Genomic DNA, 230,686 nt, shown 5'->3' with positions numbered 1-230,686 from the left:
TGGGTACCGGTTTCGCAGGTCGCTCTTCTTCTGCCGATGATGCGAGCACTGTGTTCGGTAACCCTGCCGGTATGGCACGTCTGGAAGGCCAACAGATCACTGGTGGCGTTGCAGCCATTGATGCCTCTACCGATATCAGCAATGTCAGCGGCCGCTCCGCTGGTAGCAACAAAGGCGATATGGTGCCTTTCACCGCCGTGCCTTTCGGTTTCTACACCAATAAACTCAACGACCAGTGGGCTGTCGGCTTCGGCGTCTATGCGCCGTTCGGCCTGGTGACCGACTACGAAAGCGGCTTCCAGGGCCGTGGCTTTGGCAGCAAGAGCGAAGTGAAAGTCATCACTTTGCAACCGACCGTCAGCTACGCCTTCAACGATCGCGTTTCCGTAGGTTTCGGCCCGACCATCAACCGCATTGCCGGCACCCTGGAATCGGACCTGACGCTGAACCCTCGCGCGCCAGACACCAATATCAAGATCAAGGGTGACGACACCGCACTGGGCTTCAACATCGGCGTGCTGGTTCAAGCCACCGATACCACCCGTGTCGGCCTGACCTACCATTCCAAGGTCAGCTACAAGCTGGACGGCCACACCGAAGTCACCGCACCGACCGCGACCTCGCCGTTCCTGCGCAGCAACCGCTACGACGCCTCGCTGAAAATCGACACCCCTGAGTCCTACGACCTGTCCGTCACTCAAGACCTGACAGACGCATGGAAACTCTACGCCGGTGCGACCTGGACGCGCTGGAGCCGCCTGAAAGACATCACGGTCAAGAACGAAGGCGTCAGCGGCGCTACCGGCGGCGCGCTTGCCCCAGGCCTTGTCAGCACAATCAAGGAAGACCAGAACTGGCACGACACCTGGGCCTACGCCGTGGGTACTTCGTACCAGCTCACCAAGCAAGTGGTACTGCGTACCGGCTTGACGTTCGACCAGTCGCCGACCAACAACACGGATCGCTCGCCGCGCATCCCGACTGGCGACCGTACTATCTTCAGCCTGGGCCTGGGCTACCAGGTCATGGATAACATGACCATCGACCTGGCCTACTCCTACCTGAAGGAAGAGGACGTCAAGATTTCGCGCTCCAACCAATTGGCCAGCTACAACGCCAAGTATGAAAACAGCGCCAACGGTTTCGGCTTGGGCATGACCTACAAGTTCTAACCCGCAGCCGTATAAAAAAGCCCCGCTCTCCTGTGAAGGAGGCGGGGCTTTTGTTTGGCTGGCGGTCAGGGTTTGGAAGCCAATGCCTGTTCCACCGCCTTGATCAGCTCCGGACTGTCCGGCTTGGTCAGGCTGGAAAAACTGGCCACAACATTGCCCTGGCGATCCACTACATACTTGTAGAAGTTCCACTTCGGCGCCGCGTCGGCCTGCTGTGCAAGCACCTTGAACAGGTGCACCGCATCCGGCCCCTTGACCTTCTGCGGCTCGGTCATGGTGAAGGTCACGCCATAGTTCACGTAGCAGACCTTGGCGGTTTCCTCACCGGTCTTGGCTTCCTGCTTGAAGTCATCGGACGGCACGCCAATCACTTCCAGGCCTTGGCCCTTATAGCGCTGATATAAGGCTTCCAGGCCTTTGAACTGCGGAGCGAAACCGCAGAAACTCGCCGTATTGACGATCACCAAAGGTTTGCCAGCGAATTGCTGGCACAGGTCGATGGATTCCTTGGCCCGCAGCTTGGGCAATTGGCCCTCCAGCAACGGCGGGCAACTGGCGGCCATCGCCACGCTGCCAATAGCCATCAGGACGGGTACAGCGAGCCAGCGCATCTGCATGTCAAAAGTCCTTGAGTCGGTTCAGACCCACAACTTAACAGATCGCCATACCCAGTTGCATCAACGCCAGGCCGCCCCGCTGCCAACCCCACCAGGCCAACAGCAACACCATCCCCACCGCCAACAGCATAAGACGCGCTGTCATGCTCATGCCGCCTCCATCTGCGCCTGTATACGTGCCACCGGCCGCTCACGCACCGGCCAATTCAGCGCGGCGGCGAGCAGGCTGAGCAAAATTGCCACCTGCCAGATCAAATCGTAGCTGCCGGTTCGATCATAGACCACCCCGCCCAGCCATCCGCCGAGGAACGAGCCAAGCTGGTGGAACAAGAACACAATCCCGCCGAGCATCGAGAGGTTGCGCACACCAAACAGGGTCGCGACGGTCCCGTTGGTCAGCGGCACCGTGGACAACCACAAAAAGCCCATCGCCATGCCGAACAGATACGCTGTGACTTCAGTGACCGGCGCCCACAGGAACAACACAATCACCACCGCCCTTAACAGGTACAAGCCGGTGAGCAGGCGCGGCTTGGACATGCGCCCACCAAGCCAACCTGCCGTATAGGTGCCGAACACATTAAACAGGCCAATCAACGCCAGCACGGTGGTGCCCACCGTGGCCGGCAGGTGCTGGTCGACCAGGTAAGCCGGCAAATGCACACCGATGAACACCACTTGGAAACCGCAGACAAAAAAGCCGAAGGACAGCAACCAGAAGCCGGAGTGAGAACAGGCCTCTTTGAGCGCCTCACCCAGGGTTTGCTGGCCCACCGTGACCGCCAGCGGCCGGTCCTTGAGCATGGCGACCAGCGGCAGGATCAGCGCCACCATCAAGCCCAGCGCCAGCAATGCTGCCGACCAGCCGAGCCAGCCAATCAAACCGAGGGTGCCGGGCACCATGGCGAACTGGCCGAACGACCCCGCCGCACTGGCAATACCCATGGCCATACTGCGTTTTTCGGGTGCAACGGCGCGACCAACCACGCCGAGAATCACCGAGAACGAGGTGCCGGACAGGCCAATGCCAATCAGCAAGCCTGCGCTCAATGACAGTGACCAGGCAGAATCAGACATACCCATGAGCACCAGGCCGACGGCGTACAGCACCCCGCCGACAAACACCGCCTTGGTCGCGCCGAAACGGTCGGCCAAGGCCCCGGTAAACGGCTGCGCCAAGCCCCAGATCAGGTTCTGCAAGGCGATGGCAAAGGCAAAGGTTTCACGCCCCCAACCGAATTCGCTGCTCATCGGCCCCAGAAACAGGCCAAAGCCATGCCGTACGCCCAAGGACAACGCCAGGATCAGCGCACTGCCTAAAAGGACCCAACCACTGGTGCGCCACATCGAGCTCATTTCTTATTCTCCGTTCGCGGGTATATACCCGCTTGTAGTCGAACAAACCGCCGTTCAGGCGAGTTCATCCAGCAAGGCCAACAACATTTCGCGCTTTTCGGCGCCAAGCTTATCAATCAGTTTCTGTTGCGCTGCTTCCCACGCCGGCAACGCAGCGGCCAGCCTTTCATGACCGGCGTCAGTCAACACCACCAGGCGGTTGCGCAAATCGTCGCCCTCCACCAATTGCACTAGCCCCTCACCTTCCAGGACACGCAGGTTGCGCCCCAGGGTGCTGCGATCCAGGCCCATGGCGTCCGCCAGGCTGGAAATGCTCGGCTGGTCGAGACGCTGCAGGTTGCACAACAGAGAATACTGGGCAACGTTGATCCCGAAGCCGTCGAGAGCGCCGTCGTAGTGCCTGCTGACGCCACGGGCGGCGCGTCGCAGGTTGGTGCATAAACATTGGGAGGCAAGCATAGAGCGTGTATATACCCGGAGTTAACCAATTGCAAGAAAGCGTTACAACGCCAGCCCGACCAGCACCGCGACTTCAAGCAGCTCCAGCAGTGCGCCAGCGGTGTCGCCCGTGGTGCCGCCCAGACGCTTGACCATCAACTGGCGCAGCCACACGAAACACAATGCCGCCAGCAACACCGCGATGCCGCCGTTGAAACCGCCGATCAGGATACAGGCCAAGCCGCTGAGGATCAGCACCTGTTGGCCGACAATTCGCGGCAGATGGTCTGACAGTGCCTGGCCCAATCCGCCCGCCCGCACATAGCGCGTGGTGAGAAACAGCGCCAGCATCGAAGCGCGTCCGATCAGGGGCGCCAGGATCAAGGCGGTGCCATTGTGTTGTTCGATCAACGCCACCAAGGCGCTGAACTTGAGCAGCAGCACCAAGCCCAGGGTGACCACCGCAATCGGGCCACTGCGCGGGTCTTTCATGATGCTGAGGGTGCGTTCGCGGTCGCCAAAGCCACCCAGCCAGGCATCGGCGCTGTCGGCGAGGCCGTCCAGGTGCAAGCCACCGCTGAGCAACACCCAGGCCGTGAGCAGCAACGCGGCGTGCAACAGCAATGGGGCGCCCAGCAACACCTGGTTGAGGCCCCATAACAACACACCGAACAGCAGCCCAACCAGCGGATAAAACAGCAACGAACGACCGAGCTCTTGAGGCTGTGGCATGCCCGGCAAGCGAATGGGCAGACTGCTGAGAAATTGCAGGGCGATCCAGAACGGCAGCATCATCAGCGTCCTTCCTTCAACACGCCATCGGCTTCAACCAGCAGGCCGAACAAGGCGCCGTGACCCACTTCGACATTCAGCAGTTGCTCACGGGGCAACCCTCGCGCCTGGGCCAGCAGCAGGCGCATTACACCACCATGACTGATCAACAGCACGCGCTGGCCAGCATAGGCCTGACGCAGCCGGGCGACAGCGCCAAGCACGCGCTCGGAAAACCGGATGACCGGCTCGCCTTCCGGCGGAGTGAAGGCATAGGGATTGGCCCAGAACAAGCCCAGCCCTTGGGCATCGGTGTCCATCAACGCGGCCGCGCTCTGCCCTTCCCAGGCGCCGAAGTGCAGCTCCTGCAAGTCAGGCTCCAGGCTCACCGGCACATCGAGCTGTGCCCCCAACTTCTGGGCAAACAGGGCGCAGCGTTGCAGGGGTGAGCTGATCAGCCGATCCCATGGCCCCTGCCCCACCACTGCGTCGCGCATCTGCTGCCAGCCGTTGGCGGTCAGCGCATCGTCCAGGCTGCCACGCAGGCCGCCGCCCAGTTCGGTTTCGCCGTGGCGCAGCAGGTCCAGGCGCAAGGTCATGCGGGGCGATCCGCCACGGCGGCCTCGGCGAACGTCGCCATCTGCCCGTGCAGCGCACACGCCAGGCGCAACAAGGGCACCGCCAACGCGGCGCCGCTGCCTTCGCCCAGGCGCAGGCCCAGTTCCAGCAACGGCTGCGCATCGAGGGTGTGCAGCACATGGCGATGGCCCGGCTCGGCGCCGCGATGGCCGAACACTAGCCATTCGCGGCATGCCGGGTTCAAGCGCACCGCTACCAGCGCGGCCACGCTGCAGATGAACCCATCCACCAGCACCACGATGCCTTCCTGGGCGCAGGCCAGGTAGGCGCCGACCAGCGCGGCTATTTCAAAACCGCCGAGATTGAACAGGGTTTGCAGCGCATCACTGCGCTGGCCGGCGTGCAACGCCAAGGCCCGTTCAATGACCGCGACCTTGTGGCTGACCCCAGCAGCGTTCAAACCGGTGCCAGGGCCTGTGAGGTCAGTGACCTGGCAATCCAGCAATGCGCAAGCCAAGGCACTGGCCGCGGTGGTGTTGCCGATGCCCATCTCGCCGCCGATAAACAACTGCGCACCGCTTTGCAGGGCGCGGCGTGCGCTGTCTCGCCCGGCGTTCAGGGCCAGTTGCCCTTGGGCCTGGGTCATCGCCGGGCCATGGACGAAATTGGCCGTGCCCGCGCCGATATTCAGGTGATGAACGCCGGGCAAATCCAAGGACGGCGTGACGGTGCCGAGGTCGACCACTTCCAATTGCGCTTGCAGTTGCCGCGCCAGCACGCTGATTGCCGCACCACCGGTGACGAAGTTTTGCAGCATCTGGCCAGTGACCGCCTGGGGAAATGCCGATACACCTTCAGCGACCACACCGTGATCGCCAGCAAAAATCGCGATCCACAGGTGTTCTACCGAGGGCTTGGCCTGGCCTTGCAAACCTGCCAGCTGCACCGCCAGCGCTTCCAACTGGCCGAGGGAGCCGGCGGGTTTGGTCAACTGCTGCTGACGCGCCAGCGCCTGTTCGTGGGCCGTGGCATCAATGGTCTTGCAGGGGTTGAGCCACCAGGAATCGGTCATAACGCAGTACCTTTCAAAGTCAGGGGCAGGCCGGCAACCGTCAGCACAACGCGCTGACATTGCTCGGCCAGGGCTTGATGCAGCCAACCGGCTTCATCCACATAGCGGCGAGTCAATTCGCCCAGCGGCACGACACCCAGACCGGTCTCGTTGCTGACAAAAATGATTTCCCCCGGCAGCGAGGCCAGGGTTTGCAGCAGGTGATCACGCTCGGATGCAAGGCGCGCCGGGTCTTCGAGCATCAGCAGGTTGGTGAGCCATAAGGTCAGGCAATCCACCAGCAGGCAGCGATCAGTGGCGGCGTTTTCACGCAGCACGCGCGCCAGGTCGATGGGTTCTTCAACCAGGCCCCAATGGTCGGGCCGACGCTGGCGGTGCAGCGCGACGCGCTCGTTCATCTCACCGTCGAGAGGTTGGCTGGTGGCGATATAAATGACGGCAAGCCCGCTCTGTGCGGCAAGCTTTTCGGCCAGGCGGCTCTTGCCCGAACGGGCGCCGCCGAGGATCAATTGATGCATGCAAAGACCCCTGGTAAACCATGTGGAAGCGGGCTTGCTCGCGAATAGGGTGTGTCAGTGAATGCAGCCATGGCTGACCCAACGCATTCGCGAGCAAGCCTGCTCCCACAGTTAGATTGTGGTGCGTCAGGTGGACATGAGGCGGCCGCCAGGGCGCTATCGCAGGCAAGCCAGCTCCCACGATGGGGTCGTGTAAACATCTTCAGATCCCACATAGCTTGCGTAATAAATCGGTATCCAGGTGATGCTCCACCAAGTCCGCCAAGCGCTCGATATCGCGCTCGCGCAGGCCGTGATAATTCACCTCTTGTACGTCCTGCAACCCGGCCCAACGCAGCAAGGCGCTGCACGCTGCCGGGGTCTCGAATAAGCCGTGCAGGTAGGTGCCTAGAATTTGCCCATCGGGGCTCTGCGCGCCATCGCTGCGGCCATCATCCAGCAGCACCGCAGCATTGGATAAGGCAGCACCGGCAGTTACCCCCGCATGGATCTCATAACCGCTGACTTCAGCATCTTCCAACACCAGACGCCCACGCACATTGCGCAGTTGTTTCTCTTGTTCAAGGGTGGTGCTGAATGCCAGCAACCCAAGGCCGGCACTGGAGCCAGCGAGCCCTTCCAGACCCAACGGGTCGTGGACGTGCTCGCCGAGCATCTGCAAACCGCCGCAGATCCCCAGCACCTTGCCGCCATAACGCAGATGCCGCGCTACGGCGGTGTCCCAGCCATTGGCACGCAGATAGGCCAGGTCACTGCGCACGCTTTTCGAGCCCGGCAGGATGATCAGGTCAGCGGCAGGTATCGCCTGGCCCGGCCCGACGAACTGCAAATCCACCTGGGGGTGCAAGCGCAGCGGGTCGAAGTCGGTATGGTTGCTGATGCGCGGGAGCACCGGCACCACTACCTTGAGCACCTGGGAGGCCTTGTCGATCTGGCGCTGGTCGATGCCGTCTTCTGCCTCCAGGTGCAGGTCCATCACGTAGGGCAGCACGCCGACCACCGGCTTGCCGGTGCGCGCTTCGAGCCAATCCAGCCCGGGTTGCAGTAACGCGATATCACCGCGAAAACGGTTGATGATGAAGCCCTTGACCCGCGCCTGCTCACTGGGCGACAGCAGTTCCAGGGTGCCGACCAGATGGGCGAACACGCCGCCGCGATTGATGTCTGCGATCAACAGCACCGGGCAGTCCACCGCCTCGGCGAAGCCCATGTTGGCGATGTCATTGGCGCGCAGGTTGATCTCGGCCGGGGAGCCCGCGCCTTCCACCATCACCACCGGGTAGGCCTCACTCAAGCGCGCGTGGGAGGCCAACACCGCTTGCATCGCAATGGCTTTGTAGTCGTGGTAGGCCACGGCATTCATGCTGGTAACGGCACGGCCATGGATGATCACTTGGGCGCCGGTGTCGCTGTTGGGCTTGAGCAACACAGGGTTCATGTCGGTGTGGGGCGCCAGGTTGGCGGCCTGGGCCTGCACCGCCTGGGCGCGGCCGATCTCGCCGCCTTCGGCGGTCACCGCGCTGTTGAGCGCCATGTTCTGCGGTTTGAACGGTGCCACCGCGACGCCCTGGCGTACCAGCCAGCGACACAGCGCGGTCACCAGGGTGCTTTTGCCGGCGTCAGAGGTGGTGCCCTGCACCATCAACGTGGTCATGTGGCGTCCTTGTAGGCGGCCAGGGCTTCGTCAAGGCGCAGCCAGTCGGCGTCGGTGTCGGGCAGGCCCAAGCGCACGCTGCTGTTGTGCACAAACAGGCGCAGCAGGATGCCGCGCTGGGCCATGAATTCGTACAGCCGTTCAGCGTGGGGGGTAATCAACCACTGGAACAAGGCGCAGCCGCCGTGAGGTTGAAGGCCGCGGCGCTCAAGCAACTCGAACAGACGCTGGCCGGCTGCGATGCAACGACTGCGCTGGCGCGCATGCCCGGCGGTATCGCGCAGGCACACTTGGCCCAGCACCCGCGTCGGCCCACTGACGGCCCAGGGCCCGACCTGTTCGGCCAACAGCTTGAGCAACTTGCGCTCGGCCAGCACAAAGCCCAGGCGCACGCCGGCCAGGCCGAAGAACTTGCCGAATGAGCGCAGCACGATCAAGCCGACCTGATCGGCATGGCTGGCCAGGCTCAAGTCCGGGGTTACGTCAATAAACGCCTCGTCCACCACCAGCCAGCCACCACGTTGGGCCAACCGCGCATGCCAATCCAGCAGGCGCTGCGGGCTCAGGCTCAAGCCCGTGGGGTTGTTGGGGTTGACCACGACTAGCACGTCGAGGCTGTCGAGAAAGAAGTCGACTTCCTGCTCCTGCACTTCGCGCACCACATAACCGGCGCGGCGCCAGGCTTCGGCGTGCTCGGCGTAACAGGGCGAAAGCACGCCGACCTTGCCGGAACGACGCAGGCGCGGCAGCAGTTGGATCGCCGCCTGGGAGCCCGGCACCGGCAGCAACGGGCCGGCGCCGTAGTACTCGCTGGCAGCCTTCTCCAAACCGTCATCGGTTTCCGGCAAGCGCGCCCAGGCACGCAAGGGAATCTCGGGAATCGGCCACGGCCAGGGCGCCAGGCCGCTGGACAGGTCGAGCCAATCCGCTTCGGCAATGCCGTACTCAATCGCGGCCTTACGCAGCCGACCACCATGTTCAAGCATAGATTTGCGCCCCCACGCACAGGACCAGCAGCCACAACCATACGCCGCGCTGCACCAGTTGCCAGCCGCGATCAATGGAATCGGCGTCGGCCGGCGGGCCTTCGCCCAATGGCGGGCGCTGGTGCACCTCGCCGTGATAAATCGCCGCGCCGCCGAGCTCCACACCCAAGGCGCCGGCCCCTGCCGCCATCACCGGGCCGGCGTTGGGGCTGTCCCAAGTCGGGCCCTGGGTGCGCCAGCATTTGAGCGCCAGGCGGGTTTTACCCAATAACGCGTAGGTTAAGGCCACCAAACGCGCAGGAATATAGTTGAGCACATCGTCGATCCTGGCGGCTGCCCAGCCGAAGCGCTCAAAGCGCTCATTGCGATAGCCCCACATGGCGTCCAGGGTGTTGCTCAAGCGATAGAGCACCACGCCCGGCACACCGGCTACCACAAACCAGAACAACGCGGCGAATACCGCATCGCTGCCGTTCTCCAGCACCGATTCGGTGGCAGCTCGGGCGACTTCAGTGCGGTCCAGTTCGCTGGTCTGGCGGCTGACCAGGTAACTCACACGGGTGCGCGCTTCGTCCAGATCATCACGGCGCAGGGCCTGGGTCACTGGGGTTACGTGCTCACCCAGGCTGCGCATGCCCAGGGCGCAGTACAACGCCATAATCTCCAGCAGCCAGCCGATATAGGGCGCCCACGACAACGCCGTGGCCAGCAGGGTCAGCGGCACCACGGCGATAAACCACGCGGTCACGCCATGGCTGCGCCAGCCACGCCCACCGCTATTGAAGCGTTGCTCGATGCGCCCGGCGAAATTGCCGAACGCCACCAGCGGATGCCAGCGCCTGGGCTCACCCAGCAGCGCATCCAGCGCCACCGCAGCCACACACAGCAAGGCCACACTCATTGACTCACTCCCCACGTGTTTTCATACAGCATGTCACTTAGCGGTCGCGGCTCGGCCCAGCCTTCCAGCTGCAACATCGGTGCCGGGTAAAACTCGGCCACCGGCCCCAGGCACAACACAGCCAGGGGTTTTGCGCCGGGCGGCAAGCCCAGCAGCTCGGCCAGGGCCTGGGGATCGAACAGCGAAACCCAGCCCATGCCCAATCCTTCCACGCGCGCCGCCAACCACAGGTTCTGGATCGCGCAGGAGAGCGAGGCCATGTCCATTTCCGGCAAGGTGCGGCGCCCGAAGATATGGCGCTCGCGGTCGTCCATCAGCGCTGCGACCAGTACCTCGGCACAGTCGTTGATGCCTTCGACCTTGAGTTTCATGAACGCATCGGAGCGCTCGCCCAATGCTTCGGCTGTGCGTACGCGCTCTTCTTCCACCAACTGTTGAATCTGGCTGCGCAGCGGGCGATCGCTGATGCGGATAAAACGCCACGGCTGCATCAGGCCGACGCTGGGCGCCTGGTGCGCGGCGTGGAGCAGGCGTTGCAGCAGTTCAGGCGCGACATTGCCGCCGCTGAAGTGGCGCATGTCGCGGCGTTCGGCGATGGCGCGGTAGACGGCCTGGCGGTCGGCCTCGGGGAAGGCGTTGTCAGTCATGGCCTCATCGGGGGCAAGCCCCCTCCCACATTTGGAATGCATTCCCCTGTGGGAGCTGGCTTGCCCGCGATAGCGGTCTCAAGGTCGGGCGCGAACAACGCGGCCACCGCGCCCGGATTCGACGGAAAATAAAAGTGCACATAGGACGCCGTCATCCGCCCCTGTCGATAGACCGCTTCAGCCCCGCGCCCGCCGTTAGGGCTCAGGCCACGGGCAATCGGCGCCCATTCGGTACTGGTCAGGGAATGGTGATAGGTATGCCCACGCAACGTGCCCTCCGGCAGCTCAACGCTTTGCAGCGCCAGGGCCGCGAGTTTCTTCTGCATCACCGCATCGCCTTGTAACAAGCCAACCAGTTCGGCGCGTGTACCCTCCACATCGGTCAACGAGTCGAGCAGATAGAGCATGCCACCGCATTCGGCGAGCAGCGGTTTGCCAGCGGCGTGATGAGCACGAATGGCGTCCAGCATCGCGGTATTGGCCGACAATGCCTGGTGGTGCAGTTCTGGATACCCGCCGGGCAGATAGAGGCTGTCAGCTTCGGGCAGTTGCCGATCATGGATCGGTGAGAAGAACTTCAGCTCCGCACCCATCGCCCGCAGCAAATCCAAACTGGCGCCGTAAGTAAAGGCAAAGGCTTCGTCACGGGCCACGGCAATACGCACACCGGCCAGCAAGGGTTCGGCTTCGATCACCTCGGGCGCGGCAAAGGTCACCGGCGGCGGCAGGGCCACTTCGCAGCTGCTGCCCAACGCCTGGGCGGCAGCGTCCAGGCGCACGTCAAGATCATTCAGTTCGCTGGCTTGCACCAGGCCCAGATGACGGCTGGGCAGTTCGATGCCGGTCTCGCGGGACAATGCACCGTACCAACGCAAGCCCTCGGTGAGGCTGCCTTCGAGCAATTGCGCATGGCGCAGGGTGCCGACGCGATTGGCCAGCACGCCGGCGAACGGCAGGTCGGGTTGATAGCGCGCCAACCCCAAAGCCAGGGCGCCGAACGTCTGGGCCATGGCGGTGCCATCGATCACACCCAGCACCGGTACACCGAAGTGTCGCGCCAGGTCAGCGCTGGAAGGCGTGCCGTCGAACAGGCCCATCACGCCTTCGATGAGAATCAGGTCGGCCTCCCCCGCCGCATCCCAGAGCAGACGGCGGCTTTCCTGCTCGCCCACCATCCACATGTCCAACTGGTACACCGGCGCGCCACTGGCACGCTCGTGGATCATCGGGTCGAGAAAGTCCGGCCCGCATTTGAACACGCGCACCTTGCGTCCCAGGTTGCGGTGCAAACGCGCCAGCGCGGCGGTGACCGTGGTTTTGCCCTGGCCGGACGCCGGAGCGGCGATCAATACGGCCGGGCAATGACGGGGCTGATTCAAAGTTCGACGCCTTTCTGTGCCTTGATACCGGCCTGGAACGCGTGCTTGAGCATGCCCATTTCGGTGACGGTGTCGCCCATTTCGATCAGTTCAGGCTTGGCGCCACGGCCGGTAACCACTACATGCTGCATGGGCGGGCGCGCTTGCAGGTCGCTGAGTACCTGGTCCAGGTCAAGGTAGCCGTGCTTGAGGGCGATGTTCAGTTCATCCAGCACCACCAAGCCGATGGAGGGGTCATTCAACATGGCCCGGGACACCGCCCAAGCCGCTTCGGCGGCGGCGATATCGCGCTGGCGGTCCTGGGTTTCCCAGGTGAAGCCTTCGCCCATCACATGAAAGTGCACCTGCTCGGGGAAGCGGCGGAAGAACAATTCTTCGCCGGTGCTGTTACGCCCCTTGATGAACTGCACCACACCGCATTGCATGCCATGGCCCATGGCTCGGGCCAGCATGCCGAACGCCGAACTGCTCTTGCCTTTGCCATTGCCGGTCAGCACCAGCAGCAGGCCGCACTCGTTGGGGGAATTGGCGATGCGCTCGTCAATCACGGCTTTTTTGCGCAGCATGCGCGCCAGGTGGCGTTCGTCGCGTTCGGGGGAATCAGTCATGGCAGCTCTCCGTTGGGGCTGGACAAAAACGGCGGGCAGGAAAAAAAAACAGACAGCCAAGCATCGCCCACCGTGATGCTGTTGGATGATCCAGGCCGGTCTCCGGGCTCATGAGTGGCGCTTTTGATAGCAAGCAGCCGAGGGTGCGCCTTCCCATATCGCACGCGATACAGTGGCAAACAGCACCGTCTTGACTCATTTACCGTTGCGGGGGCAGCGCCGGAATCGCGGCAGCACTGTGTACAAGTGCGCTCACTCACCGGCTTCCCTGTTTCACTCCGTCGACGCGTACGCCACAGAGCACCTGGAACAAGCCGCGAAGGTTAGTGGGTTGGGGGTGGAGCGTCAATTAAAGCTGGCCTTGGACTTGAACCATCCGCCGTTCGTGCTTCTCTACCCCTACAGGTATCAAGGAGAAAACCATGCCTAAAACCCGACTCGCCCTACTGATCATGTTCGCCGGTAGCCTCGCTGCGTGCGGCGAAAGCTCGACCCTGCAGGTCGCCGATGGCACCGGCCCCTCGCCCAAGCTGCCGGAGCCGAACAAGACGCTGATCCCCACCGTCAATATCGCCCCGGCCATCGGCTGGCCCGAAGGCGCCAAGCCCATCGCGGCCGCAGGCACCCAAGTGGCTGCGTTCGCCGAAGGCCTGGATCACCCGCGCTGGCTCTACGTGCTGCCCAACGGCGACGTGCTGGTGGCCGAGACCAATGCACCGCCCAAACCGGACGACGCCAAAGGCGTACGTGGCTGGGTGATGGAAAAAGTCATGGACCGCGCTGGCGCCGGGGTGCAGAGCCCGAACCGCATTACCTTGCTGCGCGATGCCGATCATGATGGCGTGGCAGAAACTCGCACGGTGTTCCTTGAGAATCTCAACTCGCCGTTTGGCATGACCCTGGTGGGCAACGACCTGTATGTGGCCGATTCGGATAAGTTGCTGCGCTTCCCCTATCAGCCGGGTGAAACCGCAATCACCTCCCCAGGCACAAAGGTGGTGGATTTACCCGGTGGCCCCTTGAACCACCACTGGACCAAAAATGTGGTGGCCAGCCAGGACGGCAGCAAGCTGTACGTGAGCGTCGGCTCCAACAGCAACGTCGGCGAAAACGGCCTGGAAGCCGAACAGGGCCGCGCCGCCATTTGGGAAGTCGACCGCGCCAGCGGCCAGCACCGCATTTTTGCCTCCGGCCTGCGCAACCCCAACGGCATGGCGTGGGAACCACAGAGCGGCAAGCTGTGGACGGCGGTCAACGAGCGCGATGAGATCGGCAGTGATCTGGTGCCGGACTACATCACCTCGGTCAAGGATGGTGGCTTCTACGGCTGGCCTTTCAGTTATTACGGCCAGCATGTGGATGTGCGTGTGACCCCGCAGAACCTGGACATGGTCGCCAAGGCCATCGCTCCGGACTATGCGGTAGGCCCTCATACCGCGTCGCTTGGGCTGACTTTCGCCGAGGGCAGCAAACTGCCCGCCCCCTTCAGTAATGGCGCATTTATCGGCCAGCATGGTTCCTGGAACCGCAAGCCGCACAGTGGCTACAAGGTGATTTTCGTTCCCTTCGAAGGGGGCCAGCCGAAAGGGCAACCGGTGGATGTGCTGACGGGGTTTCTTGATAGCGATGAGAAAGCCATGGGCCGGCCGGTCGGCGTGGTGATAGATCAACAGGGGGATTTGCTGGTGGCCGATGATGTGGGCAATAAGGTTTGGCGGGTGTCGGCTGTTAAGTAAATAACCACATACCAATGTGGGAGCGGGCTTGCCCGCGATTACGGTGGCCCAGCCAACTAAGCCGTTGACTGACACACTGCATTCGCGGGCAAGCCCGCTCCCACATTTTGGAGTTTTATTGATTCAGGGGTTACGCGCCAGATTCCCTGGCAACACGCGTTTGGCACTCAGGTAGGCATTCTGCCAATACGCTTTGGATAGCGTATCCAGCTTCACCGTACCGCCGGTTTGCGGCGCGTGTACGAAGCGCCCCTCCCCCACATAAATGCCCGCATGGCTGACCCGCGAACCACCACCGGTGGCGAAGAACAGCAGGTCGCCGGTCTGCAGGTTTTGTTCGCTGACGTCCTGGGCACGCATCACGATCAGTTCACGGGTGGTGCGCGGCAATGAGATGCCAGCAGCGTCGCGGAATACAAAGCCGATCAGGCCGCTGCAATCAAAACCCGAGTCCGGTGTGTTGCCGCCCCAGCGATAAGGCGTGCCGACCAGGCCCAGCGCACGAAAGAGCACGTCTTCGGCAGCTGGCGAGAAATTCTGGGTGGCATAGTTGAACACCGGCTTAGGCTTGACCGCGACGGGCGCGGGCGGCGGTGTGCGACTGGCGCAGGCGCTGAGCAGCGCGGCGCAAACAATAAGCATCAGGCGGGCCGAGGTCGACATGTGCAGAACAATCCTGGTCTGGATGCGGCTTTCGCTGCCGAACGTTGAAAACCAGAACGCGCAAGCAAAGCTCGCGCGAACGGATAACAACAATGTCCAGGGATTCTAGCGCTTACACGTCAAACTTCAAGTATCACTTTAACTTTACTTACTAGCGGTAACCGTCGTCGGGGCCATGGCGAGTGCGCGCTTGGCTTCGATGAAGGTTTTGCTCCAGTAGCTGTCACCGAGGTTATCGACCCGAACACCACCACTGCGGCGGCTGCTGGAATGAATAAACTGGTTATCGCCCAGGTAGATACCGGCGTGGCTGACACGACCGCGGCCACTGGTACTAAAGAAAAGCAGATCACCGGGCTTGAGGTTGTTTCGTGCGACCAACGGTGCATTCACGTTGATCATCTCGCGCGTGGAGCGCGGCAGGTTCATACCGGCTTCTTCACGAAACAGGTAGCCAATGAAACCGCTGCAATCAAAACCGGCTTCCGAGGTGCCGCCGAAACGGTAACGGGTACCGATCAAGGACATGCCGCGCTCAAGGATGCTGTCGGCCAGAAGTGGCAGCTGGTAAGGCTTGCTGTCGGAGAACTCGGCGAGTTCTTTTTCGGTTGCCACCTCTTCTTCATAAACAGAAGCAGACTGTGCAGCAACGAACTTTGCCTGATTTTGAACCTGTGGTTTTTGCTGTTCTGCCACCTGCTGAGGGTGGGAGGCGCAACCAAACAACAGGGTAACGAGTGCGAGAGGCACGAGGGGTGCGAAGCGATTTAGCATGGGCACGACCGTGGCTGATGTGTAAAGAAGCCGAGACTATGCCCTCTATCACATCGATTTGCAAATTCAATCGTGATCTATGTGACTTCCCGTTTCGACCGTGACATCTAAGCCGTGATTCCATTTATTGCTTCAGCTGCGTAGCCCTTAAGGCTCAAACGCAGGGTTTCTGACGCCTTGAAAATGCCGACATATGGAAAATCAAGACCTTACCAACCCAAGGTTTCTTTGAGGAAAGGGATCGTCAATTTTCTTTGCGCCTGTAAAGAAGCCTGGTCGAGTTGTTCAAGCAAATCGAACAGCGCACTCATGCTCCGGGTGCCACGGGTGAGAATAAAGTGCCCGACTTCGTCGGTCAGGTGCAGGCCACGACGCGAAGCACGCAGTTGCAGCGCACGCAGCTTGTCCTCGTCGGACAACGGGCGCATCTGGAAGATCAGCGCCAGGGTCAGCCGCGACTTGAGGTCGGCCAGCTTCACCGGCAGCTCGCGGGGCGAGGTAGAGGCCGCAATCAGCAGGCGTCGGCCGCTGTCGCGCAGGCGGTTGAACAGATGAAACAGCGCCTCTTCCCACTCTGCTTTGCCGGCCACTGCCTGCAAGTCGTCGAGACACACCAGTTCGTATTGCTCAAGGTTATCGAAGATGCCGATGCCGCGGTCCATCAACTCTGCCAGGGGCAGGTACACCGCCGGTTCGCCCATCTGTTCGAAACGCAGGCAAGCGGCCTGCAGCAGGTGGGTGCGCCCCACGCCATGCTTGCCCCACAGATAAATCAGGCTTTCAGTCCACCCGGCGTCGGCTTCGCAGAGCCGCTCGACATAGCCGAGTGCAGCGGCATTGGCGCCTGGGTAGTAGTTGATAAAGGTAGCGTCATCACGCAGACGCACACCTAGGGGCAGCTGAATCGGTTTCATGCTGACTGAACGGCTCCCATCGAACCGTTAGTGGCCTCTGTGTAAAGTTTGCAAAGTTTATACCCGTGACGCCGGGCGCACAATGCAGCAGACCACAAGCAAAATCAAAGGTTTGCGTTAACTCGCAGGTTTACGCGAATTGTTTGACGCACCCGGCGCCAATAACAACAAACCCGGCCAGGGCCGGGTTTGTGACATTGCGATTACAACTCGGGCTCATCCACCCCTGTGTAAACGTCCGAATCCTTGTACAGGTCGTGCACATGGCGCACCAGCACCATGATCACCGCCGCCACCGGCAACGCCAGCAGGATGCCGGTAAAGCCGAACAGCTCACCACCCGCCAGGATCGCAAAGATCACCGCCACCGGGTGCAGGCCAATTCGATCGCCCACCAGCAGTGGCGTCAGCACCATACCTTCCAAGGCCTGGCCGACCATGAACACCGCGACAATCCCCAGCATCGGGTACAGGTCGCCGCCAAACTGGAACAGCCCCGCCACCAACGCCGCGCCGATGCCGATCACAAAGCCCATGTAGGGCACGATGGCCGCCAGGCCCGCGATCAAGCCGATCAACAGTCCAAGCTCAAGGCCGATCGCCATCAGGCCCGCAGCGTAAATCACGCCCAGGGCCAGCATCACCAGCAACTGCCCGCGCACGAACGCGCCCAGCACCTCATGACACTCCGCCGCCAGTGAAACCACGCGCTCTTCGCGGTCACGGGGCAGCAGGCTGCGGATCTTGGCCATCATGATGTCCCAATCTCGCAGCAGGTAGAACGCCACCACCGGGATCAGCACCAGGTTGGTCAACCAGCCGATCAGCGCCAGGCTCGACGCGGTTGCCTGGCTGAGCACCACCGTGACGATATCGGTGGTCTTGTCCATATGCTCGCTGATGGCCGCCTTGACCTTGTCGAACTTCCAGAAGCCATCTGCCAGCCCGAACTTGGACTGGGCCCACGGCATTGCCGTGTGCTGCAACCAGTCGAGCATCTGCGGCGCCAGTTCATAAAGGCGGAACAGCTGCTTGGCCAACATCGGCACCAATATCAACACCAGCGCCGTGATGATCAACGTGAACAGCGCAAACACCGTGATCACGCCCCAGGTGCGCGACATGCCGACTTTTTCCAGGCGATCCACCACCGGATCGAACAGATAGGCGAGCAGCAGCGCCACCAGGAACGGCGTCAGGATCGAATGCAGCAAGAACACAAAAACGCACAGCAGGACAATCCCGCCAAGCCACACCCAACGACGCGTATCCGCCATAAACCACTCCATCTGTTATTTACGCCCTTCTTCTATATAGAAGGAGGAACACCGTTCACCAACGAAAACGCAGTTGCGCCTGAGGCTCAGGTGCAGCAGCCGGTTGCGCGCCATCGATCACAGCTGGCTGGGCCGGGGCTTCGCCAGCAGGAATTTCCTGCAGCTTGGCCAGGCTCAGTTGGGTGCGCAGTTGTTCGGCGCTGCCATTGACGCGATACACAATCCGGTTGCCATCCACTAACTGCGGCTGGCCGCCAAAGGGCTCGAGCAAACGACCCAGGGCGGCGTAGCGCTCCAGGTTCATGCCTTGCACTTCAAGCAGTTGCTCAGTGCTCACGCCCGGCTTGACGGCAAAGCGTGGCGCCAGCTTTTGACTGACCGCCAGCAAGACAGCGTCGGCGAGCGCGGCAGTGTCAGCGCCTTGGGCGGTGCCCTCTTCAGCCTTGTCGCCCAGCCACAGGCGCCATTTGGCCTGCCACTGGCTGCCTTCCTGGCGCGCATGCACCGCCAGCAACGCATCGGCACCGTAGCGCTCGGACGCTGCACGCAACGGCGTGGCGTCCGGACTCTCAAGATTCGGCGCGGTGGCAACTACCTGTTCATCCAGGTCTCCCAGCGGCAAGCGCAGCGGCAGCCCCCGGTGTTGCGCGGCCCGGCGCAGGGCCTGGGCCACGGCCTGGCCATCGCCGACCAGGCTGCTGCCTTCGGTTGAATCGTTCAGCCACCAACCCAGGATCGACGGCCGGTTGCTGCCCCAGATCGACAGGCCTGCATCACGCAAGGCACGGTCGGTGCTGACCGGGTCGAAGTCCACTTGCAGGCTTTCCGGCGGGCCGGCGTCGTAGCCGTACTGGCTGATGATTTGTTGCGGGTCTTTGCGGATAGCCGCCAGGCCCGGGCCATCGGCGGCCTTGGCGTCGCCGGTCAGGCGGATCACCAGGGTCTGCACGGCGCGCTGGGTGGCTTGGTCGCGCTCTTGGGGCGACTGGCTGCTGACCGGTTCGAGCACTTGATAGAGGCCATTGAGGGTTTCGGCATGACTCGCCAGGCTGACCAACGACAAACAGCCCACAAAGAAGAATTTACACAGACGCATGGAAGATTCCCGAACGACAAATTTAGCGGTTGGAACAGACCGCGTGATCTCGGTTTGGCAAGGCTGTGACACAGCGACCGGTAAAACATTCACAGGGTCCCGGTAAGTTTTCATACTGTCATAACGCTAGCGAGCTCAAGGCTATACCTTAATACGCACGATTACCGGCCCGATTTGCATTTTTTTGAGCTCATATGCCCTGCCCGTCGGCCCGAGGATGGCCGCTGCCCCTCAAGCCTGATAAAATCGCGCGCCTTCGCAGACCGTCAACGGCAGGGCCCTTTCCAAAAGCCCCCGCCCGCCCGGTCGTTACCCAGAAATCCCCCCTAAAGGCCTGGATCATGAGCAAGCAACCCTCCCTGAGCTACAAGGACGCCGGTGTAGACATCGACGCCGGTGAAGCATTGGTCGAACGCATCAAGAGCGTCGCCAAGCGCACTGCGCGCCCTGAAGTCATGGGTGGCCTGGGCGGTTTTGGCGCCCTCTGCGAAATCCCGGCCGGCTACAAGCAGCCTGTACTGGTGTCCGGCACCGACGGCGTGGGCACCAAGCTGCGCCTGGCCCTGAACCTGAACAAGCACGACAGCATCGGCATCGACCTGGTCGCCATGTGCGTCAACGACCTGGTGGTGTGCGGCGCCGAGCCGTTGTTCTTCCTCGATTACTACGCCACCGGCAAGCTCAATGTCGAGACCGCTACCCAGGTTGTGACCGGCATCGGCGCGGGCTGCGAACTGTCGGGTTGCTCCCTGGTGGGCGGTGAAACCGCTGAAATGCCAGGCATGTACGAAGGCGAAGACTACGACCTGGCCGGCTTCTGCGTGGGTGTGGTGGAAAAGGCCGAGATCATCGACGGCTCCAAAGTCGCTGCTGGTGACGCCCTGCTCGCCTTGCCATCGTCCGGCCCGCACTCCAACGGCTACTCGCTGATCCGCAAGATCATCGAAGTGTCCGGCGCCGACATCGAGAACATCCAGCTCGACGGCAAGCCACTGACCGACCTGCTGATGGCGCCGACCCGCATCTACGTCAAGCCATTGCTCAAGCTGATCAAGGACACCGGCGCCGTCAAGGCCATGGCCCACATTACCGGTGGCGGCCTGCTGGACAACATCCCGCGCGTCCTGCCAAAAGGCGCCCAGGCGATTGTCGACGTGGCCAGCTGGCAGCGCCCGGCAGTCTTCGATTGGCTGCAGGAAAAAGGCAACGTCAACGAAACCGAAATGCACCGCGTGCTCAACTGCGGCGTGGGCATGGTGATCTGCGTTGCGCAGGAACACGTTGAAACCGCACTGAACGTGCTGCGTGAAGCCGGCGAGCAACCTTGGGTCATTGGCCAGATCGCCACTGCGGCCGAAGGCGCAGCCCAGGTTGAACTGAAGAACCTCAAGGCTCACTGATGCCCCAGACCTGTGATGTCGTGGTGCTGCTTTCCGGCACCGGCAGTAACTTGCAGGCCCTGATCGACAGCACGCGCACCGGCGACAGCCCGGTGCGCATCGCTGCGGTGATTTCCAACCGCAGCGACGCCTACGGTCTGCAACGCGCCCGTGACGCGGGTATCGATACTCGCTCCCTGGATCACAAGGCGTTCGACGGTCGCGAGGCCTTCGACAGCGCCTTGATCGAACTGATCGACGCCTTCAACCCCAAACTCGTGGTCCTTGCCGGTTTCATGCGCATCCTCAGCGCAGATTTCGTCCGGCACTACGAAGGGCGCCTGCTCAATATCCACCCTTCCCTGCTGCCCAAGTACAAAGGCATGCACACCCACCAGCGCGCCCTCGACGCCGGCGACAGTGAGCATGGCTGCAGCGTGCACTTTGTGACCGAGGAACTCGATGGCGGGCCTCTGGTCGTACAGGCAGTGGTTCCGGTAGAGTCAGGCGACTCGGCGCAGACACTTGCGCAACGGGTTCATACCCAGGAACACAGGATTTACCCGCTGGCTGTTCGCTGGTTTGCCGAAGGACGGTTGATTCTTGGCGACCAGGGTGCATTATTGGACGGCCAGTTACTCGCGGCCAGCGGCCACTTGATTCGAACCTAGGAGATTTTATGCGTCGCGCCCTGCTTTTCGCTTTTGCGCTGTTCGCTTTGCCTGCCGTACAAGCGGCAGACCTTCACCCCTTCTCCGTCAGCTACACCGCCGACTGGAAACAACTGCCCATGAGCGGTTCGGCTGAACGCAGCCTGGCCAAGAATGGCGACGGTACCTGGACCTTGAATTTCAAGGCCTCGATGATGATCGCCAGCTTGACCGAAACCAGCGTGATCCTGTTCGACAAGGACACCCTGCAACCCAAGAGCTACAGCTTCGAACGCGGCGGCCTGGGCAAGGCGAAGAAGATCAACCTGGATTTCGACCAGAGCGCCAAAAAAGTCACCGGCTTTGAAAACAAAGACCCGGTCAATGTCACGCTCGAAAGCGGCATGCTCGACAAGTCCACCTACCAGCTTGCTCTGCAACGCGATGTTGCCGCGGGCAAAAAAAGCATGAGCTACCGCGTGGTTGAGGGTACCGATACCGATACCTACGACTTCCGCGTGATCGGCTCGGAAAAGGTCCAGACTAAGGTCGGTTCGATCGACGCGATCAAGGTCGAGCGCGTGCGTGATCCGTCCCAGAGCAAGCGCATCACCCAGATGTGGTTTGCCAAGGACCAGGGCGGTATCCTGGTTGCCCTGCGTCAGGTTGAGACCGATGGCAAGGAATACAACATCATGCTGCAGGATGGCACTGTTGACGGTAAGGCCGTCAAGGGTAGCTGATTGGGCTGATGTGCTGGAAAGAGCCTCGCTGAATGCGGGGCTTTTTTTTGCCTGGAATTTTAGGCGCGGCCACTACCGCTATCGCAGACAAGCCAGCTCCCACAGGGGAATGCATTTCAAGGTGGGAGCTGGCTTGCCTGCGATAGCGATACCGAGGTCAACCTAGCCGCCCTGAACATGAAACTTTTGTCATAAAGCCCCGGAGGTGGCGACGCAATGCCTCGGTTTACGCGGCCTGTAGCATTGTTGCGCTTTCTGCAATGAATTATTGCGCGCAAAATCAGTTTACTTAGCAAGCTAACAAATCATATAACAGAGGCCTGCGACGACTTGCCGCAGATCAACCAGAGATTGGAGCAAGCAGATGACTGTAAAAGTAACTGAACGCGACGATGAACATATGTCCCATGAAGCCGTAGGCCACGGGATTCACATCTGGGATGTCCATCAGCAAGACGTATTGGTCGGCATGTTTCACAACGAGAGCGACGCCCACAATTATAAAAACGAGCTCGAAACTCTCGAACTGCAACGCCAGGCAAAAAGCTCCTGAAGCTCTGAAATCATGTGGACGCCCGGCCCACGCAGCCGGGCCGTCTACAAGGAACCGCGCCTTTGGAGCGCGGTTTTTTTGTCAATAATCGCCATAAATTAATGTAACAAAAACACACACAAATAATGATTCTCGATATCATTCGTTCGCTTTTCATTCAGGCTCACGAATCAGGGAATCAATTAGATGCATGGAAATAGCAGCAAGCCAGAAAACGCGTTACTGGAACGCTGGAGCGAAGCACTTGCCACTGCGCAATTTCAGGCCAGCCACATCAGCCTCCAAGCCCTGATCAACACGCTGGCACCCGCCGCCGAACGTAGCTTCCAACGCCTGATCCAAGCTTTGTTTCGTGAAAGCCTGCTGGACTCCAGCACCCTCATTTATGACGAACGTGGGCATTGCTCGCTGATACTGCCTTGCCAAGCCCGACTACGTTTCGAACATTTGCGGCCTGGCCGCATGGCAAGCTGGGACCTGCGCGGCGAAGTCATCCTGTTGCGCGAAGGCCAGCCCGAACAGAAAATCCAGTTCCCCTCACAGTTGTTGACGTTGCTTAACGCCAGCCTTGAGTCGCCTGCCGACCGGGAAGTGCTCAACCGCCTCAACGTCGAGATCGACGATAGCTTCATCAACGACACCTTGTGCCTGGCCTTCCACGAGCAATGGACGCTCAAGCTGCATGCGTCCATGGACCCGGTGCATCAAGACAATCTCTTGAGTCATCTCAAAAACAGCCCGAGCGTTATCAACCCGACTTCCGTGCTTGAGCAGTGGGGAACATTGGGTCACCCATGGCACCCCAACTACAAGACCAAGCTGGGCCTGAATACCGAGCAGGTGATCAATTATTCGCCGGAATTCGAAGCACGCTTCCCGGTGCTGCTGTGCGCACTGCATCGCCAATTTGCCCATGTCGAAAGTTTGGCCGGGACTACAGATTACTGGCAGTGGTGGAGCAACCACTTTCCACAGGCAGCGCAGCAATTAACCGCAACCCTTCAAGCACAGGGCCTCGAGGCTGGCGATTATCTGCCGTTGCCCTCCCATCCCTGGCAGGCACGCCAGGAGCTGCCTCAGCTGTTCGCCGATGCAATCGGCGACAAGCTGCTGGTGCTGACCGATATCGTCGCGTTTACCGCCCACCCCACCATGTCATTCAGAACCGTGTTGCCTGAAGGCCGTTGCGATGCGCCGATGGTCAAGCTGCCCGTGTCACTGCGCCTGACCAGTGTACAGCGCACCGTATCGCCGCGTTCAGCGCGCATGGGCCCACGGATCAGCCATTTGCTACTGAGCATCTTGGAACGCGAGCCTGCGATCCAGAACATCCTCAGCATCATTCCCGAGCGGATCGGTGTGCATTTCCAGCCGGTACCGGCCAATGACGAGCACTCCCGCCATTTGGCGGTGCTCTATCGCGACAATCCCCAGAGCCAGCTCCAGCCAGGGGAAATGGCCGTGCCAGTGGGCAGCCTGTTTGCCATTGATCAACACGGCCAGCCGCTGCTGCGCCAATGGGTGCGCCTGAGCCAAGGCAAGGATGACGCGGCGGCCATGCTCGCGTTCTTCCATGACTACGCAGCGATCACCGTGCCAGCACTGCTGGGCATGTACTTGCGTTATGGCATCGCTTTTGAGGCCCATCAGCAAAATTCCTTCATGGTGATGGCCGAAGACGGACAATTGAGCCGCCTGTTGCTGCGCGACTTCGGCGATATCCGAATCGACCGCAAAACCTTGCACGCCCACGGCCTGGACATTGAACTGCACGACCCGAAGATGACGCTGTACGACGACGCAGGTTTCGTACGGGACAAGCTGCTGCACACCGTATTCATGTGCCATCTGGGCGAGCTCATCCTGCTTGCCGCGCGCCACTTCGACATCCCCCAGGCGCTGCTCTGGAATGAACTGTCGGCACAGGTCAGCCAGTGTTTTGACGACCTGCGTTCGCAGGTTGATCCGCAGCGCTGGGCCACCGAGCGCGAAGCACTGCTGGAGCACGCGTGGCCGGCCAAGTCGTTCATGCGCATGCGCCTGCTGGAGAGTCATGCCGATATCGTCGGGCGGTTGCCTAACCCGTTGAGCGCGGCCGCCAATGCCGACTAACAACACAGCGCTGCGGCTGCTGGTGGTGATTCAGTTGGTGTCGATGGGGGCGATGGAGATGAGCGGACCGTTTTGGCCGCTGCAAATCCAGAAGCTGTTGGGCGTCGCCAATGCCCAGTACACCGGCCTGCTGTCTTCGCTGGTGTATGCCGGGCCAATGATGGCGGCGATGATCCTGACGCCTATGTGGGGAAGACTGGGCGACCGCACCGGCCATAAGCTCATGATCATCCGCGCGCTGCTGGCGTTAGCGGTGTGCCAGGCGCTGGCTGCAATTACACCTGATCCATGGTGGCTGGTGGCTATCCGTGTAGTACAAGGCGCATTGGCTGGTTTCATCGCCGCAGCCCAAGCCTACGCGCTGGCCTGCTGCGGCGACGGCGGACGGGGGCACATTCTTGCGCGGCTGCAATCAGCCACTGCCGTAGGCTCCCTGGCCGGGCCGGTGTTGGGCGGCTGGCTGATGGACATATCCGGTTTCGCATTGCTGTGCTACAGCGCCACCGCCGTCTGCCTGTTGTGCGCGATAATCAGCGCGTTCTTGCCCAGCGATTCACCACGATCCAGACCTGCCCGCCCATCGAAGCCTGTCGCACTGCCCAAAGGCTGGCTTGGCGCGATGTTGGGGATCATCGTATTGATCCAGGCGGCCAGGATGATGCCGCAACCGTTTTACGCGTTATATGTTGCCGAGGTTTTGCAGGCGCCCGCGTGGCTGATCGGCGCCAGCTACGGCGCCAGCGCCTTGACCCTGGCACTGTCCGCGCCGTTATGGGGCCGCCTGTTCGATCGACATCAACCAGCGCATACGCTGCGTATCATCGAGTGGGTCACCTGGGCCTGCGCGCTCACGCTGGCCTGCACGGCGCTGGCCAATGAGTGGTTGGGGTTCATCGCCAGCCGGCTGCTGTGGGGCGTGTGGCAGGGTGCTTTGTTGCCCGTGGCCTACACACTGATCGCCAATACCGTCGCGTCCAGCCAGCAGGGTTTCGCCCTGGGCATGGGCAACAGCGCCGCCAAAGCAGGTGCGCTGTGCGGCGCATTGATAGGCGGTATCGGCATGGGATGGGTGGGTCTGGCGCACAGCTTCTGGCTGGTCGCACTGACCTATGCATTGGCCGCCGTGAGTATCCGCGCGATCCGTTCCTATACGCGAGCGCCTGAGACACCCGATTTTTCTGTCAATACTTCTAATAACTCTGAGACAAACCCATGAATAAATCGCAATTGGCCGTTCTGCTGCCGCTTCTCGGCTCGATGAGTGCGCCCGCCTGGGCCGATCAGACAGAACAGACACCGGCAGCGCCGACCAGCCTGCAATTACAGGCAACAGTCGTATCGGCCACGCGCAGCGAAACAAGCATTGCGCAGATTCCAGGCTCGGTGCAGGTGATCAATGAAGCGCAAATCCGCCAGCAGACGGGTGCAGGACGTCGGGTCGCCGATATCCTCGGCCAATTGGTGCCTGGCATTGCGCCTTCCAGCGGCGGTATGAGCAACTTCGGCCAGACGCTTCGCGGGCGTAATACCCTGATCCTGATCGACGGGGTTTCGCAAAACGCCACCCGCGATAACTTCCGCCAGCTCAACAGCGTGGCACCAGAAAGCATCGAGCGTATCGAAGTGATCTCCGGCGCCAGCAGTGTCTACGGCGCAGGCGCCTCGGGCGGCATCATCAACATCATCACCAAACGCAACCAAGGTGAAGACCTGGCGTTCAGCAGCAAGATCGGCATGACCGCCGGCAACAACTTCAGCCACAAGGGGTTCGCTTATCAAGCGTTCCAAAGCGCCACCGGGCGCAAGGGCCCGGTGGACTGGTACCTCTCGGGCAACACCGTGCAGCGCAACGATCAGTTCGACGGTAATGGCAAGCGCATTCCCCAGGACACGTCCCAGGGCAGCAACATGGACACCGATACCTACGACCTGCAAGGTCGCTTCGGCTATGAGCTTGATGACGACAAGAAGATCAGCCTGTCGCTGCAAGACTATAAAGACGAACAAGACACTCGCTACACCAAGAACCCCCGCATCACCAGCAACGCAGTCGCCGTAAAAGGCCTGGACCTGGGCGACCAACCCTACACCCATAACCAGGCGGTCAACCTCAACTACGCCGACAAGGATTTTTACGGTCAGGGTTTGCAGGTGGAAAGTTACTGGCGGCGGGCGGATGCGCTGTTCTTCCCAGACCTGTCCCGGGGTCGGGCAGGCGTGTCAGACAACAACAGCGTGCAGGATGTCTACGGCCTGCGGGCGGCGATCGACACACAAATGCCGGACATCGGCCCGGCAACGGGCAACCTGGTATGGGGCGCGGACTACGACCATGAAACCTCACGCCAGCGTGGCGACCAATACCGGGTCAATGGCCTGACCTACACCAAAACCGGTACCACGTTCGAACTGGGTCCGGATATCGAGACCACCACCAAAGCCATCTTTGGCCAACTGTCCTACGACATCGACAACTGGACCTTGCGCGGTGGCGTACGTCGCGAATGGATTGAGAGCAAGGTCTCCGACAGCATCGCGTATGGCGAAATCGTCCAGACCGGCAACCGTGCGACACTGCCCGGTGGCACGCTCAAATACGATGACACGCTGTATAACCTCGGTGCGGTGTACCACCTGACCGACAACCAGGATGTGTTCGTCAACTTCAGCCAGGGCTTTTCCCTACCGGATATCCAGCGCTTCCTGCGTGACGTGAACAGCAAATACGATATCCAGGATCTCAATGCCCAGGCCTTGAAAGTCGACAGCTACGAGCTGGGCTGGCGTGGCGACTGGGACAAGTGGCAGGCCAGTGTCACCGCGTATGAAAACACCTCGGATGTCACCCAGTTTTATGATGCCAATGATCGTGTACTGCGCCTGATCAATCAGAAAGAACGCGTGCGTGGCGTCGAGACCGGCCTGACCTATAACATCAGCGACCAATGGTCTGTCGGCGGTACCTACGCGTACGCCAAAGGCGAGACCCAGCAGAACGGCAAGTGGATCGACTTGCCTGCCACCCGCATCTCCCCCGCCAAGACCACAGCCTTTGTCGGCTATGAACGTGACGACTACAGCCTGCGCTTGCAGGGCATGCGCCTGGCCAATTACGACGCGGCGGCCAAGGACAACAACGGTCGCGATATCCAGGGCTACACCCTGGTCGACCTGCTCGGCTCGGTAAGGCTGCCGGTAGGTCGCCTGGAAGGTGCGGTGTACAACCTCACCAACCGCAACTACCAGAACATGTTCGCCCAGGCCAATGCCCGCGCACCGTACCCGAATGCCGAGGGTCGTACCTTCAGCCTGAGTTACGCAGTGGATTGGTAACAGGCTGGTGCTGCACGTTTAAATACAAACCCCGCCATTTGGCGGGGTTTGTCGTTTTTAGCGGTTTACCACATCAGATCATCTGGGATCTGGTAAGCGGCGTACGGATCGTCCTCATCCGGCACCTGGCTTTCGGTGAGGATGTTGAGCTGCACGATACGCTCCGGAGCACGCTCCTGGATCTTCAGCGCCGCCTCGCGCGGGATCACCTCGTAGCCGCCACCGTGGTGCACGATCGCCAGGGAACCGTTGCTCAGCTTGTTACGCATCAAGGTGTTGACCGACAGGCGCTTGACCTTCTTGTCATCCACGAAGTTGTAGTAGTCCTCGGTGGTCAGCTTGGGCAGGCGCGAGGTCTCGATCAGTTGCTTGACCTGGGCAGTACGCGCCTTGGCCTCGGCTTTTTCCTGCTGCTGACGGTTCAGCTCCTGGTCACGCTTGACCTTCTCGGCCTGGGCCTCGGCGGCCAGGCGCGCCTGGGTATCATCAACTTCGGCCTGGCCTTTGTGGACCAGGCGCTGCTGTTTCTGTTTCTCTTTGCCGACCTGCTTGGCCTGCTTTTGGTTGACCAGACCTGCTTTGAGCAACTGGTCGCGAAGGGAAAGGCTCATGGTGCTTACTCACTTAGGCAACTGCTCAACCGCAGCTGGACACATTCTTTTCTTGGCGTTTGGCTTCGCCCCAGAGGGCGTCCAACTCTTCGAGGGTGCAATCTTCTATGGGTTGGTGCGTATCGCGCAATGCTTGTTCGATAAATCGGAAACGTCGTTCGAACTTGGCATTGGCACCGCGCAAGGCGGTTTCCGGGTCGACCTTGAGGTGACGCGCCAGGTTGACCGCGGCAAACAACAGGTCGCCCACTTCATCGGCGATAGCCACCGAGTCGTTATCGGCCATGGCTTCGAGCACTTCGTCCAACTCTTCGCGCACGTTATCCACCACCGGCAACGCGGATGGCCAGTCGAAACCGACCTGGCTGGCGCGCTTTTGCAATTTGGCCGCGCGGGACAACGACGGTAAGGCGGTGGGCACATCATCGAGCAGGGAGAGTTGCTCGGGAGCGTCGGACTTTTCTGCGCGCTCCTCGGCCTTGATCTGCTCCCAGCGCTCCTTGACCTGTTCTTCGCTCAACTGCGGGATATCCAGCGGTGCGTACAGGTCGCCCGTTGGGAACACGTGAGGATGCCGGCGAATCAACTTACGGGTGATGCTGTCGATCACGCCGGCAAATTCGAAGCGCCCTTCTTCCCGGGCCAGTTGGCTGTAATACACCACCTGGAACAGCAGATCGCCCAACTCGCCTTGCAGATGATCAAAGTCGCCGCGCTCGATGGCGTCGGCCACTTCGTAGGCTTCTTCCAGCGTGTGCGGGACGATGGTGGCGTAGGTTTGCTTGATGTCCCACGGGCAGCCGTATTGCGGGTCGCGCAGGCGGCTCATCAGGTGCAGCAGGTCTTCGAGTGAATACATCGTATCTCTTTCCGCTGAAAATCCAATGTGGGCGCTGGCTTGCCTGCGATGCTCGCGACTCGGTGCTTCAGTTAAACCGAGGTGATGCTATCGCAGGCAAGCCAGCTCCCACATGAAGCAGCTAACACAATTCAGTTCGCGCCCATCCAGCTATTCATGGTGTGCGGTTGCGCCGGGTTTCGATGATGTTCGGCAACTGGGAAATCCGCCCCAGCAACCGCCCGAGTGCGTCCAACCCCGGAATCTCGATGGTCAACGACATCAACGCAGTGTTGTCTTCCTTGTTCGAACGGGTGTTGACCGCCAGCACGTTGATCCGCTCATTGAGCAGCACTTGCGAGACGTCACGCAGCAGGCCGGAACGGTCGTAGGCACGGATGATGATGTCCACCGGATAAGTGAGCACCGGCACCGGGCCCCAGCTGACCTGGATGATCCGCTCCGGTTCGCGCCCGCCCAACTGCAGCACCGAGGCGCAATCCTGGCGGTGAATGCTCACGCCACGGCCCTGGGTGATGTAGCCGACAATGGCGTCGCCCGGCAGTGGCTGGCAGCAGCCGGCCATTTGCGTCATCAGGTTACCCACGCCCTGGATCTGAATATCGCCGCGCTTGCCCGGCTTGTAGCCCGTGGCTTTGCGCGGGATCAGCTCCAGCTGTTCGTTGCCGCGCTCCGGCTCGACCAGTTGCTGGGCCAGGTTGACCAGTTGCGCCAGGCGCAGGTCACCCGCACCGAGGGCGGCGAACATGTCTTCGGCGATCTTCATGTTGGCCTTTTCGGCCAGCTTGTCGAAGTCCACCTGAGGCAGGCCCAGGCGCGCCAGTTCGCGTTCAAGCAAGGTCTTGCCGGCGGCAACGTTCTGGTCACGCGCCTGCAGCTTGAACCAGTGGACGATCTTCGCCCGCGCCCGCGAGGTGGTGATGTAGCCCAGGTTAGGGTTCAGCCAGTCGCGGCTCGGCGTGCCGTGCTTGCTGGTGATGATCTCGACCTGTTCACCGGTTTGCAGGCTGTAGTTGAGCGGCACGATGCGCCCGTTGATCTTGGCGCCGCGGCAGTTATGGCCGATTTCGGTGTGCACGCGGTAGGCGAAGTCCAGCGGCGTGGCGCCCTTGGGCAAGTCAATAGCGTGGCCGTCAGGCGTGAAGATATAGACCCGGTCCGGCTCGATATCCACCCGCAGTTGTTCGGCCAGGCCGCCGATGTCGCCGAGCTCCTCGTGCCATTCCAGCACTTGGCGCAGCCAGGAAATTTTCTCTTCGTACTGGTTGGACCCGGCCTTGACGTCGGTGCCCTTGTAGCGCCAGTGCGCACACACCCCCAGCTCGGCCTCTTCGTGCATGGCGTGGGTGCGGATCTGCACTTCCAGCACCTTGCCTTCAGGGCCGATTACCGCCGTGTGCAGCGAGCGATAGCCGTTTTCCTTGGGGTTGGCGATGTAGTCGTCGAATTCCTTGGGAATGTGCCGCCACAGCGTGTGGACGATACCCAGCGCGGTGTAGCAGTCGCGCATTTCCGGCACGAGCACGCGCACCGCACGCACGTCGTAGATCTGGCTGAAGGCCAGGCCCTTGCGCTGCATTTTGCGCCAGATGGAATAGATATGCTTGGCGCGGCCGCTGATGTCGGCGTCCACGCCAGTGGCTTGCAACTCCGAACGCAACTGGCCCATCACGTCGCTGATAAAGCGCTCGCGGTCCAGGCGCCGTTCGTGCAGCAGCGTAGCGATCTGTTTGTACTGGTCGGGTTCCAGGTAGCGGAAGGACAAATCCTCCAGCTCCCACTTGATATGGCCGATGCCCAGGCGATGGGCCAGCGGCGCGTAGATGTCGAAGACTTCGCGGGCCACGCGGTTGCGCTTTTCGTCATCAGCGGTCTTCACCGCCCGGATCGCGCAGGTGCGTTCGGCCAGCTTGATCAGGGCGACGCGTACGTCGTCGACCATCGCCACCAGCATTTTGCGCAGGTTCTCTACCTGGCCCTGGGTGCCCAGCACCATCGACTGGCGCGGGCTGAGACTGGCGCTGATGGCCGCCATGCGCAGCACGCCGTCGATCAGCTTGGCCACCACCGCGCCGAAACGCTGGCTGACCAGCGGCAACGCAATGTGCCCTTCGCGCACGCCGCGATAGAGCACGGCGGCGATCAGCGAATCCTGGTCCAGCTTGAGATCGGCCAGGATCTCGGCGATTTCCAGGCCAGTGCGAAAACTTGAAGTGCCTTCGGCCCACAGGTTCTTGGCCGCATTGTCTTGCTGTTCAGACTCACGAGCGAACTCGCAGGCTGCTTTCAAGGCTTCACGGTCCAGTGCCGGGTCGACACTGACGGCATGATCCAGCCATGCCTCGAGATTGATACTGCCGTCGGTGTTGATCGGCTGGTGTGCTCTCACCTGTACCATCTTGCTTACCTTCCCTACGACGCACCTTCGATGCGCCAAAATCATCGCCGACTTTTACTGCGAGCTCCGTGGCAGTGTTCAGGCCCTGGAGAACGCAGGCCAGTCGGATTAAACGGGCATCCTAGCCCGCTTCAAATAACGCCATGGCCTCGACATGCGCGGTCTGCGGAAACATGTCGAGGATCCCGGCACGCTTTAGCCGGTAGCCTTGCTTGACCAACTCAACCGTGTCCCGCGCCAGCGTGGCTGGGTTGCAGGACACATACACCAGGCGCTTGGCCCCCAAGGCTGCAAGTTTGCGCACAACCTCCAGGGCACCATCGCGGGGTGGGTCCAAGAGTACCGCAGAAAAGCCCTGTTTGGCCCATTCTGCGTCAGTCAAAGGCTGGGACAAATCCGCCTGAAAAAACTGTGCGTTATGCAAATGGTTGCTGACGGCATTGAGCGCCGCACGGTCCACCATGGCCTGCACGCCCTCCACCGCCACCACTTCGCGCACATTGCGAGCCAGTGGCAGGGCAAAGTTGCCCAGGCCGCAAAACAGGTCCAGTACCCGTTCGTCGGCTTGTGGCGCCAGCCAATGCAGCGCTTGGGCGACCATCGCCTGGTTGACCCCGGCATTGACCTGCACAAAGTCGCCCGGTCGGTACGCCAGCTCCAAGTCCCAGGCATCCAAACGAAAGCCCAGGGCCTGACCCGGCTCAACGGGCTCCGGCTGCCCTTCCCCGTGCAGCCACAATTGGGCGTCATGGAAGGTGCAGAATTCCTTGAGGATCTGCAGGTCAGCCTCGGACAACGGCGCCATATGCCGCAGCAACACGGCGATGGACGAACCGCTGAACAACTCGACATGCCCCAACGCCTGCGGTTTGCTCAAGCGACGCAGCATCGCTGGCAAACGCTGCATGATCGGTTGCAAGGCCTGTACCAGCACCGGGCAATCATCGATAGCGACGATGTCTTGGCTGGCCACGGCGCGAAAACCCACTTCGAGTTGCTTCGCCTTGGCGTCCCAACGCACGGCTACGCGGGCGCGGCGCCGATAACCGAACTCCGGCCCGCTCAACGGCGCGGCCCACTCTTGCGGTTCGACACCTGCCACCCGCGACAGTTGCTCGGCGAGCATGCGCTGTTTCAGGGCAAGTTGCTGGTCATGAGGCAGATGCTGCACGCTGCAGCCGCCACAGCGGCCAACATGAGCGCAGGGCGCAGGGCGCCGCAGCTCACTCGCCTGGAACACCCGCTCGGTGCGCGCCTCGACCACTTTGCCATGGGCGCCCAACACCCGTGCTTCCACCTCTTCGCCGGCCAACGCACCATTCACAAACCAGGTGCGGCCCTCAAAGAACACGATGCCCCGGCCGTCATTGGCCAGGCGCTCGATGGTCAGGCGCTGTTTCTTGCCCACGGGTATCTGTGGGGCCCGGCTGCCGCCCGTCGGTTGGAAGCGCAGGCCTCTCTCGTGCTTGGCCATCAGTTGGGTTCGTCGAAAATGCCGGTCGACAGGTAACGGTCGCCTCGGTCACAGATGATCGCGACGATCACCGCGTTTTCCACTTCTTTGGACAAGCGCAACATACCGGCCACCGCGCCACCGGAGGACACGCCACAGAAGATGCCTTCCTCACGGGCCAGGCGCCGGGTGGTGTCTTCGGCTTCGCGCTGGGCCATGTCGATGATGCGGTCTACCCGCGTGGCGTTGTAGATCTTCGGCAAATACTCTTCGGGCCAACGACGAATACCCGGGATGGCCGCGCCTTCCATCGGTTGCAAGCCGACGATCTGGATCGCCGGGTTCTGCTCCTTGAGGTAGCGCGAGTTGCCCATGATGGTACCGGTGGTACCCATGGAGCTGACGAAGTGAGTGATGGTGCCCTGCGTCTGGCGCCAGATCTCCGGGCCGGTGCTGGTGTAGTGCGCCTCGGGGTTGTCGCCGTTGGCGAACTGATCGAGCACCACGCCACGGCCTTCGGCGGCCATGCGCTCGGCAAGATCGCGGGCGCCTTCCATGCCTTCTTCCTGGGTAACCAAGATGAGTTGGGCGCCATACGCGGTCATCGCCGCCTTGCGCTCGGCGCTGCCGTTGTCGGGCATGATCAACACCATTTTGTAGCCCTTGATCGCCGCGGCCATGGCCAGGGCGATCCCGGTGTTACCCGAGGTGGCTTCGATCAGGGTGTCGCCGGGCTTGATCTGCCCACGCAACTCGGCGCGGGCGATCATCGACAGCGCCGGGCGGTCTTTGACCGAGCCGGCCGGGTTGTTGCCCTCAAGTTTGAGCAACAGGGTATTGCTGGTTTCACCCGCCATGCGTTGCAAGCGGACCAGGGGCGTGTTGCCGACGCAATCGGCGATTGTTGGGTACTGCAAGGTCATGGCGTATTCGCAATCCAGACTGCGGGGCGCACATCATACCGGGAAAGGCCGGCGGGCCATATCACGCAAAGTGCGGTGCTTATGGCTTAAAGGCATAAGCAGCGTTTATGTCGGGTCGCTATGATTACGCTGGAAAACTTCAGCGCCCATCGCGGCAATCTGCCCTTCGATCAGCGCTTCAAAGGGTTTGAGCAGTGGCTCAAACGATGTTGGCGCTTCCAGCACTTGCAACGCTTGCGTGATCGCTTCGACCGTCGATAAGGCGCCAGGCCCCGGCGCCTTGCGCAAGCGATAGCGGGAAACACCGCCGTCGGCCAATGTCACCCGGGGCAGCGCCGCCAACAAAGGGTTGAGGTGCAACAGCTTGCGTGCCTTGCGCCAGGTGCCATCGGGAACCACTAACAGCAGTGGCTGATCGTCAGGTGCGTAGGCGTGCAGCGGCTCGGCGTCATCCGCCGGGAACAACAGGCGTGCTCGATAGCCAGGCGGGTTCAATAGCATAGGCAGATCATCAAACACCTCCCCCACCACCAACTGCGCGTTGTTCAGGCCCAACGCCGCCAACCGCGCAGTATTGAGCGCATGGCCGACCTCGCTCGGGTGCTGCAACAGCAACACGCGGGTGCGGCTGTCGAGGTGGGGGATCAGCGCACAGAGGCAGTGCGTGGTCGGGCGCAGGCAGCGCGGGCAGTGGGGTCGGGACATGGTGTTTTCAGGCCTGGTTGAGCTGGGTCTTGAGCAAATCGCGAAAAGTCTGGATCAGTGGCTCGCGGCTGCGGCCACGGCGCATGATCATCGAAAACGGCGCCTGGTAACCGAAGGTGGCTGGCAGCAAAACGCGCAGGTCGCCCTTGTCCGCCCAGGCCTGGGCGTAGTGCTCCGGCAGGTAGCCAATATAAGCGCCCGACAACACCAGAATCAGCTGCGCCTCCATACTTTCCACCGTCGCAGCGCTGTGCTTGAAGCCGTGGCGCGCCAGCTCGGCCTGGCTCCAGTAACCTCGCCCGACCATGCGTTGCTGGGTGATCACTTGTTCCGGGATGCGCCGCTCGTTGAACAAAGGATGTCGGGTGCTGCAATACAGCCAGTGCTGTTCGCGGTACAGCGGCATGTAGATCAGCCCGCTCATGCGGTTGGAAAACGCGCCGATGGCCAGGTCCAGGCGGTTGTCCTGCACCCCCAGTTGCAATTCGTAGGGGCTCATCACCGACAGGTGCAAATGCACTGCCGGGTGCTCCAGGCTGTAGGCGCCAATCACTTCAGCGAACGGCAAGGCCTTGTCGCTGACGGTGGAGTCGAGCACCCCGAGTTTGAGGGTGCCGCGCAATTCGCCTTTCAACGCAGCGGCGTATTGCTCGAAACCTTCGAGTTCGCCCAACAGGCGCAAGGTTTCCTGATGAAACAGCTCGCCCTTGCTGGTCAGGCTGAAGCCGCCACGGCCGCGATGGCACAGCACCAGACCCAAGGCCGATTCGAGTTGGCTCATGTAGGTGCTGATGGCCGACGTCGACAGGTTAAGTTCGTGCTGGGCGCTGGCAAACCCTTGATGGCGTACGACGCTGACGAAGATGCGCAGGAGTTTCAGGTCGGGCAAGGCGTTGGCCATGGGGGGCTCCAGGGGGGCACACTAAAATTGTGGGAGCTGGCTTGCCTGCGATGGCGCTGTATCAGCCACCCGGTCTATCCCTGACAGACCGCCATCGCAGGCAAGCCAGCTCCCACATTTGGATGGAGTTTACCCCAGGCTTTAGTTTAGAAAAATCTGAACTAAGTATTTGCCTCTGCCGATTCTTCCTACGCCAGGCTTTTCGCAGAATCGGCCCCTGACAACTAAAACAACGAGGCAATCCCGTGGACAAGATTCTCCACCAACCACTGGGCGGCAACGAAATGCCGCGCTTCGCCGGCATCGCCACCATGATGCGTCTTCCCCACCTGCAAACGGCCAAGGGCCTGGATGCTGCCTTTATCGGCGTACCCCTGGATATCGGCACCTCGCTGCGCGCCGGTACGCGCTTCGGCCCTCGGGAAATCCGCGCCGAATCGGTGATGATCCGGCCCTATAACATGGCCACCGGCGCCGCCCCGTTCGACTCACTGTCAGTGGCCGATATCGGCGACGTGGCGATCAATACCTTTAACCTGCTCGACGCGGTGCGCATCATCGAAGAGGCCTACGATGAGATTCTCGAGCACGACGTCATCCCCCTGACCCTGGGCGGCGACCACACCATCACCCTGCCGATCCTGCGGGCGATCCACAAAAAACATGGCAAGGTCGGGCTGGTGCATATCGATGCCCACGCCGACGTCAACGACCATATGTTCGGCGAGAAAATTGCCCACGGCACCACCTTCCGCCGCGCCGTGGAAGAAGGCTTGCTCGATTGCGACCGCGTGGTGCAGATCGGCTTGCGTGCCCAGGGGTATACCGCCGAAGACTTCAACTGGAGCCGTAAGCAAGGCTTTCGCGTGGTCCAGGCCGAAGAATGCTGGCATCACTCCCTGGCGCCGCTGATGGCCGAAGTGCGAGAAAAAGTCGGCGGCGGCCCGGTGTACCTGAGCTTCGACATCGATGGCATCGACCCCGCCTGGGCGCCCGGCACCGGCACCCCGGAAATCGGCGGGCTGACCACCATCCAGGCCATCGAAATCATCCGCGGCTGCCAGGGCCTCGATCTGATTGGTTGCGACTTGGTAGAAGTGTCGCCGCCCTACGACACCACCGGCAACACCTCGCTGCTGGGCGCCAACTTGCTGTACGAGATGCTCTGCGTACTGCCTGGCGTCGCGCATCGCTGATACAGCGTCTTCACATTAACAATCAAGGGGATCTAACAGGTCCCCACAACGATGTACCTGACTTTCGCTCGCGTGTTTACCGAGCCAGCTGCCGCCTGATCGCCCATAAAAAATATAATCGGAGAACCGCCGTCATGGCTTTGGATTTATTCGTCGTACTCATCTACGCCGCCGGCATGCTGGTGCTCGGCTACTACGGCATGCGTCGCGCCAAGACCCACGAAGACTACCTGGTCGCCGGCCGTAACCTCGGCCCGTCCCTGTACATGGGCACCATGGCCGCCACGGTACTAGGCGGTGCCTCCACCGTCGGCACCGTGCGCCTGGGGTATGTGCATGGTATTTCGGGTTTCTGGCTGTGCGCCGCACTCGGCGCGGGCATCATTGCCCTGAACCTGTTCCTGGCCAAGCCCCTGTTGAAGCTGAAAATCTTCACCGTCACCCAGGTCCTGGAAAAACGCTATAACCCCATGGCCCGCCAGGCCAGCGCGGTGATCATGCTGGCCTACGCGCTGATGATCGGCGTGACCTCGATCCTGGCCATCGGCACCGTGCTGCAAGTGCTGTTCGACCTGCCGTTCTGGATGTCGGTACTGGTGGGCGGCGGCGTGGTGGTGGTGTATTCGACCATCGGTGGCATGTGGTCGCTGACCCTCACCGATATTGTGCAATTTGTGATCAAGACCGTCGGTCTGATGTTCATCCTCTTGCCGATCTGCCTGTACCGCGTCGGTGGCTGGGATGAGCTGGTGGCCAAGCTGCCGACGTCGAACTTCAGCTTCACCGCGATCGGCTGGGACACGATCATCACCTACTTCATGATCTACTTCTTCGGCATCCTGATCGGCCAGGATATATGGCAACGGGTGTTCACCGCCCGTGACGAAAAGGTCGCCCAGTACGCAGGCACTTTCGCCGGCTTCTATTGCATCCTGTACGGCCTGGCCTGTGCGCTGATCGGCATGGCCGCCCATGTGCTGATCCCGGACCTGGACAACGTCAACAATGCCTTCGCCGCGATCGTCAAAGCTTCGCTGCCGGACGGCATTCGCGGCCTGGTCATCGCCGCCGCGCTGGCCGCCATGATGTCCACCGCCAGCGCCGGCCTGCTCGCCGCCTCCACCGTGTTGACCGAAGACCTGCTGCCCCGCCTGCGCGGCGGCAAGGCGTCGAGCCTGCGTATCAACCGCCTGTTTACCCTGTTGACCGGCATTGCCGTGCTGGGCATCGCGTTAGTGGTGAACGATGTGATCAGCGCCCTGACCCTGGCCTATAACCTGTTGGTGGGCGGCATGTTGGTGCCCTTGATCGGCGCGATCTTCTGGAAACGCGCGACGACCTCGGGCGCAATCACCTCCATGAGCCTGGGCTTTGTGACCGCGCTGGTATTCATGTTCAAGGATGGGCTGGATGCAAACACACCGATCTACTACAGCCTGGCGGTGGCGCTGGCGAGCTTTGTGCTGGTGAGCTTGCTGTCGCGTCGGCCGGCCAAGGTGGCGGCTGCGGCGGTTTAAGCTATAACAGGGACGGGGATATTTTCTTCAGCGGGCGCGACGTCGGAGGTCGCGCCCGTTTTTTTCGCCTGATAGAAAGTAATTGTGGGAGCGGGCTTGCTCGCTCCCACATTTTTTGGACCGCGTGATTAGCGGCGACGTGGCCGACGCTGCTCGTCATCCGTGCGGATCGGCACCGGTTGCAGTGGAGGCTCGATCAAGCCCAATGCAACGCCAAGGTCGTGGAGCCAGTTTTGGATTTTCTCTTTCATGATTGCCCCCTTTGAGGGTAGTGCTGGCCGGCGTGAGTTCTGTCGCCGTTTCCTACAGTGATAGTAGCCCTAAGTCCTAGGTAATGCTTGAAGGAAACCACAACGAACTATTACTGAATTGATCCGAATCCTGACGGATCGTTCAAGCAATGGCACGTGTGTCTTGCACGCATCGCGGATTGCCGTCTTGCTGCAGGTCGATCCATGCATTGAGGTTAGCGCCGAGCATACCCTTTCGCCACATCAGCCAGGTGGTCGCAGTGGCAAAAGGCCCGGTCAGCGGATGAACGGACACGCTGTCCTTGCCGGGCAGGCTGTCGAGCATGGATTCAGACATCAACGCCACGCCGGAACCTGCAATCACGCAGGCGAGCATGCCTTGGTAGGACTCGATCTCGATGGCTCGCCCCATCGCCACACGCTCGTGGGAAAACCAGGTTTCCAGGCGCGTGCGGTAGGCGCAACTGCGCCGGAACGTGAACACCGCACGGCCCGCCACATCCTGGGGGCCACGCACCGGCGGGTGATCGGCCTCGCAAATCAGCACCAGGCGCTCTTCGCACAGCGGTACGCCATCCAGGGTGGCGATGGTCAGCGGGCCGTCGACAAAGGCTGCGTCCAGGCGCCCGGTAATCAGCCCTTCCAGCAACTCCCCACTGGGCGCCGACTGCACCTGCAGGTTCACCATGGGGTAAGTCTTGTGATAGCGCGCCAGCAGCTTTGGCAAATGAACCGCGGCGGTGCTGTACATGCTGCCCAAGACGAAGTCACCGGCCGGCTGCCCGCCTTGTACCGCGCCGTGGGCTTCGTCGTGCAGCGCCAGCAGGCGGGTGCTGTAATCCAGCAGTACTTTGCCCGCCGGAGAAAGCTGCAAACGCTGGCGCTCGCGCACGAACAGATCGACGCCCAGTTGCTCTTCCATTTGTTTAAGCCGGGTCGACAGGTTGGAGGGCACGCGGTGCAGGCGCTCAGCGGCGCGGGTGATGGAGCCCTCTTCCGCCACGGCCTGGAAAATGCGCAATTGACTGAACTCCATTACTTTCTCCAAAAATGAACAAGTTACTCACTATTATTCAATTTTACAGAAAGTCAATCCGTCTTAGCCTGCAAGGCATTCGCTTCTTTGCAGGAAACCTGAATATGTCCCCGCTGATTCGTTTACTCGCCAGCTTCGTCGCCCTGATGATGGCCATGGGCATTGGCCGCTTCGCCCTGACTCCGCAAATGCCGCATTTGCTCAGTGAAGGCCAGATCGACCTGACCGGCGCCGGCCTGCTCGCTGCCGCCAATTACCTGGGTTATTTCGTCGGCGCGGTGGACTCGATCTTTGCCCGTAGCCATCAGCATGTGCGCGGGCGCCTCTACGGCGGGTTGTGGCTGTGCGTATTGCTGACCCTGGCGTCCTACTGGGCTAACGGGTTCTGGCCGCATGTGCTGCTGCGCTTCGGCACCGGGGTCGCCAGTGCGTGGGCTCTGGTGATGATTACCAGCCTGAGCCAACCACTGGCGATTGCCGCCGGCCGTCCACGCCTGGGTGCGCTGGTGTTTGCAGGGCCGGGGTTGGGGATTGTGCTGACGGGGCTGCTGGCGCTGGTTTCCAACCTATTGGGGCAAAGCTCTGCAACGCTGTGGTTGCTCTACGGGACGGTGGCGCTGGTGATGTTGCTGGCGATCCTGCCATTTTTACCCAAGCCGGCCATCACTGTTACACAGGCCGCCAGCGCGGGGAGCAACGGCAGCATCGCGCACCTGTGCTGGATTTATTTCTTGTTCGGCCTGGGCTACATCATCCCGGCGACCTTTCTGTCGCAGATGGCCAGCGCTCAATTCCACGGGGCCTGGCAGGCCGATCTGTTCTGGCCCTACTTTGGCCTGGCGGCCGCGCTGGGAGTGGGGGTGGCCAGCCTGCGCCGCAAGCACCCGAATACCACCCGTCACTGGCTAATGGCGACTTTATGGCTGCAAGCGGCTGGGGTGTTCGCCTGCCTGCTTGGCAATGGCTGGGGCTTGGCGCTGGGCGTGTTGCTGTGCGGTGCGCCCTTTCTGGCCTGCATGCAACTGGTGATGGCGCGGCTCAGAGAAGTCGCGCCCCATGGCTACCAACGCAGCACGGGGTTGCTGACCGCCAGCTTCGCCGTCGGCCAATTGAGCGGGCCACTATTGGCGTCGGTCAGCAGCCATCTCAGTGGCGGCCTGCAACCGGCATTGGTCGTTGCCGGTACCGGGTTGTTATTAGGCGGTTCAGTACTGATCAACCGCCCTCTACCGCCGCAGCCGATTTGCACACAAGTGGCCAACAGTGCAGCTAATGGCGGTTAGGCACGTGCCCCACGCCATGTCCATCAGCGCCAACCCAGCGGACCAGCCTTGAAGCGTGGCCCAGTTGCTCAAGTCATAGGTGCCATAGGCCACCAGGCCAAGCAAGGCGCCCAAACGCGCAGCGCGCTGCCAACTGGCGCTGGGCAAGACCACCAATACTACGCAACCGAGGACATAAAGGAGATAGAACAATACCGCAGGCAGCAGGCGTGGCTGATCAAGCATCAGCGCGCCGAGCAGGGATTTGTAGGTGGAGCCCATGAGCACGCCGAGCCAGAGGCCGTCGAGGACCAGGAAGGCGAGCAAGGTGCCGAGGTAGGCAAAAACCGTTCTTTTCGACATGACACAACCCTGTAGGAGCGAGCTTGCTCGCGAAAAACGTACATCCGACGCCACACTGCGCCTGGAATATTTTCGCGAGCAAGCTCGCTCCTACAGGAGAGCAGCCTGTACTCAGCTTAGTTCAATGCGGTCCGCATGAATCACGATCTGCCCTTGCTTGTAGAGCGCACCAATGGCCTTCTTGAAGTTGCCCTTGCTCACGCCGAACAAGTTGCTGATCACCGCCGGGTCGCTTTTGTCGCTGACCGGCAGGGTGCCGTTGTTGTCGCGCAACTTCGCGAGGATCTTCGAGTTCAGGCTGGAGGCCGCTTCCTGGCCCACCGGTTGCAGGCTCAGGCTGATGTTGCCATCGGCGCGGATCTCTTTGATGAAACCCTTCTCTTCCTTACCCGGACGCAGGAACTTGAACACTTCGTTCTTGTGGATCAGGCCCCAGTGCTTGTTGTTGATGATCGCCTTGAAGCCCATGTCGGTGGCTTCGGCCACCAGCAGGTCGACTTCCTGGCCCACCTGGTAGTTGGCTGGCGTCTTGTCCAGGTAACGGTCAAGGCGAGCGGTGGCGGTGATGCGCTTGGTGTGCTTGTCGAGGTAGACGTGCACCACGCAATACTCACCTGCGGTCAGCTGGCGTTTTTCTTCCGAATACGGCAGCAGCAGATCCTTGGGCAAACCCCAATCAAGGAACACGCCAATGCTGTTGACTTCCACAACTTTCAAACTGGCAAATTCACCGACTTGAACTTTGGGTTTTTCGGTGGTGGCGATAAGTTTGTCATCGCTGTCCAGATAAATGAAAACGTTGAGCCAGTCTTCATCTTCACTGGGAATATCTTTAGGGATATACCGATTAGGCAAGAGGATTTCCCCATCTTGCGCACCATCGAGGTACAAACCAAAGTTAGTGTGCTTGACCACTTGCAAGCTGTTGTAGCGCCCGACTAAAGCCATTTCCAATACCCTCATTGCGTGGGCGGCATTCTACCCGAGTTGGGCCCTGCACGCGCGCGCGCCTGAAAAATCGCGGGCTGGCATGGCGTTCCAATGGCAGCGCCCCACTCGTCTGATCGTTCGGTTCACTTTGAGCAGGCCATCAGCGGGCCACCCGGCCTGTGGTTTCCAGCTAAAACAGTAAGTTAGCGCTTTATTTCGGCGTTGAACTTCGGCTATTTCCAGCGCTGGATATTAATCCTGAGGGATATTTGCCAAGCAATTGTCAAGTATTTCCTGTACGATGCCTGGCCAAGTTAATTTTCTACAGGTTAGTGGCCGCCATGCGTGTAAAAGCATCCAACAGCAAAGCAAAGCCAGCTCCCGCCGTTGAAACCAGCGAATCGATCAATAGCCAGATTGCTGCGTTCCTCAAGTCCGGCGGCGAAATCCAGCAAATTGCCAAGGGCGTGAGCGGCCAGACTTTCGGCCCGTCCAAGCAGATCAGCCTGGGCAAGAAGTAATAGTCATACCCTCGCACTGTATCTGGTCCCTAAGCGTCTTGCCTTCAAGGCGCTAGGACTAGAGTTGCAACCCCCTCCCAACACCTTCAATACGCAGCTAATCGACGAACGGGCCTCAACGCCTGGCATTCGCCGGTATCCTTGCACACGTCTAGCACGGGCATCCGCCTGAATCTTTCCGTTACTGCTCCTCGCTTTTCATGGAGTGAAGCATGCTTAAACGCTGTATTGTCGTGGTCAGCCTCCTGGTCGCCAGCCCTTTGGCCCAAGCGCATATCTTCCAGCGTGAACTGGGTGACTTCGACCTGAAATTAGGCACCACCCCCACCCGCACCATGGCCCAGGGCCTGGTCAAGCCGACCGCCCCTGGCAGCGACTCGTTCCACGGTGGCCTGGACCTTACCCACGATAGCGGCCTGTATTTCGGCCAGTTTTCCCCGAACATGGGCCTGTCGTCGGCCAATAACCTTGAAGTCGACTCCTACATGGGCTTCAAGCGTCCGTTCGACCAGACCCTGGGCTACGAAGTCGGCTTGATCCACTACAGCTACCCCAAGGTCAGCCCCCTCGATAGCCAGGAGTTCTACGGTGGGCTGAACCTGTTGGGCAACCGCTTTGGCGTGTCTTTCAGCAACGACCCCGACCGCCAGGACAGTACCCTGTTCGCCGACCTGGGCGGCACCCAGCCTTTTGGCATCGGCGTCAGCATGAAGTACACCACCCATCAACTGGGCACACCGGTCTCGGTAGAGAACGGCGCCATCAGCAGTTTCAGCGATTGGTCGGTGCAATTTTCCCGGGCCTGGAAAGGCATTGACCTGGACTTGATCTACAGCGGCTCCAGCCTCAGCGGCAGTGACTGCTCGGCCTACTCTGGACACAATTCGCAATGTGATGGGCTGTTGACCTTGAAGGCTGCACGGTCGTTTTATTGATGGGCTGAACTGTCGCACCCCGCGCAGGTTCACATGCATTAACGCCCTCCATGCAAGGACCTGCCCATGTTGCGCCGGCTCAAACTCCTGATGGTATTGCTGACCCTGAGCCTGGTGCTTGCCGGCTGTAATCGCGTGGGCCTGGCCTACCGAAACCTCGACGTGATCATCCCCTGGACCCTCAACGACTACCTGGACATGAATGCCGGGCAAAAGAGCTGGTTCAACGACACCCTCAAGGAGCACCTGGCCTGGCACTGCACTACGCAATTGCCTGGCTACCTGGACTGGCTCGACCGCCTGCAACAGATGGTCGACAGCAACCAGGTCACCGACGCCGCGTTGCAAACCCGTACTGTCGAAGCCAAACAGGCAATTGCCGAGATTGCGCGGGAAATCACCCCCTCAGCCGTGCAATTGCTGCAAGGCCTGGACGATCAGCAGGTCAAGGACATGAGCGACGCCCTGGCCAAGGACCTGCGTAAACGCCAGGACGAATACCTCAAGCCGCCGCTGGCCCAGCAAATCAAGGAACGCGCCGAACGCATGAGCAAGCGACTGGACGCCTGGATCGGCCCGTTGAGCCCAGGCCAGCAAAACCGCGTAACAGCCTGGTCCGCCGAGTTGGGCGCACAGAACCAGGCATGGATCGGCAACCGTGCCCATTGGCAGGCGCAATTTATCGAGGCGCTGCAACAGCGTCACAGTGCCGATTTCCCGCAGAAAATCCAGCAACTGCTGGTGGATCGCGAAAGCCTGTGGACCCCGCAATACCGCGCCGCCTACGCACAGACCGAAGCCGCCGCGCGCGGCTTGCTCGTGGACGTGATGGCCCAAAGCTCCCCAGCGCAGCGCGTGAAACTCACCCAGAAAATCGACAAGGTCCGCAGCGACTTCCAGACGCTTAAATGCCTGAAAAGCGCACAGTCTTAGTCAGGCGCCAAGGTGCCCAGCCAGGCCACCAGGCCAAGGATGAGCACCACAGCGCCAAACTCCAGGGCCATGCTGCGCCGTAACGCACGGATCGCCACGTTATAATCGCCCGCCGCGATAGATTGTTGCAGAAGCGGCGTCAGGTGAAAGCGATTGAGCGCCGCCAAGGCCAGCATCACGCCGAACAACCCCAGCTTCAGGCATAGCAGCACCGCGTAGACTCCGCCGTTGATGCCCCCCAGATTCGGCCCGACAACAAACAGATAATTGGCAACGCCAGTGCCGATCAGCACCAAGACAAATCCCGCGCCAATGCGCTCAAAGCCTGCCAATGCGCTGGCCAGAACCTGCACTCGATCATCCTGTGGCAACGGCGCAGGCATCAACAACAAACCGAATGCCGCCAACGCCCCCACCCAACCCGCCGCTGCCAACAGGTGTGCACTGTCGCTGACGATATGCCACACACCTTGCACGCCTTCGTGCATTACGCCGTGCCCTGTCCACACCAGGGTGGCCAACGCCACGCCAGCCGACAGCGTGGCCAGCGCCAGATGAGTGCTCAGTGCCGCCAGGACCAGCGCCGCGATACGCACCCACCACGTCAGCCCCAAGTCGGTCTGCCACAGCATCATCTGCACATGCGGCCATAGCGCCTGCCAATCAGTGGCGCCGCTCATGGATTGGGTCATGACCAATAGCGACGCCACCGAAAACGCCAGCCCCAAGCCGCCCGTCAATCCCATCCATGCCCTTAGATTGAGCCATCTACGTTGCTCAGCGTGCAGACCATAAAGGCCGAACAGTCCCAATCCAAATAGCATCATCAGGTCGAGATAGAGCGCGAAGCGCAATGCGATGGAGATCAGCTCACTCATGGCTGCACGCTGAACACCACATTACCGGTGATCGGATGTGTATCGGACGACACGGCACGCCAATCCACCCGATAGCTGCCGGTGGTAAGTGCGGAGACCGGCTTGATCAACATCACCTTGGGGTCGCTGCTCGCCGACACGCTGGCCTTCACCGGCATCGGCGAATTGGGCATGCCCGGCATGTCGGTCATGATCAACTTGGCCCCGGAAAACTGGGTCAGCAGGTTTTCTGAGAAATGCAATTCAATCACTGCGGGAGCGGCGCCCTGTGCGCCTGCCGCCGGAATGGATGACAGCAGCTTGGGGTGGGCCGAAGCGGGCAGGCTAAGACTTAAACCTACCCACAGCGCAGCACCCAGCAGCGTGGTTTTCAACATAGACATGCAAGACTCCAGGCCGCGCCAGGCGGCGAATAATAAAAAGGGAAACCCGTCAGAACCACAAGCGCACGCCAACCACCCAGCGCAGTTGGTTGACGTCCTCATCTTCGTCCCGTGCATATTGCGCGGTCTGGCCATAAGCCCGGTTCCAGCTGACCCCAACATAAGGCGCAAACTCGCGGCGAACTTCGTAGCGCAAGCGCAGGCCCAGTTCACTTTGCGCCAAGCCCGACCCGACACCCCGTTGCGGATCGTTCTGCGCATAGAAGTTGAGTTCTGCGGTGGGCTGCAGGATCAGGCGGTTGGTGAGCAGGATGTCGTAGTCACCTTCCAGGCGTGCGGCGGTATGCCCCGATTCGCCGACAAACAACGTCGCTTCGGCCTCGAAGTTGTAGAGCGCCATGCCTTGTAGGCCAAAGGCCGCCCAGGTCTGGCTGTCACCGGGCTTGAAGTCCTGGCGCACGCCGCCGACCAGGTCCCACCACGGACTGATGGCATGCCCCCACAAGGCTTGGGCTTCGGCGCTTTCGGTACGGCCGGCGCTGCGTTCGCCTTCACTGCGTAGCCACAGCCGGTCGATGTCACCGCCGACCCAACCCTTGATGTCCCAACTCTGCGCGTTGCCGTCGCCGCCCTGCCATTCCAACTGGTTGATCAGCAGCATCGAGTTCACGCCGCTGTCGTGCACCTGATGCCCTCCCGGCGCGCTGTAGACCGCTGCACGGTCTGCGTCGGTCAGCGCCGGAATCGGCGTACGGCTTTGCGTCAGCGCTGGCGTCGCCGGGCTCATGCCCTGAAATTCATCCTCGGCCGCCAACGCCCATGGGGCGAACCCCTGCGTGGCGAAGGCGATGCAAACGGGTAGAACGCAACGGTTCATGCTCGCTTCCTTATTCATGCACGCGCACCTCACGGAACATGCCCATTTCCATGTGGTACAGCAGGTGGCAGTGATAGGCCCAGCGTCCCAGGGCATCGGCGGTGACGCGGTAACTGCGACGGGAGCCCGGTGGCATGTCGATCGTATGTTTGCGCACCTGGAACTGGCCGTTTTCGTCCTCCAGGTCGCTCCATAAGCCATGCAGGTGAATCGGGTGGGCCATCATGGTGTCGTTGATCAGCACCACCCGCACGCGCTCGCCATAAGTCAGTTGCAAGGGCTCGGCATCGGAAAACTTCACGCCATTGAACGACCAGGCGAACTTCTCCATATGCCCGGTGAGGTGCAATTCCACGGTGCGCGAGGGGTCGCGGCCATCGGGGTCTTCGAAGGCACTGCGCAGGTCGGCATAGGTGAGCACCCGGCGGCCGTTGTTGCGCAGGCCAATCCCAGGGTCGTCGAGCTTGGGCACCGGGTTCATCGCCTGCATGTCTACCAGCGGGTTGTTCTGTTCGCTGGCGGGGTGTTTCTGCATCGCCATCGCGCCCATGGCGCTGTGATCCATGCCTTCCATGCCCGGCATATCGGCCATGGCACCGTGATCCATGCCACCCATGCCCATATCTGCCATAGTCAGCCACGGGCGCGGATCCAGCGGCGGTACCGGCGCAGTCGCGCCAGGCTGCCTGGCAAGGGTGCCACGAGCAAACCCTGTGCGGTCCATGGACTGGGCAAACAGGGTGTAGGCGTCTGCTACGGGCTCGACCAGCACATCGTAGGTTTCCGCCACGGCGATACGGAATTCGTCGACGCTCACCGGCTTGACCGGCTGCCCATCCGCGGCGATCACGGTCATCTTCAGCCCGGGAATACGCACATCGAAATAGGTCATCGCCGAGCCATTGATAAAGCGCAGGCGAATCTTTTCCCCCGGCTTGAACACCCCGGTCCAGGTCTGCCCAGGCGGCTGGCCGTTGAGCAAGTAGGTGTAGGTCTCACCGCTGACGTCCGCAAGGTCGGTGGGGTTCATCTTCATTTGCGCCCACATCAGCCGGTCGGCAGCCGTGGCCGACCAGCCCTGCTCGCCCACATCCCGGATGAAATCGCCCAGGGTGGGTTTGTGCAGGTTGTAGTAATCGGACTGCTTTTTGAGGGTCTTCATCAGGGCGACGGGGTCTTCGTCGGTCCAGTCCGACAGCATCACCACGTAGTCACGCTGGTAGGTATAAGGCTCGGGCTCCTTGGGGTCGATGACCAGCGGGCCATACACGCCCTGCTGTTCCTGAAGCCCGGAATGGCTGTGATACCAGTAAGTGCCGTGCTGTTTGACCTTGAACTGGTAGACGTAAAGGCCGCCCGGCTCGATGCCCTTGAAGCTCAGGCCGGGCACGCCGTCCATGGTCGATGGCAGCAGGATGCCGTGCCAGTGGATCGAGGTGGGCTCCCCGAGGCGGTTTCTCACGCGCAGGGTCACGGTGTCGCCTTCGCGCCAGCGCAACAGCGGGCCGGGCAGGCTGCCGTTGACGGTCAACGCAGTGCGCGCACGGCCTGTCAGGTTGACGGGGGTCTGGTCAATAAACAGCTCAAATTCGCTGCCGGCGAGTACCGTGGGCTGGCCGGGGCTGGTCAGCGCCCACACCGGCGGGCGCCAAAGCCCAAGCCCGCCGAGCAGGCCGCCTGCGGCCAGGCCTTTGACGAATGTGCGTCTGGAGGTTGTGGAGTGCATGCCGATTCAAGTCCGTGAGTTGAATGGCAGCAGATTAGGATTCGCCGGCTGTCAGCAACCTTAGCGGCAGATTACCGATTCGACAGGTTCGCCCGGCTCCCTTGGGGCGCCGGGACATAAAAGGATCAAGCGATCTGGGCTTTGGACGCCACTTCAGCGAACGTTGCCGGATCAAGCGCATCTACCTGTTCATCCAACACCTGACGCGGATGATCATTGCCGGGAATCGAACTGTCGATCAGCGCCAGCAATTGCGCACCCAGCGCCGTCAGAATGAAATTCTCGCCATTGCCGCCCTCTTCTTCCGGCCGCGATTCAATAAAGCCACGCTTGAACAGCAGCGCCTCGTAATCGGCAGCGGTCTTCTTCAGTGCGTCCAGGTTGCCAGTGTCCTCGCCGGCCGTCGCCTTCTCGGCCGCTTCCTGCTCGGCGTATTTGCGCGGGGCAAAGCTGCCCTCGCCGTTCTGCACTTCATGCAGCAGACGTTCGATCAGATCCCAATTGTAAGTCGTCATCCTGATTCCTCCTGCAGGCCGATGGAGTTAGCCCGTCTAAGGGAGTGACACGTCCTGGCACTGGCCGTTCAACCGAACGGACGGGCGTCATTTCTCTGAACTTTCCAGAGGTTCGCCGCCTCAACTGCACATCACTGCCAAGGAAGTCCGATCATGAAAACCTTGATGAAGCTGACTCTCGCCGCCACGCTGTTAAGCGCCCTGCCCGCCTGGGCCTGCACGCCCGAGGAGGCCACCGCCAAGCGCGAAGAACTGGCCAAGGAAGTAACCAAGCTCACCGAGCAGAACCCGAACAAGGCCAAGGAGATGAATGCCAAGCTGCAGAAGATGGACCTGGATACCGAAAGCGCCGAGTTTCCCGACAAGTGCCAGTTGATCGATGCGCGGCTCAAGGAGCTCAGAGAAGCTGCGGGGAAGCGTTGAGCACAGCGCGACGCAGAGCGTCTCTGGAGGCATTCCCACGCGGAGCGTGGGAATGATCATGGCGAAAAAAAACCGGACATTGTCCGGTTTTTTTATGCCCGCCTGCTTATTCGGCAGCCGGTGCTTCTGGCTTGCGGCGCTTGAGCGGCGCCATGCCGTCCTTGCTGACGAGCGACAGGTTGTCAGTCTTCGGCCGGTTGGCGATCTTGCGCTTGGTCGGTGACTTGGCGCCGGTTTTCTTCTTGTCGCCCTTGGCGTCGGTCTTTTTCTTCTTCACGCCAACGGCCTTGCCCGACGCCTTGACCTTCTTCGGCCCGGTGTAAGTGCCTTTGACTTCCTTGATGGTGCGGCGCTCGAACGACTGCTTGAGGTAGCGTTCGATGCTCGACATCAGGTTCCAGTCGCCGTGGCAGATCAGCGAGATGGCCAGGCCATCATTGCCGGCCCGGCCGGTACGGCCGATACGGTGCACGTACTCGTCGCCGCTGCGGGGCATGTCGAAGTTGATCACCAGGTCCAGGCCGTCCACGTCGAGGCCGCGTGCGGCAACGTCGGTGGCCACCAGGATCTTCACGCCGCCCGCCTTGAGGCGGTCGATGGCCAGCTTGCGGTCCTTCTGGTCTTTCTCGCCGTGCAGCACGAACGCCTTGTATTCCTGCGCAACCAGGCGCCCGTAGATACGGTCGGCGGCAGCACGGGTGTTGGTGAACACGATGGCCTTCTGGTAGGTCTCGTTGGCCAGCAACCAGTTCAGGATCTGTTCTTTGTGCACGTTATGGTCAGCGGTAACGATTTGCTGACGCGTGGTGGCGTTCAGGTCGCTGACGTTGTTGACCTGCAAGTGCTCAGGGTTGTTCAGCACCTTGGCGACCATGTCGCGCAGGGTCGAACCACCGGTGGTGGCGGAGAACAGCATGGTCTGCTGACGGTTGACGCACTCGCCGACCAGACGCTGCACATCATCGGCAAAGCCCATGTCGAGCATGCGGTCGGCTTCGTCGAGCACTAGCACTTCGACTTCCTTGAGGTCAAGGTTGCCAGCGTTGAGCTGCTCGATCATGCGGCCAGGGGTGCCGATCAGAATATCCGGCACCTTGCGCAGCATGGCGGCCTGGACCTTGAAGTCTTCGCCACCGGTAATGATGCCGGACTTGATGAAGGTGAACTGCGAGAAACGCTCGACTTCCTTCAGGGTCTGCTGGGCCAGCTCGCGGGTCGGCAGCAGGATCAGGGTCTTGATGCTGACGCGTACCTTGGCCGGGCCGATCAGGCGGTTGAGCACCGGCAGGACGAAAGCGGCGGTCTTGCCGCTGCCGGTTTGCGCCGTCACCCGCAGGTCACGCCCTTGCAGCGCGAGCGGGATGGCCGCTGCTTGCACAGGCGTAGGCTCGACAAATTTAAGCTCGGCCACGGCTTTGAGCAGGCGTTCGTGCAGGGCGAATTGGGAAAACACGGGTGCTACCTCGAAGAAATACAAAATATCAGCTGCATAGGTTACCGGTTTCGCGCGCCCAAACCGAGTTTCTTTACGCGAACGGGGCTAATCAGCTGCTTTTTTGTCAGCGATTTTGTCCAGAGCGTCAACTTTGTTGCACTTAAATGCTCTAATCGCCCCGTGTTGTCTTACAGAAGAATCGGTTCACTCATGGATATCAAACAGCTCTGGCTCAACGTCCAAGACCTTTGGGGCGCCCTCGATGAACACCCGGTCCTGCATTCCAGCCTCGGCTTGCTGGTGTTGCTGGTGGTGGCATTGGTGGTGGGACGGGTCGCCCGTTACCTCATCCTGCACGCGGTCAAATTGCTCGGCCGGCAACCGGCGCTGCACTGGCTGAACGACCTGCGGCACAACAAAGTCTTCCATCGCCTGGCGCAAATGACGCCATCGCTGGTGGTCCAGTTCGGCCTGTACCTGGTGCCGGACCTGAGCAAGACCGCCATCCTGTTCATCGGCAACGTCGCCCTGGCGATCAGCATTCTGTTCATGGTGCTGGCCATGAGCGCCCTGCTCAACGCGCTGCTGGATATCTACGCACGCACCGAACACGCACGCACCCGCTCGATCAAGGGCTATGTGCAACTGGCGAAAATGGTGCTGTTCGTGTTTGGCGCGATCATCATCGTCGCCACCCTGATCGACCGCTCGCCGCTGTTGCTGCTGTCAGGCCTGGGTGCGATGTCGGCGGTGATTCTGTTGGTATACAAGGACACCCTGCTGTCGTTCGTCGCCAGTGTGCAATTGACCAGCAACGACATGCTGCGCGTGGGTGACTGGATCGAAATGCCCCAGGTCGGCGCCGATGGCGATGTGGTCGATATCACCCTGCACACGGTGAAGGTGCAGAACTTTGACAAGACCATCGTTTCCATCCCCACCTGGCGCTTGATGTCCGAGTCGTTCAAGAACTTCAGCGGACGCCCTTGGAAAACATACTATCCCCAGCAAGCCCCCCAGCCCCATTGAGTGGGCTATTAGTACAGGTACTACAGCCGGCTGTACTATTCCTAAACCCAACCTCCTGCAAGCCCCTATCTCCAAGCATAAATCCACCTAAGATTAGATAGCCTTGCAAGCGATGCGTTAGCGATGCGCGGCACTTTCCTCCCAGTCCTCGAATCTATCCGACACCACCAGTCCTCGCCCAGCCGTGTCCAGTAATCACATCCATGAACTTGTCATGCGATGCCCAGGCATTGAGATCTCAAGGCATCTCACCTCCCAACGGTGGACGCTGCGTACGCCTGAGACGGATTTCGGAATTGCTGGTGCAGAGCCGCTGCTGGCGAATGAACTGAGTTAATGCTTGATGCGGGAGAGAGAGATAGCCTTCTGACACCATGCGATTGTACGATCTGTACTATCGGCTTACTCAACGAAACCACTGATCAAGGATTGAAAATGTTGGAAAGAAAGGCTCTTGCTGATGAGATCACGACTCATTTTATATTCCTTCAATTATTCATAGAAACCAACTCAGCCTCCGGCCTTATTGATGAAAATATAATAAGCGAGGACTTTGTTGCTAGCATTTTGAATATATCTCACAAATGGAACTTAACCAATACCAACCATGTCACTCCAAATACACAATCCATTGACTTATTGGATGCAGGAAACCGAATAGGCGTTCAAGTAAGCTCACGAATTGATTTGAAAAAAATCAACTCAACCATTACCAGTCTAATCGATAGCGAGCATCGCGAAAAAATTGACGAGCTATTCTTTTTCTCTTTAAAGCCCAAGAAATTTAGATCTAAAGTTAGCGCCATCTGCCCAGGCGTGAAATTTACCAACAAAAACGTCCTGGACTTCAACCTAGTATTGAGAAAGACGAAAGCCTTATCCACAGGAGTAGATGACTTAAAGCTGTTGCGCGACATTGTAGTCAAAAATTTCGCCGAAACACCTAAGCGCATCATTAAAACAGCGACAGCCATGAGTAAATGGCTGTCAAAATTTGACAATTCCATGATTGGCGAACAGCTAGAGGAACTACTAGGCCGATCCTTTCAAACTGGAGAGACAATTAAAGCCCAAGTCATTCTTCTTATTGAAAAGAACGAACCAAGCCAGGCAAAGGAACTACTGGACAGTTTAGCCAAAACCAGTAAAGCCATGGCAGCGCAAGACTTGATCGATATAGCCAACCTGTACGCGCTGCTAGACTCCGACCAAGCTGACATTTATTATTCTCACGCAGCAAGCTTGAACCCCGAAAGTGTGAAAGAGGCTAACATTTATGCCACAAGCCTTATGCTTAGAGGTAGGCTGCCGGAGGCCGAAAAAATCTTTAATGCATGCCTCGAAAAAGCAGATATAAGCCCACGCGAACGGGAAGCCGTACTAGGAAATCTAGGCTTTCTTTACAAAAATAACGGGCGAGTGCCTGATGCCATCGAAGCTTTTGAAAAGGCGCTTGTAATATCCGAAAGCATTGATCACAAAATAGGCCGAGTGAAACATCTCAATGGCCTTAGCAGCTGCTATACAAATCTAGGAAACCTCGAACTATCAGAGAAATATTACAACAAAGCAAAGCTACTACTTGACGAAGTAATGGACAACTCAAAGAGCGAAACTGAAAGAAGAGAACTACGTTCGATCAAGTCTTATCTACTGACAAATCTCGCTATTCGATTGAAATACAAGGCCGAAATCTCAGGCGACGAGAGTTTGCTTCATCAAGCACTGGAAGTATTGCATCACGCCATTGACTTGGCAGAACTGCTGAAAGACTCGGGGAGCTTATTAAAGCACTACGGCAATATCGCAAACATCTACCAGAACCTTAAAAATCTAGAAAAATCAAGGGAATACAACTTAAAAGCCTACGACCTATCCGTCAAAGAAGAAGAAAAACGTTCTCAAATAGCAGCACTTTTAAATCTCGGCCTGGTGGACAAAGATGAAAACGACTTACCTTCTGCACAGTCAAATTTAGAACTTGCCCTCAAGCTGGAAGAAAACCTATATCCAAATCTTCGAGGCCACATACTGGCCAGCTCCTCGCTCATCCATAAAGCATTGGGGGAGCACTCACGAGCTAAAGAAGACTTTGCGCAGGCGGAGCAAATTTATAAAAAGCTGGGCCTGCGAGATCACCTGCATAGTTTGCACGTAAGATTTTCACAACTTGATCAGAAGATCTCATAACTACTACCAACTACCGTTCAAATTGCCGAGCCACATTTTAAATCAAGAGATGGACTGGAGTTCCAAAGGAAGCCCAAGGCAAAGACAAGCTCAATGCTGCTGATGCCATCTCAATAGGATTGATCGAGAAGGCATGGAAATGCAAATGGGTGATTCCGCTCATTTCCATATCTGCGGGCTACCCGATGCGACTGAAAGCAAATTCTGTTGAAGGACGCAGGCCAGCACGGCATCAGCATAGAGTGCGATATCTGATCATAGCCACCCACTCCGGTATCACGGGGTGGGTGGCGTCGGCTGACAATCGCGCAGCCACCTTATCGGCACAAGACGACCGCCAGAACCGGTATGACTTACACAAACACTTCCCTGCTCCCGCTAGTCACCAAAGATAGACTCAGTCAAGAGCGAATTTGAAGTTTATGAAGCCAGCCTTCATGTAAGCATCACATGCTGCTGGCAACCAAGCATTGGCTTACACAACCTCACAGGCAGCACTTTTTGTACTTGAGTCCACTTCCGCAGGGGCACGCATCGTTACGCCCATGCTTTTTGGGGGCAAACAATCTCTCCATGGCCTTCAGGCCCTGTCTAACCGATGAAGATGGTTTCATTTCCCTTGTTAGATCATCCAGCTGGGTGGACTTCTCCCACGGGAAATTCAGGGTTATGCCAAACTGAATTTCACCATTAACTCCCACCGAAACCCCGTACCATTCCGGCGTCTGATGTGTGTACTTGCGTTTGGCACAGTGCACCTCCAGCGTTCGAACGGCTTCCTCGGAAGGAGTGGGGTTACAGTGAAAACAAATCCCCACCCCATGCTCAGTCATACCAATCGTAAAATCATGGCGCTTGCCATCGATTTTCGTCATGTTGGTCAAGCGCTCAATGGCATGATGAACCGCATTACAGGTTTCTTCGCTCATAGAAAGCAGGGTGAAACCCAGTTCAAGAATTGCTGGGTTAGGCCGGCGCTCAATTTGCTCAATCAAGCGCTCGTAGTACGTCCCTTTCATCCTAGTGAGAATGCCTTCAGGGACTCGCTGGCCCGGTAGTCCTTCCCGCCGGACAACCATGGCGGCATCTAACTCTGCTGCGATCGAGTCCTCCAGCATCACCATATTGAACTGATCGTCGAGCCAGAGATTGCACCGCAGATGATAGGCCAGGGCTGTGAGCTCGTGCCCCGCCATCAGCTTTGATGATGACTCTGAGCGCATTCGGACATAGCTTAGAAAACGCATGGGCGTATCAAGCATCTCCGCAAGGACATCCAGCAGGAATACATCCATCACCAAAGGTGGACGAACGACCTCATCGGCTGAGTATTTGAGGTATTGGCTGGCTTGGAATGCTAACGCCGGGTAGTGGTCGGACACGACGCAGAACGGGTAGATCTCTTTGACCTGCTTCGGAAGCGCAACAGCTTGGCCCTGATCATCTTCGAGGCGGCAGCTCCCAGCTCTGATAGCTGTCGCACATTCAGCCCCTTGGTCATAGGCTTTCTGAATGGCAGCAGCAAAATCAGCCTTGATGTGTCCATCGCTACCTTTGCGGGCCGCCAGGGTCAGCTTTTTAGCTTTAGCCTGAACGATGATAATCCGATCCCCGAAGATGACCAGCACGTCCGCTTCTGCGACGATCCGCTTCCCCTCGATCAAATTGACGTTGGTGTGGACGTTTGACTTTCCGAAGACCGATACCAAGCGGCGCAGAGAGAACTGTTCGGTAAATGCACCACGATTGTCTGAGGCCTGTTGCTTGTAATCCTTATCCTGATTCATCCAGAAGAAAGGCGACTCGTACAGGGCTTCGTAAATCATGTGATGAGAAAACAGAAGTACTGAGTCCCGACCTGTTGGCAGCAGAGGCGTAGCTGCTACCTGGTTGAAGTCCCCAACCTCCCTGAACAGGGCATTATCACCACTGAACATCAGCGCTTTGAAAACTGCCTCAACGACATCCAGTTCCTGGCCCGAACAATGGGCTACTTCATGCGCCCTGAACTCGAAAAGCTCCAGCACCGAGCCTGTCGGCATCTGGCCTAGCTGGGGTTCACCAGTCAGTCGCGCTCCGTTGTTAGCTCGCTCGTTCATCAACGAACACATCGTGTTCGCCACTCGTAAAGCTTGGGCGCTGCTGAACCCCATGACCCGCTCTAACCAGGCATCATCCGGAGCGTGTTTCTCTGCAAAAAAATCTCGATACTGGAAGCTGTAGGCTGATTCGGTGGCATAGAAAATGGGCTCCTTCATCATCGGCCCTTGCCAAAAGTCCTCCACGACTTCGCCCTTCTGGGCTTGTGGGGCCAGCTCGCCGATCACCTGACCGTTCAGAGCACTGTGAAGCTCACCCAGTAGCTGATCAGTGCGGAAGGCATAGCCTCTAAGTGTGGCTTCATCGACCTCAGACAGATCGAGAGGCTGACGCATCATCAGACCCAACACCGTGCTTATTTCATTGCGGTTGAGTCTTTTACGGTCAAATATATGATCAAGGTCAGAGGGCTTGTGCTCGCCTTGGAACGACACAAAGTTGTCGCGATGACAAATCCCGGCTATAGCGTGAGCGTAGCCTGGTCGAGCCGTCAGATTTATCAGTTCCTTGAAAACTTCGGCTTCACTTCGGTGCGTGAGATTCATTCCTGCTGCTCCAAGGTTCGTGATTCCTATGGGAGGGTGGACTTCCCGTCTCCCCCCCCACCATCGGTGATTTTGCTTGGCGACCTTACTCGTTGGATTTTGGCACATATCGCTTTTCGGGTATGGCAGCGCTCAAGCGACATTCTAGTCAGCCGAAACCTACACCTTGAACTCCCTGGCCATGGTGTTAACGACATAGGGGTGGGCTGTGGGTTGATTGTCGACGTCCAAATCGAAGCGAGCTGCCTCGTAGTCCGGCTCAAAAGCCACGGGATGCTTCGCTGAAATTCGCTCTGATTGGAATGTACGAGCCTGCCCCGGGAATTCGTAAACCACTTTGAGAAGACGCCGCTCGTGGGCCGGCAGGTTCCAGTAGTCATTGGTACTGGCAACGGTGCCCACATAGAGGAAGCGCAAGCCATAGTCACGCAGATGGCGCTTGTCCTTTGGGAGCGGAGGGAAGTCCATCAGCGTCAGTAGGACAGGCAGCACATCCTGAACACCCATGTCCCGGTAACGCCAGATCCCGTGGTGATCAGCGTATTTGAGGACGGAGACGAAATCGAAGACCGAGGCGTAACCGATGATCCGGTCGAGTTCTCGCCAGTGATACCGCCAGGTCGCAAAGAAGCCCTCTCGAAGCCTCTGGGCGTCAGCGGCATTGCCCTGTCCAGGATTGAGTGCGCGGTAGGCTTGAGCGTTGAAGGCTTTGACCGGACAGGGAGCGCTGTCCTCGAAGTGAACGAAATTGGGAGTGCGCAGCTTGCTGTGCTCAGCTCGCAAGAACACGTCTTGTCGGCAGATATCGCAAAGGGCCGGAGGTCGTTCTCGCTCCTTGCCATTGTTATCAACGGGCTTGCCATATGCGTCTTCATAGCCCTGGGCATCCAGGGTTTCGAGGGTGTCACGGTGTAGTGCTGTCCGCATGCCGATTCTCGACTGAATGAATCGGCCATAGTGGCAATGTTTCGACCACCAAGCAACGAACAGCCGGCCTCAAAGCCTTGAGATAGAGGCATCCACGTCTTCACCTCAACGCATCATCAAACAGAGGCACTGCCCCTCGATAAGCCCAAATTGTAGTAGTGGAAGCACAGAGAGCCGCAACAGATGAGCGACCCCACAGGTGTTTCAGGTGGGATGCAGCCCATGAAGACCCTCCGATCACCCACCCTCAAGATGCGAATCGCATCGACATCCACGATGCCAACGAAGTCCGTAACTGGACTAAAGCGCTCGGCTGCACTGAGACTGAACTGAAGCAAGCTGTTGCTGCCGTCGGCACGTATGCAGACAAAGTGCGTCAGTACCTCGGCCAATCCTGATGGGAAGCGGCCCTGTCGCCAGGGCCGTTTTTTGAATGGGTTGGGGCTGGGCGGAGATGCCATGGACATTAGCGTGGAGACAAATGCATGATGCTGATGGTAAGTCATGGAATGCGACTGTGCAGAGATGAGGATTGCTACACCTATTTTCCCCAAGCCAAGAAAAGGGATTAATGCTGTGCAGCCATTAAAGGAACAGGAAAAAACACAGCTTTGGCTAAGCCAGTTCAACAAGCGCCCCGAAGATCGTCTGTTAGCTGAGAAGCTCGTAGATTCAGTGAGCTACTGCCCCCTGAGCGACTTCAAGAACAGCCTTGTAAAATTGATCAAAAGCGAACTCCCGCTAAGATCTAGCTCAGCCTTATTCATCGAGCGAGAACTACAAAAGACAAAATCCGAACTCCCGCCACCGATCTACAAATCTGAAAAGACGCTTAACTCCAGATCAAAAAAGAAACACATGCGAGCTTATGGCGCAGCACAGCATGTCGTCCAGTCACTTACTTTCAAAACCCAGGACATCGGAAGCGAAGGACTAGTTGCCTCAATAGCCAATACGCTATGCCGCTCCAACCCTACACGCTTTTTGCTTCAGCCTGCTGCTGATAATATTAGGAGCTCCCGGGTAAGAAACTTCGTTATCCTGACCGACTTCATCGGCAGCGGCAAACGGGCCTATGACATGCTTGATGCCATGTGGAATGTCCCATCAATAAGAAGCTGGCACTCAGGGAAATTTCTAAGATTTTGGGTTCTGGCTTACAGCGGAACCTTACAAGGCATTAATAATGTCCGAGAGCACCGATTCTCTCCCACGGTCAGACTCGTAACGGAATGCCCAACACTTTTTAATAGCTTTGACGACGACCTAACCGACATGATCGAGCTGTGCCAAGAATATGGCTCATATAACAAAGAGCCATTCGGCTGGAGAAACACGGCGGCCCTACTAGCCTTCGAACATGGGGCACCAAACAACATGCCGGCCATTTTCGTTTCAGATAAAACCAGAGGGTCAAGAAAGTGGGCTTCGCTCTTCCCTAAACGCGTCACTGAAAATCTCTGGCCATCAGCCCAAATCAACCCTGACTGCGCCATCAGGAACGCACTGGACGAGTTAAATTTTTCAGAGATTTCTAAATCTCCCCGCTTCAAGAGATACACCGATCAAAACAAGTCAGCGATGATCATCCTCCTTGCCCATTCGCGAGGTAAGCGAAAGCTCGCAGAACTGCGGAGAGTACTGCCTCTCTCAATCGACTCTCTGCTCAGCGCAAGAGCCCGAGCCATCCGCAGGGGCTGGCTCACGAACTCTGGAGCGTTGACGCTAGCAGGCCATAAGGCCATCCGCTTCCTCCATCGTCAGGGAAAGAAGTTTTTTGTGGCACCCGATCCGTTCGCTTCGTATTATCCAACACAGCTGAGGGCTCCGCAGTAGCGGAATCTAGTATCCCGCGCGTTGCGCGGGGCGTTTTTGGGAGCAAACTATGCTTACCGTCGGACGATCTCACGCCTACTGGAGGGCGGCAGCCTTCATGGTGTTCGCTATCGAAGTCTGGCGCCAGAAGGCTGCCATCCGCCAGGGCGGAATCTAAAGGTAGATGAATCGCTGGAGCTCTCAGCTTTATTTGAAGACAGGCCGCGAGGTTAGTGTGCCTGATGACACACTGCAGAACGCCGTTAAAACGGCAAAGCAGATGAAGCACGGCTGCCCGCCCATCTTTACCCTGAAGCACCTCGCCCATGTAGCTAACGTCCCATACCCCTTTTTGCATCGAACGATCAGCCGAACCTACAGGACAGAGGCATACAACGTATTCAAGCTGCGCAAGCCCAACGTAGGGCACAGTCCGGATCGCTTCCGGTGGATATGTGCCCCTAGCGAAGATTTGCTTAGAGTACAGCGTTGGATAAACACCAACATTCTGTCCAGGGTCGAACCTCATGAAGCCAGCTATGCCTATGACAAGCGACACGGCGTACTGGAAGCAGCCGAACTTCATTGCGGGGCTGAATGGCTGATAAAACTCGATCTCACTAACTTCTTCGAGTCGATCTTAGAGCCAAGGGTATACGACCTTTTCAGGTCATTCGGGTATCAGCCACTGGTGGCATTCGAACTTGCCAGGCTTTGCACCCGCGTCCGATCAAGCGGTAACCCCGATCGAAGGTTCGGCAATGGAGAGCTTCCCGCTGGCCTGCCCTATCCTGCAGACCCCCGTATCGGTCACGTCCCTCAAGGTGCTGCGACCTCACCGAGGATCGCAAACTTGGTTATGCAGTCCCTGGATGAGAGCCTACAGGACTACGCCTTGGAGAAGGATCTGGTGTACTCGCGTTATGCCGATGACCTGGTGTTCTCCTCAAAAAAAGCATTCGACCGGTCACATGCGCACCAGCATATCAAGTCGATCAACGCGCGCTTGATTGAGGGAGGATTCTGGCTCAACGAGGCCAAGACGAAGATCATTGCACCGGGGGCGCGCAAAATCGTGCTGGGACTGCTTGTCGACGGCGACACCCCTCGACTACCGAAATCCTATAAGAAGTGTGTAAGCGATCATCTCTACTACCTGTCTCATCCCGCGATCGACGCGAAGACACATGCCAAGCATCGGGGCTTTCAATCGCTTCAGGGGCTGATCAACCACGTCAGTGGGAAGATCGCCTACGGCTACAGCATCGAGCAGGACTGGGCCAAAAAACAGGGCGACCGACTCAAAGAAATCTGCTCAAAGAATGAGCTTGATCACGTCCTCTTTCCCTAAACGTCGCCCTGATTTCTAACCCCAGACCGGAACATCTTAACCAAAGCAATCATGGGCAGCTAAGTCAGGTAAGTTGGCAGGCTGACGCAGCCACCCTACGGTCGGGATTTACCTTCCGACCATCTAGGGCCATGATGACAAGCGCAGCAGGCTCGCCTTGCGTGAGCCATCGGAAAGGTTACGGACAACGAGTGCTTTCATGGCTGAGCAATTTCACTATCCGGCAGACCTCCTGGAACTGCTGATCAAGACCATCCCGAAACTGGTCAAGTCCAAGCAATCCGTCATCCTATTTTTCCAGGGTGCCGGGGTCACTGAGGAGGATTTGGCAGCCGTCAGCGCAACGGTGAAAACCACGCCAGGCTCGATCAGCAAATACGAGATCGTGCGCACCGTGCTGACACGCTTAAACATGCGTGGTGATAACGGATTAGGCCCACGTCGCGGGGTGATCCGTCGGGTCGTCGAATTTGAGGATTTCGAATCTTGCTGGCCAGACGACCGTCTCGAAGCCAAGGGCTTGGTAGCAAGCGTCCGTGATGCAGTGAACAAGAAAGATGCGTTCACCAGGATGCAGCAGGAGCGAGAGGCTGAACGCGATCAAGCGCAAGCAACACACCGTGCAGCCCAGCAGGAGGCCGCGCGCAAGCGCAGCGAGGTCGAGGACGTAAAGAACCGTCTATTCGCCCTCTTCGGTATGGACGACCAACCCCAGGAAAGAGGCCGACGCCTGGAGGTGGTGCTGAATGATCTCTTCCGTGCTTACGGCATCCATGTGAGAGAGAACTTTGTCCGCAGGGCACCGGACAGCGCGGTGGTGCTGGAGCAGATCGACGGCATCATTGAACTCTCGGGCACCCTACACGTGGTGGAAATGAAGTGGCTTAAAGACCCTGTAGGTGTAGGCGATTTCAGCTCGCACCTAGCGAGGGTGATGAACCGAGCAAACGTGTCGGGCATCTTCATTTCAAACAGCAGGTACACGCAGGCCGTCATCAGTCAGTGCGCAGAGTTCCTTAATTACAGAACCATTTTCCTGTGCACCCTAGAAGAAATCGTGAGCCTGTTGCAAAACCAGGGCGATTTAGTCGAACTTCTTAAAAATAAGTCTCAAGCCGCAATCATCGACAAAAAACCGTTTCTAGAGCTACGAAATTAAGAATAATTTTCGACAAGCTGAGACAATTACATCGCAAGCATTACAATGAAACACCCAACAACCACGAGCACAAAAAAACACAATGAAAGTCAAGCCAGGATCTAAATTTACACTGTGCTCGCCAGATGAGCTTGGAAGTCTTGATTACACCACTAGTGTCATCCTCCTGAACACCTATTCCGCCAAAGATAGGAAGATGATCCGATCAGCACTCAAGGCCGGACTTAGCACAGGCAAGCTCACCCCTTCTGAAAAAGATGCCTATAACCTCTGCATCCATGAGTACACTCATTATCTTGACCTGACGACTACGGTATGGGGCGCTGAGTTTCTTTTGCGCCGAAATGCCGCCTTGTCAAAAATCTTGACGCAGGGCAAATCCGCTGCCTCGGTGGTGATGTTGAACATAACCGAAATCATGATGCACGAGACCTTCAACCGGGTCTTTCATCAGGTCAAGCTAGACAACCTGGTTATCCAAAACCGTCTGCACTACTCCAAAACCTACGGTTCGATTGTAATCATCACGTTGATTAAAGGTGGCGTACCCATCGCAGAGACGGCTTTCAGCATGCTCTCAGTTCTTGAAGCCAATGCCATTGCCAGTGAATATGAAGGTGAATATAAGTGGGTGACTTGTAGATTAGGTGGACTAAGCCAATTTCAGGAAAACAGAATAGAATCTAAATTTCAGAACTTACTCGAAGACAGCCAAAGACTCGAATACAACATCATCCACATCCTCATCGCCATCCACTTTCCAGAACTCTCACTTCGTCACAGACTTAAGCTCGCCTCGACACTTTGCCACCTCGCGCTTGACATGTCGAGCTTGAACCTTGCAATGCTGGCCAACATAATAAATGACTTTGTTCTCAACAAAGGACTGGGGGACGTGCTTTGCAACGACATCTGTCGTGGCATGTCGCGCCACGTAGTGGTTTTTTATTTAATATTAATGCTCTATGGATACACCAAAGAGGTCGGCATGACAGCTGCGCAGATGGCTGAGCATATTGAAGAATCAGCCCTCCAGCTAATTGATCACACGCTGAAGCTTTGGGAAATGAGCTACCCACTCTCTGAAGCTCTAAGCGACCGAGAGTACGCACTAGCCATCAAACTGCTTAGGCATGAAGACTCCAAGTTCAGGCATACTGGACTGCTTCGTGCTGCAAGTTACAATCGAAAACTCCGCAAGACAAGTTTCAAAACGAGCGATAGCTTCCGGCGTTTCAAATTACCTGACATCCTCCTCGATGATCACACCAGGATACGCGCACCTTCTCGAATACGCACCAACGTCCTGACCCACTGGGAGCATATTTACGATGAGTGCAGCGCACTTGATCAACTCGTTAATGATGCAGAAGCAATGAAAAAGTTTCACATGCCACCTGGTGTTTACGGCCCAATGCAACAACGGCGTGAGGATCACTTCATGCAGCAGCTGACCTCTACCAACGATGATCTGGAGTAAAATCCGGCATAGCATAGAACCTACGCGCCTCAACAGCGCGCAGGCTTGTCATCAGTAAACTTATCTCTTTAACAAGCCTACGACAGATCCACAAGCGCTTTAAATGCTGATTCCGAAACCCTGGAAATCCCTCTTCAGCGTCGCCTGACTAAGAAGCGAAGGGATTTTGATGAGGTACTTGTAAGCCTGATAAACGAATAGTGGCATCAATAGAAGCCCAAGACCATAAGTCGCTACAGCGACGATTATGGGTGCTGGCACAGCAGCAATGGCATAAATAACACCCTGTACCCTGGCGCCCTTGGAAAGGGTCTTTACTTCGTCAAGGTCGTAGAAAAACTTGCCCGAACCGCCCTCAAACCCCACAATCACAACAGTATGTTTATCAACATTCTTAACATACCACGTCCGTGGCACATCACTGCTGAAAGCCCCTTTTCTAGCTAGATAGCCAGGGACAACCAAGCGTTTGATGTAGTATGTCTTGCCAGACTCATCTTCAAGACGTACGCGGGTATAGCGTGCCACAGACTCAGCCGAGATTCTTTCCTGATAGTTCCTGACAATCGCGACAACTTTACGCATTTGTGACATGCAGCATCCTTCCTCTTAACTACTTCCTGCATACGGGGAAGCTCTTGGGCAGCAACCCTATTGGCTCTGGTGCTCTGATCTGCGCTTGTGAAGCCCCCCACAGCCAAGACCTAGGCGGCAGACCCAGACCACAGCGACCTTTCTCGCGTGAAACAGGACATGAGGCCCTCCCCGGACACACGTTTCAAAACTCAGGGGAAAGCCAATTTCCCTATCAGTTGACTATAAGCATTTGTTAGGGACATATCAATCGCGGCATACCGTTTCCTTTTGCAGGATTCAGTAGATGCAGCTGCGCAGAGCCTATGCCAACACCCTCCGATTCTTGAGAGAAAGAAGAGGGTTGAACCAACTGGAGCTGGCAGGAGCCGTCGATGCTTCTTACATCAGCCGTCTGGAGCGCGGCGAGAGTGCGGTGACCATCGAAACCAATGAGGCATTGGCAGAGGCCCTGGAGATCGGCCCTTTGGCAGTGCTGGCACTGGTGCACGGGGCTAAGAGGGATGTTTCAGCCCGAGAGATATTAAAGGAGGCAGCCGAAGAGCTAGAGCGCCTGGAGCTCCTGGATTCCCTTATCCCGATCGACCAGGACGGGCCACTTCATCCCCAAGTGGCCAAAGGAGTGGAAACCACTAAGGCCGTCCAGGCTCTGAAAGCCGATGGACTGAGTCAAGCCGAGGTAGCCCGGGCACTGAGCCTTTCTACATCGACCGTGGGCCGCCATTGGCATCGTTCCTGACTTGCAGCCTTGGAAAACCACAGACTTAATGCATCTGCTGAGGATCTGAGCTGCAGGCCCAGTGCTCTGTCCGTTATGATCGAGTCCTCCGTCGACTCCCTCACGTTGTATACCCACGTAGCATCGTACAACGTCACGGCAGCCCCAAAGAATGCCAACACCAACATCGACGTCGGACTCTTTTGCGACGATGCTCATGCGGAAGTATCAGCGGTTGTCTATAGCTGCCTGGCCACATGGGGGAAGCTGAGAGCTCTGGCCGACAATCCTGAAGCACCGTCCGTGTACACCAGCTTCCACCCCAATCCAGGGAGCCTGTTTCCAGTGGTGCGGACAGCACCGAAACGAGACTATACCGAGCACCTTATGGACGGCCTGTATGTGCTCCACAATCCATTTGCTCGCAATCCTCTGCCTCCCGGGTTACTGAGTCATCCTCGGCTCTGCGAGGTCAGGGTCGCGGATGATGGAGAGCTCATCATGGATGCCCCGGATGACTTTCTGTTGTTGAGGATGCTGCACAGCGTAAAGCTCACTTGATAGCTGACTGGTCGCTTCAGGTGCCCAACCCTCTAATCCACTGTATCCTGCCAGATCAGATGAAGCGGACTTCGATCCGCTGTTCCTAAAGGCAACTCAGATGTCCGTCAGGTTCATACTCTTCGACGCCTTCGGCACCTTGCTTCGAATCCCGCAGGGCAGACACCCCTATCGCATGATTTTGAAAGAAGGCATCCGCCAAGGGCGTCGACCTCAACCGAACGATCTACACCAAGTCATGACCCGTAGCCTGGGCCTTGCGGAAGCGGCTGAGCTTTTCGGGATCAGCATCCGGCCCGATCTCATGGCCGAAATCCAAGGTGCACTTGACGCGGATCTCAGTAGCATCGAACCGTATGATGATGGGTTGCGGGCCGTGGAAATGTTGCAGGCCGAAGGTATCAAGATTGCTGTTGCCTCCAATCTCGCTGCGCCGTATGGAGAACCTGTCCGCCGACTGTATCCAACGCTTGATGGTTATGGCTTCAGCTACGCAATTGGCGCGATGAAACCTGAACCATTCATGTACAGGGCAAGCTGTGAACTCATCGGTGCCGATACCAGTGACTACTTCAGCAGAGACCAGGTCATGATGATTGGTGACTCGATCCAACGCGATTGTTACGCGCCTCGCGAAGTGGGTATCCGAGGTTTCTTCTTGAATCGCAGAGGTGGTGAGGGCTTCAAGAGCCTGACCGACTTTGCTGACCACGTGTTAGCCACCAGCAGCGGGTTGGCATCTTAAACTCTCAACGGCACACCGAGATCGGGGAAGGCGACATCCATTGCGGCATGCTGTTTGGAAATACCCTGCTTTACACCGGCATCAAACCCATCAGACCGGGACGACCGAAATCAGCTCGATATACTTGAACCGTTTTTTCCTGGCTGCGCTTCTAGCCTCTTGCTCTGCCAGGAGTGTGCTCAAGGTACTCGCGTCGTAGCTGAAGAGTTCCTCATCGCCTTCAAAGACCTTGCTGACCTTCAGCGTTACTCGAAGCTTAGGTGAGGAGAGTTTACGCTCTGCCGTTTTCTCGGGGATCGGTTTAAAAGCTTCAGGTGTAGGAGGTTTTTCAATTGGGGCGGAAGCAGAAGTAGAGATGCCGAATAGCGCCCGGCGCATTTCCTCCTCACTCAAATCAAGGGTCATTTCAGGTGTCTCACGGAGGGTGAAGTGGAGTGCATACAGCAACATGACCAAAGCATGCCAGCCATCGAAACTGACCCGATCATTATGACTGAATGAAGGCCAGGGCGCCGCAGGGATCTACCGATAGGGAATTCCTACTGCATGGCCTTGTGCGAGCTGACCATGCTGCGCCTGATCAGGCTTAAGAGCGCCGATGAAATGCAAAAGCTGTAAATCCATTTTTTGTACTGTAAACCGACCTAGTTAACAGTGCAAAAAAGTGGTTTACAGCCAAAGCTTTTTACGGTTCGGGAGGTTGGCCGGGGTCTACGCGCCTGCCGCCCACTGCCGTATCCGCTCTCGACTGGTTCAATACATTGGGGGGCGGAAGCTGCACGGTTCGACGCCAGCTGCTCACGCATCCATTCACCTGATAGATCGAATTCTTTCATCATGGCCGCGAACTCCTCATCACTCAGAGCCAGGGCTATGCGGTCTTACGTCATGGTAACTCCTCAGCAGCCAGGGTAAATCGTGCCTGGTTGTCTCACTGCCCCGCTCACCAGCCTACGTCTGCCCCGAAGAGCGCATCACGCATCACCGGCGGCGCTGCATGCTCAAAGACCAGCCGGCGTAAGAGATACTGGTTCAAGTGTGAACGAAGTCGAGAGCGCAGTTCGACGCACAGTTCCGACTGCCCAAAGTCAACGTTAGGCCAGCGCACCAACAACGCCTTCCGCAAAATCGGCAGCACCTGATGCCCAGCAGTGTTGGGATATAGGCGAGTCAAATCGTCCAGCCCAGAACTGCGCTTGTAGCCCGCCAACGCCAGGCTCAGAATCTCGCCCAGAGCATCCCCGTAGACCTGCGAGGCCATCTCCCACATCCGCTTCTCGACATCACTGTTCAAATCAAAACCCCACAACTACTTCGTCACCGCACCATGCGGTCTTCAACCGCAGCCTGACGATTACTCCCGCCCAAGGACGATCAATCATGCACGTGGAACTCGATCTCAATCAAAACGACCTAGAAGCCCTTCTACGACACTGTGAAGCGTTCAGGCCTGATAGCGGCGACCCTCGGGAGGATCAGCGCTTGGCAGACGCACTAGAGGCTCTGGAAGAAGCTCTGCGGGAGGCTAACGCATCACGATGAGGCTCGGGGCTGGCACAGCAGAACAATTTATCAATAACCAGGGCTAACGTTGCCAACCCCTCTTCTCAGCCAACATAGCCGCCGTTGGATGAGACGGGTGCAATTCCAGGCGGAGCGATTCACTCAAAAAAAATATGGAAATCGCGGTCGTTTGTTTTCAAAGCGTAAGCAGGGCCTACGGCCCTAAAAACCGATCTCCCTGAACACCCCGCCTCGCCATGCGGCAAGGCAACCTACAGGCGAAAAAGCGAGAAGCAAAAGCCGGCAAGACACGCCATCACATAGCGCGTTGATCGTGCATCAGCGGTGGTGCAAACACCGTTAAAATTCTTTTGCTCTCAAATATAAGAGCTCCGTCTCGTTTAAAAATTTTCAAGAGGGAGGGGTCAACAAGTTGTCGCAAAACTGAATCTTTTGTCGCCTCAAGGACAGTTTGTCTGACGCTGTCCAAAGCTTCTCCCCGAAACCGCCTTGTGCGCCACACCGTCAGGGAGAGATGAGACTTGGCCACCCGCAGCTTCAGTACCCCAGATCGATTGAAAAATAATCGTCTCGCACGACGCCAGGAGCATGCCCATCCCGCACCAGCCGATGCTGAAGACAACGCTTTAGATGCAATCGAGCCTCCCAGCGAAGCTCGATATGATCGCCATGGTGTACATGCCAGATGTGCCTAGGGCTCTGCTCCAACATCGTACCAAGATACTTGAAGCCAAGGCTGCTCAACGCGACGTGGTCTACTCGTGTTGGGTCGTCATAACCAGGCCTGCGCCTAAAGGACGAAAGCGCCTCTCGAAGCATCTGAGGAACCTCCTCGGGAAAATGCGAACAGGAGAGACGCCACACTTGTGCTTCCACATCGGAGTTCAAAAATAGTACCAGCCATCATGAGCAAGCTCGGCCAGGGTATCGGTTACCTTGGCCAGAGACCTCGGATTATTCTGCGATCAGCCCCTGCTTCCTCCACCGTCTGCGGACGAAGGTTTCGAACACATAATCGCCCTGCAGCGGCAAATTATCGGCATGGTCGCACACGATAATCTGCGGCATTACCCCAGTGTTTTTAAAGGTGATATCGCAGAATCTTGCGAGGTTGCTGAACATCTTCGAAACTGCGCTCACGTCCTCGTCGACCGTTCTGGTGGTCTTCCGGTCACCGCGCAACTCATCTGCAACGAATGAGTCAGCATCATCGGTCGAAGGGAAGTAAACCTGCGTCGGTTGGTCGAGAAATAGGATCGGTGGCACCTTGCATGTTGGATGTGCGGCGAACTGGTAATGCAGAGCCATGAAAAGGGTCAGGTGGGAATACAGCCAGTTGGCACCACTCCCCATAGACCGCAGAAACACCTTTTTGACCCGCCCACCTTCGATAGGTTTTTCATGCCAGAGGTCGAAGGTCTCTACGTCAAATTTCAAAGAGCCGGATTTATACGAGTCCTCGAAATCAAAGTTTTTACCCAGAGCCCTCATGGTTTTGTTGATGTCGTTCTGCAGGGCCCAGAGTTTAGACTCAACGTCATACTGGGCCATCAGCTCATCAAATCTTTCGACCTCGTTCTGCCAAAATTCCACCATTCCTTCTACTTCTGAGGGAGGATTGGCGATACGCCGCTCGATTGCCAACTCAAGCTTGAGCTTTGCCTTCTGGGCTGCAGCATCGACAGACTTGGATTTCTCCAATCGATCCGCTTCATCATCAAGAGGTTTCAGAGCGGCTTCAATCGCTGCCAGCTCTTTACGATATTGTTTGAGGTCATTATCAATCTTGCGGCGCTCTTCACCGAAGCCTTCTCGCGCGTAACTCGATACCTTGAGCTCCCCATTCAACCAGTGAATGGCTGCCGACAATTTGTTGGCTTCGTCCTCAGCGACATCAGATTGGGATGCGCAAACAGGGCACGCTGCATGTTCCAGATTAGTCGCCGAAGGAATGGGCAGTGCGGTTAGAGATTCGGCGAAGCCTGATGCTTGTTCAGTCGAAACCTTCAGCAGGTAGCGGGTATTGAGCGCCTTCTGGATCGTGGACATCAGCCCGGCTTTTTGGTCACGTAATTCATCCCGTCTCGCCTCAAAAGCGTTGGACAGACCATCGACCCTGACCGAAATACCGGTGATGCGCTCAAGGGCCGGCTTGGGCTTCGCCCAGATTTGCCCAGGAGTAAGCTCTGTCAGTGGCTGACCAGCCAGTGCCTCATACTCCTTCAGCAAGGTTTTGAATTCGTCGAGATACTCCTCCTTGATTTTTTCCTGCTTGGGTATCTGCGCTATGGCGCGCTTGAGCTCATACAGAGCCTCGGTACGCAGCTTCGCCAGATCGAAGTAGTCTTCCCCAACGATGTTCATGAAGATTTTGAACTGATCTATGGCTTGATCACGTTTACGCTTTTCTTCGAACCGGTAGAAGATCGCATGCCGATTCGCTACCAGATTTTGATGCTGCAACATGAACGATGCGAAGCTGCGCACTGAGGGCGTAGCGCTCCACTTTCCGGTCATTTCTTTGTGCAGAGGATCGGTGTCGATGTTTTGCAACGTGACGCCGAAATAGCGCCCAAGGCTCTTGAGAAAGGCATCCTTGTGTTGGAAGAAATTCTGAGTGAAGAAGGTGTCGACGTCCTCGATGAGCTCAAGCGCGTCGTCCACGGCTGGCCCGGAAAGCTCACGCAGGAAGCAGCTATTGCCTGCTGCCATTCGTCCCGTCACGACTGAGACACCTGGAAAGCGTAGGACTGTGAAAAAATACTTTGCACGATCCGTGATGATGCCTTCAGGAATCGTGTCCTCGGAGCTGCCAAGGCAATAATCAAATATGTCGAGGATCGCACTCTTACCCTTCGACGATCTGCCCGTCACGATGTTGAGACCAGGCTTGAAGGGAACGTGATGGACACCGTGTTCTTTGTCCACCACCCCGATGTACTCTACATAACACTTCATAGCGATTTAAGTCCCAACATCCTGTAAATGGAAACGACGTTCTCACCGGACAGCACCATGGCCAGCTTCTGGCTGTACCGCACCAGCGACTTGTCAGCATTGATTGATTGCGGTTTCTGAAGTGATTGAACCGACAACTCGGCAGTGACTTCCAGGCTTTTCTCAGCGGCGAGGATGAGCAATGCGGCGTTCGTAATCGGCTTGAACTCCTCTACTCGCATCGCGAGCCCGACGAGCCTGGAAGGATCTGCGGCCATGGTTCGGACATTGCTATCCCTGCGAGCCCACTTCAGAAACCCATGCATCGGCTTGTAGGTGACCAGCGGAAGAATGAGATAACTGAGCAGAATATCCTTCTCGATCGGCTCCCAGTGCTCGTAGAAGCTCTGGATGACTGGAGCCAGTGCAAAGGGGGTTCGGTGCAGGGTGTACAGGTGGTCAGAGACTTGAGTGGTCATTTCCAAAGCCTCCAATGGAACTCATCATCTTCATCCTCTGGCTCCTCGCTGGCGAGGATGTGATAGATGCCATTGCGAAACTCGGGCATCGTGTTTTCCAAGCCACAGAAAGGCTCAACAGCCAGAGCGTTACGCTCCAGATAGAACATCATCGAGCGGGTACCCAGCGCGGCTGGACACGTCACTCCCGCACAGCCGAGCATCGCAAGCGCACGTCCGTATCGATGCTGTGTGAGATGATTGCCGAGGTAGAGATCCACCATCGACTTGAAGAGCACGCCATCAGTGTAAAGATCCGAGATCGTGGTCTGCGCAACGACCCGATGCAAGGCGGCTTCCTTCAGATGGGTCTCACCACCGATCTCCACAATCTTCTGAGCAAACAGCATGGGGCGAATTTCTTCGGCGTTGATGGTTTTCTTCAGCGCCTTTACGTCCACTGCCGGGAATGTTCGCGGATGCTTCATGTATCGATGGGTGAGTTCTGACAATTTGTCAGTAAAGGCTTTGTGGGTTATTACCCACCTGCCGATCACAAGCTGCGGACTGCTTATGAAACCCAGCAGCTCTTCGATGAATTGCTTGCACTTGGAAGGCCGAATGGGCTTGAGATGCCGGGTCTCGTAGTTCTGGAGACGTTGCTCCAACGAGTCGGCACCAGTCGTGATGTGCATACGCTCCAGCACTTCCATCAGTGCGTCCCGGCGCTCGGGCGCCATCACATATTGCTGAAGCGATTTGGACTTCGAGGCCTTTGCAGCACTCGCTTCGGCGTCAGGCTCGTCTTTTGAATTCGTGTTGGCATCGGCTTGGGACGGCGCAACGATGCTCTCCATGATGGCGAACCGCTCTGCGGGAGTGGCGGTGTTCCAGCCCTTTAGGAGTGTCAGCGCTCCGAATTTCTGAGTCGTCAGCAACACCAAGGTTTTGAAAGAGGTGCGCTCAAAATTTTCATGGAGCCAGTTTTTTATAGTGTTCCAGAAATTGGCATGACTGTCAGTGAGGCTATCGGTGTAGAGCTTTACCTCAGCCTGAGTTTTCCCGGGAACAGTGACATCCCCCATGGCTTCCAGCCACATACATTCACCTGGTGCCAGGTCGTAGCAGTACTCCACTGCCACCAGCAATTGATACTGGAGCGCCTTGAAGAGCAATGTCGCATCGAACGGCAAGGGCGCGGCGCCGGGCAGCGTCGCATTCTCTGGTTGCGTCGTATCCATAGACATTCCAATGTTTGGCCATGCTTCCCTGACCAGCGACTCACCTAGCACATCGAGCACACGCTTCAATTCTGAATACGCGTCAGCAAATCAATGCCAAGCCTCAGCCGAAGGCATCGGTGAAGGGAACACTACCGTTATTCAAATACTGTATATAAATACAGCTCAAACTCAATGTTTGAGTATATGCTACCAACATTTTCATCTGGTGATTTCGAAAAGCCATCACGATTTCCATCGCACCTCAGAAACATCGGGTTTGCTTCATAGAGGGCTGCAGGCATGGTTGATAATGATCGCCTAGACGATCGTGCTTCCAGGACTGGGGCGACGATGCCGCCAAGCTGATTAGGACGTCATTGAGCATGACGTGCAATGTCACCGCATCTTTGAACGGGTGTCACGGTGCAGGGAGCACTCTAGGAATTCAGGCATAAGCTCACGGTCACCAAGGTATTTGCCTGGCTGCAGCGATTGACATAAATTTCGCCCGCATAGAGCTCCGCTCATCATTGATGTCCGGAGGAGCCCTCTTGGGCGAACCCCATCAAATGCCCGAAAACCAATCGAAGGAATTCGCCATCAATACCCAGGCATTTAGCGTCCAAGCTGACAGCTACGGCTTCACCAGTTGTAGCTACGCCGACATCGTAACCCTGGTGGATGAGGCGGTAATCATCCTTCAGGAACGCGGTATACGCTTCACTCCTGGGAGTGTGCTTCACAAGCTTTTTGCAGACGCCCGTAAGCTCGACAAGCAATGGACGCAGAGCAAAACATCACCCAATTTGGTAACGGGTATCAACGCCGCTTACGCAGAGAAGATTGCTCGGATCATCTCCACGCTCAATGATGAGCCGGGTATTGATGAAGCCCTTCAGCGAATCTCTGGAGCAGACGTGAACCTGTCGAACCGATCCAAATCCCAAGGCAAGGACGCATTATGGGAGCTCTCGCTTCTGACCGCCCTCAAGCGCAGGATGCCGGCCCAGTTGATCGACCCTCCCGACATTGTTGTCGACTTCGGATTTGGTAACTACTCAATCGCCTGCAAGAAAATCTATGAGCGCAAAAGCCTTGTCTCTAGGTTACGGGACGGTGCCAAGCAAATCCGCGAATCAGAGAACCCTGGCTTCATCGCCCTGAACATCGACGACCTCCTCCCGGGTGAACAGATTCTGACGTCGCAGACCCCGGCATCAGCCCTTCAAATGCTTTCCAAAGAGATTCGGGAGTTTGTCGAAGACGAGTCGGGTGCATTTGGACGGATCAAAAATAAGACCTACCTCGACGGCGTTTTGATTTCAGCATCGACCATTTCTGACATCAAGGAAACGAGCACCCGTCTCAACCTCACAACCACTTTCGACTTTTACCCGTTCCAAACTGATGGACTGGGCATGGAACGCTTTATTGCGCTGAGAAAAAGACTATCCCCTCGCACAACCATGGGAAAAGGGCCCTTGGCTGTAAACATCACCTGGCCAAAGTAAATCTTCTGGCAAAGGCAATAGTGCGGAGATTGGTTTGACTACCATAAGATGCGGGCTGTGTGATTCAAGAAGCATCAGCGTCCCCGCCAATCTCCAGGTTCAGGCATCCTGGCCATAAGCTAGGCCGACTGCCACCTCAGCTTCAAAAAACGCGAAGCACTGCCGACAAAGGCATCGTTTTTCGACGACCATGGCTGAGCAGCACGTAAAGTTTGTTCTGCGTCTGAAAAAACATGCCGTCGCTGAAATCAATCAACGGTGACGAGCGCAGCCAGAGGGCGCTGCTGGTTTTGGTACAGCTATCGAAGACCACATTGAGCATCAGCAGCATCACCGGCTTCTTGCCCTCCATAGCCAACTCCTGGACGACCAAATCAGGCGCATCGAGATCAAGCCAAACCCACTCATCGACGATGCAAAAGCTCCTATCCGGGAATCTCGTCTCTGTCATCCGGATCGCTTCCTCAAGATCCATTTCCACCCCTGGCATGACCGCGCTTGGGCCAACGATCTCCTCGATGTCTATGTATGACATGGTAACTCCTGCCCATCCATTGCTTCGCCAAATGGCCTTGTTTCGAAGGCTTACGAGCGCGCGGAAGCTTCTCGGGTCATCGACATCACCACTGTCTGCTGCCCCCCGTCGACCTCCTCAATCATGAACATAAGAAAGCTCACGATGACATATCGATCACCCGCTGTGGTGACAGCGATCGAATAGCCGTGCTGCTCTTCCATCGCCGCCAAATCCTCGGTGACGACCGTATCCCCGTTTTCGGCGCGCTGGTGGATGTCAAAAAACATCGCCGCTTTGAAGCCCAGTCCGACCGGACGAGCATCGAGCAAATAACCGCTGATCTGTCCCTGGAAAGTGACCCTCGTGGCCTTCAGCAACGATTCTGGAAAATACACTGCAAACATCCTCTTCTCGCACGCTTCAAGCCATTCAAAGCGTGATCACACACTGGTTGTTGAAATCGACGTCTTCCCCTGGATAACCCCTTGGATTGGACAGAAATCTGATTCCATTGATCGTTTCATCGACAGCCACGTGAGTGTGTCCAAAGATCCAGAAATCGACCTTCATATCCAGGAATTCCTCCCAGTTGTTGCCGTAAGCGGCCCGCAAATGCGGATGCGTTCCATAGTCCGGAACAAAATGCATCAAAGGCGGGAAGTGAGTCACCACGATCGTTTTTCCCTGAAAGGGTTGTTCCAGCTCGCGATGAAGCCACTCACGAGACTCTTGCGCGACTTTGCGAGTCTGTTGGGGTACCAGGGTTCGATATTGCGGCTCGACCCGAATGACTTTGTAGTCATTCATGAGCGCCCGTGCGTCCAGCATCGCCAATGGCGCATTCCCGGTACCTTCAAAATCAGACCACCCGGTGCATCCCACGAATCGAACGCCATCGAGGACAAGCGTGCGCTGCTCCAAAAAGTGAACGTGGGCAGCTTGGGGGTTGCTGAGCTGATCGAGCGTCTTGTACCAGCTCGATTTGTAAAACTCGTGGTTGCCAGCTACGAGCACGGTCTCCTTCGAAAAATGTTCGCAGGCCCAATTGGAGCTCCGACCTTTGATGTTGATGTCACCAGCGAGAATGGCAACGTCATACAGAGATGGGTCGGGCAGCTCGACGGGCTGGAACTCGACATGGAGATCCGACATTACGAGAAGTCGCATGAGCCACCCCTCGCCATCATGGCGTGTCTCAAAATCTCCTGGCCTGCCATCAGGTTTGCTCGTAAGACTGCAATGCGCATGAGCCTCGTTAAAAAGGAACCAGACATCTAGCCTCCCCGATTTTCAGTAGAGATTAACAATTGCCATGACGGTCTCCAGGCTGGCTTTTTTTCTCTGACCAGGGCCTGTCAAAATATATAGAGTGTTACGCGTTTCAAACACGTAGCCGTCGGTGAGCGATCTTTGGAAGGTTGACCGAACCCAGTCGCCGACCTGCCGCTTGTTCGCACTGTGGGCCAAGACATTGGATGCATACAGCACACAAGGTTGTAACCCGTCGGCAGCAAGAGATTCGCGGTACTCATCAGTCACCTCAATCTCAATCAGCATCCACTCTCTTACGATGCAGTACGGCTTCCATGAGCGATGACTGATGGCTTCAGCATCAGCCTGGCCGGCATCACCCTCGAAGCCCACCAACTGCTCTCCATCGTTGCTGAACAGCTCCACGATGTCTCGTAACCCGTCACTCATGTAACACCCTGTTCTGCAGCTTTAAATGATCCTAGGCATTGGATTTTTTCGTCATTAGCACCCGGGCTGGTAGATGGCTAGCTGCCCAACACACCTGGCCAACCATCACCCACAGCACATCATCACAAGGGCCTGGCGCACCATCTGGAGATCACGCACAGCAGGCATTCGAACCTCTGAGTCCCACCTCTGCAATCTCAATGGCCCTCGATTAAACGCTGAATTGAAAAGCATCTCTCTAGCCCAAGCTCCCATTTCTTACCTCTCAACCGGCCACATACATCGAGCGATTGTTCGGTTTAGGTGTAAATTGATTCAGGCGGGGCATATGCACCACCGTCTCTATGCTTCAGTCCTCACAGGCCCGTACGCAATACAAGCCAGCGTCTGAAACGCTCAATGCCACTATGAATCAGCCGAGACCTATAAGTCCGGCGATGACAACTATATACAGTAGAACCGGACTATGCAACGTGGCCTCATCCTCCCCTTTTGAGGATCGCCCATGCCCCTGAAACGTGCGTTCGCAGCCGTTCTGCGAGTTCTTCGCAGTCGCAAAGGGCTTTCGCAGGAAGGGTTGTCCGAAGCAGGTACTCGGACGTACCTCGCACAACTCGAAAAAGGCGAATCCGGTATTACCCTCGATAAGCTTGACCTCCTGAGCAAGGCTCTCGATACGAACCCCCTGACCTTGCTTGCGCTCACGCTGGCCATCCGTCAAAACGAACCGATAGAGTCCGTCTTGGGCCGGCTCACCGCTGAGCTTTCGGAGCACCTGCAAACTGGCTTGATGGAGGAGCTCAAAGCGCAACTGCAAGATGACGCATTGGTGGTGCGTAAGCCCGGCAAGCCAGTTGACGAGAACAGGTTGAGACAGGTACATCAGCATAAGGCCGAAGGTTTGACTCAAAAGCAGATTGCCGAAAAATTGGGGCTGTCCAAGCAGACCGTTCACGACCTGTGGCATCGAAAATCCGATACATAGGGTCTTGGTAAGCAAGAGCAAGAGGATAGTTTTACAACATGGATAGCACAGCATGAACTGGAGCAGGCTTCGACTCGGTTGGTCGGCAGGCATCATCGCATCGATCGTTTACCTACTGCCGCATCTAAGAGATTTCTCAACCATCGTCGGCCCTTGGGCAGCCTATATCAGTCCCCCCAGCTCATCCGATGGACTGAATCCCAAATTGCTGGGACTGTGGCATGAGAAATTTCAATATCCACAGCCCAATGGTGTTGTCGGCTTCGAAGGTACTATTGAGTACTTTCGCAACAAGACATACCGAATCAATGGTCTGCTGAAGAGCACGACGTTTGCACCCTCCACTCCAGCAACCACAAGCTACAGATTCGAAGGCAATGGAGAATGGCTGGCCTCTGATGAGGAGCTGGAAACCAGCTTGATGGATGTGAGAGTTCGAGTCGTCGCCAAATCCTTAGGCGATATAAGCATCCCCACTGCCCCCTCACCCAATACTGAAGAATCCGAGATTGAACGAGGTCTGTTGCTGGCCAAGTCTCAGCGATATGACATCCGCAGCGCTGGGAAGGACGAAATCGTGCTGGAATCGAACGGTCTTTACGCTGATAGCTACGTCATCAAATTGAATCGAACCAAGCAGATGTATATGAGATAGCTGCATCTCATTCCAGCCCATCTGGCCTTCTGGAAACAGGCTACCAGAGAGTGCTCGATAGAGCTGCTACCACCAGGGCTCCACCTGATTTGATCCTCCGCGCGCTTATGAGCCCTCCTCGTCGTGCATCGCGAGTCCGCGCCGCTTACGAGGAGAGCCTATGCGTATAGGTTGGTTTTTGAGTCCGCAGCGAAGAAAGATCAAGGTGGTAAATTCCTACAATTTCAAATGCCGACGCGGGTAGCCATCACCACTCCCGCCCATGGGCAAGCTTTTCCTTGATCTCAGGGATCAGAAACGCAATCACATGGTTGTAACTCCGATCTTGCCGGTAGGCTTCGTCCATTCGCTCAAGGCCCTCGCGGATCAACTTCTTCCTCCGCTGCCAGGTCTGCTTGGCGTCTTGGTCAGCCAACAGTTGCTCGTTCGCGAACGCTCGCAGCGTCCATCCGAAGGCGAGTAAATAGCCCTTGTAGTGATCGAAGGCGGTGTTGGCCACGTTAAGGAGGCGAGGCAGGTTGTAGCCCACTGGATGCCCAAAACGGGCACTCAACATAATCGACACAGCCCCATGGAATTTCCCCATTCGGTAGTCCGAAGGCAGCGGAAGGTCAGGACTTGCCGTTTTCATTTGTTCCCGCAAAGTTCGCCACGCCTCATCCGACTCTTTGCTGTCCGTTGCTGCATGCTGCATCCAGAAATCGAGAAAGGCCTGCCGGGCTCGGTCGCTGCTCACGCTACTCAATAGCTCGGCCCTTAGCGTGTCGTAGTCCTTGAAAAAAACCTTTTGCTCTTGGGCGTTCACGATCAGTTGATCAAGAAACACCTCCTCCATTACCCATTCGTCAATGATCGTCTTGCCCCTGAGATGGGGTATGGCGTACCAGCAGTCTAGGGCCATGCGCCTCGCCACCCGAGATCGAGCAAGCGTCGCTTCATTTACGATGAAGACGTTGTTGTTATTCAGGAAGAAAATGTCCTCTTCAGAGGTGCGGGTCGAACTCGGGTCGAAGCTATGGAATATCCAGACCATAGCCCCGTTGTTCGCTCGGTAGAACTCACGTCGACCCGCGATTTCTGTCAGGTACGTGGTCGAAAGCTGCACCTCAAATGCCAGGCGTTGGCCATTGAGCTCAGCTTGGACATCGGGCTTTCGCCATTGCGCGCGATCGGCGAGGCGCACGCCCTTCCACACCTTCTCCACCAACGGCTCGGAGCACTGCTCATCGACTATAAGGCTGTCTCGAATAATGCCTTTGAGCCTCAGGTGTGCTGCGCTCTCCTTCGCAGCGTTGTACTTGATGCAGTTGATCTGCTCGGCACTCAATTGCCCACGCGTTGAAATTGAGCATTTTTGCTCTGCCTCCGCACGTGGGTGATGACGGAAATGGAAGCGCCGTTCCATGGTGCGCACGAGTATCACCGGGGCCATGCACAACGCGCACACAAGCCAAGGATTGCCGGGATCACGAGCATAACGACTCGCCAACTCCCCCCTGTCTTTCATGACCAAACCCAGATCGCGGGTCAAGAAGCTCTGCAGTTCGACATCCAATCCCGTTTCTTGATCGAGGATCTCCGTCAGGAGCATGGTGGCAGTGGGTTGAGCGACCTCATACGTGAACATACAGTTTCCTTTGGCTGGAACTCGCAGCCCCAACCTTTAACCTAAAGCCGTAGGTGATTCCACCCAACACCGTGCGTTTGCCTACCCCTGCCCCAGGTCTCTATCTCGCCTAGCCTGAAGGGGTCGTTGCCACGTTGCATTTCAGTCAGAGGTATTTCAGGGCCTTCTCCAATGCCGGGAGAGTACCTGGATGAAACACCGTGTCCCCCTTGGCGTTCAGCACATCCCCCCTCTTCCCCCGCTCAAACCTCCACTGCAGCAGGAAGCTCTCCGACAATAAGAATGTTAGGGCGTCGCGCTCGAACTCGTTCAGCTTAAAGCTTGGAACGACCTCAGATGACTGCCCACGACGATCGTCGACTCTAAACTCAATACCCGGAGGTATCAGCTCCTTGAGCTCACTCCTTGCTTCAGCCAGTTCAGCGAGCGTCCGGTCAACAAGAATTCGAAGCTTCGGATCCTTGATGCCGTCAACCCAGTCAGTGGAGGACGATGATTTTTTTGCCCGCTTACGAGTACCAGGGGCGTCCTTGAAGCACTTGATCAGAGCTTTGAAATTGTCGCCAGTTTTATTCCGAATCGTCTGTGCACGGGGCCCTCCTCGGGTAGCCCCCACCCGGCCAATATGCTCCGAAGTAAAATTCGTCCCCCCGGCGTCCACAATCTCTTTGCAGATGGCATAAACCACCTCCAATGAGCTTTTTTGGCGTGGCGATTTTGCGCAAAGCAAGGCCAGCATTTCTTCAGGCGTCATTCTATTGAACCTCCAGATTTGAAAAACAGTAAGCGGTCGGTGATCCGACCTGTCTAGGGGTCAATGACAGGGCTCTACTTCAATCAATTGGGGCTGCCGAGCATAGCCAGTGGGAATACCATCGAGGCCGGGCAATGACTCGCTGGACATGAGGGTGGTGATCTCCTTCACACTGATGATGTGCTCTCCTTGCAAGTCCTCCAGCCGCAACTGCCCGCTGATCAACTCGTCGACCTTCTTTCTGCTTTTCAACCTACTGAACAGGAATGACGAGACCTGGTTGCCGAGACGAAGCTGCTCACGCTCATCGAGCTGGAGCATCACTGGACGAATGCCATTGTTGAGGGCGAGTCGATCCAGCAACTGCGCCCTACGAGGAGTCGCCATCACCGCTGAAGCTGATTGATAAAGCGTGGCGTTCTGGCAAACCTCGTTCAGCTGATGGAAAAGCGACGTCTCCTCATACACGATTTCAAGTTCGTGCCGGTCGCTCACCAGCAGTTGCATACCATCAGTCTTGGGGGACTCTGCCTGGCTATTGGTATTAAGCAAGACCTTGCATTCCGAGATCAGCTTAGTCAGTGCCTGCAAATCACCGATGTACATGTCCATTTTCGTGACGACACCTTCCTGGTCTGCTTCAAGCTTGCGGATCGCGACGTTGATCCGCTTCAGCTCCCGATCATTGAAAGGCTTACCTACTTGAGCGCAGTCGAACTTCTCGTTCCGGAGATCTTGAAGGCGCGACCGATAGTCAGAAAGCTTTTGATCAATGTCGGCATAGCTTTGCCAGTTGAGGTTTACAGTTAGAGAAATTTCATTCCACAAAGCAGCCAGTCCACCCAAGAACACAGGGCCAGTAACGAAGTGCCGGCACCGTGGGCAATTTTGCAGTCCCAGATGCCCGGCCTGGACAGGCAACCACTGCTTGCCTGTCGATTCACCACCATCGCCACAACGAGCGCCGGCATAAGGACACATGCCGTAGTCCCTTACCAACTGAGTACCGCTGTTACCGGCAAGTAGAGCTTCAAGTGCTTCCTTGGTGCTGCCAACCATCTGATGCTGGAGCTCATCCAACCGCTTCTGTTCCACCATGATCTGCATATCGGTTGCATCGTCTTGCAACGCCCGCTTCTCTCCTTCCGTCATAGCCTGACGGACTGACGCAGATCCGACTTTCACGTAATAAATCGTCATCACGATCGAAGCATGGCCAACGATCTTCATGATGATCTCTACGGGCATGCCGAACTTCATTACATAGGCGGTGATCAAACTGACTCGCATCGAGTGAGTCGTAAACTCCGAGGAGTACCGAGTCAGAGTCGACTTAGCGACGCGATCCGACCTTTCATAGGTGTCATCGAATGACGCCAGGACAAGGTCATCAGGCTGGATATTATAGAGCGTTGCAGCCAATCGGCTGGCAACACCACCCGCATAAACTGGGGGCTTATCTTCACCAAACGCCCTAAATAGAAAACACGCATCCGGTTTCTTCTTAAGTTTGATTTTGCTGAAGTTACAACGACTGGCGCAATCTACCCAACGTGTCCGCTTAAGAACAGGATTGTACTTCTTCTGCCACTCACGCAGTACCGTTAACCAGTACACAAGCGGCTGAGGAATCCAAGGTACGTCATAGCCTCCCCCATCGTAGCTGGTCTTGTTGGACGTGAAATGCATCCCCCAATTCCCTTTTTCATCATGAGAAACAAAGGCCTGCTGAAGCTCTTTTTCAGCCATCGGGCTGGTATTTAGCACCCATTGAGGCTCACCATTACTAATATCAACGATAAATTCATCAGCTTCTCCCGAATCGTTGTACATTACTTGACGCGCCCGGGCCGGAACGGACAACAGGGTGTACACCGCAATCCAATACATGGGAATCCAGAGATAATACTGATCTCCGCTTTTGCGGTAGACGCAGTTAGGATCATCAAAATCAATCATCGACTCGTCGACAGCTAAGTAATCTGAATCGAAACCATGGATATTGACAAGATCACGGAGTGTTTTGGCATGCGGCTGCACGATCCAATCTTTGGCTGCTTTGACGAACTGGTACGCTAGAGGTGGCTTTGTGGACTCAGATGGCCTATGGAACTCACCATTGTACTTAATTGCTGCCAATGGATTTGCGGCATCTGCAGTTCTATAGATTTTCCCACTCTCATCTTCATCAAAGAAATGACGTTTCAAGGCATCATTTAGGTACTCTTGGATTTCGTACCAAGTGCGCCTACAACTCGCAGGCTTTCCCTGAGAAGCGATAAATTTCTCAAATTGTACGGTATCGACACGCTTTAGCTGGAGGAAATCCTGTACGGTAGCGCCATACCCATTAGGCTCAATGTAATAACGAATGAATTTACATACGGAATACTCCCGGGTACCTACAGCCGGCAACCGTTCAAGCCAATAGGCCACGTCAGCAATCCAACCTGCGCTTTGCTTAGAGACGAACGTGAGCAAGTTAGGTAGATCTCTGCTCAGAAAATCATAGACACTCACCCACTCTTTGTAATGAAGCTCAGGCCTGTTAACCATTCTAGAATCACCGAGCTTTCTCGCTAACTTCCTATAGTCTTTCAACGTTTTACAATCATGGCTCTGCGCAATTGATTGAAGCTCCTGATATGAATAAGGCGTAATGAATCCACAGGCATCGTACCAATCCACCCACTCATCTGAGAAAAGCACTTCCGGATTCTCAGGCAACACTGGGAATCTACTTCTGGCCTCAAGATAAGCGTCTTGGGTCTTCACTCCCAAGAGTTTGATAGCGAGCTTGAGATCGGCCAGCGTTTCATAAATCTCTGGCAGCAAAAAAGCAGGCCAGCCAGGAAAGTCAGGATATTTCTTGATCGGATCGGCGGGAAGGCGAGTGTCCACTTTATAGCCAACCCTATAGGCTGAGTACCCATCAAAACGATGCGGCAACACCACAGCCTTTGCTTCTTGCCAGGTCTTGCACGCGAAGCGCGCACGACCAACCATCGCCTTTCCCCAGCCCGGCCAGTCCTCTAGATAAACTCGCTCCGGCCAAACTGGCAGGCGAGCGTCTTCGACACGCCGCTCCATGTACTCACTCTGGGTTTTAATACCCAAGTACGAAACAGCCGCCGAGAACTCTTCCCAAGTTGCATAAACATTACTTTCCTCTGCTAACTTAACCCCATTCAACTTATCTGCCATCTGAAGAAAGTGCGGCCAACCTCTCCACTCATTGCGATAACGCTTTAGAGGACTAGCAATCAGCTTAGGATCCTTCTTTCGGTTCCTACGGTAAGCGTCAGGACTGATAATTCCCAAGCGCTTTGCTGCATCCGATGCTTCTTGATAAGTTTCGTAGGGTGCATCTCCAATACCCAGAAACACTTCATAGCCTGGAAACTCTTTATAGTGGTTTTCAGGGGTGTAGGGTAATCGCGGATCGATCTTGGTAGCCTTAATATAACTCGCCCGACTTTTTACACTCAAGGAGCGTGCAGCCTCTTGAGCCTGTTCTAAGGTCGCATAGAACTCAGGTCTGCCCGTAAAATGGTTCCAACTCAAAAACTCGGTACCGTAATGAACATCTGGATCCCAAGGCAACATGGGATGATCTTTGCGAAACCGATTATATTCAGACTTAAGTAAAATTTTATTATCAATGATCAACTCTCTTGCTTCTTCGTAGCTATAGAACACCTGTGAAACTCTGCGAGGGCGTTGGGGATAGCTCTTACTTGATGCCTGCTCGACGTTGGCATCTCCAACAATCTCACCGTCGGGCATAATAGTATCAACAGCAACAATGGCGCCGCCCCGTTTATATCGTACTTTTACTGATTTCCCGTTTTCGCCAAGAACCCTGGGAGATGCAACCCTTTTAGCCATGAAGTAGTACCTAAGGTGTGGTTTTCCTAAAAAAGTACTAAGTCGCCGAGAAGATGTCACTCGAAACAGGCAAAAGTTGGCCGGCCAGATCCCATTAAAAACTGATCAATAGTTGATCAACTTCCGACTCAATTCAAAATTGAGCTGGCGAGATTTGAATCTGATGGTAATAACACTGAATTTCGTCCGCAGATTTTCATGTAGCAGCGCTCAATTCTGAATTGAAGGCCGAGAATGGAGGTTTTGGAGGCTGTTTTTAAATTGAAGATAATTGATGGTTTTGTGACAGCCATCACATTTTTGACATGCATCCCTGAGGCGATCCAGCTGCACCCAGCACCGCCGGAAGGTGGGCTGAGAGCTGATGGATTACTGGGGTGTCTCGCGGAAAGGTCAGTTTCTGCTCGGCTCGAATGTGCCAAGCGGCGCCTGGAGTCAGCGCTTATGCGCCATTGCGCTCGGCTTCTTCGAAGGCTTTGCGAACATCGTCGGCGTCAGGCTGCGTATAGACTTTGTATGAATTCGGATTTTTATGGTGCATGGCTTTTTGGATGATATTCGGCTTAACACCCTTCTCGATCATGCGATATCCGTAAGCATGGCGGTGACCGTGCTCGGTTGTACCCAGTTTTTTCCTGTGGACAAGCCCGATTCTATTCACCGCGTCACAGTGTTGCCGATTGAAGTTCTTCAGCGTTTCGGGACGACCATGAGTGTTAGTGAACGCATATGGGTGATCATCGTCAGGTTCTGGGTCTACCCGCTGATGCTGCAAGTACATGATGAAGTTATACAAGAAGTCCTTCGATGCTTCAGGAGGGCAGAAATGTACTTCTACATAATCCTCAGTAAGCATCGGCGACTTCCAGCCAGCATGGAGCGCGTTTGACGTTGGATACTTATGCCTAGGCTGCATGCTATACCGTCGATTCAGATAATCTTGGCGATTCGTATAGCCTTCTTCAGGTGCTCTGCCCAAAGACGGATGACTGATCCGAACCACCGCCTCATTCAGCTTGCGGTCGATAATGATATCTTGCAGATACGTGTGAAAAATCTCACTCTTCCTAAGGCCACCGTAGTGCATCAGTATCGTCATCGCCCTACCTTTGTAGTCAATAAAGGCATGCTCTGTAGCGTTGGGATCGCTACACGACCTCGTCCAACCGTTGGTAAGCAGATTATGGAACTCACGCTCAGGAAACCGCTTGGTAATTTTCTGTGACATGGGTATATCAGGCCCTCGCACAGTGCGCACCAATTTCAATTTTCTGGCTGCCTCGTCGGGATTGCGAAGGTGAGCCAGGAAAACATTAGCTTCCTTGTGATAGTAGGCACACCAGTTCATACGCTCCTCAAGTGAGGTAGCAGTACGAAATGGATTGAGTCGGGGCTGACCAAACTCGGGCTGTTCGGCGAGCCAGTCTGTGTAGGCGGTAACATGGCCTATCATTGTACGTGCATCAGTTGCGGAACGCGTTAACCAATAAAGCCCACTAGGATCTCGCTGCGTATCGATATCAATAGTCCCGTATTCGACAGCGACCGCAAAAGACTTGAGCAATTCAGTAGCTTTTTCGAACACGCCTTCATTAGCTTGAATGTACTTAACCAGCATTCGAATCGCGTAAATGTTCCTCGTTCGCCATTCTTCACTTTTCCTATAGTAATCCGGATCAGCCAAGAATCGTAAATGAGATATTAAAATACCATCTTGAGTGAGCAACGCAGGGAGCTGACGCTCCTTGCCGGTACTGTCATTCCTATATAGTGTTTTGATTTTCCTTACAAACGCCATGCTTTTTCCGTCGCAGGATATAAAACTTTCACGAGCACATCGCTACCATCGATTTTTTAGAAATAGCAAAAATACATGAGCGCCGCCACCCAAGAATGCAAAATTTGGCCGGCCATATTAGAGACAATAAGCCCCTTAATACTGCCTAAATTTAAAATTGGGATGTGAGGGTGTTCGTTTTAGCGCGAAAATTCAAAATCATGGTGGTCAAATTTGAAATGCGAGAGGGCTAGGGGGCTTTTCGTGCGCAGAATTCACGTAGCGAACGCTAATTCAGAATTGGAGATTTCTGCGATTTCTGTGAACTGCATCACATTATGTGGAGGGGCGTGACGTTTTTGCGCTCACGCCCGACGCCATGTCGGCCTGTCAAATCGAGGCTAATGCAGCATCGAGCGCTATGGCTAAGCTGGCTGCCAGAAGCGGCAACTGAAGTTATTCAGCGTCCCACTATAGGGATCTGGTTTAGCATCAAGGGCTTCAGGGATGTCGTGTCCAGTTCCACCCTGGCGGAAGAAATCCCTAACAGCGCACAATGCCTGTCCCTTCAAGTATTCCCATTGGCGGTACAGTTCATCTTGGTGATCACGTGCTGCCTTGGCTTTGCTGGGCTTACGTTTAGAAAGGGGCTGTGAGTAATCCGGTAGCGGTGAATAGGCGTAGATAAACGTGATCTGTCCCCTCGCCCAATCTGATGCTGGGGAAGACCGCCAACTATAATCAATGCTGACGGTTAACCGATTACTGAGATGAAAGGGCGATCTCATTTGGTCATCAATTCGAAACAGCTGCCCTTCTTCCTGTTCTGTTTCAACGCGATCTTTCATTGCAGCTACAGCATGGGCCAGGTCTCGACCGGCGTGTAACAGATCGGCCTTGGTTTGCTCGCGTTTTGCAAAAGCCTTGGCTTTGTTGTGTGCGGCCATAGCACGCTCGAACGCCTCTAGTTCGGAACCCACATGCTCCCCGCACTCCCTGAGGCCAAACTCATAGAGTGGAGAAATGCGCTCTTCCATCACACATCTGTCAATTGCCGAGTCAAGAGCCCGCATGTCCACAGCGCTGATCGCTCTCTGCTGATCTTGCGGCAAGTTTATGTAGGTCATAGCTAGTACTTTCCTTATCTACTATCTTGCCCCTTTCCCCGGCCAACCTGAACAAGGCAACGCTTGGGTCAACGCCAATGAAGGGGATGGATCAAATCCCGCAATCGATACGGTCAGTGTCTCTGAGCACAAATCGTCGAATAGGCGCATCGATTGCAGTGCTTGCCTCGGCTCGCTTTACGCTCACCAGCACGCAATGCCGCGATCGCCTTAAACACACTGGTACTGCTCGCTCTTGCAGACGGAACTGCGTCTTCAGAAAGGCCCGTGACGAGCGAATGAATAGACATTCGGTTGCAGCGTCTGCCTCCCAGGTTCTCCAGGATGGGTCGAACATTTCGCGCTACGGTACTCAGGCCTACCCCCGTGCGCAGCCAGATCACATCACCACTCGCATCACGAAGCATCCAGGGCATGGTTATGGCCTGGCCATTCACGCTGGCAGTCGTTTCGGGAACGTAAGACGCGCTGCCCGGCTGCCATGCAGCACCTCGATTGAAGGCGATCCAGGCATGCTCAATCAGCATTTTGTCCTCCTCCAATGTCGGCAACGGCTTCTCGCCCCACGCTTGCAGGAAGGCATCATCGGTCTTCATTCCATCGCGGTAGACGTACTCAAGCCCTGCCAGCACTGCTCGACGAGCCCGAATTGAGACATCCAACTCCTGCTCGATCGGAAGGCCCAATTCGTGGGCATAGTGATATTGCAGGGAGCAGGTCATGAATCCATCAAGGACGGCGTAGGTCATCGCCACGGGTGGTGTCATGGATACGCGCGAGACAGGCGCCGCTACTGGAACAGAGGCTCGCGCGACACTGGCAGGGATGGCTGAAGGATCACACAAGGGGTCGGGAATCGTCGCTGCGTCAGTGCCGCCGTAGACCTTCAACCGATCTTTCGCCCTGGACAGGCCAACGTACAACAGATTGTTCCGCTCGATTGCCTCACCTTGGAGCCGCAGGGCTTGCGTGCTGTGCAACGCTTCAGGGGGCAGCAGCAACGCCTGGCGCTCATCAAAACGTGGCGGTGCCTCTGCGCCAAACTTGCTCTTTTCCACGTTGGCCATGTGCACGACGTCGAACTCAAGCCCTTTGCTGCCATGGACGGTCATGAGCCTCACAGCGTCGATCGCAGCCGCCTCGGGTGGAAGCGCGCGCTCCGCCGAGCGTTGCCCGATGTAGCGCCGAAAATCTTCTCTGACCAAAAACTTCGATAACGTCGCCTGGCTACCTACGCCATCGCTGTTGCGAACCCCGTAGAGGAATTGCCACAACGCCAGGCGATTGATCTGCGCCGCAGCAGACTGGTCAGCCAGCGACTCCAACCCAAAGCCTTTTTCAAACAGGAGGTCACAGACAAACACCCAAGGGCGAGAGCTTCGCGTTGCACCTTCCAACAAATCACTCAATTCCTGGACAACCTGCTGCCCTTGCGCCGAGAGGCCTGCAGTGGGACGGCTCAGCCAACGACCACGCTGGTGGTTGAAACCGATCTTAGACTGGTTCGTCAGCGCCTCGATGTCTGCCGCCGGCATCCTCAAGTTTGCACGCCCGAACAAGCCGAGGAGCGCTCCAGGCGAACGCTGCGTCAGCAGTTGCATCAGGCACATGAATTCTTTGACTTCAGCCCTCTGATTCAACTCACCCAGGTGCAACACAGGAATGCCAGCCGCCTCGATGTCTTGAGCAAGCTTGTCTACTTGGGCATTCGTTGAGCTGATGATGCCCTGACTGCCGTACGAGTGCCCCGCCGCTCGACACTGAGTAATCTCGCCGACGATGACACTGCTCTGAGCATCCCTTTGGGTGTGGAATAAAGCTGGCATGACCCCGCTCACGGAGCGAGAAGGTGATACAGGATCCAGAGGCACGAATGGCTGCAACACATGGTAGGTTCCAGCCCGCTCAACCAGACGAAGAATCTCTGGAGAGCTGCGCCGGTTGATGTCCAAGCTGTACCGCCTGATAGAGGCGGCCTGTCCTCTAGCAACGTACGCCTCGTCAAACTTGAGCAAACTTTGGATCGACGCACCACGCCAGTGATGAATAGCCTGACGAATATCACCGACCACCCACAGGTAACGTTGCGGCGATCCGATCTTTTTGACGAACTCGATCATCACATGATTGACGTCCTGGTACTCATCTACCAAGACGTGATCGTACTGTTCTAGGAAGGCAGCCAGGGACGCACGATCATCACGAGCCTGTACAGTGGGTCGAACCAGAAGGTCTGCATAGTCCACCCACCCTTCCCGCCGTAGTACGGCTTCGTAGGCCCTGTAGAGGGTCACTATGTCGTTCCGCTCTCGCTCGACATCGGGCTGAACCGCCGGCAATGCTCGAACGATCGCAGCGTATTCGTCCGGGGTGACCAATTCTTCTTTGAGACGATGGATGATCCTCAACACATCAGGCAACCAGTCATACGGGTTGCTCAACCTGAAGAAATATTCGAGCTGCAGGGTGGGCAATTCTTCGACCATCATTCTGACTTGCTGCAGCGCGTCAGCAATCTTGATCTGAGGTGTCAGACCGAAGAGAAGGTGGTGCTTTCGCAGGAGCTCAAGCCCAAACGAATGGAAGGTGCCAGCCCATACCTGTGAAGCATTCGGAACATTGGCTGCGGTCAGTCGCTCGACAAGCTCCTGGGCGGCACGGTTGGTAAAGGTCATCACCAAAATTCTATTGGCGGGAACCCCAATGGCGATCAAATGGGCCACTCGGTGTACCAACGTCGTGGTCTTACCGGTTCCTGGGCCCGCAACCACATTGACGAACTTCTCCGGAGCCTCAGCCGCAAGACGCTGGGCATCGCTTGGGGGATGTGCAGGCGCCGGAGGAACTGGAGGGACATCTGGGAGCAGCAGCGCATCAGCCAGTTGCTGCCTTACGACTTCTAGCGGCAGCAGAAAATGCGACGCTATCAATCGAGAACGCCATCTAGCTGACCACAATGCCCTGGCCGTCGTCCTAGGTAGCAACAGTTCTCGCGCAAAAACGTTTGCTTGGAGCTCGTTGCGCTCCCATGCACCATACCCTTCCACCACCGCACTTCCGGGACTAGTGCTGCTGGGGGTGCTAGCAGCGGTGGTTGTATCAGCTTCATCGTCGGGGTCTGCGATGAAAGACACGGTAGAGGTACCTGGAGCAGGTTGGGGTGAGTCGAGATACCAATGGCCCAGTTCGTGAGCCAACAGATAAGCCTTCGCCTCCTGTCGAACGTCATCACGAATCAGGATCGTGCGCATCGACCGCTGCAGGAGCGCATCTGCCCCGCCCAATGCATAGTCATCGGGTGACACCCACTCGATCGCAATGCCTAACGTCGCTTCAGCAACGTCAATCAGTTGCTGGCTGGTCGGATACTGTTCACCGCACGCAGCGATGAGTTTCGCCCGTGCATTGATAGCCTGAATTCGTGCACGGTCGAAAGGATTCATATCAGTCCCCTAAGCCCAACAGTTGCGCCTCTTCGTCATGAGGTAAGTGGAGCGCTTTCACCGCCTCCTCCCAAGAAACAGGCTCTGTTAGCACTCTTGGTTGGCCGTTGGGCGCCTTAAAGGAAGGTGCCGCTAGCTGACGGAAATTCAGACTCACCGCTTCATTCATCGCTTCTGGCGAAACCTGGAAGTACTCGGCGACATCTCTCATCAAGACTCCCGGTGCACGAACTATCCCAACCAGCACCTCGTTGACCAATCTTCGCTTGCCGGGAAGGCCCAGGTGATTGGCCAGCTCATTGGCTTTAGGGCCTACAAAGCCTGCAATCGCGGCTTGAGCACGTACCACTTCAGCTGGATCAGCGATTACTCGGGCAGCGGTAGTAGCGACTGCTTGGGCAGTGGTAGAGACTGCCTGGGCTTGTGGGCAATGAGAAAGCTCCTCAGCCAATAGCCCACCGACGATTTGAGAAGCAGACCGTCCGTATTCTTTCGCGGTCAACTTGAGCTCCAGACTGAGCTTGCGATCAAGTCGGGCCATCCATTGTTCGGACTGGCCATCATAGCTCGCCACCTTCTGCTCATAGCCGTCGAGCACCTTTCTCCCGCTATGCTCTTCGATCGCATCCTCAAAACGCTCGTGGCCACGCTCGACCATCTCTCGAACGAGCACAGAGAATTTCTTACCCTGCTCCTCCGCAACGGCCTTAAGCACTTCATGCATCGCTACCGGCACATACACGCCTACCGTCTGCAATGTGCCCTTGGTGCTAGACACGGATGCAGATCGCGGCGCCTGCGATGCACGAGGCAAAGCGGGTTCGTAATGACTGCGCATAGACACCTCCTGTGGCGACGCTTGGGTTTGTAGACCTTCGGGAATCACGGGCCCGGGTTCGTCCTGCCCTGGCTCACCCTGCTGCTGTTGCTTCTGGCGCTGTTTCGGTTGTTTCGGCTGTTTCGGTGCATCGTGAAGCGATGATGTTGTTGAGCGATCCATGGTCGGCGGAACCACCATGTTGGCAGTCAGGTCGGCCATGACCTGCTTGGCCAGAAGATCTGGGGTCGCCGCCTGCACCTCCAGGATCTGTCCCTCCGGCATCGCAACCGTACACCGACAAACGCCCCCTACCACCTGAAAATCCGCCGTCGCAGACACCCATCCCAGGTAATCCGACCACGCCCTAAGCGGAGCGCTGAGGGCTGGAGACGGCAAATTGACATTACGTTTCATGGTAGACTCTGGGCATCTGGACGGAAGCAGTGGCGCGCTAAAAGGCGCCTGTATATCATCTTTATATCACTTTCGATGGTAGGGACACAATTGATCGACGCTCATTTTTCCAAGGCTATCCGAGGTTCAGTGAGCCAATGGATGCACTATAACTCGCTCGAATCCTGCCTCGCAGCGCTCGACAACCCAGTGGATCTTGGCGCCTACCTGCTACCCCAGGTCATCGCTGCTCTCACCGCTGTGGGCGTCGATCTGTACGACGTCCAGCGCAGTGCTTGGACGAATCCGTTGATTCATCTGCGCGCTGTTTTTGACATTCACGATCTGCCAGATACGCCAACTGCGTTCATCCCCGTGCCTGACGTTGCCAGCACCGTCGCTGCCAGGGCCAGTGCAGTGGTCTGCCTCGCCGCGCTCAATTCGGACACCATTTCATATGGCTCCGAGAATGACGGCCACCTGTTCGTGAACTTGGTGGTGCTTCCGGGCGACGGTGACTTCGCTGACAAATCAAAGAGCAATATGCGCGGCCACACCGACGGCGTGTCGTTCCCGGTTCGCGGACAGCCGCATGAGTTTGACCAGCGCGTAGCACCCTCCCCTGACTTCGTTTGCCTGAGCGGTCTTCGTAATCCCAACAGCACTGCCACCACGGTCATGCCCCTCTCTGCAGTCCTGCAGAAGCTGACGGACGAGGAGATCGAAGAGCTCACGAAGCCTCAGTACATCCTCCGCCCCCAAAAAACTTTCAAGGTTGGGCTGCGCAAGCTCTTGGGCAAGGACAGTCCTCTGCTGGAGGTAATGGTGGACATCCAGCTGCTGTTCGAAACCCAGGATGGACACTGGATTCGCTACAGCCACAGTGCGGCAGATACCGATTTTGACTCTGAGCTTGCGAGCCAAGCGATCAAGAGTTTCGAGCAGGCCTGTCAGGAATGCTCCGCGTCGGTGGTCATCGCACCTGGCGATATCCTGCTCGTGAACAATCGCGTTGGACTGCATGGGCGCGGCGTAGTGGGTGGCGAGGCAGGTGGCGACTCACGGTGGCTGCTGCGTACCTACGGCCTGGATACCCGGGAGTTGCGGGCTGAACAGCGCTATCCCGACAGTACCTTCAAGCTCTACCCGTGATTTGGGCGGGATGCTGTATGTGGCATCCCGCACTACTTCCTAGCGCTGTACGAAATGTGTTCGAGCGAAGGCCAGACAAGGCGAAAACAGGCGACGAAGCGGAGTTTACTGGAGTAAATGAGCATCCGAGCGCGTGTTCAACGCAGCATGGGCGAGCTCGGATGCATTTCGTACAGAGCCTAGCGCTGGACGGTTTTTTCACTTAGCAAGATCAGTTCATGCCGACCGACTGACCATACGAGTTTCGTTCGTCGTTGTACGCGGTACAAAGCACGTGGATCACGCTTTGAGTATCTTCTTCAGTCCAATCTGGAGTCGGCTGCCATTTGGAGTCGTAGAGACCCATCAAGGCATCCTCTTGCCCCCAAAACGTGGAGAATATAACCGCACCGCTCGGGAATGGGATGAACTCATCCACAAGTAGCCCATGTTTGGACATATGACCATCGAATGTCGGAGCACCTTCAAAGTCGGGCACTTTGGAGATTGGTGTACCTATTTTGGCGAAGCATGCATTCCAAAGCACACCAGAAATGTCTGACTCATAATCATGGTCGAAGTACTGAGGGGCGACGCTATCGTTGCCCTTGGGAATTCGCAATCGATCACAAAGCATAAAAGCGAATGTTGGGCCCTGGGCAAACTGAGAATCTTTGAAGGCAGACCTTGCCTTCTTCATCAGCGTATTAATAACTAGCAAAAAAGAACGCGGATCGTATGAGCCATCATCAAACGGCGGTTTAAATGGAGCGATCTCCCTTTCTGCCATCGCGATTCTATTACCCTTCCGAAGCTGGTCTTCGATTTCGATATTCTGATTCATCGCGTCTTCATGCATCTGATCTGATCGAAGCGAAGCCTCCACCAGATCCAAAGATTTCAACTCAACATAGAACTCCTTTCCATTCGGCAGAGCGCAAACGAAGTCAGGCTTCGAATCTTTTTTCGCCACGATCCGCTTAGTCTTGAAGTGCTTGCTGAGCTTCGAATATACAAGTGCTTCGCCGTAGAACTCAAACATCTGCCTGAACCCTTGGCTATCGGACACATCCTTCACACGACCAAATGACAACTTCAGCTCATGAACAAGAGCCTTTAACTCATCATCCGCATATGATTCTTCTTCCAGCCTTTTCAAATGATCCCACGATATAGAGCTCAAACTGTGATCTGCCGAAAGCCTATGGAGCTGGTGGTGCCAGTAGAGATACTTATCATTTACAGGAAATACGCTCTCATGGGTGCGTTTGTAAGTTTCTTTCAGCTCAGCCGCTTGTTCAGGTTTGAGAGTTGTTTGGGAGGCAATATTTAGAAGATTTTGTAGCGAATTTAGGTCTGGCTTGAGGGATGGCAAATGCTGTTCTATCACTCGCGTTATAGCGTCGAGTCTTTCGTAAGCAAACTCAACCAAGTGGGTAGTGCGCTCTTCTCGCGGGAGAGTGCGCTGGTACATCAGAGCGTTGTGGAGAGCCAGGGACAGAGCTGATGCGCCTTCAGGTTGAGGGTGCTGGGCTTGCTGGGATTGTGAGGGCTGGTGAGCTTCTGGAGGGGTTGGGCTGAGCTTTGTGGAGGCAGGCGTTAGCTCTCGGGGGTTCAGGTTCTGCTCTGGCAGCTGGGCCGGAGGAGTGCTAGATGATTCCATTCGGGGTAGCTCCTTGTAGGGGTTTCTGGACTTAGTACTTAGTACATAGTTTGTGGAGATTGGGTCAAGGCACCGGGAGACATCCTCTGTCGAAAACCTGGGTTAATGAGTGGACTGGTGGTTTTTTGGGCGTTTCGGGGGTAAGGGACTGCGGGGAAGGTCTAGATAGTATGAAAAATTACCGGTTGTAATGGCGTGGCATGCAGGCCTCCGGTGGGCGCCGTATCAAGCGCAGCCTGTACATCGACGCCAGCGGCGTACGCTTCCTGAACGATGAGGAAGAAGTGCGCATGACCCAGGTACACCTGCTCAGCGGCTACATCAGCCGCAAACAGGCCGAACTCAAGGCCTGGAACGAGGCCCAGGGCCACAGCGCGCAACTGTCGGCCAACCGTCGGCGCATGACCAACCTCGGCACCTTCCGCGCCTACGCCTTGGCGTACCTGCAAAGCCACCCCGACATCCAGCCGAACATGACCTGCATGGTGCGCCAGATGCAAACCACGGCCCAGGGCGTGCCGCTGGAGATCTACTGCTTTACCCGCACCACCGCGTGGGGCGATTACGAGCGGATCCAGGGGGATATCTTCGATTACCTGTTGGCGGTGTTGCCGGAGTTCGGGCTAAGCCTGTATCAGCAGCCAAGCGGTAATGACCTGCGCGCCGGCGTGCTGCCTGCGTTGGCCGGAGCCACGCAGGTGTCCGTCGCCGAAACGGCATGAGGTGATGCGAACGGGATTACGGCAGTGACGCCGTAATCTCCTTGCGGCACACCTCAAGCACTTCATCGGCCAGGGCGGAATCGTCCGGGCACGCCCGCGACAGCATGATCGCGCCGATGGCATGGGCCATGCTGTCGAGCATTTTCGCGCGTAGGCCTTCTTGTGGCGCGTCGTGGGTCGCGTTGTACTTTGCCTCCAAGGCTTGCAGGGTGTTTTCCAAGCCGTTGGCAAAGGTCGCCTTCAGCGTGTCCGATTGACGGGCAGCATCGGCACACAACGCCGCCAATGTGCATCCACCGCCGCGATGATCGCGGTGCTGCCTGGACAGGTAAACCTCGAAAAACTGCTCCACCTCCATCTCCGCGCTATCAGCCAGTGACTGCGCCAGGCTGTTGGCGGCCGCTTCCGCCATCAGGTCCGCCTTGGAACCGAAGTGCTTGTAAAAGCCGCCTTGGGTAAAACCGGCCGCAGCCATCAACTCGGCCACGCCCACGCCATCGAAACCCCGCTCGCGGAACAGTTCGGAAGCTGTCGCGACGATATGGGCCCGATTGCTTTGTGACTGCGCCTTAGTGATCTTCATGTGTGTGTGGTCCTGCACGCTTGCGAGATAGGCATATTACTATGATGTTGATCATAATCAAAACCGTTGACAGCTTTGATTATGACCGACATCATAAAACCTCCTCGCACTCACAGAGCATCACACCATGAGCACTTCCAACACCGTTCTGATCACTGGCGCTTCGACCGGCATTGGCGCCGCCTACGCCGAACGCTTTGCCGCACGCGGCCACGACCTCGTACTGGTCGCCCGTGACATCACGCGCCTGGAAGCGCTCGCCGCCAGGTTGCGTGAGCACCACGCCGTCAACGTTGATATCCTCCCGGCCGACCTGACCCAGAACGCTGACCTGGCCGCAGTTGAAGCGCGCCTGCGCGATGACGCCAGCATTGGCACCCTGGTCAACAATGCAGGCGCCGCGCAGTCCGGCAGTTTTATCGAACAGTCCACCGACAGCGTTGCGCAATTGGTCACCCTCAACACCACCGCGCTGGTACGCCTGGCCAGTGCCATCGCCCCCCGCCTGGCGGCAGCGGGCAACGGCGCTATCATCAACATTGGCTCGGTAGTGGGCCTGGCCCCGGAATTCGGCATGACGGTCTACGGCGCGACCAAGGCGTTCGTGCTGTTCCTGTCCCAGGGCATGAGCCTGGAACTGGCGCCCAAAGGCGTATACGTGCAAGCCGTGCTGCCCGCCGCCACGCGTACCGAGATCTGGGAACGTGCGGGCATTGATATCAACACCCTCACGGACGTGATGGAAGTGGGTGATCTGGTGGATGCGGCGCTGGTTGGTTTTGATCGCCGCGAGCCGGTGACCATTCCGCCGTTGCAGGACGGCGCCCGTTGGGACGCGTTGCAAGCTGCGCGACAAGGCCTGCTGACGCAGATCAAGCAGTCCCAGGTTGCCGAGCGTTATCTGGCCAACGCCTGATCAACCGGTAGCAGGCGTGCTCCGCGCCTGCCCTTCTCAGCCAAGCAACGAGCATTGAACCATGAAGGCATTTTCCATCGAACGGTACGGCAAACAGCCCGGCCGCCTCATCGAGGCCCCCGCGCCTATCGTGGGTGAGCACGACGTGCTGGTTCAGGTGCGAGCCAGCAGTGTCAATGTGCTGGATGCAAAGATCGCCAAAGGCGAATTCAAACTGGTCCTACCGTATGCGTTGCCGTTGACACTGGGCAATGACCTGGCCGGCGTGGTGCTCAGCGTCGGCGCTGCGGTACGACGCTTCAAGCCGGGGGACGAAGTCTACGCCCGCCCGCCTCAGCAGCGTATCGGCACCTTCGCCGAGTTGATTGCTGTGCACGAAGACGCACTGGCGCGCAAACCCGCGAATATCAACATGGAGCAAGCCGCCTCCCTGCCCCTGGTCGCGCTGACGGCGTGGCAGGTGCTGGTGGAAACCGCGAAGCTGAAGAAAGGCCAGAAGGTGTTCATTCATGCGGGCTCAGGCGGAGTGGGCAGTATCGCTATCCAGTTGGCCAAGCATTTGGGCGCCTTCGTTGCGACCACCACCAGCACCGCCAATGTGGAGTGGGTCAAGGCGTTAGGCGCGGATGTGGTGATCGACTATAAACAGCAAGCCTTCGAGGCCGTGCTGCGAGATTACGATGTGGTGCTCAACAGCCTAGGCGCGGATGCGCTGGCCAAGTCACTGAAGATTCTCAAGCCCGGCGGTCAACTCATCTCCATCTCCGGGCCGCCGACGCCCGCCTTCGCCCGTGCCCAGAAGCTGCCATGGGTATTGGGCCTGGTCATGGGCCTGTTGAGCAGCGGTATCCGCAGGAAAGCACGCAAGCAAGGCGTGAGCTATGACTTTGTGTTCATGCGTGCCAGCGGCGCCCAACTGGATGAAATCACCGCGCTGGTCGAGTCCGGGATTATCCGGCCGGTCATCGACCGTACCTTTCCTTTCGAATCCACAGCTGCGGCCCTGGACTATGTCGAACAAGGCCGCGCCAAAGGCAAGGTGGTGATCACAATGGCGACGGCACCGCCCGACGCACACCCAGCCGGCTGATCCACACCGCCCCCAGAATCACCAGACCGCCCAGGGCCAAACGGCCCAGCGGTTCGTGCTGGTTCCAGATCAACAGGTTCAGCAACAGCCCCACCGGCACATGCAGGTTGTTCATCACCGCCAGGGTGCCGCCATTGACCAGGCAGGCGCCCTTGTTCCACCAGTACATGCCCAGCGCGGTGCTGACCAACCCGAGGAACACCAGCACACCCCATTGCAGCGGCGCTTGCGGCAGGAAGTCAGCTTTGCCGAACAGCAGGAACGCCGGCAACACCACCAACAAGGCGCCCAGATAGAAATAACCGAAACGCCGAAAGTGCGGCTGGTCACTGGGATAACGCGCCACCAGGTGCTTGTACATGACTTGCCCGGCGGCGTAGGTGAAGTTGGCCAATTGCAGGAGCAAGAACCCCATCAAAAAGTGCGGGGTGATCTGATCGAAACGAATCACCGCCGCACCACCCACCGCCACCAGGGCCGCCACCAGCGCCCAGGGATTGAAGCGGCGATTAAGCGCGTCCTCGATCAGCGTCACATGCAGCGGTGTGAGGATGGTGAACAGCAGCACTTCCGGCACCGTGAGCACACGAAAGCTCAGGTACAGGCAGACGTAGGTCACGCCGAACTGCAATGCGCCGATCACCAACATGCCGCGCATGAACGCGGGCTCCACCGAGCGCCAGCGCGTCAAAGGAATAAAGATCAGCCCGGCCAGCACCACGCGCACCAGCACGGCAAAGTAGCTGTCGACGTGACCGGCGAGGTATTCGCCGATCAAGCTGAAGGAAAATGCCTGAATCAGGGTGACAACCAGTAGATAGCCCATGCGCGCCTCGTTTCGAATGGGCGCGACAGTAAAGCTTTTTGGGTTTTGAGGAAACTCGGCGCAAAAAAAACCCGACCTCGCTAAAGCGGCAGTCGGGCAGGAGCACTCAGGAGCAAAAAGTGCAAAGGGAGGTTCGATACGCGTACTTGAAGGGTTTGCGTGGGGCTATATAAGCAGCACGGGATTATCTGACGATTAACGCCTCAGGCCACCTGAGCCAGCAGTGCCTTGGCGTGATTGACGCCCTTCTCCTGGAAGTCGCCGCCCAGGTTGACGCCTTCGGCGTGAATGAAGGTAACGTCATGAATGCCGATAAATGCCATGACCTGACGCAGGTACGGTTCCTGGTGATCCGAGGTGGCGCCAGTGTGGATACCACCGCGTGCGGTAAGCACGATGGCGCGCTTGCCGGTCAACAAACCCTGGGGCCCGGTGGCGGTGTATTTGAAGGTCACACCGGCCCGCAACACATGATCCAGCCAGGCTTTGAGGGTGCTGGGGATGGCGAAGTTGTACATCGGCGCGGCCATCACCAACACGTCGGCGGCCAGCAATTCGTCAGTCAACTCGTTGGAGCGGTCCAGGGATACCTGTTCGTCGTCGTTACGCTGCTCCGCCGGCTTCATCCAGCCACCCAGCAGGTTGGCATCCAGGTGGGGGACCGGATTGAGCGCAACGTCGCGCACGGTGATGTGGTCTGCCGGATGGGCGACTTGCCATTGGCTGATGAACTGTTGGGTGAGCTGGCGGGAAATGGAATCCTGCTGGCGCGCACTGCTTTCGATGATCAGAACATTGGACATGGCTTCGTAGGCTCCATCGGTAATTGCTGTAAGTCGATGGAGAGAAGGTTAGCCAGGGCCCATTCGATAAAAAAGCGCAAAAAACTGCTACAACCCATCTAGAAATTTGTTTATATGCGGAGTATTCCTGTGGGCATGCTCCGCTGCTGCTTTATTTTGGCGCGCAGTTCAGGGCAATACGCATCTTGATGATGGAGCGATTGAACTTGACCGTGGTGTTGGTGCTTTTGCCGGCTGGCACGGTCACGGTGCGGCGGCGTGGCGATTCCGGGCCATTGGTGAAGATTACCGAACACACAGCATCCCGGGTGCCGTAGTTGCTTAGCTGAATCGAACTGATGTCTGCGTCCACATCGGACGCGGTGTAATCAATGCTGACGCCATCGATCTTTTTCGTCACGTCGATAGGATAGGCAAACGCGCTCATCGGCAGCAGCGCCAGCAACACACAACACAATTTTCTCATTCGGCAGTCTCCAATAAGGACCGCCAGCTTAGGACAAGAGGAGCTCATCTTGAAAGCGCCCCGCGTTACCCTCGATCAATGGCGCACCTTGCAAGCCGTGGTCGACCATGGCGGCTTCGCCCAAGCCGCCGAAGCGCTGCACCGTTCGCAATCTTCGGTGAGCTACACCGTGGCGCGCATGCAGGACCAACTCGGCGTCCCGCTGCTGCGCATCGACGGGCGCAAGGCGGTGCTGACCGAGGCCGGTGAGGTGCTGCTGCGCCGCTCCCGCCAACTGGTGAAAAACGCCAGCCAGCTGGAAGACCTCGCCCATCACATGGAGCAGGGCTGGGAAGCCGAAGTGCGCCTGGTGGTGGACGCCGCTTACCCCAGCGCACGTCTGGTTCGCGCATTGACCGCCTTTATGCCGCAAAGCCGTGGCTGCCGGGTGCGCCTGCGCGAAGAGGTGCTGTCCGGGGTCGAAGAGTTGCTGCTCGACGGCATGGCGGACCTGGCCATTTGCGGGTTTATCATCCCCGGCTACCTGGGCACGGAAATGAGCGATGTGGAGTTCGTCGCCGTGGCTCACCCCGATCACTCGCTGCATCGCCTCAACCGTGAGCTGAGTTTCCATGACCTGGAGAGCCAGATGCAGGTGGTGATCCGCGACTCCGGCCGCCAGCAACCGCGCGACGTCGGCTGGCTCGGCGCCGAACAGCGCTGGACCGTCGGCAGCCTCGCTACCGCCGCCACCTTCGTCGGCAGCGGCCTGGGCTTTGCCTGGCTGCCCCGGCACATGATCGAGCGCGAACTCAAGGAAGGCGTGCTCAAGCAGCTTCCCCTGGAAAAAGGCGGCAGTCGCAACCCGACGTTTTACCTGTACTCCAACAAAGACAAACCCTTGGGGCCCGCCACGCAGATCCTTGTGGAATTGCTGCGCACCTTTGACACCGCTCCCTTGGACGCGCCCTTTGCCGCCCCCCAACAAGCCTGAAACGGAGTTCACCCATGGCCTGGTTCGACCATGAAGGCTGCAGCCTGCATTACGAAGAGTATGGCCATGGCAACCCGCTGGTCCTGATCCACGGCCTGGGCTCCAGCAGCCAGGATTGGGAACTGCAAGTACCGGTACTCGCCCGACACTACCGCCTGATCGTAGTTGACGTGCGCGGCCATGGTCGCTCGGACAAACCCCGGGAGCGCTACAGCATCAAGGGGTTTACCTTCGACCTGATCGCCCTGATCGAACACCTCGACCTGCCAGCGGCCCACGTGGTGGGTTTATCCATGGGCGGCATGATCGCCTTCCAACTGGCAGTGGATGAACCCCTGCGGGTCAAGAGCCTGTGCATCGTCAACAGCGCGCCTGAGGTCAAGGTGCGCAGTGCCGATGACTATTGGCAGTGGGCCAAACGCTGGACCCTGGCCCGCGTGCTCAGCCTGGGCACCATCGGCAAGGCCCTGGGCGATCGGCTGTTCCCCAAACCTGAGCAGGCCGACCTGCGCCGCAAGATGGCCGAACGCTGGGCAAGAAACGACAAACGTGCTTATCTCGCCAGCTTCGACGCCATTGTAGGCTGGGGCGTACAGGAACAACTGTCGAGAATTACCTGTCCAACCCTGGTCATCAGCGCCGACCATGACTACACCCCCGTGGCGCAGAAAGAAATCTATGTAAAACTGCTGCCCGATGCGCGACTGGTGGTCATCGAAGATTCCCGCCATGCCACGCCCTTGGACCAACCCGAGGTCTTTAACGCGACCTTGCTCGATTTTCTAAAGACCGTCGAAACCACTACCCAGGATCACTGACCCATGCTGAAAAAAATCGCCTTATTTGCCGGTTCCGCCTTGTTCGCTGCCAACCTGATGGCGGCTGAGCCGGCCAAGGCGCCACATGTTTTGCTCGACACCACCAACGGCCAGATTGAAATCGAACTGGACCCGGTCAGGGCGCCGATCAGCACCAAGAACTTCCTGGCCTATGTCGACAAGGGCTTCTACACCAATACGATCTTTCACCGCGTGATCCCGGGCTTCATGGTCCAGGGTGGCGGGTTCACCCAGCAAATGTCACAAAAGCCGACCGAAGCACCGATCAAGAACGAAGCCAGCAATGGCCTGCATAACGTGCGTGGCACCTTGTCCATGGCTCGCACCAATGACCCGAACTCGGCCACCAGCCAATTCTTCATCAACGTGGCTGACAATGCCTTCCTCGACCCGGGCCGCGATGCCGGTTATGCCGTGTTCGCCAAAGTGGTCAAGGGCATGGACGTCGTCGACATCATCGTCAACTCCCAGACCACCACCAAGCAAGGCATGCAGAACGTGCCCATCGATCCTGTGATCATCAAGTCGGCCAAGCGCATCGACTGAGGTCTGCAGGCAGCTTTGCGCGGTGCCCACACGGCACCGTGCACCTTTGAAAGGAGAGCCCGCCCGGCGGGCGTCAAACCTAATGCTCTATCGTCGTTTTGAACAGCTGATCGATATTTTCCGCGACGCCCCCAGCGCGGCCCCTCCCGAAAAAGTCCTGCCCTTCTATCTCTATTACCTGCGCCAGGTGTGGCCGTGCTTTGCCGCGCTGTTGGTGGTGGGGCTGGTGGGCGCCCTGATCGAAGTGGCGTTGTTCAGCTACTTGAGCCGCATCATCGACCTGGCCCAGGGCACGCCGCCGGCGAACTTCTTCCAGATCCACAGCGCCGAGCTGATCTGGATGGCCGTGGTCGCCCTGTTGTTACGCCCGCTCTTCAACGGCCTGCATGACTTGCTGGTGCACCAGACCATCAACCCTGGCATGACCAGCCTGATTCGCTGGCAAAACCACAGCTACGTGCTCAAACAGAGCCTGAATTTCTTCCAGAACGATTTCGCCGGGCGCATCGCCCAGCGGATCATGCAAACCGGCAACTCCTTGCGTGACTCGGCGGTGGCGACCGCAGAGGCTATCTGGCACGTGTCGATCTACGCCATCAGTGCCCTGGTGTTGTTTGCCGAGGCCGACTGGCGGTTGATGATTCCGCTGATCACTTGGATCGTTTGCTACAGCCTGGCCCTGCGTTACTTCGTACCTCGCGTGAAAGAACGCTCAGTGGTCTCCTCGGAGGCGCGCTCCAAGTTGATGGGCCGAATTGTCGACGGCTATACCAATATCACCACTTTGAAGCTGTTCGCCCATACGCAGAATGAACAGGAATACGCCAAGCAAGCGATCATCGAGCAGACCGAAAAAACCCAACTGGCCGCCCGCGTACTCACCAGCATGGACACCGTGATCTGTATTCTGAACGGCCTGCTGATTGTCACCACTACTGGCCTGGCCCTGTGGCTGTGGACGCAGTCGCTGATTTCCGTGGGCGCAATTGCCCTGGCCACCGGCCTGGTGATCCGCATCGTCAACATGTCCGGCTGGATCATGTGGGTGGTCAACGGCATCTTCGAAAACATCGGTATCGTGCAGGACGGCCTGAAAACCATCGCCCAGCCACTGGCCGTGGTCGATCGTGAAAACGCTCCGCGCCTGACGGTGCCCCACGGCCAGGTACGCTTTGAGCAAGTGGACTTCCACTACGGCAAGAAGAGCGGAATCATTGGCGGCCTCAACCTTGAGATCAAGGCCGGGGAAAAGATCGGCTTGATCGGCCCATCCGGCGCAGGCAAATCGACGCTGGTCAACCTGCTGCTGCGCCTTTACGACCTGCAGGGCGGGCGCATCCTCATCGACGGCCAGGACATCGCCGAAGTGGCCCAGGAAAGCCTGCGCGCACAGATCGGCATGATCACCCAAGACACCTCGTTGCTGCACCGCTCGATCCGCGACAACCTGTTGTATGGCAAGCCCGACGCGACTGACGAAGAACTGTGGGCGGCGGTGCACAAGGCCCGTGCCGATGAGTTCATCCCGCTGCTGTCGGACTCCGAGGGCCGCACCGGGCTGGATGCCCATGTGGGTGAGCGCGGGGTGAAACTCTCCGGCGGGCAACGTCAGCGTATCGCTATCGCCCGCGTGCTGCTCAAGGACGCGCCGATCCTGATCATGGACGAAGCCACCTCTGCGCTGGACTCGGAAGTGGAAGCGGCGATCCAGGAGAGCCTGGAAACCCTGATGCAGGGCAAGACGGTAATTGCGATCGCGCACCGGTTGTCGACCATCGCACGCATGGACCGCCTGGTGGTGCTGGAAAAAGGCCAGATCGCCGAAAGCGGCAGCCATTCCGAGTTGCTGGCATACGGCGGGCTTTATTCGCGGTTATGGCAGCATCAAACCGGAGGATTTGTCGGTATAGACTGATTTTGTTGGGTAAAGCCCCGCTCAATTCCGAACAATTCTGACAGCTTTCTCTATCTGACTGGTCTTGCGGCACAATCCTGCTGTACTGCAATCAGGCCCCAGGAGGGCCCTGATTTAAGGCGGCAGGGAAGCCACACAGACCGTTAATCAGATAGAGCAATCTAAGGAAGTGTTCATGTCACTGTTCAAACGTTCCGTAACGGAAGGACTGGGTACGTTTTGGCTGGTGTTGGGTGGCTGCGGGAGTGCGGTGTTGGCCGCAGCGTTCCCCAATGTAGGCATCGGCCTGCTCGGTGTGTCACTGGCTTTCGGGCTCACGGTACTGACCATGGCGTTTGCCATCGGGCATATCAGCGGCTGCCACCTTAATCCGGCCGTCTCGGTGGGGCTGGTGGTCGGCGGCAGGTTCCCGGCCAAGGAGTTGCCAGCTTACATCGTGTCGCAAGTGATCGGAGGCGCCATCGCCGCCGCACTGCTGTACTTCATCGCCAGCGGCAAGCCTGGGTTCGAACTGGCCTCCGGGCTGGCAAGCAATGGCTATGGCGAGCATTCGCCCGGTGGTTATTCCATGGCGGCAGGCTTTGTTTGTGAGCTGGTGATGACCGCGATGTTCGTGCTGATCATCCTTGGCGCCACCGACCGTCGAGCCCCGGCAGGCTTCGCGCCCATCGCCATTGGCCTGGGGCTGACGCTGATTCACCTTATCTCCATCCCGGTGACCAACACCTCCGTCAACCCGGCCCGCAGCACGGGGCCTGCGTTGATTGTCGGCGGCTGGGCGCTGCAGCAGTTGTGGTTGTTCTGGCTCGCGCCGATCCTCGGCGCGGTGATCGGCGGCATTACCTACCGATGGTTGGGTGCAGAAAAAACAGCTTGACCCACTCCCTGCAGGGGCGAGCTTGCTCGCGAAAAACGCCAATGATGACGCAGTGCTTACAGCTGTAAACCCGCGTCGCCTGTACGTTCTTCGCGAGCAAGCTCGCTCCTACAAGGTGTTTTACGTTCCGTCAGAGTGCCGATAAGGCAAAGCCGCCCTCGCCTCTTCGGCATACGCCAGAACCCCCACCCGTTCGCGCTCAAGAAAATCTTCCACAGCGTTCTTCAACCCCGGGTGGCGCAGGTAGTGCCAGGACCGCGTAATCACCGGCTCAAACCCGCGAATCAATTTGTGCTCCCCCTGGGCACCCGCATCGAAGCGTTGCAGGCCGTGGGCGATGGCGTAGTCCATGCCTTGGTAGAAACAGGTTTCGAAATGCAGACGGTCGAATTCCGCCAGGCAACCCCAGTAGCGGCCATAGAAGCTGTCGCCACCAAGCAGGCTGAAGGCCATGGCCACCGGGCGCGTGCCTTGTTTGGCCAAGACTACGCGGATGGCTGCGGGCATGCGCTCAGCCAGCAGGCTGAAAAACGCGCGGGTCAGGTAGGGCGATTGCCGGCGCACCGCGTAGGTGTTGGCGTAGCAGGCGTAGACAAAATCCCATTGGGCTTCGCTCAGCTCGTGGCCTTGCAACCACTCGAACTCGATACCCTGCCCCGCCACTTGTTCGCGCTCTTTGCGCATCTGTTTACGCTTGCGTGAACTCAGGGCGTCGAGGAAATCCTGGAAGTCGCGGTAGCCTCGGTTCTGCCAATGAAACTGACAACCCAGGCGTTGCAACCAGCCGGGGTGTTGGGCCATGGCTTCATCGGCGAGGGCATCGGTAAAGTTGATATGGGCGCTCGACAGGCCTTCGATCTCCAGATACCCCGGCAGGCTATTGAGCAATTCGAAAGCGTCTGCGGCACTGGCAGCCAACACGCGCGGCCCACCGACCGGGCTGAACGGCACGGCCGTCAGCAACTTGGGGTAGTAGTCGATGCCAGCGCGCTCGCAGGCGTCGGCCCAGCCGTGATCGAACACGTACTCGCCATAAGAATGCCATTTTCGATAACCCGGCAATGCCGCCATCAACCGGTCGCCTTCCCAGTGCAGCAAATGCTCCGTCTGCCAGCCCGAATGCGGGCCGACGCTGGCGCTGTCTTCCAGCGCGCTCAGAAACCCATGCTGCATAAACGGCTGGGCCTGTGGCATCAGGGCATCCCACGTGTGCGCAGCGATATCGGACAGGCTGTCCAGGCGTTGCAACGGCATCGGCATCCTCATTGTTTCTTGGCATGAAAACCTGGCGAGTATCGCTGATCACAGCCGCACACACACCCAGAAAACACGCGGACAGACGTCAAAACCCTTAGTTCCGTAGCGTAACGATTTGTCATCTAGATGAAATCACTTAGCCACTACTCCGTCATAAACGGTCGCGATACTGACGCCAGTTTTTAGAGCGTCCGGGTCTACCGGGCGACATTTTTTCCGTCCGTCATGGGTCGGTTGTGTCCTGGAGGGTGGTTGCCCTCCCTCCTCACTTTCGGAGATTGATATGCGTCTTGCTTCCACTAAAACTGCGGCGGTCCTGTGTGGCGGCCTGTTGCTGGCACTGAGCGTTCCGGCCAGCGCTGCAGTCGACGCTAAATTGCTCGACATGCTCAAGGCCAACGGCCAGATCACCGCGGCGCAGTACACCGAACTGCAAATGGAACTGGCCAGGGATCAGAAAGAACAACAGATCGCCCGCCAGGCTCAACAAGAGACCAACGAGCAGATCGCGGCCACTGCGAAAAAAACCAACGAGCTGAGCAGCTTCGACCAGAAATTGGCTTGGGCAGCCAAGACCCAGTTCAAGGGTGATGTGCGCTTCCGTCAGGAAACCATCAAGATCGACGGCGAGCCCAACAACGGTGGGCGTGACAAGGACCGTCAACGTATCCGTGCGCGCCTGGGTGCCTACACCGAAATCAACCCGCAAGTGGACACCGGTATCCGTATCGCCACCGGCGGCGGCGACGATGCACGTTCCACTAACCAGGACCAGGATGGTTACTTCGATAAGAAATCGATCTGGCTGGACCTCGGCTACATCGACTACCACCCGGACCAGATCAAGAACCTGCACGTGATCGGCGGCAAGATGCTGCAACCGTGGGTGAACATGGGCGACGTGATCTGGGATAGCGACATCAACCCTGAAGGCCTGGCCGTCACCTACAAATACCCGCTGGGGAGCAGCGCAGAACTGTTCGGCAGCCTGGGTAACTACAACCTCAAGGACAACGTGGACGGTGACGGCGTGCAATTTCGCCATGACCTGCGCCTGACGTCCGGCCAGTTGGGTACGCGTTTCTCGGTCACCGACAACCTGAAAATGACCTTGGGCGGCAGCATCTACGCCTACAAGAATGACGAAGACAGCCGTTGCACAACCACCACCACGCCTTGCGCATTGGCGGTCAACGGCAACTCGGCCAACAACGAATTCCGCTTGTACGAAGGCTTTGCGCAAGCAGACATCGGTGGCCTGGCTGTGCCGCTGTCGTTCTACGGCCAGTACGTGAAAAACAACGATGCGGTGACCGACCAGGACACCGCCTGGTTGCTGGGTGCCAAGTCCAAGGTGTTCGGTTTGAACCTGGACTACAACTACCGCGACGTTCAACGTAATGCCGTCGTAGGCGCCTTCACCGATTCGGACTTCGCCAACGGCACCACCGGTTCGCGCGGTCACAAGATGAAAGTCAGCTACGACATCGACAAGAACTTCGCCATCGGCGCCACCTACTTCCTGACCAAGGCTGACTTTGCCAGCCGGACCCAGCGGGATGCCGACACCAACACCTTGCAACTGGATGCTGAAGCCAAGTTCTAATGCTTAACTTGTAGGAGCGAGCTTGCTCGCGAAGAACCCACAGGCAACGCGGTTCTCCAGGATACCCGCGTTATCGTTGACGTTCTTCGCGAGCAAGCTCGCTCCTACATGATGTCTTTACGCCGCTCGGCCGCCAGTTGTTCAGCCAGCGCATCCACACCCTCCACCGGCTCCTGCGGCATACGCTTGAGCGTCGTCTGCATCAGGCGCATCTGACGGATAAAGCGCCGGCAGTTCGGGCAAAACATCAAGTGATGACGCACCATAAGACGCTCCCGAAAGGTCAATTGCCCATCGAGATAGTCACTGGAACGCGCTACTTGCTCTTTACAGGTCAACATTCGCCCGTTTCCTCAAAATGCTCCACCGTGGCGAAGACTTTAAGCCGTGCTCGATGCAACAGCACACGGACGTTGGAGAGTGAAAGGGTGAGAAGATTACAGATCTCTTCCAGCTCCAGGCCCTGGCGTTCACGCAACACCAGCACACTGCTTTGTAATTCGGACAAGCTCAGAATCGTATGCTCCAGGCATTGGCGCAATTCATCTTCGGTCAGCAGCGCTTCCGGGGTGTCCTGGTGCCAGGCATACGGGGCGACAGCCCAATGGCCATCATCGGGGCTGAAGCGGTCATCGCCGATAGTGCCGTGGGGTGAGGGCAAGTCGTCGAGCAGCACTTCCCGACGATTTTGTTTGTAACGACTCTTTGCGGAGTTGGCAGTAATGGTTAATAACCACGTCTTGAGGCTGGATCGCCCTTCGAACTTGGCCAGGTTGCGCACCACCGAGAGCCAGGCATCTTGCACCACCTCATCGGCATGGCGCTGGCCGACGATGGCATAGGCCACTGCCCGCATTGCACTCTGGTAGGTGTTGACCAATTCCTTATAAGCCTGCTGCTCACCCTTGAGCAGGCGTTCAAGCAGGTGCGTGTCGTCCGCTGCTGCCATTCAAACCTCGATCTAAAAGTGCACACCCGACCCTGTGGGAGCTGGCTTGCCTGCGATGCAGACACCTCGGTGTATCAGGCACACCACTGTGATGCCATCGCAGGCAAGCCAGCTCCCACATACTCAGCGTTTGCGCAGGATCACACTGCCAATCGAATACCCGGCGCCAAAGGAGCTGAGTACGGCAACCGCGCCCTTGGGCAGGTCATCCTGATAAGTGTGAAACGCAATCACCGAGCCGGCCGAGCTGGTATTGGCGTAAGTATCGAGGATCACCGGCGCTTCTTCCACCGACGCGTCGCGCCCCAGCAGCTTCTTGACGATCAGGTGATTCATGCTCAGGTTGGCCTGGTGCAGCCAGAAACGCTTCACATCGGTCACACTCAGCTGGTTTTCTGCCAAGTGCTCGCCGATCAATTCGGCCACCATCGGGCAGACATCACGGAACACCTTGCGGCCTTCCTGCACGAACAGCTTGTCGGGAGCGCCGATGCCCTCTTCCGCGGTGCGGTTGAGGAAGCCGAAGTTGTTGCGGATGTTGTTGGAGAACTTGGTCAGCAGCTTGGTGCTCACCACGTCGAACTGATGTTCGGACGTCGCCAGGTCAGCACGCTCCAGAATCACCGCCGTGGCGGCATCACCGAAGATGAAGTGGCTGTCACGGTCACGGAAGTTCAGGTGGCCGGTGCAGACTTCCGGGTTGACCATCAGGATCGCCCGGGCCTGGCCCAACTGGATGCTGTTGGCCGCGTTCTGGATGCCGAAGGTGGCCGAGGAACACGCCACGTTCATGTCGAAACCGAAACCCTGGATACCCAAGGCTTCCTGGACTTCAATGGCGATCGCCGGGTAGGCGCGTTGCAGGTTGGAGCAGGCGACAATCACGCCGTCGATATCGGCGGCGGTCTTGCCGGCGCGCTGCAGGGCTTGTTCGGCGGCACCGATGGCCATCTGGCAAAGCACCGACCATTCGTCGTTGCTGCGCTCGGGCAGGCGTGGAGCCATGCGCTGCGGATCGAGGATGCCGTCCTTGTCCATCACAAAACGGCTCTTGATGCCGGATGCCTTTTCGATGAATGCCGCGCTCGACTCGGTCAGCGCCTGCACATCGCCACGTTCGATAGCGGCGGCGTTGTCGGCGTTGAACTGTTGTACGTAGGCATTGAAAGACTGCACCAGCTCTTCGTTGGAAATGCTGTTGGCCGGGGTGTACAGGCCAGTGCCGCTGATGACGACGTTATGCACGGTCGTTCCTCTAAATCTGTCAGGCAGAAGATATTGGTACCGTCGTACCAAACTTAAAGTGGTTTGATGTCATCCAGCGGGCATCAAACTGGCAATGCTTTTATTCACTCTTGTAACCGCGAAGTTTGCCACAACCCTGGGGATTTGGCGCTATAGGCCAGACAAACATCCCATTGTGGGATGGGGCTTGCCCTAATGCCTGTAGGAGCGCGCTTGCTCGCGAAGAACCCACAGGCAACGCGCTTATCCAGGATACCCGCGTTATCGTTGACGTTTTTCGCGAGCGAGCTCGCTCCTACAGGTGGGCCAGGGGTTCAGGGCTCTACCTGGCTCCATTGCTTGCTCAGGCGCTTATCGGAAATCGGTACCTTGGTGCCCAACTGCTGGGCAAACAGCGACACCCGGTACTCCTCCAGCCACCAGCGGTACAGCTCCAGTTGCGGGTCGCGCTTGCCTTCCTGGGTGTGTTTGTTCAGGCGGTTCTGGTACTGCGCCCACAAACCGCCCAACTCGCTGCTCCACACACGGTCCTTTTGCACCTGGCTCGGCAGTTTTTCCAGGCGCAGCTCGATGGCCTTGAGAAAACGCGGCAGTTCCTTGAACCACTGGGCCGGGGTTTCCCGTACAAAGCCTGGGTACACCAGGTTGCTCAGTTGCTGCTTGATATCGTTCAAGGCCACGGCCTGGGCCAGGTCGATCTTGCCCTTGAAGCGCTTTTGCAGGCCGTGCCAGAGCTTCAGCACCTCCAGGGTCAGGCGCGCGAGGCGCTCGGCGTGCTCGGTCCAACTGCCGCGCTTGCGTTCAGCCAAGGCTGCCAGGCCAGCGCCATCGCGTGGCAGGCTATCTTCGCCTTCAAGTACACAGGTATCGAGGCTGGCCAGCAGGATGTCTTCGACCAGCGCATCGATACGCCCCAGTTCACGGTACATGAGGCCCAACTCGGTCAAGCCCGGCAATTTGCCGCGCAGGAATTTCGCCGGTTCCGCCAATTGCTGCATCAGCAGGCGCTGCAAGGCGCGACGGTGCTGGAACTCGGCTTCGGCGGCGGTAGAGAAACGCCCCTCCTTGACCGTGCCGTTCTCTTCCACCAGGGCCGGGTACACCGTCATCGACAGGCCGGCGATGTTTTGCTGGGTCTTTTGCGCCACCGCCGCAAACACCTTGGCCTCTACCGGCTGCTGGCTTTTCGCGGTTTGCGGCACCGCCAAGGCAGCCTGGCTGGCTTCGGCGAACCGTGCGGTCAGCTCGGCCAGGTCGCGGCCTTCGCCGAGGAACTTGCCCTGGCCGTCGACCACTTCCAGGTTCATCTTCAGGTGGTTTTCCACCTGCTGCGCCGCCTCGGCCCACGCCTCATCGCTGACCCGCGCACCGGTCATGCGCAGCAATTCACGCCCCAGCGCCTGGGGCAACGAGCCCTGGCCGAATTCGATGCGTTGCAGCGCGGCCTTGACGAAGTCCGGCACCGGCACGAAGTTTTTGCGCAGCGCCTTGGGCAAGTTGCGCACCAGGGCGATGCACTTGGCTTCGATCAACCCCGGCACCAGCCACTCCAGGCGCTCGGCTGGCAACGCCGGCAACAACGGCGCCGGCACCCGCAGGGTCACGCCGTCACGGGGGTGGTTGGGTTCGAAGTGGTAACTCAAGGCCAGGGCCAGGTCGCCCAAGTGCAAGGTGTCCGGGTAATGCGCGGCGGTGACTTCACTGGCCTCGCGGGCCAGTACGTCCTCTTCGCGCATGATCAGCAGTTGCGGGTCTTTCTGGCTGTTGACCTTGTACCAACTGTCAAAGGTGGCGGTCTGGTGAATCTCTGCGGGCAAGCGCGCATCGTAGAAGGCGTACAGGGTTTCTTCGTCGGCCAGGATGTCGCGACGGCGAGCCTTGGCTTCCAGCTCATCGAGTTGCTCCAGCAGTTTCTGGTTGGCCGTCAGGCACTTGGCACGGGACTGAATCTCGCCACGTACCAGGCCTTCACGGATAAACAGCTCGCGGGACGCCACCGGGTCAATCGGCCCGTAATGCACCGGCCGGCGCCCGACCACGATCAGCCCGAACAGGGTGATCTGCTCAAACGCCACCACCTGGCCGCGCTTCTTCTCCCAATGGGGTTCGAAGTGGTTTTTCTTGATCAAGTGCCCGGCCAGCGGTTCGATCCAATCGGCATCGATTTTCGCCACCATGCGTGCATAGAGCTTGGTGGTTTCCACCAGTTCGGCGGTCATCAGCCACTGCGGGCGCTTCTTGCCGATGCCCGAAGACGGGTGAATCCAGAAGCGTCGCTGCCGCGCCCCGAGGTAGTCGCCGTCTTCGGTCTTCTGGCCGATCTGGCTGAGCAGGCCGGACAACACGGCTTTATGCAGCTTCGGATAGTCGGCGGGCTCTTTGTTGAGGCTCAGCTGCATGTCGCGGCAGATCAGGCTCAACTGGCGATGGGAATCACGCCACTCGCGCAGGCGCATGTAGTTGAGGAAGTTTTTGCGGCACCAGTTGCGCAACGGGCTGGCGGTCAGTTCCTGGCGCTGCTCCTCGAAACCGCGCCACAGGTTGACCAACCCGGCGAAGTCCGAATCCGGGTCTTTCCACTGTGCGTGGGCTTGGTCGGCCGCTTGTTGACGCTCCGGCGGCCGCTCGCGTGGGTCCTGGATCGACATGGCGCTGGCGACGATCAGCACTTCCTGCAAACTGCCGAGCTTGGCCGCTTCCAGCAACATGCGACCCATGCGCGGGTCCACCGGCAAGCGGGCGAGCTGGCGGCCCAGCGGTGTGAGCTGGCTGTTGCGGTCCACCGCCGAGAGTTCTTGCAGCAGGTTGAAACCGTCGCTGATGGCCTTGCCATCCGGCGGTTCGATAAACGGGAAATCGGTGATCTCGCCCAGGCGCAGGTGCAGCATCTGCAGGATCACGGCGGCCAGGTTGGTACGCAGGATCTCCGGGTCGGTGAATTCCGGGCGCGCGATAAAATCTTCTTCGCTGTACAAGCGCACGCAAATGCCCGGCTCAACCCGGCCGCAACGGCCTTTACGCTGGTTGGCGCTGGCCTGGGAAATCGCCTCGATAGGCAAACGCTGCACCTTGGCGCGGTAGCTGTAGCGGCTGATGCGCGCCGTGCCGCTGTCGATTACATAGCGAATGCCCGGCACGGTCAGCGAGGTTTCCGCGACGTTGGTCGCCAGTACCACGCGCCGGCCCGGGTGGGACTGGAAAATGCGCTGCTGCTCGGCCGGCGACAGCCGTGCGTACAACGGCAAAATCTCGGTGTGTTTGAGCTGGGCCTTGCGCAGCATATCGGCCGCGTCACGAATCTCGCGCTCGCCGGGCAAAAACACCAGCACGTCGCCAGGGCTGCGGCGTTCGCTGCGTTCATAGGCGGCGATTTCATCGAGGGTAGCAAGGATCGCCTGGTCGACAGTCAGGTCGTCCTCGACGCGGTTGCCCTCCTCGTCCTGTTCCAGGGTGAGCGGGCGGTACCAAGTGTCCACCGGGAAGGTACGGCCCGACACCTCGACAATCGGCGCATCGTCAAAATGCTTGGAAAAGCGCTCCAGGTCGATGGTGGCCGAGGTGATGATGACTTTCAGGTCGGGGCGACGCGGCAACAGGGTCTTGAGGTAGCCGAGCAGGAAGTCGATGTTCAGGCTGCGTTCGTGGGCTTCGTCGACGATGATCGTGTCGTAGCGTTCCAGGTAGCGGTCGTTCTGGGTTTCGGCCAGCAGGATGCCGTCGGTCATCAGCTTGATCAGGGTGTTGGCATCGCTCTGGTCTTCAAAGCGCACTTGATAGCCGACCAACGCGCCCAGCGGCGTGGCCAGTTCTTCAGCAACGCGGCTGGCGACACTGCGCGCGGCGATCCGACGCGGCTGGGTATGGCCGATCAGGCCGAACTGGCCGCGACCGATTTCCAGGCAGATTTTTGGCAACTGCGTGGTTTTACCCGAGCCGGTCTCACCAGCGATGATCAGCACCTGGTGTTTGTTCAGCGCGTCCTTGATCTCATCGCGCTTGGCGGCAATCGGCAGGCTGTCGTCATAGCGAATCACCGGCAGGCTGGCGCGCCGCGCCGTGACCTGCGCGCACGATGCCTGCATGCGCGCCACCCACTGCGCCAGCTTCTCCTCGTCGGGCTTCTTGCGCAGCTCAAGCAACTGGCGCCGCAAGCGGTGGCGGTCGGCGAGCATGGCGTGATCGAGGGTTTTGAGCAGTTGGTCGAGGGTGGGTGCTTGGTCTGTCATCAGCTAGTTCGACGGTCATCTATTTATGCACGGCCGGCAAGTGTGGCAGAAAAGCAGCCGAGCGGGCAGCCGGTTGAGCTGCAACGGGAGTAAACCGAACCAAAATGTGGGAGCGGGCTTGCTCGCGAAAGCGGTGGTTCAGTTGATACATCTGTGACTGACACACCGCATTCGCGAGCAAGCCCGCTCCCACAAGGGGGGAATGCGTTACAGAGGGTCTTTTCGGCGGTAGGGGAACACGTCGATCACCTTACCGGCACGAATCGCGTCCTGCAGGCCTTTCCAGTAATCAGCGTTGTACAGCTCGCCATGCAGCTCATCGAACAATCTGCGTTGCCCGGCGTCGGCAAACAGGAACGGCGGGAACTCCTCGGGGAACACATCCAGCGGGCCGATGGAGTACCAGGGCTCGGAGGCCATTTCATCCTCGGGGGTGCGCGGCGCGGGGATATGGCGGAAGTTGGCTTCGGTGAGAAAGCAGATTTCGTCGTAGTCGTAGAACACCACGCGGCCGTGGCGGGTGACGCCAAAGTTCTTCAGCAGCATGTCGCCGGGGAAGATATTCGCCGCCGCCAGTTGCTTGATCGCCAGGCCGTAGTCTTCCAACGCTTCGCGCACCTGGGCGGGGTTGGCGTTGTCGAGGTAGAGGTTGAGCGGGGTCATGCGTCGCTCGGTCCAGCAGTGGCGGATAAGCACGGTGTCGCCCTCTACCTCCACAGTACCGGCGGCGACTTCCAGCAACTCGGCCAGGCACTCGGGCTCGAACTTGCTCAAGGGGAAGCGGAAGTCGGCGAACTCCTGGGTATCGGCCATACGCCCTACCCGGTCGACGCTTTTCACCAGGCGGTACTTTTCGATCACCGTGGCGCGGTTGACGTTTTTTGACGGCGAGAAGCGGTCCTTGATGATCTTGAACACCGTATTGAAACCCGGCAGCGTGAACACGCTCATGACCATGCCACGCACACCGGGGGCCATGATGAACTGGTCATCAGTGGTGGCCAGGTGGTTGATCAGCGCGCGGTAGAACTCGGATTTGCCGTGCTTGTAGAAACCGATGGAGGTGTACAGCTCGGCAATGTGCTTGCCCGGCAGGATGCGCTTGAGAAAGCCGATGAATTCCGCGGGCACGGGCACGTCGACCATGAAATAGGAACGGGTGAACGAGAAGATGATCGACACGTCGGCTTCGTCGGTGATCAACGCATCGATCTGAATGCCACGCCCTTCGCGGTGCAGCAGCGGAATCACCAGCGGCCATTGTTCGTCGCGCGTGTAGATGCGCCCCACGAGGTAGGCGCCTTTGTTGCGGTACAGCACCGAGGAAAACAACTCGACCTTGAGGTCTGGGTCCTTGCACACCCAATCCGGCAGGTTTTCACGCAACTGGGCTTCGAGGCGGCGCAGGTCGGCGGGCAGGTCGGCGTAGGGCTCGCTGAAGCTGTAGTCAGAGAAAACCTGCGCGAGCATGTCCGCTATTTTACCGGCCGGCGTGTAGATACGGGTTTGCGCCGCCCGCGCCCGGCGCAGGCTAGGCCGGGTGGTGTGAATGAACATACAGCCGTCGCTGATCAGGTCATGGCTGAACAGGCCGCAGAAGATCGAGTTGTACCAGGTCTCGGACAGTTCATCGTCAAAACGCAGATCGATCAGGCCGATATAGGCGCTTTTTACCAGGGGCCACTGGCCGATGTCCTGCAACGCCGCAGGGTCAAAACTGGCGCGCAGGCGGGTCGTGACCTCAGCGACTTTCTCTTCATAGAGGTTGATGCGCGCGGCCGACGCGACCTGCCCCTGCTGCCACTGGGCCTTCTCGAAACGCTCACGGGCGCCATCGGTGATCTGGCGGAAGTGCTCACGGTAATCGTCGAAACCGTCGAGGATCATCCGGGCGATAGCGAGGGCGGACTGCGACATGCGGGAAACCTCGAACGGGTATCTGGAAGCCCAGAGCTTAGCCAGTGAACCGAGGCAGGAGAAGAATGATTTTGCACGGCGGTGAACTGACTGCAATTAGCCATTGTGCCGACCTGCCCGCTGGGCAACACTTCTGCGCCCGATTGGCGTAGGAGTTTTCCGTGAGACCTGTTGACACCCTGTATCTGCTGGGGCTGGCTGCCATCTGGGGCGCGAGTTTCCTGTTTATGCGCATGATCGCGCCGGAAATCGGCACGGTGCCCACCGCGTTCTTCCGCGTGTCGATTGCCGCCGCGGGTTTATTGGTGATCCTGGCGATGATGCGCGTGAGCTGGGATTTCCAGGGCAAGTTCAAAACCGTTTTGCTGCTGGGGGTGATCAACTCCGGGATTCCGGCGACCATGTATTCAGTGGCGGCGCAGGTACTGCCGGCGGGTTATTCGGCGATTTTCAACGCCACCACACCGCTGATGGGCGTGCTGATTGGCGGATTGTTTTTCAGCGAACGCCTGACGCCGTCGAAAATCGCAGGTGTCGCCTTGGGGCTGTTTGGCGTTGCCGTGCTCACGCGTGCGGGGCCGGTGGCCTTTGATCTGGAATTATTGATGGGCGCATTGGCGTGCCTGCTGGCAACCACCTGCTATGGCTTTGCCGGTTTCCTGGCGCGGCGTTGGCTGGACCAGCGCGGCGGGTTGGACAGCCGTCTCTCGGCCTTGGGCAGCATGTTGGGGGCGACGTTGTTCCTGTTGCCGTTGTTTGCCTACAGTGCCATCAGCCATCCACCGGCGAGCTGGGGCGGCTGGCAGGTGTGGTCGTCGCTGCTGGGGCTAGGGCTGGTGTGTACGGCGTTTGCCTACATCCTGTACTTCCGCCTGCTGTCATCCATTGGCCCGGTCAAGTCGATGACTGTGACCTTCATGATTCCGCCGTTCGGCGTGTTGTGGGGGGCGTTGCTGTTGGATGAGCCGTTGTCCATGGCTCATCTGTATGGCGGAGTGTTGATTGCCGGGGCGCTGTGGTTGGTACTGCGCCGGTCCAAATAACAACCGCACAACTGTAGGAGCGAGCTTGCTCGCGAAAAACCCGAGGGCATCTCGTTCATTCAGGATGCCCTCGTTATCGTTGACGTTCTTCGCGAGCAAGCTCGCTCCTACAGGGGGGGGTGGGTTTTAGTGCTTACGGAACACGAAGACCAAGCCTACGATGATCAACGCCATCCCCAACACGCTCAACAGGGCCAGGCGATTGCCGAAGATCAGGTAGTCCATCACCGCCGTCACCGCCGGCACCAAGTAGAACAAGCTGGTGACATTCACCAGGTTGCCCCGGGCGATCAGGCGGTACAGCAATAGCGTCGCCAGTACCGACACCACCAGCCCCATCCACAGTACCGGCAGGTAAAAACGCGCACTGTGTTCAAAGTGGAACGGCTGGAACGGCACGAACACCGCGCACAGCAGCAACCCGGCCAGGTATTGCAGTGGCAGCGTGCCCAAGGGATTGTCGGTGATGCGTTTTTGCATGATCGAGCCAAACGTCATGCTCGCCAGCGCCAGCAGCCCGAACAGCATCCCCGCCAGGGACATGCCCGCCAGCCCGATGCCCTGATATACCACCATGATCAAGCCCGCCAACCCCAACCCCAGGCCGAACAGCCGGCGCCAGGAGCGTTGGCGCTCCATCAGTACCACGGTAAGGATCGGCTGCACGCCCATGATGGTCGCCATCACCCCGGGGGTGACGTTGAGGTCCAGGGCCAGCAGATAGAAGATCTGGTAGGCCCCCAGCAGTACCAGGCCCGTCGCCGCCGCATACAGCAGGGGTTTGCCGGGACGAGGCAGCTTCAACTTGAGGATGGGTACCAACACCACCAACCCCATCAGGGCGATGGCAAACCGGATCAACAGAAATGCAAAGGGCGAAGCATGGGCCAGGCCTAACTTGGAGAAGATCGCCCCGCTGCTCCACAGCAAGACAAACACGCTCGTCGAGGCCGCCGCGGCCACGGATTGTTTCGAAAGCACAGACATGGTTACCACCTGTTATCAGGCAAAAAAGCCGACTCAGTAAAAAACTGAATTTCAGTAGGTTTTTTTCAGGCAGGCACGGGGCAACAGCGGATTGCTGATCAGCCCGAAATGCCAACACCCGGCGGTGATACGACTGCGTACACCGGCGTGCTACTGACAGGTGGGGGGTAGTGACTGATCTGCGCAGGCTGCTTGCCCCGGCACGGCACGACCACGGCGTTGACCGCTGAATCGACTACCGCTATGCGCTGGGAAGCTGGCATGTGCTGATCTTTTTTGAAGGGACTAAGACGCGACGACTATAACCAGCCGCAAACATACTTTGCAATCCTTTCCCCCTTGCCTTGTACGTGGAGGCGTTTTCATGCCCTGGAACCTGGCCACTCGCTATAATGCTGCCCGGATTTTTCGAAGGATTTCACATGATTGCTTTGCCCTGGCTGTACCTCACCCTACTTTCCATTGGCTATGTCGTGGCCTTGATCTACGGCCAACTGGGCGTACTGGCGGCGGTCTCCATCGCACTGCTGCTGGTGGCCGGGTACGCCGTGCGCCAGCAACGCAACCCTTGGGCGCGCTACCTGGGTCACGCCTTGTTTATTGTCCTGGCCCTGGGCCTGGCGATGCACTGGCTGCCGGGTTTCTATAACGGCCGCGGTATTGCGCCCCAGCGTTTTACTCCGGACTCAGTGCCCTTCTCGATGTACCTGAACCAGGACAAACCCCTGATCGGCTTCTGGCTGTTGCTGGCCTGCCCATGGATTGTGGCGCGACGCTCATTGCGCCTGTCGATCTGCGTCACGGCCGTGGCCCTGACCCTGGCCGCCATCGCCGCCCTGGGTGGCGCAGCGCTGCTAGGGATGATCAGTTGGGCGCCGAAATGGCCGGACGAGGCGTGGCTGTGGGTGTTGAATAACCTGCTGCTGGTGACGTTGGTCGAAGAAGCGCTGTTTCGCGGGTATATCCAGGGCGGCCTGAGCCGACGCTTCAAACACCTGCCCTATGGCGAGAACCTCGCGCTGCTGTTGGCCTCGCTGTTATTCGGCCTGGTGCATTTTGCTGCGGGTTGGCAGTGGATGCTGCTGGCGAGTATTGCCGGCGTGGGTTACGGCCTGGCCTATCGCTTTGGCGGGCTCGGCGCGGCGATTGCCACGCACTTTGGCTTGAATCTGCTGCACTTCGGGTTGTTCACCTACCCGATGCTCGCAGGCTAAACCTTCCTTACTGTAGGAGCGAGCTTGCTCGCGAAGGACTTCAACGCTAACGCGGGCATCCTGAATGAACGCGTTGCCCTTGAGTGTTTCGCGAGCAAGCTCGCTCCTACAGGGGCAACACCGTTCGCAGGATTGTTGCAAAAATAAGTTAAATAAATGCCCCGCATGGCCGATACCCCCTGAAAGCCTTGCGGATTGAACAATCATGCGTAATAACCAACCCGTTACCCAGCGCGAACGTACCTTCCCCGCTCAGCAACGGTTGATCTCCACCACAGATGCCAAGGGTGTGATTACCTACTGCAACGACGCCTTTGTCGAAATCAGTGGGTTCACCCGCGAAGAACTGATCCGCGCCCCACATAACCTGGTGCGTCACCCGGATGTGCCGCCGGCCGTGTTCGCGCATATGTGGTCCACGCTCAAACAAGGCTTGCCATGGATGGGCATTGTCAAGAATCGCTGCAAGACCGGTGACCACTATTGGGTTAACGCCTATGTGACGCCGGTCTTCGACGGCAACCAGGTGATCGGCTACGAATCGGTGCGCATCAAGCCCACCGCCGAGCAGATCCGCCGGGCCGAAGCGCTCTATCAACGTATCAACCAGGGCAAGTCGGCCGTTCCTCAGCGGGACAAGTGGCTGCCGGTGCTGCAGGACTGGCTGCCGTTTATCCTGGTCAGCCAACTGAGCTTCATGATCGGCGCCACCCTCACCTCCCAATGGGGCTTTGCCCTGGCAGCGGCGCTGTCGGTGCCGTTGGGCCTGCTGGGCTTGAGCTGGCAACAGCGCGGTCTCAAGCGTTTGCTGCGCCTGGCCGAACAGACCACGTCCGACCCGTTGATCGCGCAGATGTACACCGACAGCCGTGGCGCACAAGCGCGTCTGGAAATGTCGATCCTCAGCCAGGAAGCGCGTCTGAAGACCTGTCTTACCCGCCTGCAGGACACCGCCGAGCACCTCAACGACCAGGCGGCGCAGTCCAACACCCTGGCGCACAACAGCTCCAGCGGCCTGGAACGCCAGCGCGTGGAAACCGAACAGGTGGCCACTGCGGTGAACCAGATGGCGGCGACCACCCAGGAAGTGGCCAGCCACGTGCAGCGCACCGCCGATGCCACCCAGGAAGCCAACCGCCTGACCGGGCGCGGCCGCGATATCGCCGGGGAAACCCGCGAGGCGATTCAGCGGCTGTCGGTGGCGGTGGGCGAGACGGGTGTGACCGTCACGCAACTGGCCAAGGACAGCGATGAAATCGGCGGCGTGGTTGATGTGATCAAAGGCATCGCCGACCAGACCAACCTGCTGGCGCTCAACGCCGCCATCGAAGCCGCGCGTGCCGGTGAGATGGGCCGTGGTTTCGCGGTGGTCGCCGATGAAGTGCGCCAACTGGCGCAGCGTACGGCCGAATCCACCGGGCAGATCCATACCCTGATTGCCAAGCTGCAACACACGGCGGCTGCCGCCGTGCAAACCATGGACGCCGGGCACCGCCAGGCTGAAGAAGGTGTAGCGCGGGTGATGGAAGCCGACCAGGCCTTGGTGGGCATCAGTGAGGCGGTGGCCAATATCACCGACATGACCACCCAGATTGCTGCTGCTACCGAAGAGCAAAGCGCGGTGGCCGAGGAGATCAGCCGCAATATCAGCACCATTGCACTGTTGGCGGACCAGACCTCGGAGCAGGCGATGAACTCGGCGCAACTGAGTGAAGAGTTGACGCATACCGCCAATACCCAGTATTCGCTGGTGGAGCGTTTTAACCGCTGAACGGGCTCGTTCCCACGCTCTGCGTGGGAACGCCTCCTGTGACGCTCTGCGTCACAATTTTAGAGGGGGACGCAGAGCGTCCTGGGCTGCATTCCCACGCGGAGCGCGGGAACGATCAACAACCCCTGAGAACCTCAGCGACGCGCACCGCCGCCGCCTCCAGATGCTGCTCATGGCTGAACCCCGAAGCCTTCAGCGGCTTCAAGTCATGATCCCCCGCCACCAGCCACATCACCTCGATACTGTCTGACAAGTCATAACCTTCTACCGCCGCCCGATTGCCCAAGGCATCGCGCTCGCCCTGCACTATCAACGTCGGCGTCTTCAGCGCAGCCAAGTGCTCCACCCGGGGTTTCTCTGGCTTGCCCACCGCATAGAACGGATAGCCCAGGCACACCAACCCATCGGCGCCCAATTCATCGGCCGACAAACTGGCCATCCGCCCGCCCATGGACTTGCCGCCAATCGCCAGTTTCCCAGCGACATGACGTCGCACCTGGGCATACACCTCACGCCACGCCTCCAGCAGTTTCGGCGCCGGATTCGGCGGGCGTTTGCCCCCGTCCAAGCGGCGCTGGGCCATGTACGGGAACTCGAAGCGCAACACGTTCACGCCATGCGCGGCAAGGCGTGCAGCCATGTCGTTCATGAACGCCGAGTCCATCGGTGCGCCAGCGCCGTGGGCCAGGATCAGCATGACCGGCTCACCCGACGTCGTGCCGGTGGCGACATCCCACAACCAGCCATGTTCCCGTACACACTGCGCCCATTGATCCCCGTCAATACTGGCCTTGTGCTCTTTGCCCATGCTTGCCTCGCTTTTTAGTCTGCCTATAACTCCAGCCCAAGTGCCGCATTTGCTTGGGTTGAACCGTGGATGGGGAACCATGAACACTACTTTAAGTACCGCCTATAACTACAAGGTGGTCCGCCAATTCGCCATTATGACGGTGGTGTGGGGCATCGTCGGCATGGGGCTCGGGGTTTTTCTCGCCGCCCAATTGGTTTGGCCTGCGCTCAACTTCGATTTGCCTTGGACCAGCTTCGGCCGCCTGCGCCCTTTGCACACCAACGCGGTGATCTTCGCGTTCGGTGGCTGTGCGCTGTTCGCCAGCTCCTTTTACTCGGTGCAACGCACCTGCCAGACGCAGCTGTTCGCGCCGAAAGTCGCCGCGTTCTGCTTCTGGGGCTGGCAGCTTGTGATCCTGCTGGCCGCGATCAGCCTGCCACTGGGCTACACCAGCTCCAAGGAATACGCCGAACTGGAATGGCCGATCGACATCCTGATCACCATCGTCTGGGTCGCCTACGCCATCGTGTTCTTCGGCACGATCATGAAACGCAAGACCAAGCACATCTATGTGGGCAACTGGTTCTTCGGTGCGTTCATCATCACCGTGGCCATTTTGCATATCGTCAATAACCTGGAAATCCCGGTCAGCCTGACCAAGTCCTACTCGCTGTACGGCGGTGCGACGGATGCCATGGTGCAGTGGTGGTATGGGCATAACGCAGTAGGCTTTTTCCTCACTGCGGGCTTCCTCGGCATGATGTACTACTTCGTGCCCAAGCAGGCCGAACGCCCGGTGTATTCGTATCGCTTGTCCATCGTGCACTTCTGGGCGCTGATCACCCTGTACATCTGGGCCGGCCCGCACCACTTGCACTACACCGCTCTGCCGGACTGGGCGCAGTCCCTGGGCATGGTGATGTCGCTGGTGCTGCTGGCACCGAGCTGGGGCGGCATGATCAACGGCATGATGACCCTCTCGGGCGCCTGGCATAAGCTGCGCAGCGACCCGATCCTGCGCTTTCTGGTGGTCTCCCTGGCGTTCTACGGCATGTCGACCTTCGAAGGCCCGATGATGGCGATCAAGACCGTCAACGCCCTCTCCCACTACACCGACTGGACCATCGGCCACGTACACGCCGGGGCGCTGGGCTGGGTGGCGATGATCTCCATCGGCGCGCTGTACCACATGATCCCGAAAATCTTCGGTCGCGAGCAGATGTACAGCCTCGGCCTGATCAACGCGCATTTCTGGCTGGCCACCATCGGCACCGTGCTCTACATCGCGTCGATGTGGGTCAACGGCATCGCCCAGGGCCTGATGTGGCGTGCGGTCAACGAAGACGGCACCCTCACCTACTCCTTCGTCGAAACCCTGGTGGCCAGCCACCCAGGCTTCATCGTGCGTCTGGTGGGCGGTGCGATCTTCCTCAGCGGCATGTTCCTGATGGCTTACAACACATGGCGCACCGTGCGTTCGGCGCAACCTGCCGAAGTCACCGCTGCCGCGCAAATGGCCTGAGGAGTCGATGATGAAACACGAAACGATTGAAAAGAACGTCGGCCTGTTGATGCTGCTGATGGTGCTTGCCGTGAGCATCGGTGGCCTGACCCAGATCGTCCCGCTGTTCTTCCAGGACGTGACCAACAAGCCGGTCGAAGGCATGAAGCCCTACACCGCGCTGCAACTGGAAGGCCGCGACATCTACATCCGCGAAGGCTGCGTGCAGTGCCACTCGCAGATGATCCGCCCGTTCCGCGCCGAGACCGAGCGCTACGGCCACTATTCGGTGGCCGGCGAAAGCGTGTGGGACCACCCGTTCCTGTGGGGTTCCAAGCGTACCGGCCCGGATCTGGCCCGCGTCGGCGCACGCTACTCGGACGACTGGCACCGCGCGCACTTATACAACCCGCGAAACGTGGTGCCAGAGTCGAAAATGCCGGCCTACCCCTGGCTGGTCACCGCCGCCGTCGACAGCAGCCACACCGAGACCAAGTTGAAAGTGATGCGCACCCTCGGCGTGCCGTACACCGACGACGACATCAATGGCGCAGTCGCCAGCCTCAAGGGCAAGACCGAGATGGACGCGCTGGTTTCCTACCTGCAAGTGCTCGGCACTGCCATCAAGAGCAAGAGGTGAGCCATGGGATTTGAATTCGATGCAGGCACCATCCGCGGCCTTGGCACGCTGGTGGTCGCCATCGCCTTTATCGGCCTGTCGCTGTGGGTATTCAACAACCGCCGCAATGCGGAATTCGAGCAGGCGCGCCTGCTGCCGTTTGCCGATGAACCTTCCCCACCCGACGCTCAAGCAGAGCCAGCCACAAGGAGCACTCGGCCATGACTACGTTCTGGAGTACATGGATCTGCGTATTGACCCTGGGCAGCCTGATCGGTCTGACCTGGCTGTTGGTCGGCACCCGCAAGGGCGAGACCAAGGGCAGCGTCGACCAGACCATGGGCCACGCCTTCGACGGTATCGAGGAATACGACAACCCGCTGCCCCAGTGGTGGTTCATGTTGTTCGCCGGCACCCTGGTGTTTGCCGTCGGCTACCTGATCCTCTACCCGGGCCTGGGCAACTGGAAAGGCGTACTGCCGGGCTATGAAGACGGCTGGACCCAGACCAAGGAATGGGACAAGGAAATGGCCAAGGCCGACGCCAGGTTCGGGCCGATCTTCGCCAAGTTCGCGGCCATGCCGGTGGAAGAAGTCGCCAAGGACCCGCAAGCGTTGAAGATGGGCGGTCGCCTGTTCGCCTCCAACTGCGCGGTATGCCACGGTTCGGACGCCAAGGGCGCCTATGGTTTCCCCAACCTGGCCGACAATAACTGGCGCTGGGGCGGCTCGGCTGAGGCTATCAAAGCCACCATCCTGAACGGTCGCCACGCGGCGATGCCGGCCTGGGGTGAAGTGCTGGGCGAGGACGGGGTGAAAAACGTCGCCGCCTACGTGCGCCACGACCTGGCCAAGCTGCCGTTGCCTGCTGACAACAGCGCAGACCTGGCAGCCGGGCAAGCCGCGTTCAACACCACCTGCGTGGCCTGCCACGGCCCACAAGGCCACGGTGTGGAAGCCATGGGCGCGCCTAACCTGACCGAGCCTGCCGGTTTTATCTACGGCACCAGCCTGGCGCAGCTGCAGCAGACCATCCGCCATGGTCGCCAGGGCCAGATGCCAGCCCAGGATGTGCTGCAAGGCAATGACAAGGTGCACCTGCTGGCGGCTTACGTGTACAGCTTGTCCCATAACGCTGAAGGTGCAACGCCAGACAGCGCGACCGAGTAACCGCTGCCCCGGCCCGGGGCGGCAACCCGTTTCACTGTAGGAGCGAGCTTGCTCGCGAAGAACTTCAGAGCGCCGCGTTTATACTGGATAAGCGTGGTGCCCTCAGGTTCTTCGCGAGCAAGCTCGCTCCTACAGGGATCCGGTGTTGTTTTCATTTGCGCGACCAAGTGTCGCACCCCTTCCAAGCCCACCTTTCCCCTCCTCCTATTCGGGTCTACGCTTGTTCCCACAGTGGACCATTCCTGGCCTACGCGACGGTAGCCGTTGCGCCCCTGAAATTTCCTGTCCACTCGATCAGCTTTATATTTTGGATTTTGTCCCTACGCCAAACATGGAAAGGGCGCAGAATCTGGCGTGGAACGCATTGATCCAGGTCAGCCATTGCGTTGCAATGGCCCCTCGCTTTCTACATACTTGCGACCGATTTTACCTATAAAAAAACCTAAACCGTGGAACCTTAGAATGAGCACAGCAATCAGTCCGACTGCTTATAACTATAAGGTAGTCCGCCAGTTCGCCATCATGACGGTGGTCTGGGGGATCCTTGGCATGGGGCTCGGGGTGTTCATCGCCTCGCAACTGGTTTGGCCGCAATTGAATTTCGACCTGCCCTGGACGACCTTCGGCCGCCTGCGCCCGCTGCACACCAACCTGGTGATCTTCGCCTTCGGCGGATGTGCACTGTTTGCCACCTCCTACTATGTCGTGCAGCGCACCTGCCAGACGCGACTGATCTCCGATGGCCTTGCCGCCTTCACCTTCTGGGGCTGGCAGGCGGTCATCGTCGGCGCCATCATCAGCCTGCCCCTGGGCTACACCACCACCAAGGAATACGCCGAGCTGGAATGGCCGATCGCCATTTTGCTTGCCATCGTGTGGGTGACCTACGGCCTGGTGTTCTTCGGCACCATCGTCAAGCGCAAGACCAAGCACATCTACGTGGGCAACTGGTTCTACGGCGCCTTTATCGTGGTCACGGCGATGCTGCACATCGTCAACCACGCCTCCCTGCCGGTGAACCTGTTCAAGTCCTACTCAGCCTACTCCGGTGCGACGGACGCGATGATCCAGTGGTGGTACGGCCACAACGCCGTAGGCTTCTTCCTCACCACCGGTTTCCTGGGGATGATGTACTACTTCGTGCCCAAGCAGGCCGAGCGTCCGATCTACTCGTATCGCCTGTCCATCGTGCACTTCTGGGCGCTGATCACCCTGTACATCTGGGCCGGCCCTCACCACTTGCACTACACCGCCCTGCCGGATTGGGCACAGTCCCTGGGCATGGCGATGTCGATCATCCTGCTGGCACCAAGCTGGGGCGGCATGATCAACGGCATGATGACCCTCTCGGGCGCCTGGCATAAGCTGCGCACCGACCCGATCCTGCGGTTTTTGGTGGTATCGCTGGCGTTCTACGGCATGTCGACCTTCGAAGGGCCGATGATGGCGATCAAGACCGTCAACTCGCTGTCCCACTACACCGACTGGACCATCGGCCACGTGCACGCCGGGGCGCTGGGCTGGGTGGCGATGATCTCCATCGGCGCGCTGTACCACATGATCCCCAAATTGTTCGGCCGCGCGCAGATGCACAGCGTCGGGCTGATCAACGCGCACTTCTGGCTGGCCACCATTGGCACCGTGCTCTACATCGCCTCGATGTGGGTCAACGGCATCACCCAGGGCCTGATGTGGCGTGCGATCAACGATGACGGCACCCTCACCTACTCCTTCGTCGAAGCGCTGCAAGCCAGCCACCCGGGCTTTATCGTACGTGCCCTGGGCGGTGCGTTCTTTGCCAGCGGCATGCTGTTGATGGCCTACAACGTGTGGCGCACCGTGCGTGCCAGCGACCCTGTTGAAGCCGAAGCCGCCACCAAGATCGCCGTTGTGGGAGCTCACTGATGAAGCATGAAGTCGTTGAGAAGAACATCGGCCTGCTGGCCTTCTTCATGGTCATCGCCGTGAGCATCGGCGGCCTGACCCAAATCGTCCCGCTGTTTTTCCAGGACGTGACCAACAAGCCGGTCGAAGGCATGAAGCCGCGCACCGCCCTTGAACTGGAAGGCCGCGACGTCTACATCGCCAACGGTTGCGTGGGCTGCCACTCGCAGATGATCCGCCCCTTCCGCGCCGAAACCGAACGCTACGGCCACTACTCGGTTGCCGGTGAAAGCGTGTGGGACCACCCGTTCCTGTGGGGTTCCAAACGTACCGGCCCGGACTTGGCCCGTGTGGGTGGGCGCTACTCCGATGACTGGCAGCGTGCGCACCTGTACAACCCGCGCAACGTCGTGCCGGAGTCGAAAATGCCGGCGTACCCGTTCCTCGTGGAAAACAAGCTCGACGGCAAGGACACCGCCAAGAAGATGGAAGTCTTGCGCACCCTGGGCGTGCCCTACACCGACGAAGACATCGCCGGTGCGGCCGCCGCCGTGAAGGGCAAGACCGAAATGGACGCATTGGTGGCCTACCTGCAAGGCCTTGGCACCATCATCAAAAGCAAACGGTGACCTTCATGGATATCGGGATGATTCGTGGCCTGGGCACCGTTGTGGTGATGGTGGCCTTTATCGGCCTGGCGTTGTGGGTGTTCAGCCCACGGCGCAAGTCGGAGTTTGACGACGCGACCATGCTGCCCTTCGCAGATGACCCCGAAGCCATCAAGCACGTCGAGCAAGCTTCTAGGAGTAACAAAGAATGACTACGTTCTGGAGTCTGTACGTCACAGTCCTCAGTCTGGGTACCATCTTCGCCCTGACCTGGCTGCTGCTGTCGACCCGCAAGGGCCAGCGCACCGAGCAGACGGACGAGACCGTCGGCCACTCGTTCGACGGCATCGAGGAGTACGACAACCCGCTGCCCAAGTGGTGGTTCATGCTGTTTGTCGGCACTATCGTCTTCGCCCTTGGTTACCTGGTGCTCTACCCTGGCCTGGGCAACTGGAAGGGCCTGCTGCCAGGCTACAACTACCTCGACAACGACAAGCAAACCCCCTTCGCCAACGGCCAGACCGGCTGGACCGGCGTGCACGAATGGGAAAAGGAAATGGCCAGGTCGGAAGCCAAGTTCGGGCCGATCTTCGCCAAGTTCGCGTCGATGCCGATTGAAGAAGTCGCCAAGGACCCACAAGCCTTGAAGATGGGCGGCCGCCTGTTCGCCTCCAACTGCTCGGTGTGCCACGGCTCCGACGCCAAGGGCGCCTACGGTTTCCCCAACCTGACCGACGCCGACTGGCGCTGGGGCGGCGAACCCAACACCATCAAGGAAACCATCATGAAGGGCCGGCACGCGGTGATGCCAGGCTGGGCTGAAGTCATCGGCGAGCAGGGCGTAGCCGACGTAGCAGCCTTTGTAGTGACCAACCTCGACGGCCGCAAACTGCCGGAAGGCGCCAAGGCCGACGTGGCCAACGGCGAGAAACTCTTCGCCGCCAACTGCTTGGCCTGCCACGGCCCGGCGGGTAAAGGCACGCCAGCGATGGGCGCGCCCGACCTGACGCATCCGGGTGCGTTCATCTACGGTTCAAGCTTTGCGCAACTGCAACAGACCATCCGTTATGGCCGCCAGGGCCAGATGCCGGCGCAGGAGCAGTTGCAAGGGAATGACAAGGTGCACCTGCTTGCGGCGTATGTATATAGCTTGTCTCATGGGGATAAGAAGGCTGAGGAGCAGTAAGACCTCTGAAACAATGGAGCCCCGCGCAGCGAATGCTGGCGGGGCTTTTTTGTTCTGGCGCCGAACCTTGCAAAGCCAACTCTACCGTTCGTAACCTCAACCTTGCCGTGCGCACTCGCCAAGTAGTAACGTAACTACATTAAGTCCAGCGAAGGGGGCCTACCCCATGACCATCACGACCATTTCCAGCCGCGAATTCAATCAAGACACAAGTGGTGCCAAAAAAGCCGCCCGCAAAGGGCCGGTTTTTATCACTGATCGCGGCAAGCCTGCCCATGTACTGCTAAGCATTGAGGAGTACCAGAAGCTGACAGGTCTGAACGCCGACATTGTCGACCTGTTGGTGATGCCGGAAGCGGCCGATATCGACTTCGAAACCGAACGTGCCGTGATCATTCATCGACCCGTGGACTTTTCTTGATGTATCTACTCGACACAAATGTGATCTCTGAACTGCGTAAACCTCAGGCTGATGCAAATGTCGTGGCTTGGGCAAAAAGCGTAGTAGCGCCGCGCATGTTTATTTCGGCGATCACGCTGAAGGAACTGGAAACCGGAGTCCTGCGAATTGAACGGCGAGACCCGGTTCAGGGGAAGGTGTTGAGAACCTGGCTCAAGCGTCATGTAATGCCCGCCTTCGATGCCAGAATCCTGCCCGTCGATGCAGCAGTCGCGTTGCGTTGCGCGCACTTGCATGTACCCGACCAAGCCAACGAAAGCGATGCATTGATTGCCGCAACCGCGCTGGTTCACGGACTCACCGTAGTCACGCGCAACGTCAGCGACTTCAAATCGAGTGGCGTGCCACTGCTCAATCCATGGGACGAATGACCGGCTTACTGGCAAAAACCGTCCATACTTGCCAAGTCAATTGATCCAGGTCACGTACACCATCAATTGATTTCCCCCAACGCGACCAAAGGTCGCACCCTTTGCACACCCTCGGGGGCGTATCATTAGGCCACTGCAACACCCTTAATTTGACCCCGGTTGGCACGTACTGGCCGAGGCAAATCTCCACCGCCGTGGGATGCAATGATGAGCGACCAGATACCGGTACATAACGTTACCCCGCCTGCCAAGACCGTCGACCTCTACGCTTCGAGAGAGAAGATTTACACCCGCGCCTTCACTGGCTTGTTCCGCAACCTGCGCATGGTCGGCGGTGCCGCTCTGTTCCTGCTCTACTTCGGCACCGTGTGGCTGAACTGGGGCGGTCACCAGGCGGTGTGGTGGAACCTGCCGGAGCGTAAGTTCTTTATTTTCGGTGCAACGTTCTGGCCCCAGGATTTCATCCTGCTCTCGGGCATTCTCATTGTGGCGGCATTTGGCCTGTTCTTTATCACCGTGTACGCCGGGCGCGTGTGGTGCGGCTATACCTGCCCGCAAAGCGTATGGACATGGATCTTCATGTGGTGCGAAAAGGTCACCGAAGGCGACCGCAACCAGCGCATCAAGCTCGACAAGGCGCCGATGAGCGCCAACAAGTTCCTGCGCAAGTTCAGCAAGCACAGCCTGTGGCTGCTGATCGGCTTTGCCACCGGCATCACCTTCGTCGGCTACTTTTCACCGATCCGCGAACTGGTATTCGATTTCTTCACCGGCCAGGCCGATGGCTGGTCATATTTCTGGGTGGGTTTCTTCACTCTCGCCACCTACGGCAACGCCGGCTGGCTGCGTGAGCAGGTGTGCATCTACATGTGCCCCTATGCGCGCTTCCAGAGTGTGATGTTCGACAAGGACACCTTGATCGTGTCCTATGACCCGCGCCGTGGCGAAGTGCGTGGCCCACGTAAAAAGGGTACCGACTACAAGGCCCAAGGCCTGGGCGACTGCATCGACTGCACGATGTGCGTGCAGGTGTGCCCTACCGGTATCGATATCCGCGACGGGCTGCAAATCGAATGCATCGGCTGCGCCGCCTGTATCGATGCCTGCGATAACATCATGGACAAGATGGAGTACCCACGCGGCCTGATCAGCTACACCACCGAACACAACCTGTCGGGGCAGAAAACCCATAAGCTGCGCCCGCGCCTGATCGGTTACGCCCTGGTGTTGCTGGCGATGATCAGCCTGTTGGTGGCGGCCTTCTTCATGCGCTCGCTGGTGGGTTTCGACGTCAGCAAGGACCGCGTGCTGTACCGCGAGAACGCCGAAGGGCGCATCGAAAACGTCTACAGCCTGAAGATCATGAACAAAGACCAGCGCGACCACACCTACGTGCTCGACGCCGCTGGGCTGCCCGACCTCAAGCTGCAAGGCCGGCGCGAAATCAAAGTGGCCGCCGGCGATATCGTCAGCATGCCAGTGGAGTTGTCGAGTGCGCCGGAGCAGTTGCCGTCGAGCACCAACGAGGTGACCTTCATCCTCGAAGACGCCGATGACACCAGCGTCCATATTGAAGCCAAGAGCCGATTCATCGGCCCACAAGTCCGTTAACAGGGAACATACCCATGCCCGCAACTACTGCCGCCAGCCCTTGGTACAAGCACCTCTGGCCCTGGATCATCATCGCGATCCTGGCCTGCTCGGTGACCCTGACCTTGTCCATGGTGACCATCGCGGTGAATAACCCGGACAACCTGGTCAACGACAACTACTACGAGGCCGGCAAAGGCATCAACCGTTCCCTGGACCGCGAACGCCTGGCCCAGACCCTGCAACTGCGCGGCAAGCTGCACCTGGACGAACTGACCGGCGAGGTCGAGCTGCAACTGACTGGCTACAGCAATCCGAAAACCCTGGAGCTGAACCTGATCTCCCCGACCCAGCCAGAGAAGGATCGCAAGATCAACCTCACCCGCAGCGACAGTGAGCAAGGCCGCTACATCGGCCAGGTCACCGACAAGGTCGAAGGTCGCCGTTTCGTGGAACTGCTTGGCGTGGAGGGCGGCAACACCTGGCGCCTGTTCGAAGAAGAAGAGGTCAGCCACGACAAGGACTTGCTGCTGGGTGACGAACCGTTGCAGGGAGCCGAAGACCTGAAGAAGTAGACGATGATCGTTCCCACGCTCTGCGTGGTAACGCCTTGCTGGACGCTCTGCGTCCGCTTTGTGACGCAGAGCGTCACGGGCAACATTCCCACGCAAAGCGTGGGAACGATCTGCGGAACTGAGCAATGACCCAACCCACCCCCTGCTACCACTGCGCCCTACCCGTCCCCTCCGGCAGCCGGTTCACCGCCCAGATCCTGGGCGAACGCCGTGAACTCTGCTGCCCGGGCTGTCAGGCCGTGGCCGAGGCGATAGTGGCCGGCGGGCTGGAAAACTATTACCAACACCGCAGCGAAGCCTCGGCCAACCCCGAGGCGCTGCCCGTGCAATTGGTGGACGAACTGACGCTGTACGACCGCGCCGATGTGCAAAAACCTTTTGTGCGCCATCAAGGCGACCTGGCCGAAACCACCCTGCTGATGGAAGGCATCAGTTGCGCCGCCTGCGGCTGGTTGATCGAGAAACACCTGCGCAGCCTGCCTGCCGTGGCCGAAGCGCGATTGAACCTGTCCAACCACCGCCTGCACGTGCGCTGGGCCGATGGGCAATTGCCGTTGAGCCAACTGCTCAGCGAGCTGCGCCATATCGGTTACGCCGCCCACCCTTACCAGGCCGACCGCGCCGCCGAACAATTAGCCAGCGAAAACCGCCTGGCCCTGCGACAACTGGGGGTCGCTGGTTTGCTGTGGTTCCAGGCCATGATGGCAACCATGGCCACCTGGCCGGAATTCAATATCGACCTGAGCCCGGAATTGCACGTCATCCTGCGCTGGGTGGCGATGTTTCTGACCACGCCCATCGTGTTCTACAGCTGCGCGCCCTTCTTCAAAGGCGCCCTGCGTGACTTGCACACACGGCACCTGACCATGGACGTGTCGGTGTCCCTGGCGATTGGCGGCGCGTACCTGGCCGGCATCTGGACCGCGATCACTGGCGTAGGCGAATTGTATTTCGATGCCGTGGGCATGTTTGCCCTGTTCCTGCTGGCCGGGCGCTACCTTGAGCGCCGCGCCCGGGAACGCACCGCGGCAGCCACTGCCCAACTGGTCAACCTGTTGCCCGCCTCCTGCTTGCGCCTCAAGGATGATGGACAGAGCGAACGCATCCTGCTCAGCGAATTGGCGCTGGGTGATCGTGTGCTGGTGCATCCCGGTGCGGTGCTGCCGGCGGATGGCGTAATTCTCGACGGCCAATCCAGCATCGATGAATCCCTGCTGACCGGCGAGTACCTGCCGCAACCTCGGCGTACGGGTGACAGCGTCACGGCCGGCACGCTGAATGTCGAAGGCGCGCTCACCGTCCAAGTGCGCGCCCTGGGGCATGACACGCGCTTGTCCGCCATCGTGCGCCTGCTGGAGCGCGCCCAGGCCGAGAAGCCGCGCCTGGCACAGATCGCCGACCGCGCTGCGCAGTGGTTCTTGTTGTGCTCACTGATCGCCGCCGCGCTGATCGGCCTGCTGTGGTGGGAGCTGGACCCATCCCGAGCGTTCTGGATTGTGCTGGCGATGCTGGTGGCGACCTGTCCGTGCGCCCTGTCCCTGGCCACGCCCACCGCGCTCACCGCCGCCACCGGCACCTTGCACAGTCTCGGGTTGCTGCTGACCCGCGGCCATGTGCTCGAGGGCCTGAACCAGATTGATACGGTGATTTTCGACAAGACCGGCACCCTCACCGAAGGGCGCCTGGCGTTGCGCGCCATTCGGCCCTTGAGTGCGCTGGACAGCGACCAATGCCTGGGCCTTGCCGCCGCCCTGGAGAACCGTTCCGAACACCCGATTGCCCGTGCCTTCGGCCGTGCGCCGCTGGCCGCTGATGAAGTGCTGAGCACTCCAGGCCTGGGCCTGGAAGGTCGTGTGGGAGAACGTCTGTTGCGCATCGGCCAGCCGGGTTTTGTCTGTGAACTCAGTGGCTGCGCGATTCCCGCCTCGCCGGACGAGGCCGGGCAATGGCTGCTGCTGGGCGACCACAGCGGTGCCCTGGCCTGGTTCGTACTGGATGACCGCCTGCGCAGCGACGCACCCGCCTTGCTCGCCGCATGCAAGGCGCGGGGCTGGCGCACGCTGCTACTCTCGGGGGACAGTTCGCCGATGGTGGCCAGTGTCGCTTCTGAGCTGGGTATCGACGAAGCCCACGGCAGCCTGCGCCCTGACGACAAGCTGCAGGTACTGCAAAACCTGCACAAAGAAGGTCGCAAAGTGTTGATGCTCGGCGATGGGGTCAATGATGTGCCAGTGCTGGCCGCTGCCGATATCAGTGTGGCGATGGGCTCGGCCACCGACCTTGCGAAAACCAGCGCCGATGCGGTGCTGTTGTCCAACCGCCTGGATGCGCTGGTGCAGGCCTTCAGCCTGGCGCGGCGCACTCGCCGGGTGATCATCGAGAACCTGTTGTGGGCCGGGTTGTACAATGGGCTTATGCTGCCGTTTGCCGCCCTGGGTTGGATCACGCCGATCTGGGCGGCGATCGGCATGTCCATCAGTTCGTTGACCGTGGTGCTCAACGCGTTGCGCCTGACTCGCCTGCCGAGCGCGCAAGCCCCGGGCACCGCCCCACTAACCCGCCCGCTGCCGGCCTGAGCCGCGCGGGCATGGAGTACAGATGCCAGCTCTCTACGTGATGATTCCGGCGGCACTGCTATTAGTGGGTGTGGCCATCTACATCTTCTTCTGGGCCGTGGACAGCGGCCAATACGAAGACCTCGATGGCCCGGCCCACAGCGTGCTGTTCGACGACCAGGACCCGAACCACCTAGCCGCCATCGACGAAGCCAACAGCCCCGAGCAGCCGCCCAAAGAGCCCCCTCATGCTTGAGCTGGCGCCCTTGCTGGTCTCGGCGCTGATCCTCGGCCTGCTCGGCGGCGGCCATTGCCTGGGCATGTGCGGCGGACTGATGGGCGCGCTGACCCTGGCGATCCCCAAGGAACAACGCAGCCGCCGTTTTCGCCTGCTGCTGGCGTATAACCTGGGGCGCATCCTCAGCTATGCAACCGCCGGCTTACTGATCGGCCTGGCCGGCTGGGCAGTGGCCAACAGCCCGGCGGCGATGTTCATGCGAGTGCTTGCCGGGCTGCTGCTGATCTGTATGGGCCTGTACCTGGCCGGCTGGTGGAGCGGCCTCACCCGTATCGAAAGCCTGGGACGCGGCCTGTGGCGGCATCTGCAGCCGGTGGCCAACCGTTTGCTGCCGGTGTCCAGCCTGCCGCGAGCCTTGCTGCTGGGCGCGCTGTGGGGCTGGTTGCCGTGCGGGCTCGTCTACAGCACCCTGCTATGGGCGGCGAGCCAGGGCAATGCACTGGACAGCGCCTTGCTGATGCTGGCGTTCGGGCTGGGCACCTGGCCGGTGCTGCTGGCCACCGGGCTGGCCGCCGAACGGGTGACGGCGTTATTGCGCAAGCGCAGCGTGCGTGTGGCCGGTGGCGTGCTGGTGATGATCTTCGGTCTCTGGACCTTGCCTGGCCCCCACCAGCACTGGCTCATGGGGCATTAACAGGCCCTGTGGCATAGCGCCGCTCCCCGTTGATGCAAATCAAGATGCCTGCACCGCCCTGCCCCTAGACTCGGCCCACTAGCCAATCCGGGGGACCGCCCGCATGCTCGACGCCATTCGTTGGGACACAGATCTGATTCACCGCTACGACTTGGCGGGGCCGCGCTACACGTCCTACCCCACCGCCGTACAATTTGACAGCCAGGTCGGCACCTTCGACCTGCTCCACGCCCTGCGTGACAGCCGCAAGGCCGTGCGGCCACTGTCGCTGTATGTGCATGTGCCGTTCTGCGCCAACATTTGCTACTACTGCGCCTGCAACAAGGTGATCACCAAGGACCGTGGCCGCGCCCAGGCCTACCTGCAGCGCCTGGAGCAGGAAATCCAATTGGTGGCCTGCCACCTCGACCCGCAGCAGCCCGTGGAGCAACTGCATTTCGGCGGCGGTACGCCAACCTTTCTCAGCCACGATGAACTGCGCCAGGTGATGAAATGCCTGCGCCAGCATTTCAATTTGCTGGAGGACGACTCGGGCGACTACGGCATCGAAATCGACCCGCGCGAAGCCGACTGGGCCACCATGGGCCTGCTGCGCGAACTGGGCTTCAACCGCGTGAGCATTGGGCTGCAAGACCTCGACCCCGAGGTGCAACGGGCGGTCAATCGCCTGCAAAGCCTGGAAGAAACCCGCGCCGTGATCGATGCAGCGCGCACCTTGCAATTTCGCTCGATCAATATCGACCTGATCTACGGCCTGCCCAAGCAGTCGCCGTTGAACTTTGCGCGCACCGTGGAAGAAGTCATCCGCTTGCAGCCTGACCGCCTGTCGGTGTTCAACTACGCGCACCTGCCGGAACGCTTCATGCCCCAACGGCGGATCAACACCGACGACCTGCCCTCGCCGGCAGAAAAACTGCTGATGCTGCAAACCACCATCGAACAACTGACCCAGGCCGGTTACCGCTACATCGGCATGGACCACTTTGCCCTGCCGGACGACGAACTGGCGGTGGCCCAGGAAGAAGGAAAGCTGCAGCGCAATTTCCAGGGTTACACCACCCACGGGCACTGCGACCTCATTGGGTTGGGGGTGTCGGCGATCAGCCAGATCGGCGACCTGTATTGCCAGAACAGCAGCGACCTGAACCAGTATCAGAACGCTTTGGCGGGCGCGCAGTTGGCGACCAGCCGCGGCTTGGTCTGCACCACCGACGACCGCTTGCGCCGGGACGTGATCCAGCAACTGATCTGTAATTTCAACCTGGCATTCGAGGGGATCGAACAGGCGTACAACATCGATTTTCGCGGCTACTTTGCCGAGCTATGGCCACAATTGCAGACCATGGCTGACGATGGCTTGATTGAACTCGACGTCCAGGGCATTCGCGTGCTGCCGGCCGGGCGCTTGCTGGTGCGCTCGGTGTGCATGGTGTTCGATGCCTACCTGGAGCACCAGAACAGGCAACGGTTTTCGCGGGTTATCTAAAGGCCCTTATTTCATGGCCAAGCTGGCGGCCTTGACTGCATCACCGGCACTCATGTCTTTCATCGCCTTGGTCAGGGACGCCTGGGCGCTAGTCAAGCTGGCTTGCAGTGCGCTCAACGCTGACTGCAGCCCGGAGAGTCGGGCACGGGCCTGTTCAGGGCTGAGATTTCTGTCGGCCATTACCGCAGCCATCTCGGCTTGTTTCTCGGCAATCTGCTTTTTGATCTCACGAATCATCTTCAGCAGATTCTTGACGTTGTCCGCCAAGCCACTGTCGTCGATGTCACTGTTTGAGGTTTTCTCAGCCGCCGCCGCTTTCATCGCAGCACCGGAAATGGTCACTGACACCGCAGGCTTGGCTTCATCCGTCGGCGCAACCGCAGCAGCATCGGTCGCGGCAGCCTTCTTGGTTTCGGGCAGTGCCTGGATCTGGGTGCGTGAAGCCAGTTGTGTACTGAGGGATAACATGGTCTGAGCCACCGCGTTGGTATTCGATGGCAGTGCTATCGGCCGTTTCGGGCAAATCTTTACTTCGCGACAGGTTTTTGTACACGCTGGCCTCCGTGCCCCCCAGTGCGTTACCCTTACGTCTTATGTGTGTTTTCCCACAAGGATTTAAGAAATGTCCGAGCCAGTCAAACTGCGCGCTCACAGCCAGGCCCATTGCAAGGATTGCAGCCTGGCTCCCCTCTGCCTGCCACTTTCATTGAATCTGGAAGACATGGATGCGCTGGACGACATCGTCAAACGCGGCCGCCCGCTGAAAAAAGGCGAGTTTCTGTTTCGCCAGGGCGACAAGTTTGATTCCGTCTATGCAGTACGTTCGGGCGCATTGAAGACCTTCAGCCTCAGCGATGGCGGCGAAGAGCAAATCACCGGTTTCCACCTGCCCAGTGAGTTGGTCGGGCTGTCGGGGATGGACACTGAGATTCACCCGGTGTCGGCCCAGGCCCTGGAAACCACGTCGGTGTGCGAAATCCCTTTCGAGCGCCTGGATGAGTTGGCCCTGCAACTGCCGCAGTTGCGCCGCCAATTGATGCGCGTGATGAGCCGCGAGATTCGTGACGACCAGCAAATGATGCTGCTGCTGTCGAAGAAAACCGCCGATGAGCGCATCGCCACGTTCCTGGTCAACCTGTCGGCGCGCTTCCGTGCCCGTGGGTTCTCGGCCAACCAGTTCCGCCTGAGCATGTCGCGCAATGAGATCGGCAATTACCTGGGCCTGGCAGTGGAGACCGTGTCCCGCGTGTTTACCCGCTTCCAGCAGAACCAGTTGATTGCCGCAGAAGGTAAAGAGGTGCATATCCTCGACCCGATTCAGCTGTGTGCATTGGCTGGCGGTTCTCTGGAGATCTGACCCAGACTGCGGCCGCGCCAATCGGCGAGGCCGCAGGTATACTTCGGGTCCGTTTTCCGCCCTGGACTCCTCGACGATGACCTTTGATTCGTTCGACATCAAATCCCTGATTCGCCCCGTCATCGACTTCCCCAAGCCTGGGGTGATCTTCCGTGACATCACGCCGCTGTTCCAATCGCCCCGCGCCTTGCGCCTGGTAGCCGACAGCTTTGCCCAACGCTATGTCGAAGCCGACTTCACCCATATCGGTGCGATGGATGCCCGTGGCTTCCTGATCGGCTCGATCATCGCCTACCAGCTCAACAAGCCGCTGATCCTGTTTCGCAAGCAAGGCAAGCTGCCGGCGGACGTGCTGGCCGAGGGTTACCAGACCGAGTACGGCGAAGCCTTCCTGGAAGTGCACGCCGACAGCCTGTGCGAAGGCGATTCTGTGCTGATGTTCGATGACCTGATCGCCACCGGCGGCACCCTGATTGCGGCGGCGAACCTGGTGCGGCGCATGGGGGCAAAGATTTTTGAGGCTGCGGCGATTATTGATTTGCCAGAGCTGGGTGGCTCGCAGCGTTTGGCAGACATGGGGATTCCGACGTTTTGCCTGACGCAGTTTGGGCTGACTGAGAGATAAGCGTCGTCAGTACTGCCGTCATCGCGGGCAAGCCCGGCTCCCACCTTGGAATGCATTCCCCTGTGGGAGCCGGGCTTGCCCGCGATGAGGCCCGAAAGAACACCCCGGTTTACAACCCCATCTGCTTACTGATGATCTCATTCATCACTTCACGCGTCCCGCCACCAATCGACAGAATCCGGTTATCACGATACAGCCGCTCCACCAGGCTGCCACGCATATACCCCTGCCCACCCAGTATCTGCACCGCGTCATACGTCACTCGATCAGCGGTATCGGTGGCCAGGTTCTTGGCCATGGAAATCTCTTTGATCACACTCTTGCCAGCGGCCATCTTCGCAGCCTGCCGATAGGTGAACTCACGGGAAACCTCCACCGCGGTAGCCATTTCCGCCAGGCGATGCTTGAGCACCTGGAATTTGCCGATGGGTTTGCCGAATGCTTCACGCTGGGCGGCCCACTGGAGGCTTTCCTCCAAGGCCAGTTGCGCGGTCATGTTGGCCATCAAGGCCAAGGCCAGACGCTCGCTCTGGAAGTTGCCCATGATGCAGGCAAAGCCCATGTTCTCGACGCCGATAAGATTGCCCACTGGCACGCGGCAATCGTCGAAGAACAACTCGGCGGTGTCCGACGCCCACCAGCCCATCTTCTTCAGTGGCTGGCCGACGGTAAAACCGGGGGTGTCTTTTTCGATCAGCAGCAGGCTGATGCCGCCAAAGCCCGGCCCGCCTGTGCGCACGGCCACGGTGTAGAAATCAGCGCGAATGCCGCTGGTGATAAAGGTCTTGGCGCCGCTCACGCGGTAATGCTCGCCCTCACGCACTGCGCGGGTTTGCAGGTTGGCCACATCTGAGCCGCCGCTGGGCTCGGTGACCGCCAGGGCGATGATCTTTTCGCCAGCCAGCACCCGAGGCGCTATGCGCTCACGCACGTCGGGCCGGGCCCATTTGACGATGGGCGGCAGGCCGATATCCAGGGAGCCGAGCCCCGCCACCACCCCACCGGAGCCGCAACGCATCAGTTCTTCGCTGGCAGCGACCTTGGCGAACAGATCGCCTTCGTGGCTGCCACCCAGGGTTTCGGGGTAGCCAATGCCTAGAATCCCCGCCGCACCGGCCTTGAGGTAGAGCTCGCGAGGAAAGCTTTGCGCCTCCTCCCACTGCTCGATGCCGGGCAACATCTCACGCTCGACGAAGCGGCGCACGCTGTCGCGGACCAATTGGTGGCTGGGATCGAAGTATTCCTGATAGGCAGACATCGGCAAGCTCCATGGCGGGATGGAGCGAACTTACCAAGCGCTTGCTTGGTTATCAAGTCATGTGTCTGCGCTAACCCTGTAGGAGCGAGCTTGCTCGCGAAAACCGTCAACGATAACGCGTGCTTCCTGCGTGAACACGGCGCCTATTGGTTTTTCGCGAGCAAGCTCGCTCCTACAGGGTTAGGAAGTCCCAGATTGCAGTGGGTTTTAGAGGGCGATGGGTTTGCGGCCTGCGAACGAGTGCGCCAAGGTACCGCCATCCACCAGCTCCAACTCCCCTCCCAACGGCACGCCATGGGCAATCCGCGAAGTGATCAAGCCTTTGTTGGTCAGCAGTTGGGCAATGTAGTGCGCGGTGGCTTCACCTTCCACCGTCGGGTTGGTCGCCAGGATCACTTCAGTAAAGGTGCCCTGCTCTTGTATCCGCGTCACCAGTTGTGGAATACCGATGGCTTCCGGCCCCAGGCCATCGAGCGGCGACAGGTGGCCCTTGAGTACAAAGTAACGCCCGCGATAACCAGTCTGCTCCACGGCGTACACATCCATCGGCCCTTCCACCACGCACAGCAATGTGTCGTCGCGACGCGGGTCGGCGCATTGCGGGCAGAGTTCTTCTTCAGTAAGGGTGCGGCACTGGCGGCAGTGGCCCACGCCTTCCATGGCCTGGCTCAAGGCCTGGGCCAGGCGAGTGCCGCCGCTGCGATCACGCTCCAGCAGTTGCAGCGCCATGCGCTGGGCAGTTTTCTGGCCGACACCGGGCAAAGTGCGCAAGGCGTCGATCAGTTGGCGAATCAGGGGGCTGAAGCTCATGGGCGAAGGGTCCGACAAAACAACGAGACGCGGTTTATACCCGCGCCCCGGATTAGCGTCAAATACTCAATCCTGCGCGACGCGCACCACCAACTTGCCGAAGTTGCGTCCTTCGAGCAGGCCGATAAAGGCTTCGGGCGCCTGCTCCAGTCCATCGACCACGTCCTCGCGGAACTTGATCTTGCCCTCGCGCACCCACGGCGCCATGGCACTGAGGAACTCCGGCTGGCGGTCGCCATAGTCGTCGAACACAATAAAGCCCTGGATGCGTACCCGCTTGGTCAGCAAGGTGCGTTGCAGCGCCGGCAAACGGTCGGGGCCGCTGGGCGCTTCATGGGCGTTATAGCCGGCGATCAACCCGCACAGCGGCACGCGCGCCTTGGGGTTGAGCAAAGGCAGCACAGCATCGAAGACTTTACCGCCGACGTTTTCAAAGTAGATGTCCACGCCTTTGAAGCAGGCCAGGGCCAGTTCATGGGCGAAATCTTCGCTCTTGTGGTCGATACAGGCGTCAAAGCCCAACTCATCCACCACATAGCGGCATTTGTCCGCGCCACCGGCAATGCCCACCACGCGCAAGCCTTTAAGCTTGGCCACCTGGCCCACCACCGACCCCACCGCGCCCGACGCAGCCGCCACCACCAGGGTTTCCCCGGCCTTGGGCTGGCCGATATCCATCAAGCCCATATAGGCCGTCATGCCCGGCATACCCAATACGCCCAAGGCCATCGACGGACTCGGCAGGCCCTTGGGCAGCGGGATCAGGTTATGGCCTTCGCAAATGCAGTGGCTTTGCCAGCCAGTGGCGCCGACCACCAGGTCGCCCACTTCGAATTTCGGGTTGCGCGATTGCTCGACACGGCTGACAGCCCCACCGGTCATCACTTCACCGATTTCCACGGGGGCTGCGTAGGACGGCGCGTCACTCATGCGTCCACGCATGTAGGGGTCCAAAGACAGGTACAGGGTCTTGAGCAGCACCTGGCCGTCTGCCAGGTCCGGCAGGCTTACACGTTCCAGGCGAAAGTTTTCCGGCGTGGGTGCGCCTTGAGGGCGTGAGACCAGAACGATGCGTTGGTTGAGCGTCATTTCTTGAGGCATCAGCGGGGCTCCTTTATCGGTGAATGGTTTCAACGGTATAGGGTGCAGACCATCGGTGAAGGCTTGGGGTTCGATGTTTCGACCGCGCAAAAAAAATGCCAGGCGCGATGCCTGGCATTTGAGTCTAGCTAAAAGCGTGTGTCAGAACGGCAGTTTCATGCCCGGTGGCAGTTGCATGCCAGCGGTCACGCCGGACATTTTGTCCTGGCTGTTGGCTTCGATCTTGCGCACAGCGTCATTGACGGCTGCGGCGAACAGCGCTTCGAGCATTTCCAGGTCATCTTCACCCACGCCCGGCAATACGCTTGGGTCGATGCTGACACGCTTGATGTCGTGACGACCGGTCATCACCACGCTGACCATATCGCCACCGGCTTTACCGGTGACTTCGGCGTTGGCCAGCTCTTCCTGCATCTTGGCCATTTTTTCCTGCATCTGCTGCGCCTGCTTCATCAGGCCGGCCATGCCACCTTTCATCATGGGAATCACCTCAAAAGTACGTGGATCAATGAGTAGCCCGGAGTCATGACGCTTGGGACACCGGGGCTTCGACAGGTTCAATAGTATCGTGGCGGACGACCGCACCGAACTGTTGCATCATTTGTTGGATAAGCGGATCTGCGTGGATCGAATCCTCGGCCTCGCGCTGGCGGTTAAGGCGCCGACGGGTCGCGGCCTGGGCCGGGGTTTCCTGCTCGGGCTTGATCAGTTCGATGGCGATAGTCAGCGTGCGCCCGTGGTATTGGTTGAGCGCATCGTTGAGCCGGCGCTGCTGGGTGGCGTTGAACAAGGCGCTATGGGCCGGGTCCAGGTGCAGCAGCCAGTGGTCGCCTTCGATGGAAATCAGGGTGCAGTTGGCGGCGATACTGCCGGTCATGCCGGAGATCGGCAATTTCGGAAACAATTCCAGCCATTGCAGGGCCAGGCCGGTAGCCGGGGCCGCGGCAGGTTCTGCCTCGGGCTCGGGCGCAGGTTCGGCGGTGTGTTCGCTGGCCAAGTCGTCCAGGTAGCTGTAAGCCGAATCCATGTCCGGCTCGATATAGTCTTCGTCCAGCGGCGGTTCGTCGTCCAGGTCAATGCCTGGGGTGGCCGCGTCAACCTGGGCGACCGTCGGCTCGGGAACCGGTGCCGATACCCACTCAGGGGCATCCGGCACCACGCTGTCCGGAGTCGGCGCAGGCATCGGCGTCAGCTCGGGTTGCTCGCCCGTGGTTTCCAGCACGGGCTCTACCGAGGGCTGTTGCTCGGGTTCTACTTGCGCTTCGACCGGGTCATTCCAGGGCAAGTCGACCACGGGCGCGGGCTCGATGACCGGCTCGGGCTCGACCACCGGTGCGACGGCAACCGGCGCAGGTTCGGGCTCAGGTGCCGGCGCAACCGGCTCAGGCGCAGCAACTACTGGCGCAACAACGGCCGCGCCAGCCACGGGTTTGGCGGAATCAACTGTGGCCTGGCTGATCCCCACTGGCTTTAGCGGCTGTCTCGGCGCGTCTGCCGAATCTGCTGGCCGGAACGCCAGCATGCGCAGCAGCACCATTTCAAAGCCACCCCGCGGGTCGGGTGCCAGGGGCAGGTCGCGGCGGCCGATCAGGCCCATCTGGTAGTAGAACTGTACGTCTTCGGCCGGCAAGGCCTGGGCCAGGGCCAATACGCGATCACGGTCGCCATGGCCGTTGTCGACGCCTTCCGGCAGGGCCTGGGCGATGGCAACGCGGTGCAGTACGTTGAGAATTTCCGAGAGCACACCGTTCCAGTCCGGGCCTTGCTCCGACAGGTGGCGCACCGCTTCGAGCAACGCCTTGGCGTCACCCTCGATCAGCGCGTGCAGCACGTCGAACACCTGGCCGTGGTCCAGGGTACCGAGCATCGCGCGCACGTCGGCAGCCATGACCTTGCCTTCACCGAAGGCGATGGCCTGGTCGGTGAGGCTCATGGCATCGCGCATCGAACCGTCGGCGGCGCGGCCCAGCAACCACAGTGCGTCGTCTTCGAACGGTACGTTCTCGACGCCCAGCACATGGGTCAAATGCTCGACCACACGCTCGGGGGTCATGTTTTTCAGGGAGAACTGCAGGCACCGCGACAAAATCGTTGCCGGAAGTTTCTGCGGGTCGGTGGTGGCCAGGATGAACTTGACGTAGGGCGGCGGCTCTTCCAGGGTTTTCAACAAAGCGTTGAAGGAATGGCTGGACAGCATGTGCACTTCGTCGATCAGGTAGACCTTGAAGCGGCCACGGCTCGGCGCGTACTGCACGTTATCCAGCAGCTCGCGGGTGTCTTCGACCTTGGTACGGCTCGCGGCGTCGATCTCGATCAGGTCGACGAAACGCCCTTCGTCGATCTCACGGCACACCGAACAGGTGCCACAAGGCGTCGAGGTGATACCGGTTTCACAATTCAGGCACTTGGCGATGATGCGCGCAATCGTGGTCTTGCCCACCCCGCGTGTACCGGTGAACAGGTAGGCGTGGTGCAGCCGTTGGCTGTCCAAGGCATTGATCAGAGCCTTGAGCACATGGGTCTGGCCGACCATTTCGCGGAACGAGCGCGGGCGCCATTTACGTGCAAGAACCTGATAACTCATCGAAAACCGTCGCAACTGGGAAGCGGAAGCCGGTAATGCTAGCGGAGCAAGGGGGAAATTGCATCCGGCACGCTCGTCTAATCTGACGAAGCCTGTTCAATTGGCCTTTCAGAGGGCGTCTTCGGGCGTTCTGCCAGCACGCTTGAACACCAGCGCCCTTCCAGACTGATAGCGGCAACGCTGGCCAGCACGATCACCGCGCCCAGCATCACCTGCAGGGCAACGTGCTCACCGAGCAGTGTGGCAGCCATCAGCATCGCAACCGGTGGGATCAGGTACATCGCCACCGACGCGCGACTGACCTCGACGTGCTTCAACACGTAACCCCAGGCCAGATAGGCCAAGGCGCTGGGAAAAATGCCCAGCACCAACACGGCGAGATTCTGCGCCATCGGTGCCTGCACGATGGCGACGGGCAGGCCCGGCAGGTTCACGCACAGCATCAGGGTGCCAGACCACACCATGTAGCACGCCATGGTCAACGGGCTGTAGCGCTGGGCATGATGCCGCTGTATGGCGAAGTACACACTCCAAGAGCAGGCCGCCAGCAAGATCAGCAAACCTCGCGGGTTGAGATCGCCCATGCCCTGGTCGCCCCAGATCACCACCAGCACGCCGGCCAACCCCAACAGCACGCAGCCCCACCGCCAGGCGCTGACCCGCTCCTTCAAGCAGAAAAACGCGATCAACACACTGAACAGCGGCGCCGACTGCGCCAACACACTCGACGCTGCCGCCGTCACCCATTGCTGCCCGTAATTGAGACTGGTGTGGTGCAGGAACACCCCGAAAAAACCCAACACCAACAGCCACGGCACGTCGCGCAACGGTGGCCGTCCAATTCCCACCACCCAGGCCACACCGCCCATGAATACCGACGCGATCAGAAACCGCAGCAGCGCCAATTGGCCGGGGCTATAACTGTGCAGCCCCATGTGCACGCCGATGGGCGAATACGCCCAACAGAGGATAACGCTGGCAATGACTAGCGTAAGCTTCAGAGGTGACGGAGTATTCATCGACAGCATCCACGCAAAAGGAATGCAGCCAGTCTTGGCCCAGGCCAGGCGTAGGACAATTAAGCGTTTCTGACTTCTGAAATCATTGGAACTGAGCAATGGAACTGGCCCAACTGAAAATGGTGCGAGCCGTGGCGCAAACCGGCAGCGTGGCCCAGGCTGCGCTGCAATTGCACTGCGTGCCGTCCAACATCACCACGCGCATCAAGCAGCTGGAAAGCGAGTTGGGCACGCCGTTGTTTATCCGTGCTGGCCGAGGGCTGGCGATCAGCGCTGCGGGAGAGATCTTCCTGGATTACTGCGAACGTATCCTGGCCTTGGTGGATGAATCCAAACGCGCGGTGGATGCCAACGCCATTCCCCGTGGCACCTTGCGCATCGGTGCGGTGGAATCCAGTGCCAGCGGGCGCCTGCCACCATTACTGGCGGAATACCACCGGCGTTATCCCGATGTCAGCCTGGAACTGGTCACCGGTGCCTGGGCGCAATTGCTGGACGACCTGCAGCACCACCGCCTGGACGTGGCGCTGGTGGCAGCCGGCGGCAAACGCACGAAACTGGAACAGAGCGTGGTCTACAGCGAACGCCTGGTGCTGATCGCCAGCGCGTGCAGCGCACCTATCAATAGCGCCGAGGACTTGGCCGGCCGTACATTGCTGGTATGGCCGCCGGGCTGCCCTTATCGCGCCGCCCTGGAAAACTGGCTCAAGCCCCATGACGTCAAGCCAGCGATTGCCAGCTATGCCAGTTGGGGCACGATCATCGGATGCGTCAGTGCGGGGATTGGCGTGGCGTTGGCACCCGAGGGGATCCTGGCGCGCTATGAGCAGGCCAATCAGCTGGCGTCGTATCGCTTTGAAGCGCTGGCGCCCGTGGACAACCTGTTGTTCTGGCACACGGACACCCAGCGGCACCTGGCGCGAGATGCGTTTGCCGGATTGCTGCGCGAGACCTTCGGCTGACTTGCCCTAATTGTCCTAATCCTAATGTAGGAGCGAGCTTGCTCGCGAAAAACTCACAGGCGCCGCGTCTATTCAGAAAGCACGCGTTATCGTTGACGTTTTTCGCGAGCAAGCTCGCTCCTACAATTCAGGGCTTCGGCGCAGCCAACCGTGCGTACTGGCCCTGACTGATCCAGCCCGTGAACGAACGGTCGTCAGCGTTGATGAATTCCACCTGCGCCCAGCCGTCCTTGAACGCCAGTACGCCCACCACGTCATGCTTGACGATGTAGGGCCGCTTTGCCGCTTTGGCGCCCGGCGTTTTCAGCAGGTAAGCCTTGTCGGCAGACACCGTCACCAAGCCGATCCATGGTTTGCTGGCGGTCTGGCTCAACTCCAGGCCGGTGGCGATCTCCGGCATCAGCACATTGATGCAGCCAGGGTGTTGGCGGCCCTGCGCCACCGTCAGGGTCACCCCGTCGAGCGCCGCGGCCACACTGCCTGGGTAGGCAGCGTCCCGCCAGGTGGTGAGCGCTTCGGGCTTGCCTTGCAGGTAGAACGTGCAACCACGGACCACACCCTCGCCCATCGATTCCTGATAGAACCCCTCGACCTGATGCCCAGGCGTCACCGCCAGCATCAGCCCTTCATATTTACCTGAATGCAACGCCGCCGAGCCGGCCAACACGGGCGCCACGGCGCACCACGACAACACTCCCATCGCCAGATAACGAATCATCTTATTTCTTCCCTTCAAAGGCTTCGTAGGCTTGTTTCATCAGGACGTCATAGTTGCCGTAATCGTCGCCGTTATAGTTACGGGCCATGGCGGTAAAATCCTTGTTTTTCATCGCGCTCAATAATGCCGAGTTGTGGCTGCAGAGGCTCAGATAGGCCTTGAGTTGGTTACCGGCATTGATCTTCAATGAGGCTACGAACTCAAACACTGTCTTGAACCCGCACGCCGCAAAATTGAACCCCATGATCTGAAACATGCCCCAGGAGGCCGACATCAAGGCCGCTTCCTGATCCAGCGCAAAGGCGGTGGCCATGGTCTCCCAGGCCTTGACCTGATCCTTGTTGTTCGTCTGCCATTGCGGGCCGGCTTTTTTCTTGTAGACATACGACAGCAGCGGCTGCGACTGGTCGTAGATGTGCTTGGTGTACTTGCGAAAGTGGTGCCCTTCAAAGGCGATGATCGGCAACTTGGCAGGCCCGAACCCCACCTTCCCGCCCGACTCCACCGTGGCGAACGCCTTGACCACATTCACCGAAATACCGTTGCCCAATTGCTTGGCGGCGTTCTGGAAATCCGTATCGCTCAAGGTCGTCCCGCCGTCGCAGGTGGACTGCATCATCAACTGCCGGTTACGCCGCTCGGCCTCGATCACCGCACGCACACGGTCCAGGTACACATTGACCGTGGCCTGTACCGCATCGATGTTGTTATTGCCGAAAATGTTGAGAAACGTCGGAATGCGCGTGTTAGGAAAAGCCCGCACCGGCACCTTCAGCGCCTCTTCGATCAGACTGTTGAACGTGCGCCCGGTGGGGTCGATCACGCCATCGGGATGGGCGTACTTGAGATGGCGAAACTGATACTGGCTGATGCACTGCACCAACTGGCCGTCGCACTTGCCGTTTTCCAGCAAGGCAAACCCCATCTTGGGAATGATCAAATTGAATAGATACTGGATGCACTGAACATCGGCGGGCAAGTTGCGGGCTTTGCCGGGCGTCCCTACCGAAGCACTGATAAGACGAGGCAACCCTTGCAGGCTTTTCATGACAGACATCCTTGTGAGTGAAAGAAGCGATAGCACTTCAATATCAAATCCATGCCCTTGTCATACTCTGAAACAAGTGGCCGGCGCAAGCTAACAAGGCGGTCTGCGGGTTGTCCAGAGGGCTTTATGAAAGTTGTGAAACAGCCGGATTAAATTGCTTAGTAACCGTGGGATTCACGGGTCTTTTGATACTTGTGGTAGTCGAGCCACTCGACCACATCGTAAGGCAGATACAACTGCACCCTGGCCCGTGAAATCGCGATATACACCGCACAGAGTCGTTGATCGAACGCGTAGGCGTCCTGGAACTTCACATTGGTCAACAGTTCCGGGGTGAGCAGTACTCGGTCGAACTCCATGCCGCCCGCGTCCTGCGCCAGCATCAGCAGGACGCGCTCGTCCGGATGGCCACTCAACCGGTTCAACCGCGTGACATCCGCCACGTTGAAGCCTTTTTCCAGCACGGCCTCGACCCACACAAACGCCTCATCGAACTGGCAGGCTTCGCGCACCTGCTGCCAATCGGCCATGTCGCTGAAAAACGGATGGGGGCCGAGGTCATTGAACTCATTGCTATAGAAATCGGGTTTGAACAACGCGATGACCGTGTCCATGAAGTGCTTGAGCGACTGCTGGGCCTCTTTGCTCGCCAGGCCGAACGCACAACGGGCGTGGCTCAGTTGGATCGCCCACTGCATGGTGTCCCAATGGGAGGCGGTCAACACCACGCAACCTTGCGGGGGCACAAAACCCTGGGGGTAAAACTCAATACCCACGTCGGCATCGCGGGCGCCCTCGAAAAGCGATTTGGTTTTTTCCGAGTGCAAGCTGATCAATGGGTTGACCAGGCGCTCGACATTGCGCCCGGAACGCACGGAGTAGCACACGTCGGTATGGCGAACCTCACGGGCGCGCTTGACCACGCCGCCGCTGGCCTGCTGATACTCATCCCCCAAGGTGATCAGCACCTGGCGGCCGCGCTCGATGATTTGCAGCAGCGGCGCCGGGATATCCTGGCTCTCATCGATCAGCACATGGGTATAGCGCTCGGGCACCACGCAGCCTGCCAGGCTCGCGCGTTTGATCATCAACAAGGCTTCAAACCCGGTGTGGCGGCCCCAGGCCGGGTTCGCCTCAAGGTAGCCCCATAACCGGCTGGCATATTCGAGCAGCACCCTGGCATCGACGCCGGCGAGCGGTTGCTTGAAATGCGGCAAATGCTGGGCCGACAAGCTGTACTCCCAAGAGCGGCAGTAGGCCTCAAGCACCTTGAGGCACACCTCCACCACCGCCTGCCCTTCCAGGCGGCGAAAACCAAAGATATTCAACTCTTGAGCCAGCGCCTGCTTGGTCGGCACCCTCGCCGGTGTATTCAACGGCTGTGGCCTCGGCCCATGCAACAGCGCATGGGCAAAGCCCTGGAAGGTATGCCCGGCCTTACGCTCCCGTACACCCACCATGCGGGCACGCAGTGTTTCGAGTTTTGCCGGGGTACGCGCCAGCAACAAGGTCTTTTCCGGGCGCAGGTGCTCCAGCAAGGCCACCAGCAGGTGACTCTTGCCAATGCCGGCGTAGCCTTGCACATGCAGGTCTTCGTTCAGGTTGGCGCGGAAGGTTCTGAGCAGCTTGTCCTGCTCGGCGCTCAACCAGCGCTCGCGGTGCCTGGGCGTGATCACCTGCTGGCTGAACGGATCATTGGCCTTGAGATGGCGGACTTTATACTCGACGTCCCATTTGCCAGTGGGCAACAGATAGTCCCGCGCCTGTACTTCCTCCTCCAGCAGAAAGCGCAGCTTCAGGCTTTTGACCACATTGAGGCCGAAGTACAACTTCCTCTGATCAAACAGCCGCTGCGCTTCAGAGAGCAGGGACACACTGGCCGAATGGCTGGCATCGACTGCCCAGTCAATCAGCTTGGCCAACACTTTTTCCGCACCGCTGGCGCTCAGGTCGCTTTCCGGCACCTGCGCCAGGTTCTGGATCACCAGCACCGCCGCCAATTGCGGCTCACTCAGGGCTACAAGCGCATCGAAACCCTCGTTGCCCAACAAACCCGCGCAGGTGTGCTCGGTGATCGGCAAGAAAACAGGGCTGGATAAGTCGAAATGTTCCGAGTGCATAGAGCCTCGTAGCCAGGGGGAAGAGACGCTTGGGAGTATGCCACTAGATGCGAAATGACCGTCATGCACTGTGCAATAAGCATCACAGATGACTGGCTGAAAATAACTTGGATTTAGAAGGGACTGCAGAAGGGAGCGTTATGGAGGCAACCCCACCAGCCACACCCCGGCACACAATGTTCCCGCTGTGGCTGCTGCCTTCCGGCTCTGACCAGGTCGCATGCAAGCATGCTCGGGTATCGCTGAAAGCCTTATGGGGCAAGGGTAACAGGCTTTTGAGGTTATCTCTAATCTTCCGTGCCAACACCCGGTACGGGCAGTCAGAAATCAGGGTGTAGCCAGCACTGTCATACACAGCTGTCACACATCGGTGTCACACATATGGCCTACATAATCCGTCGCGGAGCTTTCTACTATCTGAATCTGCGACTGCCTAAGCATCTCTTCCCGAGCTGTCACACATTGCGCTTGAGTTTGAATATTAGCACCCGACAACCGGCAACCTTCCTTGCGTCCTCGCTGGCCCAACGAGTCCATCACTACCTGACAGAACATCCCACAGCCGATCTTGAGACGCTTCGCTTGCTCTGTTCTCAGTGGCGTGACACTAGCCCTATACCTTCTATTCCTGAGCGCCCAAGCGGCTCCACAGAGCCTCAGAAGCTTCGCAGAAAAGGTGGGCCGACTCTCGCTGAACTCGCGAAGAAGTACATCAAGGAAGGTAAGGCTGGCGGGACATGGCGAGAGGTCAGCACTCACGAAGTTGAGCGCTCATTACGGGACCTGTTCGAGTTGATGGGCGACATGTCCGCTTCGGGGTTCGACGCGCAGCAAGCTCGCCTACTGAAAGATCGTCTAAGCCTTTGCCCTCAGTATTTCGCCCTCCTCCCTCAGTTCAAGGGCAAGACATTAACTGAAGTCATTGAAGCAGGCGGCACGTACAAAACTATCACCGCCGTGACCGTGAATAACCGTCTACGCAAGCTCTCGGCATTCATGAATTGGTGCAAGTCGAATGGTTACGTTACCGAGAATCCATTGATGGGACTCAAGGTGATGACGGGATCAGCCAAGGAAGCACGTCTGTCTTTTGAACAACATGACCTAAGAACCCTGCTCAATCTGGAAGCACTCAAGGCTGAAGCCCTCAAACATCCTTGGCGGTACTGGTTGCCGCTCCTCGGAAGGTTCACAGGTGCCAGACTGGAAGAACTCTGTCAGTTACACGTTGCTGACTTCATCAAGTTGCATGGAGTCGATTGCATTCGGATCGATGATGGTCACGAGTCTCAGAAGCTAAAGAACAGTAGCAGTCGGCGAACCCTACCAATCCACCCCGCATTGATTCAACTCGGACTGCTCGACTACGTGGACAATCAGCGAAATCAAAACTCAGATCGTTTATTCCCAGAGCTGGAACCTGTACGTGGAAAACTGGGGCACGCACCGTCAAAATGGTTTAGCCGATATCGGACCAAAATGGGGATCATCGACCCCAAGAAAACCTTTCACAGTTTCCGTCACACAATGATTGATGACCTACGTGATGCGGGCGTACAAGACTCACTGATCAAGCGCATCGCTGGTCACGAAGACGCCGCCGTAACATTCAGTGTCTATGGCAGCCGCATTCCTATCAAAGCGATGTTCGAAGCAATCAAAAACCTGAAGTTTTAGTTAAGAAATAATTTAAGAAAGTGCTTGACTAACAGACCAACAGTATTGACAAAAAGCACTAATTAGTGTATAGTTATAAAACTTAGGAGAAAAACTAATTCAGCGCATACTTAGCACTTTTGAATGTCCTGCCCCCCTTTACTGACGATAGATTTTCCTTCTAGATATCAGTGGCTGTATTAGTTTTTATCCACCAAATTCAAAAGGTCTTACTTCACGGCTAGACCTTTTTTGCTGTCTAGAAAAAAGGTTTAACAACCGCCAAAAATTTATTACCACCAACCCAATGGAGGATTAACTATGCCTGAAACAAAGAAATGTTCCAGTTGTGGAACCAGCTTAGCTAACAAAAGAAGTCACACACGAACTTGTTCAAATACTTGCCGCTGGCGAGTGTGGCAAGCTAAACAATCATTTAGAGTACAAGTTAAGCTGATGTTTAGCAAAGCCAGCTATGAGCTTATTAGAGGTAGCGCCGAAGCAGTTGGCGAGTCTGTCAATGACTATCTACAGGCTCAAGCAATTGCAGGCTTTAAATAATGCGAATTCAATTGAATGATGAGGCAATCAATCAGCTTGGCTTTATTATGGCTCGTGCTGGCTATTCAAATCAGCAGCACTGTCTTCAGGTCATGATCAGTTCGGTGGCGAACAACCTAAGGCGTGCCGAATGCAAGAAAAAAAACAAGAGGATTCAACGCAATGAGTAATATAGATTACTTTATGGCGGGTCTATCACGAGCTGTCGTGCGAGTAAATGAGCGGAGAGATAAAAAGGCGCAATATGCGCAGAAAATAGAGAGCAAAGGCGAGTTTAGTGGTGACGCCGCCTTTAGTAAGACTAAGATAAATCCATCTGCCTTCAAACTGACTGACGATCAATACAAAACAATCATTACCTCAAAAATGATTTCACATATTAAAAAGAAAGGAGCTATGAATGACTATTCGTATCACGGGCGCCCCTCGCCAATTTAATCAAGCCGGGCTTGAACAGCGTCAAGCTGGATACCACCATGCATACAAGGCCACTAATCAGTGTTGTGAGTCTGTGCGTGACGATATCGCGCTTGGGTTCATCAACAAAATCATTGAGTTAAATTCGCGGGGTTATGTGCTTTCAATTAAGTACCCGATCACGACAGATCCTCTGTCATACCATGCTGCAATGATCAAGCCTGAACACGTACAAGCTCTAGACCTTGAGGTAATAAATGAACGTGTAAAGCAAGAATACATCGCTGAACTGCAAGCTGAGCATGCCCAATATAAAGAGCTCTTAGAGCGACAGCTGCTTGAGAAGGCAGAGAAGGCAGAGCAAAAGAAAGTAGCAGACAAGCAAGCCAAGTTGATTGAGTCGATCCGGAAAGAGGTTAATGAAGCCTACGGAGGAGAATTGATCATTCCCTAATGATGATTGTTAATCCTTAAGGCGCTGAAAGCCTCTGTGAGCGATTTAAAATGACGAGCAACAGCGTGTTGGCCTCGGCAGCGTATCAACGCTGTGCGGGGCTTTTATGCGCTCTCAAGAAAGGCATGAGGTCGGCACGAGCAACATCTCCTTCTTAGTTGGTTGCTCATTGTTTAACGACTAAGCAACCAACGCGCAAGTCGAGAAAGCAAATAAGAAACCTCTTGACAAATGCGAATCATTCGCGTATAAAGCCGCCCTTACAGATAGCACGCAAAAGTATCAAATCAAGCCTCATGCACTCGTTTGGCTCATCCCAGACTAGGATCGCATGGGTTTTTGTGCGTCTGTGATTTACCAAAACCAATGGCAGCTACCCCGAGAGGAATGCCTATGAACTAAACAAAGGAGACTAATCCATGCATCATGCCGTCCCGTGCCAGCACCACAACGCTGCTTCGCCACTTACGTTGGCAGAGCTTCGTCAAGTCCGCGATGAAAACCAATCTATTCGCTGCGGCGATTCGATAATTGATAAGAGAACGGGCGAGATTATTGGTTGCTACATCCGCAAAAAGCTCCTACACGAGCCACACATTCACCCCACTAAAATAGGGAAGAAGGTTGCTTGCAAGTCACGCTATACGATCAGTGATGACGGCACGCCTGTTAGGGTTGACTCGACGCCAGAGATTGCACCACAAGACTCAGCAGAAATTATCGAGTTCCCGTCGCAATCGACCTCAAAAAAATCTAATGCTGGGGCGAAGCCAAGTGTACTTACAAATCCTATTTCGGAATTCTTGCAGTTTTTCAGATTTGACGGCTATGCCACCCATTGGATTGATCATTACATCACAGGGGCGTGCGGCTTACAGGTAGAGCATGAAGGTAGTGACTCGCTGACTACTGGCCGATTCAACGTGGCCCCTAGTGATGTCCGTAGGATTTTATATCTACCCAAAATTTCCACCGAAGCGGCTGCCGAGGTTCTTTGCAATCACAACTTAATGCCTATGGATGTTCGTCAGGTTGAACGTGTCGTACAGGCAGCGAGAATTGCACTTGGAGGTTTGATTTTTCACCTCGAAAGACATCCGAGCCTGCTAGAGCAGTTTGACTGCAAGATCGATTTTAATCAGTTCTGGTTTGAGCGCAAGGCGCAACTCTCGGGTATATCCCTTGAACAGATCGAGGCAATGAGCCTGTTCAAGCAAGACAAAACCATCTCGGTCCAAGATGTGGCTAGCCGGTTTGGGGTGCATAGAAATACGGCAAGCAAATGGAAGCAGGCTGCGATGCACAATTAACGACAGATTGTATAAGAGAGAGCGAAGCGAACGATGCTTTGTCTATCGGGAGATTGTCCCGATAAATGCGCAACTTTCAGGGAGGTCATCCCTGAAATTTTGCCCTTGAGAAAGCTAAGAAAAAGATGGGATAAAACCCATCAAAATAAAAAGAAGGATAACCATGTCGTTACCACGACATAGATGTATATTCCTAAGTATGTGATCACTATCGTAGTTACGATAGGAATAAAAACCTGAGTAGACTCAGAAGGCAGATCAAAATCGGGACGGGTTTATCACCCTTCTCTCCCTAAAGGCATTCACTCCTTCGTCGCTCACTTGCTGACACTATTGTATTGAAGAGTTAAAAGCTTTATCAGTCACTTCTGATTTTCAATCAGGCATGCTAGCAATCTCCTGTGTGTACACACAGAAATAGACTTGGTGAGCATTTAGGGATGAGAGCAACAGCGAACAAGCTTTGCACATTCGCTCCACACAGTGTTGACGAAGAATCCAAAAACTTCTAGACAATCGACAGTTATCAGGAGCGGTATCAGGTTGCAGTCATTCCCTTTCGATTCCAGATGAAAGACTAACATGGTCGCAAACACTGATTTTTACTGGTCTCCCGCTTTTCCCATTTCAAGCACGATTCCGATTCTCCCTGATTTCTTCACAGGCAATGCAATCTGGTTGAAATTAAGAAAAAAGAGAAGCCGCAAGCCTTCTGCGACCTCCGCTGCACGTCGCTAGCGTCAACCCTATGGATGATGTCGGTATCGCCTGCAATACCACCCTACGTCATTCGGTAGGGTCTGAGCTACGATCTTTGTAACCCACAAGGACTATGGTCATGACAGACAACAACCAAGCCAATATAGCCACGGCAGATGTATTAACACTTCTACTGCATAACCAGCACGCGCTTGCTGCTGCTATTGAAGAGCTTGCCGTATGGGTCAGGTCACCAGGTTCACCCATAACGCACGGCAACGTGATCGGAGCATTGGAAACCATCGGTGGAAACGCATCGGTCATTACCGCTGGCATTCTCAAGATACGTGAGTTGGCGTAGGTGATCGTTGGAATCATCAAACGACCGTTAAACGATACCCTCCAGACAGACGGTATGACGCACCATAAAAATAGTCTTCATGTATTGTTGATACCAAGGTAAACTGATACCACGTTAAACGATGCGGAACCTTCACTATGTCACGCACCTTCCTGTACTGCCGTGTCAGCACCTCGACTCAATTCACTGAAAACCAAGTGCATGAAGTTAAAACCGCTGGTTTTGAGGTACAGGCGAGCCGAGTGGTAGAGGAAACCATTTCTGGAAGCATCGCGGCTATTGAGCGTCCCGGCTTTCAGAAACTGCTTGAGCGTATGGAGTCGTCAGACGTACTGATCGTTACCAAACTGGACCGATTGGGCCGTAACGCTATGGATGTCCGTCAAACTGTGGAGCACCTTGCAACCACAGGAATCCGTGTTCACTGCCTCGCCCTTGGCGGCGTAGACCTCACCAGTGCAGCAGGCAAAATGACAATGCAGGTGCTTGGGGCTGTCGCTGAGTTTGAACGTGACCTACTGATCGAACGAACCCAACAAGGTTTGCTCCGTGCGAAAGCCGAGGGAAAGAAGCTGGGACGTCCACAAGCAACCGACACCACAGCAGCAGTACAACGCCTCAAGGCCAAGGACATGACTCAGGCTGAGGTAGCCGCTGACCTCAAAATTGGTATTGCTACAGTTAAACGTCACTGGAATAAAGCGTAATACAGCAACGCTCGTTAAGGCTCACAGGAGCGACGACAAAGCGGGGTGGTGGCCCCTTACTCGGTTAAACCTTCCCATACACGACCCTGCGCGACGTCAGCCCTATTTAGATCACCACCATCGGATTTGGCGAAAGCTTGGCATAGGTCCATCCCTGAATGCCGTACCGGCTGAATATGCCTGATCGATATCCAACGCTTACCACGGATTCCAGCAGAATCAAGATGGAGCTCACAATCAGGTTACCAATTCTGATTTCAGGGGAAACAGGAAAAACCTACCCTACGCTTTTGAGGAATCTATTCGCGTTCGTCCATGCGAATACGCCCATATAGATCAGAGGTTTATTACCTGCCTAGTAGAGAGAACACGACAAATCCTGCAAAAATTGAATACAAGATCCCGCGAGCAACCCAAAGCATTCTCCTTTCCTTTTCCGTAGGCTCTACCACTACATCAGCATCAAACCCCAACCTGTTATTGACGCTATCTACGTCAGATCCGCAGTGTTTACATTTCACAGCTGCACATCGAATTGGCTCAGCACAGCTAGGACATGCTCGGTACTCGCTAGAGCTATCGAATGCATCGATTCTGCGCTTGCCAGCAACTGCCATGATAACTCCTACAAGCAGCAATAAGCCGCCAATAAGAATGAAGTTCTGCCGTTCCGCCATCAAACCGATGTTGTTGACACGCCCAGCTCCCGACGACACCGAAACGTCCATAGCCATCGCACCTACCAAGCAAAGCATCCCTGCTACGACCGCAAAATAACCAAAATACCGCATAGCGATTTTCCTTGAAATTGACCAGCACCCGTTGAGTCGAACCAGATTATCCCAAATTCAGATATCTGAAAACCAGATATAGGTTGGAGACTGCTCATCTCGCAGTTGTCCAGCCATGCCTAAGACGATCTATAGACCTGAACACGCCACGCTTCTGTCTTTGCTGAAGAAGCACAGGAAAGCTGCTGAGCTGACTCAGGTTGAGTGCTCAAAGGCGCTAGGCCGACCTCAATCCTTTATGAGCGATGTGGAGAGCGGGACACGCCGTTTGGACATCGTGCAACTGCGTGACTTATGCGCCGTGCTGGGCGTTGGACTTCAAGACCTGATTGCAGAGTTTGAAAAATCTCTGTCGGCGGATAACAGCACGGCAAGCGCGTGGAACGAATCAAGCAAGGGCTAGAGAATAAAAAACTTGCTGAACCAGATTGGAATCTATCGGGTAAAGGGCGAAATACCAAGTTGTGGGAACAGGCGAAATCACTAATGGCGACGCATCCAACAATGTCTGCTGACCAGATTGCAAGGCTGGCTGCGGTGTCGCTACAGTCTACAGAATCAAGAAAGAAACAACCGCAGCCTGACGCCCCCCTTAGACGCTTCGTTGATCAAAGCACGACTCTCTGAAGTCTCCAGCCTAGACGTCTCCAGTTATTTCTATTTTCCTAGAAATGCCTACTCCTACGTTCGCACGTAGCTATGCAGCTATGCAGCTATGCAGCTATGCAGCTATGCAGCTAAATCTTAAATTCTAGATCCCAGCATCATTTTCCCAATGGGTGAAAGCTCTGCCTCGACGCACCATTCCTCTAAACACGGGGCGGTACACAGTACCTACGGAGGTATACTTGAGCGAGGGGAAAATAACGTGACAATTTCCAACATCGAGCGGATAACGATTAAAACGAAATTGACCAGCCGCTGGCATGCACGACAGAATAGAGATAAAAAATAGGCACCTGACGCGCCTATTTTTATTATTAGACGTAATCAGTCAGATGAAGTTAAAAACATATTTTGCTCCTCACCTGGGTATTGAGGTATCCACTCCTTATCGAAAGCCCCAAGAGTGTGGTGATACTCAGTGCTAGAAAAAACAATTTGAAGCCCAAAATCAGAACCTAACGATTTTAAGCGATTGAAGTATCTATCCAAATCTTCGTTCGGAATTTCGTGTTGCTTAGGCGTATCCAATATCAAAAACTTGAATGGAAGGAAACCACGCCGAATCATTAACTCAATCAAAGCAGCATGGTACGCAAGAACAGCTCTAAACCTAGTACTACCTTTTAACTGCGAAACAGCTTCCACCCCCAAGACGGGAATGAAGTCATCTTTAAAAGTAATATCCTTACTAATATTAACCGTATGAATAGTATCAAGCCACTCCAGATACAACTCTCGCAACCCTGAGCGAACCTCTACCACAGAAACAGACCGGGTAGAATCTGAACCAAAAGACTGATAAAAATCAAGAGCCTGATCACGCCCATAGATTAATTTCATATAACTTTTTTCCAAAGCAGCAACCTTGTCAAGCTCATTTTTCTGAGTTTGAAGTTCAAAAATTCTTTCTTTTAGACTTGATATTGCCTCAACCACAGCAGAAATGTCACTCGACTTAACAACTTGATTTCTCTCATCAATAAGCGCACCGAGCTGCCGCTGTAGAACAAGATGCCTCTCCTCAGCCTGAGCAAGGCGAACACTATCAACCTCAGCATTACGTTCAAGATCTTTAATTTGATCCCGCAAATACAGTAGATTCTTACTATATGCCTCAGAGCTGGAAGAAAACAGCTGACAAGCAGCTGACTCACATATCTCACTGAACGACATAAATAAGCGCCGGGACTCCTCATTGAGAGTCAATGTGTCTATTTCAGTGTTGACCTCATGAGCAATTCTCGAAACCCCAGAAATACGTTTACTAAAAGCATCTATTTCAGTAAATGTTTCTCTAATTTCTGTTCGAAGCTGAGAAATCAACCGATCAAAAGCACTAACAGAATCATCTCGCCCAGCACCAGTAGACTTCAGTAATTCTATTTCTATATCTAGAGACTTAATCTGATCAACTAAGTCTGAGGCGGACAAGGAAATATGTTCAGTTGCAGACTTTGCAGAATCATAAAGTCTCCGCTGAAGCTGAACCTCTTTATCAAGAAAATCTAGCCTTTCTTTAGCAAGGATTTTGTCTTTTTTAGCCTCAAAAGAGTTCTTAACCGGAAGCCTAAACAACATCCTTAGCATTTCAGAAAATTGATCTTTAATGAATTTATCAGGAGGACAATATAACGCATTATAACCATCATCCTGATCCAAATAGAATAATGGCAAAACTGCAGCAAGATATGGCTGAGTAAGCTTATTACCGACACTAACCAGCTTACCTATGGACAGACCAACCAAGTCAAACATGAAGTCTGAATAGTCTTTCTCGTCATAGAACCGCTGAACAGAAATATTATCTCCAGTGATTTCAATATCAACACCTCGACTATATATACGTTTTATCCGAAGATATCCACGAGGGGTATTCACCACTAAGACAACATAACCGCAGCGCTCATAAATATCTTGGCGAAATACGCATGGGTAGCCTAAACAAAAAGCGATCGACTGAACAAGAGGCGTCTTACCGCAACCGTTCGGTCCAAAGAGCTGAGTAACCTTAGAGCCAAACATCAACAAATCTGATCGCCATCCAGACAACCCATTTCCAAAAATCTGCAAGCTGACTAAGTTCATTCCAATTCCAGATCAAGTTGACGAGCTACGCAAATGTTACGGTACGCACGCGCTGCATGAACAAGGCCGAGCGACAGGTCATCATTTCTGCCAAGGGCACGTTCAATAACTTTTTTCCCTAAATCTGTTATTTTTAGGCGACTTTTTAAGTTATCTACAACGATTAGATTGGCTAGTTCCAAAAAGCCGATAGCCTTAACTGTTCTAATTCTCAAATTGGCGGACCAGCCAATGTTCTGAGAGGAACCTTTGAATCCGGGCATGCTAGCCTCAATGCTCTCTCCGACCAACTGCCCTACCTCTGAGACCCTTGGCTTTCTTCGATCTTTAGCCATTAGCAAAACAATAAGCGCAATCAGTGGCAATTGAAACAACGCCTCATTATTGAGAAACCTTGCCGTGGAAAAATCAGAGCCAATATCCAGAACAATATTCGATTCCTTTACTGAAGAGAAGAAGTCCTCGAAATTCATACTTCCCCCTTTATCAACTCAGAGAAAAACGCCCCAAAGAGCAAATCCAAGTTCAAATCAAAGAGCAAGCCATCTTTTAATAATCTTGCCTCAAGATCTTTAACTGAACCTCTAATTGAATACAACACAAACTTACCACCAACATCTCTCACACCAATCAACGTCGAGCGAACAGCAGAAAAAATACACTCAAGATCAAAATCAATAATTACATGGCGATTTTTTCGCACCCACATATCCCAATCAGATTTACAGCGAGAGCAATACTCTATCTCGCTTAGCCCTGCACCGCCCTTTTTCAAATACCGCTGAATAATTGAAGCAGACTTTATGGCTTTGAGATCTCCTCCAGCCAGTATGGAGCGATAGGCTTCTTTAGAAATACTTAATATCCCCAAGAGGTCATCCACGGAAATACCAGCATTCTTTTCTATACTAGCAGCAGTCCAATCAGAAATAACACCTTCAGACTTAGACTGAACTAGCTCCATGAGCCGAAGCAAAATCTCATCAAACTCAACCCGCTCCAACTCTATTTCGCTAAACTTATAAATACTCTCCCTGGCCAAAGGTTCAAAATTATTATCTTTCTCTTTCAAATACTGCACGTCAGTTTCAAACTTTAACCTAGACACCCTTTCTTTAATCTGACTACTGGATAATCCCTGACCACCAAAGCACTCAATAAATCTTTCAACAATAACCTTAGAATATTTATTCGAAAATAAACCCGACTCAATATCCTCAAGAACATCATCGACATTATCATCGGTGTGAATATTAGTTTGAAAAACTACAGAATCGCAGTATCCTTCGAATACAACCGTATGCAGCAAAAGCTTCCCAACAAAACTGTCTTTTATTTTTGATGACTCATGTTCCTCAGATCTCTTAGCCGTTGACTTCAGCCCCATAACCTCGTTAATAGTCCAACTCTTGTTAAGTTTTGACTTAGTCTTAACCTGATAAAATGAATATAAATACCCATCTTCGGACTTTATTCTTAAAACAAAATCATCATGCAAATCACAGTATACTCGGTCAATTTTACCGCCCTCCAGAATCGAAAGCGCCGCCATTGCAGCGGAGCGAGCCTGAGCCCTATATCGACTGAAAGAATCCCGCCCGTTTTGTTCTCTTGCAGGTTTAGTCTCAAGCACTAAACTAACACTCCCACTGCCGCTTTTTATTCAAGAACATGACTGTGTAGTACGACTTATATAAATCGAAAAACTCAGATAAAAATGAAGTCGAGAAAGCAGTTCGATACGCACACGCCGTCCGCGGCCGATAACGGCAGGCCACAGACGTGAAAATTGAGCTACGGATTAGGAACGAAGATATTAGCCTTCGATAAAAAGCTGACGCATGTGCACACAGAGCCATCACTCCCCCTAACGCGAATCCTTGCATTGGCACATCGCCAGTAGAGGCAAAGCTAACGCGTGGTGAGAGTCACGTAAATAGGTAAAGCGACTTGATTGCCAGCTTTTTCTGGATAGCTGTGCTCCGGTGAGGTCGGCGGCCTGCTGAGAGCGGCGCTTTATGGTTCGCTGAGGTTCACTCTTTGACCACACTCAAGCGATTCGTAATGCTAGGTAAAGCGCTGCTCAAGACTGCCTAAAACAGCTCGGGAAGCTGCCACCGGTAGAGTTCGAGCGACGTTATTTTTCTTGAGGCAAGACGGCCTCAGGACAAGCCGGGGCTATTCACTCGATAGTTCTCATTTGCAGTCGATCAGCCTAGAAACCCTGCGGTTGTGTTAAGCAGCGCGCCCGTGGATATTTGCCGCCCTGCGCCCAGAACTTCTTCTGGGCGCAGGGTTCCCGCGATGGGAAATAAGATTACTTTTTGTCGGTAAGGGCGTTGATTGCCCTGATCTGAAACTTCTTAGGGTACAGAGGAGATTCGTAATACCTCCCCGTTTTCACTGCGGAGCTGATCAGGTCATCCATTGCCGCCTCAAGACCTGCATCGAGATACGCTGTCGAGTGCTCATTGGCCGCATATGGCAGATCAGGGTTCGACGTCAAGCAAGGTATAGACGGGTGGTTGATGTGCTCAAGATATGCGTAGAAAGCATCCTTGGAAATAACCAAGCCATACCGACGCCAAGCGTACTTCTTACCCCAGTAGTAACCAGCCTTGCCCTTGTGCGAAACACGCTGATCATTTTTCGCCACGTTCTCGTCAAGAATATCTGCCGAGAGCTGTTTTGCAGCAAGGTAACTCAATTTCTTGTTCACCGTATCGACCTTACCCAGCGCCGAGGTATCGATAACATTCCGCCCCAGAGGCGTTGTCTTGAAGCCGATGTTGTAGCGATCACCGTCTTTCAGCACCGGCGCGCTGTTGGCTTCAAATTCATACAGCGTATCGGTAGTCGACGGCGTGAACTGATGCAGGAACTTACCGTTACCCAACGGCGTAACTGTGTAATTGGTGACGATCACATCGTGGATTGTACGCAAATCTCTTGACTTCATAGCCCTAACTCCCTGGTCATTGAAAATGAGATATATGTCTGCCTTTCGGAATTTCAAGAGAGGCCAGTCGCAGAGTATCTGTTAGGCAGCATCTCCTGCAATAATTCAATGCGTTAAGGATATTCAGGAGTATGGGCATTGACCGAGCGCCAGCTGATAGACAACTACCAGCAGATCTAGTCTCGCTTCGATCATTTCATGATTGGTGCCATACATGGCAGCATGTGCATACCTTACTCAGACCAACCCATATGACAAGCTCGGCCTAAGTCTTTCAACGCTGTACCTCGCCAACTTATTGCCGCTGTCGTTGCCGCACTTTGTGACTTTTGAAATGGTGGCAGTGATCCCTTGGCGGATCAGGTCGCTGATGTTGTCTAGATGCTCGGGCTTGATGGAGAATCGAAGCCCCTGCTCTGCTTTCCTTGTCAGCATCAATCTACCCACAGCCCTCTCCTTGATTAGTGGCGCTCAGGAGAAATTAGCCGCATTCGGTTACTGCATGTCTACATTGCCGCCAAATGGCCGAAACATGCACAAAAGTGATAGGTAGTAGCGACTAACCGACGAAACCGCCAACTGGATGGCTACTATGGTATGAGTAAAATTAACAAGGTAGGATTGCCAGCACGGCGCACCACTTAGATGTGCCTAAACGCTGTCACACTTCGATATTTTTGACTGAGAAATCCTTGAGAATTCAAGGACTTGCGTTATGGAGGCAACCCCACCAGCCACACCCCGGCACACAATGTTCCCGCTGTGGCTGCTGCCTTCCGGCTCTGACCAGGTTCACGGGTAATCGTTGCGGGGGGACCGATGGGGTCACCATAACGACGCTGCCTCTCGGCAAGCCGCGCCATTGTACCCATCTCATCGGAAGTTACAACCGTTGGTTCCGGATTAAAAAATGAGAAGGCTCAAGCACTTGCCATAACCCCATCGGCCCTGCCGCCTTCTTCCTGGATGACCAGGTGAATAAAGTGCAGCTTGGCAATCACCGCAGGCGGCAGCACGAAGGGGTAGAAATCCGGCTGGCCCATGGCGCGGGACAGTTCGTTGAGCATGCCGGCCAGTTCGATCCAGGCATTGACGAAGGACAGGAATGCCGGGCCGCCAGGGTGTTGGGGGTCGTAGAGCGTGGTCAGGGGGAATGGCTGGTAATCCAGGTCCATCTCGCGGGCGCTCATGCCAAAGCCCAGGGCTGTGTCCACGGCGTCCATCATGTGCAGGTAGTGGGCCCAGGTTTCGGCCCAGTCTTCCCAGGGGTGCATGGTGGCGTAGGCGCTCACGCAGGTGAGTTGCCAGTCGGGGCGCGGGCCGTTCTGGTAGTGCCGGTCGAGGGCCTCGGCATAACTGGCGCGTTCGTCGCCGAACAGGTCGCGAAAAGGGCTAAGCCAGTGACCGTTGGCGATCAGGCGATCCCAGTAGTAATGGCCGACTTCATGGCGAAAATGGCCGAGCAAGGTGCGGTACGGCTCGCGCATCTGTACCCGGACTTTTTCGCGGTGGGCGTCATCGGCTTCCTTGATATCCAGGGTGATCAGCCCATTGGCGTGGCCGGTGGTGGGCGCGTTGCCTTCCAGGTCGATACCGATAAAGTCGAAGGCCAGGCCAGTCTCTTCGTCAACGCTCTTGGGCACCACTTGCAGGCCCAGGCTGATCAGTTGCGCCACCAGTCGGCGCTTGGCGGTTTCGACTTTGCGCCAGCGTTCGGGGTTTTCCGCAACGGAAAGATCAGGGATGGTGCGGTTCAGGCTACAGGCCACGCACAACGGCGCGGTGCTGTGGGCAGGAATCAACCAATTGCACGCAGCCGGTGAGTCGAGGTTGGCGCAGCGCCGGAAAGCGCCGGCATCGAGATTGTCGTCGGCCAGCCACGTACCGACCACCGGCCCAGGTTGCAGGGACGACAGGCGGCTTTGCTGCGGCTGGTAACCCAACGCCGCCTGACAGGCCAGGCATTGGCTGTTGCGAAAGAACAGCGACTGGCCACACCGGCATTGCCACACCTTGCTGTTGCGCGAGGTTTCGGCCATGAACGGAGCGGCGATGCGCGTGCTGAGTTGCTCGAAGTAGCGGAACATGGCGATCTCTCCCTGGGGTGACAGAGACTAGATCATTTCTCGTGAGAGATCGTTCAACTACTCCCTGTAGGAGCGAGCTTGCTCGCGAAGATCGTCAACGATAACGCGGGCTGCCTGGTTCACAGCGGCGCCCTCCGGTTCTTCGCGAGCAAGCTCGCTCCTACAGTGTGGAGAGATCGCTCCGTTCAGACGGTGATGTTGTGCTTGGCCAGGAAGGCGACGAAGGCTTCCTCGTCCAGTACTTTCAGGCCCAGTTCATTGGCCTTGGCCAATTTCGAACCGGCGCCCGGCCCGGCCACCACACAGTGGGTTTTCGCCGAAACCGAACCGGCCACCTTGGCCCCCAGGCTTTCGAGCTTGTCCTTGGCCACATCGCGGCTCATCAGCTCCAGGGAGCCGGTGAGTACCCAGGTGTGCCCGGCTTCAGGCAAACCTTCGACGAGCTTTTTCTCGCTCTGCCAATGCATGCCGAAGTCCTTGAGTTGCTGCTCGATGGCCAAGGCACGGTTGGCGTTGTCGGCATTGTCGAAAAACTCCCGTACAGCCTTGGCTTGCTTCTCGGGCAGCGCTTGGCGCATATCGAGCCAGTCAGCTTTGATTACGCCTTCCAGTGAACCGAACTTGTCCGCGAGCTTCTGCGCCGCGCCCGGGCCCACCGACGGCACATGCAGCTTGTCGAGCAAACCGCCCAAGGTGGTGCTGGCGGCGAATTCCGCGCTGAGCTCGCCCTGCTCCTGCAATTGCAGGCCACATTCGTCCGGCGACAACAGCGCGCCAATCACCTGCTGGTTGTGGCCGTCTTCAAAGAAGCTATGGATCTCATGGGCCACTTCCAGCCCGACATCCGGCAAGTACGTCAGCACCTCTGGCAACGCCTTTTGAACACGCTCCAGAGACGCCAGCGAGCGCGCCAGGACCTTGGCCGTCTCCTCGCCCACGTCGGGAATGCCCAAGGCGTAGATAAAGCGTGCCAGGGTCGGGGTCTTGCTGTTTTCGATGGCGCTGATCAGCTTCTTGCTGGAGATATCGGCAAAGCCTTCCAGGTCGATGATCTGTTCGTACTTGAGCTTGTAGAGATCGGCCGGCGAACCGATGAGCTTTTCATCCACCAGTTGCTCGATGGTCTTGTCGCCCAGGCCGTCGATGTCCATGGCCCGGCGCGAGACGAAATGAATGATTGCCTGCTTGAGCTGCGCGCCGCAGGCCAGGCGCCCGACGCAACGGTACACTGCGCCTTCGCTGACGGTTTCCTTGCCCTTGCTACGCTTGACCAGTTGCGTGCGCTCCACATGGGAACCGCACACCGGGCAATTCTGCGGGATCTGCACGGCGCGGGCGTTTTCCGGGCGGCGCTCAGTGACCACCGAGACCACCTGCGGAATCACATCACCGGCGCGGCGGATGATCACGGTGTCGCCGATCATCAGCCCCAGGCGTGCCACTTCGTCCATGTTGTGCAGGGTGGCATTGGACACGGTCACGCCAGCCACTTTGACCGGTTTGAGGCGCGCCACCGGCGTCACCGCACCGGTGCGGCCAACCTGGAATTCCACGTCGAGCAGCTCGGTGAGTTCTTCCATGGCCGGGAATTTGTGCGCGATCGCCCAGCGCGGCTCGCGGGCACGGAAGCCCAGTTCGCGCTGGTAGGCAATGCTGTTGACCTTGAACACCACGCCGTCGATTTCATAGCCCAGCGCATTGCGGCGCTCGCCGATGTCGCGGTAGTAGTCCAGGCACTCCTGGATGCCCTTGGCCAGCTTCAATTCGTGGCTGATCGGCATGCCCCACTGCTGCAACTGCTTGAGGTTGCCGATATGGGTGTCGCTGATATCCGCGGTCACTTGGCCGATGCCATAACAGCAGAATTCCAGCGGGCGACTGGCGGTGATCTTCGAGTCCAATTGGCGCAGGCTGCCTGCTGCGGCGTTGCGGGGGTTGGCGAAGGTCTTGCCGCCCACTTCCAGTTGCGAGGCGTTCAATCGCTCGAAACCGGCCTTGGACATGAACACTTCACCGCGCACTTCCAGGGTGGCCGGCCAGCCCGTGCCGTGCAGTTTCAGAGGGATATTGCGCACGGTGCGCACGTTGACGCTGATGTCCTCGCCGGTGGTGCCATCACCGCGGGTGGCACCGCGCACCAACTCGCCATTCTGGTACAGCAGGCTGACCGCCAGGCCGTCCAGCTTCGGCTCGCAGCTGTATTCCACCGCCGCGCCAGCGCCAAACAGATCGCCCACCGGCAGATCAAGACCCTCGGTGACCCGGCGATCAAACTCCAGCATGGTGGTTTCATCAAAGGCGTTGCCCAGGCTGAGCATCGGGATCTCGTGCTTGACCTGGGTGAACGCCGACAGCGCCGCACTGCCGACCCGCTGCGTTGGCGAATCACGCGTTACCAGTTCCGGGTGCTCGGCCTCCAGGGCCTTGAGCTCGTGGAACAGGCGGTCGTACTCGGCGTCCGGAATGCTCGGCTCGTCGAGGACGTGGTAGCGGTAGTTGTGCTGATCCAGTTCAGCGCGCAGTTCGAGGATGCGGGTATGGGCGGCGGTCATGGGTGTTCTCTCATAAAGCAAAAGAGCAGCCGAAGCTGCTCAATATGTTAGTGCACGGATTCTACAGACAACGCTTAAGATCGAACCTCAGCGTTTCTGTGTCAGGGCGCGACGCTCGAACTCGACGATGCGCTGACGGTAGTGTTCGATGGTCTGGGCGGTCAGCACGCTGCGTTGGTCGTCCTTGAGCTCGCCGTTGAGTTCCTGGGACAGCTTGCGGGCCGCGGCCACCATCACGTCGAACGCTTGTTTGGGGTGACGCGGGCCTGGCAGGCCAAGGAAGAAACTCACCGCCGGGGTGCTGAACAGGTCGATATCGTCCAGATCGAAGGTGCCCGGCTTGACCGCGTTGGCCATGGAGAACAGCACTTCGCCGTTACCGGCCATGCTTTCGTGACGATGGAAGATATCCATCTCGCCAAAACGCAGGCCGCTTTCGAGGATGTTCTGCAAGAGTGCCGGGCCTTTGAAACCGCCGGCGTCGCGGCAGATCACGCTGATCACCAGCACTTCTTCGGCCGCCGGCTGATCGTTCACCGATTGGCGTACCGCGCTCTTGCTGGACGTCTCATCCGGGAAATCATCATCGCGGCTGCTGAAGCTCGGCCCATCATCGACGTCGAGGTTCAGGTCGCCCTGATGCGGCTCGGCAACCGCCGCGCTACCGCGCTTGCCACGCTTGGACGACGGCTCACGGGCTTCACGCAGCGGCGCGCTCATCGACGGCAGGTCGTGCTCGTCCAGTTGCGGCTCTTTGTGGGTATCCAGCACACGGGGCGGCCCCAGCAGCTCAGCGGCGCCGTCGTCGTCAGGCAAGTTGGACAGGTTTCGGTCCAGACGGAACTTGAGCTTGCCCTTGCCACCGCGCATGCGGCGCCAGCCATCAAAAAGAATACCGGCAATGACAATAATGCCGATGACGATCAGCCACTCGCGCAGACCGATTTCCATGTAATCCCGTGCCTCTAATAAAAAATGCTGAAAAATAAGGGGTTTAGCACCGTGCAAACCGCTTTAAAACGTGGCGCCAACTCTATGTTCTGACTGACGTTTTGCCCACGCACACGAAAAATTGACATTAAACTAGCACGACCAAAGATAACTTTACACCGTCTGTCAAAATGCCTTGAACAAATATGTCCATTTGCCACTTTCCCCAGACCGGTAAATCGCCCTACGCCGCACTGTAAATTCTCTCTCCGGCATGGCTCAGGATTCCACCATCGCCATCGCCTCTTCCACATCCACCGCGACCAATCGCGAACATCCCGGTTCATGCATCGTCACGCCCATCAACTGGTCGGCCATTTCCATGGCGATCTTGTTGTGGGTGATATAGATGAACTGCACGGTCTGGGACATCTCTTTAACCAACCGAGCGTAGCGTCCAACGTTAGCGTCATCCAGCGGCGCGTCAACTTCGTCGAGCATGCAGAACGGCGCCGGGTTCAACTTGAAGATGGCAAATACCAGGGCCAATGCGGTCAGGGCTTTTTCGCCGCCGGACAACAAATGGATGGTGCTGTTCTTCTTGCCCGGAGGCCGCGCCATGATCGTTACCCCTGTATCGAGTAGATCTTCGCCCGTCAGTTCCAAGTAGGCGCTGCCACCACCGAAAACTTTTGGGAATAACGCCTGTAAACCGCCATTAATCTGATCAAAGGTATCTTTGAAGCGGTTACGGGTTTCCTTGTCGATCTTGCGGATCACGTTTTCCAACGTGTCCAGGGCTTCAACCAGATCGGCGTCCTGGGCATCCAGATAACGTTTACGCTCGGACTGCTGCTGGTACTCATCGATAGCGGCGAGGTTGATCGCGCCCAGGCGTTGAATACGTGCGGCAATCCGTTCAAGTTCTTCTTCGGCGTCTTTCTCGTTGGCCTGGGCGGTCAGGGTGTTGAGTACGCCGTGCAGGTCATAGCCGTCTTCCAGCAATTGGTCTTGCAAGGTCTTGCGCCGCACGCTGAGGGCTTGCCATTCCATGCGCTGTTGTTCGAGCTGGCCGCGGATCAACTGGGACTGCTGCTCGGCCATGGTGCGGCGCTTTTCGGCGTCGCGCAGTTCGCGGTCGGCGTCTTCCAGGGCGATCTGAGCGGTCTTGAGCTCCACGTCGACGGTCATGCGCTTGTCGAGCAATTCCTCAAGTTTGAGGCGCAGCTCTTCCAGCGGCGCCTCGCCCTCCTCCAGGTTGAGGCTCAGTTGCTCGCGCTTTTCGGTCAGGCGTTCGGACTGCATCTCCAGGCGCTCAAGAGCCTGGCGCGTGGAATCATGCTGGGCGCGCAACGAGCCCAGGCGTACGGCCAACTGATGGGCGTGGTCCTTGTGCTGCCGGGCTTCCTGGCGCACGCGGTCAAGGCGCTCACGCAGGCTGTCGCGCTGGGCCAACAGCAATTCGCGCTGTTCGGTGTCCAGGGCCATGCTGTCGAGGGCCTCCTGCAAGTGCAGGCGCGCTTCACCGATCTGTTCATGTTCCAGGGCGCGCTGTTCGCCCATTTCGGCCACTTCCTCGTCAAGACGGGTGCGGCGCAGGGTCAATTGCTCGACCTTGGCCCTGCTCGCAGACAACTGGGCCTTCAACTCGCCTTGCTGGCGCGCTTCGTCCTGCAACAGCCGACGCAGGTGTTCGCGGCCGGTTTCCTGCTGGCGCTGGGTAGCGCGCAGGGTTTGCAGTTCGGTTTCCAGGCTTTCCAGGGTGGCTTCGCGTTCTTCACGCTCGGCGCTCAGGTTGACGATTTCCTGGCCACGGGCCAATACACCACTTTCCGCTTCACTGGCGCGACGCACCCGCAGGAAGTGGCGGCCGACCCAATAGCCATCGCGGCTGATCAGGCTTTCGCCGGCCGCCAACTGCCCGCGTTGGGCCAGGGCTTGCTCAAGAGACTCCACCGGCCTGACCTGACCCAGCCAGGGCGACAGATCTATCGCCGCCTCGACCTTGTCCAGCAAGCTGCCCGGCACCCGCGCACCATCAGCCGCTGGGCTGAGCAGGCGCAGGTCACCCTGGGCAAAACCGGCCAGGTCGAAGCCGCCGAAATCATCCACCAGCACCGCTTGCAGATCGGCGCCCAGTACGGTTTCCACCGCCAACTCCCAGCCGGCTTCGACTTTCAAGCCTTCAGCCAGGCGCGGGCGCTCGGCCAAATGCTGGTCGCGCAGCCATTCGGCGGTGCCGGTGCCGGGGTCGAGCGCGGCTTGCTGCAAGGCCTCCAGCGAAGCCAACCGACCATTGAGGCGCTGCAAATCGCCTTGGGCCTGCTGCTGCGCCTGGGTCGCGGTGTGCAATTGCTGGCGCAGTTGCTCCAGGCGCTCCACTTGCTGTTCTTCGCTGGCCTCCAGCTCCTCCAGGGTCATTTCGCTTTCGGCCAGTTGCTCGCTCAACTGCATGATTGCCGCGTCTTCCGGGTCGGCAGCGAGCAGTACGCGCTCTTCCTGCAGCCGGCGCTGGCGCTCGGCCAGGCGTTCCATGCTGGTTTCCAACTGCTGGATGCGCGACTGCTGCACCTCGGCCTGGCGGCGTGGCTCGGCGGAACGCAGGTTGAAGGCGTCCCACTGCTCCTGCCAACCGTGCATGGTGGTTTCGGATTCTTCCAGGGCCGCGGCGGCTTCTTCGGCGGCGGCGCTGGTGATTTCCTGCTCGGGGGTGAGCATGTCCAGCTCTTCGCCCAGGGTCAGCAGCAAGGTGCGGTCATGGCCCAGGTGCGATTCGGTTTCCAGGCGCGCGCGCTCGGCTTCCTTCAAGTCATCCTGCAACTGGCGCAAACGCTGCTGGCCGTGCTGGATGCTCTGCTCGACCCGAGCAATGTCACCGCCCACCGAATAGAAGCGACCCTGCACCAGATTGAAGCGTTCGGACAACTCATGGTGGCCGTCACGCAGGCGTTCAATGCTGGCGTCGGCATTACGCTGCTCGGCCACCAGCGCTTCAAAGCTGACTTCCTGGGTGCCAATAATCGCTTCGCGCTGGCCCACCTGATCATTCAATGCCTGCCAGCGCAGGGCCGACAGTTGCGCCTTGAGCTGGCGCTCCTCGCCCTTGTATTCCTGATACTTCTCGGCGGCCTGGGCCTGGCGGTGCAGGCGTTCGAGCTGGCGCTCCAGCTCCTCGCGCAGGTCGGTGAGGCGGGCGAGGTTTTCGTGGGTGCGGCGGATACGGTTTTCAGTCTCGCGGCGGCGCTCCTTGTACTTGGAGATGCCGGCCGCTTCTTCGATAAAGTTACGCAGGTCTTCGGGCTTGGCTTCGATCAGCTTGGAGATCATGCCCTGCTCGATGATCGAGTAGCTGCGCGGGCCCAGGCCGGTGCCGAGGAAGATATCGGTGATATCGCGACGGCGACACTTGGTGCCGTTGAGGAAGTAACTGTTCTGACTGTCGCGCGTGACTTTACGGCGGATGGAAATCTCGGCGTAAGCCGCGTATTCGCCGATCAGGGTGCCGTCGGAGTTATCGAATACCAGCTCGATACTGGCCTGGCTCACCGGCTTGCGGCTGGTGGAGCCGTTGAAGATGACGTCGGTCATCGACTCGCCGCGCAGGTTTTTCGCCGAGCTCTCGCCCATCACCCAACGCACGGCGTCGATGATGTTCGACTTGCCGCAGCCATTGGGCCCTACCACCGCCGCCATGTTGCTGGGGAAGTTCACGGTGGTGGGGTCGACGAAGGATTTGAACCCCGCCAACTTGATGCACTTGAGCCGCACGCTTAGGCGTCCGCCAAGGCTGCGATGACCAGCGAACTGCTGCGCTGGCAATAGGCTGTGAGTACCAGGCGAATCTGCGCCAGGTCACGGGCCAGTACCGCGGCGAGCAATTGCGCGAACAGCGCCTGGAACTCGCTCATGGACGCCTTGCGCTGATCCAGGGCCAGGTAATAAGCGCGGTTCATCGCCGGCTGCAGGTTTTCGACGGTTTCCTGCAAATACGGGTTGTTGGCGAAGGGGTACGCGGCGCGCATCACGTTGAAGCTTTCTTCGACGAACGCGCGGATGTCCTCGCGCTCCAGGCTCAATTGAAGGCGTTGCTGGATCTGCAGAAACGGCGCCATGTCGGCCTGGGTCTGCCAGCCTTCGGCAACCGCATTGCCGAGCAGGATGTACATCTCGCCCATCAACGTACACAGGCTCTGCACCTTGTGCGCGGTGAGTTCGGTGACGTGGGCGCCACGGCGCGGCAGGATCGCGATCAGATGGCGGCGCTCAAGGATCAGCAAAGCTTCGCGCACGGAACCACGGCTGACGTTGAGCGCCAGCGTGACCTTCTGTTCCTGGATCCGCTCCCCAGGCTTGAGATCGCCGCGAATGATACGTTCGGCGAGGTGGTGAGCAATTTGCTCGGCGAGACTGTCCGGCGCCTTGAACGTCATGTTTTCCCTTCAAAATCTGCTATCGGTACAAGCGCGGCAGTGTAGCGCATTGGCCCGCTGATGGCGCTACGCCCACCGTGGCGAATTTGGCACGAAATAAGCAACGTTGAAAGCCTGTAAGCCGCCAAAAACGCCGGTTCCAGAAGACTGGACCATAATTGAAAGTGTTGCGACCGCATTTTCTTGACCCTTAGGTCAGAAAACAATTGACCGAAAAGTCAGACATGACTAGATTCGGCGCAAAGCGGTTAACAACAATAATGAGTCTGCGAGGCCTTCCGTGATCCAGTTTTTACTTAACCAGGAACTCCGTAGCGAGCACGCCCTGGACCCCAACCTGACCGTGCTCAATTATCTGCGCGAGCATGTGGGCAAACCCGGTACCAAGGAAGGCTGCGCCAGCGGCGACTGTGGCGCGTGCACCGTGGTGGTCGGCGAGTTGCACACCGACGAGCAAGGCGCCGAGCAGATTCGTTATCGCAGCCTCAATTCCTGCCTGACGTTCGTGTCGTCACTGCACGGCAAACAACTGATCAGCGTCGAAGACCTCAAGCACCAGGGCCAACTGCACAGCGTGCAACAGGCCATGGTCGAGTGCCACGGTTCGCAGTGCGGCTTTTGCACCCCAGGTTTTGTGATGTCGCTGTTTGCCCTGCAAAAAAACAGCGACGCCCCCGACAGCCAGAAAGCCCATGAAGCCCTGGCCGGCAACCTGTGCCGCTGCACCGGTTATCGCCCGATCCTCGCCGCTGCCGAACAGGCCTGCTGCAACAAACCCCAGGATCAATTCGACAGCCGCCAGGCTGAAACCATCGCCCGCCTCAAGGCCATCGCGCCGACCCAGACCGGTGAACTCAACAGCGGTGACAAGCGCTGCCTGGTGCCGCTGACCGTCGCCGACCTGGCCGACCTCTATGACGCCTACCCGCAGGCCCGCCTGCTGGCCGGTGGCACTGACCTGGCGCTGGAAGTCACCCAGTTCCACCGCACCCTGCCGGTGATGATCTACGTGGGCAACATTGAAGCCATGAAACGCATCGAGCAGTTCGACGACCGCCTGGAAATCGGCGCAGCCACCGCCCTCTCCGACTGCTACGCCGCGCTGCACCACGAATACCCGGACTTCGGCGAACTGCTGCACCGCTTCGCCTCCCTGCAAATTCGCAACCAGGGCACCCTGGGCGGCAATATCGGCAACGCTTCGCCCATTGGTGATTCGCCGCCGCTGCTGATTGCCCTGGGCGCACAGATCGTACTGTGCAAGGGCAACACCCGCCGTACCCTGGCGCTGGAAGACTACTTCATCGACTACCGCGTCACCGCCCGCCAGGACAGTGAGTTCATCGAGACTATCATCGTGCCCAAGGGCCACACGCTGTTTCGGGCCTACAAGGTGTCAAAGCGCCTGGACGATGATATTTCCGCCGTGTGCGCGGCGTTCAACCTGAAGATCGACAACGGTGTGATCAGCGCGGCTCGCGTTGCCTTCGGAGGCATGGCCGCCACACCAAAACGCGCAAAAAATTGCGAGGCCGCGTTGTTGGGCGCCATCTGGAACTTGGCCACGGTCGAGAAAGCCTGCGCCGCCCTGGCACAGGACTTCACTCCACTGTCGGACTTTCGCGCCAGCAAGGAATACCGCCTGCTCAGCGCGCAGAACCTGCTGCGCAAATACTTCATCGAACTGCAAACGCCGCACATCGAGACTCGGGTGACCGCTTATGTCTAACCATCACGCCGTGGTAAAAACCCAGGCCGAACTTGCCGCACTGTTTGCCCAGGACCTCACCACCGGGGTGGGGCGCAGCGTCAAGCATGACAGCGCCGCCAAGCACGTCAGCGGTGAAGCGCAGTACATCGATGACCGCCTGGAATTCCCCAACCAGTTGCACCTGTATGCGCGCATGTCCGACCGTGCCCACGCCCGCATCATCAGCATCGATACCGCGCCCTGCTATGCCTTCGACGGCGTACGCATAGTCATCACCCATGAAGACGTACCGGGCCTGAAAGACATCGGCCCGTTGATGCCCGGCGACCCACTGCTGGCCATCGACACCGTGCAGTTCGTCGGCCAGGTGGTGCTGGCCGTGGCCGCCCGCGACCTGGAGACCGCACGCAAGGCGGCAATGGCGGCGGTGATCGAATATGAAGACCTGGAGCCAGTGCTGGATGTGGTCGAGGCGTTTCGCAACAAGCACTTCGTGCTCGACAGCCACACTCACCAGCGCGGCGATTCGGCCGCTGCGCTGGCAAGTGCCAAGCACCGTATTCAGGGCACCTTGCATATCGGTGGCCAGGAACACTTCTATCTGGAAACCCAGATTTCTTCGGTGATGCCCACCGAAGATGGCGGCATGATCGTCTATTGCTCCACGCAAAACCCCACCGAAGTGCAGAAGCTGGTGGCGGAGGTGCTGGATGTGTCGATGAACAAGATTGTGGTGGACATGCGCCGCATGGGCGGTGGCTTTGGCGGCAAGGAAACCCAGGCCGCCAGCCCGGCGTGCCTGTGCGCCGTGGTGGCGCGCCTCACCGGCCAGCCGACCAAGATGCGCCTGCCACGGGTCGAAGACATGCTGATGACCGGCAAGCGCCACCCCTTCTATATCGAATACGACGTGGGCTTTGACGACAACGGCCGCCTGCACGGCATCAACCTGGAGCTGGCGGGTAACTGCGGCTGTTCGCCGGACCTGTCCAACTCGATTGTCGACCGCGCGATGTTCCACGCCGACAACTCGTATTACCTGGGCGACGCCACGGTCAACGGCCATCGCTGCAAGACCAATACCGCCTCCAACACCGCCTATCGCGGCTTCGGCGGCCCCCAGGGCATGGTCGCCATCGAAGAGGTGATGGACGCCATCGCGCGCCATCTGGGCCAAGACCCGCTGGCCGTGCGCAAGGCCAACTACTACGGCAAGACCGAGCGCAACGTCACCCACTACTATCAGACCGTCGAGCACAACATGCTCGAAGAAATGACCGCCGAGTTGGAAGCCAGCAGCCAATATGCCGAGCGCCGCGAAGCGATCCGCCTGTACAACGCCCACAGCCCGATCCTGAAAAAGGGCTTGGCGCTGACCCCGGTGAAATTCGGTATTTCGTTCACCGCCAGCTTCCTCAACCAGGCTGGCGCACTGATCCATATCTACACCGACGGCAGCATCCACCTGAACCACGGCGGCACCGAGATGGGCCAGGGCTTGAATACCAAGGTTGCGCAAGTCGTGGCCGAAGTGTTCCAAGTAGACATCGACCGCGTCCAGATCACCGCCACCAACACCGACAAGGTGCCCAACACCTCCCCCACCGCTGCCTCCAGCGGCGCCGACCTGAACGGCAAGGCCGCGCAGAATGCGGCCGAAACCATCAAGCAGCGCCTGGTGGAATTTGCGGCGCGCAAGTACGACGTGAGCGAGGCGGACGTGGAGTTTCGCAACGGCCATGTGCGCGTGCGCGAACAGATCCTCAGCTTCGAGGCGTTGATCCAGCAGGCGTATTTCGCCCAGGTATCGCTCTCCAGCACAGGTTTCTACAAAACCCCGAAAATCTTCTACGACCGCAGCCAGTCACGCGGGCGGCCGTTCTACTACTACGCGTTCGGGGCGGCCTGCTGCGAAGTGATCGTCGACACCCTGACCGGCGAATACAAAATGCTGCGCACCGACATCCTGCATGACGTGGGTGCCTCGCTGAATCCGGCCATCGACATCGGCCAGGTGGAAGGCGGCTTCATCCAGGGAATGGGCTGGCTGACCATGGAAGAGCTGGTGTGGAACAACAAGGGCAAGCTGATGACCAACGGCCCGGCCAGCTACAAGATCCCGGCGGTGGCCGACATGCCGCTGGACCTGCGGGTGAAGCTGGTAGAGAACCGCAAGAACCCGGAAGACACGGTGTTCCATTCCAAGGCTGTGGGCGAACCGCCGTTCATGCTCGGGATTGCTTCGTGGTGTGCGATCAAGGATGCAGTGGCGAGCCTCGGTGATTATCGCCATCAGCCCAAAATTGATGCGCCGGCCACGCCCGAGCGGGTGTTGTGGGGCTGTGAGCAGATGCGGCAGTTGCAGGCGCTAAAGGCTGTTGATCGTTCCCACGCTCCGCGTGGGAATGCCGCCCTGGACGCTGTGCGTCCGCTCTAGTGACGCTGAGCGTCACGGTATGCATTCCCACGCGGAGCGTGGGAACGATCTGACTGGAGGTAGACATGGACAACTGGATCAGCGCCCTCGCCACCCTGCAAAACCAGGGCGAACCCTGCGTGCTCGTCACCATCATCGAAGAACTCGGCTCCACCCCGCGCAACGCCGGTTCCAAGATGGTCATCAGCGCCGCGCACACCTTCGACACCATCGGCGGCGGGCACCTGGAATACAAGGCGATGCAGATCGCCCGGGACATGTTGGTGCGCGGCCAGCAGAACACTCACCTGGAGCGCTTCAGCCTCGGCGCCAGCCTGGGCCAATGCTGCGGCGGCGTGACCGTGCTGCTGTTCGAGCCCATGGGCCAGGCGCAGGCGCACATCGCTGTATTTGGCGCCGGCCATGTCGGCCGTGCGTTGGTGCCATTGCTGGCAAGCCTGCCCTGCCGGGTGCGCTGGATCGATTCCCGCGAGCAGGAATTCCCGCAGCACATTCCCCAAGGCGTGCGTAAAATCGTCAGCGAAGAGCCGGTCGACGAAATTGCCGACTTGCCAGCAGGCAGTTACTGCATCGTCATGACCCACAACCACGCGCTGGACCTGGAACTGACCGCCGCCCTGCTCAAGCGCAACGACTTCGCCTACTTCGGCCTGATCGGCTCGAAAACCAAGCGGGTCAAATTCGAACACCGCCTGCGTGACCGTGGCTTTGATGCCACGCAGTTACAGCGCATGCGCTGCCCCATGGGCCTCCCCGAGGTCAAGGGCAAGCTACCGGTGGAGATCGCCATCTCCATCGCCGGCGAAATCATCGCCACCTATAACGCCAATTTCGGCCAGCACCTTGCCGGCGCCGAACCTATTGCCAAACTGCTGCCGGCTTCGCGCCGCAGCCACGCTATCTAAATTGAGACGATCATGCCTTTGACTCGCAAAGCCTACCGTGCCGCCATCCTGCACAGCATCGCCGACCCTGCCGTTGTTGGGATCGATGCCTCCTACGAATATTTCGAGGACGGCCTGCTGGTGATCGACAACGGCCAGATCAGCGCCCTTGGTCACGCCAGCGACCTGCTGCCGAGCCTGCCCGCCGATATTGACATCACCCATTACCAGGACGCGCTGATCACCCCTGGCTTGATCGACACCCATATCCACCTGCCGCAAACCGGTATGGTCGGCGCCTATGGCGAACAGTTGCTGGACTGGCTCAACACCTACACCTTCCCCTGTGAAAGCCAGTTTGCCGACAAGGCTCACGCCGAAGAAGTCGCCGATATCTTCATCAAGGAACTGCTGCGCAACGGCACCACCACCGCGCTGGTGTTCGGCAGCGTGCACCCGCAATCGGTGAATGCATTCTTTGAAGCGGCCGAGAAACTCGACCTGCGCATGATCGCCGGCAAGGTGATGATGGACCGCAACGCACCGGACTACCTGACCGACACCGCCGAATCCAGCTACCAGCAAAGCAAGGCGCTGATCGAGCGCTGGCACGGCAAGGGGCGCCTGCACTATGCGGTGACGCCACGCTTCGCGCCTACGAGCACGCCGGAGCAACTGACGCTGGCCGGTCAGTTACTGGGCGAATACCCAGACCTGTACATGCAGACCCACATCAGCGAGAACAAGCAGGAAATCGAGTGGGTCAATGAGCTGTTCCCGGAGCGCAACGGCTATCTGGATGTCTACGACCATTACAAGCTGCTCGGCGAGCGCTCGGTGTTTGCCCACGGCGTACACCTGTGTGACGACGAATGCGCACGGCTGGCAGAGACCGGCTCGGCAGTCGCGTTCTGCCCGACCTCGAACCTCTTCCTCGGCAGTGGTCTGTTCAACCTGCCGATGGCCGAGAAACACAACTTGAACGTGGGCCTGGGCACCGACGTGGGTGGCGGCACCAGCTTCTCGCTGCTGCAAACCCTGAACGAAGCCTACAAGGTCATGCAACTGCAAGGTGCGCGGTTGAGCCCGTTCAAGTCGCTGTACCTGGCGACCCTGGGCGGCGCGCGGGCGCTGCGCCTGGAAGACAAGATCGGCACGTTGCAGCCAGGTACCGATGCAGACTTCCTGGTGTTGGATTACAACGCCACGCCGCTGCTGAGCTATCGCCTGAAACAGGCCAATAACATTGCCGAGACGTTGTTTGTGCTGATGACGCTGGGGGATGATCGGACGGTACTGCAGACCTATGCAGCCGGCCAGCTCGTGCACCAGCGCTGATTCAAGCTACACACAACCCATGTGGGAGCTGGCTTGTGTGGGAGCTGGCTTGCCTGCGATAGCATCACCGCGGTGTAACTGATACACCGCGGCGCCTGCATCGCGGGCAAGCCCGGCTCCCACAAAAGCCCTGCTCCCACATTTGATTGGGTTTACAACTTTACAGACGAGCGCCCAGGTTTTTTAGTCTGTAAAAGATGCGAAAACACCGCATGCAAATCATCCGACGCGCTCTCTTCATCGAGGTTGAGCTTGCTGTCGATGTGATCCATGTGATGCATCATCAAGTTCACCGCCAACGTCGCATCCCGTGCTTCGATCGCGTCGATCAACTGGGTATGTTCATCGTAGGAACAGTGCGAGCGGTTGCCGCTTTCGTACTGGGCGATGATCAATGACGTCTGCGACACCAGGCTGCGCTGGAAGCTGATCAGCGGCGCGTTCTTCGCGGCTTCGGCCAGCTTCAAGTGAAATTCGCCGGAGAGACGGATACCGGCGCCACGGTCACCACGGGAGAAGCTGTCGCGCTCGTCGTTGACCATCTGGCGCAACTCGGCCAACTGCTCGGTCGTGGCGTGCTGCACCGCCAATTCTGTGATCGCCCGCTCCACCAAGCGCCGGGCCATGAACACCTGGCGTGCTTCTTCGACGCTTGGGCTGGCAACCACCGCACCGCGATTGGGCCGCAGCAGTACCACGCTTTCATGGGCCAGGCGCGACAGCGCGCGGCGAATGATGGTGCGGCTCACGCCGAAGATCTCGCCCAGTGCCTCTTCACTCAATTTGGTTCCGGGCGCCAGGCGTTGTTCAAGGATCGCCTCGAAGATATGCGCATAGACGATATCGTCCTGGGTTCCGCTGCGACCGGCCTTGCCGGCTCGCGGTTGTTTCTTGAGAGGTTGCAACTGTTCGTTCATGGGCACTCGGGTTTGAGAACGGCGAATTAACGGTAATACGGCAACAGCGTGTCGCTGGCAAGTATCACCTAAAAACAGCGCACATTGTACACAACCCACTGTGCCAACACACTGTACGGCTGTTTGCGGGCTCGGCTGTATTGCAATGACTGGTTACGTTTGAGTTTAGGCTTGAATCCACGATTTCCCATGAACGACATCCCACTGTAGGAGCGAGCTTGCTCGCGAAGAACCCAAGGGCGCCGCGTTTAATCTGATTGCCCGCGTTATCGTTGGCGATTTTCGCGAGCAAGCTCGTTCCTACAGCGTGCGGAGTCAGGTAAAAAGGAACACCTCTCCATGACCGACGCCACCCAAGCGCCCTTGCGCCCACTGGCCGACACTTCTGCGTCGGCCGTCGTCGCCGGCTTTATCGCCATGATGACCGGCTACACCAGCTCCCTGGTGCTGATGTTCCAGGCCGGCCAAGCCGCCGGCTTGACCACCGCGCAGATTTCTTCATGGATCTGGGCGATTTCCATCGGCATGGCGGTGTGCAGCATCGGCCTGTCCCTGCGCTATCGCACACCGATCACCATCGCCTGGTCCACCCCTGGCGCGGCGCTGTTGATCACAAGCCTGGGCGGCGTGAGTTATGGCGAGGCCATCGGTGCCTACATCACCTGTGCGGTACTGGTGACGGTCTGCGGGTTGACCGGCAGCTTTGAGAAACTGGTCAAGCGGATTCCGGCCTCACTGGCGGCGGCGCTGCTGGCGGGGATTCTGTTCAAGATCGGCAGCGAAATTTTCGTCGCCGCCCAGCACCGTACCGGGCTGGTGCTGGGGATGTTCTTCACCTACCTGATCATCAAGCGCCTGTCGCCGCGCTATGCCGTGCTGGCCGCCTTGCTCATCGGCACCGCCTTGTCAGGGCTGATGGGGTTGTTGGATTTCAGCGGCTTTCATCTGGAGGTGGCGACGCCTGTTTGGACGACGCCGCACTTCTCGCTGGCGGCGACCATCAGCATCGGCATTCCGCTGTTCGTGGTGGCCATGACCTCGCAGAACATGCCCGGCGTAGCCGTACTGCGCGCCGACGGCTATACCGTGCCGGCTTCGCCATTGATCACCACCACCGGCCTGGCGTCGTTGGTGCTGGCACCGTTCGGCTCCCACGGCATCAACCTGGCGGCGATCAGTGCCGCGATCTGCACCGGCCCCCACGCCCATGAAGACCGCAACAAGCGCTACACCGCGGCGGTGTGGTGCGGGGTGTTCTATGGAATTGCCGGGGTATTCGGCGCCACGCTGGCGGCACTCTTCGCGGCGCTGCCCAAGGAGTTGGTGCTGTCGATTGCGGCGTTGGCGTTGTTTGGCTCGATCATCAATGGCTTGAGCATCGCCATGAATGAGCCGAAGGAACGGGAAGCGGCGCTGATCACCTTTATGGTCACCGCGTCAGGCTTGACGTTGTTTTCCATCGGGTCGGCGTTCTGGGGGATTGTGGCGGGGGTGTTGACGCTGCTGATTCTGAATTGGCGCAAGGCATAAAAAAACGGCGACCCTCAGGTCGCCGTTTTTTTCAGTATCACTTAGCCGCGTTGATCGGCTTTTCTGGATACCACACGTCCAGCAACGGGCTGACTTCAGCCTTGGTCAGCTCGGAACGGGTTTTGAGCCAGGCTTCGACCGCAGCACGCTGCTCTTCGGAGACCGAGCCACGCTTCTGCAGGCAAACCAGACCGTAGTCATCGCCGCCGACATAGCCCAGGCCGTTGGCTTCCATGGCTTCTTTGATGAATGCTTCGAGGAAAGCGTCGATAGCTTCTTCACTCAGGCCTTCGTTGAAGTCCAGGTTCAGTTCGAAACCCAGCTCTTGAAATTCATCAACGCACAGTTTTTTGCGCAGACGCTGGGAACGGTTAGTCGCCATTGGAACAATCCTCATAAGTATTAACGGGCGGCACTTTAGCAGTTTAAGGCGGCAATTGCCCGACTCTCTGGGACCGACGGGCAAATGCGCGCAAAAAAACCACGATTAGCAGCTATCGTTCAGCTACACGTGGCGCCAGCTTGGGGCATAATGCCGACACTTTCGTGACCACTGAGGGATTTTCTTCCATACCCCTCGCCTTTTTCACCCTCCTCAGCAGTAGGGTTTTATTTCTTATGATCAAATCTTTGCGTTCAGTGTTACTTGCCAGTGTTGTCTTGCCCCTGGCCTTTTCCGTTTGCGCCGCTCCCGTCAATAACACCCTGCCACCCAGCGTTGCCCAGGCCTTGCAGAAGGCCAAGCTGCAAAATACCGCGCTGTCCCTGGTGATGCTGCCCCTGAACGGCCCTGGTACCCCTACGGTTTTCAACGCCGACGTCTCGGTGAACCCGGCTTCCACCATGAAGCTGGTTACCACTTACGCGGCCCTGGAAATGCTCGGCCCCAACCATCAGTGGAAGACCGAGTTCTACACCGATGGCACCCTCAGCGGCGGCGTGTTGCGCGGCAACCTGTACCTCAAGGGCGGCGGCGACCCCAAGCTGAACATGGAAAAACTCTGGCTGCTGATGCGCGACCTGCGTGCCAATGGTGTGCAGCAAGTCACCGGTGACCTGGTGCTGGACCGTAACTTCTTCAACCAGCCGCAATTGCCCGAGTTCAACGACGACGGCAACGATGAGAACAAGCCATTCCTGGTCAAGCCCGACGCCTTGCTGGTCAACCTCAAGGCCCTGCGCTTTGTGACCCGCAATGATTCAGGACGGGTGATCGTGTCGGTCGAGCCGCCGATTGCCAGCATTCGCATCGACAACCAGGTGAAAGTCACCAACGCCAAACAGTGCACCGGTGACGTGCGCTACAGCCCGGTGACCGCCGCCGACGGCAGCGTGACCGTGACCGTCAGCGGCCAACTGGGTGATGGCTGCAGCTCGCAGACCTACCTGTCGCTGCTCGACCACGCCACCTACACCGCAGGCGCCGTGCGGGCGATCTGGAAGGAGTTGGGCGGCACCATCCAGGGCCGTGATATCCAGGCACCGGTGCCCAAGGATGCCAAGGTACTTGCCCGGGCCTTCTCGCCGGACCTGGCGGAGATCATCCGCGACATCAACAAATACAGTAACAACACAATGGCCCAGCAGTTGTTCCTGAGCCTGGGTGCGCAGTTTCGCAACGATGCCGATGGCGACGATGCCAAGGCTGCGCAACGTGTCGTGCGCCAGTGGCTAGCCAAGAAAGGCATCACCGCGCCGCACCTGGTGATGGAAAACGGCTCCGGCCTGTCCCGCGCCGAACGGGTCAGCGCCCGCGAGATGGCGGCCATGCTGCAAGCCGCGTGGAAAAGCCCTTATGCGGCGGAGTACATCAGCTCGATGCCGATCGCCGGCACCGACGGCACCATGCGTAAACGCCTGAAAACCACCGCCCTGCGCGGCGAAGCCCATGTGAAGACCGGCACCTTGAACACCGTACGCGCCATCGCCGGTTACAGCCGCGACAACAATGGCAATACCTGGGCGGTGGTGGCGATTCTCAACGACGCCAAGCCTTGGGGAGCCTCGTCGGTGCTGGATCAGGTGCTGCTGGACCTGTATCGCCAGCCGAAGGCCGTTGCAGCCGCGCCGGTTCTCTAAAGCACCACATCACCCTGTCTGATCGTTCCCACGCTCTGCGTGGGAATGCTGTTTTGGACGCTCTGCGTCCGCGCTCAAGGCGTGACGCGGAGCGTCTCAGGATGCATTCCCACGCAGAGCGTGGGAACGATCAGCGCGTGGGAACGATCATTCAAGCGTCAGGGCTTCCTCGACGCGATCCCTGCCCGCCTGCTTGGCCACGTACACCGCCGAATCCGCGCGCAGCAGCAAGCCATCGATACCTTCGTCGAGCCGCCAACTGGCCACGCCGAAGCTGGCGGTGACAACCCCCACCGGCTCCATCGACGCACCGCGCAGCGACTGCCACAACTGCATCGCCAGGCTGTAGGCCTGGGCGCCATCGGTGTTGGGGCACAGCACCACAAACTCTTCCCCGCCGATCCGGCAAAACACATCGGTGCGGCGCAAGCGTTGGCCGATACGCTTGCACAACTCCTGCAGCACGCCGTCGCCCACGGCATGGCCGTGCTGATCGTTGATGCGCTTGAAGTGGTCGATATCGAGCATGATCAACGACAGCGCGCCAGACATACGGTTGAGCCGGAGCATTTCGCCCTTGAGGCGATCCTGGAAATAGCGACGGTTATAGATCCCTGTCAGAGAGTCGGTGATGGACAGCGCACGCAGTTCTTCCTCGACCCGTTTGAGATCAGAAATATCCGACACATAACCGTGCCAAAGCGTACCGCCTCCCGGCAACTCTTCCGGCGTCGCTTCGCCGCGAATCCAGCGCAGGCCTCGTTGGGGTAATTGCACGCGGTACTCTTCGCGCCAATGGCTCAGTTGCAACGCAGAAAGGCGTATCGACGCACGCACGCGCTCCAGGTCCAAGGGGTGAATGCGCTCCAGCACTTTGCCCGCATCCTGCTGCAGCATGCCCAGTTCGATTTCATAGATATCGCGCATGCCTTCGCTGGCATAGATGAAACGCCAGGTGTCCTGGGGCTCCAGGGTGAACTGGAAGATCCCACCCGGCACGTGGGCGCTGAGTTTTTTCAGCAGGCGGTCGCGTACAGCAAGGGCCTCATAGGCGCGCTTTTGCTCGGTGACATCCAGGTAAATCGCCAGGTGCCCGACCCACAGGCCATGGTCATCCAAGAGCACGGTCGGCAACATGTTGACCGTCAGTTGGCTGCCGTCCTTGCGCACCAGCGTCCACTCACGTCCTTCATGTTGACTGTCCGGGCTCTCCACCAGCATCGCCTGGCTCGCGGGGATGCGCTTGCCCAGCGCCCTGCTCAACGGCTCGGCGCGGGCGTCGAGTTCCATGGCTACGTGCAGACGGTCCAAGGTCATATGCCCCAGCACCTCCTCGGCCGTAAAGCCCAGCATCTGCTCGGCACCGGCATTGAAGGTGTTGATCACCCCGCGCAGGTCCGTGGCAATGATCGCCACTTGAGTCGCCGCATTCAGCACGCTGCGCAATTGCCCATGGGCGCCACGCAACTCCTGCTCACGGGCGCGCAATTGTACGGTGCGTTGCTCCACCAGTTTCAGTGCGCGCTGGCGCTGGCTCACCAGCATGTAAAGCAGCGCACTGAGCAAGGCGCTGAGCAACACGCCCATCGCCAGAATGGTGTGCATCGAAGAATGGTTGGCCCTGTCGAACACTTCGCTGGCGCTCAGGCTCAGGGCGTAGACATGATCGCCCAGGGTGAGGCGGCGCGCAGCCGTCAAGCCGCTGCTGCCCAAGGTGTTGCTGGAGGCATACAACACCCGTTGCTGGGTGTCGGAGGTGTCTACGATCTGCATCACCAGGTTGTCCCGGTTGGGCCTGGGCAACCCCTCGGCTACCAGCTGACGCATGCTGATCACCGCCATCACATAACCGTAGGGCTCGGCACCAGCGAGTTTGCTCACGGGCGCCACCAACAACACGCCTGCGGCATATGCGGGTTCCACCCCCACCAACTGCATGGGTTGCGACACTGCCAGCTGGCCGCTTTCTTGCGCACGCTCCAGGGCTGAGCGACGCAGGGGTTGGGCCAGCAGATCAAAGCCCAGCGGCGAGCCCAGCAGACTTTGCGTCTGGCTGTACAGCACCGGTACATATTCATCGCGTTCGGCCGCTGGTGCCAACTCACCTGCAGTATTCAGTTCGCGGATACTGAAGGGAATGCCGCGCTGGCGAGAAATGTCCTGCTCAAACAGGTTGCGCTGCGTGCGAAATATCCGTGGGGCCCAGGCATAGGCACGGGCATGCAACAACAGCGGTTTGGCGAAACCGTCGAACTCGGCGCGAGACACCTCGCCGGAATTGACGAAAAAGCGCTGCAAGCTGCCCAGGCGTTGCTCCTGGTCTTCAAAACGTTCCTGGATACGGGTGTAGCGCTCGTTGACCAGCAACTGGAACCGCTGGCGCACCTGTTGCTGATATAAGTCGGATGCCGCCCACGCGACGACCACCGTCAGCGCGCTACCGATCAATAACACCACCAATGCCACCAGCCAAGCCGATGCCTGCTCACTGATAAAACCAAGGATTTTCGGGCGAACGACTTGCATCGGCATAGGCAACACTCACAGCGCCAGTGTGCGGGGGTGTCACTTTGGCTAGGGCTTAAGTTATAGCCATCGGTCAGGGGTTTGACCAGTGCAAAACCGTCAACGGACTTATTGTGGCGAGGGAGCAAGCTCTCTCACCACAGAGGTTTACCGTAGGAGCGAGCTTGCTCGCGAAACACTCACAGGCACCGCGTTCATCCAGGATATCCGCGTTATCGTTGACGTTTTTCGCGAGCAAGCTCGCTCCTACAGGTGGAAATCAGCGTGCGGTGATTTTCCAGGCGCGGTGGATCTTGGCATTGCGCGCAAAATCCGGGTCGATGGTCTTGTCGCTGATTTCCTCGACCGCATAGCGTTCGCTGAGGTTGTCTTCCAGCTGGAACTTGCGGAAGTTGTTGGAGAAGTACAACACGCCACCCGGCGCCAGGCGCGCCATGGCCAGGTCGAGCAACTGCACATGGTCACGCTGCACGTCGAAGATGCCTTCCATGCGCTTGGAGTTGGAGAAGGTCGGCGGGTCGATGAAGATCATGTCGAATTCATCGCGGCTCGCTTCCAGCCACGCCATCACGTCACCCTGTTCCAGGCGGTTCTTGTCGGAAAAACCGTTGAGGGAGAAGTTGCGACGCGCCCAGTCCAGGTAGGTCTTGGACAGGTCGACGCTGGTGGTGCTGCGCGCACCGCCCTTGGCGGCATGCACACTCGCGGTGGCGGTGTAGCAATACAAGTTGAGGAAACGCTTGCCCGCCGCTTCCTTCTGGATGCGCATGCGCATCGGGCGGTGGTCGAGGAACAGGCCGGTGTCCAGGTAATCGGTAAGGTTGACCAGCAACTTCACGCCGCCTTCACTGACCTCGGTGAATTTACCTTGGGCACTCTGACGCTCGTATTGCTTGGTGCCGCTCTGACGCTCACGACGCTTGACCACCACACGGCTCTTGTCGACGTTCAGTGCCTGGGGAATGGCCGCCAGGGCATCGAACATGCGGGCCGAGGCTTTTTCCGGGTCGATGGATTTAGGCGCGGCGTACTCCTGCACGTGCACCCAATCGTGGTACAGGTCGATCGCCATGGAGTACTCAGGCATGTCGGCGTCATACACACGGTAGCAATCCACCCCTTCGCGCTTGGCCCATTTGCCCAACAGCTTGAGGTTCTTCTGCAGGCGGTTGGCAAACATCTGCCCGCCTTCGCTCAAGCGCGCCTGTTCCACCACAGGGGCCGGGGCGGGTTTGATCGGGTTACCGTTCTTGTTGTACTGACGCTCTGCCGGCTCGCTCGGGGCCTGGTCGTAAGCCGCTTGCTCACGTTCGGCCTGGCGCTGCTCAGGGGTGCGGCGCTCGCCAGTGACGAACTGATCCGGGTTGACCTTGATCAGCAGCAACTTGCACGGCAATGCGCCGTTCCAGAACGAATACTGTTTGTGGCTACGGATGCCCATGCGCTTGCCCAGGTCCGGCGCGCCGGTGAACACTGCGGTTTCCCAGCCCATACAGGCTTGGCGCAAGCGTTCGCCGAGGTTCTGATAGAGATACAACAGGCTGGCTTCGTCACCCAGGCGCTCACCGTAGGGTGGGTTGCAGATCACCAAACCTTTCTGATTCTGATCCGGGCGCGGCTCGAACGTGCCCACTTCGCCCTGGTACACCTTGATCCAGTGGCTCAGGCCGGCGCGTTCGATGTTGTTGCGTGCGGGCTGGATCAGGCGCGGGTCGGCTTCGTAGCCACGTACCCACAACGGCGGCTTGTTCATGCCGATGGCGGCACGCTCAGTGGCTTCTGCGTGCAGTTTTTTCCACAGCGCCGGGACGTGGCCCAGCCAGGTGGTGAAACCCCAGAGTTCACGGTTGAGGTTGGGGGCCATGTCGGCGGCGATCATCGCGCCCTCGACCAGGAAGGTACCCACACCGCACATCGGGTCTGTGAGTGCGCCGCCTTCGGCTGCAATACGCGGCCAGCCGGCGCGGATCAGGATCGCCGCCGCCAGGTTTTCCTTCAGGGGTGCCGCGCCCTGCTGCAGGCGGTAGCCGCGCTGGTGCAGGCTGTGGCCGGAAAGGTCCAGGGACAGGATGGCTTCGCCACGGTCCAGGCGCAGGTGAATGCGCAGGTCAGGGTTGATCTTGTCGATGGACGGACGTTCGCCGGTCGGGGTGCGCAGTTTGTCGACGATCGCATCCTTGACCTTCAGCGCGCCGAAGTGGGTGTTGTCGATGCCCGAGCCATGGCCGCTGAACTCCACCGCGAGGGTACCGTCGGGGACCATGTGGTCAGCCCATTCGATGTCCAGCACGCCGTGGTAAAGATCCTCGGCGTCCTTCATCGGGAAGCGCTTGAGCACCAGCAACACACGGTTGGCCAGGCGCGACCAGAGGCACAAGCGGTAGGCGGTTTCCATGTCGGCCATGCCGCGCACGGCCGAGGTGTGCTCGCGGGCTTCCTCAAGGCCAAGCCCGACGGCTTCCTCGATCAGCAGGCCTTCGAGGCCCTTGGGGCAGGTGAGGAAGAGTTCAAAACGGTCCGACATGGGGCATTCCAGGCTTTTCAGCAATAAGTGAACAGGCGACGCATCGCCGGTTCGGTTTTCAATCAAGCACTTTTCTCGAAGAGTGCTCGCGTGGCACGAATGTGCCGTTCCACCCCGTCTGGCGGGCTCTTGAGCCTTTATGGGCGAGGCAGAAGAAGAATGTTGCGCAACAAAAAGAAATATTCCGACCCTTCGTCGAATAATAACCGACTGCAACAGGCGGGCATTCTCACTAAGGAATTAAACCTTTCCTCTTTGCAGGGCACATCATAGCTGGCTTTGCCCTATAAAAGGGGCGAATAACCAGCCCAGCTTATGGCTATAGCATCGTTATCGTTACGTGCTTATGACAAAACGATCATTGAATACATGTGACCTATTGGTTAGAACTCAACACAGGTTGGCGCCGTAACGGTGCCAACACATTGGCTCGCCACGCCGGCAGCGAGCCCACCAACGGCAGAAAAACTCTGCCCGGCCTTGGACAAGGCCGAAGGATATCTAGACAGTCAACAAGTGAGGGAAACACCCTATGAGAAGACTTAAGCGTGATCCGTTGGAAAGAGCATTTTTACGCGGATATCAATATGGCGTTCATGGAAAATCCCGTGAGCTTTGCCCATTTACTCTACCGTCGGTACGCCAAGCCTGGATCAACGGCTGGCGAGAAGGACGCGGCGACAACTGGGACGGTATGACTGGCACTGCGGGCATCCACAGACTCAACGAACTTCACGCCGTCGGCTAATCAGGGGATTTAATTGCGACACACACATCTTTGAATCTGTAACGACTTAACCACGCGCGCCCCATCCGGGCGGCGGGCTTCGGCCCAGGGGCTCCTTCATGGAGCCCTTTTTATTGCCTGCTCAGCGCAAGGCAGCGATGGCATCCACCGACTGGCGAATCAATGCCGGGCCTTTGTAGATGAAGCCGGAGTACAACTGCACCAGGCTGGCGCCGGCCGCGATCTTCTCAGCCGCATGCTTGCCTTCGGTGATACCGCCCACCGCGATGATCGGCAAACGCCCAGCCAACTCGGCCGCCAGCACCTTGACGATATGGGTGCTCTTGTCACGCACCGGTGCGCCCGACAGGCCGCCCGCCTCGTCACCATGAGCCAGGCCTTCGACGCCCACGCGGCTGAGGGTGGTGTTGGTCGCAATCACCGCATCCATCCCTGAATCCACCAGGGCCTGGGCCACCAGTACGGTTTCTTCATCGCTCATGTCCGGCGCTATCTTGATAGCCAGCGGCACACGCTTGCCATGACGCACGGCCAAGTCTTCCTGGCGCTGGCGCAAGGCTTCGAGCAGTTGCTTGAGGGAATCACCAAATTGCAGGCTGCGCAGGCCCGGGGTGTTGGGCGAGCTGACGTTGACGGTGACATAGCTGGCGTGGGCATAGACCTTGTCCAGGCAAATCAGGTAGTCATCCACCGCACGCTCCACCGGCGTGTCAAAGTTCTTGCCAATGTTGATACCCAGGATGCCGGTGTACTTCGCCGCCTGAACCCGCGACAGCAGATGGTCGACCCCGAGGTTGTTGAAGCCCATGCGATTGATGATCGCCTCCGCTTCCGGCAGGCGGAAAATGCGCGGCTTGGGGTTGCCCGGTTGCGGCCGCGGCGTTACGGTGCCGATTTCGACAAAGCCGAAACCCAACTGCGCAAACCCGTCGATGGCCGCGCCGTTCTTGTCCAGGCCGGCTGCCAGCCCGACCGGGTTGGGGAAGTTCAACCCCATCACCGACACCGGCACTTTCGCCGGTGCCTTGCATACCAGGCCATTGAGCCCCAGGCGGCCACCGGCACCGATCAGGTCCAGGGACAGATCGTGGGAGGTTTCCGGGGAGAGTTTGAACAACAGCTGGCGGGCCAGAGTATACATGGGCGGGCTAGACTCGGATGGCGGCAAAAGGTGGCGGTGATTATAGCCGGGGTGGTGGCCTGCATGCGAGGCGTGCCACCTGATCTCATTGACGTTGCGCCGTCAACGCCTCATAACGCACCCAGATCCTTTCGGCGTAGCGCAGACGCAATGCCTCACGCTGTGGCCCGGGCCCCGGCCCCACGTTGTAAGCCCCCACCGCCGTCCAGTTGTAGCCAAAACGCTGGATGAACTCGGCAAGAATCGAGGCGCCTACTTCCACCGACAGGCAAGGCTCGCTCAACAGCCGTTCTTCGGTAATGCCCTGCTTGAGCAAGCGCGGCAAGTGGATGCTGTTGATTTGCATCAAGCCGATATCCCGCGTGCCATTGCGGTTGGTGTAGTTCATCGCTTGCGCCCGGTAACCCGATTCGACCAAGGCGATAGCTTGCAGCAACTCCGGCTCAAGGTCGTAGCGGCTGGCCGCCTCTTCCCAGCAAAAGGCCCAGGCCTGGCTGCTGCCCATCAATACCCCGAGCACCAGGCCTTTGCCCCATGCCTTAACCCTGGACATTGCTGGCCTGACCACAGACGGCGCACACGTGTGCCACTGCCCTGGGTTGATCACCTGTGCGCACCGGGCAGGTAAAGCGATAGCCCTTGCCATAAATCGTCTTGATAAAGCCTTTGTCGGCCCTCAAGTGCTTGCGCAGGGAATAAATACACCGCGTGAGTGACTCTTCGGCCACTTCGCCCCGAGGCCAGGCCAGTTCCAGCAAACGGTCCTTGGTCATCAGCGCGCCACCGGAGGCCAGCAGCAACCGCAGCACGTGCCCCTCCTTGGGAGGCAACTGAATATCCGCCTCCACGCCCGTCAACCGGCCGTCGCCATGCAAGGTCCAACGCGCGAAAACCAGGGACGTCGTCGTTTCATCCGTCACGACGGCCATACGCACCTCTGTAGTCGACTACTGACATTAAAATCCTTATTGTGTGACCAGCTCATCTGCCATTGGCACGACTATAAAAAACCGGCTCGAAGACCCGCGTTAGGAAAAAACCCATTCATTCGCCTTTTTTTGGCCACTGCCGGTCAGACAATTCGCTAACGCACCCTTACCGCGGCAACCACTCCTGAAACGTCTCCTGCAATTCAACCCCTAGCCGATCCTCCAACTGCACCAACTCTCCCACTGCCATCAGTTGTCCATTGACCCGCACCTCCACGCAGCGGGTGACGCCTGGGTCCAAGGGCAGCACCTTCCCCGGTGCGAATGCGGCCAAACGCTTGCGGCTGATCAGTTGCTCCTGCAGCAATATTTCCAGGTGCATGGACAAACGCCTTTTTCAGGGGGAAAACTCAGGGTCCGCTCCCAGGAACGCACGTCGCACACGCTCGTGTTGCGCGGCGCTCAACTGAGGTGGGCCGATCCAGGGCAGTACGTCGCCATCTACGCCAGCCTGCCCTGGCGAGGCCTCATCCAGCGGCTGGGCGACATCCAGCTCGGCCACCAGTTTTTCAATAACCTTCACTTGGGCGGGTGGGCCCTTGATCAACAGACTGTTGGTATCTGGATAGGCCATCAACACAAGGCGGCCATCGGCCAGTTGGTCCTTCTGCGCCTGGGATAGCCGAGCTTCGAGCATGGAGGCCATGCCCGGTACCTGGACCTTGTTGGCTCCAGCGCCCTGCAGGTGATCGTCCACGAGGACATTGATCACTTTCACCACGCCGAATACCGGGGCGCGCTCTGGCACCTTGCGAGGGGGTCGGTCCATCCGTTGGGCGAGATGCAACACCTGGTCGACATAACTGGAAGGGCCGGTTACATAGAACGTACGCTTGCCGTGTTCACGCAGTGGGTAACGCGGCTCATCCAGCCCCGCACGGCGCATGATGCCGCGCAGCCTACTGACGGAAATATGCCGCAGTACCACCGCCGAGCTTCTCGTGTCGTCGGCAGCGTAGAGCTGCAACACCTCGCCACAGGCCGTACGACTGCCCAGCAACAGCACGGCGCACAGCAGCGCGCTGTACAGCCAGCGGCAATTGAGGGTTGCGAGTAAATCAGCGTGCACCGTGGGTATGCCTGGTGGTCTGGCCTGAAGAAGCGGCCATACTGCGAGGCGCACGAGGATCAATCATGATGGAAAGTTGACGGCCAACTGCGACGTCCTGCCCATGGCATGTGCCTTGCTTTGCACTCTGGATCAGGCTCGCACCAACGGCGGCACGGGCCTACGGACAAAGGCGTCGTTCCCCTGCAATGGCCTATACGCCAACCAGGGAAACGGCGCTTTTTTTTCAGAAAAAGGCAGGTATTGATGAACGATCCACTGGCTTGGGTAAACGGCAGCGATGCCCCGGAAAAGAGCAGCCTGGACCTTGGGTTCATGGCCCTGACCGATTGCGCCTCGCTGGTGGTCGCCGCCACCCAGGGCTTCGCCCAACCCTACGGCCTCACACTCAACCTCAAGCGCCAGGCGTCCTGGGCCAACCTGCGCGACAAGCTGGTCACCGGTGAATTGGACGCCGCCCACAGTCTCTACGGGCTGATCTATGCCGTACACCTGGGCATCGGCGGCGTCGCCCCCAGCCCCATGGCGGTGCTGATGGGGCTGAACCAGAATGGCCAGGGCATCAACCTCTCCCATGGCCTGCAACAGCAAGGGGTGATCACTCCTGAAGCATTGAAACGCCACGTGCACCAAAGCCGGACAAAACTCACCTTCGCCCAGACGTTTCCCACCGGCACCCACGCCATGTGGTTGTATTACTGGCTGGCGAGCCAAGGCATTCATCCCTTGCAGGATGTGAACAGCGTAGTAGTGCCGCCGCCACAAATGGTGGCGCACCTGCAAGCCGGACGCATCGATGGCCTTTGCGTGGGTGAACCCTGGTGCGCCAGCGCAGTGCAACAGAACCAGGGCTTCACCCTGGCGACCAGCCAGGCGATCTGGCCGGACCACCCGGAAAAAGTCCTGGGCTGCACCCAAGCCTTCGTTGACGCGTACCCCAATACCGCACGCGTGCTGGTCATGGCGATCCTCGAGGCCAGCCGGTTTATCGAGCAGAGCCGTGAAAACCGCCGCTCTACCGCCCAGTTGCTCAGTGCCCCTGAATACCTCGATGCGCCTGTGGCTTGCATCGAACCACGCCTGCTGGGGCACTATGACGACGGCCTGGGCAACCAGTGGCAGGATCCCCATGCGCTGCGCTTTTTCGCCGACGGCGAGGTGAACCTGCCCTACCTCAGCGATGGCATGTGGTTCATGACCCAGTTCCGGCGCTGGGGCTTGCTGCGTGAAGACCCGGACTACCTGGGCGTCGCCCGGCAGGTGCAGCAACTGGCGCTGTACCGCCAGGCGGCTGAGGCGCTGGGCATTGCCGAAGGCAACTCGGACATGCGCCGTAGCCAGTTGCTCGACGGCAAGACCTGGGACGGCAGCGACCCCGCCGGCTATGCGCGCAGCTTCCACCTCCACGCCTTGGCCGATAACGCCAACCGCCAAGCGCTGCGCTGACAGGAGCCCGACGATGCTGCGAATCCTGTTGATCAACGACACCCCGCGCAAGGTCGGGCGCCTCAAGGCCGCATTGACCGAGGCCGGCTTTGAGGTGATCGATGAGTCCGGCTTGACCATTGACCTGCCCGCACGCGTCGAAACAGTGCGCCCGGATGTGATCCTGATCGATACCGAGTCACCCGGGCGCGATGTGATGGAGCAAGTGGTGCTGGTCAGCCGCGATCAGCCCCGGCCCATCGTGATGTTTACCGATGAGCACGACCCTAATGTGATGCGCCAGGCCATCAAGTCCGGCGTCAGTGCCTATATCGTTGAAGGCATTCAGGCCCAGCGCCTGCAACCGATCCTCGATGTGGCCATGGCGCGCTTCGAAAGTGACCAGGCCCTGCGCGCCCAGCTTCATGCCCGCGACCAGCAACTGGCCGAACGCAAGCGCATCGAATTGGCCAAGGGCCTGTTGATGAAGATGAAGAGCTGTAACGAAGAAGAGGCCTACACCCTGATGCGCCGCCAGGCCATGAGCCGTCAACAGAAACTGATCCAGGTGGCAGAGCAGATTATTGCCATGAGCGAGTTGCTCGGCTGATGTGGCTCAGCTCTTGCTAAAGAATTATCACAGGTAGCCAACGGCGGTTGCCCCTCCACGACAAAGACGTCGCCCACCCGGTTTGCCCTCGCGAACCCGGTGGCGGCGTTTTTTCGTTTCTAGACCCCCAACCGTTGAGGTGCGTGATGAAATCAAGCTTCTGGAAATCCGGGCACACCCCGACCCTGTTTGCCGCGTTCCTGTATTTCGACCTGAGCTTCATGGTCTGGTACCTGTTGGGCCCCCTGGCGGTGCAGATTGCCGCTGACTTGCACCTGACCACCCAACAACGTGGCCTGGTGGTGGCCACACCGATCCTGGCGGGCGCGGTGCTGCGCTTCTTGATGGGGATGCTGGCCGACAAGCTGTCGCCCAAGACCGCCGGGCTGATTGGCCAGGTGATTGTGATCGTGGCGCTGTTCTGCGCCTGGAAACTGGGGATCCACAGTTACGAACAAGCGCTGCTGCTGGGCATGTTCCTGGGCATGGCCGGCGCGTCCTTCGCGGTCGCCCTGCCCTTGGCGTCGCAGTGGTATCCGGCGGAGCATCAGGGCAAGGCCATGGGCATCGCCGGCGCCGGCAACTCCGGTACCGTGTTTGCCGCGCTGCTGGCGCCCGTGCTGGCGGCCGCGTTTGGTTGGAGCAACGTGTTCGGTTTTGCGCTGATCCCACTGGTGCTGACCCTGATCGTGTTCGCCTGGCTGGCGCGCAATGCCCCTCAGCGGCCAAAAGCCAAAGCCATGGCCGACTACTTCAAGGCCCTGGGCGACCGTGACAGCTGGTGGTTCATGTTCTTCTACAGCGTGACCTTCGGCGGGTTTATCGGCCTGGCCAGCGCCCTGCCCGGCTACTTCAACGACCAGTACGGCCTGAGCCCGGTGACCGCCGGCTACTACACCGCCGCCTGTGTGTTCGGCGGCAGCCTGATGCGCCCCTTGGGCGGCGCCTTGGCAGACCGGTTCGGCGGGATCAAGACTCTGCTCGGCATGTACAGCGTGGCGGTGATCTGCATTGCGGCAGTGGGGTTCAACCTGCCCAGTTCCTACGCGGCGCTGGCGCTTTTCGTCTGCACCATGCTCGGCCTGGGCGCCGGGAATGGCGCGGTATTCCAACTGGTGCCGCAGCGTTTTCGCAGTGAGATCGGCGTCATGACCGGGCTGATCGGCATGGCCGGTGGCATTGGTGGCTTCGCCCTCGCGGCGGGCATGGGCGCTATCAAGCAGAGCACCGGCAGCTATCAACTGGCCCTGTGGTTGTTCGCCAGCCTCGGTGTGCTGGCGTGGTTCGGCCTGCATGGGGTGAAACGGCGCTGGAGAACCACCTGGGGTTCGGCCGCCGTGACCGCCGCCCGCGTCTGATGAGCCTACGACTGAGCGTCGCCCAGGCCAGTGCCATCGGCCCGCGCAGCGAAAACCAGGATGCGCTGCGGGTGGTCACACCGATGGCGGAACTGGCCGCGAGCAAAGGCTACCTGTGCGCACTGGCCGATGGCGTCAGCCAGTGCGCCGACGGTGGCCTGGCCGCACGCTCGACCTTGCAGGCCCTGGCCCTGGACTACTACGCCACGCCACAGACCTGGAGCGTGGCCCAGGCGCTGGAGCGTCTGTTACTGGCGCAGAATCGCTGGTTGCAAGCCAACGGCGGCGGGCAACCGTTGCTCACCACCCTGAGCGCCCTGGTGTTTCGCGGCCAACGTTTCACCCTGGCCCATGTCGGTGATTGCCGGGCGTATCGTTGGCTTGACGGCGAGTTGCAACGCATCAGCGAAGACCATGTGTGGGGACAGCCGGGGATGCAGCATGTGCTCAAGCGCGCCCTCGGCCTGGATCAGCACCTGGTGCTGGACTTCCTCGATGGTCCATTGCGCGAGGGCGAAAGTTTCCTGCTGCTCAGCGATGGGGTGTGGGCCACGCTGGGCGATCACAGCATCGGCGCGATACTGCGCGAACAAAGCGACCTCGATCTGGCCGTCAACACACTGGTCAACGCCGCCCACCTGGCGGGTAGCCAAGACAACGCCAGCGCCTTGCTGGTGCGCATCGATCAACTCGGCGCCGCCACCCTCGGCGACGCTCTGGTGCAGTTGCAGCAATGGCCACTGCCGCCACCGCTGAAAGTCGGGCAAACCTTTGAAGGCTGGCAGGTGCAAAGCGTGCTGGCGCAGAGTCGGCAGTCGTTGTTGTACCGCGTGCACGACGCCCAGGGGCAACCCTGGCTGCTCAAGACCTTACCGTTACGTTGCGACGATACCGATGCGGCCCAGGCCTTGTTATCAGAAGAGTGGTTTCTGCGCCGGGTCGCCGGCCGTGCTTTTCCCGAAGTGCATGCCGCCAGTGGCCGTCAGCATTTGTACTACGTGATGCGCGAATACGCCGGGCAAACCCTGGCCCAACTGTTCCAACAACAGGGCCCGCTGCCATTGGCACAATGGCAGTCGATTGCCGAACGCTTGCTGCGCGCCGTGGGCCTGCTGCATCGCCGGCAGATCCTGCACCGCGACATCAAGCCGGAAAACCTGCTGCTGGGAGAAGATGGCGAACTGCGGGTGCTGGACTTCGGCCTGGCCTATTGCCCTGGGCTTTCCGAGGACCGTGCCCACCTGCTGCCCGGTACCCCGAGCTTTATCGCGCCCGAGGCGTTCGCTGGCGAGCAGCCTACGGCGCAACAGGATTTGTATAGCGTCGGCGTGACCTTGTATTACCTGCTGACCGGGCATTACCCCTACGGTGAAATCGAGGCCTTCCAACGGCCCAGATTTAACCAGCCCGTCAGCGCCAGCCGTTATCGCCCCGACTTGCCGGAGTGGTTACCACACAGCCTGGAACGGGCGGTGACCGCTGCCCCGGCCCAACGTTATGAAACCGCCGAAGAATGGCTGTTGGTGCTGGAGCAGGCCGACCGCCGCGAATTGAGCCTACGCCCACGGCCCTTGCTCGAACGCGAACCCTTGAAGGTCTGGCAAACCCTGGCGGTGGCTTCAATGCTGCTCAATCTGGTGCTGTTGTACTGGCTGCTGCACCACTAACGGGCAGAATCCGCCGGTTCTGCGTGTAAACGCCCAGTAAAACTGGGGCTATAGGGACTTGGCACAGCTGCTGCATTAGCTTTCCCAACACCCCACATATAGCCGCTCCTTCAACGACGAAGGGCCGAGCTTCCCGAGAGAACGGGACCAGGACAAAGGCGTCCTCGCTAGCTGACTAGCGGGGACGCCTTTTTTGTTTGCGCACGATTTGTCGAGCCATTGCGGAGAACGACATGAAAAAACTCAAACTGGTGATGATCGGCAACGGTATGGCCGGGGTTCGCACCCTGGAAGAACTGCTCAAGCTGAGCAACGAGCTGTACGACATCACCGTGTTCGGCGCCGAGCCTCACACCAACTACAACCGCATCCTGCTGTCGCCGGTACTGGCCGGTGAGCAAACCTTCGAAGAGATCGTGCTCAACGACCTGGATTGGTACCTGAACAATAACGTCAAACTGCTGCTCAACCGCAAAGTGGTGCAGATCGACCGGGTCAAGCGCAAAGTCATCGCCGAAGACGGCACCGAGGCCGAATATGACCGCCTGCTGATCGCCACCGGTTCCACGCCGTTTATCCTGCCGATTCCCGGCAATACCCTGCAGGGCGTAATTGGCTACCGCGACATCGCCGACACCCAAGCGATGATCGACACCGCCAAGACTCACAAGCATGCAGTGGTGATCGGCGGCGGCCTGCTCGGCCTGGAAGCGGCCAACGGCCTGATGCTGCGCGGCATGCACGTGACGGTGGTGCACATCGGTGAATGGCTGCTGGAGCGGCAACTGGACAAGACCAGCGGCCAGCTACTGCAAACCGAACTGGAAAGTCGCGGCCTGGTGTTCCGCCTGTGCGAGCAGACCCAGGCCCTGCACGATGCCGGCAATGGCCGCGTCGGCTCGGTGCAGTTCAAAAATGGCGACATCATCCCCGCCGACCTGGTGGTGATGGCTGCCGGCATCCGCCCCAACACCGAACTCGCGGAAAAGTCGGGCATCCCCTGCAACCGTGGGATTCTGGTCAACGACACCATGCAAACCTACGATCCGCGCATCTACGCCATCGGTGAATGCGCCAGCCATCGCGGCATCGCCTATGGCTTGGTGGCGCCGTTGTTCGAACAGGCCAAGGTCTGCGCCAACCACCTGGCCCAACTGGGGTTTGCCACTTACAAGGGCTCGGTGACCTCGACAAAACTTAAAGTCACCGGCATCGACCTGTTCTCCGCTGGCGACTTCATGGGCGGCGAAGGCACCGAGACCATCACCCTCTCCGACCCGATTGGTGGCGTGTACAAAAAGCTGGTGATCAAGGACGACATTCTGGTCGGCGCCTGCCTGTACGGCGATACCGCCGATGGCGGCTGGTATTTCCGCCAGATCCGTGAGAATCACGCCATCGGTGAAATCCGCGATCACCTGATGTTCGGTGAAAATGCACTCGGCGATGTCGGCCACCAAGGCCAGGACAAAGCCATGAGCATGGCCGACAGCGCCGAAGTCTGCGGCTGCAACGGCGTGTGCAAGGGCACCATCGTCAAGGCGATCCAGGAACAAGGGTTGTTCAGTGTCGATGAGGTGAAAAAACACACCAAGGCCGCCAGTTCCTGCGGTTCCTGTGCCGGGCTGGTTGAGCAGATCCTGATCAACACCGTGGGCGGCGCCGCCGACGTCAAGCCCAAAAGTGAAAAAGCCATCTGCGGCTGCAGCGACCTCAACCACGGGCAGATCCGCCAGGCCATTCGCGAGCAGCACCTGCTGACCATCGACAGCACCATGCGCTACTTGAACTGGCGCACCCCCAATGGCTGCGCCACCTGCCGCCCGGCGCTCAACTATTACCTGATCTCCACCTGGCCCGGCGAAGCCAAGGACGACCCGCAATCACGGCTGATCAACGAACGGGCCCACGCCAATATTCAAAAAGACGGCACCTATTCTGTGGTGCCACGGATGTGGGGCGGTGTGACCAACCCTTCGGAGCTGCGCCGCATCGCCGATGTGGCCGACAAGTACAACGTGCCGATGGTCAAGGTCACCGGTGGCCAGCGCATTGACTTGCTCGGTATCAAGAAGCAGGACTTGCCAGGTGTGTGGAAGGATCTGGATATGCCGTCCGGGCACGCCTATGGCAAATCCATCCGCACCGTCAAAACCTGTGTGGGCAGCGAGTTCTGCCGGTTTGGTACGCAGAACTCCACACAACTGGGCATCGAGCTGGAGCATGACCTGTTCAATATGTGGTCGCCCCATAAGGTCAAGTTGGCGGTCTCCGGTTGCCCACGCAACTGCTCGGAAGCGGGCATCAAGGATGTGGGCATTATCGGCGTCGACTCGGGCTGGGAGATGTACATCGGCGGCAACGGCGGGATCAAGACCGAAGTCGCGGAGTTCTTCGTCAAGGTGAAAACCGCGGAGGAAGTACGCGAATACAACGGCGCGTTCCTGCAGTTGTACCGCGAAGAAGCCTTCTATCTGGAGCGCACCGTGCACTACCTGCAGCGGGTGGGCATGGAGCATATCAAGAAGTCTGTATTGGAAGACCCAGCGCGCCGCCAGGCCCTCAATGAGCGTTTGCAGTTCTCGTTGTCATTCGAGCAGGACCCGTGGAAGGAACGCCTGGAACAGCCGCTGCTGAAAAAGGAATTCGACGTGATCCCTGTCAAACAACTGGAGGTCTCGCTATGAACTGGCTGGATATCTGCGCCCTCGATGAAATCAACGCCCTGGGCTCGCGCATCATCAGCGGGCCGAAAGGTGACATCGCGATTTTTCGCACCAGTGACGACGAAGTCTTTGCCCTCGACGACCGCTGCCCGCACAAGGGCGGGCCGCTGTCCCAAGGTTTGATCTATGGCAAGCGCGTGGCCTGCCCATTGCACAATTGGCAGATCGACCTTGAGTCCGGCCAAGCCCAGGCCCCGGATATCGGCTGTGCCCACCATCACCAGGCCCGGGTGGAAAACGGCCGGGTGATGCTGGCCCTGCGGGACGCGGGTTGATGAACCGCCAGACCACCGCGTCCACCTGCTGTTATTGCGGGGTGGGTTGCGGCGTGCTGATCGAGCATGACGGCGAACAGATCCTGGGGGTGCAAGGCGACCCCAGCCATCCGGCCAACTTCGGCAAGTTGTGCAGCAAAGGCGCCAGCCTGCACTTGACCGGCGACTTGAGCGCCCGCGCGCTCTACCCGCAATTACGCTTGGGCAAAGACCTGGCACGCACCCGCACCGACTGGGACACCGCCCTGGACCACGCGGCCAACGTGTTCGCCGATACCATTGCCGAACACGGGCCCGACAGTGTGGCGTTCTATATCTCCGGGCAACTGCTGACCGAGGACTACTACAGCTTCAACAAGTTGGCCCGTGCGTTGGTGGGCACCAACAATATCGACAGCAACTCCCGGCTGTGCATGTCGTCGGCAGTGGTCGGCTACAAGCGCAGCCTGGGCGCCGATGCACCGCCGTGCAGTTATGAAGACTTGGAAAACAGCGACTGCGTGATGATCGTCGGCAGCAATATGGCCTACGCCCATCCGGTATTGTTCCGGCGCCTGGAGCAAGCCAAGGCGCAACGCCCGCACATGAAAGTGCTGGTGATTGACCCTCGGCGTACTGACACCTGCGATTTGGCCGACCTGCACTTGGCGATCTTGCCAGGAACGGATGTGGCGTTGTTCCACGGGATCTTGCATCTGTTGCTGTGGGAAGACTGGGTGGACCGCGCGTTTATCCAGGCCCACACCGACGGCTTGGCCGAACTCAAGCGCCTGGTGCATGACTACACGCCGCAGATGGTCACGCAGCTGTGCGGTATCAGCGTCGAACAGTTACGCCTGTGTGCGCAGTGGGTCGGCACCTCCAGCAGCTTTTTGTCGCTGTGGTGCATGGGGCTTAACCAGTCCACCGCCGGCAGCGCCAAAAACAGCGCGTTGATCAACCTGCATTTAGCCACGGGGACCATTGGCCGCCCGGGTTGTGGGCCGTTTTCCCTGACCGGCCAACCGAACGCCATGGGCGGGCGCGAAACCGGCAGCCTGTCCAACTTGCTGCCGGGCCACCGCGACGCGGCCAACCCTGAACACCGCGCTGAAGTGGCGGCCTATTGGGGCGTGGAACAACTGCCGGCGACCACCGGCCTTACCGCCATCGAACTGTTTGAACAGATGCAGGCTGGCAAGATCAAGGCACTGTGGATCGCCTGTACCAACCCTGCCCAATCCCTGCCCGACCAGAACGCAGTGCGCGCCGCCTTGGCCGCGTGCCCGTTCGTGGTGTTGCAGGAAGCGTTTCGTACCACCGAAACCGCCGCCTATGCCGACCTGCTACTGCCCGCCGCCAGTTGGGGTGAAAAAGACGGCACGGTGACCAACTCCGAGCGGCGTATTTCCCACGTGCGCCGCGCCATCAACCCACCGGGTGAAGCACGCGCGGATTGGGCGATCACGGTGGATTTCGCCCAGCGCCTGGAGCGCCGTCTGCGTCCGGGGTTGCCGAGCCTGTTCGCCTTTGAACAAGCGGCGCAGCTGTTTGATGAATTCAAGCCACTGACCCAAGGCCGTGACCTGGATATGTCCGGCATCAGCCATGCCCTGCTCGACCGGATCGGCCCGCAGCAGTGGCCCTTTCCCGAGGGTGCCCAGGCGGGTACTTCGCGCCTGTACACCGACGGCATTTTCCCTACTGACACTGGGCGGGCGCGCTTTGTCGCCGAGCCTTATCGCGCCGCTAAAGAACAACGCGATGCGCGATTCCCGTTGACCCTGATCACCGGCCGCCTGCGTGATCAATGGCACGGCATGAGCCGCACCGGCACCGCCGCCCAGTTGTTCGGGCACGTCAGTGAGGCGCTGTTGAGCCTGCATCCGGATGAGCTGCGCCGCCACCGCTTCAAAGAGGGTGACCTGGTCAGCCTGAAAAGCCGTCGCGGCAGTGTGATCGTCGCCGTTTGCAGCGATGACAGCGTGCGCCCCGGCCAAGCGTTTCTGCCCATGCACTGGGGCGACCGCTTTCTCAAGGGCGGCGTTAATACCCTCACTCAACCGGCGTTCGACCCTTTGTCCAAGCAGCCGGAGCTCAAGCACAGCGGCGTGCGCCTGGAAGCAGTGCAACTGCCATGGCAGCTGTTTGCGCTGATCGAAGGCGATGTGCAGCAGCACTTCGAAGCGTTGCGCCCACTGTGTGAAACCTTTGCCTACGTCAGCCTGAGCCTGGCTGGCCGTGAACGCCCCGCGCTGCTGGTGCGCGCCGCGCATACCGAGGCGCCCGACCTGCAACTGTTGACCCGCATCGACCACCTGCTGGGCCTCAACGACGGCCCGGTAATGGCCTATGACGACCCGCGCCGCTCAATCGGCAAGCGCGTGAAAATCGAGAAAGGCCGCATTACCGCCCTGCGCCTGGCCGGCGAAACCCTGGCCCGTCACTGGCTGCAAAGCCTGTGGCTGGAAGGCCGGGCCGACGAGCAACTGCGGCGCTGGTTACTGGCGCCCTTGAGCGCGCCACCGGGCGGTACCACGGCCAGCAACAAGATTATGTGCAACTGCAAGAACGTCAGCGAAAACGCCGTGTGTGCCGGTATCGGCAGCGGCCTGGACCTGGATGGCCTCAAACAGGCACTGGGCTGCGGCACCCAATGCGGCTCCTGCGTGCCGGAAATCAAACGTCTTTTGGCCAGCAACCCGCAGCCAATCGCCATCAGTGTGTAAGGGGAACAACATGAGCGCAAAAGTATGGCTGGTAGGCGCAGGGCCGGGTGATCCGGAGTTGCTGACCCTCAAGGCGGTCCGGGCTCTGCAGGCAGCGCACGTCGTGCTGATTGATGACTTGGTCAACCCGGCAGTACTGGAACACTGCGCCAGCGCCCGGGTGATTACCGTCGGCAAGCGCGGCGGCTGCCGCTCTACCCCGCAGGAGTTTATTCACCGCCTGATGCTGCGTTATGCACGCCAGGGCAAGTGCGTGGTACGCCTTAAAGGCGGTGACCCATGTATTTTTGGCCGCGGTGGCGAAGAGGCAACCTGGCTGCGCGAGCGTGGTGTCGAGGTGGAATTGGTCAATGGCATCACCTCAGGGCTGGCCGGGGCGACCCAGTGTGACATCCCGTTGACCTTGCGCGGGGTGAGCCGTGGAGTGACCTTGGTCACCGCGCATACCCAGGATGACAGCAGCTTGAACTGGCGTGCGCTGGCGGAGGGTGGAACCACGCTGGTGGTGTATATGGGCGTGGCCAAGCTGGACGAAATCCGCGAACAGCTGCTCAACGGCGGCATGGCTGCGGATATGCCGGTGGCAATGATCGAAAACGCTTCATTGCCCCAACAACGCGAATGCCGCAGCTCGCTTGCGGCCATGCATGAAGCTGCAACAGCCTTTGCACTCAAAAGCCCGGCCATCCTGGTGATTGGCCAGGTTGCCGGCGCCGCACAGATGGCTAGCATCGCCGCTGCGGCAAGCGCCTGAGGCAAATCGCAGGCGAAAAAAAGCCCGGCCTGAGCCGGGCTTTTCTTTACTACTCAGTAATTACTGAGCGGTAGCTTCAACCGACGCTTCTACGCGACGGTTAACAGCGCGACCAGCTTCAGTTGCGTTGTCAGCAACTGGGCGGGATTCGCCGTAACCAACAGCAGTTACACGGCTAGGAGCAACGCCGTCTTTAACCAGGACTTGCTTAACAGCGTCAGCACGACGCTGGGACAGCTTCTGGTTGTAAGCGTCTGGACCTACGGAGTCAGTGTGACCAGCAACTTCTACGTTGGTAGCTGGGTACTGAGCCATGAAGTCGGCCAGGTTTTTAACGTCGCCGTAGCTGTTAGGCTTAACAACGGCCTTGTCGAAGTCGAACTTAACGTCCAGCTCAACACGAACAACCTGAGCAACCGGAGCTTCTGGCTCTGGAACTGGCTCTGGAGCTGGTGCTGGGGTAGGAGCTGGAGCTGCTGCGCCAGCGTTACCGCCGAAGTTCACGCCCAGGCCGACCAGTGCGGAGTAGTCCCACTTGCCGTTGTCCAGACCGTAGTCAGCTTCAACACCAGCACGAGCGTACAGGTTGTTGGTGAAGTAGTACTTCACGCCGGTACCGATGGTAGCGAAAGTGGTCTGATCGCGACCGGTGTGGCCGTCAGCGCGCACGTTGCCACGGCTCTGGTGGCCGAAACCGCCTTCAACGTATGGACGCAGGCTATCAACGCCAGCCTGACCGAAGTGGTACTGAGCAACGAGGCTGCCAGTGTCACCTTTGATCTTCTGGTTGCCAGTGCCGTCGTTCGAACGGGTGTGGTTGGTCTTGTCGTACGACAGATTCAACGACAGATCGTCGGTCAGGAAGTAACCAATGCGAGCGCCTGGGTTGAAGCCGTCTTCGATGTGCTTAACGCTATCGTTGTACTGCTTCTTGTAGAACAGCTCGCCTTCAACTGCGCCTTGGCCTTGTGCCAGAACGCCGAAAGAAGTAGCGGCAATAAGAGAACCAATGGCCAAGCCCAAGGTGTTTTTCAGTTTCATCCGTTAAATCCCCATCTGGTGATTGTAAAGCAGTCCCACAAACCGGGGGACAACTCGGCGACAAGTCTAACAGAACTTGCCTACACGTAAGAGATATTTGCTACGCACTAAGTTTCAGTCTCGCCCGCAAATTTCTCACGTAATTTATCAAGAGCACGCTTGTACCGCATTTTTGTAGCACTCAAACCCATATGCATGATGTCAGCGATTTCCTGAAATTCCAGCTCTGCGACAAATCGAAGCACCAGAATTTCGCGGTCAATCGGGTTCACATGCACCAACCAGCGATCAAGTCCGCCCTTTTCCTCGGGTGCCGGCGCCTTCTCTTCAGACGCCTCCTCAAGGGGGTCCAGACTCAAAGCGTCCATCAGGCGACGCTTTCGCCGTTCCTTCCGATACTGCGTGATGCACTCGTTGTACGTGATGCTGTACAGCCAGGTCTTGAACTTCGATTTGCCCTCGAAGTTCTTCAGGCCGTATAGCACCTTGAGCATCACTTCCTGACAGACATCATCCGCGTCTCTATCGTTCCCCAAATACCTTGAACAAACGTTGAACAGAGTGCGTTGATACCTGCGCATCAATTCTTCGTACGCGCGTGTTACGTGAAACAGCTCCGTGTGCGAGCGCGCGACCAACTCCTCATCAGAGAGCTCACGGGGGTCATAGCGCGTGGACAGCGTTTGGGCTTTATTCAAAACAAGTCGTGCCGACAGTCAGGTCAATGTCCGCTGCAACCCGGTCACCCGGGTTTGCGGCGGCGTACATTAGCAGGATTTGCCGGATTAGCGGCTACTGACCTGCTGCTCCAGGAGAATCCGGTTAGACAGCGACACCAGTTCCCCGTCATCGGTCAGCACGGTCGTCTTGACTGTGCCGATCTCCTCGATTTGCCCTTCGACCTCGCCCACACGCACCTGTTGCCCAACTTGATACAGCTCACGCACATAGATTCCCGCAAGAATCTGACCGGCAATTTCCCGGCTTCCCAACCCCATGGCCAGCGCAACTGCCAGACCAACGGTAATCAAAACAATCACAATCACGTGGTTGAGCAGGTCAGTTTTGACCTCCAACTGGCTGATCGCGACAGAAATACTGATGATGATCACCAGCCCCTGGGCGATTCGCCCCAGGCCCGCCGCGTAGTCCAAGCCCACGCCTTCGGCGGCCCCGCGCACCAGCCCGTTGGCCAATTGCGCGAGTAAAACCCCCACCAGCAGCACCAGCGCGCCGCCGAACACTTTCGGCAAATACAGTGCCAGCATGTCGAGCGTAGCTGAAACTCGCTCAAGTCCAAGGGACTGCGCCGCAGAAACCAGAAAAATAAGTAGAACGAACCAATAGACGATCTTGCCGATCAGGGTCGAAATCGGTACTTGCAACCCCGCGCGGCCAAGCAATTTGGTCAGGCCAGTGCCGGCCATCAGGCGATCGAGGCCCAGTTTGGCGAGCAATTTGGACAGCAGGGTATCGAGCAGCTTGGCGACGACAAAACCCAGCAATACCAGGACCAGGGCACCAAACAGGTTGGGAATGAAATTCGCCACCTTGGTCCACAATGCGGTCATCGCGGTGACCAGGCTCTGGGTCCAGAGATCAAGTTCCATATTCAATCAGCCTTATCAGCAGTGCTAGCAAGAGGTTTACGACGGGAAACCGGTGACACATGGGCCGAACCGTTGTTCAGGGCCATCATCAATGCCGGCACCCAACGCCCGAGCAGACCGAACAGGTCACCCGCCCCTACCTGACGGTTGGCGGTTTTCAGTACGCGGCCCAGGCAAGCATCGTCATCACGGTTGGATGGCGAAGCATTGAGCATGTCACGCAAAGACTGTTCGAACGGATCGTGCATAGAGACCTCTCGCAAGTGATTTAAAAGACGAGGGTAAAATTCATCGGGTCACATCGGCCCTTTCTTACGTTCAGGTCATATTCAGGTCAAACCCAGCGCAATCGTCGAAATAACCACCATTGCCCCAATGCCACAGACACCATCAACAGGCACGCAATCATGAATCCATAAGGGCTCTCGGAGAACGGAATGCCGCCCACATTTATACCGAGCAGACCGGTGAGAAAACTCATCGGCAAGAAGATCCCGGTGATGATCCCGAAGCGGTACATGGTGCGGTTCATGCGCAGGCTCAAACGCCGGTCTTCGGCCTCAAGCACAAGCCCCACGCGCTCTCTGGCCAATTCCAGCTCTTCCAGGTAACGGGTCAGACTGTTGTGCAATTCATTCCAATAGTCGGCATCGTCGTCGCAGAACCACGCCAATTTGATTCGCGTGAGCTGGGCAAAAATATCCCGCTGGGGAGCCAGGAAGCGCTTGAGTCCGGCGGCTCTTCGACGTATCTGCAGAACGCTGCCATGCTCCGGGGTATACCGTTCGTCGGCATCGAGTTTTTCTTCCTCGGAATCGACGATTTCAGACAAGCCAGCGACCAGATCCTGCACTTTATTGGTCAGGTACTGAGCCATATAAAGGATGAGCTCGGATGCCGTCTTGGGGCCTTTACCGTCTGCCAGTTGCACCAGCAACTCATCGGTGGCGCGCAAGGGGCGCAAACGCAACGAGATCACTCGGTTGGCAGCGGCGAAGATGCGCACCGACACCATGTCTTCGGGCTCGGCGCCTGGGTTGAGATTGATCCCGCGCAGGAACAGCAGCAATTCGGCGTCCGGCAGCGGCAACAGGCGTGGGCGAGTGTTCTCCTCCAGCAGCAGGTCACAGGCAAACTCGCTCAGGCCGCTGGATTTACGCAGCCAGGTCTGGGTTTGAGGATGGCTGCGATCCCAGTGCAGCCACAGGCTTTCCTGGGGCTGCAACTGCAGATCGTCGAGCTCAGTCCGGGCAATCGAACGCGCACCGCCTTTACCGTCCAGCACCAGGGCATGCACCAGCCCCCATTGCGCGTTTTCTTCTTCGAACATCCTCACCCCAATCGGTTACGGCAGTTTATTCAGGCATTTTCAGTGGGCTGGGCGACACGATCACCCCGTTGTTGTCGGCGTAAATGTACTCACCGGGGCGGAACGTCACGCCCCCGAATGTCACCGCCACGTTCAGGTCGCCAAGGCCGCGCTTGTCGGTTTTTTTCGGATGCGAGGCCAGGGCCTGCACGCCCAGGTCGGTCTGGGCAATGACGTCGACGTCACGGATACACCCGTAGATGACCAGCCCTTCCCAACCGTTTTTCGCGGCTTTCTCGGCAATCATGTCACCCAGCAGCGCGCAGCGCAGGGAACCGCCACCGTCGACCACCAGCACTTTACCAGCGCCCGGCAGGTCAGCCTGCGCCTTGACCAGGGAGTTATCCTCGAAGCATTTGAGGGTGACTATCTCGCCGCCAAAGGAGTCTCGGCCACCGAAGTTGCTGAACATCGGCTCCACTACCTGCACCAGCTCCGGGTAGGCGTCACACAGGTCGGGGGTCACGTAATGGTTCATCGAGAAACTCCTGTCATCAAAGAAGAGGTCGAACATCCACGGTGTACATCAAGAAAACGCCTCGCGACAGGCATTCTTTAAGTGCCTGCTCGTTGGCGGCGGCCATGATCAAACCCCGATCAGCGCAACGCAATACACGTTGCGCGACTGAATATGACCAGAACCGCGTGGCGCGTCATATCTTAGCCGCAACCCTTCAAGAGTGAAACGCCCCTGGCAGAGCGTTTCGTCAAACCGTTGCAGCCACCTCGGGTTGCGTGCCGAATAAAGGTGTCAGCGGGTCGTTCAACCAACGCTCGACCAAAGGCCACACTTGGGCCTGGGCGGCTTTGCTGACCAGCATCTGCACATGGCCGAAATCCTCGCTGAAACCTTGCTGACGCCCCAGGCACAGGTACTGGCGATGCTCGCTGCCCACTTGCTCGAAGAGCTTGCGGCAGGCCCAGTCTGGGTCTTGTCGGTCGCCCGCTGCGCTCACCGCCAACAGCGGCACATCGACCTGCGCCAAGCCTTTCCACCAGTCATGCTCGGCATCGCCAAACCGGCCGAACAGGCCGTTCCAACGCATCGCTTCGATCATCACGCCAGCCGGTTCGTCCTCGGGCCCACGCTTGAAGCGCGGGCCGGACAGGTGGCCAAGGCGCTTGAGAATAAAGCGCCCACCCCACTGCACCGGTGGGATTTTCAACGGCCAATGGGTACGACTGACCTGGCAGCCGAACAACGCCACCGATGCCACCGCAGATGCATCCAAGTGCTGCCCGCCCAAGGCCGCAGCCAAGGTGGTGGCGCCGAGGGAATGCCCGAGCCAGTGCGGAACCTGCCCGCTTTGCTCAGACACAAACGCCCCCACAGCCGGCAAATCGTAGCGTGCGTAATCGGCGACATGGTTTCTGGCGTAGTCGTGATTGCGCTTGGACAAGCCATGGCCGCGCATTTCCGGGATCCACACATCAAATCCGCGACGCGCCAGGTATGCCCCCAGGCCGATGCCCTTGGGCGAGTACCAGAAGCGCCGGTTGGAAAAGCTGCCATGCAATAAAATAATCGGCGTGCCCCGGTTTTCCGGGACATCGGCCAGGCCCAAACGGGTCACCGCCAACTCGACGGTGCCGTCCGGGCTGTTACCGGGTTTGAGCCGATAGACATCTTCACTCAGGTCGCCACGACGTTCAGCGCTGATCAGGGCGACAGGAAATAGATTGCTGCTGCTTTGCATAATGCTCTTGCACAAAAAAGGGCGGCGTCCGCAAGGATTCCCGCCCTGTACAGATAAGAATGCCGGTCACCCGCAACGAGTGACCGGCACTTTTGACCAGGCGATCTTAGGCGGACGCTTGGCCTTCAGCCAGGAAGAACCAGGTTTCCAGCACGGAATCGGGGTTCAGCGAAACGCTCTCGATTCCCTGTTCCATCAGCCATTTGGCCAGGTCAGGGTGGTCCGAAGGGCCTTGGCCGCAGATACCGATGTACTTGCCCGCCTTGTTACAGGCCTGGATGGCGTTGGCCAACAGCTTCTTGACCGCCGGGTTACGCTCGTCGAACAGGTGGGCGATGATCCCCGAGTCGCGGTCCAGGCCCAGGGTCAACTGGGTCAGGTCGTTGGAGCCGATGGAGAAACCGTCGAAGAACTCCAGGAACTCTTCAGCCAGGATGGCGTTGGACGGCAATTCGCACATCATGATCACGCGCAGGCCGTTCTCGCCACGGGTCAGGCCGTTTTCGGCCAGCAGGTCCACCACTTGGCTCGCTTCGCCCAGGGTGCGCACGAACGGCACCATGATCTCGACGTTGGTCAGGCCCATCTCGTTGCGCACGCGCTTGAGCGCACGGCATTCGAGCTCGAAGCAGTCACGGAAGGCTTCGCTGATGTAACGCGAGGCGCCGCGGAAGCCCAGCATCGGGTTTTCTTCCTCTGGCTCGTAGAGCTTGCCGCCGATCAGGTTCGCGTATTCATTGGACTTGAAGTCCGACAGGCGCACGATGACCTTTTTCGGGTAGAACGCCGCAGCCAGGGTGCTGATGCCTTCAACCAGTTTCTCGACGTAGAAACCTACCGGGTCGTTGTAGCCGGCGATGCGCTTGTCGACGCTTTCCTTGATGTCCAGCGGCAGACCGTCATAGTTCAGCAGTGCCTTGGGGTGCACGCCGATCATGCGGTTGATGATGAATTCCAGGCGGGCCAGGCCCACACCGGCATTCGGCAATTGCGCGAAATCAAAGGCGCGGTCCGGGTTGCCGACGTTCATCATGATCTTGAACGGCAGGTCGGGCATGGCGTCGATGGAGTTTTGCTTGATATCGAAGCCCAGCTCACCTTCGAAGATAAAGCCGGTATCGCCTTCGGCGCAGGACACGGTCACGCCCTGGCCATCCTTGAGCAGTTGGGTGGCGTTGCCGCAACCCACGACGGCCGGAATCCCCAGTTCACGGGCGATGATCGCCGCGTGGCAGGTACGCCCGCCACGGTTGGTGACGATGGCACTGGCGCGCTTCATCACCGGTTCCCAATCCGGGTCGGTCATGTCGGAAACCAGTACGTCACCTGGCTGGACCTTGTCCATCTCGGACACGTCCTTGATGATCCGCACCTTGCCTGCGCCAATGCGCTGGCCAATGGCACGGCCTTCCACCAGCACGGTGCCGGTTTCCTTGAGCAGGTAGCGTTCCATGACGTTGGCCGAGGTGCGGCTCTTCACGGTTTCCGGGCGCGCCTGCACGATGTACAGCTTGCCGTCGTCACCGTCCTTGGCCCACTCGATGTCCATCGGGCACTTGTAGTGCTTTTCGATGATCATCGCTTGTTTGGCCAACTCGCTGACTTCAGCGTCGGTGAGGCAGAAACGCGCGCGCTCGGCCTTGTCGACGTCAACGGTTTTAACCGAGCGACCGGCCTTGGCCTCGTCGCCGTAGATCATCTTGATGGCCTTGCTGCCCAGGTTACGGCGCAGGATGGCCGGGCGACCCGCTTCGAGGGTGCCCTTGTGTACGTAGAATTCGTCGGGGTTGACCGCGCCTTGTACGACGGTTTCGCCCAGGCCGTAGGCGCCGGTGATAAACACCACGTCACGGAAACCGGATTCGGTATCCAGAGTGAACATCACACCGGCCGTGCCGGTTTCCGAACGTACCATGCGCTGCACGCCGGCAGACAGGGCCACCAGCTTGTGGTCGAAACCCTGGTGTACGCGGTAGGAAATCGCACGGTCGTTAAAGAGGGAGGCAAACACTTCCTTGGCCGCGCGGATCACGTTTTCGACGCCGCGAATGTTGAGGAAGGTTTCCTGCTGGCCCGCAAAGGAGGCGTCCGGCAAGTCTTCGGCGGTAGCAGAGGAACGCACGGCAACAGCCATGTCCGGGTTACCGGCCGACAGGGTGGCGAAGGCGGTGCGAATTTCTTCGTTGAGCTTCTCGGGGAACTCGGCTTCCATGATCCACTGGCGGATCTGGGCGCCGGTCTTGGCCAGGGCGTTGACATCATCGACGTCCAGTGCGTCCAGCGCGGCGTGGATCTGGGCGTTGAGGCCGCTCAGCTCGAGGAAGTCGCGGTAAGCCTGGGCCGTGGTGGCGAAACCACCGGGCACCGAGACACCAGCGCCTGCAAGATTACTGATCATCTCGCCGAGGGATGCGTTCTTGCCCCCCACATGCTCTACATCATGGACGCCGAGCTTATCGAGGGAAACTACGTACTCTACCAAGGTGATCTCTCCACTTTCTGTGTTGGAAAAGCTCAGGACGCGGGTTGCTCAGTAGGAGCTAACGCCAGCGCTTGTGGCCTGGACCTGGAAAATAAGTGAGAATGCGGCCCACTGCGGGACGGCAAAATCGCGCCTATCATATCCAAGATTCGCCATCAGCTTAAGGCCCAGGGCTCAAATGAAACGATCTGCTTTCTTTATTTCCGACGGCACCGGCATTACAGCCGAAACATTGGGCCAGAGCCTGCTCGCGCAGTTCGAAAACATTACCTTTGCCAAATTCACCCGGCCTTATATAGACAGCGTGGATAAAGCGCGGGCCATGGTACAACAAATCAATCTGGCGGCTGAAAAAGACGGTTTTCGCCCGATCATTTTCGACACCATCGTCAATCAAGACATTCGTGAGATTCTCGCAACGTCGAATGGTTTCATGATCGACATTTTCTCTACCTTCCTGGCGCCGCTGGAACAGGAGTTGAGTGAACATTCGTCCTATTCCGTCGGAAAGTCCCACTCCATCGGGCATAACTCCAACTATATGGAGCGTATCGAGGCGGTGAACTTCGCCCTCGACAACGACGACGGCGCCCGCACCCACTACTACGACAAGGCCGACCTGATCCTGGTGGGCGTATCGCGTTGCGGCAAGACCCCGACCTGCCTGTACATGGCCATGCAGTTCGGTATTCGTGCGGCCAACTACCCGCTGACCGAAGATGACATGGAACACCTGACCCTGCCCGCCGCTTTGCGCGCGCATTCACACAAGCTGTTCGGCCTGACCATCGACCCGGACCGGCTGACCGCCATCCGCAACGAACGCAAGCCCAACAGCCGCTACTCCAGCTATGCCCAGTGTGAATTTGAAGTGCGTGAAGTAGAAAATCTGTTCCGCCGCGAGAATATTGCGCACATCAATTCCACGCATTTTTCGGTGGAAGAGATTTCGGCGAAGATTTTGGTGGAGAAGGGTGTGGAGCGGCGCTTCAAGTGATCTCTGTCGCCTGATCTGATCGTTCCCACGCTCTGCGTGGGAACGCCGCCTGGGACGCTCCGCGTCCCGCAATAGCGACGCGGAGCGTCGCAAGATGCATTCCCACGCAGAGCGTGGGAACGAGCAACGGTAACGCGGATTTACAGATGAAACCGCCCGCCTCCCTGCCCCAACGCCGTCGCCAGCGCATCAAACCCCTCGCGCAGTAACTGATCATCGCCCGACGTGTTGCAGATACTCGCCCGAATAAACTGCGGCACCGCCGTCTGCCCCACGGCAAACGCCTCGGCGGTGGCGATCAGGTAATTGTTCTGCTTGAGCTCCGCCTCGATTTCCGAGGCCCGCCAGGGCTCCGGCACTTCGATCCAGAAGTGCGGGCTGTTGAGGTGGGTGCGATAAGCCAGGCCGGTCAATAGATCTTCGACCAACGTCTTGCGCCGGCTGATCTCGTTGATCTGCTGACGCAACAAATATTCCGCCGTGCCGTTTTCGATCCACTGGGTCGCCAGTTCCAAGGTCACAGGTGTGGCCATCCAGCAGGTCGAACGGATCGCCGCCGAGATGCGGCTGACCAGCGCAGGTGGCGCATGCACGTAGCCCACCCGCAAACCGGCTGACACCGCCTTACTCAGGCTGCTGATCAAGATCGTACGTTCAGGCGCGAAATAGCTGAGGGGCGGCGGACGGTCCTCCACCAGCACACCGTGGGCTTCGTCCTCCAGAATCAGCAGGTTATGTTCGCGACACACCCTGGCCAAGGCTTCGCGGCGCGCAACCGATAACACGGCGGTGGTCGGATTCTGGATAGTCGGCGTGCAATACAACGCCGAAATCCGGTGATTACGACAGACCTCATCCAGCGCCGTGGGCAGCACACCCTCCTCGTCCATCTCCAGGCCGATCAGCCGCACCCCCAGCATGCGCGCAGCGGTAATCAGCCCGGGGTAAGTCAATTGCTCGGTGACCACCGTATCGCCAGCGCGCAGCAGGGCCATCATGGCGCACAGCAAGCCGTGCTGGCCGCCGTTGACGCAGATGACCTGCTCGGGAATCGGATGAAACTCGCGCTGCACCAGCCATTGCGCGCCCGCTTCACGGTAACGCGGCAGGCCGGCGTCCGGGGTGTAGGCGCTGATGTCCTGGAGGAACTTGGCGTTGGTCGACAGGGTTTGAAAGCTCTGGGCGAGAAACACCGTCTCTTGCCCGGGAATGTGCATGTTGCGGCTCATGTCGAAGTACTGGCGCGGCTCCTCGCTGAAATTGCGAAAGCCCTCATCACGCTGGCGCTCCATCCCACGCTTGCGCACGAAGGTGCCGTCACCTACCCGTGCAACCACCAGGCCCAGGCGCTCCAGTTCACCGTAGGCCCGGCTGATGGTGCCGATGGTCACGCCTAAATTGTCGGAAAGCACCCGATGGGGCGGCAGTTTTCGTCCCGGTTCAATCAAGCCTTCGAGGATGCCCCGTTCCATCACATCGGACAGGCGCTTGTACTTCACGCCCTGCCCGTTGGACAAGCCCTCACGCATAATTGACACCATGTCAATATTTGTTTTGACAGCCATCTTTCGCCCTAATAGTGTGCTTTTACGGGTTCAATCGCCGATAAACATAACTCATTACAAGTTCAATATAGAGTTCAATTCCGGCTCAGGGAAGCAATAAACGATGCCAATGTCCGCCGTTCTCGAAAACACTGCAAAAACAAAAACGCAAAAACAGTGGCTCGCCGGGCTGGTGACCAGCGTGATGTTCCTGATCGTTTGCCTGAGCTGGGGCACTACTTGGCTGGGCATCAAGATCGCCGTCGAGAGCGTGCCGCCGCTGACATCCGCCGGCCTGCGCTTTCTCATCGCGTTTCCGCTGTTCCTGTGTTTTGCCATGGTGCGCCGTGAGCCGATCCTGTTTCCCCGGGAAAGCCGCTGGTTCTTCGTATTCGTGACCCTGTCCTACTTCAGCGTTCCCTACTATTTGCTCAATTACGGCGAAATGCATGTGTCGTCGGGCCTCACCGCCCTGCTGTTCAGCTGCATGCCGGTGTTCATCCTGATCTTCTCGGCGCTGTTCCTGCGTGAACGCATTTACTTCTCCCAAGTGGTCGGCATCGGCATCGGTTTCGGCAGCCTCTACATGATCATCAGGAGCCAGGGCCTGCACCTGGACCACGCCGAGTTCCTCGGGGTGCTGGCCATTCTGAGCGCCGCGATCATGCACGCCTTGTGCTATGTCATTACCAAGCAAAAAGGCAGCGCCATCAGCGTCATCACCTACAACACCCTGCCCATCGGCATTGCCGGGCTGATGCTGTTCCTGGCCGGCCTGTGGTTTGAAACGCCGACGTTCGACGCCATCACCCTGCGTTCCTGGAGCGCGCTGTTCTACCTGGGCCTGGTGGCCTCGGTGGGCGGGTTCATTGTGTATTTCATGCTGCTCAAGCGCCTGAGCCCGATCATCCTGTCATTCGTCTTCATCATCTTCCCGGTGTTCGCGGTCATCATCGGTGCCTGGTACGAAGGCGTGGAAATTTCCCGCGACCTGATGCTGTATTCGGCGATCCTGCTGGCCGGCTTTGCGATCACCAAGTTGCCGATCGAAAAACTCATGGCCAAGAAAAAGTGACCCTCAACCAACGCGAGAGAAACATGGACGTCCTCCGCCCCACCGCCCTGGAACAGATCTACGCCCACGCCAGCCGCAGCTACCCCGAGGAATGCTGTGGTTTTGTCTTCGCCGACGGCAGCGTGTACCTGGGCAGCAATATCCAGAATGAGCTGCACCGCAAGAACCCCCAGATGTACCCACGCAGCGCGGCCAACGGCTACACCTTTTCGGTGGCCGACACCCTGCTGATGAACAAGGCGTTTCGCAGCGACAACCCGGTGGTGGTGATCTACCACTCACACCCGGATGTGGGCGCCTATTTCAGTGACGAAGACCAGGACAAGGCACTGTTCCTGGGCGAGCCGATCTTCCCCGTCAGTTACCTGGTGGTGGATGTTCGTCAGGGCCAGGCCCTGGGCTCCAAGCTGTTTGCCTGGGATGGCAAGCATTTCTCCCTTCAACCTTTCAACGACCTGCACACGGAGTTGTCCATGAACGCTGTCTCTTTCCCCGACATTCTGGTTCGCGTGGCCAAGCTGCCGGAATCGACCCTTGAGGGCGCCGGATCGACATTGCGCGAAGTCATTGAAAATCTCTGCACCCATCACCCCCAATTGCGTCAGCACCTGTTCCATGAAAAGAACGACCAGCTCAAGGAACACTTCCTGTTTACCGCCGAGGAGGCGCTGATAGACGCCGATGAACCCCTGCCAGCAAAAGCCCGGATCGAAGTATTGCTCGCCACCTCCGGCGGCATGGACATCGACACCCTGAGCAACGAAGAAGTGCAGCGCTATGTGCGCCACATCACCCTGCCGGGCGTCGGCCGCGAGGGCCAATTGAACCTGAAGAAAGCCAAGGTGCTGGTCATCGGTACCGGCGGCCTGGGCTCGCCCATCAGCCTGTACCTGGCGGCGGCCGGCATCGGCACCCTGGGCCTGGTGGACTTTGACGTGGTGGAAAGCAGCAACCTGCAACGCCAGATTGTGCATGGCAACAGCACCCTGGGCATGCCCAAGGTCGAGTCCGCCAAGCAGCGCCTGCTGGACCTCAACCCCTATATCCAGATCAATGCGCACAACACCGCGCTCGACACTGACAACGCCCTGGAACTGGTGGGTGCCTATGACCTGGTGATCGACGGCACCGACAATTTCGACACCCGCTACCTGGTCAACGACGCCTGTGTGCAGTTGGGCAAACCTTTGGTGTACGGCGCCATCTACCGTTTCGACGGGCAGATCAGCGTGCTCAACTATAAAGGTGGGCCGTGCTATCGCTGCCTGTTCCCCAAGGCCCCGCCCGCTGAGCTGGCGCCCAATTGCAGCGCGGGCGGTGTGATCGGCGTGTTACCGGGCGTGGTCGGCATGATCCAGGCCACCGAGGCGATCAAATTGCTGATCGGCATTGGCGAACCCTTGTCCGGCCGCTTGATGCGCTTCGACGCACTGGCGATGAAGTTCAGCGAGATCCGCTTCAAGCGCCGCGCCGACTGCCCCTGCTGTTCAGACCTGCGCCACAGCGAAACCGTCGCGCCGGCCACCTGCGCCGATGCCGTACCGAACCAGCCCTCCCTGGCCGCAGAACGCTACATCAAGCCCCAAGGGCTCAAGCAAGTGCTCGAACACCCCAGCAGCGCCGATGTATTGCTGGATGTGCGTGACGCCAGCGAACTGGAGGTGTGCAAATTACCCGGCGTGGTGCATATCCCGCTGGCAGAACTGGATGGGCAGCTCGCCAGCCTGAGCCGCGACAACACCCACTACCTGATCTGCTACGCAGGCGCCCGTGCCGAGCAAGCCGCCAGCACCCTGTTGGCAGCCGGCTTTGCCAACACCAAAGTCCTGCAGGGTGGCATGAAACATTGGGTTCGCGACGTCGAACCTGACATGCCGTTGTACTGATAGTGGGGACGTGCTGATGCTGCATAACTCCATTCTCGACGTCATCGGCCAAACGCCGATCGTGCGTCTGGCCCAGTTTTCCGAAGACCTCGGCATCGAGGTCTACGCCAAGCTGGAGTCCCTCAACCCCGGCGGCAGCCACAAGGCGCGCATCGCCCTGGGCATGATCCTGGATGCCGAGCGCCGCGGTGTGCTGATCCGTGATTCCGGGCAGACCATCATCGAACCCAGTGGCGGCAACACCGGCATTGGCCTGGTGATGGCCGGCAACGTGCTGGGCTACAAAGTGGTGCTGGTGATCCCTGACAACTACAGCCCGGAAAAACAGAAGCTGCTGCGGCTGTACGGTGCCAGGGTAGTGCTGTCCGACAGTCGCCTGGGCAATAACTCACACGGTGAAAAGTGCATGGAGCTGCAGTTGGAGAACCCCAACTACGTGATGCTCAACCAGCAACGCAACGGCGCCAACCCCCAAACCCACCGCGACACCACCGCCCCGGAAATCCTGCGCGCCTTCGGTGAACAGCGCGTGGACTACTTCGTCAGCGGCATAGGCACAGGGGGCCACATCACCGGTATCGGCGAAACCCTCAAGGCCGCCTGGCCCGCGCTGCGAGTGATGGGCGTAGAACCGGAAGAATGCGACCTGCTCAAAGACCGGCACGCGGCGCACGGGATCCAGGGCCTGTCGATCGGCCTGATCCCCAGCATCCTCAACCTGGACGTGATCGACGGCATGCTCAAGGTGTCGCACGCCGATTGCCTGGACATGATCAAACGCATCATGCGCACCGATGCCATCAGCCTGGGGCTGTCTTCGGCCGCCAACATGGTTGCCATCGCCCAACTTGCCCCCGAACTGCCGCCTGAAACGGTGGTGTTGACCATGGTCTACGACAATGCCGACAGCTACCTGCCCAGTTTCGAATAACCGGGCTTTTAACCATTCAACATACGGGGGTGTCTCCATGGGGGGCTTTATCGACATGCAACAGCTGCACGATGAGTTGCTGACCCACCTCATCACCACCCTGACGCCCGGGCAGATGAAGCAGCTGGAACCGCACCTGGCGCCGTTGATCCAGAACGCCGCCCAGGCAGTGGCCGAAGACCTGATCGCCTATGCCTATCGGGACCCGGCGTCCCGTGGCCGCGGTGAGTTGATCCTGGAATCCTACGCCTCGTTCAAGGCCGTACTGTTCTACCGTCTTGCGCACCTGGTGTGGCATTTCCAGGCCGCTGACAACGGCGAGTTTTCGCGCATGGCCCTCAAGCTGAGCAACCAGGGCAAGATCCTCTCCGGCGCCGAGATTCACCCGGCAGCGCGTATTGGCCGGCGCTTTGTGCTGGACCATGGCTACGGTACCGTCATCGGCGAAACCTGCGTGATCGGCAACGACTGCTACATCCTCTGCGGCGTGACCCTGGGCGCGCGCGGTATCGCCAACAACCCGGACGGCAAGCGCCACCCACGCCTGGGCAATAACGTCGAAGTCGGCGCCGGCGCCCGGGTGCTGGGCTATGTTTCGATCGGCGACAACGTGTTTATCAGCCCCTCCTGCGTGATTACCCAGGACGTGCCGGCAGGCACCAAGGTCAAGGTGGTCAACCAGATCCAACTGCAAAAAAACGATGAATCGGACCACAGCAACTACCTCGGCGCCTTTGCCCTGGATGAGCGCTTGCACGTGGTGGGCGAAGTGAGTGTCGGCCACAAGGTCACCGTGCTGGACGCCGACTTTCATCCCCTGCAAGGGCTGATGCTCGAACCCACGGTGAAAGAGCGGCACCACCTGCAGTTTCGTCTGCGTCGCCTCGACAACGACGAACAACTGCCACGCCTGCCGCTGAACCTGAAGGTGTGCGGGCCGGAATTTGAAATCACCCTGCTCTCTCCCCCTGGCTTGAGCGCACTGGTGCGCCACCTCTTGCAAGCCACCCCATTGATCGTCGGAGGTTGAACATGTCCGTGCATACCATGGAAACCCTGGCGCTGTTCGACAGCGCGCCCTACCAGAACGCCTTCAGCGCCCGGGTGATTGCCGTCAGCGAACAGGGTATCGCCCTGGAGCACACCCTGTTCTACCCCACCGGCGGCGGGCAACCGGGCGATACCGGCCACCTCACCCTGGCCGACGGCACACGGGTGCAAGTGACCGGCACGGTGCGCGACCCGGTGTTGCGCTCGATCATCTGGCATCAGGTGGACCACTGCCCCGAACAGTTGGCCGCTGGCGTCCAGATCGACGCCGGGCTGGATTGGGAGCGGCGCTACCAGCACATGAAGATGCACACTTGCCTGCACTTGCTGTGTTCCCTCATCGACGCGCCCGTGACCGGTTGCAGCATCAGCGCAGATAAAGGCCGCCTGGATTTCGACCTGCCGGAGATGACCCTGGACAAAGACGGACTCACCCGTGACCTCAACGCCCTGATCGAGCAGGCCCACGCGGTAAAAACCCTGTCGATGCCCGCCACCGAGTACGCGACCCTGCTGCAGATCACCCGCACCCAGGCGGTTGCGCCGCCGGTGGTCTCGGGTTCGGTCCGGGTGATTGAAATCCCCGGCATCGATATCCAGCCCTGCGGCGGTACTCATGTACTCAATACCGAGGAAATCGGCCGGGTGTTCTGCGAGAAGATTGAGAAAAAGAGCAAACACAACCGCAGGGTGATACTGCGGTTTGAATAGATTCTGAAGCAGAAACTTCAGTCAACTGTGGGAGCTGGCTTGCCTGCGATAGCTGACATCCAGTCAATTCATGTGGGGCTGACACACCGCTATCGCAGGCAAGCCAGCTCCCACAGCGACCGTGCTGTTTTTCAGATCGTGAACAGGTCCATGAAACGGTTCACAGGTGTCGCCTCAAGCCGCGCCTGGTCCTTGCACAGGGCGACAATCTCAGCGCTGCGTTGCGCGGTAAACCGCGTGGCCAGGTTGGCCTTGAACTTGTCTTCCAGCAGTGGAATGCCATCCACCCGACGGCGGCGATGGCCAATCGGGTACTCCACCGCTACCTGCTCGGTGCAGGTGCCGTCCGTGAAAAACACCTGCACCGCGTTGGCAATGGAGCGTTTGTCGGCCTCCAGGTATTCGCGGCTGTAGCGCGGGTCTTCGACGATGACCATCTTGTCGCGCAGCTCATCGATGATCGGGTGGGCCGCGTGGAAATCATCTTCATACTGCTCGGCCACCAGGTTGCCGAACGCCAAGGGCACGGCGGTCATGTATTGCAGGCAGTGGTCGCGATCAGCGGCGTTGGCCAATGGGCCAACCTTGGAAATAATGCGAATCGCCGACTCGTGAGTAGTGATCACGATACGGTCGATTTCATGCAAACGATGCTTGACCTGCGGGTGCAGGGCGACTGCCGCTTCACAGGCGGTTTGCGCGTGAAACTCGGCCGGAAAACTGATCTTGAACAGCACGTTTTCCATCACGTAGGTGCCGTAGGGTTGGGGCAGGCTGAAGGCGCGGTTGTCCTCGGGCTTGAGCGCCAGGTCCTTGTTGGTGTGGCTGAACAGCACGTCGTAGAAGCCCCATTGCGGCGCACTCAGCACGCCGGGGATGCCCATTTCGCCACGCAAGGCGATGTCTGCCAGGCGCACGCCGCGGCTCGATGCATCGCCTGCCGCCCAGGATTTGCGCGAGCCGGCATTCGGCGCATGGCGATAGGTGCGCAACGCCTGGCCATCGACAAAGGCGTGGGACAACGCCGATAGCAGTTGCTCGCGGTTGGCCCCCATCAGCTTGGCGGTGACCGCCGTGGAGGCGACTTTCACCAGCAACACATGGTCGAGACCTACCCGGTTGAAGGAGTTTTCCAGGGCAATCACACCTTGGATTTCGTGGGCCATGATCATCGCTTCCAGCACCGCACGCACAGTGAGCGGCGCGTCGCCATTGGCCAGGCGCTTTTGCGACAGGTGATCGGCCACGGCGAGGATGCCGCCAAGGTTGTCCGAAGGGTGGCCCCATTCAGCGGCGAGCCAGGTGTCGTTGTAGTCGAGCCAGCGCACGATGCAACCGATATCCCAGGCGGCCTTGACCGGGTCCAGGCGAAACGAGGTGCCCGGCACCCGTGCACCGAACGGCACCACGGTGCCCTCCACCATCGGCCCCAGGTGCTTGGTGCACTCGGGGAAGCGCAGGGCCAGCAGGCCACAGCCGAGGGTGTCCATCAGGCAGTTGCGGGCGGTATCCAGGGCATCCTGGGAGTCGATTCGGTAGTTGAGGACGTAGTCGGCGATGTCCTGCAAAACCGGGTCGTAGTCGGGGCGGTTGTTCTGGTCGACGTTGGCGCTCATGGCAGTTCTCCTAAAAGTTGGTTGTTCCATCCTCAGGGTCAGGGTTTGATCGTTCCCACGCGGAGCGTGGGAATGCATCCCGTGACGCTCTGCGTCACAGCAGGACGCAGAGCGTCCCAGGCGGCGTTCCCACGCGGAGCGTGGGAACGATCAAGCTAGAAAGCGTCGCCGGGGATGCGCACATAGCCTTCCATTAACACCCGTGCGCTGCGGCTCATGATGGCTTTCTTCACCACCCATTCACCGTCCACCTGGCTGGCCTCGGCGCCGACGCGCAAGGTGCCGGACGGGTGCCCGAAGCGCACGGCATTGCGCTCCACGCCGCCTGCCGCCAGGTTGACCAAAGTGCCGGAAATCGCCGCGGCGGTGCCAATCGCCACCGCCGCAGTGCCCATCATCGCGTGGTGCAGTTTGCCCATCGACAAGGCGCGCACCAGCAAATCCACATCGCCGGCCTTGATCGCCTTGCCACTGGAGGCCACGTAATCGGCAGGCTTGGCGACGAACGCCACCTTGGGCGTGTGCTGGCGCTGGGCGGCCTCGTCCAGGTGTTTGATCAGGCCCATGCGCAACGCGCCATACGCCCGCACGGTCTCGAACATCGCCAGGGCCTTGGGGTCGCTGTTGATCGCGCCTTGCAGCTCGGTTCCGGTGTAGCCCAGATCTTGGGCGTTGATGAAAATCGTCGGGATACCGGCGTTGATCAACGTGGCCTTGAAGGTACCGACGCCGGGTACCTCCAGGTCGTCGACGAGGTTGCCAGTGGGAAACATCGAGCCACCACCGCCCTCTTCTTCCGCCGCCGGGTCCATGAATTCCAGCTGCACTTCGGCGGCCGGGAAGGTCACGCCATCCAGTTCAAAGTCGCCGGTTTCCTGCACCGCGCCGTCGGTGATCGGCACGTGGGCGATGATGGTCTTGCCGATGTTGGCCTGCCACACCCGCACCACGGCCACGCCGTTATGGGGTACGCGGGCCGCATCGACCAGGCCGGCACTGATGGCGAACGAACCCACCGCCGCCGACAGGTTGCCGCAGTTGCCACTCCAATCGACAAATGGCTTGTCGATGGAGACCTGGCCGAACAGGTAATCCACGTCGTGATCGGCGCGGCTGCTTTTGGCCAGGATCACGGTCTTGCTGGTGCTCGAGGTGGCCCCACCCATGCCGTCGATCTGCTTGTCATAGGGGTCGGGACTGCCAATCACCCGCAGCAACAAGGCGTCGCGTGCAGGGCCCGACACCTGCGCCGCTGCGGGCAGGTCCTTAAGGCTGAAGAACACGCCCTTGCTGGTGCCGCCACGCATGTAGGTGGCGGGAATTCTGATTTGCGCTACGTGTGCCATGGTTATCCTCTTCAGGCGGTTGCCTTTGATTCCAGGAAGTCCTGGGCGAAACGCTGCAACACGCCACCCGCCTCGTAGATCGACACTTCTTCGGCGGTGTCCAGGCGGCACGTCACCGGCACCTCGACACGTTCGCCATTCTTGCGGTTGATCACCAGAGTCAGCTGCGCACGCGGGGTGCGCTCGCCGACCACGTCATAGGTTTCACTGCCGTCGATCTTGAGGGTGTGGCGGTCGGTGCCCGGCAGGAATTCCAGGGGCAGCACGCCCATGCCCACCAGGTTGGTGCGGTGGATGCGCTCGAAGCCTTCGGCGGCAATCGCTTCCACACCGGCCAGGCGTACGCCCTTGGCCGCCCAGTCACGGGACGAACCTTGGCCATAGTCGGCACCGGCGATGATGATCAGCGGTTGCTTGCGCTCCATGTAAGTCTCGATGGCTTCCCACATCCGCGTGACCTTGCCTTCCGGCTCGATACGCGCAAGAGAGCCCTGCTTGACCTTGCCGTTTTCCTGCACCATTTCGTTGAACAGTTTCGGGTTGGCGAAGGTGGCGCGCTGCGCCGTCAAATGGTCGCCCCTGTGGGTGGCGTAGGAGTTGAAGTCGACTTCCGGCAAGCCCATCTTCGCCAGGTATTCACCGGCGGCGCTGTCGAGCATGATCGCGTTGGACGGCGACAAGTGGTCGGTGGTGATGTTGTCCGGCAGCACCGCCAGCGGGCGCATGCCTTTGAGCGGCCGTGCACCGGCCAGCGCGCCTTCCCAGTACGGCGGGCGGCGGATATAGGTGCTTTGTGGGCGCCAGTCGTACAGCGGCGTGACCTTGGGGCCGGTGTCTTCGTGGATGGCGAACATCGGGATATACACGGCACGGAATTGCTCGGGTTTTACCGAAGCCTTGACCACCGCGTCGATCTCTTCATCGCTCGGCCAGATATCCTGCAGGCGGATCTCCTTACCATCGGCGTCCAGGCCGAGCACGTCCTTCTCGATGTCGAAACGGATGGTGCCGGCAATCGCATAGGCCACCACCAGCGGCGGCGACGCCAGGAAGGCTTGCTTGGCGTAAGGGTGAATGCGCCCGTCAAAGTTGCGGTTACCCGACAACACTGCGGTGGCGTACAGGTCGCGGTCGATGATCTCTTGCTGGATCACCGGGTCGAGCGCGCCGGACATGCCGTTGCAGGTGGTGCAGGCAAAGGCCACCACGCCAAAACCGAGTTTTTCCAGCTCATGGCCAAGTCCCGCTTCTTCCAGGTACATGGCCACGGTTTTCGAGCCCGGCGCCAAAGACGACTTGACCCACGGCTTGCGGGTCAGCCCCAGCTTGTTGGCGTTGCGTGCCAACAGGCCGGCGGCGATCACGTTGCGCGGGTTGCTGGTGTTGGTGCAGCTGGTGATGGCGGCGATGATCACCGCGCCGTCGGGCATTTGCCCCGGCACGTCATCCCATTGGCCAGCGATGCCTTTTGACGCCAGGTCGCGGGTGGCCAGGCGGGCATGCGGGTTGCTCGGGCCGGCCATGTTGCGCACGACGCTGGAGAGGTCGAAGCTCAGGCTGCGCTCGTACTGCGCGCTTTTCAGGTCGTCCGCCCACAGGCCAGTGTGGCGTGCATATTGCTCGACCAGGGCGACTTGTTCGTCTTCGCGGCCGGTGAGTTTGAGGTAGGCAATGGTTTGCGCGTCGATGTAGAACATCGCGGCAGTGGCGCCGTACTCCGGGGCCATGTTGGAGATGGTGGCACGGTCACCCAAGGTGAGTGCCGCAGCCCCTTCGCCGAAGAACTCCAGCCAGGCGCCGACCACCTTCTGCTGGCGCAGGAACTCGGTGAGCGCCAGCACCATATCGGTGGCGGTAATGCCCGGTTGCAGCTTGCCGGTCAATTCCACGCCCACGCTTTCCGGCAGGCGCATCCACGACGCGCGGCCGAGCATCACGCTCTCGGCTTCCAGGCCACCGACGCCGATGGCGATCACGCCCAGGGCATCCACGTGGGGCGTGTGGCTGTCGGTGCCGACACAGGTATCCGGGAAGGCCACACCGTCACGCACCTGAATCACCGGAGACATTTTCTCCAGGTTGATCTGGTGCATGATGCCGTTGCCCGGCGGGATCACATCAACGTTCTTGAAGGCCTTTTTGGTCCACTCGATAAAGTGGAAACGGTCTTCGTTGCGACGGTCTTCGATGGCACGGTTTTTTTCGAAGGCTTGCGGGTCAAAGCCACCGGCCTCGACGGCCAGTGAATGGTCGACGATCAACTGGGTGGGCACCACCGGGTTGACCTGCGCCGGGTCGCCGCCTTGCTGGGCGATGGCATCACGCAAGCCGGCGAGGTCGACCAGGGCAGTCTGGCCGAGGATGTCATGGCACACCACGCGGGCCGGAAACCACGGGAAGTCGAGGTCGCGCTTGCGCTCGATCAGTTGGCTCAGCGAGGCATTGAGGGTGGCCGGGTCGCAACGGCGCACCAGGTTCTCGGCGAGCACGCGCGAGGTGTAGGGCAACGTGGCGTAGGCGCCGGGCGTGATTGCCTCGACAGCCGCACGGGCGTCGAAGAAATCCAGGCGGCTGCCGGGGAGCGGTTTGCGAAATTCAGTGTTCATCGTCAGGACTCGGTCACGGTAAGTTCGAAAGGTGAACTGTCGACACTGGCTCTGTTTCCTGTGGGAGCTGGCTTGCCTGCTCCCACAAAAAAGCACATTAGCCAGCGGGCACAGCCCATCCCATTCAGCGACGTTCGATTGGCACGAACTTGCGCTGCTCAACGCCGGTGTACTCGGCGCTTGGACGGATGATGCGGTTGTTGGCGCGCTGCTCGAACACATGCGCAGCCCAGCCGGTCAGGCGCGAGCACACAAAGATCGGCGTGAACAGCTTGGTCGGAATGCCCATGAAGTGGTACGCCGAGGCATGGTAGAAGTCGGCGTTGGGAAACAGCTTTTTCTGTTCCCACATGGTCTTGTCGATGGCTTCGGAGACCGGGAACAACACGGTGTCACCCACTTCGTCAGCGAGTTTTTTCGACCAGCCTTTGATCACCTCGTTGCGCGGATCGCTGTCTTTATAGATCGCGTGGCCAAAGCCCATGATCTTGTCTTTGCGCGCCAACATGCCAAGGGTGCCTTCAACCGCTTCCTGGGCCGAGGAGAAACGCTCAATCATTTCCATCGCTGCTTCGTTGGCACCGCCGTGCAGCGGGCCGCGCAGGGAGCCGATGGCAGCGGTGACGCAGGAATACAGGTCGGACAGGGTCGATGCACACACCCGTGCGGTGAAGGTCGAAGCGTTGAATTCATGTTCGGCGTAGAGGATCAGCGACACGTTCATCACTTTGACATGCAGCTCGCTCGGTTTCTTGCCATGCAGCAGGTGCAGGAAATGGCCGCCGATGCTCGGCTCGTCGGTCACGCAGTCGATGCGCTGGCCGTCGTGACTGAAGCGATACCAATAGCACATGATCGCCGGGAAGGCGGCGAGCAGGCGGTCGGTGACATCGCGCTGCACGCTGAAATCTTTCTCCGGCTCGATATTGCCCAGGAACGAGCAACCGGTGCGCATCACGTCCATCGGGTGGGCGTCGGCGGGGATGCGTTCGAGCACTTCTTTCAGGGCTTGGGGCAGGTCACGCAGTTTGCTCAGCTTGTTGCTGTAGGCGTCCAGTTCTGCCTGGGTTGGCAATTCACCGTACAGCAGCAGGTAGGCGACTTCTTCAAACTGGGCGTCGGCGGCCAGTTCGCGCACGTCGTAGCCACGGTAGGTCAGGCCAGCGCCGGCCTGGCCCACGGTGGACAGTGCAGTCTGCCCGGCGACCTGGCCACGCAGGCCAGCACCACTCAATACTTTCGCTTCAGCCATGTTCGTTCTCCAATTTTGTAGTTGTTCAGGGAACCACAGGGTTTATTTTTTCGCGGCAAACAGCGCGTCGAGCTTCTGCTCGAAGGTGTGGTAGTCGATGCGATCGTAAAGCTCCATGCGCGTTTGCATGGTGTCGATCACGTTCTGCTGGGTACCGTCGCGACGAATCGCGGTGTAGACATTCTCGGCGGCCTTGTTCATGGCACGGAAGGCCGAGAGCGGGTACAGCACAATGGAAACATCCGCAGATTTCAACTGTTCGGTGGTGTACAGCGGTGTCGCGCCGAACTCGGTGATGTTCGCCAGGATCGGCGCCTTCACGCGGGAGGCGAACAGCTTGTACATCTCCAGTTCAGTGATGGCTTCCGGGAACACCATGTCGGCACCGGCCTCGATGCACGCGGCGGCACGTTCCAGGGCAGACTCCAGGCCCTCGACCGCCAGGGCGTCGGTGCGCGCCATGATCACGAAGCTGTCATCGGTGCGCGCATCCACGGCAGCCTTGATGCGGTCGACCATTTCCTGCTGGGACACGATTTCTTTGTTCGGGCGGTGACCGCAGCGCTTGGCGCCGACTTGGTCTTCGATATGGATGGCGGCGGCGCCGAACTTGATCATCGACTTGACGGTACGCGCCACGTTGAACGCCGAGGAGCCGAAACCGGTGTCCACGTCCACCAGCAGCGGCAGGTCGCACACGTCAGTAATGCGGCGCACGTCGGTGAGCACGTCATCCAGGCCGGTGATGCCCAGGTCTGGCACGCCGAGGGAGCCGGCGGCTACACCGCCACCTGACAGGTAAATCGCCTTGAAGCCGGCGCGCTTGGCCAAGAGCGCATGGTTGGCGTTGATGGCGCCCACCACTTGCAAGGGCTGTTCGCTGGCGACGGCGTCACGAAAACGCTGGCCGGGAGTGCTGTTGTTGTTGGAACTCATGACTCACCTCGTGATGAAGGCGCACCGTCCGGGAAGTGACGGGCAATGTTGCGTTTGGAGGCGCCGATATGCCGGCGCATCAACAGTTCGGCCAGTTCACCGTCGCGATCGGCAATCGCGTCCAGAATGCGGTGATGCTCGGCAAAGGCCTGGCGTGGACGATTGGGGGTGGCGGAGAACTGGATGCGGTACATGCGCACCAATTGGTACAGCTCGCCGCAGAGCATTTGGGTGAGGGTGCGGTTACCGGCGCCTTGAATGATGCGGTAGTGAAAATCGAAGTCGCCTTCCTGCTGGTAATAGCCAACACCAGCCTGGAACGCCGCGTCCCGTTCGTGGGTGTGCAACACCTGGCGCAGTTCTTCGATTTCCGCGTCAGTCATTCGCTCGGCGGCCAGGCGACAGGCCATGCCCTCCAGGGACTCGCGAATTTCATACAGTTCGACCAACTCGGCGTGGCTCAAAGACACCACGCGCGCGCCGACATGAGGCACCCGCACCAGCAGGCGCTGGCCTTCCAGGCGATGGATCGCTTCGCGCAAAGGGCCGCGGCTGATGCCGTAGGTGCGCGCCAGCTCCGGCTCGGAAATCTTGCTGCCGGGGGCGATTTCGCCTTTGACGATGGCGGCCTGGATACGCCGGAAGACGTTCTCCGACATGGTCTGGGAATCGTCCGGTGCCACCGCTGGTTTTTCCAGTTGCTCCAACATATTGTCGACACCTTGAAAAGCAATGCCGCAAAAACTAGTCAATTAGCCCAGCATAGTCAAAGAATAAATACACATTGTCGACAATCGTCTAATAACCGCCTCATTCGCTTGCGAAGGCATGGCCGCCTGCCAGCGCTGGCGCCAAAAAAGCATCATGTTAGAATGCCCGCCGCTTTTGCCTGACATCAGACGATGAAAGAGCGCACCCGAGATTGCGCAGCAATGCCAGTCGCCATGAAATGAACAGTGCACTGCCCTGCCTCAGGATTTATGAGACTCAAGCCTTACCTACTAGTGATGTGCCTGCTGTGCATACCGAGCCTTGGCGCTGGCGCCGAGAAGACCGTGTACGGCCTGAATGAATACGCCAAACTTGCAGGTATCGACCTGGAAGTGGCGGCCAAACTCGACACCGGCGCCAAGACCGCCTCGTTGAGTGCCCGCGATATCAAGCGCTTCAAGCGCAATGGCGAATCCTGGGTCCGCTTCTACCTGGCCATCGACACCGCCCATTCCCACCCCATCGAACTGCCCCTGGCGCGTGTCAGCAAGATCAAGCGCCGCGCCGGCGACTACGATCCCGATGAGGACAAGAACTACACCGCCCGCCCAGTGATTGCGCTGGATATCTGCATGGGCAGTGCTTTACGCAGCATCGAAGTGAACTTGACTGACCGCAGCGCATTCCAATACCCGCTGCTGATTGGCTCCGAAGCGCTCAAACGCTTTGATGCGCTGGTCGACCCCAGTCTTAAATATGCAGCAGGCAAACCCGCCTGCGCCGCCGACGCTTAATACCGCCGAGTAAACCGAATGCGCTCTCTGACCCTGCACCTGAAAATCCTGATCACCTTGCTGGTGGTGCTGGGCATTTCGGTCACCGCCTATCAGATCTTCGTGCTGGGAATTCCCGTCACCGAAGATGCCACCGACGACTTGTGGAACATCGACGCCAAGGTCGAGTTCGTCGCCAACCCGAAAGACCCGGTCAAGATCCAGATGTTCGTGCCGCCCCTGAGCCGCGACTTCGTCAGCCTCAATGAAAGCTTTATCTCCAACAACTATGGGGTGAGCGTCAACCGCATCGACGGCAACCGCAAGGTCACCTGGTCGGCGCGCCGGGCCAAGGGCAACCAGACCCTCTATTACCGCCTCGTGCTGACCAAGCGCTACAGCGGCGAGAAGGTCAAGATCAAAGGCCCGACCTTCCGCGACAGCATCGCCGTGGAAGGCCCCGAGAAGATCGCCGCCGAAGCCCTGCTGGCCCCGATCCGCCAGCACTCGGCCGACGTCGAGACCTTTATCAGCGAAGCCATCAAGCGCACCAACAACCTCAACGA

Annotated in this window: 199 protein-coding genes, 1 other RNA gene, 3 pseudogenes and 1 riboswitch (2 of these 204 only partly in view); of the genes and pseudogenes, 91 read left to right on the top strand and 112 right to left on the bottom strand. The window is 58.6% G+C overall.

All coding sequences use genetic code 11. From position 1 onward, the window contains the following. Positions 1–1,172: the 3' portion of an outer membrane protein transport protein gene (locus QK296_RS05760; protein ID WP_003193026.1), read on the top strand. 106 nt of this gene lie to the left of the window's left edge; only the last 1,172 of its 1,278 coding nucleotides appear in the window; its start codon lies beyond the left edge, outside the window; the stop codon is at positions 1,170–1,172. A gap of 65 nt (positions 1,173–1,237) precedes the next feature. Here QK296_RS05760 and QK296_RS05755 read toward each other — a convergent pair whose 3' ends face one another. The 13 genes from QK296_RS05755 to cobO form a co-directional block, all read right to left on the bottom strand. After that, a complete protein-coding gene (locus QK296_RS05755; protein WP_034136127.1) occupies positions 1,238–1,789 on the bottom strand; it encodes a redoxin domain-containing protein in 552 nt (183 codons plus the stop codon). A 147-nt stretch (positions 1,790–1,936) separates the two neighbouring features. After that, positions 1,937–3,136, bottom strand: a complete 1,200-nt coding sequence (locus QK296_RS05750) for an MFS transporter (RefSeq protein ID WP_164692223.1) — start codon at positions 3,134–3,136, stop codon at positions 1,937–1,939. Positions 3,137–3,199: 63 nt separating this feature from the next. After that, positions 3,200–3,604: a MarR family winged helix-turn-helix transcriptional regulator gene (locus tag QK296_RS05745; RefSeq protein WP_003193031.1), complete on the bottom strand. Its 405-nt coding sequence runs from the start codon at positions 3,602–3,604 to the stop codon at positions 3,200–3,202. A gap of 42 nt (positions 3,605–3,646) precedes the next feature. Then, positions 3,647–4,375, bottom strand: a complete 729-nt coding sequence (locus QK296_RS05740; protein WP_034136223.1) for an adenosylcobinamide-GDP ribazoletransferase — start codon at positions 4,373–4,375, stop codon at positions 3,647–3,649. A 2-nt stretch (positions 4,376–4,377) separates the two neighbouring features. Next, on the bottom strand, positions 4,378–4,953 hold the full coding sequence (gene cobC, locus QK296_RS05735) for an alpha-ribazole phosphatase family protein (protein ID WP_282390701.1): 576 nt from the start codon (positions 4,951–4,953) through the stop codon (positions 4,378–4,380). After that, positions 4,950–6,005, bottom strand: coding sequence for a nicotinate-nucleotide--dimethylbenzimidazole phosphoribosyltransferase (cobT, locus tag QK296_RS05730; protein WP_282390700.1), 1,056 nt, complete (start codon positions 6,003–6,005; stop codon positions 4,950–4,952). The genes cobC and cobT overlap by 4 nt, the downstream gene beginning before the upstream one ends. Then, entirely contained in the window at positions 6,002–6,523 is a 522-nt protein-coding gene (gene cobU / locus QK296_RS05725; protein ID WP_003193037.1) for a bifunctional adenosylcobinamide kinase/adenosylcobinamide-phosphate guanylyltransferase, read from the bottom strand. Before cobU ends, cobT begins: the two co-directional genes overlap by 4 nt. 202 nt (positions 6,524–6,725) lie before the next feature. Beyond that, on the bottom strand, positions 6,726–8,177 hold the full coding sequence (locus QK296_RS05720; protein WP_003193038.1) for a cobyric acid synthase: 1,452 nt from the start codon (positions 8,175–8,177) through the stop codon (positions 6,726–6,728). Then, the gene (gene cobD / locus QK296_RS05715; RefSeq protein WP_094774031.1) at positions 8,174–9,163 is read right to left on the bottom strand and encodes a threonine-phosphate decarboxylase CobD; all 990 of its coding nucleotides are present in this window, start codon (positions 9,161–9,163) and stop codon (positions 8,174–8,176) included. The genes QK296_RS05720 and cobD overlap by 4 nt, the downstream gene beginning before the upstream one ends. Beyond that, positions 9,156–10,064 carry an adenosylcobinamide-phosphate synthase CbiB gene (cbiB, locus tag QK296_RS05710; RefSeq protein WP_137205165.1) on the bottom strand — a complete coding sequence of 303 codons (909 nt, stop codon included), beginning with the start codon at positions 10,062–10,064 and terminating at the stop codon, positions 9,156–9,158. Before cbiB ends, cobD begins: the two co-directional genes overlap by 8 nt. Beyond that, positions 10,061–10,711, bottom strand: a complete 651-nt coding sequence (gene bluB / locus QK296_RS05705) for a 5,6-dimethylbenzimidazole synthase (RefSeq protein WP_034136132.1) — start codon at positions 10,709–10,711, stop codon at positions 10,061–10,063. The genes cbiB and bluB overlap by 4 nt, the downstream gene beginning before the upstream one ends. After that, a complete protein-coding gene (locus tag QK296_RS05700) occupies positions 10,708–12,090 on the bottom strand; it encodes a cobyrinate a,c-diamide synthase (protein ID WP_137205164.1) in 1,383 nt (460 codons plus the stop codon). The genes bluB and QK296_RS05700 overlap by 4 nt, the downstream gene beginning before the upstream one ends. Beyond that, on the bottom strand, positions 12,087–12,698 hold the full coding sequence (cobO, locus tag QK296_RS05695; protein ID WP_003193046.1) for a cob(I)yrinic acid a,c-diamide adenosyltransferase: 612 nt from the start codon (positions 12,696–12,698) through the stop codon (positions 12,087–12,089). Before cobO ends, QK296_RS05700 begins: the two co-directional genes overlap by 4 nt. A 75-nt stretch (positions 12,699–12,773) precedes the next feature. After that, positions 12,774–13,021, bottom strand: a riboswitch (cobalamin riboswitch). Positions 13,022–13,120: 99 nt separating this feature from the next. Here cobO and QK296_RS05690 point away from each other — a divergent pair. Further along, on the top strand, positions 13,121–14,434 hold the full coding sequence (locus QK296_RS05690) for a sorbosone dehydrogenase family protein (RefSeq protein ID WP_034136135.1): 1,314 nt from the start codon (positions 13,121–13,123) through the stop codon (positions 14,432–14,434). Between the two features lie 123 nt (positions 14,435–14,557). Here QK296_RS05690 and QK296_RS05685 read toward each other — a convergent pair whose 3' ends face one another. The 5 genes from QK296_RS05685 to QK296_RS05665 all read right to left on the bottom strand — a co-directional run bounded on the left by QK296_RS05685 (position 14,558) and on the right by QK296_RS05665 (position 19,158). Further along, a complete protein-coding gene (locus tag QK296_RS05685) occupies positions 14,558–15,097 on the bottom strand; it encodes a C40 family peptidase (protein WP_003193049.1) in 540 nt (179 codons plus the stop codon). Positions 15,098–15,241: 144 nt separating this feature from the next. Further along, the gene (locus tag QK296_RS05680; protein ID WP_003193051.1) at positions 15,242–15,871 is read right to left on the bottom strand and encodes an NlpC/P60 family protein; all 630 of its coding nucleotides are present in this window, start codon (positions 15,869–15,871) and stop codon (positions 15,242–15,244) included. A 209-nt stretch (positions 15,872–16,080) separates the two neighbouring features. After that, positions 16,081–16,785: a DnaA regulatory inactivator Hda gene (gene hda / locus QK296_RS05675; RefSeq protein ID WP_003193052.1), complete on the bottom strand. Its 705-nt coding sequence runs from the start codon at positions 16,783–16,785 to the stop codon at positions 16,081–16,083. Between the two features lie 203 nt (positions 16,786–16,988). Then, positions 16,989–18,062 (bottom strand): AI-2E family transporter, encoded by a 1,074-nt coding sequence (locus tag QK296_RS05670; RefSeq protein ID WP_003193054.1) that lies wholly within the window; start codon positions 18,060–18,062, stop codon positions 16,989–16,991. A 55-nt stretch (positions 18,063–18,117) separates the two neighbouring features. Then, positions 18,118–19,158: a DUF2066 domain-containing protein gene (locus tag QK296_RS05665; protein ID WP_003193058.1), complete on the bottom strand. Its 1,041-nt coding sequence runs from the start codon at positions 19,156–19,158 to the stop codon at positions 18,118–18,120. Positions 19,159–19,499: 341 nt separating this feature from the next. On the opposite strand from QK296_RS05665, the gene purM reads away from it, so the two are divergent. The 7 genes from purM (at position 19,500) to QK296_RS05630 (ending at position 27,928) form a co-directional block, all read left to right on the top strand. Then, complete coding sequence (purM, locus tag QK296_RS05660; RefSeq protein ID WP_014719398.1) at positions 19,500–20,558, top strand: phosphoribosylformylglycinamidine cyclo-ligase; 1,059 nt, start codon at positions 19,500–19,502, stop codon at positions 20,556–20,558. After that, positions 20,558–21,208: a phosphoribosylglycinamide formyltransferase gene (gene purN / locus QK296_RS05655; protein ID WP_003193061.1), complete on the top strand. Its 651-nt coding sequence runs from the start codon at positions 20,558–20,560 to the stop codon at positions 21,206–21,208. Before purM ends, purN begins: the two co-directional genes overlap by 1 nt. An 8-nt stretch (positions 21,209–21,216) precedes the next feature. Beyond that, positions 21,217–21,930, top strand: a complete 714-nt coding sequence (locus QK296_RS05650; protein WP_003193062.1) for a DUF3108 domain-containing protein — start codon at positions 21,217–21,219, stop codon at positions 21,928–21,930. 364 nt (positions 21,931–22,294) lie between these two features. Beyond that, positions 22,295–22,483: a hypothetical protein gene (locus QK296_RS05645; RefSeq protein ID WP_003193064.1), complete on the top strand. Its 189-nt coding sequence runs from the start codon at positions 22,295–22,297 to the stop codon at positions 22,481–22,483. Positions 22,484–22,669: 186 nt separating this feature from the next. Next, positions 22,670–24,595: an IucA/IucC family protein gene (locus QK296_RS05640; protein ID WP_282390699.1), complete on the top strand. Its 1,926-nt coding sequence runs from the start codon at positions 22,670–22,672 to the stop codon at positions 24,593–24,595. Beyond that, complete coding sequence (locus tag QK296_RS05635; protein ID WP_282390698.1) at positions 24,585–25,811, top strand: MFS transporter; 1,227 nt, start codon at positions 24,585–24,587, stop codon at positions 25,809–25,811. The genes QK296_RS05640 and QK296_RS05635 overlap by 11 nt, the downstream gene beginning before the upstream one ends. After that, positions 25,808–27,928, top strand: coding sequence for a TonB-dependent receptor (locus tag QK296_RS05630; RefSeq protein ID WP_003193072.1), 2,121 nt, complete (start codon positions 25,808–25,810; stop codon positions 27,926–27,928). Before QK296_RS05635 ends, QK296_RS05630 begins: the two co-directional genes overlap by 4 nt. A 65-nt stretch (positions 27,929–27,993) precedes the next feature. Here the strand turns inward: QK296_RS05630 and QK296_RS05625 are convergent, their stop codons facing one another. The 7 genes from QK296_RS05625 to QK296_RS05595 all read right to left on the bottom strand — a co-directional run bounded on the left by QK296_RS05625 (position 27,994) and on the right by QK296_RS05595 (position 35,778). Beyond that, complete coding sequence (locus tag QK296_RS05625) at positions 27,994–28,539, bottom strand: DUF2058 domain-containing protein (protein WP_003193073.1); 546 nt, start codon at positions 28,537–28,539, stop codon at positions 27,994–27,996. Positions 28,540–28,564: 25 nt separating this feature from the next. Continuing rightward, on the bottom strand, positions 28,565–29,398 hold the full coding sequence (gene mazG / locus QK296_RS05620) for a nucleoside triphosphate pyrophosphohydrolase (protein ID WP_120248429.1): 834 nt from the start codon (positions 29,396–29,398) through the stop codon (positions 28,565–28,567). A gap of 154 nt (positions 29,399–29,552) precedes the next feature. Continuing rightward, on the bottom strand, positions 29,553–31,796 hold the full coding sequence (gene relA / locus QK296_RS05615; RefSeq protein WP_003193076.1) for a GTP diphosphokinase: 2,244 nt from the start codon (positions 31,794–31,796) through the stop codon (positions 29,553–29,555). Between the two features lie 121 nt (positions 31,797–31,917). Further along, the gene (gene rlmD / locus QK296_RS05610) at positions 31,918–33,270 is read right to left on the bottom strand and encodes a 23S rRNA (uracil(1939)-C(5))-methyltransferase RlmD (RefSeq protein ID WP_169856770.1); all 1,353 of its coding nucleotides are present in this window, start codon (positions 33,268–33,270) and stop codon (positions 31,918–31,920) included. After that, a complete protein-coding gene (gene cysM, locus QK296_RS05605; protein ID WP_003193080.1) occupies positions 33,270–34,172 on the bottom strand; it encodes a cysteine synthase CysM in 903 nt (300 codons plus the stop codon). Before cysM ends, rlmD begins: the two co-directional genes overlap by 1 nt. Before the next feature lie 105 nt (positions 34,173–34,277). Further along, a complete protein-coding gene (locus QK296_RS05600; protein ID WP_282390697.1) occupies positions 34,278–34,877 on the bottom strand; it encodes a DTW domain-containing protein in 600 nt (199 codons plus the stop codon). A 7-nt stretch (positions 34,878–34,884) separates the two neighbouring features. Continuing rightward, a complete protein-coding gene (locus QK296_RS05595) occupies positions 34,885–35,778 on the bottom strand; it encodes a LysR family transcriptional regulator (protein ID WP_003193084.1) in 894 nt (297 codons plus the stop codon). A gap of 245 nt (positions 35,779–36,023) precedes the next feature. On the opposite strand from QK296_RS05595, the gene speB reads away from it, so the two are divergent. Together speB and QK296_RS05585 are read left to right on the top strand one after the other, a co-directional pair. Continuing rightward, a complete protein-coding gene (gene speB / locus QK296_RS05590) occupies positions 36,024–36,974 on the top strand; it encodes an agmatinase (RefSeq protein ID WP_003193086.1) in 951 nt (316 codons plus the stop codon). A 134-nt stretch (positions 36,975–37,108) separates the two neighbouring features. Further along, positions 37,109–38,491: a sodium:solute symporter gene (locus tag QK296_RS05585; RefSeq protein WP_282390696.1), complete on the top strand. Its 1,383-nt coding sequence runs from the start codon at positions 37,109–37,111 to the stop codon at positions 38,489–38,491. Between the two features lie 128 nt (positions 38,492–38,619). Here the strand turns inward: QK296_RS05585 and QK296_RS05580 are convergent, their stop codons facing one another. After that, the gene (locus QK296_RS05580; protein WP_003193089.1) at positions 38,620–38,742 is read right to left on the bottom strand and encodes a PA1414 family protein; all 123 of its coding nucleotides are present in this window, start codon (positions 38,740–38,742) and stop codon (positions 38,620–38,622) included. A 142-nt stretch (positions 38,743–38,884) separates the two neighbouring features. Then, positions 38,885–39,778: a LysR family transcriptional regulator gene (locus QK296_RS05575; RefSeq protein WP_034136141.1), complete on the bottom strand. Its 894-nt coding sequence runs from the start codon at positions 39,776–39,778 to the stop codon at positions 38,885–38,887. A 104-nt stretch (positions 39,779–39,882) separates the two neighbouring features. On the opposite strand from QK296_RS05575, the gene QK296_RS05570 reads away from it, so the two are divergent. Then, complete coding sequence (locus QK296_RS05570) at positions 39,883–41,061, top strand: MFS transporter (protein ID WP_034136142.1); 1,179 nt, start codon at positions 39,883–39,885, stop codon at positions 41,059–41,061. Here QK296_RS05570 and QK296_RS05565 read toward each other — a convergent pair. Next, positions 41,005–41,403: a DUF2177 family protein gene (locus QK296_RS05565; RefSeq protein WP_282390695.1), complete on the bottom strand. Its 399-nt coding sequence runs from the start codon at positions 41,401–41,403 to the stop codon at positions 41,005–41,007. The genes QK296_RS05570 and QK296_RS05565 overlap by 57 nt on opposite strands. 111 nt (positions 41,404–41,514) lie before the next feature. Next, a complete protein-coding gene (locus QK296_RS05560; protein WP_019820451.1) occupies positions 41,515–42,351 on the bottom strand; it encodes a S1-like domain-containing RNA-binding protein in 837 nt (278 codons plus the stop codon). A gap of 323 nt (positions 42,352–42,674) precedes the next feature. Between QK296_RS05560 and QK296_RS05555 the strand changes: the two genes are divergently transcribed. From QK296_RS05555 to QK296_RS05545, 3 genes are all read left to right on the top strand, one after another. Next, the gene (locus QK296_RS05555) at positions 42,675–42,854 is read left to right on the top strand and encodes a hypothetical protein (protein WP_003193095.1); all 180 of its coding nucleotides are present in this window, start codon (positions 42,675–42,677) and stop codon (positions 42,852–42,854) included. A gap of 212 nt (positions 42,855–43,066) precedes the next feature. Beyond that, the gene (locus QK296_RS05550) at positions 43,067–43,789 is read left to right on the top strand and encodes a TorF family putative porin (RefSeq protein ID WP_003193097.1); all 723 of its coding nucleotides are present in this window, start codon (positions 43,067–43,069) and stop codon (positions 43,787–43,789) included. Positions 43,790–43,855: 66 nt separating this feature from the next. Further along, the gene (locus QK296_RS05545; RefSeq protein ID WP_057709759.1) at positions 43,856–44,722 is read left to right on the top strand and encodes a DUF6279 family lipoprotein; all 867 of its coding nucleotides are present in this window, start codon (positions 43,856–43,858) and stop codon (positions 44,720–44,722) included. Here QK296_RS05545 and copD read toward each other — a convergent pair. From copD to QK296_RS05520, 5 genes are all read right to left on the bottom strand, one after another. Beyond that, positions 44,719–45,600: a copper homeostasis membrane protein CopD gene (gene copD, locus QK296_RS05540; protein ID WP_003193101.1), complete on the bottom strand. Its 882-nt coding sequence runs from the start codon at positions 45,598–45,600 to the stop codon at positions 44,719–44,721. The genes QK296_RS05545 and copD overlap by 4 nt on opposite strands. Further along, positions 45,597–45,983, bottom strand: coding sequence for a copper homeostasis periplasmic binding protein CopC (copC, locus tag QK296_RS05535; protein WP_003193103.1), 387 nt, complete (start codon positions 45,981–45,983; stop codon positions 45,597–45,599). Before copC ends, copD begins: the two co-directional genes overlap by 4 nt. Positions 45,984–46,032: 49 nt before the next feature. Beyond that, on the bottom strand, positions 46,033–46,860 hold the full coding sequence (locus QK296_RS05530; protein ID WP_137205155.1) for a copper resistance protein B: 828 nt from the start codon (positions 46,858–46,860) through the stop codon (positions 46,033–46,035). Between the two features lie 10 nt (positions 46,861–46,870). Beyond that, positions 46,871–48,586: a copper resistance system multicopper oxidase gene (locus tag QK296_RS05525; protein ID WP_282390694.1), complete on the bottom strand. Its 1,716-nt coding sequence runs from the start codon at positions 48,584–48,586 to the stop codon at positions 46,871–46,873. Positions 48,587–48,711: 125 nt separating this feature from the next. Next, the gene (locus QK296_RS05520) at positions 48,712–49,101 is read right to left on the bottom strand and encodes a hypothetical protein (protein ID WP_003193108.1); all 390 of its coding nucleotides are present in this window, start codon (positions 49,099–49,101) and stop codon (positions 48,712–48,714) included. A gap of 153 nt (positions 49,102–49,254) precedes the next feature. On the opposite strand from QK296_RS05520, the gene QK296_RS05515 reads away from it, so the two are divergent. Continuing rightward, positions 49,255–49,524, top strand: coding sequence for a hypothetical protein (locus QK296_RS05515; protein WP_003193109.1), 270 nt, complete (start codon positions 49,255–49,257; stop codon positions 49,522–49,524). Between the two features lie 106 nt (positions 49,525–49,630). On the opposite strand, the gene QK296_RS05510 is transcribed toward QK296_RS05515, so the two are convergent. After that, the gene (locus tag QK296_RS05510) at positions 49,631–50,977 is read right to left on the bottom strand and encodes a DEAD/DEAH box helicase (protein ID WP_003193110.1); all 1,347 of its coding nucleotides are present in this window, start codon (positions 50,975–50,977) and stop codon (positions 49,631–49,633) included. 192 nt (positions 50,978–51,169) lie between these two features. Between QK296_RS05510 and QK296_RS05505 the strand changes: the two are divergent. Next, positions 51,170–51,934, top strand: a pseudogene (locus QK296_RS05505) (mechanosensitive ion channel family protein); the annotation flags it as partial. 390 nt (positions 51,935–52,324) lie between these two features. Next, entirely contained in the window at positions 52,325–54,178 is a 1,854-nt protein-coding gene (locus QK296_RS05500; RefSeq protein WP_282390692.1) for an SMEK domain-containing protein, read from the top strand. A gap of 485 nt (positions 54,179–54,663) precedes the next feature. On the opposite strand, the gene QK296_RS05495 is transcribed toward QK296_RS05500, so the two are convergent. Next, positions 54,664–56,823, bottom strand: a complete 2,160-nt coding sequence (locus tag QK296_RS05495) for an SEC-C domain-containing protein (protein WP_282390691.1) — start codon at positions 56,821–56,823, stop codon at positions 54,664–54,666. A gap of 159 nt (positions 56,824–56,982) precedes the next feature. Next, on the bottom strand, positions 56,983–57,750 hold the full coding sequence (locus QK296_RS05490) for a hypothetical protein (RefSeq protein WP_282390690.1): 768 nt from the start codon (positions 57,748–57,750) through the stop codon (positions 56,983–56,985). A 158-nt stretch (positions 57,751–57,908) separates the two neighbouring features. Between QK296_RS05490 and QK296_RS05485 the strand changes: the two genes are divergently transcribed. From QK296_RS05485 to QK296_RS05465, 5 genes are all read left to right on the top strand, one after another. Continuing rightward, positions 57,909–58,148 (top strand): DUF3606 domain-containing protein, encoded by a 240-nt coding sequence (locus QK296_RS05485; protein WP_081489820.1) that lies wholly within the window; start codon positions 57,909–57,911, stop codon positions 58,146–58,148. 106 nt (positions 58,149–58,254) lie between these two features. After that, the gene (locus QK296_RS05480) at positions 58,255–59,586 is read left to right on the top strand and encodes a hypothetical protein (RefSeq protein WP_248916470.1); all 1,332 of its coding nucleotides are present in this window, start codon (positions 58,255–58,257) and stop codon (positions 59,584–59,586) included. A gap of 163 nt (positions 59,587–59,749) precedes the next feature. Continuing rightward, entirely contained in the window at positions 59,750–60,916 is a 1,167-nt protein-coding gene (locus QK296_RS05475; RefSeq protein WP_248916471.1) for a reverse transcriptase family protein, read from the top strand. 199 nt (positions 60,917–61,115) lie between these two features. Continuing rightward, positions 61,116–62,075: a restriction endonuclease gene (locus QK296_RS05470; RefSeq protein WP_282390688.1), complete on the top strand. Its 960-nt coding sequence runs from the start codon at positions 61,116–61,118 to the stop codon at positions 62,073–62,075. An 82-nt stretch (positions 62,076–62,157) separates the two neighbouring features. Beyond that, complete coding sequence (locus tag QK296_RS05465) at positions 62,158–63,555, top strand: hypothetical protein (RefSeq protein ID WP_282390687.1); 1,398 nt, start codon at positions 62,158–62,160, stop codon at positions 63,553–63,555. Positions 63,556–63,654: 99 nt separating this feature from the next. On the opposite strand, the gene QK296_RS05460 is transcribed toward QK296_RS05465, so the two are convergent. Then, entirely contained in the window at positions 63,655–64,149 is a 495-nt protein-coding gene (locus QK296_RS05460) for a hypothetical protein (RefSeq protein WP_282390686.1), read from the bottom strand. Between the two features lie 286 nt (positions 64,150–64,435). Here QK296_RS05460 and QK296_RS05455 point away from each other — a divergent pair, with 286 nt between their 5' ends. Together QK296_RS05455 and QK296_RS05450 are read left to right on the top strand one after the other, a co-directional pair. Further along, complete coding sequence (locus QK296_RS05455; protein WP_282390685.1) at positions 64,436–64,888, top strand: helix-turn-helix transcriptional regulator; 453 nt, start codon at positions 64,436–64,438, stop codon at positions 64,886–64,888. A 640-nt stretch (positions 64,889–65,528) separates the two neighbouring features. Further along, a complete protein-coding gene (locus QK296_RS05450; protein ID WP_282390684.1) occupies positions 65,529–66,173 on the top strand; it encodes an HAD family hydrolase in 645 nt (214 codons plus the stop codon). Between the two features lie 90 nt (positions 66,174–66,263). Here the strand turns inward: QK296_RS05450 and QK296_RS05445 are convergent, their stop codons facing one another. From QK296_RS05445 to QK296_RS05425, 5 genes are all read right to left on the bottom strand, one after another. Next, positions 66,264–66,578: a hypothetical protein gene (locus QK296_RS05445; RefSeq protein WP_282390683.1), complete on the bottom strand. Its 315-nt coding sequence runs from the start codon at positions 66,576–66,578 to the stop codon at positions 66,264–66,266. A gap of 538 nt (positions 66,579–67,116) precedes the next feature. Then, entirely contained in the window at positions 67,117–67,467 is a 351-nt protein-coding gene (locus QK296_RS05440) for a hypothetical protein (protein WP_259197978.1), read from the bottom strand. Positions 67,468–68,651: 1,184 nt separating this feature from the next. Beyond that, positions 68,652–70,655 (bottom strand): DUF3732 domain-containing protein, encoded by a 2,004-nt coding sequence (locus tag QK296_RS05435; protein ID WP_016771179.1) that lies wholly within the window; start codon positions 70,653–70,655, stop codon positions 68,652–68,654. Continuing rightward, positions 70,652–71,113, bottom strand: coding sequence for a three component ABC system middle component (locus QK296_RS05430; RefSeq protein ID WP_016771180.1), 462 nt, complete (start codon positions 71,111–71,113; stop codon positions 70,652–70,654). The genes QK296_RS05435 and QK296_RS05430 overlap by 4 nt, the downstream gene beginning before the upstream one ends. Continuing rightward, a complete protein-coding gene (locus QK296_RS05425) occupies positions 71,110–72,333 on the bottom strand; it encodes a hypothetical protein (RefSeq protein ID WP_016771181.1) in 1,224 nt (407 codons plus the stop codon). The genes QK296_RS05430 and QK296_RS05425 overlap by 4 nt, the downstream gene beginning before the upstream one ends. A 533-nt stretch (positions 72,334–72,866) precedes the next feature. Between QK296_RS05425 and QK296_RS05420 the strand changes: the two genes are divergently transcribed. Continuing rightward, complete coding sequence (locus QK296_RS05420) at positions 72,867–73,826, top strand: hypothetical protein (protein ID WP_157221863.1); 960 nt, start codon at positions 72,867–72,869, stop codon at positions 73,824–73,826. A gap of 142 nt (positions 73,827–73,968) precedes the next feature. Here the strand turns inward: QK296_RS05420 and QK296_RS05415 are convergent, their stop codons facing one another. The 4 genes from QK296_RS05415 to QK296_RS05400 form a co-directional block, all read right to left on the bottom strand. Then, positions 73,969–74,361: a hypothetical protein gene (locus tag QK296_RS05415; RefSeq protein WP_016771183.1), complete on the bottom strand. Its 393-nt coding sequence runs from the start codon at positions 74,359–74,361 to the stop codon at positions 73,969–73,971. A gap of 50 nt (positions 74,362–74,411) precedes the next feature. After that, the gene (locus QK296_RS05410) at positions 74,412–74,738 is read right to left on the bottom strand and encodes a hypothetical protein (protein WP_038861093.1); all 327 of its coding nucleotides are present in this window, start codon (positions 74,736–74,738) and stop codon (positions 74,412–74,414) included. 34 nt (positions 74,739–74,772) lie between these two features. Then, positions 74,773–75,510 carry a metallophosphoesterase gene (locus tag QK296_RS05405; RefSeq protein ID WP_282390682.1) on the bottom strand — a complete coding sequence of 246 codons (738 nt, stop codon included), beginning with the start codon at positions 75,508–75,510 and terminating at the stop codon, positions 74,773–74,775. A gap of 123 nt (positions 75,511–75,633) precedes the next feature. Beyond that, positions 75,634–76,044 carry a hypothetical protein gene (locus QK296_RS05400; protein WP_016771187.1) on the bottom strand — a complete coding sequence of 137 codons (411 nt, stop codon included), beginning with the start codon at positions 76,042–76,044 and terminating at the stop codon, positions 75,634–75,636. A gap of 505 nt (positions 76,045–76,549) precedes the next feature. On the opposite strand from QK296_RS05400, the gene QK296_RS05395 reads away from it, so the two are divergent. After that, on the top strand, positions 76,550–77,029 hold the full coding sequence (locus tag QK296_RS05395) for a helix-turn-helix domain-containing protein (protein WP_282390681.1): 480 nt from the start codon (positions 76,550–76,552) through the stop codon (positions 77,027–77,029). Positions 77,030–77,081: 52 nt separating this feature from the next. After that, on the top strand, positions 77,082–77,684 hold the full coding sequence (locus tag QK296_RS05390) for a hypothetical protein (RefSeq protein WP_016771189.1): 603 nt from the start codon (positions 77,082–77,084) through the stop codon (positions 77,682–77,684). Between the two features lie 247 nt (positions 77,685–77,931). Here the strand turns inward: QK296_RS05390 and QK296_RS05385 are convergent, their stop codons facing one another. The 7 genes from QK296_RS05385 to QK296_RS05355 form a co-directional block, all read right to left on the bottom strand. Further along, on the bottom strand, positions 77,932–79,311 hold the full coding sequence (locus tag QK296_RS05385) for a DUF6035 family protein (RefSeq protein WP_259197995.1): 1,380 nt from the start codon (positions 79,309–79,311) through the stop codon (positions 77,932–77,934). A gap of 145 nt (positions 79,312–79,456) precedes the next feature. Further along, positions 79,457–80,065 (bottom strand): gamma-mobile-trio protein GmtX, encoded by a 609-nt coding sequence (gene gmtX / locus QK296_RS05380; protein WP_122554438.1) that lies wholly within the window; start codon positions 80,063–80,065, stop codon positions 79,457–79,459. Positions 80,066–80,125: 60 nt separating this feature from the next. Beyond that, complete coding sequence (locus QK296_RS05375) at positions 80,126–83,953, bottom strand: VPA1269 family protein (protein WP_259197999.1); 3,828 nt, start codon at positions 83,951–83,953, stop codon at positions 80,126–80,128. Between the two features lie 442 nt (positions 83,954–84,395). Next, positions 84,396–85,751 (bottom strand): gamma-mobile-trio recombinase GmtY, encoded by a 1,356-nt coding sequence (gmtY, locus tag QK296_RS05370; RefSeq protein ID WP_259198001.1) that lies wholly within the window; start codon positions 85,749–85,751, stop codon positions 84,396–84,398. A gap of 404 nt (positions 85,752–86,155) precedes the next feature. Continuing rightward, on the bottom strand, positions 86,156–86,857 hold the full coding sequence (locus QK296_RS05365) for a hypothetical protein (protein ID WP_282390680.1): 702 nt from the start codon (positions 86,855–86,857) through the stop codon (positions 86,156–86,158). A 113-nt stretch (positions 86,858–86,970) separates the two neighbouring features. Then, entirely contained in the window at positions 86,971–90,300 is a 3,330-nt protein-coding gene (locus tag QK296_RS05360) for a UvrD-helicase domain-containing protein (RefSeq protein ID WP_259198005.1), read from the bottom strand. Between the two features lies 1 nt (position 90,301). Next, entirely contained in the window at positions 90,302–91,534 is a 1,233-nt protein-coding gene (locus QK296_RS05355) for a hypothetical protein (protein WP_259198007.1), read from the bottom strand. 141 nt (positions 91,535–91,675) lie between these two features. On the opposite strand from QK296_RS05355, the gene QK296_RS05350 reads away from it, so the two are divergent. Beyond that, on the top strand, positions 91,676–92,665 hold the full coding sequence (locus QK296_RS05350; RefSeq protein WP_282390679.1) for a TauD/TfdA family dioxygenase: 990 nt from the start codon (positions 91,676–91,678) through the stop codon (positions 92,663–92,665). Positions 92,666–92,876: 211 nt separating this feature from the next. On the opposite strand, the gene QK296_RS05345 is transcribed toward QK296_RS05350, so the two are convergent. Next, the gene (locus QK296_RS05345) at positions 92,877–94,307 is read right to left on the bottom strand and encodes a hypothetical protein (protein WP_016771195.1); all 1,431 of its coding nucleotides are present in this window, start codon (positions 94,305–94,307) and stop codon (positions 92,877–92,879) included. A 191-nt stretch (positions 94,308–94,498) separates the two neighbouring features. Between QK296_RS05345 and QK296_RS05340 the strand changes: the two are divergent. After that, a pseudogene (locus QK296_RS05340) lies at positions 94,499–95,029 on the top strand (mechanosensitive ion channel family protein); the annotation flags it as partial. A gap of 16 nt (positions 95,030–95,045) precedes the next feature. Here the strand turns inward: QK296_RS05340 and QK296_RS05335 are convergent. After that, on the bottom strand, positions 95,046–95,612 hold the full coding sequence (locus QK296_RS05335; RefSeq protein ID WP_282390678.1) for a TetR/AcrR family transcriptional regulator: 567 nt from the start codon (positions 95,610–95,612) through the stop codon (positions 95,046–95,048). 127 nt (positions 95,613–95,739) lie between these two features. Here QK296_RS05335 and QK296_RS05330 point away from each other — a divergent pair, with 127 nt between their 5' ends. After that, complete coding sequence (locus tag QK296_RS05330) at positions 95,740–96,528, top strand: SDR family oxidoreductase (protein WP_192001639.1); 789 nt, start codon at positions 95,740–95,742, stop codon at positions 96,526–96,528. A gap of 61 nt (positions 96,529–96,589) precedes the next feature. Continuing rightward, positions 96,590–97,618: an NADP-dependent oxidoreductase gene (locus QK296_RS05325; RefSeq protein WP_003193115.1), complete on the top strand. Its 1,029-nt coding sequence runs from the start codon at positions 96,590–96,592 to the stop codon at positions 97,616–97,618. Here the strand turns inward: QK296_RS05325 and QK296_RS05320 are convergent. From QK296_RS05320 to QK296_RS05310, 3 genes are all read right to left on the bottom strand, one after another. Further along, positions 97,575–98,444 carry a carboxylate/amino acid/amine transporter gene (locus QK296_RS05320; protein WP_003193117.1) on the bottom strand — a complete coding sequence of 290 codons (870 nt, stop codon included), beginning with the start codon at positions 98,442–98,444 and terminating at the stop codon, positions 97,575–97,577. The genes QK296_RS05325 and QK296_RS05320 overlap by 44 nt on opposite strands. A 203-nt stretch (positions 98,445–98,647) precedes the next feature. After that, positions 98,648–99,247 (bottom strand): FMN-dependent NADH-azoreductase, encoded by a 600-nt coding sequence (locus QK296_RS05315; RefSeq protein ID WP_044275035.1) that lies wholly within the window; start codon positions 99,245–99,247, stop codon positions 98,648–98,650. 151 nt (positions 99,248–99,398) lie between these two features. Continuing rightward, positions 99,399–99,713: a 3-phosphoglycerate kinase gene (locus tag QK296_RS05310; protein ID WP_034136150.1), complete on the bottom strand. Its 315-nt coding sequence runs from the start codon at positions 99,711–99,713 to the stop codon at positions 99,399–99,401. A 49-nt stretch (positions 99,714–99,762) separates the two neighbouring features. Here QK296_RS05310 and QK296_RS05305 point away from each other — a divergent pair, with 49 nt between their 5' ends. From QK296_RS05305 to aqpZ, 5 genes are all read left to right on the top strand, one after another. Continuing rightward, the gene (locus QK296_RS05305; RefSeq protein ID WP_003193120.1) at positions 99,763–100,686 is read left to right on the top strand and encodes a LysR family transcriptional regulator; all 924 of its coding nucleotides are present in this window, start codon (positions 99,763–99,765) and stop codon (positions 100,684–100,686) included. Positions 100,687–100,700: 14 nt separating this feature from the next. Beyond that, positions 100,701–101,504 carry an alpha/beta hydrolase gene (locus QK296_RS05300; RefSeq protein WP_169856752.1) on the top strand — a complete coding sequence of 268 codons (804 nt, stop codon included), beginning with the start codon at positions 100,701–100,703 and terminating at the stop codon, positions 101,502–101,504. 3 nt (positions 101,505–101,507) lie between these two features. After that, positions 101,508–102,071, top strand: a complete 564-nt coding sequence (locus tag QK296_RS05295; protein ID WP_169856751.1) for a peptidylprolyl isomerase — start codon at positions 101,508–101,510, stop codon at positions 102,069–102,071. An 82-nt stretch (positions 102,072–102,153) separates the two neighbouring features. Continuing rightward, the gene (locus tag QK296_RS05290; RefSeq protein WP_003193125.1) at positions 102,154–103,986 is read left to right on the top strand and encodes an ABC transporter ATP-binding protein; all 1,833 of its coding nucleotides are present in this window, start codon (positions 102,154–102,156) and stop codon (positions 103,984–103,986) included. A 175-nt stretch (positions 103,987–104,161) separates the two neighbouring features. Continuing rightward, complete coding sequence (aqpZ, locus tag QK296_RS05285) at positions 104,162–104,863, top strand: aquaporin Z (RefSeq protein WP_044275039.1); 702 nt, start codon at positions 104,162–104,164, stop codon at positions 104,861–104,863. Positions 104,864–104,983: 120 nt separating this feature from the next. On the opposite strand, the gene QK296_RS05280 is transcribed toward aqpZ, so the two are convergent. After that, a complete protein-coding gene (locus tag QK296_RS05280; RefSeq protein ID WP_034136154.1) occupies positions 104,984–106,117 on the bottom strand; it encodes a GNAT family N-acetyltransferase in 1,134 nt (377 codons plus the stop codon). A gap of 286 nt (positions 106,118–106,403) precedes the next feature. On the opposite strand from QK296_RS05280, the gene QK296_RS05275 reads away from it, so the two are divergent. Beyond that, positions 106,404–107,726: a putative porin gene (locus QK296_RS05275; RefSeq protein ID WP_003193136.1), complete on the top strand. Its 1,323-nt coding sequence runs from the start codon at positions 106,404–106,406 to the stop codon at positions 107,724–107,726. A 104-nt stretch (positions 107,727–107,830) separates the two neighbouring features. Here the strand turns inward: QK296_RS05275 and QK296_RS05270 are convergent, their stop codons facing one another. The 5 genes from QK296_RS05270 to aceK all read right to left on the bottom strand — a co-directional run bounded on the left by QK296_RS05270 (position 107,831) and on the right by aceK (position 116,063). Then, positions 107,831–108,067, bottom strand: coding sequence for a zf-HC2 domain-containing protein (locus QK296_RS05270; protein WP_282390677.1), 237 nt, complete (start codon positions 108,065–108,067; stop codon positions 107,831–107,833). Beyond that, positions 108,061–108,675 carry an RNA polymerase sigma factor gene (locus tag QK296_RS05265; RefSeq protein WP_003193139.1) on the bottom strand — a complete coding sequence of 205 codons (615 nt, stop codon included), beginning with the start codon at positions 108,673–108,675 and terminating at the stop codon, positions 108,061–108,063. Before QK296_RS05265 ends, QK296_RS05270 begins: the two co-directional genes overlap by 7 nt. 123 nt (positions 108,676–108,798) lie before the next feature. Further along, positions 108,799–109,920: a beta-ketoacyl-ACP synthase III gene (locus QK296_RS05260; protein WP_003193141.1), complete on the bottom strand. Its 1,122-nt coding sequence runs from the start codon at positions 109,918–109,920 to the stop codon at positions 108,799–108,801. A 314-nt stretch (positions 109,921–110,234) separates the two neighbouring features. Next, entirely contained in the window at positions 110,235–114,146 is a 3,912-nt protein-coding gene (gene hrpA, locus QK296_RS05255) for an ATP-dependent RNA helicase HrpA (RefSeq protein WP_282390676.1), read from the bottom strand. Positions 114,147–114,353: 207 nt separating this feature from the next. Next, entirely contained in the window at positions 114,354–116,063 is a 1,710-nt protein-coding gene (gene aceK / locus QK296_RS05250) for a bifunctional isocitrate dehydrogenase kinase/phosphatase (protein WP_282390675.1), read from the bottom strand. A gap of 161 nt (positions 116,064–116,224) precedes the next feature. Here aceK and QK296_RS05245 point away from each other — a divergent pair, with 161 nt between their 5' ends. Then, a complete protein-coding gene (locus QK296_RS05245) occupies positions 116,225–117,106 on the top strand; it encodes a DMT family transporter (protein ID WP_186606954.1) in 882 nt (293 codons plus the stop codon). A gap of 126 nt (positions 117,107–117,232) precedes the next feature. Here QK296_RS05245 and QK296_RS05235 read toward each other — a convergent pair whose 3' ends face one another. Next, positions 117,233–118,093 carry a DMT family transporter gene (locus QK296_RS05235; RefSeq protein WP_032895843.1) on the bottom strand — a complete coding sequence of 287 codons (861 nt, stop codon included), beginning with the start codon at positions 118,091–118,093 and terminating at the stop codon, positions 117,233–117,235. A gap of 422 nt (positions 118,094–118,515) precedes the next feature. Between QK296_RS05235 and QK296_RS05230 the strand changes: the two genes are divergently transcribed. After that, the gene (locus tag QK296_RS05230; RefSeq protein ID WP_282390674.1) at positions 118,516–119,307 is read left to right on the top strand and encodes a CPBP family intramembrane glutamic endopeptidase; all 792 of its coding nucleotides are present in this window, start codon (positions 118,516–118,518) and stop codon (positions 119,305–119,307) included. Positions 119,308–119,512: 205 nt separating this feature from the next. Further along, positions 119,513–121,078, top strand: a complete 1,566-nt coding sequence (locus QK296_RS05225) for a methyl-accepting chemotaxis protein (protein WP_003193153.1) — start codon at positions 119,513–119,515, stop codon at positions 121,076–121,078. A 115-nt stretch (positions 121,079–121,193) separates the two neighbouring features. On the opposite strand, the gene QK296_RS05220 is transcribed toward QK296_RS05225, so the two are convergent. Beyond that, positions 121,194–121,886, bottom strand: a complete 693-nt coding sequence (locus tag QK296_RS05220) for an alpha/beta family hydrolase (RefSeq protein ID WP_282390673.1) — start codon at positions 121,884–121,886, stop codon at positions 121,194–121,196. 79 nt (positions 121,887–121,965) lie between these two features. Here QK296_RS05220 and ccoN (QK296_RS05215) point away from each other — a divergent pair, with 79 nt between their 5' ends. The 16 genes from ccoN (QK296_RS05215) (at position 121,966) to hemN (ending at position 136,804) form a co-directional block, all read left to right on the top strand. Then, positions 121,966–123,390: a cytochrome-c oxidase, cbb3-type subunit I gene (gene ccoN / locus QK296_RS05215; protein ID WP_003193158.1), complete on the top strand. Its 1,425-nt coding sequence runs from the start codon at positions 121,966–121,968 to the stop codon at positions 123,388–123,390. 10 nt (positions 123,391–123,400) lie between these two features. After that, positions 123,401–124,009, top strand: a complete 609-nt coding sequence (gene ccoO / locus QK296_RS05210; protein ID WP_003193159.1) for a cytochrome-c oxidase, cbb3-type subunit II — start codon at positions 123,401–123,403, stop codon at positions 124,007–124,009. Between the two features lie 3 nt (positions 124,010–124,012). After that, positions 124,013–124,213 (top strand): cbb3-type cytochrome c oxidase subunit 3, encoded by a 201-nt coding sequence (locus tag QK296_RS05205; RefSeq protein WP_003193161.1) that lies wholly within the window; start codon positions 124,013–124,015, stop codon positions 124,211–124,213. Beyond that, a complete protein-coding gene (ccoP, locus tag QK296_RS05200) occupies positions 124,210–125,157 on the top strand; it encodes a cytochrome-c oxidase, cbb3-type subunit III (protein ID WP_003193162.1) in 948 nt (315 codons plus the stop codon). The genes QK296_RS05205 and ccoP (QK296_RS05200) overlap by 4 nt, the downstream gene beginning before the upstream one ends. Before the next feature lie 462 nt (positions 125,158–125,619). Beyond that, a complete protein-coding gene (ccoN, locus tag QK296_RS05195; protein ID WP_003193164.1) occupies positions 125,620–127,062 on the top strand; it encodes a cytochrome-c oxidase, cbb3-type subunit I in 1,443 nt (480 codons plus the stop codon). After that, positions 127,062–127,670 (top strand): cytochrome-c oxidase, cbb3-type subunit II, encoded by a 609-nt coding sequence (gene ccoO, locus QK296_RS05190; protein WP_003193167.1) that lies wholly within the window; start codon positions 127,062–127,064, stop codon positions 127,668–127,670. The genes ccoN (QK296_RS05195) and ccoO (QK296_RS05190) overlap by 1 nt, the downstream gene beginning before the upstream one ends. 5 nt (positions 127,671–127,675) lie before the next feature. Next, positions 127,676–127,861, top strand: coding sequence for a CcoQ/FixQ family Cbb3-type cytochrome c oxidase assembly chaperone (locus QK296_RS05185; RefSeq protein ID WP_003193169.1), 186 nt, complete (start codon positions 127,676–127,678; stop codon positions 127,859–127,861). After that, positions 127,858–128,835 (top strand): cytochrome-c oxidase, cbb3-type subunit III, encoded by a 978-nt coding sequence (gene ccoP / locus QK296_RS05180; protein ID WP_282390672.1) that lies wholly within the window; start codon positions 127,858–127,860, stop codon positions 128,833–128,835. The genes QK296_RS05185 and ccoP (QK296_RS05180) overlap by 4 nt, the downstream gene beginning before the upstream one ends. 166 nt (positions 128,836–129,001) lie before the next feature. Next, positions 129,002–129,256 carry a type II toxin-antitoxin system Phd/YefM family antitoxin gene (locus QK296_RS05175; RefSeq protein ID WP_003193175.1) on the top strand — a complete coding sequence of 85 codons (255 nt, stop codon included), beginning with the start codon at positions 129,002–129,004 and terminating at the stop codon, positions 129,254–129,256. Further along, positions 129,256–129,666 (top strand): type II toxin-antitoxin system VapC family toxin, encoded by a 411-nt coding sequence (locus QK296_RS05170; RefSeq protein WP_034136160.1) that lies wholly within the window; start codon positions 129,256–129,258, stop codon positions 129,664–129,666. The genes QK296_RS05175 and QK296_RS05170 overlap by 1 nt, the downstream gene beginning before the upstream one ends. A gap of 207 nt (positions 129,667–129,873) precedes the next feature. Then, entirely contained in the window at positions 129,874–131,277 is a 1,404-nt protein-coding gene (gene ccoG / locus QK296_RS05165) for a cytochrome c oxidase accessory protein CcoG (protein ID WP_032900812.1), read from the top strand. 14 nt (positions 131,278–131,291) lie between these two features. Then, on the top strand, positions 131,292–131,831 hold the full coding sequence (locus QK296_RS05160; RefSeq protein WP_003193179.1) for a FixH family protein: 540 nt from the start codon (positions 131,292–131,294) through the stop codon (positions 131,829–131,831). A 125-nt stretch (positions 131,832–131,956) separates the two neighbouring features. Continuing rightward, entirely contained in the window at positions 131,957–134,407 is a 2,451-nt protein-coding gene (locus QK296_RS05155) for a heavy metal translocating P-type ATPase (RefSeq protein WP_282390671.1), read from the top strand. Between the two features lie 22 nt (positions 134,408–134,429). After that, positions 134,430–134,642, top strand: coding sequence for a cbb3-type cytochrome oxidase assembly protein CcoS (gene ccoS, locus QK296_RS05150; protein WP_003193184.1), 213 nt, complete (start codon positions 134,430–134,432; stop codon positions 134,640–134,642). Beyond that, positions 134,635–135,318 carry a sulfite exporter TauE/SafE family protein gene (locus tag QK296_RS05145; RefSeq protein ID WP_032895833.1) on the top strand — a complete coding sequence of 228 codons (684 nt, stop codon included), beginning with the start codon at positions 134,635–134,637 and terminating at the stop codon, positions 135,316–135,318. Before ccoS ends, QK296_RS05145 begins: the two co-directional genes overlap by 8 nt. Before the next feature lie 103 nt (positions 135,319–135,421). Further along, a complete protein-coding gene (gene hemN, locus QK296_RS05140; protein ID WP_003193186.1) occupies positions 135,422–136,804 on the top strand; it encodes an oxygen-independent coproporphyrinogen III oxidase in 1,383 nt (460 codons plus the stop codon). Positions 136,805–136,810: 6 nt separating this feature from the next. Here hemN and QK296_RS05135 read toward each other — a convergent pair whose 3' ends face one another. Next, positions 136,811–137,272 (bottom strand): hypothetical protein, encoded by a 462-nt coding sequence (locus QK296_RS05135; RefSeq protein ID WP_003193188.1) that lies wholly within the window; start codon positions 137,270–137,272, stop codon positions 136,811–136,813. A 154-nt stretch (positions 137,273–137,426) separates the two neighbouring features. Between QK296_RS05135 and fnr the strand changes: the two genes are divergently transcribed. Both fnr and QK296_RS05125 read left to right on the top strand, forming a co-directional pair. After that, entirely contained in the window at positions 137,427–138,161 is a 735-nt protein-coding gene (gene fnr, locus QK296_RS05130) for a fumarate/nitrate reduction transcriptional regulator Fnr (RefSeq protein WP_003193190.1), read from the top strand. A gap of 76 nt (positions 138,162–138,237) precedes the next feature. Beyond that, positions 138,238–138,786, top strand: a complete 549-nt coding sequence (locus tag QK296_RS05125; protein WP_003193191.1) for an adenine phosphoribosyltransferase — start codon at positions 138,238–138,240, stop codon at positions 138,784–138,786. A gap of 109 nt (positions 138,787–138,895) precedes the next feature. Here the strand turns inward: QK296_RS05125 and QK296_RS05120 are convergent, their stop codons facing one another. The 6 genes from QK296_RS05120 to QK296_RS05095 form a co-directional block, all read right to left on the bottom strand. Then, entirely contained in the window at positions 138,896–140,044 is a 1,149-nt protein-coding gene (locus QK296_RS05120) for an acyl-CoA dehydrogenase family protein (RefSeq protein ID WP_057709748.1), read from the bottom strand. 207 nt (positions 140,045–140,251) lie between these two features. Beyond that, entirely contained in the window at positions 140,252–140,854 is a 603-nt protein-coding gene (recR, locus tag QK296_RS05115) for a recombination mediator RecR (protein ID WP_003193195.1), read from the bottom strand. Positions 140,855–140,920: 66 nt separating this feature from the next. Further along, entirely contained in the window at positions 140,921–141,955 is a 1,035-nt protein-coding gene (locus tag QK296_RS05110; protein ID WP_003193196.1) for an NADP-dependent oxidoreductase, read from the bottom strand. A gap of 141 nt (positions 141,956–142,096) precedes the next feature. Continuing rightward, entirely contained in the window at positions 142,097–142,435 is a 339-nt protein-coding gene (locus QK296_RS05105) for a YbaB/EbfC family nucleoid-associated protein (RefSeq protein ID WP_003193199.1), read from the bottom strand. A 43-nt stretch (positions 142,436–142,478) separates the two neighbouring features. After that, positions 142,479–144,539, bottom strand: coding sequence for a DNA polymerase III subunit gamma/tau (gene dnaX / locus QK296_RS05100; RefSeq protein WP_282390670.1), 2,061 nt, complete (start codon positions 144,537–144,539; stop codon positions 142,479–142,481). Between the two features lie 77 nt (positions 144,540–144,616). Beyond that, entirely contained in the window at positions 144,617–145,558 is a 942-nt protein-coding gene (locus QK296_RS05095; RefSeq protein WP_003193201.1) for a DMT family transporter, read from the bottom strand. A gap of 98 nt (positions 145,559–145,656) precedes the next feature. Between QK296_RS05095 and QK296_RS05090 the strand changes: the two genes are divergently transcribed. After that, positions 145,657–146,520 (top strand): LysR substrate-binding domain-containing protein, encoded by an 864-nt coding sequence (locus tag QK296_RS05090; protein WP_003193202.1) that lies wholly within the window; start codon positions 145,657–145,659, stop codon positions 146,518–146,520. A 127-nt stretch (positions 146,521–146,647) separates the two neighbouring features. On the opposite strand, the gene QK296_RS05085 is transcribed toward QK296_RS05090, so the two are convergent. From QK296_RS05085 to QK296_RS05075, 3 genes are all read right to left on the bottom strand, one after another. After that, entirely contained in the window at positions 146,648–147,238 is a 591-nt protein-coding gene (locus QK296_RS05085; protein ID WP_003193204.1) for a hypothetical protein, read from the bottom strand. Position 147,239: 1 nt separating this feature from the next. Then, positions 147,240–148,286 carry an N-acetylmuramidase family protein gene (locus QK296_RS05080; protein WP_057709746.1) on the bottom strand — a complete coding sequence of 349 codons (1,047 nt, stop codon included), beginning with the start codon at positions 148,284–148,286 and terminating at the stop codon, positions 147,240–147,242. Between the two features lie 158 nt (positions 148,287–148,444). Next, the gene (locus QK296_RS05075; RefSeq protein ID WP_057709745.1) at positions 148,445–150,406 is read right to left on the bottom strand and encodes a hypothetical protein; all 1,962 of its coding nucleotides are present in this window, start codon (positions 150,404–150,406) and stop codon (positions 148,445–148,447) included. A 381-nt stretch (positions 150,407–150,787) separates the two neighbouring features. On the opposite strand from QK296_RS05075, the gene QK296_RS05070 reads away from it, so the two are divergent. The 6 genes from QK296_RS05070 to QK296_RS05045 all read left to right on the top strand — a co-directional run bounded on the left by QK296_RS05070 (position 150,788) and on the right by QK296_RS05045 (position 156,571). Beyond that, positions 150,788–152,083: a site-specific integrase gene (locus QK296_RS05070; protein WP_282390669.1), complete on the top strand. Its 1,296-nt coding sequence runs from the start codon at positions 150,788–150,790 to the stop codon at positions 152,081–152,083. 702 nt (positions 152,084–152,785) lie between these two features. Further along, on the top strand, positions 152,786–153,061 hold the full coding sequence (locus QK296_RS05065) for a hypothetical protein (RefSeq protein WP_282390668.1): 276 nt from the start codon (positions 152,786–152,788) through the stop codon (positions 153,059–153,061). After that, a complete protein-coding gene (locus QK296_RS05060) occupies positions 153,024–153,494 on the top strand; it encodes a hypothetical protein (protein ID WP_282390667.1) in 471 nt (156 codons plus the stop codon). Before QK296_RS05065 ends, QK296_RS05060 begins: the two co-directional genes overlap by 38 nt. 419 nt (positions 153,495–153,913) lie before the next feature. Next, the gene (locus QK296_RS05055; RefSeq protein WP_282390666.1) at positions 153,914–154,804 is read left to right on the top strand and encodes a hypothetical protein; all 891 of its coding nucleotides are present in this window, start codon (positions 153,914–153,916) and stop codon (positions 154,802–154,804) included. Between the two features lie 838 nt (positions 154,805–155,642). After that, a complete protein-coding gene (locus tag QK296_RS05050) occupies positions 155,643–155,864 on the top strand; it encodes a hypothetical protein (RefSeq protein ID WP_282390665.1) in 222 nt (73 codons plus the stop codon). A gap of 137 nt (positions 155,865–156,001) precedes the next feature. Continuing rightward, positions 156,002–156,571 carry a recombinase family protein gene (locus tag QK296_RS05045; protein ID WP_198712308.1) on the top strand — a complete coding sequence of 190 codons (570 nt, stop codon included), beginning with the start codon at positions 156,002–156,004 and terminating at the stop codon, positions 156,569–156,571. 347 nt (positions 156,572–156,918) lie between these two features. On the opposite strand, the gene QK296_RS05040 is transcribed toward QK296_RS05045, so the two are convergent. Next, positions 156,919–157,362, bottom strand: coding sequence for a zinc ribbon domain-containing protein (locus tag QK296_RS05040; protein ID WP_282390664.1), 444 nt, complete (start codon positions 157,360–157,362; stop codon positions 156,919–156,921). A gap of 115 nt (positions 157,363–157,477) precedes the next feature. Here QK296_RS05040 and QK296_RS05035 point away from each other — a divergent pair, with 115 nt between their 5' ends. Continuing rightward, positions 157,478–157,765 (top strand): helix-turn-helix transcriptional regulator, encoded by a 288-nt coding sequence (locus tag QK296_RS05035; RefSeq protein ID WP_282390663.1) that lies wholly within the window; start codon positions 157,478–157,480, stop codon positions 157,763–157,765. Between the two features lie 587 nt (positions 157,766–158,352). Here the strand turns inward: QK296_RS05035 and QK296_RS05025 are convergent. The 6 genes from QK296_RS05025 to QK296_RS05000 form a co-directional block, all read right to left on the bottom strand. Then, positions 158,353–160,113, bottom strand: coding sequence for a hypothetical protein (locus QK296_RS05025; protein ID WP_282390662.1), 1,761 nt, complete (start codon positions 160,111–160,113; stop codon positions 158,353–158,355). Further along, positions 160,110–160,586 carry a hypothetical protein gene (locus QK296_RS05020; protein WP_282390661.1) on the bottom strand — a complete coding sequence of 159 codons (477 nt, stop codon included), beginning with the start codon at positions 160,584–160,586 and terminating at the stop codon, positions 160,110–160,112. The genes QK296_RS05025 and QK296_RS05020 overlap by 4 nt, the downstream gene beginning before the upstream one ends. Continuing rightward, on the bottom strand, positions 160,583–161,746 hold the full coding sequence (locus QK296_RS05015; protein WP_282390660.1) for a dsDNA nuclease domain-containing protein: 1,164 nt from the start codon (positions 161,744–161,746) through the stop codon (positions 160,583–160,585). The genes QK296_RS05020 and QK296_RS05015 overlap by 4 nt, the downstream gene beginning before the upstream one ends. Before the next feature lie 684 nt (positions 161,747–162,430). Further along, positions 162,431–163,072: a hypothetical protein gene (locus tag QK296_RS05010; protein ID WP_282390659.1), complete on the bottom strand. Its 642-nt coding sequence runs from the start codon at positions 163,070–163,072 to the stop codon at positions 162,431–162,433. Positions 163,073–163,797: 725 nt separating this feature from the next. Then, an RNA gene (gene ffs, locus QK296_RS05005) (signal recognition particle sRNA small type) lies at positions 163,798–163,894 on the bottom strand. A 98-nt stretch (positions 163,895–163,992) separates the two neighbouring features. Then, positions 163,993–165,159 (bottom strand): putative zinc-binding metallopeptidase, encoded by a 1,167-nt coding sequence (locus tag QK296_RS05000; protein ID WP_057709744.1) that lies wholly within the window; start codon positions 165,157–165,159, stop codon positions 163,993–163,995. Positions 165,160–165,207: 48 nt separating this feature from the next. On the opposite strand from QK296_RS05000, the pseudogene QK296_RS04995 reads away from it, so the two are divergent. Continuing rightward, positions 165,208–165,330 (top strand): annotated as a pseudogene (locus QK296_RS04995) (outer membrane lipoprotein carrier protein LolA); the annotation flags it as partial. A 14-nt stretch (positions 165,331–165,344) separates the two neighbouring features. On the opposite strand, the gene ligA reads toward QK296_RS04995, so the two are convergent. The 4 genes from ligA to QK296_RS04975 all read right to left on the bottom strand — a co-directional run bounded on the left by ligA (position 165,345) and on the right by QK296_RS04975 (position 173,071). Beyond that, entirely contained in the window at positions 165,345–167,711 is a 2,367-nt protein-coding gene (ligA, locus tag QK296_RS04990; RefSeq protein ID WP_003193237.1) for an NAD-dependent DNA ligase LigA, read from the bottom strand. 87 nt (positions 167,712–167,798) lie between these two features. Next, complete coding sequence (gene zipA, locus QK296_RS04985) at positions 167,799–168,662, bottom strand: cell division protein ZipA (RefSeq protein WP_003193239.1); 864 nt, start codon at positions 168,660–168,662, stop codon at positions 167,799–167,801. A gap of 258 nt (positions 168,663–168,920) precedes the next feature. Further along, positions 168,921–172,409, bottom strand: a complete 3,489-nt coding sequence (smc, locus tag QK296_RS04980; RefSeq protein WP_003193241.1) for a chromosome segregation protein SMC — start codon at positions 172,407–172,409, stop codon at positions 168,921–168,923. 2 nt (positions 172,410–172,411) lie between these two features. Beyond that, complete coding sequence (locus tag QK296_RS04975; protein WP_034136171.1) at positions 172,412–173,071, bottom strand: GntR family transcriptional regulator; 660 nt, start codon at positions 173,069–173,071, stop codon at positions 172,412–172,414. Between the two features lie 280 nt (positions 173,072–173,351). Here QK296_RS04975 and xdhA point away from each other — a divergent pair, with 280 nt between their 5' ends. The 4 genes from xdhA to guaD all read left to right on the top strand — a co-directional run bounded on the left by xdhA (position 173,352) and on the right by guaD (position 179,441). Beyond that, positions 173,352–174,800, top strand: coding sequence for a xanthine dehydrogenase small subunit (gene xdhA / locus QK296_RS04970; protein ID WP_003193245.1), 1,449 nt, complete (start codon positions 173,352–173,354; stop codon positions 174,798–174,800). Then, positions 174,793–177,219, top strand: a complete 2,427-nt coding sequence (gene xdhB / locus QK296_RS04965; protein ID WP_057709743.1) for a xanthine dehydrogenase molybdopterin binding subunit — start codon at positions 174,793–174,795, stop codon at positions 177,217–177,219. Before xdhA ends, xdhB begins: the two co-directional genes overlap by 8 nt. 65 nt (positions 177,220–177,284) lie before the next feature. Beyond that, positions 177,285–178,124, top strand: coding sequence for a xanthine dehydrogenase accessory protein XdhC (gene xdhC, locus QK296_RS04960; RefSeq protein ID WP_003193248.1), 840 nt, complete (start codon positions 177,285–177,287; stop codon positions 178,122–178,124). Positions 178,125–178,136: 12 nt separating this feature from the next. Continuing rightward, a complete protein-coding gene (gene guaD, locus QK296_RS04955; RefSeq protein ID WP_057709741.1) occupies positions 178,137–179,441 on the top strand; it encodes a guanine deaminase in 1,305 nt (434 codons plus the stop codon). Between the two features lie 152 nt (positions 179,442–179,593). Here guaD and QK296_RS04950 read toward each other — a convergent pair whose 3' ends face one another. Beyond that, complete coding sequence (locus tag QK296_RS04950; RefSeq protein WP_003193251.1) at positions 179,594–180,358, bottom strand: GntR family transcriptional regulator; 765 nt, start codon at positions 180,356–180,358, stop codon at positions 179,594–179,596. A 339-nt stretch (positions 180,359–180,697) separates the two neighbouring features. Here QK296_RS04950 and QK296_RS04945 point away from each other — a divergent pair, with 339 nt between their 5' ends. Then, on the top strand, positions 180,698–181,888 hold the full coding sequence (locus QK296_RS04945) for a benzoate/H(+) symporter BenE family transporter (protein WP_003193253.1): 1,191 nt from the start codon (positions 180,698–180,700) through the stop codon (positions 181,886–181,888). Between the two features lie 37 nt (positions 181,889–181,925). Here the strand turns inward: QK296_RS04945 and QK296_RS04940 are convergent, their stop codons facing one another. Beyond that, positions 181,926–182,270: a YggL family protein gene (locus QK296_RS04940; protein WP_003193255.1), complete on the bottom strand. Its 345-nt coding sequence runs from the start codon at positions 182,268–182,270 to the stop codon at positions 181,926–181,928. Positions 182,271–182,506: 236 nt separating this feature from the next. Here QK296_RS04940 and dacB point away from each other — a divergent pair, with 236 nt between their 5' ends. Continuing rightward, on the top strand, positions 182,507–183,967 hold the full coding sequence (gene dacB, locus QK296_RS04935; protein ID WP_169856730.1) for a D-alanyl-D-alanine carboxypeptidase/D-alanyl-D-alanine-endopeptidase: 1,461 nt from the start codon (positions 182,507–182,509) through the stop codon (positions 183,965–183,967). A 147-nt stretch (positions 183,968–184,114) separates the two neighbouring features. On the opposite strand, the gene QK296_RS04930 is transcribed toward dacB, so the two are convergent. Further along, complete coding sequence (locus tag QK296_RS04930; protein ID WP_192001628.1) at positions 184,115–186,499, bottom strand: diguanylate cyclase; 2,385 nt, start codon at positions 186,497–186,499, stop codon at positions 184,115–184,117. A 253-nt stretch (positions 186,500–186,752) separates the two neighbouring features. Further along, the gene (gene rlmKL / locus QK296_RS04925) at positions 186,753–189,017 is read right to left on the bottom strand and encodes a bifunctional 23S rRNA (guanine(2069)-N(7))-methyltransferase RlmK/23S rRNA (guanine(2445)-N(2))-methyltransferase RlmL (RefSeq protein WP_282390658.1); all 2,265 of its coding nucleotides are present in this window, start codon (positions 189,015–189,017) and stop codon (positions 186,753–186,755) included. Positions 189,018–189,549: 532 nt separating this feature from the next. On the opposite strand from rlmKL, the gene QK296_RS04920 reads away from it, so the two are divergent. Then, positions 189,550–189,765 carry a ribosome modulation factor gene (locus QK296_RS04920; RefSeq protein ID WP_002553055.1) on the top strand — a complete coding sequence of 72 codons (216 nt, stop codon included), beginning with the start codon at positions 189,550–189,552 and terminating at the stop codon, positions 189,763–189,765. A gap of 121 nt (positions 189,766–189,886) precedes the next feature. On the opposite strand, the gene QK296_RS04915 is transcribed toward QK296_RS04920, so the two are convergent. From QK296_RS04915 to QK296_RS04895, 5 genes are all read right to left on the bottom strand, one after another. Further along, positions 189,887–190,906 carry a quinone-dependent dihydroorotate dehydrogenase gene (locus tag QK296_RS04915; protein ID WP_003193260.1) on the bottom strand — a complete coding sequence of 340 codons (1,020 nt, stop codon included), beginning with the start codon at positions 190,904–190,906 and terminating at the stop codon, positions 189,887–189,889. Between the two features lie 85 nt (positions 190,907–190,991). After that, positions 190,992–191,459: a transglycosylase SLT domain-containing protein gene (locus tag QK296_RS04910; protein ID WP_057709738.1), complete on the bottom strand. Its 468-nt coding sequence runs from the start codon at positions 191,457–191,459 to the stop codon at positions 190,992–190,994. Further along, positions 191,446–191,835 carry a winged helix-turn-helix domain-containing protein gene (locus tag QK296_RS04905; protein WP_044275094.1) on the bottom strand — a complete coding sequence of 130 codons (390 nt, stop codon included), beginning with the start codon at positions 191,833–191,835 and terminating at the stop codon, positions 191,446–191,448. The genes QK296_RS04910 and QK296_RS04905 overlap by 14 nt, the downstream gene beginning before the upstream one ends. A 166-nt stretch (positions 191,836–192,001) precedes the next feature. Next, the gene (locus QK296_RS04900; RefSeq protein WP_003193267.1) at positions 192,002–192,217 is read right to left on the bottom strand and encodes a FliM/FliN family flagellar motor switch protein; all 216 of its coding nucleotides are present in this window, start codon (positions 192,215–192,217) and stop codon (positions 192,002–192,004) included. Between the two features lie 15 nt (positions 192,218–192,232). Next, a complete protein-coding gene (locus tag QK296_RS04895; RefSeq protein ID WP_003193269.1) occupies positions 192,233–192,964 on the bottom strand; it encodes a secretin N-terminal domain-containing protein in 732 nt (243 codons plus the stop codon). A gap of 246 nt (positions 192,965–193,210) precedes the next feature. Here QK296_RS04895 and QK296_RS04890 point away from each other — a divergent pair, with 246 nt between their 5' ends. From QK296_RS04890 to cobA, 8 genes are all read left to right on the top strand, one after another. Beyond that, positions 193,211–194,410: a CmpA/NrtA family ABC transporter substrate-binding protein gene (locus QK296_RS04890; protein ID WP_120248450.1), complete on the top strand. Its 1,200-nt coding sequence runs from the start codon at positions 193,211–193,213 to the stop codon at positions 194,408–194,410. 13 nt (positions 194,411–194,423) lie between these two features. Next, entirely contained in the window at positions 194,424–194,999 is a 576-nt protein-coding gene (locus QK296_RS04885; RefSeq protein WP_003193274.1) for an ANTAR domain-containing protein, read from the top strand. Between the two features lie 146 nt (positions 195,000–195,145). Continuing rightward, positions 195,146–196,357 (top strand): nitrate/nitrite transporter, encoded by a 1,212-nt coding sequence (locus tag QK296_RS04880; protein ID WP_003193275.1) that lies wholly within the window; start codon positions 195,146–195,148, stop codon positions 196,355–196,357. Continuing rightward, a complete protein-coding gene (locus tag QK296_RS04875; protein ID WP_169856792.1) occupies positions 196,357–198,024 on the top strand; it encodes a bifunctional protein-serine/threonine kinase/phosphatase in 1,668 nt (555 codons plus the stop codon). The genes QK296_RS04880 and QK296_RS04875 overlap by 1 nt, the downstream gene beginning before the upstream one ends. A gap of 233 nt (positions 198,025–198,257) precedes the next feature. Beyond that, positions 198,258–200,711, top strand: coding sequence for a nitrite reductase large subunit NirB (gene nirB / locus QK296_RS04870; protein ID WP_282390657.1), 2,454 nt, complete (start codon positions 198,258–198,260; stop codon positions 200,709–200,711). Further along, entirely contained in the window at positions 200,708–201,025 is a 318-nt protein-coding gene (gene nirD / locus QK296_RS04865) for a nitrite reductase small subunit NirD (RefSeq protein ID WP_003193279.1), read from the top strand. The genes nirB and nirD overlap by 4 nt, the downstream gene beginning before the upstream one ends. Beyond that, on the top strand, positions 201,025–203,733 hold the full coding sequence (locus QK296_RS04860) for a nitrate reductase (protein ID WP_282390656.1): 2,709 nt from the start codon (positions 201,025–201,027) through the stop codon (positions 203,731–203,733). Before nirD ends, QK296_RS04860 begins: the two co-directional genes overlap by 1 nt. Before the next feature lie 10 nt (positions 203,734–203,743). After that, a complete protein-coding gene (cobA, locus tag QK296_RS04855; RefSeq protein WP_003193282.1) occupies positions 203,744–204,487 on the top strand; it encodes a uroporphyrinogen-III C-methyltransferase in 744 nt (247 codons plus the stop codon). A gap of 60 nt (positions 204,488–204,547) precedes the next feature. Here cobA and QK296_RS04850 read toward each other — a convergent pair whose 3' ends face one another. The 8 genes from QK296_RS04850 to ppsA form a co-directional block, all read right to left on the bottom strand. Then, on the bottom strand, positions 204,548–205,528 hold the full coding sequence (locus QK296_RS04850) for an OmpA family protein (RefSeq protein WP_003193285.1): 981 nt from the start codon (positions 205,526–205,528) through the stop codon (positions 204,548–204,550). A 107-nt stretch (positions 205,529–205,635) separates the two neighbouring features. Continuing rightward, on the bottom strand, positions 205,636–206,226 hold the full coding sequence (gene sigX, locus QK296_RS04845) for an RNA polymerase sigma factor SigX (protein ID WP_003193286.1): 591 nt from the start codon (positions 206,224–206,226) through the stop codon (positions 205,636–205,638). Positions 206,227–206,313: 87 nt separating this feature from the next. Beyond that, on the bottom strand, positions 206,314–207,138 hold the full coding sequence (locus QK296_RS04840; protein ID WP_003193288.1) for a mechanosensitive ion channel domain-containing protein: 825 nt from the start codon (positions 207,136–207,138) through the stop codon (positions 206,314–206,316). Between the two features lie 2 nt (positions 207,139–207,140). After that, the gene (locus tag QK296_RS04835) at positions 207,141–207,386 is read right to left on the bottom strand and encodes a hypothetical protein (RefSeq protein WP_003193290.1); all 246 of its coding nucleotides are present in this window, start codon (positions 207,384–207,386) and stop codon (positions 207,141–207,143) included. Between the two features lie 86 nt (positions 207,387–207,472). Next, positions 207,473–208,468: a zinc transporter ZntB gene (locus tag QK296_RS04830; protein ID WP_003193292.1), complete on the bottom strand. Its 996-nt coding sequence runs from the start codon at positions 208,466–208,468 to the stop codon at positions 207,473–207,475. Positions 208,469–208,493: 25 nt separating this feature from the next. Continuing rightward, on the bottom strand, positions 208,494–208,985 hold the full coding sequence (gene rraA / locus QK296_RS04825) for a ribonuclease E activity regulator RraA (protein ID WP_003193293.1): 492 nt from the start codon (positions 208,983–208,985) through the stop codon (positions 208,494–208,496). 229 nt (positions 208,986–209,214) lie between these two features. Then, complete coding sequence (locus tag QK296_RS04820) at positions 209,215–210,204, bottom strand: alpha/beta fold hydrolase (RefSeq protein WP_003193294.1); 990 nt, start codon at positions 210,202–210,204, stop codon at positions 209,215–209,217. A gap of 106 nt (positions 210,205–210,310) precedes the next feature. After that, positions 210,311–212,686 (bottom strand): phosphoenolpyruvate synthase, encoded by a 2,376-nt coding sequence (gene ppsA, locus QK296_RS04815; RefSeq protein ID WP_032895796.1) that lies wholly within the window; start codon positions 212,684–212,686, stop codon positions 210,311–210,313. 178 nt (positions 212,687–212,864) lie between these two features. Here ppsA and QK296_RS04810 point away from each other — a divergent pair, with 178 nt between their 5' ends. After that, the gene (locus tag QK296_RS04810) at positions 212,865–213,683 is read left to right on the top strand and encodes a pyruvate, water dikinase regulatory protein (RefSeq protein ID WP_003193298.1); all 819 of its coding nucleotides are present in this window, start codon (positions 212,865–212,867) and stop codon (positions 213,681–213,683) included. Positions 213,684–213,823: 140 nt separating this feature from the next. Here QK296_RS04810 and QK296_RS04805 read toward each other — a convergent pair whose 3' ends face one another. Continuing rightward, positions 213,824–215,248: a PLP-dependent aminotransferase family protein gene (locus tag QK296_RS04805; protein ID WP_003193301.1), complete on the bottom strand. Its 1,425-nt coding sequence runs from the start codon at positions 215,246–215,248 to the stop codon at positions 213,824–213,826. Positions 215,249–215,357: 109 nt separating this feature from the next. On the opposite strand from QK296_RS04805, the gene QK296_RS04800 reads away from it, so the two are divergent. From QK296_RS04800 to QK296_RS04780, 5 genes are read left to right on the top strand one after another with little or no spacing between them, the layout of a single operon-like run. After that, positions 215,358–216,302 (top strand): EamA family transporter, encoded by a 945-nt coding sequence (locus tag QK296_RS04800; protein ID WP_032900824.1) that lies wholly within the window; start codon positions 215,358–215,360, stop codon positions 216,300–216,302. A 23-nt stretch (positions 216,303–216,325) separates the two neighbouring features. After that, positions 216,326–218,188 (top strand): molybdopterin-synthase adenylyltransferase MoeB, encoded by a 1,863-nt coding sequence (gene moeB / locus QK296_RS04795; RefSeq protein WP_137205278.1) that lies wholly within the window; start codon positions 216,326–216,328, stop codon positions 218,186–218,188. Between the two features lie 16 nt (positions 218,189–218,204). Then, positions 218,205–219,119 carry a PLP-dependent cysteine synthase family protein gene (locus tag QK296_RS04790; RefSeq protein WP_003193306.1) on the top strand — a complete coding sequence of 305 codons (915 nt, stop codon included), beginning with the start codon at positions 218,205–218,207 and terminating at the stop codon, positions 219,117–219,119. Between the two features lie 37 nt (positions 219,120–219,156). Further along, positions 219,157–220,149, top strand: coding sequence for a serine O-acetyltransferase (locus QK296_RS04785; protein WP_003193308.1), 993 nt, complete (start codon positions 219,157–219,159; stop codon positions 220,147–220,149). A 2-nt stretch (positions 220,150–220,151) separates the two neighbouring features. Beyond that, complete coding sequence (locus QK296_RS04780) at positions 220,152–220,880, top strand: alanyl-tRNA editing protein (protein ID WP_003193309.1); 729 nt, start codon at positions 220,152–220,154, stop codon at positions 220,878–220,880. Positions 220,881–221,011: 131 nt separating this feature from the next. Here the strand turns inward: QK296_RS04780 and prpD are convergent, their stop codons facing one another. The 6 genes from prpD to QK296_RS04750 form a co-directional block, all read right to left on the bottom strand. Next, positions 221,012–222,496, bottom strand: coding sequence for a 2-methylcitrate dehydratase (gene prpD / locus QK296_RS04775; protein ID WP_034136185.1), 1,485 nt, complete (start codon positions 222,494–222,496; stop codon positions 221,012–221,014). A 155-nt stretch (positions 222,497–222,651) separates the two neighbouring features. After that, a complete protein-coding gene (gene prpF / locus QK296_RS04770; protein ID WP_034136186.1) occupies positions 222,652–223,842 on the bottom strand; it encodes a 2-methylaconitate cis-trans isomerase PrpF in 1,191 nt (396 codons plus the stop codon). Positions 223,843–223,853: 11 nt separating this feature from the next. Beyond that, positions 223,854–226,448 carry a Fe/S-dependent 2-methylisocitrate dehydratase AcnD gene (gene acnD, locus QK296_RS04765; RefSeq protein ID WP_282390655.1) on the bottom strand — a complete coding sequence of 865 codons (2,595 nt, stop codon included), beginning with the start codon at positions 226,446–226,448 and terminating at the stop codon, positions 223,854–223,856. Positions 226,449–226,572: 124 nt separating this feature from the next. Next, on the bottom strand, positions 226,573–227,700 hold the full coding sequence (prpC, locus tag QK296_RS04760) for a 2-methylcitrate synthase (protein ID WP_003193317.1): 1,128 nt from the start codon (positions 227,698–227,700) through the stop codon (positions 226,573–226,575). Between the two features lie 42 nt (positions 227,701–227,742). Further along, on the bottom strand, positions 227,743–228,636 hold the full coding sequence (gene prpB / locus QK296_RS04755; RefSeq protein WP_003193320.1) for a methylisocitrate lyase: 894 nt from the start codon (positions 228,634–228,636) through the stop codon (positions 227,743–227,745). Continuing rightward, positions 228,633–229,346, bottom strand: coding sequence for a GntR family transcriptional regulator (locus QK296_RS04750; RefSeq protein WP_003193321.1), 714 nt, complete (start codon positions 229,344–229,346; stop codon positions 228,633–228,635). Before QK296_RS04750 ends, prpB begins: the two co-directional genes overlap by 4 nt. Before the next feature lie 270 nt (positions 229,347–229,616). Between QK296_RS04750 and QK296_RS04745 the strand changes: the two genes are divergently transcribed. Together QK296_RS04745 and QK296_RS04740 are read left to right on the top strand one after the other, a co-directional pair. Beyond that, positions 229,617–230,141, top strand: a complete 525-nt coding sequence (locus tag QK296_RS04745; protein ID WP_014719501.1) for an ATP-dependent zinc protease — start codon at positions 229,617–229,619, stop codon at positions 230,139–230,141. 18 nt (positions 230,142–230,159) lie between these two features. Further along, a protein-coding gene (locus QK296_RS04740; protein ID WP_003193324.1) for an inactive transglutaminase family protein crosses the window boundary here: on the top strand, positions 230,160–230,686 show its beginning. The gene runs 1,006 nt beyond the window's last position; 527 of the gene's 1,533 nt are visible here — the first part of the coding sequence; its start codon is at positions 230,160–230,162; its stop codon lies off the right edge, out of view.

Source organism: Pseudomonas sp. AL10 (assembly GCF_029960685.1).
In the GTDB taxonomy this organism is placed as follows: domain Bacteria; phylum Pseudomonadota; class Gammaproteobacteria; order Pseudomonadales; family Pseudomonadaceae; genus Aquipseudomonas; species Aquipseudomonas lactis.
The sequence above is the reverse complement of the archived record's forward strand: the minus strand, read 5'-3'. Positions and strand labels throughout refer to the sequence as shown.

Excerpts from the sequence above, each read along its gene's own strand:
- recR (WP_003193195.1), bottom strand. The coding sequence starts at position 140,854 with ATGAGCTTCAGCCCCCTGATTCGCCAACTGATCGACGCCTTGCGCACT.
- nirB (WP_282390657.1), top strand. The coding sequence starts at position 198,258 with ATGAAAAAACTCAAACTGGTGATGATCGGCAACGGTATGGCCGGGGTT.
- QK296_RS05035 (WP_282390663.1), top strand. The coding sequence starts at position 157,478 with ATGCCTAAGACGATCTATAGACCTGAACACGCCACGCTTCTGTCTTTG.
- dacB (WP_169856730.1), top strand. The coding sequence starts at position 182,507 with ATGATCAAATCTTTGCGTTCAGTGTTACTTGCCAGTGTTGTCTTGCCC.
- QK296_RS04940 (WP_003193255.1), bottom strand. The coding sequence starts at position 182,270 with ATGGCGACTAACCGTTCCCAGCGTCTGCGCAAAAAACTGTGCGTTGAT.
- QK296_RS05315 (WP_044275035.1), bottom strand. The coding sequence starts at position 99,247 with ATGTCCAATGTTCTGATCATCGAAAGCAGTGCGCGCCAGCAGGATTCC.
- QK296_RS04920 (WP_002553055.1), top strand. The coding sequence starts at position 189,550 with ATGAGAAGACTTAAGCGTGATCCGTTGGAAAGAGCATTTTTACGCGGA.
- QK296_RS05405 (WP_282390682.1), bottom strand. The coding sequence starts at position 75,510 with ATGCGACTTCTCGTAATGTCGGATCTCCATGTCGAGTTCCAGCCCGTC.
- QK296_RS05585 (WP_282390696.1), top strand. The coding sequence starts at position 37,109 with ATGGCTTTGGATTTATTCGTCGTACTCATCTACGCCGCCGGCATGCTG.
- QK296_RS05175 (WP_003193175.1), top strand. The coding sequence starts at position 129,002 with ATGACCATCACGACCATTTCCAGCCGCGAATTCAATCAAGACACAAGT.
- QK296_RS04750 (WP_003193321.1), bottom strand. The coding sequence starts at position 229,346 with ATGTTGGAGCAACTGGAAAAACCAGCGGTGGCACCGGACGATTCCCAG.
- ccoO (WP_003193159.1), top strand. The coding sequence starts at position 123,401 with ATGAAACACGAAACGATTGAAAAGAACGTCGGCCTGTTGATGCTGCTG.
- QK296_RS05425 (WP_016771181.1), bottom strand. The coding sequence starts at position 72,333 with ATGGATACGACGCAACCAGAGAATGCGACGCTGCCCGGCGCCGCGCCC.
- QK296_RS05400 (WP_016771187.1), bottom strand. The coding sequence starts at position 76,044 with ATGAGTGACGGGTTACGAGACATCGTGGAGCTGTTCAGCAACGATGGA.
- QK296_RS04790 (WP_003193306.1), top strand. The coding sequence starts at position 218,205 with ATGCTGCATAACTCCATTCTCGACGTCATCGGCCAAACGCCGATCGTG.
- aqpZ (WP_044275039.1), top strand. The coding sequence starts at position 104,162 with ATGTCACTGTTCAAACGTTCCGTAACGGAAGGACTGGGTACGTTTTGG.
- QK296_RS05465 (WP_282390687.1), top strand. The coding sequence starts at position 62,158 with ATGAAAGTCAAGCCAGGATCTAAATTTACACTGTGCTCGCCAGATGAG.
- ccoG (WP_032900812.1), top strand. The coding sequence starts at position 129,874 with ATGAGCGACCAGATACCGGTACATAACGTTACCCCGCCTGCCAAGACC.
- QK296_RS04785 (WP_003193308.1), top strand. The coding sequence starts at position 219,157 with ATGGGGGGCTTTATCGACATGCAACAGCTGCACGATGAGTTGCTGACC.
- QK296_RS05650 (WP_003193062.1), top strand. The coding sequence starts at position 21,217 with ATGCGTCGCGCCCTGCTTTTCGCTTTTGCGCTGTTCGCTTTGCCTGCC.
- QK296_RS05395 (WP_282390681.1), top strand. The coding sequence starts at position 76,550 with ATGCCCCTGAAACGTGCGTTCGCAGCCGTTCTGCGAGTTCTTCGCAGT.
- QK296_RS05455 (WP_282390685.1), top strand. The coding sequence starts at position 64,436 with ATGCAGCTGCGCAGAGCCTATGCCAACACCCTCCGATTCTTGAGAGAA.
- QK296_RS05125 (WP_003193191.1), top strand. The coding sequence starts at position 138,238 with ATGACCTTTGATTCGTTCGACATCAAATCCCTGATTCGCCCCGTCATC.
- ligA (WP_003193237.1), bottom strand. The coding sequence starts at position 167,711 with ATGACCGCCGCCCATACCCGCATCCTCGAACTGCGCGCTGAACTGGAT.
- QK296_RS05295 (WP_169856751.1), top strand. The coding sequence starts at position 101,508 with ATGCTGAAAAAAATCGCCTTATTTGCCGGTTCCGCCTTGTTCGCTGCC.
- QK296_RS05350 (WP_282390679.1), top strand. The coding sequence starts at position 91,676 with ATGCACTATAACTCGCTCGAATCCTGCCTCGCAGCGCTCGACAACCCA.
- QK296_RS05375 (WP_259197999.1), bottom strand. The coding sequence starts at position 83,953 with ATGGCTAAAAGGGTTGCATCTCCCAGGGTTCTTGGCGAAAACGGGAAA.
- QK296_RS04805 (WP_003193301.1), bottom strand. The coding sequence starts at position 215,248 with ATGGCTGTCAAAACAAATATTGACATGGTGTCAATTATGCGTGAGGGC.
- xdhB (WP_057709743.1), top strand. The coding sequence starts at position 174,793 with ATGTCTAACCATCACGCCGTGGTAAAAACCCAGGCCGAACTTGCCGCA.
- QK296_RS05045 (WP_198712308.1), top strand. The coding sequence starts at position 156,002 with ATGTCACGCACCTTCCTGTACTGCCGTGTCAGCACCTCGACTCAATTC.
- QK296_RS05060 (WP_282390667.1), top strand. The coding sequence starts at position 153,024 with ATGACTATTCGTATCACGGGCGCCCCTCGCCAATTTAATCAAGCCGGG.
- ccoN (WP_003193164.1), top strand. The coding sequence starts at position 125,620 with ATGAGCACAGCAATCAGTCCGACTGCTTATAACTATAAGGTAGTCCGC.
- purN (WP_003193061.1), top strand. The coding sequence starts at position 20,558 with ATGCCCCAGACCTGTGATGTCGTGGTGCTGCTTTCCGGCACCGGCAGT.
- aceK (WP_282390675.1), bottom strand. The coding sequence starts at position 116,063 with ATGTCGCAGTCCGCCCTCGCTATCGCCCGGATGATCCTCGACGGTTTC.
- QK296_RS04910 (WP_057709738.1), bottom strand. The coding sequence starts at position 191,459 with ATGTCCAGGGTTAAGGCATGGGGCAAAGGCCTGGTGCTCGGGGTATTG.
- QK296_RS05435 (WP_016771179.1), bottom strand. The coding sequence starts at position 70,655 with ATGAAGTGTTATGTAGAGTACATCGGGGTGGTGGACAAAGAACACGGT.
- QK296_RS05020 (WP_282390661.1), bottom strand. The coding sequence starts at position 160,586 with ATGAATTTCGAGGACTTCTTCTCTTCAGTAAAGGAATCGAATATTGTT.
- relA (WP_003193076.1), bottom strand. The coding sequence starts at position 31,796 with ATGGTACAGGTGAGAGCACACCAGCCGATCAACACCGACGGCAGTATC.
- QK296_RS05050 (WP_282390665.1), top strand. The coding sequence starts at position 155,643 with ATGACAGACAACAACCAAGCCAATATAGCCACGGCAGATGTATTAACA.
- QK296_RS05070 (WP_282390669.1), top strand. The coding sequence starts at position 150,788 with ATGGCCTACATAATCCGTCGCGGAGCTTTCTACTATCTGAATCTGCGA.
- QK296_RS05555 (WP_003193095.1), top strand. The coding sequence starts at position 42,675 with ATGCGTGTAAAAGCATCCAACAGCAAAGCAAAGCCAGCTCCCGCCGTT.
- hda (WP_003193052.1), bottom strand. The coding sequence starts at position 16,785 with ATGAAACCGATTCAGCTGCCCCTAGGTGTGCGTCTGCGTGATGACGCT.
- QK296_RS05495 (WP_282390691.1), bottom strand. The coding sequence starts at position 56,823 with ATGAATCTCACGCACCGAAGTGAAGCCGAAGTTTTCAAGGAACTGATA.
- mazG (WP_120248429.1), bottom strand. The coding sequence starts at position 29,398 with ATGTATTCACTCGAAGACCTGCTGCACCTGATGAGCCGCCTGCGCGAC.
- guaD (WP_057709741.1), top strand. The coding sequence starts at position 178,137 with ATGCCTTTGACTCGCAAAGCCTACCGTGCCGCCATCCTGCACAGCATC.
- bluB (WP_034136132.1), bottom strand. The coding sequence starts at position 10,711 with ATGACTGACAACGCCTTCCCCGAGGCCGACCGCCAGGCCGTCTACCGC.
- cysM (WP_003193080.1), bottom strand. The coding sequence starts at position 34,172 with ATGACCTTGCAGTACCCAACAATCGCCGATTGCGTCGGCAACACGCCC.
- QK296_RS05320 (WP_003193117.1), bottom strand. The coding sequence starts at position 98,444 with ATGGGCTATCTACTGGTTGTCACCCTGATTCAGGCATTTTCCTTCAGC.
- cobO (WP_003193046.1), bottom strand. The coding sequence starts at position 12,698 with ATGACTGATTCCCCCGAACGCGACGAACGCCACCTGGCGCGCATGCTG.
- QK296_RS04950 (WP_003193251.1), bottom strand. The coding sequence starts at position 180,358 with ATGAACGAACAGTTGCAACCTCTCAAGAAACAACCGCGAGCCGGCAAG.
- ccoN (WP_003193158.1), top strand. The coding sequence starts at position 121,966 with ATGAACACTACTTTAAGTACCGCCTATAACTACAAGGTGGTCCGCCAA.
- QK296_RS05415 (WP_016771183.1), bottom strand. The coding sequence starts at position 74,361 with ATGTCATACATAGACATCGAGGAGATCGTTGGCCCAAGCGCGGTCATG.
- QK296_RS05185 (WP_003193169.1), top strand. The coding sequence starts at position 127,676 with ATGGATATCGGGATGATTCGTGGCCTGGGCACCGTTGTGGTGATGGTG.
- QK296_RS04975 (WP_034136171.1), bottom strand. The coding sequence starts at position 173,071 with ATGACGTTCAAGGCGCCGGACAGTCTCGCCGAGCAAATTGCTCACCAC.
- QK296_RS05330 (WP_192001639.1), top strand. The coding sequence starts at position 95,740 with ATGAGCACTTCCAACACCGTTCTGATCACTGGCGCTTCGACCGGCATT.
- QK296_RS05280 (WP_034136154.1), bottom strand. The coding sequence starts at position 106,117 with ATGCCGTTGCAACGCCTGGACAGCCTGTCCGATATCGCTGCGCACACG.
- QK296_RS05365 (WP_282390680.1), bottom strand. The coding sequence starts at position 86,857 with ATGACCTACATAAACTTGCCGCAAGATCAGCAGAGAGCGATCAGCGCT.
- QK296_RS05360 (WP_259198005.1), bottom strand. The coding sequence starts at position 90,300 with ATGAATCCTTTCGACCGTGCACGAATTCAGGCTATCAATGCACGGGCG.
- QK296_RS05525 (WP_282390694.1), bottom strand. The coding sequence starts at position 48,586 with ATGCACTCCACAACCTCCAGACGCACATTCGTCAAAGGCCTGGCCGCA.
- fnr (WP_003193190.1), top strand. The coding sequence starts at position 137,427 with ATGTCCGAGCCAGTCAAACTGCGCGCTCACAGCCAGGCCCATTGCAAG.
- QK296_RS05740 (WP_034136223.1), bottom strand. The coding sequence starts at position 4,375 with ATGCTGCCGTTCTGGATCGCCCTGCAATTTCTCAGCAGTCTGCCCATT.
- rraA (WP_003193293.1), bottom strand. The coding sequence starts at position 208,985 with ATGAACCATTACGTGACCCCCGACCTGTGTGACGCCTACCCGGAGCTG.
- QK296_RS05000 (WP_057709744.1), bottom strand. The coding sequence starts at position 165,159 with ATGTTCCGCTACTTCGAGCAACTCAGCACGCGCATCGCCGCTCCGTTC.
- QK296_RS04875 (WP_169856792.1), top strand. The coding sequence starts at position 196,357 with ATGAGCCTACGACTGAGCGTCGCCCAGGCCAGTGCCATCGGCCCGCGC.
- QK296_RS05170 (WP_034136160.1), top strand. The coding sequence starts at position 129,256 with ATGTATCTACTCGACACAAATGTGATCTCTGAACTGCGTAAACCTCAG.
- QK296_RS04780 (WP_003193309.1), top strand. The coding sequence starts at position 220,152 with ATGTCCGTGCATACCATGGAAACCCTGGCGCTGTTCGACAGCGCGCCC.
- QK296_RS05550 (WP_003193097.1), top strand. The coding sequence starts at position 43,067 with ATGCTTAAACGCTGTATTGTCGTGGTCAGCCTCCTGGTCGCCAGCCCT.
- cobT (WP_282390700.1), bottom strand. The coding sequence starts at position 6,005 with ATGACCGATTCCTGGTGGCTCAACCCCTGCAAGACCATTGATGCCACG.
- QK296_RS05090 (WP_003193202.1), top strand. The coding sequence starts at position 145,657 with ATGGAACTGGCCCAACTGAAAATGGTGCGAGCCGTGGCGCAAACCGGC.
- QK296_RS05720 (WP_003193038.1), bottom strand. The coding sequence starts at position 8,177 with ATGACCACGTTGATGGTGCAGGGCACCACCTCTGACGCCGGCAAAAGC.
- QK296_RS05385 (WP_259197995.1), bottom strand. The coding sequence starts at position 79,311 with ATGTTCACGTATGAGGTCGCTCAACCCACTGCCACCATGCTCCTGACG.
- QK296_RS05645 (WP_003193064.1), top strand. The coding sequence starts at position 22,295 with ATGACTGTAAAAGTAACTGAACGCGACGATGAACATATGTCCCATGAA.
- QK296_RS05310 (WP_034136150.1), bottom strand. The coding sequence starts at position 99,713 with ATGAGAAAATTGTGTTGTGTGTTGCTGGCGCTGCTGCCGATGAGCGCG.
- QK296_RS05135 (WP_003193188.1), bottom strand. The coding sequence starts at position 137,272 with ATGTTATCCCTCAGTACACAACTGGCTTCACGCACCCAGATCCAGGCA.
- QK296_RS04860 (WP_282390656.1), top strand. The coding sequence starts at position 201,025 with ATGAACCGCCAGACCACCGCGTCCACCTGCTGTTATTGCGGGGTGGGT.
- QK296_RS05680 (WP_003193051.1), bottom strand. The coding sequence starts at position 15,871 with ATGCTAAATCGCTTCGCACCCCTCGTGCCTCTCGCACTCGTTACCCTG.
- QK296_RS05095 (WP_003193201.1), bottom strand. The coding sequence starts at position 145,558 with ATGAATACTCCGTCACCTCTGAAGCTTACGCTAGTCATTGCCAGCGTT.
- gmtX (WP_122554438.1), bottom strand. The coding sequence starts at position 80,065 with ATGACGCCTGAAGAAATGCTGGCCTTGCTTTGCGCAAAATCGCCACGC.
- QK296_RS05565 (WP_282390695.1), bottom strand. The coding sequence starts at position 41,403 with ATGTCGAAAAGAACGGTTTTTGCCTACCTCGGCACCTTGCTCGCCTTC.
- QK296_RS04880 (WP_003193275.1), top strand. The coding sequence starts at position 195,146 with ATGAAATCAAGCTTCTGGAAATCCGGGCACACCCCGACCCTGTTTGCC.
- QK296_RS05085 (WP_003193204.1), bottom strand. The coding sequence starts at position 147,238 with ATGATTCGTTATCTGGCGATGGGAGTGTTGTCGTGGTGCGCCGTGGCG.
- QK296_RS05025 (WP_282390662.1), bottom strand. The coding sequence starts at position 160,113 with ATGAACTTAGTCAGCTTGCAGATTTTTGGAAATGGGTTGTCTGGATGG.
- nirD (WP_003193279.1), top strand. The coding sequence starts at position 200,708 with ATGAACTGGCTGGATATCTGCGCCCTCGATGAAATCAACGCCCTGGGC.
- QK296_RS05450 (WP_282390684.1), top strand. The coding sequence starts at position 65,529 with ATGTCCGTCAGGTTCATACTCTTCGACGCCTTCGGCACCTTGCTTCGA.
- copD (WP_003193101.1), bottom strand. The coding sequence starts at position 45,600 with ATGAGTGAGCTGATCTCCATCGCATTGCGCTTCGCGCTCTATCTCGAC.
- cobU (WP_003193037.1), bottom strand. The coding sequence starts at position 6,523 with ATGCATCAATTGATCCTCGGCGGCGCCCGTTCGGGCAAGAGCCGCCTG.
- QK296_RS04800 (WP_032900824.1), top strand. The coding sequence starts at position 215,358 with ATGTCCGCCGTTCTCGAAAACACTGCAAAAACAAAAACGCAAAAACAG.
- QK296_RS05265 (WP_003193139.1), bottom strand. The coding sequence starts at position 108,675 with ATGGCAGCAGCGGACGACACGCACCTGCTTGAACGCCTGCTCAAGGGT.
- cbiB (WP_137205165.1), bottom strand. The coding sequence starts at position 10,064 with ATGAGTGTGGCCTTGCTGTGTGTGGCTGCGGTGGCGCTGGATGCGCTG.
- prpC (WP_003193317.1), bottom strand. The coding sequence starts at position 227,700 with ATGGCTGAAGCGAAAGTATTGAGTGGTGCTGGCCTGCGTGGCCAGGTC.
- QK296_RS05065 (WP_282390668.1), top strand. The coding sequence starts at position 152,786 with ATGAGTAATATAGATTACTTTATGGCGGGTCTATCACGAGCTGTCGTG.
- QK296_RS05290 (WP_003193125.1), top strand. The coding sequence starts at position 102,154 with ATGCTCTATCGTCGTTTTGAACAGCTGATCGATATTTTCCGCGACGCC.
- QK296_RS04890 (WP_120248450.1), top strand. The coding sequence starts at position 193,211 with ATGAACGATCCACTGGCTTGGGTAAACGGCAGCGATGCCCCGGAAAAG.
- QK296_RS04885 (WP_003193274.1), top strand. The coding sequence starts at position 194,424 with ATGCTGCGAATCCTGTTGATCAACGACACCCCGCGCAAGGTCGGGCGC.
- rlmKL (WP_282390658.1), bottom strand. The coding sequence starts at position 189,017 with ATGTCGGACCGTTTTGAACTCTTCCTCACCTGCCCCAAGGGCCTCGAA.
- QK296_RS05560 (WP_019820451.1), bottom strand. The coding sequence starts at position 42,351 with ATGGCTTTAGTCGGGCGCTACAACAGCTTGCAAGTGGTCAAGCACACT.
- QK296_RS05120 (WP_057709748.1), bottom strand. The coding sequence starts at position 140,044 with ATGTCTGCCTATCAGGAATACTTCGATCCCAGCCACCAATTGGTCCGC.
- QK296_RS05490 (WP_282390690.1), bottom strand. The coding sequence starts at position 57,750 with ATGCGGACAGCACTACACCGTGACACCCTCGAAACCCTGGATGCCCAG.
- QK296_RS04830 (WP_003193292.1), bottom strand. The coding sequence starts at position 208,468 with ATGTTCGAAGAAGAAAACGCGCAATGGGGGCTGGTGCATGCCCTGGTG.
- QK296_RS05470 (WP_282390688.1), top strand. The coding sequence starts at position 61,116 with ATGGCTGAGCAATTTCACTATCCGGCAGACCTCCTGGAACTGCTGATC.
- QK296_RS05600 (WP_282390697.1), bottom strand. The coding sequence starts at position 34,877 with ATGTCCCGACCCCACTGCCCGCGCTGCCTGCGCCCGACCACGCACTGC.
- QK296_RS05745 (WP_003193031.1), bottom strand. The coding sequence starts at position 3,604 with ATGCTTGCCTCCCAATGTTTATGCACCAACCTGCGACGCGCCGCCCGT.
- QK296_RS05230 (WP_282390674.1), top strand. The coding sequence starts at position 118,516 with ATGATTGCTTTGCCCTGGCTGTACCTCACCCTACTTTCCATTGGCTAT.
- QK296_RS05625 (WP_003193073.1), bottom strand. The coding sequence starts at position 28,539 with ATGAGCCTTTCCCTTCGCGACCAGTTGCTCAAAGCAGGTCTGGTCAAC.
- QK296_RS05270 (WP_282390677.1), bottom strand. The coding sequence starts at position 108,067 with ATGTTGACCTGTAAAGAGCAAGTAGCGCGTTCCAGTGACTATCTCGAT.
- xdhC (WP_003193248.1), top strand. The coding sequence starts at position 177,285 with ATGGACAACTGGATCAGCGCCCTCGCCACCCTGCAAAACCAGGGCGAA.
- QK296_RS05690 (WP_034136135.1), top strand. The coding sequence starts at position 13,121 with ATGCCTAAAACCCGACTCGCCCTACTGATCATGTTCGCCGGTAGCCTC.
- QK296_RS05235 (WP_032895843.1), bottom strand. The coding sequence starts at position 118,093 with ATGTCTGTGCTTTCGAAACAATCCGTGGCCGCGGCGGCCTCGACGAGC.
- gmtY (WP_259198001.1), bottom strand. The coding sequence starts at position 85,751 with ATGGCGTTTGTAAGGAAAATCAAAACACTATATAGGAATGACAGTACC.
- cobA (WP_003193282.1), top strand. The coding sequence starts at position 203,744 with ATGAGCGCAAAAGTATGGCTGGTAGGCGCAGGGCCGGGTGATCCGGAG.
- QK296_RS05570 (WP_034136142.1), top strand. The coding sequence starts at position 39,883 with ATGTCCCCGCTGATTCGTTTACTCGCCAGCTTCGTCGCCCTGATGATG.
- cobC (WP_282390701.1), bottom strand. The coding sequence starts at position 4,953 with ATGACCTTGCGCCTGGACCTGCTGCGCCACGGCGAAACCGAACTGGGC.
- QK296_RS05445 (WP_282390683.1), bottom strand. The coding sequence starts at position 66,578 with ATGACCCTTGATTTGAGTGAGGAGGAAATGCGCCGGGCGCTATTCGGC.
- QK296_RS05530 (WP_137205155.1), bottom strand. The coding sequence starts at position 46,860 with ATGAACCGTTGCGTTCTACCCGTTTGCATCGCCTTCGCCACGCAGGGG.
- QK296_RS05355 (WP_259198007.1), bottom strand. The coding sequence starts at position 91,534 with ATGAAACGTAATGTCAATTTGCCGTCTCCAGCCCTCAGCGCTCCGCTT.
- QK296_RS05105 (WP_003193199.1), bottom strand. The coding sequence starts at position 142,435 with ATGATGAAAGGTGGCATGGCCGGCCTGATGAAGCAGGCGCAGCAGATG.
- QK296_RS05520 (WP_003193108.1), bottom strand. The coding sequence starts at position 49,101 with ATGACGACTTACAATTGGGATCTGATCGAACGTCTGCTGCATGAAGTG.
- hrpA (WP_282390676.1), bottom strand. The coding sequence starts at position 114,146 with ATGACAGACCAAGCACCCACCCTCGACCAACTGCTCAAAACCCTCGAT.
- QK296_RS04840 (WP_003193288.1), bottom strand. The coding sequence starts at position 207,138 with ATGGAACTTGATCTCTGGACCCAGAGCCTGGTCACCGCGATGACCGCA.
- QK296_RS05635 (WP_282390698.1), top strand. The coding sequence starts at position 24,585 with ATGCCGACTAACAACACAGCGCTGCGGCTGCTGGTGGTGATTCAGTTG.
- QK296_RS05515 (WP_003193109.1), top strand. The coding sequence starts at position 49,255 with ATGAAAACCTTGATGAAGCTGACTCTCGCCGCCACGCTGTTAAGCGCC.
- QK296_RS05390 (WP_016771189.1), top strand. The coding sequence starts at position 77,082 with ATGAACTGGAGCAGGCTTCGACTCGGTTGGTCGGCAGGCATCATCGCA.
- QK296_RS04900 (WP_003193267.1), bottom strand. The coding sequence starts at position 192,217 with ATGCACCTGGAAATATTGCTGCAGGAGCAACTGATCAGCCGCAAGCGT.
- QK296_RS05480 (WP_248916470.1), top strand. The coding sequence starts at position 58,255 with ATGGAATGCGACTGTGCAGAGATGAGGATTGCTACACCTATTTTCCCC.
- zipA (WP_003193239.1), bottom strand. The coding sequence starts at position 168,662 with ATGGAAATCGGTCTGCGCGAGTGGCTGATCGTCATCGGCATTATTGTC.
- QK296_RS05325 (WP_003193115.1), top strand. The coding sequence starts at position 96,590 with ATGAAGGCATTTTCCATCGAACGGTACGGCAAACAGCCCGGCCGCCTC.
- QK296_RS05685 (WP_003193049.1), bottom strand. The coding sequence starts at position 15,097 with ATGTCGACCTCGGCCCGCCTGATGCTTATTGTTTGCGCCGCGCTGCTC.
- QK296_RS04945 (WP_003193253.1), top strand. The coding sequence starts at position 180,698 with ATGACCGACGCCACCCAAGCGCCCTTGCGCCCACTGGCCGACACTTCT.
- QK296_RS05345 (WP_016771195.1), bottom strand. The coding sequence starts at position 94,307 with ATGGAATCATCTAGCACTCCTCCGGCCCAGCTGCCAGAGCAGAACCTG.
- QK296_RS05665 (WP_003193058.1), bottom strand. The coding sequence starts at position 19,158 with ATGCGTCTGTGTAAATTCTTCTTTGTGGGCTGTTTGTCGTTGGTCAGC.
- QK296_RS05205 (WP_003193161.1), top strand. The coding sequence starts at position 124,013 with ATGGGATTTGAATTCGATGCAGGCACCATCCGCGGCCTTGGCACGCTG.
- QK296_RS04915 (WP_003193260.1), bottom strand. The coding sequence starts at position 190,906 with ATGTATACTCTGGCCCGCCAGCTGTTGTTCAAACTCTCCCCGGAAACC.
- QK296_RS05010 (WP_282390659.1), bottom strand. The coding sequence starts at position 163,072 with ATGAAGTCAAGAGATTTGCGTACAATCCACGATGTGATCGTCACCAAT.
- acnD (WP_282390655.1), bottom strand. The coding sequence starts at position 226,448 with ATGAACACTGAATTTCGCAAACCGCTCCCCGGCAGCCGCCTGGATTTC.
- ccoP (WP_282390672.1), top strand. The coding sequence starts at position 127,858 with ATGACTACGTTCTGGAGTCTGTACGTCACAGTCCTCAGTCTGGGTACC.
- QK296_RS05335 (WP_282390678.1), bottom strand. The coding sequence starts at position 95,612 with ATGAAGATCACTAAGGCGCAGTCACAAAGCAATCGGGCCCATATCGTC.
- copC (WP_003193103.1), bottom strand. The coding sequence starts at position 45,983 with ATGTCTATGTTGAAAACCACGCTGCTGGGTGCTGCGCTGTGGGTAGGT.
- prpF (WP_034136186.1), bottom strand. The coding sequence starts at position 223,842 with ATGGCACACGTAGCGCAAATCAGAATTCCCGCCACCTACATGCGTGGC.
- QK296_RS05040 (WP_282390664.1), bottom strand. The coding sequence starts at position 157,362 with ATGCGGTATTTTGGTTATTTTGCGGTCGTAGCAGGGATGCTTTGCTTG.
- dnaX (WP_282390670.1), bottom strand. The coding sequence starts at position 144,539 with ATGAGTTATCAGGTTCTTGCACGTAAATGGCGCCCGCGCTCGTTCCGC.
- QK296_RS05275 (WP_003193136.1), top strand. The coding sequence starts at position 106,404 with ATGCGTCTTGCTTCCACTAAAACTGCGGCGGTCCTGTGTGGCGGCCTG.
- QK296_RS05110 (WP_003193196.1), bottom strand. The coding sequence starts at position 141,955 with ATGCCTCAAGAAATGACGCTCAACCAACGCATCGTTCTGGTCTCACGC.
- QK296_RS05545 (WP_057709759.1), top strand. The coding sequence starts at position 43,856 with ATGTTGCGCCGGCTCAAACTCCTGATGGTATTGCTGACCCTGAGCCTG.
- QK296_RS05055 (WP_282390666.1), top strand. The coding sequence starts at position 153,914 with ATGCATCATGCCGTCCCGTGCCAGCACCACAACGCTGCTTCGCCACTT.
- QK296_RS05755 (WP_034136127.1), bottom strand. The coding sequence starts at position 1,789 with ATGCAGATGCGCTGGCTCGCTGTACCCGTCCTGATGGCTATTGGCAGC.
- ccoO (WP_003193167.1), top strand. The coding sequence starts at position 127,062 with ATGAAGCATGAAGTCGTTGAGAAGAACATCGGCCTGCTGGCCTTCTTC.
- QK296_RS05460 (WP_282390686.1), bottom strand. The coding sequence starts at position 64,149 with ATGTCACAAATGCGTAAAGTTGTCGCGATTGTCAGGAACTATCAGGAA.
- QK296_RS04810 (WP_003193298.1), top strand. The coding sequence starts at position 212,865 with ATGAAACGATCTGCTTTCTTTATTTCCGACGGCACCGGCATTACAGCC.
- QK296_RS05300 (WP_169856752.1), top strand. The coding sequence starts at position 100,701 with ATGGCCTGGTTCGACCATGAAGGCTGCAGCCTGCATTACGAAGAGTAT.
- QK296_RS05475 (WP_248916471.1), top strand. The coding sequence starts at position 59,750 with ATGAATCGCTGGAGCTCTCAGCTTTATTTGAAGACAGGCCGCGAGGTT.
- QK296_RS05580 (WP_003193089.1), bottom strand. The coding sequence starts at position 38,742 with ATGAAAGAGAAAATCCAAAACTGGCTCCACGACCTTGGCGTTGCATTG.
- QK296_RS05430 (WP_016771180.1), bottom strand. The coding sequence starts at position 71,113 with ATGACCACTCAAGTCTCTGACCACCTGTACACCCTGCACCGAACCCCC.
- QK296_RS05750 (WP_164692223.1), bottom strand. The coding sequence starts at position 3,136 with ATGTGGCGCACCAGTGGTTGGGTCCTTTTAGGCAGTGCGCTGATCCTG.
- QK296_RS05220 (WP_282390673.1), bottom strand. The coding sequence starts at position 121,886 with ATGGGCAAAGAGCACAAGGCCAGTATTGACGGGGATCAATGGGCGCAG.
- hemN (WP_003193186.1), top strand. The coding sequence starts at position 135,422 with ATGCTCGACGCCATTCGTTGGGACACAGATCTGATTCACCGCTACGAC.
- QK296_RS04905 (WP_044275094.1), bottom strand. The coding sequence starts at position 191,835 with ATGGCCGTCGTGACGGATGAAACGACGACGTCCCTGGTTTTCGCGCGT.
- QK296_RS04835 (WP_003193290.1), bottom strand. The coding sequence starts at position 207,386 with ATGCACGATCCGTTCGAACAGTCTTTGCGTGACATGCTCAATGCTTCG.
- cobD (WP_094774031.1), bottom strand. The coding sequence starts at position 9,163 with ATGCTTGAACATGGTGGTCGGCTGCGTAAGGCCGCGATTGAGTACGGC.
- QK296_RS05640 (WP_282390699.1), top strand. The coding sequence starts at position 22,670 with ATGCATGGAAATAGCAGCAAGCCAGAAAACGCGTTACTGGAACGCTGG.
- QK296_RS05595 (WP_003193084.1), bottom strand. The coding sequence starts at position 35,778 with ATGGCCAACGCCTTGCCCGACCTGAAACTCCTGCGCATCTTCGTCAGC.
- QK296_RS05145 (WP_032895833.1), top strand. The coding sequence starts at position 134,635 with ATGCTTGAGCTGGCGCCCTTGCTGGTCTCGGCGCTGATCCTCGGCCTG.
- QK296_RS05080 (WP_057709746.1), bottom strand. The coding sequence starts at position 148,286 with ATGAAAAGCCTGCAAGGGTTGCCTCGTCTTATCAGTGCTTCGGTAGGG.
- QK296_RS04745 (WP_014719501.1), top strand. The coding sequence starts at position 229,617 with ATGAGACTCAAGCCTTACCTACTAGTGATGTGCCTGCTGTGCATACCG.
- QK296_RS05160 (WP_003193179.1), top strand. The coding sequence starts at position 131,292 with ATGCCCGCAACTACTGCCGCCAGCCCTTGGTACAAGCACCTCTGGCCC.
- QK296_RS05670 (WP_003193054.1), bottom strand. The coding sequence starts at position 18,062 with ATGGCGGATACGCGTCGTTGGGTGTGGCTTGGCGGGATTGTCCTGCTG.
- prpD (WP_034136185.1), bottom strand. The coding sequence starts at position 222,496 with ATGAGCGCCAACGTCGACCAGAACAACCGCCCCGACTACGACCCGGTT.
- QK296_RS04820 (WP_003193294.1), bottom strand. The coding sequence starts at position 210,204 with ATGCAAAGCAGCAGCAATCTATTTCCTGTCGCCCTGATCAGCGCTGAA.
- QK296_RS04930 (WP_192001628.1), bottom strand. The coding sequence starts at position 186,499 with ATGCCGATGCAAGTCGTTCGCCCGAAAATCCTTGGTTTTATCAGTGAG.
- QK296_RS05575 (WP_034136141.1), bottom strand. The coding sequence starts at position 39,778 with ATGGAGTTCAGTCAATTGCGCATTTTCCAGGCCGTGGCGGAAGAGGGC.
- ccoS (WP_003193184.1), top strand. The coding sequence starts at position 134,430 with ATGCCAGCTCTCTACGTGATGATTCCGGCGGCACTGCTATTAGTGGGT.
- rlmD (WP_169856770.1), bottom strand. The coding sequence starts at position 33,270 with ATGGCCAAGCACGAGAGAGGCCTGCGCTTCCAACCGACGGGCGGCAGC.
- prpB (WP_003193320.1), bottom strand. The coding sequence starts at position 228,636 with ATGAGTTCCAACAACAACAGCACTCCCGGCCAGCGTTTTCGTGACGCC.
- moeB (WP_137205278.1), top strand. The coding sequence starts at position 216,326 with ATGGACGTCCTCCGCCCCACCGCCCTGGAACAGATCTACGCCCACGCC.
- QK296_RS05075 (WP_057709745.1), bottom strand. The coding sequence starts at position 150,406 with ATGCACTCGGAACATTTCGACTTATCCAGCCCTGTTTTCTTGCCGATC.
- QK296_RS05155 (WP_282390671.1), top strand. The coding sequence starts at position 131,957 with ATGACCCAACCCACCCCCTGCTACCACTGCGCCCTACCCGTCCCCTCC.
- QK296_RS05630 (WP_003193072.1), top strand. The coding sequence starts at position 25,808 with ATGAATAAATCGCAATTGGCCGTTCTGCTGCCGCTTCTCGGCTCGATG.
- purM (WP_014719398.1), top strand. The coding sequence starts at position 19,500 with ATGAGCAAGCAACCCTCCCTGAGCTACAAGGACGCCGGTGTAGACATC.
- QK296_RS05225 (WP_003193153.1), top strand. The coding sequence starts at position 119,513 with ATGCGTAATAACCAACCCGTTACCCAGCGCGAACGTACCTTCCCCGCT.
- QK296_RS04850 (WP_003193285.1), bottom strand. The coding sequence starts at position 205,528 with ATGAAACTGAAAAACACCTTGGGCTTGGCCATTGGTTCTCTTATTGCC.
- ccoP (WP_003193162.1), top strand. The coding sequence starts at position 124,210 with ATGACTACGTTCTGGAGTACATGGATCTGCGTATTGACCCTGGGCAGC.
- QK296_RS05500 (WP_282390692.1), top strand. The coding sequence starts at position 52,325 with ATGCTTGATGCGGGAGAGAGAGATAGCCTTCTGACACCATGCGATTGT.